At 46.9% G+C, this 230686-nt stretch carries 215 protein-coding genes, 4 tRNA genes and 1 pseudogene (2 of these 220 running past the window's edge); 114 read left to right on the top strand and 106 right to left on the bottom strand.

The window, feature by feature from the left end; translation table 11 throughout:
• The 9 genes from QJS83_RS16635 to QJS83_RS16595 all read right to left on the bottom strand — a co-directional run.
• Nucleotides 1-1290, bottom strand: the 5' portion of a protein-coding gene (locus QJS83_RS16635) for a PEGA domain-containing protein (protein ID WP_284606544.1). It extends 1872 nt beyond the left edge of the window; the window shows 1290 of its 3162 coding nt (coding positions 1-1290); its start codon is at nucleotides 1288-1290; the stop codon falls past the left edge of the window.
• A 14-nt stretch (nucleotides 1291-1304) separates the two neighbouring features.
• On the bottom strand, nucleotides 1305-2354 hold the full coding sequence (locus tag QJS83_RS16630; protein ID WP_284606543.1) for a hypothetical protein: 1050 nt from the start codon (nucleotides 2352-2354) through the stop codon (nucleotides 1305-1307).
• A gap of 10 nt (nucleotides 2355-2364) precedes the next feature.
• Nucleotides 2365-2925, bottom strand: a complete 561-nt coding sequence (locus QJS83_RS16625) for a hypothetical protein (RefSeq protein ID WP_284606542.1) — start codon at nucleotides 2923-2925, stop codon at nucleotides 2365-2367.
• A gap of 27 nt (nucleotides 2926-2952) precedes the next feature.
• Nucleotides 2953-5391 carry an RCC1 domain-containing protein gene (locus QJS83_RS16620; RefSeq protein ID WP_284606541.1) on the bottom strand — a complete coding sequence of 813 codons (2439 nt, stop codon included), beginning with the start codon at nucleotides 5389-5391 and terminating at the stop codon, nucleotides 2953-2955.
• Between the two features lie 227 nt (nucleotides 5392-5618).
• Entirely contained in the window at nucleotides 5619-6194 is a 576-nt protein-coding gene (locus QJS83_RS16615) for a hypothetical protein (protein WP_284606540.1), read from the bottom strand.
• Entirely contained in the window at nucleotides 6175-6945 is a 771-nt protein-coding gene (locus QJS83_RS16610) for a hypothetical protein (protein ID WP_284606538.1), read from the bottom strand. The genes QJS83_RS16615 and QJS83_RS16610 overlap by 20 nt, the downstream gene beginning before the upstream one ends.
• A 51-nt stretch (nucleotides 6946-6996) precedes the next feature.
• Nucleotides 6997-9669, bottom strand: coding sequence for a preprotein translocase subunit SecA (gene secA / locus QJS83_RS16605; protein WP_284606537.1), 2673 nt, complete (start codon nucleotides 9667-9669; stop codon nucleotides 6997-6999).
• A gap of 624 nt (nucleotides 9670-10293) precedes the next feature.
• Nucleotides 10294-10773: a tRNA (cytidine(34)-2'-O)-methyltransferase gene (locus QJS83_RS16600; RefSeq protein ID WP_284606535.1), complete on the bottom strand. Its 480-nt coding sequence runs from the start codon at nucleotides 10771-10773 to the stop codon at nucleotides 10294-10296.
• Nucleotides 10766-11368 (bottom strand): gamma-glutamylcyclotransferase family protein, encoded by a 603-nt coding sequence (locus tag QJS83_RS16595; protein WP_284606534.1) that lies wholly within the window; start codon nucleotides 11366-11368, stop codon nucleotides 10766-10768. The genes QJS83_RS16600 and QJS83_RS16595 overlap by 8 nt, the downstream gene beginning before the upstream one ends.
• A gap of 249 nt (nucleotides 11369-11617) precedes the next feature.
• Between QJS83_RS16595 and QJS83_RS16590 the strand changes: the two genes are divergently transcribed.
• From QJS83_RS16590 to QJS83_RS16580, 3 genes are read left to right on the top strand one after another with little or no spacing between them, the layout of a single operon-like run.
• The gene (locus QJS83_RS16590) at nucleotides 11618-11956 is read left to right on the top strand and encodes a P-II family nitrogen regulator (RefSeq protein ID WP_284606532.1); all 339 of its coding nucleotides are present in this window, start codon (nucleotides 11618-11620) and stop codon (nucleotides 11954-11956) included.
• A gap of 24 nt (nucleotides 11957-11980) precedes the next feature.
• Nucleotides 11981-13396 (top strand): type I glutamate--ammonia ligase, encoded by a 1416-nt coding sequence (glnA, locus tag QJS83_RS16585; RefSeq protein WP_284606530.1) that lies wholly within the window; start codon nucleotides 11981-11983, stop codon nucleotides 13394-13396.
• A gap of 32 nt (nucleotides 13397-13428) precedes the next feature.
• Nucleotides 13429-13833, top strand: coding sequence for a glycine cleavage system H family protein (locus QJS83_RS16580; RefSeq protein ID WP_284606528.1), 405 nt, complete (start codon nucleotides 13429-13431; stop codon nucleotides 13831-13833).
• Between the two features lie 47 nt (nucleotides 13834-13880).
• On the opposite strand, the gene QJS83_RS16575 is transcribed toward QJS83_RS16580, so the two are convergent.
• Entirely contained in the window at nucleotides 13881-14054 is a 174-nt protein-coding gene (locus tag QJS83_RS16575; RefSeq protein ID WP_284606526.1) for a DUF1328 domain-containing protein, read from the bottom strand.
• A gap of 124 nt (nucleotides 14055-14178) precedes the next feature.
• Here QJS83_RS16575 and QJS83_RS16570 point away from each other — a divergent pair, with 124 nt between their 5' ends.
• The gene (locus tag QJS83_RS16570; protein ID WP_284606524.1) at nucleotides 14179-15066 is read left to right on the top strand and encodes a DMT family transporter; all 888 of its coding nucleotides are present in this window, start codon (nucleotides 14179-14181) and stop codon (nucleotides 15064-15066) included.
• Here QJS83_RS16570 and QJS83_RS16565 read toward each other — a convergent pair.
• Nucleotides 15047-16303, bottom strand: coding sequence for a hypothetical protein (locus tag QJS83_RS16565; RefSeq protein ID WP_284606522.1), 1257 nt, complete (start codon nucleotides 16301-16303; stop codon nucleotides 15047-15049). The two genes, QJS83_RS16570 and QJS83_RS16565, sit on opposite strands and share 20 nt — an antisense overlap.
• A 159-nt stretch (nucleotides 16304-16462) precedes the next feature.
• Here QJS83_RS16565 and QJS83_RS16560 point away from each other — a divergent pair, with 159 nt between their 5' ends.
• Complete coding sequence (locus tag QJS83_RS16560) at nucleotides 16463-17101, top strand: chalcone isomerase family protein (protein WP_284606520.1); 639 nt, start codon at nucleotides 16463-16465, stop codon at nucleotides 17099-17101.
• Nucleotides 17102-17114: 13 nt separating this feature from the next.
• Nucleotides 17115-18095 (top strand): hypothetical protein, encoded by a 981-nt coding sequence (locus QJS83_RS16555; protein ID WP_284606518.1) that lies wholly within the window; start codon nucleotides 17115-17117, stop codon nucleotides 18093-18095.
• Here QJS83_RS16555 and QJS83_RS16550 read toward each other — a convergent pair.
• The 3 genes from QJS83_RS16550 to QJS83_RS16540 form a co-directional block, all read right to left on the bottom strand.
• Nucleotides 18086-19507, bottom strand: a complete 1422-nt coding sequence (locus tag QJS83_RS16550; protein ID WP_284606516.1) for a HAMP domain-containing methyl-accepting chemotaxis protein — start codon at nucleotides 19505-19507, stop codon at nucleotides 18086-18088. The two genes, QJS83_RS16555 and QJS83_RS16550, sit on opposite strands and share 10 nt — an antisense overlap.
• A 9-nt stretch (nucleotides 19508-19516) precedes the next feature.
• Complete coding sequence (locus QJS83_RS16545; protein WP_284606514.1) at nucleotides 19517-20326, bottom strand: transporter; 810 nt, start codon at nucleotides 20324-20326, stop codon at nucleotides 19517-19519.
• Between the two features lie 83 nt (nucleotides 20327-20409).
• Complete coding sequence (locus QJS83_RS16540; RefSeq protein ID WP_284606512.1) at nucleotides 20410-20709, bottom strand: peptidylprolyl isomerase; 300 nt, start codon at nucleotides 20707-20709, stop codon at nucleotides 20410-20412.
• Nucleotides 20710-20743: 34 nt separating this feature from the next.
• On the opposite strand from QJS83_RS16540, the gene QJS83_RS16535 reads away from it, so the two are divergent.
• Nucleotides 20744-21499: a substrate-binding periplasmic protein gene (locus QJS83_RS16535; RefSeq protein WP_284606511.1), complete on the top strand. Its 756-nt coding sequence runs from the start codon at nucleotides 20744-20746 to the stop codon at nucleotides 21497-21499.
• Here the strand turns inward: QJS83_RS16535 and QJS83_RS16530 are convergent.
• Nucleotides 21496-22440 carry a hypothetical protein gene (locus QJS83_RS16530; protein WP_284606509.1) on the bottom strand — a complete coding sequence of 315 codons (945 nt, stop codon included), beginning with the start codon at nucleotides 22438-22440 and terminating at the stop codon, nucleotides 21496-21498. The genes QJS83_RS16535 and QJS83_RS16530 overlap by 4 nt on opposite strands.
• A 61-nt stretch (nucleotides 22441-22501) precedes the next feature.
• Nucleotides 22502-23890 (bottom strand): murein L,D-transpeptidase catalytic domain family protein, encoded by a 1389-nt coding sequence (locus tag QJS83_RS16525; protein WP_284606507.1) that lies wholly within the window; start codon nucleotides 23888-23890, stop codon nucleotides 22502-22504.
• 312 nt (nucleotides 23891-24202) lie between these two features.
• Here QJS83_RS16525 and QJS83_RS16520 point away from each other — a divergent pair, with 312 nt between their 5' ends.
• Together QJS83_RS16520 and QJS83_RS16515 are read left to right on the top strand one after the other, a co-directional pair.
• A complete protein-coding gene (locus tag QJS83_RS16520) occupies nucleotides 24203-25048 on the top strand; it encodes a PilZ domain-containing protein (protein ID WP_284606505.1) in 846 nt (281 codons plus the stop codon).
• 47 nt (nucleotides 25049-25095) lie between these two features.
• Entirely contained in the window at nucleotides 25096-25932 is an 837-nt protein-coding gene (locus QJS83_RS16515; protein WP_284606503.1) for a 2-oxo acid dehydrogenase subunit E2, read from the top strand.
• 10 nt (nucleotides 25933-25942) lie between these two features.
• Here QJS83_RS16515 and tsaA read toward each other — a convergent pair whose 3' ends face one another.
• The 4 genes from tsaA to QJS83_RS16495 all read right to left on the bottom strand — a co-directional run bounded on the left by tsaA (nucleotide 25943) and on the right by QJS83_RS16495 (nucleotide 30990).
• On the bottom strand, nucleotides 25943-26689 hold the full coding sequence (gene tsaA / locus QJS83_RS16510) for a tRNA (N6-threonylcarbamoyladenosine(37)-N6)-methyltransferase TrmO (protein ID WP_284606501.1): 747 nt from the start codon (nucleotides 26687-26689) through the stop codon (nucleotides 25943-25945).
• On the bottom strand, nucleotides 26686-29859 hold the full coding sequence (ileS, locus tag QJS83_RS16505; RefSeq protein WP_284606499.1) for an isoleucine--tRNA ligase: 3174 nt from the start codon (nucleotides 29857-29859) through the stop codon (nucleotides 26686-26688). The genes tsaA and ileS overlap by 4 nt, the downstream gene beginning before the upstream one ends.
• Nucleotides 29860-29958: 99 nt before the next feature.
• Entirely contained in the window at nucleotides 29959-30504 is a 546-nt protein-coding gene (locus tag QJS83_RS16500) for a GNAT family N-acetyltransferase (protein WP_284606498.1), read from the bottom strand.
• A 141-nt stretch (nucleotides 30505-30645) separates the two neighbouring features.
• The gene (locus QJS83_RS16495) at nucleotides 30646-30990 is read right to left on the bottom strand and encodes a hypothetical protein (protein WP_284606496.1); all 345 of its coding nucleotides are present in this window, start codon (nucleotides 30988-30990) and stop codon (nucleotides 30646-30648) included.
• 233 nt (nucleotides 30991-31223) lie between these two features.
• Here QJS83_RS16495 and QJS83_RS16490 point away from each other — a divergent pair, with 233 nt between their 5' ends.
• Nucleotides 31224-31727, top strand: coding sequence for a VOC family protein (locus QJS83_RS16490; RefSeq protein ID WP_284606494.1), 504 nt, complete (start codon nucleotides 31224-31226; stop codon nucleotides 31725-31727).
• Between the two features lie 12 nt (nucleotides 31728-31739).
• Here QJS83_RS16490 and QJS83_RS16485 read toward each other — a convergent pair whose 3' ends face one another.
• Nucleotides 31740-32132: a VOC family protein gene (locus QJS83_RS16485; RefSeq protein WP_284606493.1), complete on the bottom strand. Its 393-nt coding sequence runs from the start codon at nucleotides 32130-32132 to the stop codon at nucleotides 31740-31742.
• A 116-nt stretch (nucleotides 32133-32248) separates the two neighbouring features.
• Here QJS83_RS16485 and QJS83_RS16480 point away from each other — a divergent pair, with 116 nt between their 5' ends.
• Nucleotides 32249-32923, top strand: coding sequence for a hypothetical protein (locus QJS83_RS16480; protein ID WP_284606491.1), 675 nt, complete (start codon nucleotides 32249-32251; stop codon nucleotides 32921-32923).
• A gap of 126 nt (nucleotides 32924-33049) precedes the next feature.
• Nucleotides 33050-33505 carry a nuclear transport factor 2 family protein gene (locus tag QJS83_RS16475; protein ID WP_284606490.1) on the top strand — a complete coding sequence of 152 codons (456 nt, stop codon included), beginning with the start codon at nucleotides 33050-33052 and terminating at the stop codon, nucleotides 33503-33505.
• A 63-nt stretch (nucleotides 33506-33568) separates the two neighbouring features.
• Here the strand turns inward: QJS83_RS16475 and QJS83_RS16470 are convergent, their stop codons facing one another.
• Nucleotides 33569-34099: a hypothetical protein gene (locus tag QJS83_RS16470; protein WP_284606488.1), complete on the bottom strand. Its 531-nt coding sequence runs from the start codon at nucleotides 34097-34099 to the stop codon at nucleotides 33569-33571.
• A gap of 100 nt (nucleotides 34100-34199) precedes the next feature.
• On the opposite strand from QJS83_RS16470, the gene QJS83_RS16465 reads away from it, so the two are divergent.
• Nucleotides 34200-34835: a helix-turn-helix transcriptional regulator gene (locus QJS83_RS16465; RefSeq protein ID WP_284606486.1), complete on the top strand. Its 636-nt coding sequence runs from the start codon at nucleotides 34200-34202 to the stop codon at nucleotides 34833-34835.
• A gap of 300 nt (nucleotides 34836-35135) precedes the next feature.
• On the opposite strand, the gene QJS83_RS16460 is transcribed toward QJS83_RS16465, so the two are convergent.
• From QJS83_RS16460 to QJS83_RS16440, 5 genes are all read right to left on the bottom strand, one after another.
• Nucleotides 35136-35211: transfer RNA gene (locus tag QJS83_RS16460), tRNA-Glu, on the bottom strand.
• 26 nt (nucleotides 35212-35237) lie between these two features.
• Nucleotides 35238-35313: transfer RNA gene (locus QJS83_RS16455), tRNA-Lys, on the bottom strand.
• A 154-nt stretch (nucleotides 35314-35467) separates the two neighbouring features.
• A complete protein-coding gene (locus tag QJS83_RS16450) occupies nucleotides 35468-36766 on the bottom strand; it encodes an adenylosuccinate synthase (protein ID WP_284606484.1) in 1299 nt (432 codons plus the stop codon).
• A gap of 51 nt (nucleotides 36767-36817) precedes the next feature.
• Complete coding sequence (locus QJS83_RS16445) at nucleotides 36818-37804, bottom strand: D-2-hydroxyacid dehydrogenase (protein ID WP_284606482.1); 987 nt, start codon at nucleotides 37802-37804, stop codon at nucleotides 36818-36820.
• Entirely contained in the window at nucleotides 37801-38967 is a 1167-nt protein-coding gene (locus tag QJS83_RS16440) for a pyridoxal-phosphate-dependent aminotransferase family protein (RefSeq protein WP_284606480.1), read from the bottom strand. The genes QJS83_RS16445 and QJS83_RS16440 overlap by 4 nt, the downstream gene beginning before the upstream one ends.
• A gap of 44 nt (nucleotides 38968-39011) precedes the next feature.
• Between QJS83_RS16440 and QJS83_RS16435 the strand changes: the two genes are divergently transcribed.
• From QJS83_RS16435 to QJS83_RS16425, 3 genes are read left to right on the top strand one after another with little or no spacing between them, the layout of a single operon-like run.
• Nucleotides 39012-39599: an LptE family protein gene (locus tag QJS83_RS16435; protein WP_284606479.1), complete on the top strand. Its 588-nt coding sequence runs from the start codon at nucleotides 39012-39014 to the stop codon at nucleotides 39597-39599.
• A gap of 18 nt (nucleotides 39600-39617) precedes the next feature.
• Nucleotides 39618-40631 (top strand): DNA polymerase III subunit delta, encoded by a 1014-nt coding sequence (gene holA / locus QJS83_RS16430; RefSeq protein ID WP_284606477.1) that lies wholly within the window; start codon nucleotides 39618-39620, stop codon nucleotides 40629-40631.
• A 36-nt stretch (nucleotides 40632-40667) separates the two neighbouring features.
• A complete protein-coding gene (locus QJS83_RS16425; protein WP_284606475.1) occupies nucleotides 40668-41024 on the top strand; it encodes a PilZ domain-containing protein in 357 nt (118 codons plus the stop codon).
• A gap of 5 nt (nucleotides 41025-41029) precedes the next feature.
• Here QJS83_RS16425 and rpsT read toward each other — a convergent pair whose 3' ends face one another.
• Complete coding sequence (rpsT, locus tag QJS83_RS16420) at nucleotides 41030-41293, bottom strand: 30S ribosomal protein S20 (RefSeq protein WP_284606473.1); 264 nt, start codon at nucleotides 41291-41293, stop codon at nucleotides 41030-41032.
• Between the two features lie 118 nt (nucleotides 41294-41411).
• On the opposite strand from rpsT, the gene murJ reads away from it, so the two are divergent.
• A complete protein-coding gene (murJ, locus tag QJS83_RS16415; RefSeq protein ID WP_284606472.1) occupies nucleotides 41412-42923 on the top strand; it encodes a murein biosynthesis integral membrane protein MurJ in 1512 nt (503 codons plus the stop codon).
• Here murJ and QJS83_RS16410 read toward each other — a convergent pair.
• The 13 genes from QJS83_RS16410 to QJS83_RS16350 form a co-directional block, all read right to left on the bottom strand.
• Nucleotides 42895-44529 carry a methyl-accepting chemotaxis protein gene (locus QJS83_RS16410; protein WP_284606470.1) on the bottom strand — a complete coding sequence of 545 codons (1635 nt, stop codon included), beginning with the start codon at nucleotides 44527-44529 and terminating at the stop codon, nucleotides 42895-42897. The two genes, murJ and QJS83_RS16410, sit on opposite strands and share 29 nt — an antisense overlap.
• 165 nt (nucleotides 44530-44694) lie before the next feature.
• Entirely contained in the window at nucleotides 44695-46338 is a 1644-nt protein-coding gene (locus tag QJS83_RS16405; protein WP_284606469.1) for a HAMP domain-containing methyl-accepting chemotaxis protein, read from the bottom strand.
• 181 nt (nucleotides 46339-46519) lie between these two features.
• Nucleotides 46520-47173 carry a hypothetical protein gene (locus QJS83_RS16400; protein ID WP_284606468.1) on the bottom strand — a complete coding sequence of 218 codons (654 nt, stop codon included), beginning with the start codon at nucleotides 47171-47173 and terminating at the stop codon, nucleotides 46520-46522.
• Between the two features lie 14 nt (nucleotides 47174-47187).
• A complete protein-coding gene (locus QJS83_RS16395) occupies nucleotides 47188-49308 on the bottom strand; it encodes a tetratricopeptide repeat protein (protein WP_284606466.1) in 2121 nt (706 codons plus the stop codon).
• 23 nt (nucleotides 49309-49331) lie between these two features.
• Nucleotides 49332-50075: an outer membrane beta-barrel domain-containing protein gene (locus QJS83_RS16390; protein WP_284606464.1), complete on the bottom strand. Its 744-nt coding sequence runs from the start codon at nucleotides 50073-50075 to the stop codon at nucleotides 49332-49334.
• 15 nt (nucleotides 50076-50090) lie between these two features.
• Nucleotides 50091-51560 carry an AgmX/PglI C-terminal domain-containing protein gene (locus QJS83_RS16385; RefSeq protein ID WP_284606463.1) on the bottom strand — a complete coding sequence of 490 codons (1470 nt, stop codon included), beginning with the start codon at nucleotides 51558-51560 and terminating at the stop codon, nucleotides 50091-50093.
• Between the two features lie 29 nt (nucleotides 51561-51589).
• Nucleotides 51590-51838 carry a hypothetical protein gene (locus QJS83_RS16380; protein ID WP_284606461.1) on the bottom strand — a complete coding sequence of 83 codons (249 nt, stop codon included), beginning with the start codon at nucleotides 51836-51838 and terminating at the stop codon, nucleotides 51590-51592.
• A gap of 14 nt (nucleotides 51839-51852) precedes the next feature.
• Nucleotides 51853-55560: a tetratricopeptide repeat protein gene (locus QJS83_RS16375; protein WP_284606459.1), complete on the bottom strand. Its 3708-nt coding sequence runs from the start codon at nucleotides 55558-55560 to the stop codon at nucleotides 51853-51855.
• 4 nt (nucleotides 55561-55564) lie between these two features.
• Nucleotides 55565-56062 carry an ExbD/TolR family protein gene (locus tag QJS83_RS16370; protein WP_284606458.1) on the bottom strand — a complete coding sequence of 166 codons (498 nt, stop codon included), beginning with the start codon at nucleotides 56060-56062 and terminating at the stop codon, nucleotides 55565-55567.
• A 3-nt stretch (nucleotides 56063-56065) separates the two neighbouring features.
• Nucleotides 56066-56608 carry an ExbD/TolR family protein gene (locus QJS83_RS16365; RefSeq protein ID WP_284606457.1) on the bottom strand — a complete coding sequence of 181 codons (543 nt, stop codon included), beginning with the start codon at nucleotides 56606-56608 and terminating at the stop codon, nucleotides 56066-56068.
• A gap of 48 nt (nucleotides 56609-56656) precedes the next feature.
• Complete coding sequence (locus QJS83_RS16360) at nucleotides 56657-57358, bottom strand: MotA/TolQ/ExbB proton channel family protein (RefSeq protein ID WP_284606456.1); 702 nt, start codon at nucleotides 57356-57358, stop codon at nucleotides 56657-56659.
• Entirely contained in the window at nucleotides 57333-57950 is a 618-nt protein-coding gene (locus QJS83_RS16355; protein ID WP_284606454.1) for a PilZ domain-containing protein, read from the bottom strand. The genes QJS83_RS16360 and QJS83_RS16355 overlap by 26 nt, the downstream gene beginning before the upstream one ends.
• 11 nt (nucleotides 57951-57961) lie before the next feature.
• On the bottom strand, nucleotides 57962-59026 hold the full coding sequence (locus tag QJS83_RS16350; protein WP_284606453.1) for a vWA domain-containing protein: 1065 nt from the start codon (nucleotides 59024-59026) through the stop codon (nucleotides 57962-57964).
• A 985-nt stretch (nucleotides 59027-60011) separates the two neighbouring features.
• Between QJS83_RS16350 and QJS83_RS16345 the strand changes: the two genes are divergently transcribed.
• From QJS83_RS16345 to QJS83_RS16335, 3 genes are all read left to right on the top strand, one after another.
• Nucleotides 60012-61007, top strand: coding sequence for an HNH endonuclease (locus QJS83_RS16345; RefSeq protein ID WP_284606451.1), 996 nt, complete (start codon nucleotides 60012-60014; stop codon nucleotides 61005-61007).
• Between the two features lie 142 nt (nucleotides 61008-61149).
• Nucleotides 61150-61824, top strand: a complete 675-nt coding sequence (locus QJS83_RS16340; RefSeq protein ID WP_284606449.1) for a hypothetical protein — start codon at nucleotides 61150-61152, stop codon at nucleotides 61822-61824.
• A gap of 1 nt (nucleotide 61825) precedes the next feature.
• A complete protein-coding gene (locus QJS83_RS16335; protein WP_284606448.1) occupies nucleotides 61826-62074 on the top strand; it encodes a hypothetical protein in 249 nt (82 codons plus the stop codon).
• A gap of 93 nt (nucleotides 62075-62167) precedes the next feature.
• Here the strand turns inward: QJS83_RS16335 and mazG are convergent, their stop codons facing one another.
• Nucleotides 62168-63004: a nucleoside triphosphate pyrophosphohydrolase gene (gene mazG / locus QJS83_RS16330; RefSeq protein ID WP_284606446.1), complete on the bottom strand. Its 837-nt coding sequence runs from the start codon at nucleotides 63002-63004 to the stop codon at nucleotides 62168-62170.
• 128 nt (nucleotides 63005-63132) lie between these two features.
• Here mazG and QJS83_RS16325 point away from each other — a divergent pair, with 128 nt between their 5' ends.
• From QJS83_RS16325 to QJS83_RS16265, 13 genes are all read left to right on the top strand, one after another.
• On the top strand, nucleotides 63133-65547 hold the full coding sequence (locus QJS83_RS16325; RefSeq protein ID WP_284606444.1) for an HD family phosphohydrolase: 2415 nt from the start codon (nucleotides 63133-63135) through the stop codon (nucleotides 65545-65547).
• Entirely contained in the window at nucleotides 65547-65996 is a 450-nt protein-coding gene (ybeY, locus tag QJS83_RS16320; protein ID WP_284606442.1) for an rRNA maturation RNase YbeY, read from the top strand. Before QJS83_RS16325 ends, ybeY begins: the two co-directional genes overlap by 1 nt.
• Nucleotides 65997-66372: 376 nt before the next feature.
• On the top strand, nucleotides 66373-67425 hold the full coding sequence (gene prfB / locus QJS83_RS16315) for a peptide chain release factor 2 (RefSeq protein WP_374030221.1): 1053 nt from the start codon (nucleotides 66373-66375) through the stop codon (nucleotides 67423-67425).
• Entirely contained in the window at nucleotides 67422-68651 is a 1230-nt protein-coding gene (locus QJS83_RS16310) for an ABC transporter permease (RefSeq protein WP_284606437.1), read from the top strand. Before prfB ends, QJS83_RS16310 begins: the two co-directional genes overlap by 4 nt.
• Nucleotides 68644-69327, top strand: coding sequence for an ABC transporter ATP-binding protein (locus QJS83_RS16305; protein WP_284606435.1), 684 nt, complete (start codon nucleotides 68644-68646; stop codon nucleotides 69325-69327). Before QJS83_RS16310 ends, QJS83_RS16305 begins: the two co-directional genes overlap by 8 nt.
• A 96-nt stretch (nucleotides 69328-69423) precedes the next feature.
• A complete protein-coding gene (gene bamA, locus QJS83_RS16300) occupies nucleotides 69424-71874 on the top strand; it encodes an outer membrane protein assembly factor BamA (protein WP_284606433.1) in 2451 nt (816 codons plus the stop codon).
• Between the two features lie 32 nt (nucleotides 71875-71906).
• On the top strand, nucleotides 71907-72407 hold the full coding sequence (locus tag QJS83_RS16295; RefSeq protein WP_284606431.1) for an OmpH/Skp family outer membrane protein: 501 nt from the start codon (nucleotides 71907-71909) through the stop codon (nucleotides 72405-72407).
• 74 nt (nucleotides 72408-72481) lie between these two features.
• Nucleotides 72482-73306 carry an acyl-ACP--UDP-N-acetylglucosamine O-acyltransferase gene (gene lpxA, locus QJS83_RS16290; RefSeq protein WP_284606429.1) on the top strand — a complete coding sequence of 275 codons (825 nt, stop codon included), beginning with the start codon at nucleotides 72482-72484 and terminating at the stop codon, nucleotides 73304-73306.
• Nucleotides 73299-74222 (top strand): Gfo/Idh/MocA family protein, encoded by a 924-nt coding sequence (locus QJS83_RS16285; protein WP_284606427.1) that lies wholly within the window; start codon nucleotides 73299-73301, stop codon nucleotides 74220-74222. Before lpxA ends, QJS83_RS16285 begins: the two co-directional genes overlap by 8 nt.
• A complete protein-coding gene (gene lpxB, locus QJS83_RS16280; RefSeq protein WP_284606425.1) occupies nucleotides 74222-75370 on the top strand; it encodes a lipid-A-disaccharide synthase in 1149 nt (382 codons plus the stop codon). Before QJS83_RS16285 ends, lpxB begins: the two co-directional genes overlap by 1 nt.
• Nucleotides 75370-76389, top strand: coding sequence for a tetraacyldisaccharide 4'-kinase (lpxK, locus tag QJS83_RS16275; protein WP_284606423.1), 1020 nt, complete (start codon nucleotides 75370-75372; stop codon nucleotides 76387-76389). Before lpxB ends, lpxK begins: the two co-directional genes overlap by 1 nt.
• Nucleotides 76361-77242 carry a lysophospholipid acyltransferase family protein gene (locus QJS83_RS16270; protein WP_284606421.1) on the top strand — a complete coding sequence of 294 codons (882 nt, stop codon included), beginning with the start codon at nucleotides 76361-76363 and terminating at the stop codon, nucleotides 77240-77242. Before lpxK ends, QJS83_RS16270 begins: the two co-directional genes overlap by 29 nt.
• Nucleotides 77227-78393, top strand: a complete 1167-nt coding sequence (locus QJS83_RS16265; protein ID WP_284606419.1) for a DUF3108 domain-containing protein — start codon at nucleotides 77227-77229, stop codon at nucleotides 78391-78393. The genes QJS83_RS16270 and QJS83_RS16265 overlap by 16 nt, the downstream gene beginning before the upstream one ends.
• Before the next feature lie 186 nt (nucleotides 78394-78579).
• Here QJS83_RS16265 and QJS83_RS16260 read toward each other — a convergent pair whose 3' ends face one another.
• The gene (locus QJS83_RS16260; RefSeq protein WP_284606418.1) at nucleotides 78580-79707 is read right to left on the bottom strand and encodes a cyclic nucleotide-binding domain-containing protein; all 1128 of its coding nucleotides are present in this window, start codon (nucleotides 79705-79707) and stop codon (nucleotides 78580-78582) included.
• A gap of 102 nt (nucleotides 79708-79809) precedes the next feature.
• Here QJS83_RS16260 and QJS83_RS16255 point away from each other — a divergent pair, with 102 nt between their 5' ends.
• On the top strand, nucleotides 79810-80991 hold the full coding sequence (locus QJS83_RS16255) for a glycosyltransferase family 9 protein (RefSeq protein WP_284606416.1): 1182 nt from the start codon (nucleotides 79810-79812) through the stop codon (nucleotides 80989-80991).
• Between the two features lie 52 nt (nucleotides 80992-81043).
• The gene (locus QJS83_RS16250) at nucleotides 81044-81988 is read left to right on the top strand and encodes a glycosyltransferase family 9 protein (protein ID WP_284606415.1); all 945 of its coding nucleotides are present in this window, start codon (nucleotides 81044-81046) and stop codon (nucleotides 81986-81988) included.
• Here QJS83_RS16250 and QJS83_RS16245 read toward each other — a convergent pair.
• Nucleotides 81972-83384 carry a sigma-54-dependent transcriptional regulator gene (locus QJS83_RS16245; RefSeq protein WP_284606413.1) on the bottom strand — a complete coding sequence of 471 codons (1413 nt, stop codon included), beginning with the start codon at nucleotides 83382-83384 and terminating at the stop codon, nucleotides 81972-81974. The two genes, QJS83_RS16250 and QJS83_RS16245, sit on opposite strands and share 17 nt — an antisense overlap.
• A complete protein-coding gene (locus QJS83_RS16240; protein WP_284606411.1) occupies nucleotides 83381-85192 on the bottom strand; it encodes an ATP-binding protein in 1812 nt (603 codons plus the stop codon). Before QJS83_RS16240 ends, QJS83_RS16245 begins: the two co-directional genes overlap by 4 nt.
• 126 nt (nucleotides 85193-85318) lie before the next feature.
• Here QJS83_RS16240 and QJS83_RS16235 point away from each other — a divergent pair, with 126 nt between their 5' ends.
• Genes QJS83_RS16235 through QJS83_RS16200 form a run of 8 tightly spaced genes read left to right on the top strand, consistent with a single transcriptional unit; the run spans nucleotide 85319 to nucleotide 94556 of the window.
• Nucleotides 85319-86266: a bifunctional riboflavin kinase/FAD synthetase gene (locus QJS83_RS16235; RefSeq protein WP_284606409.1), complete on the top strand. Its 948-nt coding sequence runs from the start codon at nucleotides 85319-85321 to the stop codon at nucleotides 86264-86266.
• Nucleotides 86244-87077 carry a Rossmann-fold NAD(P)-binding domain-containing protein gene (locus QJS83_RS16230; protein WP_284606407.1) on the top strand — a complete coding sequence of 278 codons (834 nt, stop codon included), beginning with the start codon at nucleotides 86244-86246 and terminating at the stop codon, nucleotides 87075-87077. The genes QJS83_RS16235 and QJS83_RS16230 overlap by 23 nt, the downstream gene beginning before the upstream one ends.
• A gap of 49 nt (nucleotides 87078-87126) precedes the next feature.
• Nucleotides 87127-88830 carry a type IV-A pilus assembly ATPase PilB gene (gene pilB / locus QJS83_RS16225; RefSeq protein ID WP_284606405.1) on the top strand — a complete coding sequence of 568 codons (1704 nt, stop codon included), beginning with the start codon at nucleotides 87127-87129 and terminating at the stop codon, nucleotides 88828-88830.
• The gene (locus QJS83_RS16220; RefSeq protein WP_284606404.1) at nucleotides 88830-89873 is read left to right on the top strand and encodes a P-loop NTPase family protein; all 1044 of its coding nucleotides are present in this window, start codon (nucleotides 88830-88832) and stop codon (nucleotides 89871-89873) included. The genes pilB and QJS83_RS16220 overlap by 1 nt, the downstream gene beginning before the upstream one ends.
• Before the next feature lies 1 nt (nucleotide 89874).
• Nucleotides 89875-91092: a type II secretion system F family protein gene (locus tag QJS83_RS16215; protein ID WP_284606402.1), complete on the top strand. Its 1218-nt coding sequence runs from the start codon at nucleotides 89875-89877 to the stop codon at nucleotides 91090-91092.
• Nucleotides 91093-92673, top strand: coding sequence for a two-component system sensor histidine kinase NtrB (locus QJS83_RS16210; protein ID WP_284606401.1), 1581 nt, complete (start codon nucleotides 91093-91095; stop codon nucleotides 92671-92673). It abuts the gene before it with no gap.
• Nucleotides 92674-92709: 36 nt separating this feature from the next.
• The gene (locus QJS83_RS16205) at nucleotides 92710-94116 is read left to right on the top strand and encodes a sigma-54-dependent transcriptional regulator (protein WP_284606400.1); all 1407 of its coding nucleotides are present in this window, start codon (nucleotides 92710-92712) and stop codon (nucleotides 94114-94116) included.
• A gap of 14 nt (nucleotides 94117-94130) precedes the next feature.
• Nucleotides 94131-94556, top strand: a complete 426-nt coding sequence (locus tag QJS83_RS16200; protein WP_284606399.1) for a ferritin-like domain-containing protein — start codon at nucleotides 94131-94133, stop codon at nucleotides 94554-94556.
• A 63-nt stretch (nucleotides 94557-94619) separates the two neighbouring features.
• Here the strand turns inward: QJS83_RS16200 and QJS83_RS16195 are convergent, their stop codons facing one another.
• The 5 genes from QJS83_RS16195 to QJS83_RS16175 all read right to left on the bottom strand — a co-directional run bounded on the left by QJS83_RS16195 (nucleotide 94620) and on the right by QJS83_RS16175 (nucleotide 97914).
• Nucleotides 94620-95168, bottom strand: a complete 549-nt coding sequence (locus tag QJS83_RS16195; protein ID WP_284606398.1) for a hypothetical protein — start codon at nucleotides 95166-95168, stop codon at nucleotides 94620-94622.
• Nucleotides 95143-95955 carry a metallophosphoesterase family protein gene (locus QJS83_RS16190; RefSeq protein ID WP_284606397.1) on the bottom strand — a complete coding sequence of 271 codons (813 nt, stop codon included), beginning with the start codon at nucleotides 95953-95955 and terminating at the stop codon, nucleotides 95143-95145. Before QJS83_RS16190 ends, QJS83_RS16195 begins: the two co-directional genes overlap by 26 nt.
• 89 nt (nucleotides 95956-96044) lie before the next feature.
• The gene (locus QJS83_RS16185) at nucleotides 96045-96428 is read right to left on the bottom strand and encodes a hypothetical protein (protein WP_284606395.1); all 384 of its coding nucleotides are present in this window, start codon (nucleotides 96426-96428) and stop codon (nucleotides 96045-96047) included.
• A gap of 74 nt (nucleotides 96429-96502) precedes the next feature.
• Entirely contained in the window at nucleotides 96503-97168 is a 666-nt protein-coding gene (locus QJS83_RS16180; RefSeq protein ID WP_284606394.1) for a hypothetical protein, read from the bottom strand.
• Nucleotides 97165-97914, bottom strand: coding sequence for a DUF4423 domain-containing protein (locus tag QJS83_RS16175; RefSeq protein WP_284606393.1), 750 nt, complete (start codon nucleotides 97912-97914; stop codon nucleotides 97165-97167). Before QJS83_RS16175 ends, QJS83_RS16180 begins: the two co-directional genes overlap by 4 nt.
• Before the next feature lie 247 nt (nucleotides 97915-98161).
• Between QJS83_RS16175 and QJS83_RS16170 the strand changes: the two genes are divergently transcribed.
• Together QJS83_RS16170 and QJS83_RS16165 are read left to right on the top strand one after the other, a co-directional pair.
• On the top strand, nucleotides 98162-99595 hold the full coding sequence (locus tag QJS83_RS16170) for a helicase HerA-like domain-containing protein (RefSeq protein ID WP_284606392.1): 1434 nt from the start codon (nucleotides 98162-98164) through the stop codon (nucleotides 99593-99595).
• Nucleotides 99596-99811: 216 nt separating this feature from the next.
• Entirely contained in the window at nucleotides 99812-101233 is a 1422-nt protein-coding gene (locus QJS83_RS16165) for a DUF1254 domain-containing protein (protein ID WP_284606391.1), read from the top strand.
• Between the two features lie 54 nt (nucleotides 101234-101287).
• Here the strand turns inward: QJS83_RS16165 and QJS83_RS16160 are convergent, their stop codons facing one another.
• The 5 genes from QJS83_RS16160 to QJS83_RS16140 form a co-directional block, all read right to left on the bottom strand.
• Nucleotides 101288-102958: a carboxylesterase/lipase family protein gene (locus tag QJS83_RS16160; RefSeq protein WP_284606390.1), complete on the bottom strand. Its 1671-nt coding sequence runs from the start codon at nucleotides 102956-102958 to the stop codon at nucleotides 101288-101290.
• A 154-nt stretch (nucleotides 102959-103112) separates the two neighbouring features.
• A tRNA-Arg gene (locus QJS83_RS16155) sits at nucleotides 103113-103188 on the bottom strand.
• Nucleotides 103189-103196: 8 nt separating this feature from the next.
• Nucleotides 103197-105263, bottom strand: coding sequence for a M1 family metallopeptidase (locus tag QJS83_RS16150; RefSeq protein WP_284606389.1), 2067 nt, complete (start codon nucleotides 105261-105263; stop codon nucleotides 103197-103199).
• A gap of 49 nt (nucleotides 105264-105312) precedes the next feature.
• Complete coding sequence (locus QJS83_RS16145; protein ID WP_284606388.1) at nucleotides 105313-106035, bottom strand: pseudouridine synthase; 723 nt, start codon at nucleotides 106033-106035, stop codon at nucleotides 105313-105315.
• A gap of 8 nt (nucleotides 106036-106043) precedes the next feature.
• Nucleotides 106044-106664 carry a murein L,D-transpeptidase catalytic domain family protein gene (locus QJS83_RS16140; RefSeq protein ID WP_284606387.1) on the bottom strand — a complete coding sequence of 207 codons (621 nt, stop codon included), beginning with the start codon at nucleotides 106662-106664 and terminating at the stop codon, nucleotides 106044-106046.
• A gap of 224 nt (nucleotides 106665-106888) precedes the next feature.
• On the opposite strand from QJS83_RS16140, the gene QJS83_RS16135 reads away from it, so the two are divergent.
• Together QJS83_RS16135 and QJS83_RS16130 are read left to right on the top strand one after the other, a co-directional pair.
• Nucleotides 106889-107623 carry a type 1 glutamine amidotransferase domain-containing protein gene (locus QJS83_RS16135; protein ID WP_284606385.1) on the top strand — a complete coding sequence of 245 codons (735 nt, stop codon included), beginning with the start codon at nucleotides 106889-106891 and terminating at the stop codon, nucleotides 107621-107623.
• Nucleotides 107620-108576 carry a sigma-54 interaction domain-containing protein gene (locus QJS83_RS16130; RefSeq protein ID WP_284606384.1) on the top strand — a complete coding sequence of 319 codons (957 nt, stop codon included), beginning with the start codon at nucleotides 107620-107622 and terminating at the stop codon, nucleotides 108574-108576. Before QJS83_RS16135 ends, QJS83_RS16130 begins: the two co-directional genes overlap by 4 nt.
• Here QJS83_RS16130 and QJS83_RS16125 read toward each other — a convergent pair.
• Complete coding sequence (locus QJS83_RS16125) at nucleotides 108570-109106, bottom strand: hypothetical protein (protein ID WP_284606383.1); 537 nt, start codon at nucleotides 109104-109106, stop codon at nucleotides 108570-108572. The two genes, QJS83_RS16130 and QJS83_RS16125, sit on opposite strands and share 7 nt — an antisense overlap.
• Nucleotides 109107-109167: 61 nt before the next feature.
• Nucleotides 109168-109410 carry an ElaB/YgaM/YqjD family protein gene (locus QJS83_RS16120; protein ID WP_284606382.1) on the bottom strand — a complete coding sequence of 81 codons (243 nt, stop codon included), beginning with the start codon at nucleotides 109408-109410 and terminating at the stop codon, nucleotides 109168-109170.
• Between the two features lie 175 nt (nucleotides 109411-109585).
• Between QJS83_RS16120 and QJS83_RS16115 the strand changes: the two genes are divergently transcribed.
• The 3 genes from QJS83_RS16115 to QJS83_RS16105 are packed head-to-tail and all read left to right on the top strand — an operon-like array spanning nucleotide 109586 to nucleotide 112930.
• Nucleotides 109586-110119, top strand: coding sequence for an NAD(P)H-dependent oxidoreductase (locus QJS83_RS16115; protein ID WP_284606380.1), 534 nt, complete (start codon nucleotides 109586-109588; stop codon nucleotides 110117-110119).
• Nucleotides 110109-111926, top strand: a complete 1818-nt coding sequence (gene kefC, locus QJS83_RS16110; RefSeq protein ID WP_284606379.1) for a glutathione-regulated potassium-efflux system protein KefC — start codon at nucleotides 110109-110111, stop codon at nucleotides 111924-111926. The genes QJS83_RS16115 and kefC overlap by 11 nt, the downstream gene beginning before the upstream one ends.
• Nucleotides 111923-112930, top strand: coding sequence for a Ppx/GppA phosphatase family protein (locus QJS83_RS16105; RefSeq protein ID WP_284606377.1), 1008 nt, complete (start codon nucleotides 111923-111925; stop codon nucleotides 112928-112930). Before kefC ends, QJS83_RS16105 begins: the two co-directional genes overlap by 4 nt.
• Here QJS83_RS16105 and QJS83_RS16100 read toward each other — a convergent pair.
• Nucleotides 112927-114057: a baeRF3 domain-containing protein gene (locus QJS83_RS16100; RefSeq protein WP_284606375.1), complete on the bottom strand. Its 1131-nt coding sequence runs from the start codon at nucleotides 114055-114057 to the stop codon at nucleotides 112927-112929. The two genes, QJS83_RS16105 and QJS83_RS16100, sit on opposite strands and share 4 nt — an antisense overlap.
• Nucleotides 114058-114217: 160 nt before the next feature.
• Here QJS83_RS16100 and QJS83_RS16095 point away from each other — a divergent pair, with 160 nt between their 5' ends.
• Complete coding sequence (locus QJS83_RS16095) at nucleotides 114218-114670, top strand: host attachment protein (RefSeq protein ID WP_284606373.1); 453 nt, start codon at nucleotides 114218-114220, stop codon at nucleotides 114668-114670.
• On the opposite strand, the gene QJS83_RS16090 is transcribed toward QJS83_RS16095, so the two are convergent.
• From QJS83_RS16090 to QJS83_RS16070, 5 genes are all read right to left on the bottom strand, one after another.
• Nucleotides 114667-115725: a PulJ/GspJ family protein gene (locus QJS83_RS16090; RefSeq protein WP_284606371.1), complete on the bottom strand. Its 1059-nt coding sequence runs from the start codon at nucleotides 115723-115725 to the stop codon at nucleotides 114667-114669. The genes QJS83_RS16095 and QJS83_RS16090 overlap by 4 nt on opposite strands.
• Before the next feature lie 2 nt (nucleotides 115726-115727).
• Nucleotides 115728-116234 (bottom strand): PilW family protein, encoded by a 507-nt coding sequence (locus tag QJS83_RS16085; protein WP_284606370.1) that lies wholly within the window; start codon nucleotides 116232-116234, stop codon nucleotides 115728-115730.
• A gap of 10 nt (nucleotides 116235-116244) precedes the next feature.
• Entirely contained in the window at nucleotides 116245-118809 is a 2565-nt protein-coding gene (locus QJS83_RS16080; RefSeq protein WP_284606369.1) for a hypothetical protein, read from the bottom strand.
• 157 nt (nucleotides 118810-118966) lie between these two features.
• Nucleotides 118967-119752 carry an EcsC family protein gene (locus tag QJS83_RS16075; RefSeq protein ID WP_284606367.1) on the bottom strand — a complete coding sequence of 262 codons (786 nt, stop codon included), beginning with the start codon at nucleotides 119750-119752 and terminating at the stop codon, nucleotides 118967-118969.
• A 24-nt stretch (nucleotides 119753-119776) separates the two neighbouring features.
• On the bottom strand, nucleotides 119777-120193 hold the full coding sequence (locus tag QJS83_RS16070) for a hypothetical protein (RefSeq protein WP_284606366.1): 417 nt from the start codon (nucleotides 120191-120193) through the stop codon (nucleotides 119777-119779).
• Nucleotides 120194-120454: 261 nt separating this feature from the next.
• On the opposite strand from QJS83_RS16070, the gene QJS83_RS16065 reads away from it, so the two are divergent.
• Nucleotides 120455-120958: a hypothetical protein gene (locus QJS83_RS16065; RefSeq protein WP_284606365.1), complete on the top strand. Its 504-nt coding sequence runs from the start codon at nucleotides 120455-120457 to the stop codon at nucleotides 120956-120958.
• 166 nt (nucleotides 120959-121124) lie between these two features.
• Nucleotides 121125-121406, top strand: coding sequence for a KH domain-containing protein (locus QJS83_RS16060; RefSeq protein WP_284606363.1), 282 nt, complete (start codon nucleotides 121125-121127; stop codon nucleotides 121404-121406).
• Between the two features lie 109 nt (nucleotides 121407-121515).
• Here QJS83_RS16060 and QJS83_RS16055 read toward each other — a convergent pair whose 3' ends face one another.
• Complete coding sequence (locus QJS83_RS16055; RefSeq protein ID WP_284606362.1) at nucleotides 121516-121710, bottom strand: hypothetical protein; 195 nt, start codon at nucleotides 121708-121710, stop codon at nucleotides 121516-121518.
• 183 nt (nucleotides 121711-121893) lie between these two features.
• Between QJS83_RS16055 and QJS83_RS16050 the strand changes: the two genes are divergently transcribed.
• The 5 genes from QJS83_RS16050 (at nucleotide 121894) to QJS83_RS16030 (ending at nucleotide 131013) form a co-directional block, all read left to right on the top strand.
• Nucleotides 121894-122394, top strand: coding sequence for an FBP domain-containing protein (locus QJS83_RS16050; protein WP_284606360.1), 501 nt, complete (start codon nucleotides 121894-121896; stop codon nucleotides 122392-122394).
• A gap of 179 nt (nucleotides 122395-122573) precedes the next feature.
• Complete coding sequence (locus QJS83_RS16045; protein ID WP_284606359.1) at nucleotides 122574-123134, top strand: hypothetical protein; 561 nt, start codon at nucleotides 122574-122576, stop codon at nucleotides 123132-123134.
• Between the two features lie 107 nt (nucleotides 123135-123241).
• Complete coding sequence (locus tag QJS83_RS16040; RefSeq protein ID WP_284606358.1) at nucleotides 123242-123994, top strand: ATP-binding cassette domain-containing protein; 753 nt, start codon at nucleotides 123242-123244, stop codon at nucleotides 123992-123994.
• Nucleotides 123991-125283, top strand: a complete 1293-nt coding sequence (locus tag QJS83_RS16035; RefSeq protein ID WP_284606357.1) for a hypothetical protein — start codon at nucleotides 123991-123993, stop codon at nucleotides 125281-125283. The genes QJS83_RS16040 and QJS83_RS16035 overlap by 4 nt, the downstream gene beginning before the upstream one ends.
• A 201-nt stretch (nucleotides 125284-125484) precedes the next feature.
• Nucleotides 125485-131013: an RCC1 domain-containing protein gene (locus tag QJS83_RS16030; protein WP_284606356.1), complete on the top strand. Its 5529-nt coding sequence runs from the start codon at nucleotides 125485-125487 to the stop codon at nucleotides 131011-131013.
• Here the strand turns inward: QJS83_RS16030 and QJS83_RS16025 are convergent.
• From QJS83_RS16025 to QJS83_RS16015, 3 genes are all read right to left on the bottom strand, one after another.
• Nucleotides 131010-131567, bottom strand: a complete 558-nt coding sequence (locus tag QJS83_RS16025; RefSeq protein WP_284606355.1) for an AAA family ATPase — start codon at nucleotides 131565-131567, stop codon at nucleotides 131010-131012. The two genes, QJS83_RS16030 and QJS83_RS16025, sit on opposite strands and share 4 nt — an antisense overlap.
• A 101-nt stretch (nucleotides 131568-131668) precedes the next feature.
• Nucleotides 131669-131754 (bottom strand) — tRNA-Leu (locus tag QJS83_RS16020).
• 169 nt (nucleotides 131755-131923) lie between these two features.
• Entirely contained in the window at nucleotides 131924-132811 is an 888-nt protein-coding gene (locus QJS83_RS16015) for a S1 family peptidase (RefSeq protein WP_284606354.1), read from the bottom strand.
• A 284-nt stretch (nucleotides 132812-133095) separates the two neighbouring features.
• Between QJS83_RS16015 and QJS83_RS16010 the strand changes: the two genes are divergently transcribed.
• The 14 genes from QJS83_RS16010 to QJS83_RS15945 all read left to right on the top strand — a co-directional run bounded on the left by QJS83_RS16010 (nucleotide 133096) and on the right by QJS83_RS15945 (nucleotide 148631).
• Entirely contained in the window at nucleotides 133096-134301 is a 1206-nt protein-coding gene (locus QJS83_RS16010; protein WP_284606352.1) for a hypothetical protein, read from the top strand.
• Nucleotides 134302-134397: 96 nt separating this feature from the next.
• Nucleotides 134398-135030, top strand: a complete 633-nt coding sequence (locus tag QJS83_RS16005; protein WP_284606351.1) for a hypothetical protein — start codon at nucleotides 134398-134400, stop codon at nucleotides 135028-135030.
• 3 nt (nucleotides 135031-135033) lie between these two features.
• The gene (locus tag QJS83_RS16000; RefSeq protein WP_284606350.1) at nucleotides 135034-135471 is read left to right on the top strand and encodes a GNAT family N-acetyltransferase; all 438 of its coding nucleotides are present in this window, start codon (nucleotides 135034-135036) and stop codon (nucleotides 135469-135471) included.
• Between the two features lie 243 nt (nucleotides 135472-135714).
• Entirely contained in the window at nucleotides 135715-136233 is a 519-nt protein-coding gene (locus QJS83_RS15995; protein ID WP_284606349.1) for a ribosome maturation factor RimP, read from the top strand.
• Nucleotides 136234-136248: 15 nt separating this feature from the next.
• Complete coding sequence (nusA, locus tag QJS83_RS15990) at nucleotides 136249-137646, top strand: transcription termination factor NusA (protein ID WP_284606347.1); 1398 nt, start codon at nucleotides 136249-136251, stop codon at nucleotides 137644-137646.
• A gap of 30 nt (nucleotides 137647-137676) precedes the next feature.
• The gene (gene infB, locus QJS83_RS15985) at nucleotides 137677-140595 is read left to right on the top strand and encodes a translation initiation factor IF-2 (protein WP_284606346.1); all 2919 of its coding nucleotides are present in this window, start codon (nucleotides 137677-137679) and stop codon (nucleotides 140593-140595) included.
• Nucleotides 140595-140993: a 30S ribosome-binding factor RbfA gene (gene rbfA, locus QJS83_RS15980; protein WP_284606345.1), complete on the top strand. Its 399-nt coding sequence runs from the start codon at nucleotides 140595-140597 to the stop codon at nucleotides 140991-140993. Before infB ends, rbfA begins: the two co-directional genes overlap by 1 nt.
• The gene (truB, locus tag QJS83_RS15975) at nucleotides 140983-141906 is read left to right on the top strand and encodes a tRNA pseudouridine(55) synthase TruB (RefSeq protein WP_284606344.1); all 924 of its coding nucleotides are present in this window, start codon (nucleotides 140983-140985) and stop codon (nucleotides 141904-141906) included. The genes rbfA and truB overlap by 11 nt, the downstream gene beginning before the upstream one ends.
• Before the next feature lie 112 nt (nucleotides 141907-142018).
• Entirely contained in the window at nucleotides 142019-142288 is a 270-nt protein-coding gene (rpsO, locus tag QJS83_RS15970) for a 30S ribosomal protein S15 (RefSeq protein WP_284606342.1), read from the top strand.
• A 104-nt stretch (nucleotides 142289-142392) separates the two neighbouring features.
• Nucleotides 142393-144486: a polyribonucleotide nucleotidyltransferase gene (gene pnp, locus QJS83_RS15965; RefSeq protein ID WP_284606341.1), complete on the top strand. Its 2094-nt coding sequence runs from the start codon at nucleotides 142393-142395 to the stop codon at nucleotides 144484-144486.
• Between the two features lie 2 nt (nucleotides 144487-144488).
• The gene (locus QJS83_RS15960; RefSeq protein WP_284606340.1) at nucleotides 144489-145757 is read left to right on the top strand and encodes a M16 family metallopeptidase; all 1269 of its coding nucleotides are present in this window, start codon (nucleotides 144489-144491) and stop codon (nucleotides 145755-145757) included.
• An 11-nt stretch (nucleotides 145758-145768) separates the two neighbouring features.
• Nucleotides 145769-146218, top strand: a complete 450-nt coding sequence (gene dut / locus QJS83_RS15955; RefSeq protein ID WP_284606338.1) for a dUTP diphosphatase — start codon at nucleotides 145769-145771, stop codon at nucleotides 146216-146218.
• 104 nt (nucleotides 146219-146322) lie between these two features.
• Nucleotides 146323-147882 carry a TrbL/VirB6 family protein gene (locus QJS83_RS15950; RefSeq protein WP_284606336.1) on the top strand — a complete coding sequence of 520 codons (1560 nt, stop codon included), beginning with the start codon at nucleotides 146323-146325 and terminating at the stop codon, nucleotides 147880-147882.
• Nucleotides 147879-148631, top strand: coding sequence for a J domain-containing protein (locus tag QJS83_RS15945; protein ID WP_284606334.1), 753 nt, complete (start codon nucleotides 147879-147881; stop codon nucleotides 148629-148631). Before QJS83_RS15950 ends, QJS83_RS15945 begins: the two co-directional genes overlap by 4 nt.
• Here QJS83_RS15945 and QJS83_RS15940 read toward each other — a convergent pair.
• The 4 genes from QJS83_RS15940 to QJS83_RS15925 form a co-directional block, all read right to left on the bottom strand.
• Complete coding sequence (locus QJS83_RS15940) at nucleotides 148612-150006, bottom strand: YncE family protein (RefSeq protein WP_284606332.1); 1395 nt, start codon at nucleotides 150004-150006, stop codon at nucleotides 148612-148614. The genes QJS83_RS15945 and QJS83_RS15940 overlap by 20 nt on opposite strands.
• Nucleotides 150007-150149: 143 nt before the next feature.
• Complete coding sequence (locus QJS83_RS15935) at nucleotides 150150-150719, bottom strand: YIP1 family protein (protein WP_284606330.1); 570 nt, start codon at nucleotides 150717-150719, stop codon at nucleotides 150150-150152.
• A 41-nt stretch (nucleotides 150720-150760) separates the two neighbouring features.
• The gene (locus tag QJS83_RS15930; protein WP_284606329.1) at nucleotides 150761-151426 is read right to left on the bottom strand and encodes a hypothetical protein; all 666 of its coding nucleotides are present in this window, start codon (nucleotides 151424-151426) and stop codon (nucleotides 150761-150763) included.
• Nucleotides 151427-151432: 6 nt separating this feature from the next.
• Nucleotides 151433-152092: a hypothetical protein gene (locus tag QJS83_RS15925; RefSeq protein WP_284606327.1), complete on the bottom strand. Its 660-nt coding sequence runs from the start codon at nucleotides 152090-152092 to the stop codon at nucleotides 151433-151435.
• Between the two features lie 79 nt (nucleotides 152093-152171).
• On the opposite strand from QJS83_RS15925, the gene QJS83_RS15920 reads away from it, so the two are divergent.
• The 10 genes from QJS83_RS15920 (at nucleotide 152172) to QJS83_RS15875 (ending at nucleotide 164005) form a co-directional block, all read left to right on the top strand.
• On the top strand, nucleotides 152172-152612 hold the full coding sequence (locus tag QJS83_RS15920) for a hypothetical protein (RefSeq protein WP_284606325.1): 441 nt from the start codon (nucleotides 152172-152174) through the stop codon (nucleotides 152610-152612).
• A 45-nt stretch (nucleotides 152613-152657) separates the two neighbouring features.
• Nucleotides 152658-153353 carry a polyprenol monophosphomannose synthase gene (locus QJS83_RS15915; RefSeq protein WP_284606323.1) on the top strand — a complete coding sequence of 232 codons (696 nt, stop codon included), beginning with the start codon at nucleotides 152658-152660 and terminating at the stop codon, nucleotides 153351-153353.
• Nucleotides 153354-153477: 124 nt separating this feature from the next.
• Nucleotides 153478-154272 carry an SH3 domain-containing protein gene (locus QJS83_RS15910; RefSeq protein ID WP_284606322.1) on the top strand — a complete coding sequence of 265 codons (795 nt, stop codon included), beginning with the start codon at nucleotides 153478-153480 and terminating at the stop codon, nucleotides 154270-154272.
• An 83-nt stretch (nucleotides 154273-154355) separates the two neighbouring features.
• On the top strand, nucleotides 154356-156239 hold the full coding sequence (gene mutL, locus QJS83_RS15905) for a DNA mismatch repair endonuclease MutL (protein ID WP_284606321.1): 1884 nt from the start codon (nucleotides 154356-154358) through the stop codon (nucleotides 156237-156239).
• Nucleotides 156239-157171: a tRNA (adenosine(37)-N6)-dimethylallyltransferase MiaA gene (gene miaA, locus QJS83_RS15900; RefSeq protein WP_284606320.1), complete on the top strand. Its 933-nt coding sequence runs from the start codon at nucleotides 156239-156241 to the stop codon at nucleotides 157169-157171. Before mutL ends, miaA begins: the two co-directional genes overlap by 1 nt.
• Nucleotides 157172-157205: 34 nt before the next feature.
• On the top strand, nucleotides 157206-158084 hold the full coding sequence (locus QJS83_RS15895) for a YicC/YloC family endoribonuclease (RefSeq protein ID WP_284606319.1): 879 nt from the start codon (nucleotides 157206-157208) through the stop codon (nucleotides 158082-158084).
• Nucleotides 158081-158638 (top strand): guanylate kinase, encoded by a 558-nt coding sequence (gene gmk / locus QJS83_RS15890; RefSeq protein ID WP_284606318.1) that lies wholly within the window; start codon nucleotides 158081-158083, stop codon nucleotides 158636-158638. Before QJS83_RS15895 ends, gmk begins: the two co-directional genes overlap by 4 nt.
• Nucleotides 158639-158688: 50 nt before the next feature.
• A complete protein-coding gene (gene rpoZ, locus QJS83_RS15885; protein WP_284606317.1) occupies nucleotides 158689-158928 on the top strand; it encodes a DNA-directed RNA polymerase subunit omega in 240 nt (79 codons plus the stop codon).
• 249 nt (nucleotides 158929-159177) lie between these two features.
• Nucleotides 159178-161394 (top strand): RelA/SpoT family protein, encoded by a 2217-nt coding sequence (locus tag QJS83_RS15880; RefSeq protein WP_284606316.1) that lies wholly within the window; start codon nucleotides 159178-159180, stop codon nucleotides 161392-161394.
• Nucleotides 161372-164005: an ATP-binding protein gene (locus QJS83_RS15875; RefSeq protein ID WP_284606315.1), complete on the top strand. Its 2634-nt coding sequence runs from the start codon at nucleotides 161372-161374 to the stop codon at nucleotides 164003-164005. Before QJS83_RS15880 ends, QJS83_RS15875 begins: the two co-directional genes overlap by 23 nt.
• Here QJS83_RS15875 and QJS83_RS15870 read toward each other — a convergent pair.
• From QJS83_RS15870 to gspC, 15 genes are all read right to left on the bottom strand, one after another.
• Nucleotides 163977-164891 carry a hypothetical protein gene (locus tag QJS83_RS15870; RefSeq protein ID WP_284606314.1) on the bottom strand — a complete coding sequence of 305 codons (915 nt, stop codon included), beginning with the start codon at nucleotides 164889-164891 and terminating at the stop codon, nucleotides 163977-163979. The genes QJS83_RS15875 and QJS83_RS15870 overlap by 29 nt on opposite strands.
• Nucleotides 164892-164901: 10 nt before the next feature.
• Complete coding sequence (locus tag QJS83_RS15865) at nucleotides 164902-165291, bottom strand: hypothetical protein (protein WP_284606313.1); 390 nt, start codon at nucleotides 165289-165291, stop codon at nucleotides 164902-164904.
• Nucleotides 165292-165388: 97 nt separating this feature from the next.
• Nucleotides 165389-165829: a single-stranded DNA-binding protein gene (locus QJS83_RS15860; protein ID WP_284606312.1), complete on the bottom strand. Its 441-nt coding sequence runs from the start codon at nucleotides 165827-165829 to the stop codon at nucleotides 165389-165391.
• A gap of 162 nt (nucleotides 165830-165991) precedes the next feature.
• Nucleotides 165992-166957: a type II secretion system protein GspN gene (gene gspN, locus QJS83_RS15855; RefSeq protein ID WP_284606311.1), complete on the bottom strand. Its 966-nt coding sequence runs from the start codon at nucleotides 166955-166957 to the stop codon at nucleotides 165992-165994.
• A 2-nt stretch (nucleotides 166958-166959) separates the two neighbouring features.
• Entirely contained in the window at nucleotides 166960-167637 is a 678-nt protein-coding gene (locus tag QJS83_RS15850; RefSeq protein ID WP_284606310.1) for a hypothetical protein, read from the bottom strand.
• Nucleotides 167634-169304 carry a pilus assembly protein PilM gene (gene pilM / locus QJS83_RS15845; protein ID WP_284606309.1) on the bottom strand — a complete coding sequence of 557 codons (1671 nt, stop codon included), beginning with the start codon at nucleotides 169302-169304 and terminating at the stop codon, nucleotides 167634-167636. The genes QJS83_RS15850 and pilM overlap by 4 nt, the downstream gene beginning before the upstream one ends.
• Nucleotides 169305-169489: 185 nt before the next feature.
• Nucleotides 169490-170776: a type II secretion system minor pseudopilin gene (locus QJS83_RS15840; protein WP_284606308.1), complete on the bottom strand. Its 1287-nt coding sequence runs from the start codon at nucleotides 170774-170776 to the stop codon at nucleotides 169490-169492.
• The gene (locus QJS83_RS15835; protein WP_284606307.1) at nucleotides 170724-171593 is read right to left on the bottom strand and encodes a type II secretion system protein GspJ; all 870 of its coding nucleotides are present in this window, start codon (nucleotides 171591-171593) and stop codon (nucleotides 170724-170726) included. Before QJS83_RS15835 ends, QJS83_RS15840 begins: the two co-directional genes overlap by 53 nt.
• Nucleotides 171593-172102: a type II secretion system protein gene (locus tag QJS83_RS15830; protein WP_284606306.1), complete on the bottom strand. Its 510-nt coding sequence runs from the start codon at nucleotides 172100-172102 to the stop codon at nucleotides 171593-171595. Before QJS83_RS15830 ends, QJS83_RS15835 begins: the two co-directional genes overlap by 1 nt.
• The gene (locus QJS83_RS15825) at nucleotides 172099-172680 is read right to left on the bottom strand and encodes a pilus assembly FimT family protein (RefSeq protein WP_284606305.1); all 582 of its coding nucleotides are present in this window, start codon (nucleotides 172678-172680) and stop codon (nucleotides 172099-172101) included. The genes QJS83_RS15830 and QJS83_RS15825 overlap by 4 nt, the downstream gene beginning before the upstream one ends.
• Before the next feature lie 5 nt (nucleotides 172681-172685).
• Nucleotides 172686-173096, bottom strand: a complete 411-nt coding sequence (gspG, locus tag QJS83_RS15820; protein ID WP_284606304.1) for a type II secretion system major pseudopilin GspG — start codon at nucleotides 173094-173096, stop codon at nucleotides 172686-172688.
• 77 nt (nucleotides 173097-173173) lie between these two features.
• The gene (gene gspF / locus QJS83_RS15815) at nucleotides 173174-174391 is read right to left on the bottom strand and encodes a type II secretion system inner membrane protein GspF (RefSeq protein ID WP_284606303.1); all 1218 of its coding nucleotides are present in this window, start codon (nucleotides 174389-174391) and stop codon (nucleotides 173174-173176) included.
• Between the two features lie 11 nt (nucleotides 174392-174402).
• On the bottom strand, nucleotides 174403-176094 hold the full coding sequence (gene gspE, locus QJS83_RS15810; RefSeq protein WP_284606302.1) for a type II secretion system ATPase GspE: 1692 nt from the start codon (nucleotides 176092-176094) through the stop codon (nucleotides 174403-174405).
• A gap of 5 nt (nucleotides 176095-176099) precedes the next feature.
• Complete coding sequence (gene gspD, locus QJS83_RS15805) at nucleotides 176100-178403, bottom strand: type II secretion system secretin GspD (RefSeq protein ID WP_284606301.1); 2304 nt, start codon at nucleotides 178401-178403, stop codon at nucleotides 176100-176102.
• Nucleotides 178404-178497: 94 nt separating this feature from the next.
• Complete coding sequence (gene gspC, locus QJS83_RS15800; RefSeq protein ID WP_284606300.1) at nucleotides 178498-179409, bottom strand: type II secretion system protein GspC; 912 nt, start codon at nucleotides 179407-179409, stop codon at nucleotides 178498-178500.
• 161 nt (nucleotides 179410-179570) lie between these two features.
• Here gspC and QJS83_RS15795 point away from each other — a divergent pair, with 161 nt between their 5' ends.
• The 3 genes and pseudogenes from QJS83_RS15795 (at nucleotide 179571) to QJS83_RS15785 (ending at nucleotide 182490) form a co-directional block, all read left to right on the top strand.
• A complete protein-coding gene (locus tag QJS83_RS15795) occupies nucleotides 179571-180140 on the top strand; it encodes a hypothetical protein (protein WP_284606299.1) in 570 nt (189 codons plus the stop codon).
• 873 nt (nucleotides 180141-181013) lie between these two features.
• Nucleotides 181014-181697: pseudogene (locus QJS83_RS17490) on the top strand (methyl-accepting chemotaxis protein); the annotation flags it as partial.
• Between the two features lie 244 nt (nucleotides 181698-181941).
• Nucleotides 181942-182490, top strand: a complete 549-nt coding sequence (locus QJS83_RS15785) for a hypothetical protein (RefSeq protein WP_284606297.1) — start codon at nucleotides 181942-181944, stop codon at nucleotides 182488-182490.
• 22 nt (nucleotides 182491-182512) lie between these two features.
• Here QJS83_RS15785 and QJS83_RS15780 read toward each other — a convergent pair whose 3' ends face one another.
• A complete protein-coding gene (locus QJS83_RS15780; RefSeq protein ID WP_284606295.1) occupies nucleotides 182513-183640 on the bottom strand; it encodes a hypothetical protein in 1128 nt (375 codons plus the stop codon).
• Nucleotides 183640-184215 carry a cob(I)yrinic acid a,c-diamide adenosyltransferase gene (locus tag QJS83_RS15775; protein WP_284606293.1) on the bottom strand — a complete coding sequence of 192 codons (576 nt, stop codon included), beginning with the start codon at nucleotides 184213-184215 and terminating at the stop codon, nucleotides 183640-183642. Before QJS83_RS15775 ends, QJS83_RS15780 begins: the two co-directional genes overlap by 1 nt.
• A gap of 61 nt (nucleotides 184216-184276) precedes the next feature.
• Between QJS83_RS15775 and QJS83_RS15770 the strand changes: the two genes are divergently transcribed.
• The 10 genes from QJS83_RS15770 to QJS83_RS15725 all read left to right on the top strand — a co-directional run bounded on the left by QJS83_RS15770 (nucleotide 184277) and on the right by QJS83_RS15725 (nucleotide 196689).
• Nucleotides 184277-185104: an N-formylglutamate amidohydrolase gene (locus QJS83_RS15770; RefSeq protein WP_284606291.1), complete on the top strand. Its 828-nt coding sequence runs from the start codon at nucleotides 184277-184279 to the stop codon at nucleotides 185102-185104.
• Between the two features lie 31 nt (nucleotides 185105-185135).
• Nucleotides 185136-186599 (top strand): cytochrome c biogenesis ResB family protein, encoded by a 1464-nt coding sequence (locus QJS83_RS15765; RefSeq protein WP_284606289.1) that lies wholly within the window; start codon nucleotides 185136-185138, stop codon nucleotides 186597-186599.
• 2 nt (nucleotides 186600-186601) lie between these two features.
• Complete coding sequence (locus tag QJS83_RS15760) at nucleotides 186602-188236, top strand: cytochrome c biogenesis protein (RefSeq protein ID WP_284606287.1); 1635 nt, start codon at nucleotides 186602-186604, stop codon at nucleotides 188234-188236.
• 200 nt (nucleotides 188237-188436) lie between these two features.
• The gene (locus QJS83_RS15755) at nucleotides 188437-188976 is read left to right on the top strand and encodes a cytochrome c3 family protein (protein ID WP_284606286.1); all 540 of its coding nucleotides are present in this window, start codon (nucleotides 188437-188439) and stop codon (nucleotides 188974-188976) included.
• Between the two features lie 17 nt (nucleotides 188977-188993).
• Nucleotides 188994-192128 carry a TAT-variant-translocated molybdopterin oxidoreductase gene (locus tag QJS83_RS15750; protein WP_284606284.1) on the top strand — a complete coding sequence of 1045 codons (3135 nt, stop codon included), beginning with the start codon at nucleotides 188994-188996 and terminating at the stop codon, nucleotides 192126-192128.
• Complete coding sequence (gene nrfD, locus QJS83_RS15745; RefSeq protein WP_284606282.1) at nucleotides 192125-193486, top strand: NrfD/PsrC family molybdoenzyme membrane anchor subunit; 1362 nt, start codon at nucleotides 192125-192127, stop codon at nucleotides 193484-193486. The genes QJS83_RS15750 and nrfD overlap by 4 nt, the downstream gene beginning before the upstream one ends.
• Nucleotides 193486-194007, top strand: coding sequence for a DUF3341 domain-containing protein (locus QJS83_RS15740; protein WP_284606280.1), 522 nt, complete (start codon nucleotides 193486-193488; stop codon nucleotides 194005-194007). The genes nrfD and QJS83_RS15740 overlap by 1 nt, the downstream gene beginning before the upstream one ends.
• Nucleotides 194008-194009: 2 nt before the next feature.
• Nucleotides 194010-194588: a c-type cytochrome gene (locus QJS83_RS15735; RefSeq protein WP_284606278.1), complete on the top strand. Its 579-nt coding sequence runs from the start codon at nucleotides 194010-194012 to the stop codon at nucleotides 194586-194588.
• Between the two features lie 8 nt (nucleotides 194589-194596).
• Nucleotides 194597-195796: a molybdopterin oxidoreductase gene (locus QJS83_RS15730; RefSeq protein WP_284606276.1), complete on the top strand. Its 1200-nt coding sequence runs from the start codon at nucleotides 194597-194599 to the stop codon at nucleotides 195794-195796.
• A 365-nt stretch (nucleotides 195797-196161) separates the two neighbouring features.
• Nucleotides 196162-196689: a hypothetical protein gene (locus QJS83_RS15725; RefSeq protein WP_284606274.1), complete on the top strand. Its 528-nt coding sequence runs from the start codon at nucleotides 196162-196164 to the stop codon at nucleotides 196687-196689.
• A 50-nt stretch (nucleotides 196690-196739) separates the two neighbouring features.
• On the opposite strand, the gene QJS83_RS15720 is transcribed toward QJS83_RS15725, so the two are convergent.
• On the bottom strand, nucleotides 196740-197075 hold the full coding sequence (locus tag QJS83_RS15720; protein ID WP_284606272.1) for a hypothetical protein: 336 nt from the start codon (nucleotides 197073-197075) through the stop codon (nucleotides 196740-196742).
• A gap of 329 nt (nucleotides 197076-197404) precedes the next feature.
• Here QJS83_RS15720 and QJS83_RS15715 point away from each other — a divergent pair, with 329 nt between their 5' ends.
• From QJS83_RS15715 to dtd, 4 genes are all read left to right on the top strand, one after another.
• Nucleotides 197405-197932 (top strand): PilZ domain-containing protein, encoded by a 528-nt coding sequence (locus QJS83_RS15715; RefSeq protein ID WP_284606270.1) that lies wholly within the window; start codon nucleotides 197405-197407, stop codon nucleotides 197930-197932.
• Between the two features lie 106 nt (nucleotides 197933-198038).
• Complete coding sequence (thrS, locus tag QJS83_RS15710) at nucleotides 198039-200006, top strand: threonine--tRNA ligase (RefSeq protein ID WP_284606269.1); 1968 nt, start codon at nucleotides 198039-198041, stop codon at nucleotides 200004-200006.
• 96 nt (nucleotides 200007-200102) lie between these two features.
• Nucleotides 200103-200699, top strand: a complete 597-nt coding sequence (gene infC, locus QJS83_RS15705) for a translation initiation factor IF-3 (protein WP_284606267.1) — start codon at nucleotides 200103-200105, stop codon at nucleotides 200697-200699.
• Nucleotides 200700-200895: 196 nt separating this feature from the next.
• Entirely contained in the window at nucleotides 200896-201330 is a 435-nt protein-coding gene (gene dtd / locus QJS83_RS15700; protein WP_284606265.1) for a D-aminoacyl-tRNA deacylase, read from the top strand.
• Between the two features lie 57 nt (nucleotides 201331-201387).
• Here the strand turns inward: dtd and QJS83_RS15695 are convergent, their stop codons facing one another.
• From QJS83_RS15695 to QJS83_RS15650, 10 genes are read right to left on the bottom strand one after another with little or no spacing between them, the layout of a single operon-like run.
• Nucleotides 201388-202632, bottom strand: coding sequence for a vWA domain-containing protein (locus tag QJS83_RS15695; RefSeq protein ID WP_284606264.1), 1245 nt, complete (start codon nucleotides 202630-202632; stop codon nucleotides 201388-201390).
• Nucleotides 202629-203663 carry a hypothetical protein gene (locus QJS83_RS15690; RefSeq protein ID WP_284606263.1) on the bottom strand — a complete coding sequence of 345 codons (1035 nt, stop codon included), beginning with the start codon at nucleotides 203661-203663 and terminating at the stop codon, nucleotides 202629-202631. Before QJS83_RS15690 ends, QJS83_RS15695 begins: the two co-directional genes overlap by 4 nt.
• Entirely contained in the window at nucleotides 203660-204409 is a 750-nt protein-coding gene (locus tag QJS83_RS15685; RefSeq protein WP_284606262.1) for an outer membrane beta-barrel domain-containing protein, read from the bottom strand. The genes QJS83_RS15690 and QJS83_RS15685 overlap by 4 nt, the downstream gene beginning before the upstream one ends.
• On the bottom strand, nucleotides 204406-205419 hold the full coding sequence (locus tag QJS83_RS15680) for a hypothetical protein (protein WP_284606260.1): 1014 nt from the start codon (nucleotides 205417-205419) through the stop codon (nucleotides 204406-204408). The genes QJS83_RS15685 and QJS83_RS15680 overlap by 4 nt, the downstream gene beginning before the upstream one ends.
• A 14-nt stretch (nucleotides 205420-205433) precedes the next feature.
• On the bottom strand, nucleotides 205434-206663 hold the full coding sequence (locus tag QJS83_RS15675; protein ID WP_284606259.1) for an AgmX/PglI C-terminal domain-containing protein: 1230 nt from the start codon (nucleotides 206661-206663) through the stop codon (nucleotides 205434-205436).
• 11 nt (nucleotides 206664-206674) lie between these two features.
• Complete coding sequence (locus QJS83_RS15670; protein ID WP_284606258.1) at nucleotides 206675-206950, bottom strand: hypothetical protein; 276 nt, start codon at nucleotides 206948-206950, stop codon at nucleotides 206675-206677.
• On the bottom strand, nucleotides 206947-209907 hold the full coding sequence (locus QJS83_RS15665; RefSeq protein WP_284606256.1) for a tetratricopeptide repeat protein: 2961 nt from the start codon (nucleotides 209905-209907) through the stop codon (nucleotides 206947-206949). The genes QJS83_RS15670 and QJS83_RS15665 overlap by 4 nt, the downstream gene beginning before the upstream one ends.
• Nucleotides 209904-210395: an ExbD/TolR family protein gene (locus QJS83_RS15660; RefSeq protein WP_284606255.1), complete on the bottom strand. Its 492-nt coding sequence runs from the start codon at nucleotides 210393-210395 to the stop codon at nucleotides 209904-209906. Before QJS83_RS15660 ends, QJS83_RS15665 begins: the two co-directional genes overlap by 4 nt.
• 6 nt (nucleotides 210396-210401) lie before the next feature.
• Entirely contained in the window at nucleotides 210402-210872 is a 471-nt protein-coding gene (locus QJS83_RS15655; protein WP_284606253.1) for an ExbD/TolR family protein, read from the bottom strand.
• A gap of 2 nt (nucleotides 210873-210874) precedes the next feature.
• The gene (locus tag QJS83_RS15650) at nucleotides 210875-211564 is read right to left on the bottom strand and encodes a MotA/TolQ/ExbB proton channel family protein (RefSeq protein WP_284606251.1); all 690 of its coding nucleotides are present in this window, start codon (nucleotides 211562-211564) and stop codon (nucleotides 210875-210877) included.
• A gap of 343 nt (nucleotides 211565-211907) precedes the next feature.
• Here QJS83_RS15650 and QJS83_RS15645 point away from each other — a divergent pair, with 343 nt between their 5' ends.
• The gene (locus tag QJS83_RS15645; protein ID WP_284606249.1) at nucleotides 211908-212381 is read left to right on the top strand and encodes a hypothetical protein; all 474 of its coding nucleotides are present in this window, start codon (nucleotides 211908-211910) and stop codon (nucleotides 212379-212381) included.
• Between the two features lie 26 nt (nucleotides 212382-212407).
• On the opposite strand, the gene QJS83_RS15640 is transcribed toward QJS83_RS15645, so the two are convergent.
• Together QJS83_RS15640 and QJS83_RS15635 are read right to left on the bottom strand one after the other, a co-directional pair.
• Complete coding sequence (locus QJS83_RS15640) at nucleotides 212408-213406, bottom strand: cytochrome d ubiquinol oxidase subunit II (RefSeq protein ID WP_284606247.1); 999 nt, start codon at nucleotides 213404-213406, stop codon at nucleotides 212408-212410.
• Nucleotide 213407: 1 nt separating this feature from the next.
• A complete protein-coding gene (locus QJS83_RS15635; RefSeq protein ID WP_284606245.1) occupies nucleotides 213408-214706 on the bottom strand; it encodes a cytochrome ubiquinol oxidase subunit I in 1299 nt (432 codons plus the stop codon).
• A gap of 299 nt (nucleotides 214707-215005) precedes the next feature.
• On the opposite strand from QJS83_RS15635, the gene QJS83_RS15630 reads away from it, so the two are divergent.
• The gene (locus QJS83_RS15630; protein WP_284606244.1) at nucleotides 215006-215335 is read left to right on the top strand and encodes a DMT family transporter; all 330 of its coding nucleotides are present in this window, start codon (nucleotides 215006-215008) and stop codon (nucleotides 215333-215335) included.
• 43 nt (nucleotides 215336-215378) lie between these two features.
• On the opposite strand, the gene QJS83_RS15625 is transcribed toward QJS83_RS15630, so the two are convergent.
• Both QJS83_RS15625 and QJS83_RS15620 read right to left on the bottom strand, forming a co-directional pair.
• Nucleotides 215379-216410 (bottom strand): alpha/beta hydrolase, encoded by a 1032-nt coding sequence (locus tag QJS83_RS15625; protein ID WP_284606243.1) that lies wholly within the window; start codon nucleotides 216408-216410, stop codon nucleotides 215379-215381.
• A 36-nt stretch (nucleotides 216411-216446) separates the two neighbouring features.
• Nucleotides 216447-216980 carry a hypothetical protein gene (locus QJS83_RS15620; protein ID WP_284606242.1) on the bottom strand — a complete coding sequence of 178 codons (534 nt, stop codon included), beginning with the start codon at nucleotides 216978-216980 and terminating at the stop codon, nucleotides 216447-216449.
• A 299-nt stretch (nucleotides 216981-217279) separates the two neighbouring features.
• On the opposite strand from QJS83_RS15620, the gene rpmI reads away from it, so the two are divergent.
• The 9 genes from rpmI (at nucleotide 217280) to QJS83_RS15575 (ending at nucleotide 224132) form a co-directional block, all read left to right on the top strand.
• Complete coding sequence (gene rpmI, locus QJS83_RS15615; protein WP_011164102.1) at nucleotides 217280-217471, top strand: 50S ribosomal protein L35; 192 nt, start codon at nucleotides 217280-217282, stop codon at nucleotides 217469-217471.
• Between the two features lie 80 nt (nucleotides 217472-217551).
• Entirely contained in the window at nucleotides 217552-217899 is a 348-nt protein-coding gene (rplT, locus tag QJS83_RS15610) for a 50S ribosomal protein L20 (RefSeq protein ID WP_284606236.1), read from the top strand.
• Between the two features lie 4 nt (nucleotides 217900-217903).
• A complete protein-coding gene (gene fni / locus QJS83_RS15605) occupies nucleotides 217904-218944 on the top strand; it encodes a type 2 isopentenyl-diphosphate Delta-isomerase (protein WP_284606234.1) in 1041 nt (346 codons plus the stop codon).
• The gene (locus tag QJS83_RS15600; protein ID WP_284606232.1) at nucleotides 218941-220230 is read left to right on the top strand and encodes a hydroxymethylglutaryl-CoA reductase, degradative; all 1290 of its coding nucleotides are present in this window, start codon (nucleotides 218941-218943) and stop codon (nucleotides 220228-220230) included. The genes fni and QJS83_RS15600 overlap by 4 nt, the downstream gene beginning before the upstream one ends.
• 8 nt (nucleotides 220231-220238) lie before the next feature.
• The gene (locus QJS83_RS15595; protein ID WP_284606230.1) at nucleotides 220239-221138 is read left to right on the top strand and encodes a hypothetical protein; all 900 of its coding nucleotides are present in this window, start codon (nucleotides 220239-220241) and stop codon (nucleotides 221136-221138) included.
• Nucleotides 221135-222115: a diphosphomevalonate decarboxylase gene (gene mvaD / locus QJS83_RS15590; protein ID WP_284606228.1), complete on the top strand. Its 981-nt coding sequence runs from the start codon at nucleotides 221135-221137 to the stop codon at nucleotides 222113-222115. Before QJS83_RS15595 ends, mvaD begins: the two co-directional genes overlap by 4 nt.
• The gene (locus tag QJS83_RS15585) at nucleotides 222105-222992 is read left to right on the top strand and encodes a mevalonate kinase family protein (RefSeq protein ID WP_284606226.1); all 888 of its coding nucleotides are present in this window, start codon (nucleotides 222105-222107) and stop codon (nucleotides 222990-222992) included. Before mvaD ends, QJS83_RS15585 begins: the two co-directional genes overlap by 11 nt.
• 23 nt (nucleotides 222993-223015) lie before the next feature.
• Nucleotides 223016-223714, top strand: coding sequence for a DNA alkylation repair protein (locus tag QJS83_RS15580; protein WP_284606224.1), 699 nt, complete (start codon nucleotides 223016-223018; stop codon nucleotides 223712-223714).
• Nucleotides 223715-223841: 127 nt separating this feature from the next.
• The gene (locus QJS83_RS15575; protein ID WP_284606223.1) at nucleotides 223842-224132 is read left to right on the top strand and encodes a hypothetical protein; all 291 of its coding nucleotides are present in this window, start codon (nucleotides 223842-223844) and stop codon (nucleotides 224130-224132) included.
• 30 nt (nucleotides 224133-224162) lie between these two features.
• Here QJS83_RS15575 and QJS83_RS15570 read toward each other — a convergent pair whose 3' ends face one another.
• Nucleotides 224163-224918, bottom strand: a complete 756-nt coding sequence (locus tag QJS83_RS15570) for a TrmH family RNA methyltransferase (protein ID WP_284606221.1) — start codon at nucleotides 224916-224918, stop codon at nucleotides 224163-224165.
• Nucleotides 224915-225787 carry a 16S rRNA (guanine(527)-N(7))-methyltransferase RsmG gene (locus QJS83_RS15565; RefSeq protein WP_284606219.1) on the bottom strand — a complete coding sequence of 291 codons (873 nt, stop codon included), beginning with the start codon at nucleotides 225785-225787 and terminating at the stop codon, nucleotides 224915-224917. Before QJS83_RS15565 ends, QJS83_RS15570 begins: the two co-directional genes overlap by 4 nt.
• A gap of 110 nt (nucleotides 225788-225897) precedes the next feature.
• On the opposite strand from QJS83_RS15565, the gene pheS reads away from it, so the two are divergent.
• From pheS to QJS83_RS15545, 4 genes are all read left to right on the top strand, one after another.
• Nucleotides 225898-226923, top strand: a complete 1026-nt coding sequence (gene pheS, locus QJS83_RS15560; RefSeq protein ID WP_284606217.1) for a phenylalanine--tRNA ligase subunit alpha — start codon at nucleotides 225898-225900, stop codon at nucleotides 226921-226923.
• Nucleotides 226920-229361 carry a phenylalanine--tRNA ligase subunit beta gene (gene pheT / locus QJS83_RS15555; protein WP_284606215.1) on the top strand — a complete coding sequence of 814 codons (2442 nt, stop codon included), beginning with the start codon at nucleotides 226920-226922 and terminating at the stop codon, nucleotides 229359-229361. The genes pheS and pheT overlap by 4 nt, the downstream gene beginning before the upstream one ends.
• Before the next feature lie 103 nt (nucleotides 229362-229464).
• Nucleotides 229465-229800: an integration host factor subunit alpha gene (locus tag QJS83_RS15550; RefSeq protein ID WP_350159297.1), complete on the top strand. Its 336-nt coding sequence runs from the start codon at nucleotides 229465-229467 to the stop codon at nucleotides 229798-229800.
• Complete coding sequence (locus QJS83_RS15545) at nucleotides 229769-230308, top strand: MerR family transcriptional regulator (RefSeq protein ID WP_284606212.1); 540 nt, start codon at nucleotides 229769-229771, stop codon at nucleotides 230306-230308. Before QJS83_RS15550 ends, QJS83_RS15545 begins: the two co-directional genes overlap by 32 nt.
• A gap of 30 nt (nucleotides 230309-230338) precedes the next feature.
• Here the strand turns inward: QJS83_RS15545 and QJS83_RS15540 are convergent, their stop codons facing one another.
• A protein-coding gene (locus tag QJS83_RS15540) for a type 2 periplasmic-binding domain-containing protein (RefSeq protein ID WP_284606210.1) crosses the window boundary here: on the bottom strand, nucleotides 230339-230686 show its 3' end. The gene runs 384 nt beyond the window's last position; 348 of the gene's 732 nt are visible here — the last part of the coding sequence; its start codon lies off the right edge, out of view; the stop codon is at nucleotides 230339-230341.

Here is a 230686-nt window from a genome sequence, read left to right as displayed (position 1 = left end):
GACATTACTAATGATACGCAATTCCCCTGACTTCAAAGGCATCGGGATAACTATTTGAAGAGAGTCGTATTCGAAATCTCTCGTTTTAAACGTTACAAATCCCGAAGTAGAACTGTCTACAGGTAGCTCCACCCATGCACCGTTAATTCGGGCCAGCACCTTAGCTTCAGCGTAAGATCTTCCTGCTGGAATTTTTGAAGCATCAATTGGAATGGTCACCGTCACATCTTCATTAAAGTGCATAAAATAAGGATAAAAAATATAATCCTTGCTGATAACAACATTGCCGGCGGGTACCATCATCCCATGAGGAGACTCAGCAATAATGATCTCGTTATTTTCGGGCATTGCATTTGGTGGCAATACAACCTTTGCTCCAACAATTGGACTTGACGGATCAGTCATCTCAACAGTTCCACCAGAAGAACCAACATCTAAATTTTTTCCTCCGTCAGGAATAACTAAATACGGAACTGCGACCCGTTTTAATAGAAAATTTCCCCTTTTTACCTCGATACGCGTCTGCAATTTTCCTATACCCTCTTCGTTGAACGTATGTAAGAATTCCTGACCGGACTTTGCACCGAGAACTTCCTGGGAATCGACATATAACTTTACTCCAGGCACCGTCGTGGTAAATATGCCCTTTACTTCAATGGATCCACTCACAATTTTTGCATCGGCAATAGGAGTAAAAATTGAGAGCTCAGTATCATTAGGAATCGTTACGTAGTTTACAACTTCAGTTTGTACTAGTTTTCTAGTATCATTATACTGATCACGCAGTAAGGGAAGAATAGCTTCTAAATCATCGCGCCTCTTAATTTTGTCAGGCGTAGGATTTACTGCGATAGCTCCATTCAAATCAGCAATTAATTTTTCTGTCTCCGCAATTCTTTTAGAGAGGTCATTTCGCAACTTTTCATTCTCAATGAAAACTTCCACCGTTATAGCTTCAGCACCATCTACCTTAGAGGAAAACTGAGCAAGATAAATACCTTGATCTACACTTGGCTTAAGACTTACTTTATCCGAACCGATAATTTTATAAGCTTCAACAACAAGTTTAAGATTAGAATTAACTGGTTTCTTTTTTGCTTCCACTTTAATAATTGCATTTTCATCAACTAAATATGCGCCGTCGGAACGATCGAGGGAAATAGCAACATATTTATCTAGAAAAGAAAAAAACCCCTTCTTGGCAAAAGCAAATCCACCAGACAATGCAATTATAGCAGCGAAAAGGATCATGGAGCGTGTGCCAATTGAAAACTTATTTTTCAGTAACATTGTTTCTCCCGTTCTTATTGAACATCAAAACGGAGGCCCAAATTTGAAATAAATGTAGTCAAAATTTCATTGAGATGACTAGGCAAGTTCGTTTCATATACTTGAAGCATATTGATTCTATTTTGGTAGTAGATTTTATCCATTGGATCAAACGATTGATTTTGAGCACTCTGATACTGTAATTTCAAATCTCTTACAGATCGAATTGCTTCACGGATTGAGTCCGCTTGTTTTTTAGGTCGCGTTTTCACCGTGACCACAAATCTTCTGGTTCCCAAGTCAGCACTGGTAAAGATAGGACTCTGAAATGAAAATGTCTTTTCGGATATACGCTTCATTTTAACTACAAGCTCAGGCATGCTTCCGCTGCTTTCGATCTTCCCATCCATATAAATTTCGTGATAGCCCTCTGCACTTGTAATATCTGTGAGCAGTTCTGCAAAGAAGTTTGCTCGTTCACCCACATTATAGATTTGCGATTCGCGGTCAGATTCAATTCGTGCATATGGGTTTAACCCTAATGCTTGGCCAACAACAAAACTTACTACAAAAGATAGAGTCTCTTGTCCCAGAAAGATTCTATTTTCTGAAATTCTCGCTTTAGTGTTGTTGATAATTGCAAGATTTCTTATTTTTGTCGTTGTGAGATAATTCCTGATTTCATGATCTGTTTCTTTAGCGAGAGCGTCTTCGATATCGATATTCTCTTTTTGATAATAAAGAATGATTTTTTCATATTCTAAAGCTTTGTTTTTATCTTGCACATATGCCCGAACTGTCCAGTTAGACATACCCACCGTCGATAATTGCGCGGTAAGGCTGTATCCATATCGAGATGAAAAACTTAACACCTCCAAGGGATTTCCATCCAAAGTTGATACTAATATGACCTCTTGATTTGGCTTATTGGGTTTTACATTAATTTTAGCTCTTAAGAGCGCCCTTTGTCCTATTCCATAAGAACTGTTATCAGATTCTAAAGTCAGAATCTGAGGCGCTCCGAACGCTGCATGATTAAAGAAGACCAACAAATAGGATACCAGAATAATGCTAATTTTTTTCACTATTCCTCCATTAATTCGATGCCACGGAAAAGGTGAAAGTTTCCGATCCGACAAAAGTTTTAAGATTTTCTAGAGTTGTGACTGCAGCGATTCTCTCTGCAGTTTTGTCGTCAATTGCCGTCTGTATAACAACTTTCATGTCATCATCTTCTTCCAGAAGAAGATCAGTCTGAAGTTTACTAATTTCCGTATCTAAAACCCCTATGGCCGCTCTTAGAGCATCTGCTTGAGGCTTATCTTCCAAGTAATAACTCACTTCGAGAATATGATTCCCAGCCACCTCAAATGGCAACGAAGCAAAAATCCAAACGTCGTTCAAAGGGCGTACCAATGAGAAATCATTACCGTCAAGTTTTGCCTGTAGTATAATATCGGTCATACCCGGAGTTTGAAACGTAGTATTCGGTCTAATATATATAGTGACATGATCAGATGGCCCGGGCTGTGTGGGCATTAATTCAAAATCTATAAGCGTGCTCATTATCTTTTCAAAAGAATGAGTTCCATCAGCACGCACTTGTAATCCAAAAACCATTAGAGATATAAACAGAAGGCTAAAAAAATTTTTCATGGTAAAAAACTCCGTTTTTCTAAATAATTAAAGTGTCGGTTCTAATATTTGGACTGGGATATTTGAAGATTGACCGGAGCCGTCACCGAGCACAGTCGAGCTTCCCCAACATTTGGTACCAACTTGATCGGTCAAACAGGTCTGATAAGTGCTGGCAGAGATTTCACTAACAGGAGGAACAACGTTAGAGACAAGTTGCGGAGTAGCACTTCCACCGGCAGTACCATTTCCTAGCAGACCCATATTCAAACCGACGCTCCCCCAACAGTAGGCAGATCCGTTGAAGACCCCACAGACATGAGCAAATCCTGAAGATGCCATGCTCGAAGGAGCGCTAGGTATTTCAACTTCTTGGGGTACAGTGTAAATATTTGCAGTGGCGGCTGAATTACCAATCTGTCGCCATCCATTACTACCAACACACTTCATTCTAGTTCCGTTATTAAAACACCGAACATTCATTAAAGGACTTGATGTAATCGAAATCACGCCTGTGATATGAGTTGATAGGGTTGGATTTATCCACGTGGCCGTGTTGCCCATTCCCATACTTCCACTCACGCCCTCTCCCCAGCAATAGGCTGTCCCCGCGGCCGAGACTGCGCAGGTATTATTAGCACCGATCGACAACATAACTGGAGTAATAGGCAAAGAGACGCTCTGAGGCGTATCGTAGGTCGCCGAGCCACCTTTTCCCATTTGATAAGTGGAATTATCACCCCAACAGTAAACTGTGCCCCACTTAATCGCGCACGTATGATATGAACCTCCGGCAATATCAGTCACACCAGAGTCCAAACCAGGAACAAGAGTCGGCGTTGTCACATGCGAAGCATATCCTCCAACACCAATTTGCCCTTTACCGTTTTGTCCCCAACAATAAGCAGCCCCATCATTAATAAAACACCGGTGATGATAACCGCTTCCGATTTTTGTTATTTCATTATAGTTCGTCACGACTGTGGGCACTGACAATGTATTTTGAGAGCCATTTCCTAAGACGTAGTCAAAACCATCGCCCCAACAAACCAGTCTTTTGCCTTTAATTGCACAGGCAGACGTCGAATTCAGCGACAAGCCCACATAAGAATATTGTTTATCTAGAATATTGAAGGAGAACGGACCAGCGGTGAGTCCATCATAGTCCGGCCCACTTGATGAAATAGTGACTTCACCGGAATGAGTTCCCTCAAAATAATCATCAGCAATTGCCTCAATAGGGACCTCCTGATACTCGTTCCAATTCTCTGGAGTAAACATTAATGAGGAAGGCCACGCTATATCTATACGAGGTGTTTGATTTGGAGTAATATCTACGAAGATATTCCCGTCAGGTTCGTAATTGAGCTTAATTTTCAATTTCGCAGTAGAGCTACCCTCTTGTAAATCCGCAGTCGGAACATCAAGAACAAAGCCTATAATCAAATTTGGATCGCGGACACGAAATGCCAACTCTGAGTTGTCGTTAATTTTCACCAAAAGCGCATGTAACTTTTCGTTATTATATACGATCGCCCTATCCAGCTCGGCAATTAACATATCATAGTACGCCTTTTTTCTTTCGTCTTGAGTTTTACTTTTAAGTATAATGTATTCGCCTTTTCTTGTTTCAGATTGAATAACAATATTGCGATAGTATGCGGCCTCACTACGAGATCTATAGCTAACATTCGCGATAAACTTTCGTCGTCCTTCATCGCCTGTATTCAAAGTTGCAGTCGTAAAGTCAATACTTCCGTTTGCTGCTGTCGATTTAGTAAGTATAATTGGAATTCTTCCCTGATGAGTTGGAACTTCTCCTTTAACAATTAGTTCCGTGTCAGTTGTGGCATTGGAAATAGCGACATTGAACTTAGCAACTTCACCTAAATCATAAACCTTTGAAGGATCATCAGGAGTAATTTCGATTGTTGGATCCACAAATGATTTTTTTAAAATTGGCGACAGCGTATCTAGAGTAAGAATCAAAGTTTTTGTCTGAAGAAATGTTCTCCCTGCTTGCAGCTTAGCTTGGCTATTAACAATAATCTGTTCGTTTCGAATTTTTTGCTGTGTGAGAATGTCTCGATTGGATTGCGACGTTTCCTTATTTAATTTTTCATCGATTTCGAGATTCTTTTGTCTGAAGAACGCGATAGTTGCGTTATACTCCTCAGCCCTCTTTTTATTCTGAATATAAAGACTGACTTCCCAAATCTTCGAAGAGAAATCATCAAGAGGATTTGATACTGCGAATGCTTCAGTATCAGATAGCATAACTATTTTTTGCCCTTCATCCTGAAAAGTCGACTGAAAGTAATATTCGTTGTCTGGATTGAGCGGCTGAGAGTTAATTTTCACTTTTAAAAATGCTCTTTCTCCAAGAACATAGCCAGCTTTATCAGAGCTTAACGTTATTAAATCTTCCGCATGCGTTGTAAGACTTGCGACTATGAGAATAATCAGCGTTGCAAAAAATCGAACCATTAGGACCTCGCAAACTAAATTTTTCTTGTTTACAAGACGGTAATTTCCGAACCTACCAAAACGCAAGCGCCGAATATTTTTTTAAAAGGGACCCTTTTGTTTAAAAAGGGAAAGCGTATGTTTTTACTGGAAAAATTGTAAACTTTAACAAGTTTTTATTGATACGCGGCATTAACAACAAACTGTTTATCAAAAATTGGTTATTCAATAACAGTTACTTTTAAAGACTATTTTTGCAAAATGACAGGATCAATCAGAGACGGCTGCTTTTTATCCTGCTTCTTTTTCAGCTCTGTTTGCGCGTCTTTCGCGGCTTCTGCAGACACTTCAGGCGCTTCGTATTGAGTTCGCACCTTGCGCAGGGTTTTATTTAAAGAGGCGCTAAGACTTACCTGGCTTTCCATTTCTTCGATGGATTTCAGTTCAATTCTTTCGTACTCGCGCTTTTCTGCAAGGCCCTTTTCTGGATAACGATATTTCAAAAGAGCTCTTTGTTGGTCGTATTCTTTGATGTTGTGCTCAAGATCTTTGTGAATCGTGATCATCTGCCTGATGACTTCATTCACTTGGGCCGCATCTTTGGCACTTTGTTTTGCGGTGATCAGTTTGGCGATTTCGGTTTCACCAGAACGAATTTTCGCCTCCAAGGCGGCGACGCGAGCTTGCACGACGGCGTAAGATTCTTCACTCGTCTTGATTTCTTTGGGCTCTTCTTTGGCCGGAGCACTTTCCCCACCACTGGCAAAAGCCACTGAGCCGTATGTCAAAAAGATTAACGATAACTTAAGAACTTGAGAGCACATCTTGCCTCCAAGAAATTTTAAAAGGCAGATACTTAATTCGGTTGATTAGGACTGAGGCTTTAGCCGGAGTCAGACCCTTTAATACGAGTCGTCCTCCGCCGACGTGAGAAAGCAATTCAGCGACATCCCAGCCAAAACGTGAGTCTGTCATAGCTTCACGCAACTGCAATAAAAGATGACTTGATTCGATGCCATCAATGATCACGGAATATGTCAGAGGCCCTGCCGATGTATTGGCATTCGCAAAATCAGTGACGTCAGAAAAATCAGGAGTATCCGGAGTGCTTGCCGGTGCGGGAGTCGGCTCTTGCACGCGATCCAAAGTCTGACTGAAATCGTAAGGAGCTTCTTCTGTTGAATAAGCTTCCATACCTGCTTCAGCACTCATTTCACCAGGAGTTTCGATGACAGAACCAGGTGGAATCTCTTCAGCTGGCGCTAAATAAGGATCTTCTTGCGGTGCCATCTCTTCAGGAACTTGCTGCGGAATATCTCCGACATATCCTTCCTGTTCAACAGGTGCGGAATAATCAGGAGCCCCGCCGAAAGTGTTGAAGTCTTGTTGAGGTGGTTCGAAAGCAACTCCTCCCTCAAAAGAGGCACCACCTTCGAAATCAGTTCCAGCTTGAATGTCTTGGGGATTTTCAATCGGTTGCTCTTCTTCAACTTCATGTTGAGCGAGCTCCGGTTGCCCATTCCAGTCGATAAAATAAACCGCATTGCAATGGGGACACGTGAACAGCGTCCCCATGTGTTTATCAAGAATCTCTACCGGCTGTTGGCAACTCGGACAAGGGATCAATTATCTTTTTCCTTTACCTTGCTTTTCAGTACGACGACGCTCTTCGCGATTCATCGGACGGTCTTCACGAGGTCCGCTTTGGAAGGTCATTTTGCGCTTCGGCTCTTCAGACACACCAACGTCAGGCAACGAGTGACCGATGTCAGCTTCTGTCGAAGAAGAATAATCCAATTCATCTAAATCGGCTTCTTCAGGGCGCAGGCTTTCCAAAACTTGTTCTTCAGACTGCTGAGCTACAAGTTGAACGCGCATGACTTTTTCAATCGCATCGTTTTTGATCGTGTTGTTCAAAGTTTCAAAAGCTTTGAAAGCTTCTTTTTTATACTCGATCAAAGGATCTTTTTGGGCGTAACCGCGCAAACCGATACCCTCTTTCAACTTATCGATCACGTACAAGTGGTTCTTCCAGTGATGGTCGATGCTTTGAAGAAGAATCATTTTCTGAACCTGTTCAAAGAAAGGACCCATGGACGTTTTTTGACGTTCGAAAACTTCTTTCACACCGTTTTTAACTGCTTCAGTCACAGTGTCGGAATTGATCGGCATTTTTTCGAAATCAACTTTGAAGCCGAAAGTTTGCGCCAAAGAGTTGTTCAAACCGTCAAGGCTCCACTCTTCTTTTTTGCCGTTCTCTGGAACGTAAGTATCAAGAAGATTGGAAACAACGTCACCCAACCAATCCAAAGTCGTTCTTTCGATCTCTTGACCTTCAAGAACTTTTCTACGCATTCCGTAGATCGCATTTCTTTGTTGGTTCATGACGGAGTCGTACTCCATCAAGTTTTTACGAATATCGAAGTTGTGGCCTTCCACTTTGCGTTGCGCGCCTTCGATTGCATTCGTTACCATTTTCGCTGTGATTGGTTCGTCTTCAGGAATATTAAGCATTTCCATGATCTTTTGGATACGCTCACCGTTGAAGATTCTCATCAATTTATCTTCCAAAGAAAGATAGAAGCGAGACTCACCCGGATCCCCTTGACGGCCGGCACGACCACGAAGCTGATTATCAATACGACGAGATTCGTGTCTTTCGGTACCGACGATATAAAGACCGCCCAAAGATCTGACTTCCGCGCGCTCAGCCTCAACTTGTGGTTTTAGCTTCGCTAGCATCTCTTGGTACTCTGGAGAATCGTCATTACCTACAGCCGCTTTCGCCAACATCTCGGCGTTACCGCCAAGCATGATGTCAGTACCACGACCGGCCATATTCGTTGCGATAGTCACAGCACCTTTACGGCCCGCTTGCGCAACGATTTCCGCTTCGCGCTCATGGTGTTTTGCATTGAGGACTTCGTGCTTCACACCTTCTTTACGAAGATAAGAACTCAAAGACTCGGACTTCTCGATGGACTCTGTACCGACAAGAATCGGTTGGCCTTTCGCGATACGCTCTTTGATATCTGCTGTGATCGCTTTGTATTTTGCTTTCTCAGACTTATAAACAACGTCTTCTTGGTCTTTACGTTGAATCGGTTTATTTGTCGGGATCACGTTCACATCAAGTTTGTAGATTTTTTTAAACTCGACAGCTTCTGTGTCCGCTGTACCCGTCATGCCCGAAAGTTTATCGTACATGCGGAAGTAGTTTTGGAAAGTGATTGTCGCCAAAGTTTGGTTCTCGGACTTCACTTCCACATTTTCTTTTGCTTCGATCGCTTGGTGAAGACCGTCACTCCAGCGACGACCCGGCATCAAACGTCCCGTGAATTCATCCACGATCACGATTTCACCGTCTTTGATCATGTATTCAACGTCGCGACGGTAGAGGTAGTGCGCTTTCAAGCCTTGATATACGTGATGAAGAATTTCGATGTTTTGCGGATCGTAAAGGTTCGAAAGACCCATTAGTTCTTCCACCTTCGCGTTTCCTTCATCTGTCAAAGACGCTGTCTTCGTTTTTTCTTCCATCGTGAAATGCACGTCGCGCTTCAAGTGAGGAATGATAGCGTTCACGGCATAGTATTTATCTGTGGAAGCTTCCGCAGGACCTGAGATAATTAGCGGCGTACGAGCTTCGTCGATCAAGATCGAGTCACACTCATCCACAATCGCAAAATGGTGACCGCGCTGAACGTAGTCAGCAAGATCGAACTTCATGTTGTCGCGAAGATAGTCGAAACCGATTTCATTGTTTGTACAGTAAGTGATATCGCAAGCGTACATTTGCTTACGTTGCTGGTCATTCAAGCCATGCACAATCACGCCTGTCGTAAGACCCAACCAACCGTACAAGCGACCCATCCACTCGGCATCACGTTTTACGAGGTAGTCATTCACAGTGACAACGTGAACACCTTTTCCAGTCAAAGCATTGAGGTAAACCGGCAATGTCGCCACAAGAGTTTTACCTTCACCCGTTCTCATCTCGGCAACGTTGCCGCGATTAAGAATAATACCACCGATCATTTGCACGTCGTAGTGGCGCATTCCCAAAACGCGCTTCGAAGCTTCACGACAAACCGCAAAGGCCTCTGGCAAGATGTCATCAACTGTTTCGCCTTTTTTCAAACGCTCCTGAAACTCAGGTGTCTTGGCTTTAAGTTGTTCATCCGTGAGTGCCGCCATCTTTGGCTCAAGAGCATTGATTCGATCCACGATAGGTTGGATCTTTTTCATTTCACGGTCGTGCTTCGTTCCGAATATTTTTGTGAGAATTTGTGTAACCATAGTCTTAGAGAATAGACCCAAACAATGATAAGCGGCAAGGCAAGGGGGCAATTCCAGACTGCGTCATTGGACGGATTATATTAATAAAATTGTAAGCTTATCGTTGTGCTCGACCTAAGCCGTGACTTCGATCGAGGGATTCTGCATTTCCATTTTATACTTTGCTGTCGCTACGTGAGGCACGCCGTCCAGGCTCAGTCAGCGCCGCCTTCGGCGGTTCGGGCCGTCCGGGCCCCGCTGAAGGCCTCTCTACGGACTGCAAAGTATAAAAGTAGCAAGCCAGAATCTCGATGAAACAACATTCAAGACACTACAAAGATCAGAAAAAATTAATTCGAAAAACTCCTCCAAAGATTTTTGAAACGAAATTTCCCTTCCCTTTTTCCTCCATGCGCCTGCGGAAAAAGCTCAGAGTTTTAAAATATTTTAATAAATCACAGGCCGAGCAATCCGAGAGCGAGAGCTCCTGGATTCACCTCCGAAGGAGGGCCTTTGCCGGCGACACGATGTCGCGAACCGCACGTCAGTGCGGCGGCAACTGAGCCTGGAGGGCGTGCCATCCGCAGCGAGGGGAAGCCAGGAGCTCTCGCTCTCGGATTGCGTTCGCGCCAGGGAGTTATGGAATTACTTTGAATAGTTGAGCTGTCGAACGCCTTCGTAGGCGGCGATGGCAACACTAGTGGCTAGGTTGAGGCTTCTAGCGCCTTCGCCGATCATGGGAATGGTGACCGTTTGATTCGGATGTTGTAAAAGAAGATCTGGATCGAGTCCTTTGGTTTCTTTACCAAAGACGAACCAGTCGCCATGTTTGTATTCAGGGTCAAAGTAGGTGCGTTTGGTTTTCGTCGTGAAAAGCCAGATTCGCGATGGGTCTTCGACGAGTTTCCACCAATCGGCGAAAGTTTCGTGACGATGCCAGGTAAGGTGAGGCCAGTAATCGAGGCCCGCGCGTTTGAGGTTGGTGTCGTTGATTTCGAAACCCATTTTTCCCACGATGTGCAGCTCACAGTTCGTGGCCACACATGTGCGCCCGATATTCCCCGTATTTTGTGGAATTTCGGGCTCGATCAATACAATTCGGAATAATTTCTGTGAATCAGGCAAGATGCTTATAAACCTCTTGGCCGAGTTTAGAGAGAGCCAAACGGCGACCTTTATCGACGATCAACTCTAAGTTCATCAACTCACGATACAAAGTGAGATCAATAGGAACAATCTCTCGGCCAGTAGAACGTCCCAACTTTTGAATGTAAGTGATTTGTCTGTCCGTCAACTTGGAAGTCAATGTCGGTTGCTCCGCCATCGATCTTTGCCAGTCTCCGCCAGGAATCACTGTGGCACTCACCGGCAGTTTTAATGGATTCAAAAAGTAAATCCAAGCTTTCACTGGTTGCGAAGAGCCTTCCGGATAAACTTCGATCTCTTCTCTAGAGTAAAGGCTCTTATCCTGATCGTGGCGGTTGAAGCCAAAAAACTCATCAAGAAGACTCAAAAGAATCTCCGAGCCTTTGAGTTCGACGATCTGCCCCGGAACCAAGTCCGAGCCGCCCTTGACGATCGCTGGGAAACCTACCTTGAGACGATAGGCTGTCGCCTTAACTCTCGCAAATACTGAAGATTCCACGAAATTTTGGATTTTTGCGAAGTGAACCATCCCCTCGCACAAAGAACCGTAGAAGAAAAAACGTGTTGTAGTCATTATCCCCCCCGAGCACGACAACAATAGTGGCTTTTCCAAAAAGAGGTCCCGTGTGTACCAAAAACCACATACCTCCGCAAGCCAGTTTCTGGCGGTCTTTCATTTTTTTCATAGAGGTGACACTTACTGTTTTGCGTTATTCGATAATTAAAAAAATTAAATGACTTTAACAGTTTTTGCTTTCTTCGATTCCTTTGCTAACATCTTCAAAAAGTTGTTTTAGGACTTCCTTCAGCACAAAGAAGTTTAATGAAAAAAATTGAGGCGATTATAAAACCCTTCAAGCTCGATGATGTTGTCGACGCTCTTTCCGAGGTCGGCGTTGAAGGGATCACCGTCTCTGAAGTTCGCGGGTTCGGCAGACAAAAAGGTCGCACTGAAGTTTACAAAGGCGCCGAATACGTCGTCGACTTTCTCCCAAAGATAAAAATCGAAGTAGTTTTGCCTGACGCTCTTATAGAGAGTGCGGTTGAAGCTATTCGTAAAACAGCTCACACAGGAAAAATTGGTGACGGAAAGATTTTCGTAATACCTGTTGAGTCAGCACTTCGCATCCGCACCGGTGAGAAGAACGAAGAAGCACTTTAAATTTTTTACGCCCCGGAGGCCAAAATGACAGGAAAAGACGTTCTTAAGTTCGCCAATGAAAAAGGCGCGAAGATGGTAGACCTCAAGTTCTGTGACATGATCGGAACTTGGCAACACTTAACAGTTCCCTTGCATCAACTAACTGAAGATGCATTTGAGAATGGATTCGGTTTCGACGGAAGCTCCATTCGCGGATGGAGAGGGATCGAAGAGTCTGACATGGTGATCATGCCGGATCCTGCGTCAGCAATGATGGATCCTTTCATGCAGGTTCCAACTTTGTCTATCATCTGTGATGTCTGCCTGCCAGAAACGCTACAACCTTACAATCGCGATCCACGCCAAGTGGTGAAAAAGGCGATTGCTTACATGCAGTCAACAGGGATTGCCGACACAGCTTACTTCGGACCCGAAGCGGAGTTCTTTATCTTTGATGATGTTCGCTACGAACAAACAAGCAATTCGGCTTTCTACATGGTAGACAGCGATGAAGCAGTTTGGAATACAGGTCGCGATGAAGGCGGAAAAAATTTAGGCTATAAAATCCGTGGCAAAGAAGGATATTTCCCGGCGCTTCCGACGGATTCCCAACAAGATCTTCGCTCTGAAATTTGTCTTGAGCTTGAAAGATGCGGCATGCAAGTAGAACGTCATCACCATGAAGTTGCAACTGCAGGTCAAGGCGAGATCAACTTCCGCTTCGATACAGCTTTGAACATGGGCGATAAAATGATGTGGTTCAAATACATCGTAAAGAACGTGGCGAAACGTTATGGCAAAACAGCGACGTTTATGCCGAAGCCTCTTTTTGGCGACAACGGTTCCGGAATGCACATCCATATGTCATTGTGGAAAGACGGAAAAAATCTTTTCGCCGGCAACAAGTATGCGGGTCTTTCTGAAATGGCCCTTTACTATATCGGTGGCGTTTTGAAACATGCACCGGCGCTTTGTGGTATCATCAATCCGACGACAAATTCTTATAAACGTTTGGTTCCTGGTTTCGAAGCTCCGACAAAATTGGCTTACAGCTTTAAGAACCGTTCAGCAGCGATGAGAATTCCAAACTCCGGGCCCAATCCAAAAGCAAAACGTATTGAATTCCGCACGCCAGATCCTGGAGCGAACATTTACTTGGCGGAAGCAGCGATCTTGATGGCGGGACTTGATGGAATCATCAATAAAATTCACCCGGGCGATCCATTGGATAAAGACATCTACGGTCTACCTCCGCAAGAGGCAGCCGCGATTCCTTCTGTTCCAGGCACTTTGGAAGAAAGCTTGAATCACTTGAAAGAGAACTGCGGATTCCTGAAAAAAGGCGACGTATTTACTGAAGACCTCATTGAGACTTGGGTCCAGTACAAAATCGACAAAGAAGTTCGACCTGTACAACAAAGACCTGTTCCATATGAGTTCCATTTATATTACGATTGTTAAAACTGCCTCCGGCATCAACTAGGAATATACAGATGGCATCAGACGACGTTAGAAATTTCATGGGTTATTTATGGATCCGCCAAGAAGATGGCGTGATCACTATTGGCATCAACGAAGATGGTCTTGAAGATTTCGAAGAGATCAGCTCTGTTGAACTTCCTGCTGAACAGGAAAAAGTGGATGCTGACGTCGTTATTGGTACTTTGGAAACAGATGACGGTCCATTGGATATTTACTCGCCTGTTTCTGGAACCGTGATTGAAGTGAACAGTCAAGTTGTCGACGAACCATCCATCATCATGGAAGACCCGTACGAAGAGGGTTGGTTGATCCGCATCGAAGCTGATGAAGACTACGATGAGGACGAAGAAGACGAAGATGATGATGATGACGACGACGAGGATGAAGACGACGATTACGAAGATGATGAAGATTAAGCAAAAAGCCCCGGTTCTCCGGGGCTTTTTTGTTTATGCGAGCGTCGTCAACGATGTCTCGGTCGCCCCATGAGATTAATAAGAAAGCTTATGATCGCTAGAGCTAGGAATACCATGAGCAGGATTCTTCCAATTTCCATGGACATTCCGGCGATACCTGAAGCTCCAAAGATAAAAGCAACAATTGCTATTACGAAGAATATAATCGCGGCTCTTAACATGGGATACCTCCTTCCTGAAATCGCTTTCACATTTATTATGCTCTGATGGCGCGCAAGTATTACTCATATTGTACAGTGACACTATTGCAGTGACGCGAACTGGACATTCTGTTACAAAATCTCCATGCCGTCGAAGTTTGAAAACCTCATTCTGTACTCTATATGCACTTTGATCTGGGGCTCGACCTGGCTCGTAATCACCTTTCAAATCGATGCGGCTTCACCAATTACATCTGTTTTCTGGCGTTTTCTTCTTTCGGCAACGCTTCTGTTTTTGTTCTGCTTTTGGAAAAAACAAGATCTGCGCTATGGAAGACGCGAGCACGTGCTGTTCGCTGCACAGGGCATTTTCATGTTCTCGGTAAATTACATGCTGACCTATATTGCCGAGACGATGATTTCGTCAGGCTTAGTCGCCTTAAGTTTCACAGTGCTGGTTTACTACAATATGTTCGGCATGCGATTGTTCTTCAAAAAGCCCATCACCAAAAATGTGATCGCGGGCTCGCTGTTAGGCGGCTTGGGTATTGTCTTTATTTTCCTCAACGAGATTCTGCACTTTGATCCGAATTCGAAAACAATTCTGGGATTGCTTGTCGGGTTCCTGGCCACTCTGTCCGCTTCTTCTGGCAATATGGTCGCGCAAAAAAGTTATCAGCTAAGAATTCCTGTCGTCGTGACAAATACGTTTGGAATGCTCTATGGAAGTCTCTTTACTTTACTGGTCGCCTTGATTCATGGAGATAGTCTTGCCATTCCACTGAACGCGCGTTTCTTGGGAGCTTTGTTTTACTTGGCTCTCTTTGGTTCGGTTATTGCTTTTGGAGCTTATTTGTCTTTAGCGGGAAAAATTGGCGCCGAGAAAGCCGCTTATACCAGCGTTATCTCTCCGGTCATTGCTCTTGTGCTTTCTAGTTTCTTTGAAAATTTCCAGTGGACACCTTATATCCTGATTGGCGTGGTCCTGTGCTTGCTGGGAAATGTTCTGACCCTTACCAAGCGCTCGGCGTAATTCCCGGCGGTAAAAAGAAAACCCCTGTTTGATACATGATCGAAATGGTTCTTTCCGTCGACTTTCGTAAGTCACGACCTTGCGGAGAACCATTGTCGACAATAAGCATACCGTCATCCCCCGCAGAAATATAAGTATGGCCCGGCGACAATCCCGATGCATTCATCATGAACGCACCAAGTGGCGGCTTGAACAGCGCGGAATTCCACGGCACCCATCCCGCCAAATACAATGCCCGCGAAAAATTCGCAACAGAGGCCGTGTTGTACCAGATCAGCTTATTTCCTTTTGCCTTGTTGAAATCATCCGTCACTCGATAGCCCGCGCGTTGGTAAGCCTGACGTAAAAGTTCCGACTGAAACTCAGCGCAAGGAACACTGGCAAAGCCATGACGAACGGCCGTCGCCCGCGTCGCAATGGTCCACGCTCCACGAGTGGCGATGATTCCTCTTCGCTCAAAATGAATCGACCATTTTTTTGCGTTCTCCCTGTCCATCATTAAATAAGACTTCGGTGTCGGTCGCGTTCTATCAACGGCTTTTTTGAGCTCGTTATAAATTCTCTGCCACTTTTCCCGCTCGGCTTCCGGCAATGATTCGGGATTGATTTCTTTATTAAGATGAGCTCCGAATCGTTTCTTCAAAGATTTTTTGTATGAAAACTTAGGCCGTCCCGTTGAAGAGTAAAACTTAAGAAAGCCGGGCGAAGGTTGCTCCGCAAGAATGTGCGCGAAGTTGCCTTTCGTGCCTTGGATGCTTTCTACGATAGAAGCAAAGATATAAAGACCGCCCTCGGTCTGATTGATTTCTGCGATTTTGCTTTCGGGAAACTCTGATTTATATTGTTCTGTGACGGACACCACTTTGACGTTATAGATAAACCCAGTGCTAGATCTTTCTACTCCGCCGCTGGAGTTTCGAAAATCCGCATTTCTAATTTCGTAGTTCTCGGGAATTTCTATCTGAGTTCCCACCGGAAGCTGCACCTTGAACTCAAGCACGTCTTCTTTTTCGTGCCTTAAGTTCATGGCCTCATTGAGAAGTAATCTGATAGTTTTTGTCTTGAGTTCTTTGTCAGGAATAATCGGAAGGATACTTTCCTCAGAATCAGAGTTTACGACAGAGGCCGACTCTGTACCCGATTCATCAGCGCTCGGCCACTGTGTCGATTGCGCCTTCGTCGGAATAGACAAAGACATCAACCCTAGAAGCATCCATGTAAAAATTGCGGGTTTCACGATCACTCCGTTCTTAAAGACACTTTTCCTGAGCCTAAAACTTTATCGTGACCGCCGTTCGCGAACGAATGACAAGACCGAAATCTAAATTACCTATTCTTAAAGGGACTTGCGGCCACAGATCTCCTATCAAAGCTTCTTTACAAAAAGGAGAACCCTATGAAATTTGCATTTGTCGTCGCACCTCTTTTGGCCCTGACTCTTCATGCCGAAGCTTCATTGTTGAAGTTGGAAAAAGGAGCACGCTCTATCGAAGGCGTGAATATTTCAAAGTCAGCGGAGGTCACTCTTGGCAGCGAAAAATCCGCTCTTGGAACTGTCGGCGGAGGATTACGTTGGAAGAAAGTGTTATTCTCCAAGGTCAATGTTTACGTGGCGCAAGTTCTGGTGAGCAGTCCAGAACGCTTTATTAAAAAAGACAAAGAAGCCTTAAAGTCCCTCGAGGACAGCAGCATCACGGCCATCCAAATGACATTTCTAAGAACCGTCGAAGCTGATAAGGTGCAAACATCTTTCCGTGACGCTCTTAGTGTAAATAAAGTGGACTTAAAAAATACGACAATTAAAACTTTCTTAGACGCTGTAAAAAATGGCGGTGATGCTGCTTCCGGCGGATCATTGACGGTTCTTGTTCAGAAACATTCTGACGGATCAGAAACTCTTATTTACGAAGACACGGCTGGGAAACAAACAAAAATCAAAGGCGATCGTGGCTTAGCTCACGATATTTTCGCTATTTGGTTGGGCACACCGGCTGACGACGGCGTCGCCGCCTTAAAGAACGATTTGCTACGCTAATCCGGAGTTATTAATGAAATCAATGATGAAATTCACTATAGCGGGAGTTCTGATGCTCTCGCTTTCAGGCTGTGACGTTAAAGAAGCCATTGATGGAACGAAACAAGTTCCCGGAAAAATGGATCAAATGAACGCCAATATGAAAAAGATGATGGATGAAATGCAGACCACAAATAAAGGCGTGCATGACCAGTCCCTTCTTATTCCTATGGAAAATCTTTTAAAAGAAGAAAACCATGATACGTTGGCGCCGGTCCCTTTTAAGCTTATGCCCTTTGGAAAAAAGTTTGCTGAAGCCGCAACGTCAGAAGAACTTATTGAGCTCACGTACCTGTGGCTTAAAGAAGTCGATGAAGCGATGCCCGCAAAGGATGTCGACGATGATGGTAATGAGGTCGCTTATACAAAAAAGCAGATCCAAAAGATCAATACATATAAGCTGGCAAAGTTGACGGCTCTGCAAGTGATTGCTGGTTTCACCCCCCAGGACACCGTTCAGGAAATTATCCAGCATTATGTCGTTAGCAACTATAAGGACGGTGGTCGTCGTTTTGAAGACACAGCCTACGCCTTTTTGATGTTGCGAACGATGTTTATCCGCGACGTCCTTTTGAAGGAGTCCATTCTTTCAACATCCATCGATAATGTCGGAAAATTAGAAGAGGCCATGAAATACATCAAAAAAATTGATGCCATTGCTCGTCTTCGTTTTTCTGAAAAGATTCAATTTAAATCACGAGGATTGGTTGATAACTCGGGCCGACAACTTGCGGATGATATGCAACCGCAGGAAAAGTTCGATCGTGCGGTAGCAAGTAATCTTTGGCTGTCTTTGCGTGAAAAAGCCCAAGAGCAAATGCGTGTTGAACAACGCAATGTCGGGGAAAATCCGGAAGAAGATCATTCGCTCCTCCAAAAAGAGCAACAAAGACTTCGCTATAATATGCAACTGCTTGAACAAGCCATTGAGTATTGGAAAGGTCGTCAAGCCTGACGACCGACCAAGACCTGGAGTTCAGTAACAAGGTTTTGCATTCCATTTGAAAGGCGCGACATGGTATCGCTTGTTTGCGCCACTTCTTGTGCAACTTGCGCATTTTTTTGCGACGACTGATCCAGCTTATTCATCGCCTCACTGATCAGCGTGATTCCACGCGCTTGCTCGTGGCTTGCACCCGCAATCTGATTGTTGATGTCGAGTACTTTTTCGGCGGAAACCAAAAACTTATTCATAAGGTCGCCGCTTTGATGGGCCGCTTCGCTGCCTTCATGAATACGCATAACGCTTTCTTGGATCATCTTAGAGATGTCTTTCGCCGAATCCGCACTTCTTTGCGCAAGACTGCGGACAGCATCCGCAACCACCGCAAATCCTTTTCCCATCTCTCCGGCACGGGCCGCTTCCACTGAGGCATTTAAGGCGAGAAGATTTGTTTGAAATGCAATGTCGTCGATCACCTGACTGATTTCTTCAATCTTCGCTGCAGAATTCTTTAACGCATCCATCGACTGAATGAGTTTATCCAAAGATTTTGCGCCCTCTTTCGAAGCGAGAAAGCTTTGTTGCGACAACATCGATGCGGATTTTGCGTTTTCAGAATTCAACTTCACCATACTGGAAAGTTCTTCGAGAGATGCCACGGTCTCTTCAAGTGAAGCCGCTGACTGAGTTGCGCCATTCGCCAAGTCCTGGCTGGCTTTATTTAGATGAGAGCTGGTTTCTTCCAAGGAGTTTCCGGTACCGTCAATTTTTTGGGCGAAACCCGACATCCGAGAAACCAAAGTCGTCGTGAGCCATGCTCCACCGATCAAACAGAAAAGTCCACCGACAAGAGATATCACAAGATTGATTGTACGGAACATCCCCCCGGATTCGTGAGCCGTATTGGCGTCGGCCTCAATCAACTCTCCTAATGTTTCCATTTTCCCTTCAAGGATTTTGAAGCTTTCATTAAAACGAGGAAGCTCCTCTAAGGCCACTCTGTAGCCTTGACTTGCAGAGATATCCACAATCTTTTCCGTAAGGGCAATGTAGGCCGCCATTTGCGGTTTAGTATCCGCGATGGCCTTCTTTGTCTCTTCGTTCATTGGCAGATTTTCGAGATTCGTCAGATACTTTCTGAAATCTTCTGATTTCTGTGCCGTCTCTTTTTTAATTTCAGCCAGCTCCTCCGCATTATTGCTTTCAGAAGCAAGAAGAGAAGCCAGAACCACTGAGCGCAGTCCATCGTGCATCATATCCGCTAAAGTCATATTACGAACGGCAGGAAGCTGAACGTCGGCAACATTGTCAAACTGCCCCATCAACCGGGTCGAGTTGACGTAGGAGAGAACCGAAACTCCCCCCAGCACTAAAAGAAAACCGCCGCACAAAAACCACAACTGTTTTTTAAGCGTCAAACCCATAGGCACCAACTACCAAAGTTTTGATTCAATAGAAAGATACAAGAGAACACCACGTTCATGGCTCTCGGCCGACGGCCCTAAACCCAATAAAGCTGCGATGCCCGGAACGATTTCTGTTTCTTGACCCGCTTGAAACGCAGTGCGGATACCTGGAACAACGTAATAAGTAGACTCTGCCGCTTTTGTATCTTGAGCCACGACGGTTTCATTGCTGTTGAACGCAAATTCACAAAGAAGATTTGTCTTTGGAGTCACGTTATAAACGACACTCGTACCAAAGTTATAACCGAAAAGAGTCGCCGTATCGCCGTCCGCGTTTTTCGCGTCTGGCGTGAATGTAAATCCAGCGTTCCAGTGATTCGTCCATTTATCATTCAACGTCAACGAAACGGCTTGATTGAACTGCAAACCAGCAACACCGTTGCCGAATCCTTTTTTGTAGTCGCCTGTAGGAACAATAACCGAAAGTCTGGGTGCGATCGCGACTAGGTCTGTGTTCATCAGTTGATATCTGTAGTTCAAAAGAATATCGCCGATTTGCGTTTGATCGTCTTCGCCGGCTGCTCCGTTTTGTTTCATTACTGGGATAACGAAAGAGAACTGATTCATTTCGTCTTTGATGGGAATTTCGCTGGTAAAGCTATAGTTCCATTCGTGTGCAGGATCGAGATACTGATAAGCTTGAATAAACTGAACCACGCCGGGTTCTTGATTATAAGCTTCTTCAATAAGAAAAGAATTATCCTTCACAGCTTCTTCTGCGAACGCAGAAATACCCGTCATCGCCACAACGCCAGCAACTAATAGACGTAAACTCATTCACCCTCCGGAAATTTGAAAACAGTTTTTCAAATCTTGACCGGAAAATCTACGGAGAACAAAATTTCTTGTTCAAATCCAGCCTAGACCGTTCTTTTGATAAGGTGATAGCCAAACTTTGTTCGAACGGGTTTGCTTGTAATCTCTCCAACTTTCAAGGCAAACGCAGCCTCTTCGAAAGTTTCATCCATGCGTCCCTCTGAGAAAACTCCCAGATCTCCACCCGCCTTGGAAGAGGGGCATTTTGAAAATTGACGAGCTAGTTCCTCGAAACTTTTCCCATCCTTTAATGCACGCAGAATATCTTCGGCCTCGTACTGATGTTGGACAAGAATATGGCTGGCTCTAATTTTCATAAATGTTCCCACTTCAGTTAATTGCATTGACCCTCTTTAAGAGAGTGCTAACGTGATGAATGTGAAGTTCGCTATTGTTTTTTTCTTTATCAGTCTGTCCGCACTTGCAAAACCCATCCCGGTGCTTGTCGGCGGCTATGAATTTCCTCCCTATATTATGAGAAAAAACGGCCATGTCCAAGGCCTGACTTTAGACTTTATCGAACTCTTAAATCAAAAACAGACGAAGTATGCTTTTACGTTTGTTCTGACTTCTCCAACTCGACGTTATAGCGACATGAAAGACGGAAGATTCCAGATCATTCCTTTCGAAAGTTCCACTTGGGGCTGGAGCCGCGAACTTATCGAGTCGTCCAAGATTTTCCACGAGGGCGGCGAGGTTTTCATCACTCTTAAGGAAAAGGGTAAAGATCAGAGCTACTTCAAGTCTTTAGAGGGAAAAACAATCAAAGGCATTCAGGGATACCATTATGAGTTTGTCGGCCTGTCGACAGCACCTAAAGCTCTTAAAAATTTCAACATTGAACTGACGAGCACGCATGATGGCAACATTTTGTCCGTACTGAATAAACGCGCAGAGCTGGCAATTGTTTCCAAAGAGTATCTGGATCTTTATCTTCAGGAAAATCCCGACGTAAAAGAACGACTCTTAGTTTCAAAAGATTTCGATCAAATTTATCGTCTTGGGGTTCTGGTTAAACAAAAAGGCAGTCCCATCTCAGTGGCGGAGGTCAATAGAATCATCGACTCTGTCGTGAAAGACGGCTCCTGGAATAGCCTGTTAAAGAAAAAAGGAATCTCGCAAAGGCTTCCTTAGATATGGCCAAAAAAGAATTCAACCTTGAAAAAGAAATTATACAAAGGTTTAAAATTCGTTTCACGCTCCCAAGCCAACTCGGGATTTATTTCGATAAAAATCCACTTCATATCTAACTGACGGCGGTAAGTGGCACCCAGAAAAGCCCGCTTTGAATAAATCGCGTCGTTCTCGATCGCCGTAATATAGCGAAGATCATACGAGATCGCGCTGACTTCCGAAATTTGTTGAAGCAAAGAGGGCCCGTGTGTTGTCCCTAAAGTTTCGTTGGTCATTGACCAGTCTTCTTGATTCAAAAAACGGAAAAGCAAGTCGCGGTTGATCGCGTAGTCCGTCGTTATAGCCATTTGCTGTTCCCATTCATTGGACTTTGACCAGCCAACTTGCACGTAAAAAGAGTTGTTGGTTTTTTCGATCAGAAAATCACGTCTTAGACGAAGACGGCCGTAATAGTTCAAAGGATTCGCGACAACAAGTCCACTTTCCGTATTCAAGTCCCAAGGACTTTCCCTATTGTAAGCGCCGGGTTCTATACTTTGCGCATCTCCGGATTCAATCGTTTCCGCGATGGAAGATTTGAAACGATCCATAATCTTTTGCAAATTAGGCAAGTACAGGTTGAGTGTTACTTCAGGGTTTTCGGCTCCGGTCGTGCCATCTTTATAAAAGAATCTTTCCCCGACACGTAAAGTACTTTTGTTTCTTCTATCGTCGTAACGTCTGTCACCAAAAAGGGAGTCGATTTTGTCAGCCAAACGAAAAACACGCGCAGAGACGGTCTTTCTTGTTTCTTCCAAATAAATTTCGCTGGAAGAAACGTAGTCTTCGTCTTCTTCTTCCAAGGATTCGGGAGATTTCTTTGTCGTCTGCGAATAAGCCAGAGGGGACCAAACAAGACTGGCGTAAGATGTTAGAAATAATAATAAAAAGAATCCCCTCATGAACTTAGGCTAGATGGCATTAAACAGAAAGTCATCTAAGTTTCTGAGGGGGCAAACACGATTATTTACAAATCGGCAAAGACTTCACCATCGAAGTGATCGAAGAAATCTTATTGGAGCTGCTTGAAGTTTTAAGAACGGCCCAGTACGCGCCACTTCCCACTTTGATCGCTCCCTTTCTGGCAATTTGTTTTGCCATGATACCGACGCCACAATGCAAGTTGATATATGGATCCAAGATCGTTTTCTTCGGATCCGTAGAGCTTAAATATTTATCTTTGCTCCAATCGAACTTACAAAAGCTGTAGCCGCCGATGTCTTGATAAGAAAGCTGCAAAAGACCTTCGGAATAAACCGGTTTCTTCGTCACATAGTCTGTTCCCATGGTCGTTTCATGCATGCGCGACGTTGGGTTGTAGTTGCTTTCATATCTCGCCATACCTACAAAAAGCTGCGCCCACACGTTGGCTCTCTCGTTGTTATTCAAAGAGTAGTATGTCGGACAGAAACTTGTGATGTCGCTGGTTCCCTTCAGTAGCGAATTCCAATCTTCAAGAACGAGTTTCATCAAATACTGCGACCAATTTTTTCTTTCAGGTTTGCTCGATGTTTCCCAAGCTAATGAATACATCTGATACGCTCCCGAGGTCGGAGGATTTGTCGGTGTCGGGCTTGGCGTCGGCGCTGGCACAGTAATAGGCCCTGTACCGCCTTTATCCACAACGGCGTAGATCAAACTTCCGCCTTTAAGCATGTTGATAACTTTCGTGCGAATATCCGTTGCAACTGCTGGGCATCCCCAGCTTCGGCCTTGAATCACGTTCGACTCTTGAACATAGCTCGCACCGTGAATAACGATCGCGCGAGATCTCGCCCGTGAATTCGTCGAAGACAAGCCGTCCAAGCGCAATGAGTAGCCGTTGCTTCCATTGTAGGTTTCCGCTGTTAAGTAATATCCCAGCGAACTCGCGTTCGAACCAGAAACGTTACTAAACTTTTCCGCATAACCATCATGATTAGAGTCCGAACCTTTTCCGTGCGACGTGTGAATCGCCCAAACGCTTCCTGATTTCATATCAATGATATAGAAACGCTTTTCTTTTGAACTCTGCGCAAAGTTGATAATTGAAAGATAATTGGGATTATCAATTTTTGCTTTGTTGTGATGATAGTAAAGAATCGCATCGGTCAGAGATTTCGTCGGAACGATATGGTTCGGATCGACGTAGTCATATTTACTGAGAATAGCTGCTTTCTCAGCATCCTCTACACTGGGCGTCTCCGTCGCGGGTTTATCAGGAGACGTCGAAGGGCTTTCCGCCACTTGTTCATTTGTTGGATCATCGGGAAGTCGTAGGTCGTCGCCACAAGCCGCAAGTGATAAAAAGGCAGCAGCAACTAGAATTGTCCTGGAACGTGAGAAAAATGAGTTTCCGATTTTTAACTTCATTATTCCTCCTAAAGGATTGTGCTTTGACAAACCTACAAGAGGAATTTCGTAACCAGTGAAGTTCATTAAGCTTGCGAAAAAAATCGGACTTTGGCGTCGGCAAATTTTTCCCCTTTCCCGACAGAAGACGCGTGAACAAACTATAGTGAATTGATCGAATCAGAGTGGATTCATATCTGCGCGCTTCGAAGCTGGGTGTTTTCGTCTCAGAGTGAAACGATCCACGGCATTCCATTAAGAAGCATCCCGAAATTACCGAAAAAGCATGTGGAATCTCCAACCTTTGAAACGTACTTGTTGACGGAGACTTATATGACATCTGGGTATTACTTAACGACAGGAAAACAAAAACTAGGACCTCTGACGGAGAAAAACGTCATCGATGGCGTTCGCTCAGGAAAAATCAGTCTTTTCGATATGATCCTTAATAATCAAACCGGTGAATGGATGATGCTCGCACAACATCCAGACTTTTCTGACTTAGAAAGTGACGGGGACGGCGACTCTTCCGAAAACGATTACGGCGATCACGTCGCGGTCGGTTTGATCAGCGACGTCAACGAAGACACGCAAGTACCTGCGTTTATCACTCCAGAAAATTTTCCCATCCTTACACCCGTTTATTGGTACGAAAAAAATCGCGGCGACCACCCTTTGAAGTATTTGGAAATTTTAGCGTTAGTTCACGAGCATAAGCTGTCCGAGACGAGTTTGATCTCGAAGAGCCCGCAGGGACCTTGGCAGAAACTGATCGACTGGGAAGAGTTCTCTCCGAAATCTTTGGAAAACTATAAGCAGATTTCTGGTGAAAAGCTTCCTGACGTAAAGATGCGCCGCAAGTCTCCACGTTTTAATTGTGGTAAAGTTTTTATCGCTCTTTCCAGTAAAGGCAGTGGTTTTCAAGTTTTCTGCCCGGATGTTTCACGAACCGGAATGGGTCTCATCGTTCGAACGGCAAAATGCGACCTGAATGAAACCCTGATGATCAAATTCAGCGACAGCATCACAGATAATAAATTCGACGCCAAAGGCGTAGTCGTCTCTGTTCGAAAAGTAAAGCTTCCCGGAGCGGAGAACGTTTACATCCGTTATGGCATTCGCTTTACCCATCTTTCCGAAACAGGAAAGAAGTTTATCGCAACACTGCCAAAGGAATAAATCCGCGGCGGTTTGCTTCATGACGAACAAGCTGTTAGTCTTTTTTTATGAAGCCAAAACTGCGACTTTCAAAAGGTGGATCCGCGTTTCGTAAAATCGCGATGGGCTCGTGGCGTACTGCCGGAGATCCCTCAGTTTATGGATTGCTCGAAATCGACATGAGCAAAGCTTTGGCCTATATCAAAGAAAAAGAAGCCTCTACAGGTGTGAAGATCACGGTTTCGCATCTTGTGGGAAAAGCCGCCGCGATTGCGATGAAAGAGCGGCCCGAAATCAACGGCATGATCCGCTTTAATCGCATTTATCTGCGCGAACATGTCGACCTTTTTTATCAAGTGAATGTTCCTGGTAATCCTAACGATCCTGTCGGTAAAGCCAACCTTACTGGTGTGGTGGTCCGCCAGGCAGAAAATCTCAGCGCCGTGCAAATCGCGCAAGCTCTTACCGAAAATTCCCGCTCTATCAAAGATGGAATTGAAAGTGAACTTACGAAGTCCGTAGACGCCCTGAAATGGGTGCCGTGGTTTTTCATTCGCACGGTTCTTAATATCGCTTCTTTTCTAAACTATGACTTGGGAATCAATCTGACGTGGGCTGGAATGCCACGCGACGCCTTCGGCTCTATCATGATCACAAACATTGGCGGCATGGGCGGGGATACCGCGTGGGCTCCCCTTGTGACGTATACGAAAGTTCCTATCTTGTTGACCGTAGGACAAATCAAACAACGTCCTTGGGTCACATCTGAGGGAACTGTGGAAGCCCGTCCCGTTGCCAGGATCGGCGTGACCTTCGACCACCGTTTTATGGATGGCGTTCACGCGGCAGCTTTACAAAAAATCTTTGAGCGCTGTTTCGAAGATCCGCATCTCTATTTTGGATAAAACCATTCGGTTATTTCTGATAACCTAAATCGTAAACGAAGAAATAGCCTTCGCGGATTTCGTATTTTACGTCGTTACCGATGACGTCAAACCCATAGCGACTTCCCCACGTTTTTTCATCTGTCACAGGAGCTTGACGTTTTTGAAAGGCCGGGCGAGGGTCCAATTCAAGGATGTTGATGATCAAAGCCCGCAGATTTTTATCTCCTTGCGGATCGCGCTTTTTGATTTCCGCTTCCGCTGCGTCAGAAAACTTCACTTCAAAGCGAGGAATCGGTTCAGACGCCCATCCCGCTTTTGCCTCGGGAATTGCATCTGCATAAGGAATGTAGGGTTTAATATCCAAGACCGGAGTTCCATCGATAAGATCCACTCCGCCAACAGAGATCTCGGGACCACCGGCCGCTTCGAGATCAATACTTTCTATTGAAACAGCAGAGATACCAATCGGATTAGGACGATGTGGAGAGCGAGAAGCCAGAACACCGACTTTGCGATTGCCACCTAAGCGCGGTGGACGAATGCTCGGCTTCCAGTTTCTTCCGCCATGTTCATGAAACACGAACACAATCCACAAATGACTGAATTCTTCGAGACTTTTAAGAGCCGTGATGAGATCGGGATCGGGGTTGAGTTTAATCACCCCTTTGGCCTGTGCCGCAAGACCCGGCTGCCGCGGAACTCCGAACTTGTCTTTGAACGGAGTCCTGACAACGCCTATGGCAGAGAATGAGAATTCTTCCCCGAGCTTTTTCACGCGCGAGGAAGAGCGGTCACACCGACTTTAATCACTTCGCCATCGATATCTGAAGCTTCTGTATGCGTGCCTTTTGGATCAGCCGCCACATCCATCACATTCAAATTCTTCGTCAAAGTTTCTGTCACGATCATGTCTTTATGAGCTTCCAAAGCCTCACGCAAAGCCGTCGTACAAGCGATTTCTAGAGTGATTTTGTCATCAAGCTTGAAGTCTGCGGATTTACGAGCCACTTGGATTTTACGCATGATCTCGCGAGCCAGACCTTCACGTTCTTGCTCTGGAGTCACCGTCGGATCGACTTCGATAGACACGATTTGGTGAACGGACAAATTCGCGTTGTCACCTTTCGGAGCACGACGGATTTCAACGTCAGACAACTGGATGTCTTCGCCTTCAACCTGAATCGTCTCACCGTTTTCAAGTTTTAAGATAGAAGCTAAATCCAATTTCTGAATCGCTCCGCCAACGGCTTTCATCTTAGAACCAAGACGTTTACCCAAAACTGGGAAGTTCGCTTTCGCGGTCACTTGCACGTATTGATCTTCGTGAGAATCGTACGTCACTTTACGGAAGTTCAATTCGTCGATGAAGAACGGTTCAAACATCTTAAGCGTTTTCAAAAGTTCCGGATTTCTGTGGATGATTTTGATTTCATTAAGTGGGATCTTCGCTTTCACGGCGATCTTCTCGCGGTGATTACGTCCCAAGGTCACAAGAGTATCCATTGCTTTCACGGCCTCTTCCAATTCAGGACGAAGCATAGAAAGATCTTCTTTCGGGAAGCTTTCCAAGTGAACAGAGTCTTTCTTATTCGGAAGGACTTGCGCCAAGTTTTTATAAGTCACTTCAGACATGAACGGTGCAAATGGAGCCATCAAACGCGCCAACGTCACAAGAACTTCGTGCAAAGTTTCATAAGCATAGCGTTTCGTTTCAGGCATGCCGTCTTGCCAGAACAACGAACGATTGAAACGGATGTACGTATTCGTCAAATCTTCGATGAACTGAAGAAGATGCGGAACAACGTTGTACAAGCGATAAGCGTCCATCTCTTTGTGCGTGTTTGCGATCAAACCGTTCAAACGAGAAAGAACCCACTGATCCAAGATGTTCGGAGATTTTTTTGCATCCCCTTTTGGAACGAAGCCGTCGATGTTCGCGTAGTTGGCAAAGAACGAATAAGAGTTCCACCATCTGAGCAAGATTTTACGAACGATATCGTAAACGCCTTTTTCAGAGAACTTCAACTCTTGCGCTTTCACAACCGGAGAGTCGATCAGGTACAAACGCAAAGCATCCGCACCATGCTGATTCAAAACTTCCATCGGATCTGGGTAGTTCTTCAAACTCTTAGACATCTTGCGGCCGTCTTCAGCAAGCACAAGACCGTTCACGACGACGTTTTTGAAAGGCGCTTGATTGAACAAAGCTGTGCCGATGATCGACAACGTATAGAACCAACCGCGCGTTTGATCCAAACCTTCCGCGATAAAATCCGCAGGGAAAGCTTTCTTAAACTCTTCTACATTCGCATTCGGGAAGCCCCACTGCGCGTAAGGCATGGAACCTGATTCAAACCAGCAGTCCAAAACGCCATCAACGCGTTTCAATGGAGATTTACCTGTCGGCGAAGGAATTGTGATTTTATCCACAAACTCGATGTGAAGATCTTCGACTTTTTGGCCAGAGAGTTTTTCAAGCTCTTCACGCGAGCCAACACAGATCACTTCACCTTCAGCGTTTCTCCAGATCGGAAGTGGAGTTCCCCAGAAACGGTTACGAGAGATCGCCCAGTCACGAGCGCCTTCAAGCCAGTTACCGAAACGACCATCACGAAGATGATCCGGAACCCATGTCGTATTTTTATTATTCGCAACCAAGTTCTCTTTGATTTTCTCAACCGCAACAAACCAAGACGAAACCGCCCGATAGATCAGCGGAGTGTCTGAGCGATAACAGAATGGGTAACTATGTTGGATCGTATCTTGTTTGAAAAGATTTCCGCGTTTTTTCAAATCCGAGATGATATCTTTATCCGCGTCTTTCACGCGCTTACCAGCGTAGTCCGGAACTTCACTTGTGAACATACCGTCGTCATCGACAGGATTAACAAGCGGGATACCTGCTTTCGCGCACGCATAGTAGTCCTCTTCACCGAATGCAGGCGCCATGTGAACCACACCCGTACCACTGTCCGTCGTTACGTGATCGGAAGTAATAATACGGAACGCCCCTTTATCCGCGCGATCACCGAAGTAAGGGAAAAGCGGCTCGTAAGTCAGACCGACAAGCTCTTGCCCTTTCATCATTTTCAGAACTTCTACTTCCTCATCCGGTTTTTTAAACACAGACGGAAGCAAGGCTTGCGCCAGAATCAATTTACGGCCCGTCGCTTTTTCTTGAACTTTGACGTAGTCGATATCAACTCCCACTGCCAACGCCAAGTTGGAAGGAAGAGTCCAAGGGGTCGTCGTCCAAGCAAGCACCGAAGTGTCTTGTTGATTGATCAACTTGAACATCACTGTGATTGCGGGATCTTGAACCATTTTGTAGTTCTGATTCGCCTCAAAGTTTGAAAGTGATGTCGAGATACCAACAGAGTAAGGAACAACTTTGTAGCCTTCGTAGATCAAACCTTTTTGGAAAAGCTGTTGGAACACCCACCACACACTTTGCATGAACTCAACGTCCATCGTGAAGTAAGGTTTTTCCATGTCAACCCAGCGACCGACTCTACGAACTGTCGTTTTCCATTCTGTTGAGTATCGTTTAACGATAGAGCGGCAAGCGTCGTTGTAATTCGCGACACCCATTTTGAAAACGTCTTTACGGCTTTCGATTTTGTGAGTCTTGTTGATTTCGTACTCAACAGGAAGACCGTGACAGTCCCAACCAAAACGACGAGGCACCGAGTAGCCTTTCATCGTCCAATAACGAGGAACAACGTCTTTCAAAACACCGGCAAGCAAGTGCCCATAGTGAGGAAGACCCGTCGCAAACGGAGGCCCGTCATAGAAGTTGTATGTCTTTTTGCCCTGAGTTTCCAAAGTCTGAGCAAAAATTTTCTCTTGATCCCAAAAATCCAAAATCGTCTCTTCTTGCTTCGCAAGTTGGACATCAGGTTTTACGGGATTATAAGGTGTACGGGTGTTGTTTGCATTTGTCATAGGTCCCCAATATCTATCAGGTTTTCGACAAATTTTCACCCTTTTCAGACCTACTTGGACCTCGACATTTATAGCGCAATGTGGCAACGCGATTTTTGCCTAAAACTCCAAACCTAGGCTGCGATGAAACCTCTTACGGCGCTCCTGATCGTAAATATATCGAAGCTCGACGAGGGAGCGAAAGCGCTCATGGAAATGCATCCCCGCTATTATGAACCCTGCTTTTAACTTCGGAATCAAAACCGCAGGGTTGTTAGGATGATGAATGCTGGTGACGACCTGAAACTCCTCCATTTTTACTTTTTCGAGCACACAGTGAAGAAGCTCCCCATAAAGTCCTTTGCCTCGGTATTCAGGTAATACCGCAGAATTCTGCATATAGTATGTCTCAGCGTCCGTCGCGTGACCAAAATGCCATCCGACCATTTGATCTTGATGGAAAACACCCATGCGCAAAGTAAATCGCTGATCTGCTTTACGCCGCTCAGCCAACTTCTCCATCTTGGACACATTCTCAGCCGCCACAGACTCCACTTCCAACCTATTAGAAAAAACAGAATCAAAATTTTGCGCCAAACAAGCCCTCAACTCCGCCGCAGAAACCTCACGAACAGAAAACCCATCACCAAGATCCTTAAAAAACATAACCTCTCCTAACCAAAGAATGCCAAATAAACAAAAAACAATCTAGAAACAAAAATATCCAAAAATATTATCACCAAAGAAAATTTAATTAAGAAAAGGGGCGAGGTTGTGCCCGCGGTAAAACGCGCCCGACGGCGCGTTTTAGTGCGGAGCATGTGCGCGTCCTCGGCCGCGAAGGCGGCCACGACTGTACTGCGTAAGTTTTTGCAAAGACGTTTCACTCGTGCCCAACTTAGACATGGCCAGGGTTTTTGCCGCGAATGTCAGACCCGGGACACTCTCGGTAAGATAAACTCTCGTGCGCGGAAGAGCCACGAGATGGCCTTTCTCCCGTGTCACGATGGCAGGGACGTCGACAGTGGATGAATCCGGAGAGGACGCGTCTGGAACGTCTTTAAACTGGCTGGCTTGCTGCAAAAGTTCTGCAGATAAGGTGCACGCGCCCATGCAATATGACAGCAATAGCACTAAAACAAGACGTACCAAAATGAGCTCCTTAATCTCTTGAATATTTATCGGAGTTCAAGAGGTGAAAATGTAGTTAAGGTTACATAGCTACGTCGGTATTTCGCAGAATGTGTACGCATTTTTGCAACACACACTCTATAGGCCTTAATAATTACCGGTCCGAATTTGGAAATTCCCGGGGGGAGGATGGCGAAGTACATATTCTTCTGAAACTCGTTTGTGCTTTATTCTGGACTCAACAGGAGAGCCTTATGCAGAAGATCGTTCCCAATCTATGGTTTGATAATAACGCCGAAGACGCGGTCCGTTTTTACCTTTCTGTATTTCGCAACTCACGCATAAAAAAAGTCGCTCGTTATGGCGTATCAGGAGCGAAAGCTTCCGGAATGCCTGAGGGTTCGGTGATGACCATCGACTTTCAATTGGAGGGGCAGGATTTTGTAGCGATCAATGGCGGCCCTGTTTTTCAATTCTCACATGCGATCTCTCTGATGGTGAATTGCGAAAATCAAAAAGAGATCGACACGCTTTGGGAAAAACTTTCTGCCGACGGCGGCGCCATTGAAGAGTGCGGCTGGCTTCGTGATAAATACGGTTTGTCCTGGCAGATCGTGCCTGCACAAATGGCGACGATGATCAGCGATGCCGAGCCCGAGCGTACGGAAAGAATGCTCTCGGCGCTTTTTAAGATGAAGAAGATTGATATTCGTGAACTGGAGCGCGCTTACAATAACAATCGCGACGCGCAGATTTAAATTGCACTATGCTTAGGCAAGATTCAACTGCCATGAAACTCCAAACCGGTCGTTCACCCATGTGAACTTTTGACTAAAGCCGTAGTTATCAAGAGGCATCAGAACCTGTCCGTTTTCGCCAAGTTTATTCGCGAGTGTGGTGAGTTCTTCTTCCGATTCGCATTGGACGTAAATGGATACAGACGGTGTAAACGTAAACGCATGTTTCACGTAACTATCGATCGCCATAAATTCCTGGCCGTTCAGAGAGAACGTTGCATGCAGAACCGAACCCTCTTTTCCCGGACCTTCTTTGCCGTATTTCTTAAGATCTTTGATCTCAGAGTTTTTGAAGAGAGAAATATAGAAACGAATAGCTTCTTCTGCGCGGCCTTCAAACATGAGGAATGTCGTTAGTTTTTGCATTCTTTCATTTGATGATATTTTCTTCCGGTGTTCAAGCTAAAGGTCGCGGAACCTGAATTGGACTTGAGGGCTAATGTCACTGATCATAACCTGAAATCATCTTCAAGGATGGTTGCATGTTCAAGGGTAGTGTGGGGTTGACGGCTCTGGTGTCTGTGCTTTTTTCTTTTAACGTTTCTCACGCAAAAGAGTTTCCTGTTCAGGCTCGCTTGTTCGCCGGGAATTCCAAAGTCGACCCTAAAAACGTCAATGAAGTGATTGAGGCGCAAGGTCTTAAAAAGATCGACAGCGTTTCCCGTTATGGTGTTGAGATCACGTACCCTGCGATGAAATACCTGGATGTCGGTGTTCGCTATACGAAGATTTTAGGCGACGTCGAAGAAAATCCCGCAAGTTCTGCAACTGACTACAGCGCAAAAGTCGATCAGGATGCCTTGTTGCTTTTGGCGCGCGTTCCTTTGTACAGAAACGATGTTGTGCGTTTCGACGGTTTTGCTGGGGTCGGCGGAACAAACACGAAATTGAAAGTTAGAACGGCAAGCCAAGACGGCGAGTTTACAAAATCCGCCGGTGAAGGCTGGGCCGCTTCTCCCTACACAGCGGTGGGTGGATCCTTATCTATTGGTTACAAAAAATTCTACTTCGTCGTCGAAGGCGGCATCGAAAATAACAAAGTCGACGGCTTTGACCGCTCGGGCTCCGCCAGCGCCTCCATTGACACATTAGATCTTTCCGGCTCGTACTTCTCGGTCGGGATTATGTTCAACGGAATTTCCGGAAGCGTGAAATAAATTAAACCGGAGCCTAGATCCGGGTTTTTACTTTTACCAATACTTTTCGCTGAAGCTCCATTTTGGCATTTGACGTGTTGTTCGCGGCTGCTTTTGTCGTCTATCCTCAAGGAATGGAGGATTTATATGAAAACTCAATTTGCTCTTGTGGCGGTGATCTGTCTGTTGTCTTTTACGACGAAGGCGACTCCGGAAGAGAACAAAGTTCTCGTGCGCGATTTCTACGAGATGGCATTTAATCAGCACAAACCTCGTGAGGCGGCGAAGAAATACATCGGGAAAAAATACATTCAGCACAACCCGTACGTTCCCAATGGAGCGGCGGCTTTTTACGAGTACTTCGAAGACTACTTTAAGAAAAATCCAAAATCGCATGTGGTGATTCACCGTGCATTGGCCGATGGAGATCTCGTGGCTTTGCATCTTCATTCTAAACAGAACGAAAAAGATCGTGGTAAAGCCATTGTGGATATTTTTCGTGTTGAGAACGGAAAGATCGTCGAGCACTTTGACGTGATTCAGGATGTGCCGGAGAAAACGGCGAACGGAAATACGATGTTTGGTGGAAGTAACGAGAAGTAGTCACTGCCACATGGAAGTCAACAGAGGCACGTTCTTGTGCCTCTGTTAAGTCCCTCCTACGAACTACGATTTTTTAAAAAAGCCCGCCACTGTGGGATAGAGCGCGAAAGAAGCGCCAAAAACCAGATGAGCAGCCCAATCCCAAAACATGGGAACTTCGCGATTCCAGATGTCAACGCCATGAAGAGCATTCATCAGTGTGGGAATAAGAATATAAGGTCCCACCATGGAAATCACGCCAACACCTAAGCCAAGATAAAGGGCCGATGCTGTTGTTTGTGGAGAGAACTTTTTAGCAAGAACGCCATACACCACACCCCAAAGCAAAGACGGGCCCAGCTGATGCAGAATAAGTCCCGCAAAAAAAGCGCCGATATGAAAACCCTGTAGAGCCGCTTCACCAAAAAGCATCGAGCCAATGACTTGCACAGGGTAGAGGGGATTCTTTCCTAGAAAGAGCGTGAAAACTAACATGACAACAACAGCCATGATGAGGCCGGCGATTTGTCCTGTGATCACTCCCGTTAGTAAGGGGCGAGATGATGTTTCAATATGATTCTTTGGTAGAGACGTCGATTTTATCGTGGTTTCCATAAGTCCTCCTGGTTGAGAATTTCGTTTCTTTACATATCCTCGCCCGAGGTATTAAAATGGTAAATACTGTTTAAATTGTTTAAATGGGCGGAGGTGTCCCGTGATAGGACTGCATGAGAATCAGAAAAAGATCCTGGAGTATCTTCTCGATCATCGTTCGGGCGCGACTTTGGATGAACTCGCTGAGTTTCTTCACGTCACGAAGACAGCCGCAAAAGAGCACTTGATTAAAGTCGACGCTTTGGGTTTGCTGACTTTTGAGGACCGCAAAGGCGGAGTCGGCCGGCCTCGTCGTTATTATTTACTCTCTGAAAAAGGCAACGAAACTTTTCCGCGGCAGTATTCTTGGCTTTCTAATATTATTCTTGAGCTTTTGTCTGAAGAAATGGGCTCACAAAAAACAGCGAAGATGATGGAGCGACTTGCGGATAAAGTGGCTGCTTCTATGAAAGCGCGTTTTGAGGGATCGGGGGCTTCTGCAGAGTTGATGGGGGAGATTGCCAAAGCGCTTAATGAATTGGGGTATCGGGCTTCTTTGAAGCAAAGTGATTTGCGCAAGGGTGCTGTGATTGAAGCGACGAATTGTGTTTATCATTCGGTCGCGAAAGAGCATCCGGAGCTTTGTCGCTTTGATATTCGCTTTATCGAACAGGCTTCGGGCGGGATGAGTGTGAAGTTGGAGAGTTGCATCGCAAGGGGTGGCGAGGTTTGCCGGTTTTGTTTGCGGAGGAAGTAGGTTGGTGGGGCTGGCTTGTTGCTCGCTTCGCTTGCAACTCGCTTTGGCGTGGATTCGCGGGGATTGGGGCTCGGCACTTCCTGTGCCTCGGGGCTTCGCCCTGCCTTCGGCACCCTCGCGCTAGCATCCTGCTAGGGCGAGGAACCCCTGTGTCGGCGCACGCCGCGTGCCGCGAGCTTTGAGATTTATTTTTTTTGCGCCGACCTTTTAAGTTCAAGTCCCCTTGGGAAACACAGACTGTGAGTAAAAATAAAAAACCCGAATCTTTCGATTCGGGTTTTTTATTTTTAGTTACAAATTTGGCGTTCCCAAGGGGATTTGAACCCCTGTATCCTCCGTGAAAGGGAGGTGTCCTAGGCCCCTAGACGATGGGAACGTGCAGGAACATAAAACAGACTAAAATGGTGGCTCGCGATGGATTCGAACCATCGACCCCTTCATTAAAAGTGAAGTGCTCTACCAGCTGAGCTAGCGAACCACTGTCCGTTTAGGAAGTGCTAATTTGTAGTAAGAGGGGGACAAAGTCAATACGATTTCTTGCAGTTTTTTAAAAAATTTTGAAGATTTTTTTGAGGTTTTCGAGGCTTTGCTTAAGCTGTGTGCAAAGCCTCGAAGAAAGAGCGTAACTGTGCTTAATTATTGAACAAAGGTTTGACCCACAATGTCTGTTCGCGGCCCGGGCCGACAGAAATTACGTCAATCGGTGTACCCAGTTGTGAGCCAAGATAATCGATGTAGTTTGTTGTTGGGCGTGGAAGATCAGAAAGTGTTTTTACTTTCGTCAAATCTTGAGTCCAACCAGGAATCCACTCGATCACAGGTTCTACTTTTTCCAACTCATACGGAGATGTCGGAAGTTCTGTGATGATTTCGCCATTGAGCTTATACGCTGTACAAACACCAATGCGATCGTGACCTGTGAGAACATCCAATTTCATCATTGCCAAGTTCGTGATGCCATTCACGCGAATCGCGTATTTCAAAGCGACCAAGTCCAACCAACCACAGCGACGTGCACGCCCTGTTGTCGAGCCGAATTCGTGACCGTCTGCTTGGATCTTCTTGCCGATTTCGTCGTGCAATTCCGTTGGGAAGGGGCCGCTTCCTACACGTGTCGTGTAGGCTTTGAAAACGCCGATGACTTTTTGAATGTTCATCGGGCCAATACCTGCACTTGCACACGCATTAGCGGACAATGTTGAAGAGCTTGTCACGAATGGATACGTGCCGTGCATGATGTCCAACATCGTGCCTTGCGCGCCTTCAAACAAAACGCGTTTTCCGGATTTCAAAGATTTACTAATGAACAGTGAAGAATCTTTTGTTCTGTACGGAGCCAACTCTTCGGCGACCTTTGCAAGATCCGCCATGATGTCATCAAGCTTGAAACCGTTTGTTTTGTAGTAGTTTTCAAGCATGAAGTTTTTCTCGCGCAAAGCGAGTTCGATTTTTGCTCTCAACGTGTTTTTGTCAAAGATATCTCCGAACAAAACAGCGCGGCGGGAAGCGCGGTCTTCGTAAGCCGGGCCAATGCCTTTGCCTGTTGTGCCGATTTTACCGTCGCTCAAAGAAGCTTCGCGAGCGGCGTCCAAAGCTTTGTGATACGGAAGAATGATTGTCGCCGTATCCGAGATCATCAATTGTTTTGGATTTTGCAAAAGACCAGAGTCTTTCAATTTTTTGATTTCATCGCGAATGCCAAAAACGTCGATCACCACGCCCGGAGCAATCACGCACGTCGTATCAGGACGCAAGATACCGCTCGGAACTAAATGAAGAATTGTTTTTTGACCGTTAACAACCAAGGTGTGACCGGCATTGGCGCCGCCTTGGTATCTGACAACCATGTCCGCTTTTTCAGAGAACACGTCAATGAGTTTACCTTTACCCTCATCGCCCCATTGGGCTCCGACAACAACAATACCAGCCATGAAGAACCTCTCCCCCGAAAATGTCTCTCAAGAGGGGAGGCGAGGCAAGATTTATTCGCCTTTAAATGGAGCCGCTCCATACCAAGGCGCTCTTGGCGGGAGGGTGTCAGAAGTGGAGCCATCGACAAAGAACGCCATAAGCTTATTAGCCGCGATCTGGGACGCTTTAAAGAACGCATCTTCCGTATTTGCTCCAATATGGGGAGTCAAAACAACATTCGGATAAGTAAGAAGCTTGGAGTTTCTTCCCAGAGGTTCTTTTTCAAAAACGTCCAAACCGACCGAGCGCAGCCAACCGTTTTCAATGGCTTCGCACAAATCGTTCTCGTTGATGATCGAACCGCGAGAAGTATTCACAAGAATGATTCCGCGGTGAATGTATTCAAAATGCGAGCGGTTGAGCATATGCTCTGTTTCCAAAGTTTTTGGCACATGGAAGCTTAAAATATCAGCGGTCTTTAGAACCTCTTCGTAACTTAAGCGGGGAATGCGCAAGCGTTCAAAAACTTCGTCTTCCTGATAGGGGTCAAAAGCCACGACATTCATGCCGAAAGCCTGCGCGATTTCGGCGACACGCGAGCCAATACGGCCAAGGCCGATCAAACCATAAGTGCGACCGCTCAATTCAATACCCGTGATCAAATCGCGTTTCCATTCGCCCGATTTCACCATCTTGTGGCCTTGAAAAATATTATTTACGCAGCTTAAAACCAGGCCCCACGTCAATTGCGCCGCAGATTCAATATTCGCTGTCGGCGTGTGCATCACAGTCACGCCCCATTTTTGGGTCGCTTCGAGATCAATATGATCAAAGCCGCTTGTGCACGTGATAATAAGCTGTAACTGACGGGCTTTTTTCAAAAGCTCTTCGTCGATTTTCGTGCGGCTGCGAATGAGCAATGCATTGGCGCTCACCAAATGTTCCAAAGGCAGATGGTGCGGATGATCCGCGCGTACGATTTCAAAATGGCTGTGCTGTTGCAAGTACAGATAGCTGTCTTGAGCAAAACGATCCGTGACTAAAATTTTCTTTTTCATGGATTTTGCTCCAACCAGTTTTTAGCTTCCATAGAGATATTCGAAATATGTTCCAAAGTGATCGAGTCCGGATCGAAGTGGCGCAGAGTATACCCTAAGCAGTCAATCAAACGCAGCATCTCGGCATCGCGGATGTACCCCATGTGGCCCACGCGAATCACTTTGCCTTTGAGTTGATCTTGCCCACCCATGATCGTGATGTTGTGAACTTGCTCTAAATGCAGACGGATTTTTTGGCCATCCAAGTGCGCTGGCACCCGCAGCGCGGTCACAGAATCACTCGGAGATTTTGCAAATAACGTGAAGCCCAGCATTTGCCCAAAGCGGCGCGTGAGCTCGGCGCGACGGTGGATCTCGTGAAACAGTTGTTCTAAACCTTGTGCTGCGATCATATTCAAAACAACATCCAATGCGCGAATCAAGGCCACGTTCGAAGAGTAATAAGTTTCTCCTCCCGAGTTGGCTTTTTTCTCGCGACGGATGTCATAGTAAAAACGCGGGCACGTCGCCTTGTCGATAATCTTCCAGGCTTTTTGTGAAAAAGAAATAAACGCCATGCCTGTTGGAAGCATGAAGGCTTTTTGCGAACCAGCAACCAATCCGTCAATGTTCCAAGCATCCATCGGCAAAGGATAAGCGCCCAAAGCTGTGATCGCATCAACGAGAAATAAAGTCTCTGGATAATTTTTAATCAAAGCACCGAGTTGTTCGATAGGATGAGCCACGGCCGTAGACGTTTCGCACGCCTGACAAAGAACCGCGCGCGTGTCAGGATTTTTCTTAAGAAGTTCTTCGACGTCAGAAACTTTGACGGTCTCGCCCCAAGGAACGTCGATGATCGTCACCTGGGCGCCGTAAACTTTCGCCATCTCGGCCCAGCGCTCACCGAATTTGCCCGAAACGATAGCAATAATTTTATCGCCCGGAGACAAAATATTGACGAGAAGAGCTTCCATTCCTCCTGAACCTGTCGCCGTCAGAAGAAAAACGTCTTCTTGCGTTTGAAAAACACTTTTGATGTTGGTCAAAACACGCTTAAAAATTTTATCGAATTCCGGAGTGCGATGATGAATCATCGGCAGTGCCAATGCTTTGCGCACCTCAGGGTGGAGGTTCACGGGGCCCGGCGCTAACAAACTGTAATCATCATTGTGCGAGGTCATTTTTCTTCCTTGATATCTATACAATTTTATACTCAACTGGGGTTGTGGACGCAATCTTTAAAGGCCTTCTCATTTCGCTGGTTTTCGTCTCTGGACTGACTCTTCAGGGATGTGCCTATACCTTTGGTGTTGCAAATCGCAGCATTCCTGGCGGCTACAAGCAAATCTCAGTTCCTGTTTTCAAAAATAAAACTTTGGAGCCGGGGATTGAAGTCGGATTCACGAACGCGCTGATTCAGGAGTTTCAACGCTCGCGTATTGCGCGTGTCGTGGACAATTCTCTTTCTGAAGTGGCAGTGATCGGGCAGATCGACTCTGTGACGTATTTGCCGGGCGCAAAGCGTGTCGCGGGGGATGGTTCCTCCCCTTATCTTCCTAATGGAACAGTGATTGCGTCGGAATATCGTATTCTTTTGACCGTAACTGTAAACGTGGTTCGTCAAGCTGACGGAACTGTTCTATGGAGTGGCTCATTCAGTGGTGAGCGTACTTATGCAGCACCTCAAGTGACGCAAGCTGGTATTAACTCCGTAAATCCTCTTTACAATCTTTCTGCGCGAAGGCAGAACATTGACGTCATGGCGAACGACATTATGATCGAGGCCCATGATCGTATTACAGAGAATTTCTAACAAGGTTTAAGCAGCAGAATGGCACTCATCGACGCGCAAAAATTCTACCGTGATCTTGAAAAAGGTCAGTTAGCGCCGTTGTACTTCCTTTTCGGGGAAGAGCCTTACTTGCTCAACCAATCCGTTGAAAGATTTAAATACGCTGTTTTGACCGAAGGCGCTGTGGATTTTAACTACAGTCTTTTCTATGCAAGTGACGCCGATATCACGGTCGTTCGCGATGCGGTAGAGACGTTGCCGATGATGGCGGCTCGTCGTCTGATTATTCTTAAAGAGGCGCAAGAACTCACAGACAAAGAATGGGCCGAGTTGGAAACTCTTTTTGAGTCGCCTGTCGACAGTTCTGTTTTTGTGATTCTCGCTTCGCGCGTGGATAAACGTAAGAAACAAATCCGCATGCTCTTGGATAAAGCCGAGTGTGTGGAGTTTAAAAAGCCTTACGAAAATCAGATTCCTTCGTGGATCAACTACATCGCGCAGTCTTTGGGGCTGACGATCAGCAACGATGCCATTCACTTGTTGCATAAGCTTGTGGGACATCATCTGACCGAAATCGAAGCGGAATTAAAAAAGCTCGGCGATTTCGTCGGCGGCAATCGCCGTATCGAGATGGCGGACGTGGCACAAGCCGTGTCGCGCTCGAAAGAAGAAAACGTTTTCGACTTCACGAAAGCCATTGGTGAAAACGACCGTGTCAAAGCGCTGGAGCATCTGGTGCATCTTTTGGATCAAGGGCAGAACGAGATCGGTATTGTTTCCCTCGTAGCTCGTCACGTGCGTATTTTGCTGACTCTCAAGCGTGGTATGGATGAAGGCTTGCATGGCGCGAAGCTCGCTCACTATGCACAGATCCCGCCGTACTTCCTGGAAAGTTATATCGATCAGGCCCGTCTCTGGACCGCAAAGAAGCTGGAACAAACGCTGGTGGTTCTTTGTGAGACAGACAAAGCCTTAAAGTCTTCACCATTGTCCAGTCACATCTGGCTTGAGAACATGGTTCTTAAGACCTGCGGCACACAGCTCGCGCACTAATACAGTTTTCCCTGCAAAATTCCGATAAGTTCTTTGATGAGCAAGGCTTACGAAGATAAAGGTTATTTCCGTCGTCAGTATCCGCGTCGCGCGATGAAACGCAAAATCGGTGTCCTTTGTGATGGCACTTATTTTATGTGTGAATCGGGTGAGATCGGGGAAGGCGGTATGTCCATTTCCACAGAATATGTTCTGACGGAAGGGCATGAGCTTGTCGTGAGCTTTCAAGTTCCCGGTGGAGACTTTGTCTTCTTACGGGGAATCGTGCGTTCAACGCAAAAAAAAGAGGGTGACAGAGTCACCCATGGTCTTAGCTTTAATTCGATCGAATTCGCTATCAAAAGACAAATTCGCGCGTTTGTATCCGCGCGAACTGAATCCGAACTTATTTAAACCGACTACTTAGTAGCTGAAACGCGTGTAGAAAGACGGCTGATTTTGCGAGAAGCCGTTTCTTTTTTGATAACGCCAGATTTAGTAGCTTTCATTACTGCAGAAGTGAACTTCTTCAACAACTCAGGAAGAGCTTTTACATCTTTAGCTTGGATTGCTTTAACCAAGTTTTTTTCAACAGTTTTTACAGTGCTCTTACGAGCGTTGTTAACAGCAGTTTTGCGAACAGCTTGACGAGCTCTTTTTGCTGCAGACTTATGATTTGCCAAGGGATAACCTCCACAGTAATCTTCTTTTTAAACGAACCAAAGGGATTAACATAGGGTGTCTCAGGAAGCAAGCGGATTAAAAGAAGAACGCAAAAAGGTCCTCAAAAGGGCTTTTTTTATGGCCTCTGGGACCTTAACGAGCCGCATCTTGGGGCTTTTGCGGGACATGGCGCTGGGGGCTCTCTTTGAAAGAAGCATTACCGATGCGTGGACCGCGGCTTTCCGTCTTCCTAATCTCTTCCGCCGTCTTTTCGGGGAAGGCTCCCTGTCTGTGAGTTTTATTCCAGTTTTTATGGAAGCCCGAGCCGAAGACCTTCACGGTCCTCGCGCGCAAAACCTCATGAATGCGCTTTATACTTTGCTGCTGATCTTTCTGGGGACGCTGACTCTTCTGGGGATCGTGTTTACGGAGGACATCCTTCGTCTTCTTTTAGCCTCTGATTACAGCTTGGATCTTACGAAGTGGGAACTCACGGTGCGCATGGCGCGTATCATGTTCGGCTTTATTTTCTTTGTCTGTTCATATGCGTACTTCATGGCGATTTTAAATTCTTTGGGGAGTTTCGGGCTTCCGGCTTTAGCTCCGGCACTTCTGAATGTCGCGATGTTGATTTTTACATTTATGCCGCCGTCGTGGTTTCCGCAAATCGGGGATGGACTGGCGTGGGGAGTGCTTGTCGGCGGCGCTTTGCAGGCTCTGCTGCTTTGGATCGCACTGCGCAGCCGCGGTTATTTGCCACACTTTCGTTTGCACAACATCTTCACCGAGGACACGAAAAAAGTTCTGCGCAATATGCTGCCTGGGTTGATCGGCATGGGGCTTTTGCAGTTTTCAACCTTGGTGAATTTGTATTTTGCGAGTTCCTTGGCAGAGGGCTCCATCTCGTACATCTATTGGGCCGATCGTCTTTTAGAGCTGCCGCTTTCTTTAATTTCCGTCAGTTTAGGAGCGGCGTTGCTACCGACACTCAGTGAGTACGTCGCGCAAAAAAATCAGGTGCAGTTTCAGCAAACAGCGCAAGAGAGCTTTCTAATGAATCTGTTCCTGGCTCTGCCGGCGGCGGTCGGATTGTTTGTGCTAGCGGAGCCGATCATTGAAGTCCTGTTCTTGCGCGGTCGCTTCACAGTCACCGACGTCGCGGCGACAAGTGGTGTTCTTAAAATCTATGCCTTAAGCTTGCTGATGATTTCGTGCAGTCGCGTTTTAATGCCGCTTTACTATGCGATCAAGAACACGTGGTTTCCCGCCGTGGTCTCGGGTTTGTGTCTGAGTGTGCATATTCTTTTGGCGCCGCTTTTAATGGCGCACTCCGGATTAAACGGTTTGATTCTGTCGGGAATGATCGGCGCTTTTTTAAATGCGGTTATTTTGTTGGCAGGCCTTCGTGTGTGGAACTTGCAGTTTCAGTGGGGGAGGGTAGGAAAATCCCTTGGAAAAATTCTCGTTGCGTGTGCCGCTTTGGCGGTGAGTCTGCAAAGTTATTCGCTGTTGATGGCTCTAACAGGAAGAGGGCTGCAAGTGCTAGCCCTCTTCGTCACGATTTTTATCGCTGTGCTCGTATATTTTGCTTTCGCTGCGATACTTAGCTGCGAACAAGTTTCTAGAATCCGTCCGTCGTCCCGACCTTAGAGCGAGAATCTTCATCAAACGGGATCATGTCCGAAGCTTTTGACACCTTCATCGTTTCTTTGGACTGTTTGAATTGCACAACATTGGATTTTTTTGGTGCCGCGAACTTTTTAGTCGCAGTCGCTGTGGAAGCAGAAGGCGCTTCCACGTGCGGGTTCCCACCAAGAATCAATGTGTTTAGTTCCACAGTTAGATTCTGATTCGTGGCTGCAAGATTGTTGATCTCGCCACTTGTCGCTGCGATTTCTTCAGCAGAAGCTGCATTGGATTGTGATGCTTGATCCAATTGATTCATTGCTTTGCTGATTTGCTGGATGCCTGTTGTTTGTTCCGCGCTGGCGGCTGCGATCTCGTTGTTTAAGTCAGAAACCTTTTTGATCGACGTCACAATGTTTGTAAGAACAGCACCGCTCTGATCGGCAATGTCACTGCCTCTTTCAATCTGTGATACCGAGTCTTTGATAAGACTTGAAATGTCTTTCGCTGAAGCGGCACTTCTTTGTGCCAAAGAGCGAACGGCTTCTGCAACAACCGCGAAACCTTTACCTTGCTCACCGGCACGAGCCGCTTCCACCGCCGCATTCAAAGCCAGCAAGTTTGTTTGGAAAGCGATATCGTCGATCACGTGGATGATCTCTTCAATCTTTTTAGAAGACTGGGAAATCTCTGTCATAGATTGAATCAGACTTTGAATTTCTTTTTCACCGTGTTCTGCGGAATCTCGCGAAGAAGCAGAAAGAGCGGCCGCTTGTTTTGCGTTGTCAGAGTTCATTTGTACCATGGAACTCATCTCTTCCAGCGCCGCGACCGTTTCTTCAAGTGAAGCTGCCGCTTCCGTTGATGATTGCGACAAAGAATTTCCGGCTTCGTTCAATTGTTCAACCGCAGAAGCAACTTGGCCGCCAGCGACTGTTAAACGACCCGCAATCGAGCTCACTGAATTTGAGATGCGTGCTGCGACCCAAAGAAGAACTCCGAAAATCGCAAACGCTGATGCAAGAGTGATCATAATGAGCATATTGAAAACATAGGAACGAGTTTCTTTCGCCTCGACAGCATCGTGTTTCGCATGATCGGAATAGAGTTTGTCTACCGCGCGGTTGAAGTCACGAACGACGGCATTTTGTTCAAGAAACTTTGTGTTAAGAAGATGCTTAGCTTCAGCAATTTTTTGTGGGTCTTTTGTTTCGATAAGTCTGACAATCTCTTCCATTGTTTTAATAAGAAGGGGAACAGTGTCTTTCGCCTTATCGTGGATTTCGGCTTCCCCTGGAGCGAAACGGGCATTCACATAGCTCGTATAGTTTGTCGAAAACTCTTCGATGCCTTCTCTTGCACTCTTCAGTTTCTTTGTTAGATTTTCGGGATCATTGATGACGTCAAAAGCGTTCCATGTTTGATAACCGAACTTGTTGCGCGACTGGCGCATCTCGCCGAGATACATAAGATTGGGAATAATAAGGCTATGCGCATCTTCCAAGATCAAATTTGTTCGATCCAGACCCCGCAAAGCCACAACGAAAATGATACCGAAACCTATCATCGGCAAGAATGCCGCGAAGAGAAGTTTCCCTTTAATTCCTTTGAACCAACCTGCTAAATTCATATGCGCTCCTAATCTTGTTTGAAAATTTACAGAGAATTTTTCGGAATGTTACGCAGACGATAGAGTCTAGATTTAAGGATATGAATCAAGAGGACTAAAAAAAGAAAAACCCCCGCGAAGGTCGAGGGGGTTGTAAATAAATTTTTATATGTTAACGAATTCTAATCAAAAACCGTCTGTTGTTCCGACCTTAGCGCGCTCATCCTCATCGAAGGGAATCACGTCTTGCGAATCTTTTTTCTTCGCAGTGGCCGGTTTTGTCTTAAACGGGATGACTTTATTTTTCACCGTCGGCTTTGCCGCAGGCTTGTGCGCGACCTTCGTCTTGCTTTCCATCACCTGTCCCGCAGGCAATTCGGAGGCGCCAAGAACGATCGTATTCAACTCCACCGTCAGGTTTTGTGATGTCATCGCCAGGTTGTTGATCTCGCCACTTGTCGCCGCGATTTCCTCGGCAGAGGCGGCGTTTGATTGTGCGGCCTGATCCAACTGATTCATCGCTTTGCTGATTTGCTGGATGCCTGTCGTTTGCTCCGAACTTGCCGCCGCAATTTCGGTATTCAAGTCAGAGACTTTTTTAACGGAGTTTACGATATTGCTCAGAACCGTACCGCTCTTATCAGCGATTTCACTGCCGTTCTCGATTTGTGAAACGGAGTCCTTGATAAGAGTCGTAATATCTTTCGCTGCAGCGGCACTTCTTTGCGCCAAGGCACGAACGGCCTCAGCAACCACCGCAAAACCTTTACCTTGTTCTCCGGCACGAGCGGCTTCAACCGCAGCGTTCAAAGCCAACAAGTTTGTTTGGAAAGCGATATCGTCGATGACTGATATGATCTCTTCAATTTTCTTGGAAGATTTCGAGATTTCGGTCATTGATTGAATCAAAGTTTGAATTTCACGTTCGCCGGTTTCAGCCGCGTCACGAGAAGACGCCGAAAGAGCCGCCGCTTGTTTGGCATTGTCGGAATTCATTTGCACCATCGAAGACATCTCTTCCAAAGCCGCCACAGTTTCTTCCAAAGAAGCCGCCGCTTCCGTTGAAGATTGTGACAATGAATTCCCAGCCTCGTTCAATTGTTCGACCGCCGAAGCCACTTGGTTGCCGGCGCCAGTGAGTCTCTCTGCAATCGAACCCACGGAAGCGGAAACACGTGAGGCAATCCATAAAAGAATTGCAGAAATCAAGAAACACGAAATAAGAGTGACCGTCAAAACCATGGTATTCGCTGTTTTCACGGACTCATTGGCTTCCAAGGTTTCAGCTTTTACGCGCTCATTGTAATAGTTCAATGAAGATGTCGTCGCGCCATTCATGATTACGCCGTAATCCCAAATGTTGGTCGCCAGAATGTTTTGCGCCTCATCGTAGTTGCCTTCTTCAAGAAGTTTTACGACTTTTTCCATAGAGGCGAAAAGAGGCTCTTTAATTCGCGCCATAGGAGCCCAGAGTTTTTCACCTTCGGGCGTAAACGGGAAGGACTCGTAGAACTCGATGCCTTTTTTAATTTCATCGATAGCCTCACGAGCAATTTTTAGGCGCTCTGCTTTTTTCTCGGCGTTGCCGCGGAAGTTTAAAGCTGCGTAAGCCTGATAACCAAACTTATTACGTCCTGTGCGGATCTGGCCGAGACCCTGAAGACTCGGGATGACGTCGTTGTTGGAGCTGCTAATGACCTTAGCAAGTCCGCTCATTCCCGAATGGGAAATCAACCAAACGGTTCCGAAACCAACGAGGGGCAAAGCCGCCGCGAAGAGCAGCTTCCCTTTGATTCCTTTGAACCAAGAACTTAAAGACGATGAATTCATATACATTCCTCATGCATTTTTTGTTTATTTATTTAGGAAACTAAATATTTTTGTGAAATAAATTTTCGGTTTAATTGGTCGGGACTTGAGTCTATTTTTACTAATATGAATGTAAAAAAACTCAAAAAAAAGGGCCGTCCCGGGATAGGACGACCCTGCATGGAGGAATTAGAAGAAACTCTTATTTCACTTCAGCTAAAGAGTTGTAGCTGTCGCTGATTTTCTGTTGTCTTTCGACTTCTTTACTCCAGCGTTTTACTTCACCTTGATAACCGCGTTGTTTCGCTTTCCATTCGTTCTCTTCGCTCGCAAGGGTGCGCAGCTGTTTGTTCACCTGGTCGTTTTGCTCTTTCAAGCTTGCGGCGCGGGAGCCCCAGATTTTTTTCTCTTCGGCCAATTGGTTGATCTGCAATTGATAGTCCGAGATATTCATTTCGCGTTTCTTCTGGTTTTCTTTGATCTTCGCGATCATGGCTTCAAGCTCTTGAATCTTTTGGGTCTCTTGCGCCATTTTATTTCTTTCATCGTTGATCAAGTGTTGGATTTCTTTTTCCTGACCGCCGATGCGTCCCAAGGCCTGGTTGTTTTCTTCCACTTGTTGCAGAACTTGTTTTTGTTGTCCTTCAACTTGAGATTTCGCCTTGTTCACTTCCGCGATATTGCCTTCCACCGTCTTCAGATTCTTTTCATACTCAGTGAGATTGGCTTTGGAGTTGTTCAAATTCGATTTGATGCGCTCAAGTCCTTCTTTCGCTGAATTTTGTGCGAAAGCCGTTGTGTGCAAGCTCATCAAAACACCGATAGTCAAAGTCGTCATTGCTTTAGCGAGTTTCATCTTGAAAATCCTTTCTATTGTTCAGACAAACCTGCGACATTATCTTGTTGTGCGCAGACATTTTTAAGAGAAGAGCGGTAGTGGCCCACTTCGTCTTCCCAGATTTCACCTTTGAATTTCCAGTTCAGACTTTTTTCTTTCTCAACTTTCAGTTCTGGGCGTTCTTTCGTATTTACGTCACCGCCAGCCATTTGGTAGCGGATGTGTTCGCCGGCGCCAGAGTAAAGTTCGTATTGCAGAACCTCATTCTGATCGAGAACTTTGTTCAAGCTAGCAAGCATTTCGCCAAAGCGTGATTGCAACGCTTGGGAAGCCTGGGCGCGAAGAACAGTTTTCTCTTTTTCAATACGAGCCAAGCCTTGCGCGCGCAAATTCTTAATCGAGATGCGGGCTTTCTTGGCGATATGGTATTGAATGCGGTAACTCAAAAGTTTTTTCTCGGCACTTTGCACGTTTTGCACCGCGGATTCAGAAGGGCTGTTGCCTTTAATGCCGCGTTTTGCCTCCGCCAATAGTTTATTGGCTTCATTTTGTTTCGCGATCAACTCACGCTCTTTCTTAATCAAAGTCAAAGCGATCTTGTTGAAGCGAAGAATTTCGTCCTCGTAGTTATTGATTTGTTTTTGCACGCTCATGTAAGCCGGATGACGAGCCAACTCTACGATGAAAGAGCGGGGAAGACCGTCGACCTCTTTAAGGTCTGAGTTCTTCAACCAGTTTTTCACGGTGTCGTAATAATTTACGGACTCTTTACGAGTTCGCATGTAGTCTTCGAGCTTCTTTTTCCAAGGAGCGTATTTCTTGTTCATCTCGTTGAGAACTTGCACACCGTCACCGTATTGGCACAGGTTCAAGTAACCGACGGTACGAACAACGTAAGACTCCGGAGCAAAGGCGTTTTTAAAGAAGTCTGTGTGCAAAGAGAACATGTTCCCTGCCGCACCTTCATAGTCTTCGCCCAGGATCTGTGTCCAAGCGCTTTCCACCATCGCTTGCAACCAAAGAGGATTCGACTTATCAACCTTCAAATAAGATTGGAAGGCTTCTTTATAGTCGCTCTTTTGGAACTGCATGCGCGCCAATGTCAAAGCACCGACAGAACGGATTTGCGATGTTTTATCCGCCTCTGTGACCTTCATCAAACGGTCTAAGTGAACAACGGCATCTTCCACTTTACCTTGGCGGTAGTTGAAGAGCGCATTCAACAAAAGAGCTTCCGGATAACGGGGAGACGTTTCAGAGATATAAACCAAAGCGTCTTCCATAAGTCCCAATTGGCCCTTTTCGGAATAGTGCTTCGCACGTGTCAATTGGTAGTCATCATTCTTTGTAACGTCGATTTCGTACTTAATAACAAGAGGATCGACAAAGGCGATGTCAGACACTTCCAAAACATTGATGTTTTGAACAAGGGCTTCCGTTGCTTTCTGCTGCCATTCTTTGTTTTTTGTTTCTTGCGCCACTTGGATCATGTATTGGCGGAATTCTGAATTTAGACCCAGACCTTTCGCCGTCATCGCATAGTGATAAAGCGCTTCGATTCTGTGCTCTGGATCTTCCATAAGTTCTGCGAACAAGCCCATTGCAAGTTCATAGTTCTTTTGGATCTCCAGGAAAATCAAAGCCTGCAAGAGTTTATAGTCGTTAGGTTGCATGTCATCCAGTTTTGCCAACTGTACCAAAGGATCTTGGGTTACAGGCTCTTGAACCGGATTCAAGATTTTGACGTCTGGAATTTTTTTGAAAGCTTCCGCATTCGTCAGGGACTTTGCAGGTTCCACAGTGACGTTGTAAGGCGCCACGTTGAATTGCAAAGGCAAGGGAGACGGACGTCTTTTTGCCTCTGCCACACTCACGTCACGAGAAGCGGGGAGGCGAAGAGGACTGAGCGTTGGCGCTTCAAGAATTCTCTCTTCCCCGAGATCCAGCAAAGGAATGTTTTTTACTTTAAAGACTTCGACTTTACCTTTGACGACTTTTTTCTGATAGACCTCAAAGGTTGGAACAGAACTGGATTTAACTTTCAATCCTGTCGCCGCTGGTCGCCCTGATTTTTTCACTGTCAGTGCGGGCTCAGCCAAAGCCGTGCCGCACAGAAGTGGAATCGCTAATAGTATTTTTAAAGGCTTATACATAAATCCCCCACCCATGGAGAAAATTAATGCCAGTATGTGATCCCCAATAGAAGTTGCGTGTCGTTCACCATCTTGGATCCAAGATCACGATCTGGTGCAATAGCGCTGTACTTGAAGCGGTCTTCATTCGTAAATTTATTGATGAAGTCCGCGCGGATCGCAAAATGCTCCGAGAAGAAAATTTGCTGATTGATACCGATTTGGTAGCTCATCGCGCTCTTATTCTCGTCGCCTTCCTCTTTTTTAATGATGTAGTCCGTTGTACCAACACCGATTTGGATGCCCATATCGAAATAGATGATGGCTTTGTCAACGAAGCTCATTTTTGCGTAAAGGGGAACGTACGTAACCGACAACATCTTCGAGTTTTTAAAGAAGTTGTAGTTCGGTGCGGTTCCGTTCTCGTCGATAAACTGTTTGGTATTATCGTTATCTTTCATGTCCGCGTTCGTGTAGTTAATATCCACACCCCAGCGTTCATTAAAGAAATAACCGAGTTGTGCTGATGTGATCGTGCCTGTTCCGAACGGGTCATTGATGGGTACACCACCAGCCAGGTTCAGATAGAATCTTTCCGCTTTTGTGTAACGACGATTTTGTACGACGCTAAAGTCATCGTCTTTAGCGGCCCAATATTTTTGCTCTAGTTTTTTGATGTCCAACTTGTCGCTGCCTCTTTGCTCTGTTGCCGGCTTAGTCTCAGTTCCTTGCTGTGCAAAAGCTTGCGATGCAGCCAAGATGAACATTAAAAGTGTTTTCTTCAACATGATATTACCCCCGCCTTAGTTTGTACTTTTGAATAAGAATGGATACGTCACGAGCACGCGAGTTCCCCCTTGTGGAGAAGGAAACTTCCATGCAGCAACCCTATTCAATATACATCCCTCAACGGTTGCGTTCTTAAGTGTTGTGTCCCCAATTAGTTGTTGTTCAACGGAGCCCGAGGGCCCGATGGTGAATCTTACAGCGACTTTACCGAAAAGATCGGGATTGGCGCTGAGTTGACGTTCGTAGCAATAAAGGATTTGTCCCAATTTTGATTTGATATATTGCGCGATCACTTCACGGTCCAAGCCGCCTGTGATTTCGCCTTCTTCCTCAATCAAACCAACACCGGCATTACCAGTTCCACCGGCAGCAAGACCACCCATTCCTGCAGCGCTGTTACCGCCACCTTTACCCGCAGTGGAGATGACAACACCTTTACCAGTTCCTTCGCTGCCCCAGTCACGACCGGAACGTTCCATACCACCTACAGCTGCAAGAGCACGACCCGAAGCTCCGCTACCGGCCTTTACACCGTTAGCAAAAACAACGTTGCCGCTTTTAGCTGCTTGTGCGGAAACTTTTCCGATCAATTGAGAGATACGGCCACCAGCCAAGGACTTCATCATTTTTGAAACCCTGCTTTGGCTGCCGTTGGTAGGCATTTCCACTTTTGGACCTGCCGCAGGAGCCGCTTCTTTCACAACCACTTGTTGTGGTTTTGGTGATTCTGCTTTTTTACGTTTTGGTTTGAGTTCTGTTTTAACAATAATTTTTTGCGCCACTTTCGGTGGAGCCGCCGCGACTTCAAGGTCCTGACTCTTCGGTGCGAAAATACCGACGGTCACCAAGAAGAAAGCCGCGCCAAGAACGATGAAAAGACCTTTTTTAGAATCTTCATCGACCAATTGGCTGGCCGTTAAGCGGGCCAGAGCTGCGGCGTTTTCAATTGAAACCGTACGTTGGCTGATTTCAAGATCGCCGACAGTTTGACGTTGCCACTCTTCTGAAGGCGTGCACGCAATTGTCAGCGGTGTCACGGCCATGGAAGGTTTAAATTTTTTATTCAAAGGCAGAACTTTCGTCTCTACCACTTTACCGGCTTGTTTTACGATATAGAGCTGGAATTTCTTGTGCGAATCCCGTTGCTCTTTACCGGCTTTTTCCAGGCGCAGATAAAGATCCGTTTCCTTTTCGATAGGGGAGAAGTGCAGAACGCAGTCTTCAAGCTCCACGGATTTTTCCGAATCCAGGCAGAGCGCCGGAGAAATGCCGCCGTTCGCGCTGGAATTGAGATCCATGTTGACATACCACCAGCGGTCATCACGGTACTCAAAAAGACCTTGAATACCTTTTGTGCCGGGAGCGATAGAGATCACATCCGCCAAACGGGAAGACCCGAAGGTGTGAGTTGTGTTATTCGAACGAAGCTTCCAGGTTTTTGCAGTCCCATTTTTCAAGGACTGACGTACAATCAACGTGAGCATATGACACCTCAGTCAAACTAATAAATAAATTAGTTATTCAAGTAGAGAGCGGATTCACGGATGCGGCCATCCATATCTTTTTGCACATCGTAAAGAGGCATAAACTTGATACCTCTTTTTTGCACAAGATAGGCGCCGTCAGGGTTGCGAATCGTCCCCTTAAGGTTCATCTCACCGAAATTTACTTCCTGGACTTTACGGACTGTTCTTTGTTTGGCAAAGGCAGTCGCGGCTCCCAAGAGAATGAAAGCGATCATCGCTGTGATGAAAGTTTTCACTTGTACCCTCCATACTACAAGTCTCCCGAGATAACGTGCTGACCGACTTTGTTTTGTGTTTTCAAATACTGTATTTTCTTACCTAACCAATCACGCATATCCAATTGCTGACTGGCTTTAAACGCTTTTTCATAAGAGTCCAACGCGAGCGTTGGGCTTTGCTTGTAGGTCTCAAACAAGTGTGCTTGTTGTAAGAGGAAGTCGGCGTTGTCCTTCTTGATGGTAAGCAGATCTTTGATCGTGCTCAATGCCTTTTCGACTTCACCCTTCTGAGCATATGACTCGCTCACAAGAGTTCCCACATTCAAAGTATACAACTGTTCTTTAGAGAGAGAAGACAATTTTTCAATTGCTTTCGTAAAATCTCCCTCTGAGAAAGCCTTCACTCCCGCGAAAGTTTTCATTTCTGTTGAAGGCATTTGCATGTCTAAAACTTTTTCGAAAAACGGCATTGCGGAATTCAAGCCTTCGTCTCTATAAACGAGACGCGCTTTTTGGTACACGAACGGAGAAGCTTCTGGCTGGTTCTTCAAAGCGGATTCAATCATCCACAACGCTTTCGCCGAATAGCCTTTGGCTTCCGCACCAAGGCTGGCATAGAAAAGACCCAAGGCACGCGCGTCTTTCTGTTTTGCAAGCTCAAGGCCCAATCTTTCCACCGTATCGTACTGTCGAGAATAATAACAATTTCCCGCAATTTCCGGAGCGTTCGATTTTGTGACTTGTCCGCTCATCACCGCAGATCTGTTACAAGCTTTTGGAGTTCGCGTCTCAAAGCGAGACACGCTGCCGATGTCCATATTTGCGGATGAAGGCAAGAACGCTGTCATCTTTTCTACAGAAGGATAAGCCACCATTGGCGGAACCGTTTGATCCACGCGGATGGAAGCAAACGCACGCTCTGTCGTCGCCGCTTGACCTTTGGAAGCCGCCAAGACTTTAAGTTTCGCCTCATTCTCGTTCTTCTTCTCTTGAATCGGAGTTGTCAGTTTGGCGATCTCGGCACGCAAAGCTGTTTGATCTTCCGCGCTCAAAGAAGCGGGGAGGGGCATTGTTTCCAAGCTCTCGATAAAGTTTCCGTAACAACGGTCAATACCGCGCATAGCTTCCAACTGTTGATAAGGGTCTTTGCTCATTTTCAACGTTGTGAAGTAAGCCGTGTGAGCTTTATCCAGTTTTTCCGTTTTCATTGCCAAAACCATCGCGAATTTTTCTTCACGGGCTTTTACGCTTTGTGCGACAAGTTCTTTTTCAAGAATGCGCGCCTGGATCAAACGGGCTTCTGCACGGATTTCCGCGGAAACGTCGCGGCCGTTCGCTTTCATTGCCAAATCAAATGCGGCCGTTGTTTTGCCGGAATCCAAAAGCGCTTTCGCGCGGTCAATCATAATCTCTGTCGTATAAGGCTCAATACCTTTCGCCAAGATTTGATTTTGCAACTTCTCAAGCTCGCTTGAGCGGGATTCGTTTTTGTAGGAATCCATAAGTTTGCCATAGATTCGCGACAATGTTTTATTGTCAGCCGCGCTCAAGATGCCATTGTAAGCGGCACGGGCCTCTTTTGTTTTCTTTTCCAAAAGATAGATGTCCGCTGCCAATTCAAGGTGCGTGTTACGGCCTTTTTTATCCAGATCCGCGATTTTCAAAAGAGTCTCAGCGGATTTAGAAATTTGACCGACGTCCGCATAAGCCTTAGCGGCCTCTTTCAAGGCGTCAAGGTTGCGCTTATCATCTGGATATTTTTGCACGAACTTCATCGATAGTTCCGCGGCGTCATAAACTTTGCCTTCCGCATACAGAAGGCTCAGGGCCTGCCACAAAGCATCTTGAGAAAGTTTTGAGTCTTCATGTTCTTTGGCGAAGGCGATAAGTTTTTGCGATGCTTGATCTTTGTCGCCGCCTTTAGCAAACTCTTGAATCTCTGTGAAATGCGCCTCTTCCATGATTTTGTTCATGTTCTTTCTACGGCTTGCATCGCCTGTAGAAGTCATAACTTGTTTCGAGAAGGCTTTAATTCCCGCATAGTCTTTACGGATGTTCAGCATATCCAAGATCAAGTCTTCCGACTTTTTCTTGATATCAGCGTTATCTGCGCCTTTAAGCTGAGCCAATGGTTGAAGAATTTTTTCTGCTTCCGCATAGTTGCTTTCTTCGTAAGCGATATGACCCAGTTTAAATTTCACTAATGTCGAGAACTTGCCCGTCGGATGCTTCGTCAAATAATTGGCGGCCAATTCTTTGCGCTCAGCTTCTTTCAAAGGATCTTTGCCTTTTTCAATGGATTTCTCTTTGGAATAAAGAGCCGCATAGTTGGCGTCATGGCGCAGAGGTTCTTCTGTCGCTTTATCGCCGACCATTTTATATTGCGTGCTGGCTTCGTCGTATTTTTCCAATTGGAAAAGAAGCTCGCCGTAAGCAAAACGAGTTTTAAGATCCGGTTTTGCAGAGTCGTCATTTTCAAGAATCAATTTGAAAAGTCTTTGCGTTAAGTCAGAGAACGCAACGTTTTGTTTGTTCTTAAGCCAGATTTCCCACCACTTGCGGGCCATATCCAGACTGGCGGTACGGAACTCTTCTTCACAAGCCACTTTGGCATCTTCAGGCTTTTGCAAAGATCTCCACGTGGCGTCTTTCTTACAGTGATCGGAAGCCATTTGTAAGTGCTCAATCACTTTGTCACGTTTCTTCATGTTCTCGTTGGCGTCAACAAGGAACAAGTGGGACTTTACAACGTCAGGACCTGAAGGACGTTTTTCGATGTACTCTTCAAGAAAGACATTCATTTCCTTGTGTCGGCTATGTGATTCGTAAAGTTTTGCAAGGTCAACCATGGACTGACCCAGCTCATCTTCCGTCGTGATGTCTTCAAAGAAAGAATAAAGTTTGTTAGCAGGGTAGGAGTCGCCGATAAAAACCGTCAAATCGCGCAAAGCTTCGCGACGCAGGTTGTGGCGGTTTGTTGGCACTTCACCGTCTTGCAGAGGCGGATTTGTTTTTACAACCTCGACAAGTTTTTTAATTCCGTTTTCACTATCGCGAAGATTGTAGTAAGCCCAAGCGGCTTTATACATACCGTAGGAATAAACACGGCTGTTTGGGAATTTTTCCACTTTAAGGAAATGCTCCAAAGCTTCAGCAAACTTACCTTGATCATAAAGCAGCTCACCCACCGCCAAAGTACCGTCGGCAATCAAAGGTGACTTAGGGAAGCGAGACAGAAGTTTATGATAAAGCTGTTCCGACTGTTTGTACTGGGCAACTTGCTGGTTTGCAAAAGCGTTGTTGAAGAGCACGGCATCCATTTGTTTGAAGTTCGGGAAGTCGAGCTCAATTTTTGTATAAATCTTAATAGCGCGTTTCACCGCTTCAGAACCTTTTTCATTGGGTACTGGGAACGGTGAAAGTTTCATAAGTTTCGTATCTTGGTGTAAGTCAAAGAAGCGGCCTGATTTCGAACGGCGCATGTAAAGTTCGGCAAGACGATACCAAAGGTCGGCCTCTTCTCGAGAGCCTTTTTTCTTTTTGATGATTACCTGCAGTGACTCAATAGCCTTGTTTTCAGAGCGTGTAATCATAATCTCGCTGCTGAAAGCTTTTCTTTCGTTTTCTTCTTCGTTGCCGTTTTTCAAACGAACTTCAGGCAGAAGTCCTTTTTGTTCAGCCGCGAAGCAGTACATTGAAAAGAGATGAAATGCCAGAAGCAGAATCACTGTGCGCATCATAAACTTATTCTCCAACCATGGTAACAAGTTTCAGTTGTGGAAAGCCTGCCATTGATGCCGTATACATAACCTTGCGGAGTGTAGCGTAAGGGAGTTCCTTATCTGCTTGAAGAAGGATACGGCCTTCCTTGATGTGGGCTTTATCGGCAGAATTTTTCGCGAGTTTATCTAATTCTGCGAAAAGCGGTTTGATAAAGTTTGTATCTTTATCTTCTAGATCTTGGGGAAGAAAGTCAGCGTTCTTCACATCCGCGATTTTTGTCTCGTCAATTTTCAAGCCCTCTTGCGAAAGAGAAAGCTTTACTGCTTCTGTAGGATTCACCATGGAAGCAGAAGACGGAAGACGCAAGCCATTCTCAGGAATGATTTGTACGTCGGACGTTGAATACGTTTGCAACAAGAACACAAGCATGATGGTGAACATGTCTGTCATCGATGTGATGTTCAAGGTGAACGTCGAGTTCTTTTTAAGATTAGGCTCAAATCTACGACGGCGTGACATATCTTAGCCCTCCATCATGTTGGCGAAGACAACTTCTGGAAACATGTAGTTGGTCTCCACGTTTTTACCCTGCTTGGTATCGAAAACGGGAAACTTGACGTTAACGTCTTTTGCCTGACGGGCTTCATCCATAATTTTGACGATCTGGTCGTAAGGGATTTTGCCGTCGGGGTTCAATTCAATTTTGAAAACTTCAGGATGCGCTTTTTTAACTGCGATCAACTTTTGGTGTAATGACTCAAGATCGAATGCGCCGTTTTTCATCGGAATCGTTTCGATTTTATCTTGGCCTTTTTCCGTGATGACGATGCGAATTCCTTCAGCATCAACTTCCATTGCTACATTCGTAGGCGTGGGAGTTTGTTCCTGACGTTGAATAGCTTCGTTAACAACCTGAGGGAGTTCGGATTCGATCACCATCATTTGCACAAACGCAGATGATACAAGAAGAACCGGCACCAGCTTCACCATCACGGCGAGCAGGGGAGCTAAGTCCAACTCGAACTCACTATTATGATCTACTTTAATCTTACGAATGCGTCTCATAAATTATCCCATCCTTGATAAAGGTCCACCGCTACCCAAAAGCTTCCGTTAGGAAGCTTTTGTACCTGGAGGAGGAGCCGTTGGCGCTGTCACGTGATCTGGGAACACGTTTTGGCGAGTCAGGTTCGGGATGTGAGCACTTGTAAGAAGCTCTGTTAATTTAGAGCACTTCTCTGACATCTGCTCGATCAATTGGTTTTGACGAGCCGTCAAGAAAGAGAAGAACACCATTGCTGGAATCGCCACTGCAAGACCCAACGCCGTCGTATACATCGAAACCGAGATACCGTGCGCGAGCAAGGCTTGCTTTTGAGCAGGGTCCGCTGTCGCTACCGCTTGGAACGACAAGATAAGACCGTGGATTGTACCAAGAAGACCAAGCAAAGTTGCAACGTTGGCAAGCATCGAAAGATAGTGCAGACGTTTTGTATAAAGAGGCACGTTCTCACTCAAAGCAATGTCATGAGCTTGGAAGATCGTATCATCGTCACGATCCGCTTTCTCAAGAATCGTTTTGAAGGCGCTAGCTAATGGTTTTTTCTCAAGTTGCGCGCACATCAAAAGCGCTTCATCGAGCTTTTTTGCCAAAACGAGGTTTTGGATTTTGCCCATGAACTCTTCGACGTTCATGCCGTAATCTTTATAAAGAGCGCGAGCACGTTCGGCAACTAGGACTAGGGAGCCGATGCCCACGAGTAGAATGCACCAACCGACAAAGCCGGAATCATTCATGAACTTTAAGAATGCCATTTGTTTCCTCCTTGGAAACGCCACCGCGTGTCCATTTTGTTAATTGAGCCATGCCCTGGTCTTGCACCGAGAGGAAACGAACAGCATAATGCAAACCGGATTTTACGTTGAGTCTTTGCTTCGAATAATTCTTACGAATAATCTCGCAAAGAACGTTGAAAGACTGAGGATTCACCTCAGATGTTCTAAAATGTAATAAGATTTTTTGGCCGGGAAGAAGAAGGGGATCGTTCAAAAGAACGAGAGCTCCGTTTTCACTCACACTCAACGTGTGGCCGTCAAAAAAGTTGTGATCGTTGTGCGCATACACCGGAGTCGTAAGATCCACGCGCGGGCACTTTCTGTCTTTGAATGAACCTGCGATATGGTCTTTAGTTTCGATGAGACGGCAAAGGCGGTCTTTCGAAAACTCCTGAAGATCACCGAGCAATGTCCAATTCTCCAAATGCGGAGCCCACACATAGTTGTAGTCAAAGAGCTCACTGTTTTGGATCATCGTGATCAGGGATCTATACTCGTAGGGACCGTATTTCATTTCCCCACGAAGTATATACCACTGACTTGTGCTTGTTGCTGCTTGTACCCCACCCATACAAAATCCTTCTAGAGTTTTATCGACTTAGGATAGTAGTCGATTTGAATGTTGGCGTTTGCACCAGGCACGGACGATCCGTGGAAGGTGATTGTTAGGTCCGAAGCGTTGTAAGTCCAACCATTGACTGGGTCATTTGCTACTGTCGCACCGTCAACGACGACTTTGATTGTATCTTCTTGCGGTTCACGGCTCAGTTTAAACACGGCTGACAACTGGATGATAGAGTCTGAGATGAGTTCCAAAGTCGAACCGAAGTTTGAACACAATGAAGCCTTCACACCGCCCGTCAAGTCTGCCAACTCTGGCAAACGAACGGAGATCTTGCGTGCAAAACCATCCGTAGAAAGCTGCGTTTTACAAGCCTCATCTGGAACAGAGATCACGTTTACAGAGTAGTTTTTGCCGTTTGTTGCGAAATCAGTGTAGCTATTCAAGAAGTCGACGTAATTTTGCACCGGATAGTTTTTGCTCGCATCCTCAAACGCTGTTGAAGATCCCGAATAGTCTTCTTCGTCACTCACGATAATCACCGCGAGGAACGCATCAGCGCGACGGAAGTTGGAGTTGAAAGGATCCAGCAAGCTTTGCTTGAAACTTTCAAAAGCACGTTCGTCACCGTTACCAAGCGTTCCTTGCTTGATGTTTGTTTCGAACACGCTGCTCAAGTTTGGTGTCGCCTTATCCATGACGAACACGCCTGAGTGCGTTTCAACGCGTGGGTTCGTTTGAAGTACCGCACCGTCCCTGATGCGAGCCTTCTCTGAACTTGCGTTGAATTGTCTTTCCCATCCATCTGTTGTGACCACGGCCATGTGGAAGTCATAGTTGTATTGGTTGAAACGGGAAATAAAAGCTTGGAAATTCGAAGCAAGGTTGTCTTGAGATGTTTTCATGGAGCCCGAGTTATCGATCACCCAAAGGATATCGATTTTCTTAGGGATGAAGACCGCTTGCTGTTTGTAATCAGCACCGTCTTTCAACAGAGAGAAAGAGTCTGTGCTCTTGTTACATCCAGCTAACATTGCCACAGCTGAAGCCATCATTACTGCTTTGCGTGCAACTTGATTAAACATACGGTTATGCCCTCCTGAGCCCCACCATGCTTCGTGATGGAACCAGTTTCGTTCAAGAAGGCGAAAAACTGAAATTTGCGATAACTGCCTGATTTTGTTTTTTAATTTTTAAGTCATCTCTTTTTGAGACAAGATAAGTGTTTGAAATTTCAGGAATTTGCAGAATCAATCACTTTCTAAAAATTTTTCTTCCGTCAAAGTTGTCGACAGTTTGCGGGAGATTCCTTGTTTGATAGCGAGCTAAGTGCGCGTACTTTTGGGAAGTTCTTTCTTTGTGCAGAACTTTTGTACGGATTCTTTTGAAGTGGGGAGGAGAGGGGAGAGCAGAGGCGGGCGTGTTGGTAAATACACTGGATGAACACATTGGTTGGAGCGTATTTAGGGCGAAGACGGAGGATCGAGAAGAAGAATGGAGAAGAAGAATGTATAGGAAGAATATAGAGAGAGGATCGAGAATAGAGAATAGAAAGGTAAGATAGACGCGGGAAATAGAGATGCAAAATAAAAACGCGAAATAAAAGAAGAATAGAGCGAAAGTTGAAGCGAAGAGTTGAAGAACAGCAACGAACTAAGGCTTAAGCAGTGGAGACACTACAAGGGCCCGTGAAAATTTTTTGAGTGAATGATTGCTGCGAAGGATTTTCGTTTCGAAATTACTATCGTGTTTCTACTTCCATTTGGCAGTGAAGGCAGATCTTGCTAATCATGGTGATCGTGTTACCGTGATGAGTGTGATAAGTGTCGCGTCGAAAAAATGTAATGAAGTTTTTTGTTGACGTGTTTTTCGGCTTCCCGGGATCGCTTATATCAACTCTTCTTCTCATAGACGAGGCCGGGTGTATCTTTTTGAAAATTGTTAAGCGAAACGCTCTCAGTGCATTTTGAGGGCATCAAATAGAGAGCATTCAAGAAACATCTTCACAGCTCAAAAGTTCAAAAAATTCCGGTTTTAAAATAGATGGTATACCAAAGCTCGGAGGCGCTCATGAAGATTCAATTCCTATCAAACGAAGAGCTCGAACAAAATTTAAAATCTTTAGTTAAACAAGAGCGTGAACTTTTGTCCGTGATTCTTGAACATATTCAAGAAGTGGAGCGCCGAAAGCTTTACCTCAAAATGGCGTATCCAAGTTTGTTTGAGTACCTGACGAAGAATCTTGGTTACTCTGCAGGGAGTGCTCAGCGCCGTATCGATGCCGCTCGTCTATCCAAAGAAATCCCTGAACTGAGTGCCGCGTTGGAAACGGGGGCACTGAATTTATCTCTAGTAAGTCTTGTCCAAAAAGCTCTTCGTCAAAACAAAAAGGAAGCGAAGATTTCAATAAACACCGATGAAAAAAGAGAGTTACTTAATCACCTCGCGGGAAAGTCCTTCGAAGAGTCCCAAGTTTTGGTGGCGCAAGCTTTCAACATGGAAGTTCTGACCGCCAGCAAAGTGCAACATCAGGCTGATGCGTCAGTAAGACTTGAACTGAGCTTCACAAGAACACAATGGGAAAAGCTCGAACAAATGCGAATGCTTTTGTCGCATTCACTGCCAAATGGAAGTTGGTCAGATGTTTTTGAATATCTCGCCGATAAAGTGATTGTTCAGAAAACGAAGATAGCAGATCGCAAGACTAATAATCCACAACGACACTCTAATGAAAGACAATGCGCTAATCAAATTCAAATCCGTAATGAAAACCAAACCGGGGAGGTAAACCAAGTCAATAGTGGCCAGGTAGGAAATGGTCTGGAAGGCGATCTTCGACGTAAACCTATTCCAGCGGCCACGCGTAAAACATTGCTAAGCAAAAATTCATGCTGCCAATTTGTTGATAAAAAGACGGGAAGAAAGTGCACTTCCAAATGGCAGTTGGAAATCGACCATATCCGTCCCATCTGGGCGGGAGGATCTGATCATCCTGGAAATCTTCGGGTGCTTTGCAGTAACCACAATAAGTACCTCTATAAAACACAAACGAATATAAAGCGTTAAATGGTTTTCTTGGTTTTCGGACAATTATCCGGGATCTGGGATTCATTAAACGCCAACTCCAATATATTCCATTAGAGGTGATTTTTTGTTGTCATGAAGTTTGCGATAGGACTCCAGCAATAACCATTTAATAGGAGTTACTATGAAATTCTTTTTACAATTCTTAGCATGTTTCTTTGTTGCGAGCCTGTCCTGCGCAGAGGAAGTAGTGGAAATTTCTACCAACCAACTGTATGCGGCGGTTGAGGACCTGGCACTTTACATACAGGAAAAAGACGGTAACTTTGCAGCCTCTTTTGTCTATCGAGATATTCTTGAACGTTCTTCCGAATTAGGATGGACAGCAGGAGTGGCAGGCCCGGCCAATGAACTTTTGAAGTACGAAAATAATCAGAAACAGAGAACACGTCTACAGAGAATCGCAAACCTCCTTTCTGGAGATTCCGAGTCTCAGAGAAAAGAGCAAACTGGTCCTGGTAAAAAAAGATGGGAGGTTGTTGCAAACTCAGATAATGCCTGTGTAGGCCAATGTATCCGCGATATCATTTCGACAGGTGCTAGTGGTGCAACGATGGGTGGATTGGCGGGAGGACCTGTGGGAGCCATAGGAGGAGGAATTATTGGCGCCTCTCTGGGGGGAGTAGCGTGCTCGACAAGTCGTGAGTGTAACAAAGACGATAAAAAGGAAGATAACAAAACTGAAGATAAATTTAGAGTCCCCAGGGATTTTGACATCCGTTCAAACGAACAGATTCAAGATAAGATTCAGAAGAAAAGAGATATCGTCGTTAACCCTGGATTAAGAAGAGGCATGTAGTATGAAAACGCTTTTAAATAAAAATGTAAGTCTTCCTTTGTGGATAATCCCAGTTGCTTTGGCTTTGAAATTGAGTGGAGTTCCCGAGTTTTCTGCGCAGGCTTTTAATTTGATGACAGTAGGTATAGCTACGTGGTCAACGGGAGAATATAAAGATACAGTGCCAAAAACAGCGTCGATTTTTAAATTTATAATTTGGGCTGGATTTGCGTTAAGTTTTGTCTGGGACTTTTATTCTGTTGTTCTATAACTAGATTTAGTCTGTTGTTTCTATAACTAGGATAGTTAAATGAAAACCAGAAAGAGGCTTTTAAGAAGCCTCTTTCTTTCCTTTTTTTTCAAGCTACTTCTTCTTCAACAACTCTTTCGCCTTCTGCCAGAACTCTTCCTTCTCAGGCAAAGTCAACGAACCCCAATCTTTCCCCGCAAGTTGCGCAAGTTCGATCATCTTCGTGAAGCGACCTTCAAAACGCTGATTCGCTCGACGCAAAACTTGTTCGGGTTCCATTTCCAAATGACGTCCTAGTTGCGCCAATGAAAACAAGACATCACCCAGTTCATGTTCAATCTCAGCTTCAGAGCCTTCTTCCAAAGCTTCACGCAGCTCTTCAAACTCTTCTTCCACTTTCAACATCACGCCTTCGGCGTCATCCCAGTCGAATTGCAATTTCTCGGTGCGTTTGCCTATTTTGTAAGCGCGTTGCAAAGCGGGGAGCGGAGGCACGTTCAAAGCATACGGAGATTCCGAAACGCCGCCATCCAAAGAAACAGCCATGGCTTTCTCCGCTTTCTTGATCGATTCCCAGTTACGAATGACCTCATCGGTGTCTGCGACCTGCGCGCCTGCGAATACATGCGGGTGACGACGCAAGAGTTTCTCAGAAATCGCAGCGATCACGTCCTGCAGAGTAAAAGCTCCACGCTCAGATGCGAGTTGCGAATGAAGAACCACTTGGAATAAAACATCTCCCAGTTCCTCTTTGATTTTTTGATCTTTAGCAGGGCCTTCCGAGGGATGCTCTAAAACTTCCACCAGTTCATGGGCTTCTTCGATTGCGTACTGAGTCAAAGACTGATGAGTTTGCTCCTTATCCCAAGGACAACCATCGGGCCCGCGCAGACGCGATACGATCTCGACTAAGGACTCAATTTGACGTAAGTTAGAGGGAATTTGTGCCATGAAGAGCCTCGACTTTCTTATGGAATCTCTTCATTGCTAGCACAATTAAACAGTGATTTCGACAATTTTCACAAAACGGGTTAGGGTAGGACTAAGTGCCGTTTTTTTGAGGGTCACACGCTAAGAATATGCAACGAGCTAAGAATTCAAAAAAAGGCGAGAGTCCCGCGACTCGAGTCAATTACGAAGATCACAGTCTAAAATTTCTCGACTGGGTGGATTCTATTGGTCTGGAGAAAACCTTCTTCGGCCGCATCGTGCAATTCATGGAAGAGAAGTTCTACATTCGTCGTGCCGCGCTGATCTTCCTGTACTGCGTTTTGCTAAGCTACACCATCTTTTATCAGTTCGATATTCCCTACAATTTTAATGTCGGTGACGTTGCGAAGTTTGACGTTGTTTCTCCGATCGGTTTTGAAATGACCGATGAGGTGACAACGGAAGAAAAACGCTTGAAGGCCGAGTATTCCGTTCCGGTCGTCTACGACTACGACACGAACGTATTTGAAAGAGTCTCCGTTAATCTGATTCACTCTTTCCGCACGATGCGTGCGTACTATCGCGAAACAAAGTGGCCTTCCAATCCGGCCGATTATCGCGCGCGTGTACGGGATTTCTTTCAGCATAAGAAACAATTTGAAAAAGAATTGGGTGTGATGGTCTCAGACTTCATGTTTGAGTGGCTGATTGACCTTAAATTCAACCCGCGTATTGAGGCGATTGCGATCCGTAACCTCGAAATGTGGTACGATAAGAAAATCGCTGAAGCGCCGGACCGTTTTATTCCGGCAAATCAAATGAGCGTTCTAGGGCGTGTCGTACACAAGAACAATCTAGGGAAAGAATTCCAGATCAACCGGGAAGAGATCGTCGATCTGCAAGCGCCTGAGAATTTTGAATTCGATTCTAAAAAAGATTTGAATCGTTTTTCAGAGAGTGACCAGGCAAATCTGCTTTATTTCGCAAGATCCCTGTTGGTGCCTAATCTCACTTTGAATAAGCAAGAGACAGCTTCCCGCCGGGAAGCCGCTCGCGATGCTGTGATCCCAGTGACAATTACGATTAAGAAAAATCAAACGATTATTTCTCAAGGTTCTGTGGTGCAGCCGTTTCAAATGGCCGTCATTAAGCAGATCGAAAATATCCGCGCGGATAAACGCAAAGATATTATGTCGCTGTCCATGGCCTTGATGTTGTCTGTGGCGATTTTGGTGTTCTTCTCGTACCTCAAACGTTTCACAATCAATAAAGTGAAAATCGAATTTAAAGACGTGTCGGTGATGATGTTGATCGCCTTTGGTGTGATCTTCTTCACAAAGATTTATCTCTTTGTGACGGACGCGGCTTTTGCGTCGAAGCTGGGACACATCCTGCCTCCGGCGATTTTCCTTTATGCGGCTCCGGTGGCGGCGGGTCCGATGCTTGTAGGTTTGCTCATCTCTTACGGCGAGATCGTGTGGCTTTTCACCGCGTTCCTCTCGGTCTGTCTTGGTATCATGGTTGATTACAACTATGCTTTCATGTTCGTGAGTCTTGTGGGCGGTATCGCGGCGGCACGCGGAGTTTACAACTGTAAAACTCGGAACGACGTGTATTTTGCGGGCGTGCGCACGGGCGCTGTCAATGCCTTGATGATTGCGTTCATCTTAACGATGACGAGATTTGATCAAGAAGGCGGCATTTCAGAAATCCTTCTCGCAATTCCCGCAGGATTCATTGGCGGTATCTTTAGTGCTCTTGTCGCGATGATGTTCATTCCGCTGCTCGAGTCGATTTTCAATTACACGACAGACGTCAAACTTCTCGAGCTGAGCAACCTCAATCATCCGCTTCTCAAAGAGATGATCGTGAAAGCACCGGGAACGTATCATCACTCGATGATGGTCGGTTCGATGGTGGAAGCGGCGGCGGAAGAAATCGGCGGGAATCCCTTGCTGGGTAAAGTGATGTGTTACTATCACGATATCGGCAAGATGGAGCACGCGAATTATTTTATCGAAAATCAAAAGCCGGGACATAATCCGCACGACCATATTTCTCCGTTCATGAGTAAGACTTTGCTCGTCGCGCACGTGAAAGACGGTGTGGAGATGGGAACGGCGTTTAAACTGGGTAAGCCGATCATCGACGGCATCATTCAGCATCACGGGACGACGTTGATCTCTTACTTCTACAACAAAGCTTTGGACTTAAAAAAAGAAGAAGATCCAGAAATCAGCGATCAGGATTTCCGTTATCCAGGTCCGAAACCGCAATTCCGCGAAGCCGCTCTTTGTATGCTCGCGGATAGTATCGAAGCAGCCGCGCGTTCTTTGGATGAGCCGACGCCGGCGCGTTTGCAAAACATTGTCAGAAACATCATTCAAAGAAAGTTTTCGGACGGGCAGTTGGATGAGTGTAATCTAACTCTCAAAGACATTTCCAAAGTGGAAGCGGCTTTCGTGCGAATTCTATTGGGAATCTATCACCAGCGCATCGATTATCCACGCAGTGCGGGGGGCGGTCTTGGTGATGTGACGCACTCTCAGACTCAAGGCTCTTAATGCAACTTGTGATCATCAACGAATCAAAACATGCGGCGCCTCGCAAATTCATTCAGGAATGGATGGGAGAGCTTGTCGCTGAGTTCAAGAAGCGCAAAGTTCTTAAGGCCACGGATGCCAAGAAAGAACTTACGCTGGTCTTTCTTGATAAAAAACCCGCGCAAAAACTGAACTTCGAATTTCGCGGTAAAGACTACGCTACGGATGTTCTCAGCTTTGATTCTATGGAGCCCACGTCGATGGGGGAACTCGTGCTTTGCCCCGAGGTTCTTAAGCGCCAAGCCAAAGAGCACAAGCTCTCTTATCAACAAGAGCTTGGCTACATGTTGCTCCACGGAGTTTTGCATCTTTTAGGCTACGATCATGAGACCAATGAGAAGGACGCCAAAGAAATGTTCGACCTTCAAGATGCGGTCTTTGAAAAGCTTTTGAAAAAACTCTCTAGCTGAATTTCCCTCAAGCCTTTTTATATTCCAGAAGAGGCACTTCATTCTTGAAAACTTCTCTGAAACGACATTTTGCGCATCTAAAATCGTCCAAAGTTTGAGCAAATTCCCAGGGGCTCCGAAAGCTTCGTCCTCAAGATAGATTTATTTCGCAATCAGTCGAGAAAGCCTTGCTGGCACCGCAATTGTAAGAGGGAAAATTTGTGTTCTCCCTAGTTGGTGCCTCCGAGAGCGATCCCCTCCCTGCCTCTCGGAGGCCTTTTTCTTGACAGCCCCCGCGTGCTCGTTACACTGGGGCCTATGTCTATCGTTACGGAATCATCCGAAATTAAAAGTAGAATCGCGGCTCTCGAAAGTTTCTCAACGGAACTTCGGGGGTATCTTTGACTTAGATAAAAAAAAGAAGCGTCTTGACGAGCTTTCCATCCAAGCCGAGAACCCGGCTATCTGGGAAAAACCTGCTGAAATGCAAAAGATCAACAAAGAGAAAACCCTGCTTGAAAGAGCCGTGGGGGAGTTCGATTCTTTCGCCAATCGTTTGAGCGACTCTAAAGTTCTTCTTGAAATGGCGATGGAAGCGCACGATGAGGACAGCTTTCTTGAAGTGAAAAACGAAGTCACGGCGTTGGAAAAATACGGTCAAGATTTGGAACTCAAGCGCGTTCTTAACGGCGAGTTGGATGCCAACAGTGCGTATCTTTCGATCAACTCCGGCGCGGGCGGAACAGAGTCTTGCGATTGGGCCGAGATGCTTCTGCGCATGTACACGCGTTATGCCGACAAGCACGGTTACAAAGTGCAAGTGGTGGAGATGACCGAGGGCGAAGGCGCCGGTATCAAGTCGTGCACGCTTTTGATCGAAGGCCCTTATGCTTACGGATATTTGAAAGCGGAATCGGGAGTTCATCGTTTGGTGCGTATTTCTCCGTTCGATTCGAATGCCCGTCGTCACACTTCGTTTGCATCTGTCTTTGCGTGGGCTGAAGTCGATGACGACATCAATATCGAAGTGCGCCCCGAAGACATTCGCGTGGAAACATTCCGCTCTAGCGGTGCCGGCGGTCAGCACGTCAATAAAACCGACTCTGCGGTGCGTATGTATCATATCCCGACGGGAATCGTTGTTTCGTGCCAGATTGAGCGTTCGCAAATTCAGAACCGTGAAAAGGCGATGAAGATGTTGAAGGCGCGCCTTTACGAATTGGAAATCGAAAAGCGCAATGCCGAAAGAGACGCCCTCAACGCCACGAAAAAAGCCAATGAGTGGGGCTCGCAAATTCGTTCGTATGTTATGCACCCTTATCAAATGGTGAAAGATCATCGCACTGATTTTGAAACCAATCAGGTTGATGATGTGATGGACGGGGATCTGGACGGCTTCATCATGGCGTATTTGAAGTCGCAAGTGACTTCAGAAAGCAAACCTTCGTGAATAAATCTTTAGCGTGGATTTCATGGCGGCTTTTGATGTCCCGAAAGACTCTTTTCGGGGGCTCGGCTCCTTTATCCATGTTAGGTCTGATTTTAGGAGTCGCCGCTCTGGTGGCTTCCATGGCTGTGATGAGCGGGTTTGAATCGACTTTGAAAAATGCCATGGCCGATGTTTCTGGTCATGCGCAAGTGGTGAAAAGATCGCGCTTTCCTGATGACTGGCAAGAACTGACCGAGAGAATTCGCAAAGCCGAACCGACACTTGTCGACAGCACGCGATTCGTGTTCATCGAAGCGGTTTTAGCTCATCAGGGAAAAATCTCGGGTGTGCTGATTCAAGGAGTCGACACGGAACATGTCGGCAACGTGCTTAATTTTAAAAATCGTGTCGTCAGTGGTTCGGCCGAGTGGGGACCTCCCGGAGAAGTGCCTTTGGCAATGCTTGGAAAAGGCCTCGCGACAAAAATGAATCTCAAAGTCGGAGATCGCTTTCGCGTCGTCGTCCCCGTTGCGGATACAGTTGATCCGTCAAAATTTCAACGTCGTGTCGGCGAATTTCAACTGCAAGGCGTTTTGGATCTCGGCAAGTACGAATGGAATGAGCGATTCATTTTGACGGACTTGATGGCCGCGCAAAAAGTCGCGGATATCGGGGATCGTTACTCGGGACTACTCTTGCGTTTCCAAGACGTTGATCACGCGCGCGATGCCGCGTTCAATCTGAGTGGAGTTTTGGGATCTCCGTACTGGGTGCGCGATTGGCGCGAGTCAAACGAAAATCTTTTCGAAGCGGTCAGTGTCGAGCGTCCCGGCATTTTCTTTGTCGTTTTAATCATTACTTTGGTGGCGGCCTTCAACATATCCTCGACCCTGTTTGTAAATGTCGTTCGTCGTTACAAAGACATCGCGATTCTCAAAACGGTCGGTCTTTCGCAAAAAGATATTATTAAAATTTTCGCATTCCAAGGTCTCTTCATGGGCGGCATTGGCATCTTCTTTGGTTTTATTCTCGGCGCGATCCTCTGCGGTCTTTTTGCTTTTGCACAGAGCCGTTTGGGATTGATTGCGGGCGAAGTTTATCGTTTAGACTCCATTGAGTTGAACATCCGTTTGATCGACTCGGTCGCGATCTGTGTGGCGACGTTGTTAATTTGTTTCATCGCGACGCTGGCTCCGGCTCGTCGAGGTGGTCGATTGAATCCTGTGGAAGGGTTGCGTAATGAGTGATGACAATGTTTTTCTAAGAGCCGTTGATATTCATAAATCTTATTCGCAAGGCACCGGCGAACTCGAAATCCTTCGTGGTATCAGCTTAGAAATTAAGCAGGGCGAGGCTTTGGCGATTCTTGGTTCTTCCGGCGCGGGTAAGAGCACGCTTTTGCAAATCATGGGAACATTGGACCGCCCTAATCGCGGTGAACTTTATTGTGAAGGCCGAAATCTTCTTGAGATGAGTGACGAGGAGCTCTCGCGCTTTCGCAATTCCGAGATGGGATTTGTATTTCAGTTCCATCACTTGCTCAGTGAATTTTCCGCTCTCGAAAATGTCATGATTCCCTGCCGTGTGGCGGGTGAGTCGCTGAAAGCGGCGCGCGAAAAGGCGTTGCACTTGCTCGAGTTCATGGGCTTGGCAGAGCGTTTTGAACACTACCCAAATCAGCTTTCGGGCGGTGAGTTGCAGCGTGTGGCCATTGCGCGTGCCTTGGTGCGACATCCAAAGATTCTTTTCGCGGACGAGCCGACAGGAAACTTGGATTCGCATACGAGCGGCAAGATTCAAGAACTGTTTTTCCGACTGAAAGAGGAGATGAAACTCGCTCTTGTCATCGTCACGCACGACCTGACTTTCGCGACAAGATTTCCAAAAGTTTACCGAATGAAAGACGGTCAATGGCAAAGCTAAGAGAAGTTAAAATCCTCTCCCACAGGGCGTGCGCAGCGCGTCTTCTTTGACAGGACCTTGGTCTTAAGTTACGATTCCCCAATCAAATTGTAAGTATTGAAAACTGTTATAGTTTTTAAAAAACCGGGCCTGGCCCGTTGGGGAATTGAAACTTTGATTAAGCTTCTCAGTGTACTGTTAATTACTTCCTTAGCTTCAACGGTTTGGGCACAGCCTGCGAAAAAGAAAACCGCGAAAGCAAAAGCTCCTGTGCAAGTCGCAGCAGCTGCCAACTCATCCGGTCTTACGATTAAAAATATCGAAGTCGCTGGAAATCGCAAAATTGAAAAAGACGCGATTCTTACGAAGATCACTTCCAAAGTGGGAGAGACCTACAATGCCGCGCACATTCGTGACGATGTCGAAGCGTTGTTTAAGCTCGGTTTCTTCAACGATATCGAAGTCGACCGTCAAGTTTCCGGCAAAGATGTCACGCTCACTTACAAAGTTTTAGAAAAGCCGTCTATCACCGAGATCGCGTATGAAGGTAATAGCGAAGTAAAGTCGGAAGACATTGCGGATGCTGCCGGCATTAAAGCGTATCAACTCCTCAACATGGCGAAGGTGAAAGAGGCCGTTGAGAAAATCCAAAAACTTTATGAAGACAAAGGTTACTTCCTCGCGAAAGTCGAAGCGGAAGTACAGATTCTTAAAAAAGACGAAACGGTTCGTCTAGTTTTCAAAGTTCGTGAAAATGACAAAGTGAAAGTGAAGAAAATCACTTTCTTAGGAAACAAACATCTTCCAGATGGGCAACTGAAGTCAAAAATGCTCACGCAAGAGGGTGGTTTCTTTTCCGGCTTGAGCGGTTCTGGTCAGTACAAGCAAGAGATGTTTGAGCGTGACGTGCAGATCTTGCGTTTCCTTTACTGGAACCAAGGTTACGTGCAAGCGAAGGTGGATCGTCCGCAAGTCACTGTGACTCCGGATAAGAAAAACATCTACATCACGATTCGCATCGAAGAGGGCGAACAATACGATGTGGGCGAAGTGGATTTCGCCGGCGATATTCTTTTCCCGCGCCAAGAACTTTTTGAAACAATCAAGATCGATGACAACGGCGTTTTTGCTTACGATGTTTTGCAAAAAGACATCAGTGAATTGACGGCGAAGTACGGCGATCTTGGTTACGCTTACGCCAACGTCATTCCTCGTACGGCGTTCAATGCCAAAGAACGCAAAGTGAATTTGATCTTCGAGTTCGACAAGGGCACGAAAGTTTACTTTGGTAAGATCAACATGGTCGGCAACTCCAAGACGCGTGATAAAGTTATCCGTCGTGAGTTGAAGATCAATGAAGGGGAGCTTTACAACGAAACGCGCCGTCGTCAGTCGTTGGAAAACATCCAGCGTTTGGGTTACTTCGAAGAAGTGAATTTCAAAACGTCGATTGATCCTGAGCGCACGGAGATCATGAACGTTGATATCGCGGTCAAAGAAAGAAACACAGGACAAATCCAGTTGGGTGCCGGTTACGGAACTTCGCAAGGTTTCACTTTGCAGGGCTCAGTGAATCAGGCGAACTTCTTGGGTAAAGGTCAGAACCTGGGTGCCTCTTTGAACTTGAGTAATACGGGAAGCTATTACAGCTTGTCGTTCACAGAGCCGTACTTCCGTGACACTCTTTGGTCTGTCGGTGCGGATATTTATCAAAGTGCGAACTCAGGCCGTGCGGACTACGATGAAAACCACAAAGGTGGAGCAATTCGTTTCGGTCATCCGATCGCGGAATACACACGCGGTTACTTGCGCTACAAATACGATGATACAGAGTTGTCGAACAAGTATGACTCCAAAGGGGAGCTCATCACGGACCCAGACTTGTTCCCATTGGCGTCAGCTTCAGGGGTAACAAGTTCTTTGACCGCGACACTTGAGTACGACACGCGTAATGACCGTCAGATGCCGACGAAAGGTATCTATACGAGCGGTTCGTTTGAGTACGCAGGTCTAGGTGGTGACTTAAAGTACACACGCGGCAGCGCGACTTTCCGCTATTACAAAAATATTTTCTGGGATGTAGTGTGGAGAAATAACCTCACTTACGCTCGCATTGACGCTCTTGAGGGGCAAGAGGTGCCGTTCAGTGAATTGTACCTTCTGGGTGGACCTTATTCTCTGCGCGGTTATCGCTCTTATCGCGTTGGTAAAATGAAGTTCTCTCAAAAGGTCTATGACAAATTAACAACAGAAAACCCGGGAATGAGCGATCAAGAAAAACGCGATCGTTCGATGAGATTCTACGGGGGTACTCAACAAGCGATGTACCAGACAGAATTACAGTTCCCTTTGGTGAAAGAAGCTGGCATCATGGGTGCTGGATTCTTCGACGCCGGTGCAGCTGACGACGTTCTTTCAGAAGAGAATTTCTACGCTGACGTGGGCTTTGGTATTCGCTGGTATTCGCCGATCGGGGTCTTGCGCTTTGAATGGGGCTTCCCGCTGAACCGCGATCCGCTTTATCAAGATGCGACCGTATTCGAATTCTCAATCGGTCCATCATTTTAATTTAGATTTAGAACCTTTAAGGAGGATTTTTAATGAAGAAAATGTTGATCGCGATGAGCCTGCTCTTGGCAGCTTCTTTCGCAAATGCTGAAGCTAAGGTTGGCTACGTAGACATGCAAAAAGCTATTCAATCCACTTCTGCTGGTAAAAAAGCAAAAGCGGAATTGGAAGGCGAGTTCAACAAAAAGAAAAAAGAACTTGAGAAGAAAGAAGCTGATTTGAAGAAAATGGGCGAAGACTTGGAAAAGAAAAAGTCTGTTCTTTCCGAAGATGCTTTGAATAAAAAACAAGCTGAGTTCCAAGAAGAAATGTTGAAGTACCGTGACGTTGTTGGCAAAAGCCAAGTTGAAATCCAAAAGAAAGAGCGCGAATTGACAGCTCCGATCTTGGATAAAATGAAAAAAGTTATTGCTAAACTTGCGAAAGACAAAGGCTACACAATGGTCATCGAAAATTCGCAAATGGTGCTTTATGCAACTCCGGACGCTGATTTGACTCAAGAAGTGATCGCGGCCTTTGAAAAAGAAAAGTAGTTAGAATGAAAAGGGCCTCTAAGTAGGCCCTTTTTTCGTTTTGTGCGCATGCGCACTGATAGGTAAAGAAGTTCATGGCAAATTATAAAATTCATCCAAGCAGTGTTATCTCTCCAGAAGTAGAAATCGCCGATGATGTGGAAATCGGTCCTTACTGCTTGATCCAAGGTAAAGTTAAAATCGGCAAAGGCACGTACGTAGAAGGGCATGTCACTTTGGGATCTCGTCATGGGATTCTCGAGATCGGCGCAAACAATCACTTTTGCCCGGGTGCTGCTATTGGTGGTGCACCTCAGGACGTTTCCTATAAAGGGGAACCTACAAGTTTGATTATCGGAAACAACAATACTTTCCGTGAGTTTACGACAGTGAACCTTGCGACAAGCAAGGGTGATAAAAAAACAGAAATCGGCGATAACTGCTATTTCATGGCCTACACTCACGTGGGGCATGACTGCAAACTGGGCAATAACGTGATCATGGCGAATAACACGCACTTGGGTGGTCACTGTGAAATTGCTGACGGTGTTTTCATCGGTGGGATGTCCGCTTTGAACCAATTCACTAAAGTTGGCAAAATGGCGTTCATCGCCGGCAGCAGTATCGTGAATAAAGACGTCCTTCCGTTCTGCCGCGCTCAAGGAACTTACGCGACGATCCGTGCAACCAATAAAATCGGTTTGGCTCGTAAAGGTTTCGATCGCGCAGAAATTTCGAATGTGCACAAAGCAATCCGTATCATCATCATGGGTTCGCACACGGTAGAAGAAGGTATCGAGCGCATTAAACAAGAATGCACATTGAGTCCTAACATTGAATACTTCATCGACTTTATCCGCTCTTCAAAACGTGGTATCGCTGTTGATAGAAGTCCAAAAGGATGGCAAGACGATGAGTAAGTTACGTGGCGCCGTCATCGGAGTCGGCTACCTTGGTAATTTTCATGCGCAGAAGTACAAAAACAACCCTCACGTAGAACTCGTGGGGGTTTGTGATCATTTCCCTGCGCAAGCGGATAAAATCGCGGCGGAGTTGGGAGTTAAAAGCTTCCATCGTCCGACAGATTTGATCGGTCAAGTGGACCTTGTCACGATTGCGGCAAGCACCTTGAGCCATTATGAATTGGCAAAAACGTTCGTGCAAAACGGTATTCACGTGAACGTGGAAAAACCTATTACGGCGACGGTCCCTCAGGCTGAAGAGCTTGTGGCCTTGGCGGAAAAGCACGGCGTGAAGCTGGCAGTAGGACATATCGAAAGATTTAATCCTTCTGTGAATGAACTTAAAAAGCATCTTAAAAATCCTCGTACTATCGAACTTACGCGTATGGCGCCTTACAAAGCGCGCGGCGCGGATGTCAGCGTTCTGCACGATTTGATGATTCACGATATGGATCTTCTTTTCTGGCTCAGCGGCAGTGAGATTGAATCCATGATCGCTTCCGGCTCCAAACTGGTTTCTAAAGAATTGGATACGGCTTCAGTTTCTTTCAAAATGAAAAACGGCGTTCACGGCATTATCAATGTCAGCCGTGTATCTCCGACAACGCAAAGATCTATCCGTGTGATTCAAGATGACGCGACTTTCTTTGCGCAAACGGGAACTCACGAACTTGAAAAAGTGGAAGTAGGACCTGGCGGAGACGAACTGGTGAAAGTCACGAAGTGGACTGTGAACAAGGAAGATGCTCTCCAAAAAGAAACCGACGCGTTCATTGATGCTGTTCTTAATAATAAAAAACCTGTCGTCACTGGCGTTGACGGTTTGATCGCTTTGCAAGCCATCGAAGACGTGCGCAGAATGATCGAGGGCTAATGGATCAAGTATTGATCGTGGCTGCGGAAGCCTCCAGTGTTACTTACGCGCAAAGAATTCTTGAAACCTGGAAAAAGCAGAATCGTAAGATTCACGCTTTTGGCGTCGGCAGTCAGGACATGGAAAACCTTGGCTTTGAACGTCTTGGAAAATCGGAAGAAATGGCTGTCGTTGGCGCAGCGGAAATCATCGCTCAGTACAGTCATTTGAAAGGTGTGTTTGACAGTCTCGTTTCTGAAGCTGAAAAACGCCGTCCGAAAGTAGCGATCGTCATGGATTACCCTGAGTTCAATTTGATGCTTTCCAAAAAGCTTCATGCAATGGATATTCCGGTTGTTTATTATATTTCGCCGCAGGTGTGGGCGTGGCGTAAAGGTCGCGTAAAAACGATCAAAAAATACTGCAAAAAAGTCTTCGTGCTATTCCCATTCGAGGTCGCTTTTTACGAAGAGCACGGAGTTCCCTGCGAATTTGTCGGGCATCCTCTTTTAGATGAACTCGATGAGCGTTTGATTGACGATAAAGACTATCTCAAGATTCATCGCAATCAATGTGGCATTCGTGACGATGAAATCGTTTTGGGTCTGATGCCGGGAAGTCGCCGTTTAGAGTTAAAACAGCATTTCCAAATCCAATTGGATACGGCTCGTTTGTTATCCAAAAAGTTTCCTAATCTTAAAGTTTTGATTTTGACGGCTCCGACATTCTCGAAAGAACAAATGCAGGATTATCTCGAAGACTTCCGTCTTCCTTACATCCTGATGAAAGACGAGCCTTTCCGTATGATCCATCTTGTGGACATGATGTTGGTGGCTTCAGGGACGGCGACGTTGCAAGTCGGTCTTTTGAAAAAACCGATGGTCATCATGTATCGCATGAAGTGGCTCACGGGTATTTTCGCAAAACTTGTCGTGCGCGGAACAAAGTATTTCGGTTTGGTGAATTTGATCTTGAACAAAGAAGCTGTGCCTGAAAGATTCCAAGCTGATGTGAATCCGGAACATCTGGCGTCTTTGCTGGAAAAATACATCACGGATCCGGCTTACAAAGCACAAGTCGTTTCCGATCTTGGACAGCTTCGTCAATATCTTGGCGACAAAGGAGCTACTCAACGAGTGGTGAAAGCCCTCGATGAGTTTTTCGTTTAATGAAGCTGTACCTTCGCCCTTTCTCTTTTCTCTATGATCAGATCGTGGGAGTGAAAAACACTCTCTATGATCGTGGTATGTTCGCGGTTTATAAACCGACGACGCCCGTGGTGAGCATTGGAAATTTGACAGTGGGTGGAACTGGAAAAACGCCGATCACGGATTTCTGTCTTAAGTTTTTAGTCCAAGAAGGTAAAAAGGTCGCAGTGATCAGCCGTTCTTACAGAGCGGATGCCGAGTCACCGGTACGTGTCGATGTCGATCATCCGCACGCAGCCCGTTACTACGGCGATGAGCCTGTTTTGTTGGCGCAAGCCAATCCTGATGTAGCCGTGTATGTCGGTCCCAGCAAATGGCAAACGGCTGAATATGCGGTGTCTAAGGAAAAATACGATCTTCTGCTTGTCGATGATGGTTTTCAACATCGTAAACTTTTTCGCGATCTGAATATCGTCATTCTTGATGCGACAGAGAATCTGGATAACTACGCCGTCGTTCCTGAGGGGCGTGCGCGTGAGTCGTGGGCCGGTGTTGAGCGGGCCGATGTGCTTATTCTGACGAAATGCAATCTTGCGCCTGAAAGCGATTTAAAGGCTCTGGAAGAGCGCTTACCGAAGAACAAAGAAATTCTTTATTTCGGGTACGAGATTAAGAATCTTCGCAATGCAAAAACGGACGAGTTAAAGAGTGTCACAGAGTTGCGCGATCAGGAGTTATTCCTGGTGTCCGCGATTGCTCGTCCCGATGTGTTTGAAAAAATGATGAGAGAGATTGGAACGGTCTCTAAAAAAAGTATGCACTTCCGCGATCATCATCAGTATTCGCAACAAGATGTGAAAAATATCGAGGAAGAGTTCCGCAAATCTCAAGCGAAGTATCTTGTGACGACGGAAAAAGACGCCGTCAAACTTCGCCATCTCATGTCTGACCCCTCTCAGTTATGGAACGCTTCTTTGCAGGTGGCCGAGCTAGGGAAGAAGGGACGTTTGAGTGAAATTATTCATCAAGTTCTTCGTTAAATTCATGGTTTTTTTCAGCTCCCTGTTTCCAAGGACGTGGCTGCGCAAGTCCGGCGCTTGGGTGGGATTTCTGTGGTACGATGTTTTTGGCTTTCGCAAAAAGATTGTGCAGGACAATCTCAATATCGCTTTTCCCGAATGGGACGAGAAAAAAAAGCATCAAGTGGGTCGCGAGTCAGTCTATCAGCTGGGTTATAATTTCGCAGAGTTCTTTTTTATTCCCTCCGTAACGCCTGAGTGGATCGACAAGAATGTTGTTTTCGAGGGCTGGGATAATATCGAAAAAGCGCGTGCCGGCGGCAAAGGCATGTTCTTTCTAAGCCTGCATCTGGGTAACGGCGATTTAGCTTCCAATGCCATTTCGATGAAGGGGCAAGAGATCTTCATCATCACAAAACGTTTTAAAACAAAATGGTTCGATGACCTTTGGTTCTCCGTGCGGGGAGCAAAAGGCGTGAAGTACATCGACGCTCACGGTCCCAATAACGCCTTTGAAATTTTAAAAGCTCTTAAGAAAAATGCGGCGCTGGTTTTTGTGCTGGATCAATACATGGGAAAACCTTTCGGCATTGCCACCACGTTTTTTGGCAAACGAACGGGGACGGCCTATGGTCTAGCGCTTTTCGCGCAAAAGACAAAGTCGCCGGTTCTGCCGATTTATACCTATGAAGGAAATGACAAAAAACTGCATGTTGTTATTGAACCAGCTATAGACACTTCCTCCATGGTGACTGATGATAAGGATCAGACCACTTTAAACATGACCCAGGCATTTAACGACAAGTTGGAAGAAATTGTTCGTAAACACCCGGAGCAGTGGATGTGGGTGCATCGTAGATGGAAGGATTTTTAGTGACGTTCGCAGCGCGTTTAATTTCTCTTTTTTCAGTTCTTTTTTTGATGTCTTGTTCGTCTTCACTTTTGAAGTACGAAAAGGCGGATCAGCTAAAAAAGAATGAAGAGTTTGAATCTGCCGTACAGATCGTAAAACCGACAGAAGCGCCTGAAGAAACTGCTGCCGACGGACAAACAACTCCTGCTCCAGAAACAACTCCGGTGCCGGCTCCCACGCCAGCACCTGCCATCCCAGCGAAAACATCTACGTCGACGAAGTCAGTAAAAAAAGAATCCGCAAAAAAAACGGAAACGGTTGCAAAGACGACTCCCGTAAAAGCTCCGGCAAAAGAAGCAAAAAAATCGCCGAGCAAAGATAAAAAAGCGGTCGAAGCTAAAGCTTCCGAAGCGACTCGTCGCCAGCCGGAGCTTGAAGACGACGCAGGATTTGACGGGCGTCGTCCTTTAAAAGATCCATTCCGCGTCGGGGAAGAAGTGGTGCATGATGTGCATTATTTCAAAGTCTCCGCTGGTGAATTGAAAATGAAGGTCGAACCATTCTCGATGGTCAACAATCGCAAGTCCTACACTTTCGCAATCGAGATCAAAACGAGTTCGTTATTCTCGTCATTCTATAGTGTTGAAGACCGCGTGGAAACTTTCGTCGATTTTGAAACCTTGGTGCCGAGCGTATTCCAATTGCACGTGAAGGAATCCGGTCAGCTGCGTGAAGCGAAAATGCTTTTCGACAATGAAAAGAACACCGCGACCTTCTGGGAAAAGAAAGTCACAAAAGAGAACGGCGAGGAAGAGAAAAAACAGCAGTGGGATATCCTTCCGTTCACGCAAAACGTGTACAGCGCGATTTACTACATGCGAAACTTCCAATGGGAAACGGGGAAAGAATATTCATTCCGTGTCGGCAATGATAACGAAAATCTCGTTTTCTCCGGCAAAGCCATCCGTCGCGAAGTCCTCGACACGAACCTCGGCCCTATGAAAGCCATCGTCATCAAACCGAACATCGTCCTTAAAGGAAAGCTCAAGCCCATCGGCGACAACTACATCTGGCTCTCTGACGATGACCGCAAATACGTCCTGCGCATCGAAGCCAAAATCAAAATCGGCACCCTCGTCTCCGAAGTAGTCTCAATCAAACCCGGAAAATAGGTGCCTGCTTCTTTTTTCTGGCAATAGCGCATCAAAATCTAAATTTCCAAAGGCTGAATCGTGCGATTCGGCCTTGTTCTTTTTTAGAGCTCACTGTGAATTCGATATTCGGATCTGCGAACCGGACAAGGTAAACCGGTGATGGGCTTTGGCCCGGTGTAGCCAGAAAAAAGAAGCAGGCACCTTTTAGCGGCGGGTGGTGTCGTTTTGGAGGCGTTGGGCTGCTAGGGATTCGATTTCTTTTGCTAGGATAAGGTTTTGGGAGAGGACTCGGTAGAAATCGGTTTGTTGGATTTCGAGAAGGACTGAGTTTTGTTGTGTGGTGACGGTGGCGGTTCTTTGGCCGCCGCTCATGAGGAGTGAGATTTCTCCGAAAGCGGAGCCCTGGCCCAGGACGTTGATATTTTTTCCTCGTTGGCTGATTACAACGTTGCCCTGGATGAGGATGTAACAGGTGTTGCCGTGTTGTCCCTCTTGAAACAAGACTTGGTGCGCTGGCGCCTGCACCATGCGGCCTGAGAAAATCAAACTGTCCAGACTGTCACTGGGAAGATTTTTAAAAAACGCGGAGGATTGCAAAGCCTGCAAAACCCAGAAACGATGTTGCAAGCTTTGTGCTTTTTCAGATTTGATCAGTTGATCAAATTCCGGCAAGTAACGAACACGCAAAATTTCCGACGGCAGGGTTGTGATCACGTCGGCTGAACGAGGTTGATTCAAAAGAAATCCACGCTCACCAAAAATCGCGCCGCTATTTAAAAGCGAAATCATCTGACGGTGCTTTTCATCCATCACGCGGTAAATCGCAGCTTGCCCTTTCATCATTATGAAAAGATCGCGCTCCATTTTTCCTGTTTGCGTGATCCGCATTTGCGCGGGCACGGAAAACTTTTCAGCCCCTTTTAAAAGAAACTTCGCAAGCTCCGGTTCCAAAGAGCGAAAGAACGGCAAATCTTGCGGGTTGAGAGAGCCCGTTTGCATCTTTGTTTCGAAAGTGGAATTAGAAAATTGCAGATTCTGCGGAGCAAACTTCAGAAAGTACTCGCGAAAAGAAGGATTTAGCAGAATTCCTTCGCTCACGAGGAAATCCAAAAGCTGATAGAGCTCGCGAAAGCTGACAAGCCATCCTTGCCCCAGAAAAAACTGAATAAGACCTTCGATGCTGCCCGAATTGCGAAGCACATCTAGATAAGAAGTCTGCAGACTGTTTAAGCGAAAGTTTTTACGGGAAGACAATAGAGTCAGGACGCCTCCGTCGCCGGAGGAAGTGAGTTGAAACGCCTGAAGCTGGACCTGCTCTTTTTCAATCTTCATTCGCTGACTTATCGGAATAAATAGCGGTCGCTTTTTCCGACAAAGGTCGGGAAAAGCACAACGGATCTCCGTCTTCCTAAGACAATGGCTTAGAATAAGACTATGGCCATAAAAGATTGTCGGCATTTTAACGGATACAAGCCTTGCGCGAAAAATGAACACTGCGATTCCTCATGTTCGCAAATGGATATCCCTCAGATTTCAATTTTGATTGTTCACTTAGGTGCGCTCGGAGCGGTGGTTCGCAGCACAAGTCTTTTAAAGGCCATTAAAAGAAAATATCCAAGTTCCATGATCACATGGGTGACGGATGCTCCGGCACATCATCTTCTCAAAAATCATCCGGCAATTGATCGCGTTCTAACAAGCAAGGAAGAAGATCTTTTACAGCTAGGTGCTTTAGAGTTTGAAGTCGGCTTTGTTATTGATAAATCCCTAAAGGCCATTGGTATCGCAAAAAGAACGGTGATTGATCAGTTGTATGGTTTTACGGCAAATCCTCGCACGGGGGCGATCGTGCCGGCGACTCCGGCGGCGCAAGAGCTGTGGGAGCTGGGTTTAGATAATCATAAAAAGTTTTTTGTGAATCAAAAAGCTGAAACGCAGTTGATGGTCGAAGCGTTGGAGCTCGGGGAGTTTCAACGTGACGACTATTGGTTGCCTCTTTCTGCGACGGAAGAAGGCGAGATGGCATTACGCCGTCAGCAGTGGTTGAATGCGCGCGGTAAAAGTATTCTGATTGGTCTGAATACAGGCTGCAGCAATGTGATTGCTTATAAGAAGCTCACGGTAAAGTATCATCGTGAACTTATTGAACGCATTCTTCAGGATTTTCCGACGGCAGAGATTGTCCTGCTCGGCGGCCCCGAAGACACGGAAAGAAACCAACAAATCGGCCACGGATTACCGGTCATTTCATCAGCGACCGAATCAGGATTGCGCGACGGACTTGTGAGTGTCGCTGCGTGTGATGTTGTTATTACCGGAGACAGTCTCGGAATGCACATGGCCATCGCTCAGAAAAAACAAGTGATTGCATGGTTCGGTCCGACCTGCGCGCAAGAGATTGATCTCTATGATCGAGGCACAAAAATACTCACAAAAAGCCCTTGCAGCCCGTGCTGGAAGAGGACTTGTGAAAAAACCATTATGTGCTACGATCAGGTCTCGTTAGAGGAAATTATTCATGGCCTTGAATCTAGTTGTGCAAACAGCCTTTTTGGGAGACCTCCTTCTCTCAATCCCGCTTCTCAAGAAGACTCGGGATCTATGGCCACAACATAAATTAGCTCTTGTCTGTCGCAAAGGCTTCGGTGACTTTTTCCTTAAGACCAAATTGGTTGATCAAGTTTTTGAAATTGAAAAAGGCAATAAAGACTCTTATGCGAAGATTGTTGAACATCTTCGTTTTGTTGAAGTCGATAATCTGATTTCTCCGCATGAATCGTTGCGAACCGCTTTTTTTTGCACGCAAATCAAAGCAAATCATAAAATCGGTTTTGACAAGGGTTGGAACTTTTTTGTTTTCTCTAAAAGAAACAAAAGACAGTTGCAACTTCCGGATGCTTTACGCCAATTGAGCTTACTGAAATCGGAAGATCCGCAATTAGAAAAAGATCTTGTCGAATACCTCAGCTTCGAAAAACCTTACGCTCCCAAAGAGCACGGTCTGCTTTCAGCGCCTCCGAAATGGGCATCGATGAGTTTGCGCCACCAAGTCTTGGAGCTTGGCGATATTTATACATCGTTAAAAAGTAAATACTCTTTGCGAGGCTTCGAAGAGGGTAAAGCTGTTTTGATATTCCCAGGCAGTGTGTGGGCGACGAAACGCTGGACGGAAGAAGGCTTTATTGAAACGGGCAGAGCCCTGCAGAAAAAAGGTTTTCAAGTCTATGTGATGGGCGGCCCCGGAGAAGAAGCGCTAGCAGAGAAAGTCGCCGCCGCCATTCCAGGTTCAGAATCTTTGGCAGGGAAAACCAAAATCATCGAGTCTGCGCAACTGATCGCGCGAGCGGCTTTGGTCATTGGGAATGACAGTGCTTCGACACATCTTGCCGCTGTTTGTGAAACGCCGTTGATTGCTGTCTTCGGTCCAACTGTTTTAGAATTTGGTTATCGTCCGTGGTCCGCAGACAGTTTTGTCGTGCAGAAGGAAGGCTTGAAGTGCCGACCTTGCGGAAAGCATGGCCACAAGGTCTGTCCGATTAAAACGCACGAATGCATGAAAGGCATTTCGGCGGAGGAAGTCCTCCGCACAGCTGGATTTATTCTTCGTTCGTAAAATCTTTTACGTTAATTCCATATTTACGAATCTTGCGCAAAAGAGTGTTCTTTGGAATATTCGCTTGCGCCACAGTCTGATTGATACGGCCATTGTTGGCTTTCAAGGCGCTGACGATAAATTCTTTTTCCATCTCTTCTTTGAAAGCGTCAAAATCCAAAGGCCCCGAGTAACCGACGCTTGCCGTTTTGTCGCCATCACCTTTCGGAGCAAGCTTAATCGACTCTGGCAATGAATCAGCCGTGATTTGATGGTCGTTTTCAACAATGAACGCGCGTTCGATCACGTTTTCAAGTTCACGGATGTTTCCAGGCCAGCGATAGGACTTCAATAAATCCAAAGCTTCCGGTGTAACACCGTTGATAACGCGACCGTGTTGCTTGGAGAATTTTTTAATGAAGTTTTGCACCAAAGCTTCAATATCATCCGTGCGTTCACGCAACGGCGGCAAGAAGATCGGCATGACATTCAAACGATAGAAAAGGTCTTCACGGAAAGTTCCTTCTTCCATCATTTTTTCTAAATTGCGATTTGTGGCTGCGATAATACGTGTCGTGGTTTTGACTTCGCGGGTGCTGCCTACAGGAGTGAATTTACGCTCTTGCAGGACGCGCAGAAGTTTTACCTGCATGTCAGGCTTCAACTCGCCGATTTCATCCAAAAACAACGTTCCGTTGTTCGCCATTTGGAACTTACCGATTTTTCTTTCGACAGCGCCGGTGAAAGCACCTTTCTCGTGACCGAAAAGCTCACTTTCCATCAAGCTTTCTGGAATGGCGCCGCAGTTGATGGCAACAAAGCTGCCGGACTTGCGAGGGGAGTTGAAATGGATTGCGCGCGCCACAAGTTCTTTGCCGGTTCCGTTTTCACCGCGTACAAGCACTGTGGTGTCCACTTTGCACAGACGGTAAATCAGATTAAAGACTTCTTTCATTTTCGAAGAGCCGCCTACGAACTCGCTTTCGATATCGTCGTCAAAAACTGGATTAGAAAGGGCCAGACTGGAAACAAGGTCGCGAGCTTCCAAACTTTTACGCACGATCTCTGCCAAGAGTTGCGGCTGAACAGGTTTTTCGACATAGTCGTAAGCGCCTTCTTTGATTGCAAGAACCGCATCATGCAAGTTTGAATGCGCTGTCATCAAAACGACGAACGTGCGCGGATCGTGTTCTTTAATCGCTGTCAAAGCTTCAAGACCGTTCATCTCGGGCATTTTGACGTCCATCAAGACAAGATCCCATTGTTGCTGTTTTACTTTGTCCAACGCTTCTTTTCCTGTGGAAGCTTCGTCGATCGTAAATTCAATTTCAGGCATCGTCGATTTTAGAATCGAAATCACCGAGCGGCGCAATTCAGCTTCGTCGTCTACAATAAGAGTATGGAGTTTGTTCATCATGCCAACACCTCAGTCGTTTCTGTATCCAACGGCAAAGTGAAAGAAACCGTCGTGCCTTGGCCTACGGTGCTTTCCATCTTCACTTTGCCGCCATGAAGTTCGATAAAATATTTAACGAGATAAAGTCCCAATCCCGTTCCTTTAGTTTTTAAATCCTGGTCGCTTCCACGCGTGAATTTACCCCAGACTTTTTCCATGTCTTCGGGCTTAATGCCTTCGCCGGTGTCTTTCACCATCACGTGAACGAATTCGTCCGACTCGTGAGAGATCACTTCGATTTGCCCGCCGGCAGGCGTGTACTTGATCGCATTTTCAATTAAGTTGATCACGACCTCTTTGATCAGGGTCGTATCAAATTCGACAGAGAACATCGGCTCCAGCGAAGTATGAATCTGAATGCCTTTTTCGCGCGCCAGAGGCTGCAGCAACTGCAGGGCTTGTTCGACGACTTCATTGATGTCCGCAACTTCCGTATTGATCTTAAAGTCGCGCGATTCAACACGCAAAACTTTGAGGATGGACTGGATATATCTGTGCAATTCGTCGCTATAAAGGCGCAACGAGCGTAAATCTTGTCCCAATTCTTCTTCGTGATGTTGAGTCATCAAACGATCGACGATCGCTTGAATCTTTGCAATCGGCGTTTTGAGATCGTGTGAAATCAAACTGACGAAGTTGTTCTTGAGTTGTTCAAGTTCCTGCAAATACTGCTGCTCTTGTTGCAAACGGAAGTTTTTCTTTTCGATCTTAGTCGCCTGATAGCCGATAAAGATAATCCAGGAGGCGCCTAAAAGAACAAAGGGAGAAAATGCCGGCGACCAGAAATAGAACGTATCAAACACCCAGGCGGAAAGAGCCGCCAGTAAAGTTCCGATCCACAAAATACAAAACAACGCGACGGACTGCGGGTAGGTTGTGATCAAGAAGACCGCCAACAACATCAAGACAAAGAATCCCGAAGCGTACCACCAGAACGAAAGACGCTGGATCCATTTGTCGCCAAGAACCGTGTCTGTGACGTGCGCTAAGATCTCCGTGCGCGAAAGAGTTCCCATGGGTGTCATGTACATCGGCGCTGAAGAAGTTTCCGCACCGATCAAAACGATTTTGTCAGCGAAAGCATCGGCAGGAATTTCGTCATACATGATCTCGCTCAAAGAGTATTGAGCAAAGACACGACTCGAACCGCGGTAATTAATCGGCAGTCCCGCCAGTGTCGTCGGGAATTTTTTAGAGGTGATCTTTTCCACCAAATGCGGCATTTCAGCTCTTTGCGGGAAAACACGGCGAACAACTCCGTCTTCGTCACGGCGAACTTCGTTGTTACCCAAGTTGTTATGCTCGCGATTGGTGAAGACGGGAGTAAGGATTCTTTCTAAGCTGTTTGTCGTTGAAGCCCACACGACACGGGGATCTAAAAAGATTTTTTGTTCGTCAGGGGAGAGGCGCACAGTTCCGACGTTGTCGCCAAAGTACAAAGTCACACCCACGGATTTTGGGTTTTGACGTAAAATTCGCAGCAAAAGTTCCGACCAGATCGGCTTATTCCAGAAGAAGCTGTCCGTGATATCCGTCACCTCACTCAGGTTTTCCATGAAGTTGGTGCGTGTATCATAAAGATTTTCGAAGTCGGATTGGCGAATCGTGATTAGAACGATTTGTGAAGAAGTCTTTTGATCTCCACGCAGTTGAAAGCGCTGGTCGTAAGACGTGATTTCATCGTTGGAAAGAGCCAGACATCCAATAGCCCAGCATAGCAGGCCACGCAGCCAGAATCCTCGGCGTCGAGAAAAGAATCGAAGTAGCACTTCGAGGCGAAATTTGAGATGCTGAAATGAGGCCTTTTGCACGCGTCGCAACATAGCAAATTTATTAAAAATTTCAACTATTAAAAGGCCTTACCGAGAAGCGTAGAAAAGGGTATATTGAAAAATATGCATATCTTAAAAGGCGTCCAAGAAATAAACTCTCCTCTCGCGGCCTCGGTGGTCACTATAGGCAACTTTGACGGCGTTCATTTAGGGCATCAACAGCTAGTCGAAAACGTGGTTCGCGAGGCCCAGTACTTTGGCGTTCCATCGGTCGTGTATACCTTTCATCCACACCCTGTGAAAGTTCTTCATCCAGAGAGAGCGACCTATCGCCTTTTTGACCTCCAAGACCAGCAAGAGCAGTTCGAACAACGGGGCATTGAGTACGTCATTATCGAGAACTTCTCGAAGGAGTTTTCGCAAGTTTCGCCGCAGAAATTCCTCGACGAATACATCGTTAAAAATCTGCATCCGAAAACTTTGGTGGTAGGCCACGATTTTTCTTTCGGAGCGGATCGTGCCGGCAATATTCCCTTCCTGGAAAAATACTGCGCCGAAAAAGGCATTCGTTTGATTATCATTCCGCCGTTTCAGTATCAGGGTTCGGTCGTTTCTTCGACGCGCATTCGTGAAGAATTAAAAAAAGGCGAAGTCGAAAAAGCCAACGAGCTTTTGGGCCGTACTTACTACGTGCGCGGTCACGTGGAAAAAGGTTTTCAAAGAGGCCGCACAATCGGCGTTCCGACGGCAAACATTCATCCTGATGTTGAGTTTATGCCGCGTTTGGGAGTGTATTGTACGCTCACGAAAGTGGGTGGTCACATGCATCCGTCGATCACGAATATCGGGGTCAATCCGACGTTTCAGGAAAACGGCAAGGGGCCTGTCAAAATCGAGTCGCACCTGTTTGATTTCGATGCGCACCTGTACGGCGTGGAGGTCGAAGTTTATCTTTTGCACTTCTTGCGGGATGAAGCGAAATTTTCGGGAATCGAAGAGCTGAAGAACCAAATTCAAAAAGACATGGCGCAAGCCCGAAAGTATTTTGATGAGCACCCACAAAATCGTTGAGTTTCGCGCGCAAGGGGAAGGTCCTTTAATTCAGTACTTCCGCTGGCTCGCCAAGCAGAAGGGCTGGGACTGGACACTCGAGACTCATCCTGAATTTGCATTCGATCTTATGGACGGGGCTTCGGCGGTGAAAGTCGCGTCGGCTCTTTCTGAACGGATTCTTCCGCAACTCAAAGTTTTGCCGACGCAAGTGCGTTTGATTCAATGCCTGGACTCGTTTTTTAAAGAGGACGGAACCTGGTATCCCCGAATTTTATTGTACGAAGCGATGCGCACCGTTCTTGTCAGCGAAGCTCGTGATTTGGATATTCGGGCGCCGGCTTTTATCGTGGGCGATAATGAAGAGGCTCGCGCTGCTGCTTTTGTTGTTGCGCAAATGGGATGCTCCGAGATTTTTTTAGTCGGTGAAACGGCGCGATTGCAGCGACAACAGGAAATCCTTTCGCACTCGCAGATCGGGATTCGGTTTACGATTCTTCCCCCTGAAGAACTGACGATGCAGGCGGTGAGCGCGGGGCTTATTGTAAACTCCGTGGATCTTTCCAAACAAAAGTCTTTGTTGACGGATCTTTCGTATTTCAATTTTATGAAAAGAAGCGGTTACGCTTTGGATTTGAATCTCTTGCCGGCGCAGAATCTTTTGCTCGAAGAGGCGGAGAAAGCGGAACTTAAAGTTTTGCATCCTGTTTCGATCGCGACGGCGATCACGCAGCTCTGGATGAAGCGTCTGCAGGTGAACGACTTTCAGTCTCTGGAGGAGATCCGCGAAAGCTGGATTCACTTTTTGAAAGAAAACTCTCCCTCGGTCTAGTTACAAAAAACGGCACCCTAATATACATTTAGAGTCTAGGGGAGCCACAATGTCTTCGCTCAAAATTGGTGAAATCTTAGTTAAGCAAGGTTTGCTCAAACCTGATCAGCTGGCTGTTGCTGTTGAAGAACAAAAAAAATCCGGCCAGAAACTGACAGGTGCGATCATTCAATTGGGTTTTCTTAAGGAAAACCAAATCCTTCGCGCACTTGAGAAGCACTTTGCGGTTCCCGGTGTTGAGGTCAATACTTTCGAAATCGATCAAAGCGTTATCGCTCTTATTCCTAAAGATGTCTGTGAGAAAAATACTTTGATCCCATTGCAAAAAGCGGGGACCACGTTGGTCGTCGCGTTTGCCGATCCTAGTAATATCATTGTTAAAGAAGACTTGCGCTTTATCACTCGCTGCCGCATTCAAGCTGTTGTTGGAACAGAGAGTGCGATTGTTTCCGGTATTGAAAAATACTATGGCGGCAGTATCAGCACGAAGTCACTAAACTCCATGAACGCGGCGGATTTGGACGAGGAGTTTTCCATCGGAAGTCCGACGGCAGAGATCATTGACCAGGATGGTCCGCTGGATGATGCGCCGATTGTTAAATTCGTAAACTCGATTTTGACAGACGCCATTCGTAAAAAAGTATCTGATATTCACTTCGAACCTTACGAAAAAAGATACCGCGTGCGTTTCCGTATTGACGGTAATCTTGTGGAAGCGACGGCGCCTCCTGCGGGAACGGGTGCTGCGATCGCTTCGCGTATCAAGATCATGTCTAAGCTCGACATTGCGGAAAAACGCCGTCCTCAAGACGGCCGTTTGAAAGTAAGAACCTCTAAAGGGAAAGAAATGGATTTCCGTGTGAGCGTTCTGCCGACATTGTGGGGTGAAAAAGTTGTTTTGCGTCTTTTGGATAAATCGAACCTTCAGCTGGATATGACGAAGCTGGGTTTTGAGGAAGACGATCTGAAACTTTTCAAATCCAATATCAATCTGCCTCAAGGCATGGTGCTTATCACGGGCCCAACGGGTTCCGGTAAGACGAATACGATTTACTCTGCCTTAGCCGATCTCAATCAGCCGGATGTGAATATTTCCACAGCGGAAGATCCGGTGGAGTTTAACTTAGAAGGTATCAATCAGGTGCAAATGAATCCTGACATTGATCTGACTTTTGCGAATGCCCTGAAGTCTTTTCTTCGTCAAGACCCTGACATCGTCCTGGTGGGGGAGATTCGTGACTTGGAAACGGCCGAGATCGCGTTCAAAGCGGCCTCAACAGGTCACTTGGTCGTAAGTACTCTGCATACCAACGATGCTCCGTCGACGGTGATTCGTCTGACAGAGATGGGTGTGGCTCCGTATATTATTACTTCAACGGTCAACTTGATCGTCGCACAACGTCTTGTCGGTAAAGTGTGTGAATCCTGCAAAGCGCCTGTCGAAGTTCCCGCGCAAACATTGTTGAACCTCGGTGTGCCGCAAGCGGAAGTCGGTGATTACAAACTTTTCCGCGGCAAAGGCTGCGCGAACTGCAATAACACGGGTATTAAAGGTCGTACCGCGATCTTCGAACTTATGCACATGAACGAAAAAATGAAGGAAGCGATTCTTAAAGGTGCTTCCACGGGTCAGCTTCGTTATCTTGCGCGCGAGCAAGGGATGCGAACTCTGCGCCGTAGTGCTTTGTTAAAACTAAAAAGAGGCGTGACAACAATCGAAGAAGTACTCAATGCATCAGTGAAGGACACATAATGAGTTTGACGGAACTTCTCTTGCAAGCAAAAGCCAAGAAGGCGGAAGAGTTTTTATTTGTCGTCGGCAGTGAACCGCGCATTCGCGGCTCTGCAGGGTGGGCGAGTTTACGCAGTTCTCCCGCTTTGGTGACGGAGTGGAATCTTCTTCAACAAAGTCTTCTTAGCACTCAACAAAAAGCAGTGCTTGATACAACAGGTGTTGTGCAAGGCGAGACGTCTTTTGAAAGTGTCCGTATCGGTTTTTCATTCTTTCAGCAAGACACGACAATGAAAGCGGTCTTGGATATGGATTTGGACGGTGGCAGACAAGAAATTCCGATTCCGCCGTCACTTCTTGAAACGTGTACGCGCATGAAGGGGCTCGTGCTGCTTTCCGGTCCAGGTGAAGCCGGACAAGTGTGGGCTTTGCATCGTATTCTGCAAAAACTTTCGGAAGAAAAATCTTTCGTTGGAGTGGTGTTCTCTCGCCATGCGTTTCCGCAAGTGAAAGAAGCGAAAGCCTGTTACATGTATCATAACGGACAATTCTCCAAGCCTGAAGAAAAAGAAAGTCTTTTGGCGGGCGTGGATATGGTTGTCTATGAAGGTTTTGGCGACGATGAAAGTTTTCTTGAAGCGCTCGCGTTGGCGGAGCAGGGAACGTTTGTCGTTTATTCTATGAAGGCTCCCTCGGTAACGAATGCTCTTCGCCGTTGTTTGTCCGTTTTAGGTGACAAATATGGAGAGCACGGCGCGCCTCGTTTGGCGGAAATTCTTAGTCTGGCTTCGGGACAATATCCTGTGGCGGGACTTTCCGGGGAAAAAGTTTTCGCTCATGAAGTTCTTTTGATGAAGCCGCAAGTGCGCGCCTTGATCGAAGAAGAGGACATGAAAGGTCTTGAGCATCTTTTGACTCACTCGCCGGAAAACTCGGGCATCTTGACCCTCAATCAATCTTTATTGCAGCACCTTATTCGTCGTCGTGTAGATCTGAAAAATGCCTTCGAAGCATCCAGAGATCCCGACAATCTTGATCAACTTCTGAAGAAGGTAGGTATCTAAGATGGCAAAGTTCCAATATCAAGCAAAGAACGCCACGGGCCAGATGGTTCAAGGCGAAATCGAAGCAGCGACTCAGCAAGAAGCGATCATTCGTCTTAGAGCCCAGCAGTTGCTGCCAGTTCGAGTTGTGCAATTCGGAACGTCTCGTCCTGCGGCGGGTAAAAGTGCCAGTTTGTTTGCTCCGCGTGTGAAGGGGAAAGACTTGCAGGTTTTCACGCGTCAGTTTGCAACTTTGATCAATGCCGGTATTCCGGTGGTGGATTCTTTGAAGATTCTTTCGGAAGGTCTTCGTCCCGGACTATTGAAAGAAGCTTCGGCGCAAGTCAGAACTTCGATTGAACAAGGTCGTCGTTTGGCGGACTCGATGGCGCAAGTGCCGAATGTGTTTGATAAACTTTACGTCAATATGATTCAGGCCGGAGAAGAAGCCGGTATCTTGGACGGCATTCTTCAGCGTTTGGCCGCTTATATGGAGAAATCTGAAAAACTTAAATCGCAAGTAAAAGGGGCGCTTGTCTATCCGATGGTGATCATCTGTGTGGCGATGATCGTTATCGCGGGTATTCTTGTATTCATTATTCCCAAGTTCATGGAATTTTTCTCGTCGTCAGGAAAAGAACCGCCAGCTTTGACACTGATGGTGGTGACCCTCAGTAACTCGATGATTAACAACTGGTACATTTACCTGGCGGCATTGATTGTCGGCCCTTTTGCTTTCATGCAATGGCTTAATACGGATAGCGGTAAAGATTCCTTCGATAGATTTATTATGCGCGCTCCGGTGTTTGGCGAAGTGGTGCAGAAGTCAGCGATTGCGCGTTTGACTCGAACTTTGTCGACGCTTCTGTCTTCGGGTGTGGGTCTTATCGAGGCGATTGATATCTCTTCAAAAACGGCGGGTAATATCGTGATCGAACAAAGTCTTTTGCGTTCGAAAGAATCGGTCATTGCCGGTCGTACTTTCGCAGCTCCTCTTGGAAAAGAAAAGGCGTTCCCCGAGATGGTGGTGCAAATGATTTCCATCGGTGAACAATCCGGTACGCTCGACATCATGTTGGGTAAAATCGCGGACTTCTATGAAGATGAAGTTGAGACGGCGGTTAAAGCCATGACGTCACTTCTTGAGCCTCTTTTGATGGTTGTATTGGGCGGTATTATCGCCGTTCTGGTGATCGCGATGTATCTTCCGATCTTCAATATGGCCGAGGTTGTGCAATAGATGCGACTGAGTTTTGCTTTGCAGAACAATAAAAATCAAGGGTTGTTGGTGGAGTTCGTTCGCCTCAACCTTTTTGTTTTGATTCTCGCGATCAGTGTTATTTCCAGCATCGTCCAAGAAGGTTTCATCAATTGGTCGATACTGGGACCGTTCTACGGAGTCCTCACCGTAGCTCTGGGTTGTCATCTTGTTTGGGTGACATTCTGGGAAAAACTTTTGGAAAAGCCGTTCTGGCTTTTCTTTGGTTTTGTCTTAGATTCTCTTTTTATTTCTCTTTTGATTTATTTTTCAGGTATCAGTCAGTCATTGTTTTTGTTTCTGCACCTTGTGAATATTCTGCTGGCAGGTATCGCTTGTCGTGGCGTAGGCGCTGTGACGCTGGCTCTTTTTACCAGTATTTTCTTTTCCGTCGCGGCGGTCTTTTCGCCAGAGATGAAAGCGCTGAATTTCTTTTTCCTTCTCGCGTTGAATAATATCGCCTTTTTCTCTGTCGCGGGTCTTTCAGGTTACTTGAGTGAACAACTTCAGACCGTCGGCAGCGAACTGACAAAGACAGGTTTAAGCCTGCGTTCCGCACAAGAGCTGAACGAAGTTCTTGTCGAAAATATTCCAAGCGGAATGGTTTCATTTACGGAAAGCGGTGAAGTTGTTAAGGCGAACTCAGCGGCGCACACGATCCTGGATATTAACGACTTAACGCAAACAAATTGGTTTCAGCTTTTTCCGGGAATGCTGAAGCCCGACAACGGCATTGTGAAAGCGGACGTGAAGTACACGGCGGCAGGTGCAAGTGACAGCAAAATTCTGGGTATGACAGTCTCGAAGATTTACAGCCCCGAATTGCAGTCCCATCTTTTGATTTCGCTTTTTGATGATTTAACGAAGATTCGCCAGCTTGAGTACAGTGCGCGCCAAAACGAAAAGTTGGCGGCGGTCGGCGGTCTTGCGGCGGGCATCGCACACGAGATTCGCAATCCTTTGGCGGGTATCAGCGGCAGCATTGAAATGCTGACGCAAACCGTGACAAATGAAGACGATCGCAAGCTAATGAAAATCGTTTTGCGGGAAATTGATCGCTTGAACAATCTCATCACGGAGTTCTTGGATTACGCACGTCCTGAAACTCCGCCTACCGATCCCGTGGATCTTTCGGCGCTTTTGACGGAAGTGATGGATTCGATGACGATGAACAATCAGGTGCGTGCTGACGTCGAGCAAGTGCGTGAATACGATGCGGGATTAAAAATCTTGGGTCGTCGTGATAAATTGAAACAGGCTTTTTTGAATATCATTATCAACTCTTACCAGGCGATGAACGAATCCAAGCAACCTAAACTTTCCGTGAAAGCGATGGCCTCTGAGAAAGAAATCCATGTGCGTATTCGCGATGCAGGTTGCGGGATGAGTGAAGTGACGAAAAAGAAAATGTTTGAACCATTTCATACGACGAAGCCTAAAGGCACGGGCCTTGGTCTAGCTGTGACTCACAAGATTCTTGAGGGGCACGGGGCGCAGGTCTTCGTCGAGAGTGAAGTGGGCGTAGGTACTGAGTTTATTTTGACTTTTCCGAGAGCAAACTGAGAGAATGGATTTTAACACAGGATGTGGGAGCGCATAATGAAGTCGAGAATTCTTGTTGTCGATGACGAAGAATCAATCCGCGAGTTTTTAGAGATCATGCTTAAAAAAGAAGGCTATGAAGTGACTTTGGCTGAGGATGGCCAAAAGGCAAAAGACCTTCTTACGAAAAAAACCTTCGACATGATCATCTCGGACTTGCAGATGCCGCATGTGACGGGAATTGAGCTTCTGAAACACGTCAAAGAAACTTACCCAGACACAGTGTTCATGTTGATCACAGCTTTCGGTACAACGGAAACTGCGGTTGAAGCCATGAAGATGGGTGCCTACGACTATTTGACGAAGCCGTTTAAGATCGACGAAGTTCGTCTCAACATCCAAAACGCTCTTCGCTCTCGCAATCTCGAAGTAGAAAATAGAACTCTTAAAAAAGAACTCGTTAAAGAATACTCGTTCCAAAACATGGTGGGGAATTCTCCTGCTATGCACTCCATTTATGATATGGTGAAACGTGTGTCACAAACGCCAACAAACGTTTTGATCACGGGAGAGTCGGGAACAGGTAAAGAGGTTGTGGCGAAAGCGATTCACTATAACGGTCCGTTGAAAGACCGTCCGTTCGTAACGGTGAACTGCGGTGCCATTCCTGAAAATTTGATGGAATCAGAGATGTTCGGTCACAAAAAAGGCTCGTTCACGGGCGCTGTGGCTGACAAGTCAGGTCTTTTCGAAGTCGCGGATGGCGGTACCTTGTTCCTTGATGAGGTCGGTGAGTTGCCGTTGACGATTCAAGTAAAACTTCTTCGTGCGATCCAAGAACGTGTGATCCGCCGTGTAGGTGCGACGGAAGACATGAAAGTCGACGTGCGTATTATCGCCGCGACAAACAGAAACTTGGAAGAGATGGTGCAAAAAGGCGGATTCCGTCAAGATTTGTTCTATCGTTTGAATGTTATCAATATTAAGACTCCGGGGCTTCGTGACCGCCGTGAAGATATTCCTTTGCTCGCAAATCATTTTTTGAAAAAGTACAACGAGCGTTTGAATAAGAACATCGGTGCAATCAGCGCTGAAGCGATGGAGATTCTTAAGAAGTACGACTATCCAGGAAACGTGCGTGAGCTTGAAAACTTGATCGAGCGCACAGTGGCATTGGAAGGCGGCGCGACGATTCTGCCGGAATCATTGCCACCGATGGTGAATACGTCTTCCGGTCGTAAAATGGCTTCGTCCAACGAGATCGAAATCGGCGATGACGGTGTTGATCTGGATAAAGTGATGGGACAAATTGAAAAAGAATTATTAATCAAAGCGATTCATGCTGCCGGCGGAGTAAAGAAGAGAGCTGCAAAGCTCCTTCATATTTCATTCCGATCTATGCGTTATCGCATCGAAAAATACAATCTAGGCGTTGTCGGCGACGACGAGCTTGACGACGAATAAGAGCGGGAGGCCCCATGTCTAAAGAAAACAAAAAAGTTGTAGCGTTGCTCAATGAAATCATCGAAATGGAAATTTCCGGCGTTGTTCGCTATCTTCACTATGCCTTGATGATCAAAGGCCCGAATCGTATTCCGATCGTGAAGTGGTTCCATGAACAAGCTAATGAAGGCTACCAACACGCCTCCACAATCGGAGAAAAGATCACGGCGTTGGGCGGACATCCTTCTTTGAAAGTCAGCCCTGTACCTGAAACTAAAACGCATAAAGTTTTGGATATTTTGAAAGAGAGCTTGGATTTCGAAGAAAGCGCTCTTGAAAAATACAAAGAAGTCCTTAATCACGTTGAAGACAATGTGGCTCTGGAAGAAATGATCCGCGAAATGATCCGCCTCGAGACAGAACACATCGAGGAAGTCAGAAAAATGTTGGATACTAACTAAAATCCGCAATAACAGCATACGTACTAAAACCCACAGTTTTAACGAATTGTGGGTTTTGTTTTTTTATTCAAACCACTCTCCGAAATAGCGGATGCCGATGCCGGCGGACCAGTATTCAAAAGGGTCTGATTGCATGTCGGGATTATTGTACGTGGCGATGCCAATCTGATCTAACAACACCCATTCCCAATAAAACTCCACTTCTTTCAGTTGAACGTTGGTGGAGAGGACGAGGCCGAAACGGTAAGCCGTTTCATCGTAATAATTTTCTTCCGGATAGATATTCAGACTCTTGGTGAAGGTTTCTTCGCAAAGACATCGCGCCGCTAGGACTCCAAAACCGACGATATTCGTGGCAAGCTTCGGAAGCATCCACTGAAATGGCGAGTAAATGTACTTGGCGTTGAGCTGATAAACTTCCTGATCGTGAATGCCCGTGGAAACGCCGAGACTGAGATCCACCGCATGTCTTTGCAAGTAAGAACGATAGGAGGCTCCGGCGGAATAATCACCCTGATAGCCGCTGATGCCAAGAAGGGGACCCCATTCAGCGGCGGCATGGAAGGAAAAAAAGAATATCGCAAGATTAAGGAAAAGCTTGAGTTGTCTCACGGACACACTCCAACTTTTGGCAGTAATCAATGGAGATTTCATTCGCGCGCAGAGTGATGCGGCTCCATTTCGCTTCTTCCGTACGATGAACCATGTGTTTTAAAATTCCGTTAGCAAAGGATGTCGCGAAGACATGGTGATGTCCGTGCAGCATCAGGCGCACACGTGATCCGATAACGATGGAGTCAAATGTCTGGCGATCTGAATCGGTAAAGTAATCCGTGTTATCTGGATTGATGTGATACATCAGGACGATCGGTAAAAGGCTGGCCTCAACATTGCGGCGAAGCCAATCCCAGTCTACTCCGCCATGAGCTTTAAAATCCAGATTGTTATTGTTAAGGATGATAAAACGATAACCCCGAAACTCGAACATCCGGTTGAAGTCGCCGAACAATCGCAAGTACAAGGACTTGCCTTTCGTCACCGTATCGTGATTTCCCAAGGCAACGACGAAAGGCAGGTTGAGTTTTTTCATGCGGTTGATAAAAAGATCGTATTCGAAATTATACCCTTGATTGGTGAAGTCCCCGAGGTGCACGACAAAATCCGCCTGCTGCTGATTCGCGGAGCTGACGACCGTGGTAAGATCATCATAGTTTTGGTGGGAATCTGCAATAGCCACAAGAACGATATCCTGAGGGGTTTGATCCAAGCGTTGCAAGCCATTGATCGCGCGATCATTGAGATGATCCGATTTGCTATTTGTGTGTTCTGAAAAAGGCGAACTTCTTTGCAGAGGACCGCAACTCGCAATAAGAAGAAATAACAACCAAAACCTTTTCATTCCGCTATTCGAGAATGAGGAGTTTTGGTTGTCAAAAGATCCTGTTCAAGTATGTCAGGCACGGCCCTGACGGACCGCCAAAAGAATGATTATTGGCACTTCAACGAAGAATAAAGTTCACCGGCGTAGGAATACCACATGTCTTGTTCGCCGTCGTACTCCGCGCGTCCTGCGATCATGCCGACTGCGAGTTCGCGATTTAACCGGTGTTTTGCAAGAAACTCATCCACCGTTGTGTTTTCAACTAATACAGTGGTGCGTGTTCGGCCGGAAATTTTCAGTGAACCTTCCGTCGGATTTTTGATGTCTCTGTATTTCACAAGCTTTTCGTCGTCGAGAGTCACTTCGACGTCACCAAAACGTTGTTCGACTGTGAAGACGTGTTTGAAAGAAACTCCTCGACAAGACGTTGCCGCGGAACTGACGGCCGGGAGTGCCATCATTAAAAGCAAAGACGAAACGATCGTTTTCATAAAAAAGCTCCTTGTAAAAGATGAGGTTTTACAGGAGCTTTTTTCCCCGATCCAGCGGACTTTCGTGGATGTCTTTATCTTAATGAAGACGTGAGTTCTTTATACGCAAACTCCGAAATATCCTGAATGCCATTCGAGATAATAAGGGCATTCATGTAGCGTACGGATGCGGAAGTATTCAGCTCCGGATTCGCTTCCAAAGCGGCGCGATAGATCACTTCGTGTAAAATGGCGACGGCTTGTTGATCAAGCGGAAGGCGGCTCCAAAGTCGGCGGTTGATGACGTATCTCTTGCCGTTTTGTAAAGTTCGGCGTTGCACGATAAGCTGTTTAATCTGGCAGTTCAAAGGCAAAGCGCGGTAACCCGTGTATCCGGTGTCATCAATGGGGGCCAGTGTGACATGCTCCAAGAATTCCGCTTCTTGTGCGAAGCGGCCGAGGTGATCTTGATAAGTCTGCCAGCGGTTGAAATCGCGGGGCTGAAGACGCAGTAAAAGAAGCTCCGCCAAAGAGAGAGCATCGAGGTCGTTTGTCGCGAAAATCGACTGCGCGGGAATAGAAGGCTTGAGACGATAATGATATTGGGCTTCGAAGGCGTCGAACATCCAGATATTGGTGCGACTGCATTGCAAAACATTCCCGCCGTTACCGACTTCTTTCCATTCACGAATCATGCTGGCATCCGCGAAAGAAATCATCATAATCAACAAGGTGCTGAACACCAAAAACGGACGCATCATGTGTGTGCTCCTTTGCGGGACCCGGCCACATTCGTGACAGGAACAAGCTGAATATTAAGACGGTACACTTCGGTTGTTTCGCCTTCTTCAAGTAGTTTTGCGATTTTTCTGCGGAAGTCGCGGATGTGTTCTTTGGCGATTTTAAGTTTATTTAAATCCGTCGGCATTTCGATGCTCGTGATATCGCGCAAATCAGGATCGACATTCAGCAAAGACTCTGTCGCATGTTTAAGGCCTTGGGTGTGATATTCGCGGATCGCTGCCGAAGGAATATTGTGGGACGTTGTGATGTCTTTGTGCGTGCTTTGGTAGCCGTGAGGTCCTTGTTTAATGAGTCCCAAGCGCGACAGGCGTTCAAGCACATCGCGAACGGTCGCTTCGCTGACGTTCAGTCTTTCCGCCATCCACGAAATGTCAGAGACAAAATTTTCTGTTTCAAGAAGGCAAAGCAAAGAAAAATTCTCGCGATCCGCGATCAGTGAAAACTGATCCATGTCGAGTTGATGAGCGCCCTTGAGTTCCGTCTGAATTTTCTTTTGGCGATCCACCACACGCATGATGTGAGAAGTGTCATCCGCATCAAGTTTGAGCGAAGTGATGATTCGGCGGGTGAGTCGTTTGCCGGGAATATTGCCTCCACCCAGAATTTCAGAAAGGCGCCCGGGGGAAATACCCAAGTCGCGAGCAAAGGCGCGCATTGAGTATTTTGCGTTTCGAGATCTTCGATTCTCAAACACCGTTTTCATAAAAGAAGAAATTGTTGTTCTATCTGACATAAAGCGACCCTGTGTTATCTTGCAGGCAGAACTGTAGCAACGCTCAAAATCGGTTTTGGAACACTTTATAGGGTTCTAAGCCTTCTAAATCACGTCGTTATCATACGAAAACCTGCAAATAGAAAATAGGCGTTTTGGAACAAGTTTGTTATTCGCCCGGGCGCTTTGACAGATTTCTCAATGACATCTGTAAATAAAGAAAGATGGAGGGGCGAAGGTGGATAATCGAATTTTGATCGGCCAAGGAAAGAACCCCTGTTATCTCGAGGGGCGTTTCGCCAATCGTCACGGCCTTATTGCCGGCGCCACGGGGACGGGAAAGACGGTGACGTTGCAAATCCTCGCGGAAGGATTTTCTAAAATGGGTGTGCCGGTGTTTTTGGCGGACATCAAAGGTGATCTCGCAGGCCTGTCGCAAAAGGGGAGTTCTCATCCTAAAGTGGAAGAGAGGGCCAAGGCTTTGGGGTTGAATGATTTCACCTATCAAGCGTTTCCCGTCGTCTTTTGGGATCTTTTTGGTGAACAAGGTCATCCCGTGCGGGCGACTTTGTCAGAGATGGGACCTCTTTTATTATCTCGCTTGTTAGAGCTTAATGACGTGCAAAGCGGTGTTCTTGAAATGCTCTTTAAATATGCCGATGATCACGGACTGCTTTTGTTGGATTTGAAAGACCTTCGCTCTTTGATCAGTTTCGCCTCCGAGAATACAGCAGTCTTTACGCAAGACTACGGTAGTTTAAGCAAACAAAGTTTGGGAGTTCTGCAACGCGAACTTCTGAGTTTGGAACAACAAAAGGCGGAAAGTTTTTTTGGTGAGCCCGCTCTGCAACTGAGCGACTTTATGCAGACCACTCTTGACGGCAAAGGTGTTATTAATATTCTCGCAGCTGATAAGCTGATTCCACATCCCAAACTTTACGCGACCTTTTTGTTGTGGCTGCTTTCAGAGCTTTTTGAAAGTCTTCCAGAAACAGGGGACGCCGCCGTACCGAAACTGGTCTTTTTTTTCGATGAAGCTCATTTGCTCTTTGGCGATGCGCCTAAGGCATTGCTTGATAAAGTCGAGCAGGTCGTGAGGCTCATTCGCTCAAAAGGCGTCGGTGTTTACTTCATCACACAAAATCCCCTGGACGTGCCTGAAAAAGTTTTAGGGCAACTGGGCAATCGTGTGCAGCATGCCTTGCGCGCGTTTACTCCGAAAGACCAAAAATCCGTCAAAGCCGCAGCCGAGACCTTTCGCACTAACGAAAGCGTCAACGTAGCGAAGGTCATCACCGAGCTGGGAGTCGGTGAGGCCCTTGTTTCCACTTTGTTTCAAGGAGGTGTTCCCAGTCCCGTGGAGGTCGCGAAGATCTGTCCTCCGCAATCGCGCATCGGCACCATCACGAAAGAGGAGAGGGACCTTGTGATGAGCCGTTCGCCGTTCAAGGGGCGCTATGAACAAACCGTCGATCGTGAATCCGCGTATGAAAAACTGCAAACGCGAGCACAAGCCCCCGAAAAACCACCCGAGAAAAAATCAAAACGAGAACCTGAAACTTTGTGGGAGACAGCGACGAAAAGTGCCGTGCGCGCTGCAAGTTCTCAAATGGGGCGGAGTCTAGGACGAAGTCTTTTACGGGGAATCTTAGGCTCGCTCAGTAAAAAGTAATTTCCCGGAACAGACGAAGGCGAATGGACGATCGCAAGGTGAATTTCTGGGTTGAAGAGTTCACTGCCGAAGACCGTGACTGTTCCCGCGAAGTCCATGTTGACCGTCATCGTTCAGTAAACGATCTGCGTTCCGGCACGACTGTATTTGCTCAAAACGGAAAGCAGTTTGTTGCCCTTCCTTTTCTGACCTCTACCATTTTAGGTGGAGGTTCCGATGAGAAAATTATTTGTATACAGTTTTCTAGGGGCACTACTGTTGTGCGGGAGTAGCCATGCGCAAGACACGGTCATCGGTGGCGCTTCCACAAATAAAGCTTTTCATGAAACAGCGGTTGAAGCCGCGATCTGGGGCATGCCGATCGTCGCGATGGATGCCATGAGGCAAGCTTATCTTCGCGATGCAAAGGCCAACTACAACGATGTCGTTCAGCTGCCTATGACGTGGAAGAATCAAATCACGACGCCGAACTCTTCTTCGATCTATCTTTACATCAACTACAACACGAAGGACGGTCCGGTTGTTATCGAGATCCCGGCAGCCGAGGGCGGCGGAGTTTTCGGCGCTATTGATAGTGCGTGGCAGGTGCCGTTAGCTGATTTTGGTCCCAAGGGGCTGGATAAAGGAAAAGGCGGCAAGTATTTGATTCTGCCGCCGGACTATAAAGGCAAAGTGCCTGCCGGCTATTTCCAAGTTAAGTCAGACACCTTCAATGGATACTCATTGATCCGCGCGATTCCTATTTCGACTTCAAAAGAGGACAAAGAAAAAGTGATGACCTTAGTCAAAAAGATTCGCGTCTATGCTTTGGCGCAGGCAAGCAGTCCTCCGAACACGCGTTTCATCGACATGAGTGAAAAACTTTTCGATGGTATCGCGAGATATAACGAAACTTTTTATGAAACTTTAGCACGCATGATTAATGAAGAGCCTGTTCTAGAACACGACAAAGCGATGATGCGCAAACTTAAAAGTATCGGCATTGAAAAAGGCAAACCTTTTGAAAGCGGTTCGCGCAGGGAGGAATGGGCGGCAGCTATTGATGAAGCTCATGAGTTTTTCAAAAAACAGCTACTAACAAAGTCAGTGCCCTGGACAAGAAACCGCCAGTGGGGCATGTCTGAAGCGGGTATCAACGCAGTAAAATCGGGTTTTACATATAAATCCGGAAACAAAATAAATATCAACGACCGAGCCGTCACGTTTTTCTTGGCTTGTGCTCCCGCGAAATCCATGGGCGATGCGACGGTTTATCTAAGCGCTTTTAAAGACGGACAAAACCAGGTGCTGGACGGCTCCAGTGTTTACCGCTTACGAGTTCCCGCGAACGTGCCTGTCGAGCAGTTCTGGTCCGTGAATGTTTACGATTTGGATACGGCAGGTTTCATTCGTGAAGCGCCCGTGGTCGGGATTGACTCTTACAACCAGAAGATGAGTAAAAATGCGGACGGAACGACCGATATTTATTTCGGTCCAAAACCACCGACTGGAAAAGAGAATAATTGGATTTACACGGCTCCTGGCAAGCAGTGGTTTACATTCTTCCGCTTCTATGGCCCGAAAAAAGCGGTGCAAGACAAAACCTGGATTTTGCCTGATATCGAAAAAATTTCGCCGATGAAGCAAGCGGCGATGTAAAACTCTGACAACAAAAATCCCGCTCTGTTTGTGAGAGCGGGATTTTTTTATCTGTTATTGCGCGGGATTTGCAGGAGGTGTTTCAGGGGGAGTCGGAGGAGGCGTTGGTGTTGGAGTCGGATTTGTCTCTGCTTGTTTTTCGACGAGGTCTAAACGGTCTTTCCAAGGATCCGCGCCGAAAACAGTCCCCTCATCCAGCGTGAAGCGCAAAAGATTGGAAATATCCGTAGAGAACTCACTCCATGCGGGCATTTCAGTGCTGTTCGGACTGTCACCTTTGGCGAAATTCGCAAAGTAGCCATGAACGGCGTTCGCCGTCGCCTGATCTTTATCTGTCACGTTATTAAGATATCGCGCTTTTAAATTATTAAAGGCGTAGGGAAGGTCTGTGGCGTGGTTCGCGCCTTCCCAGTCGGATCGTTTTGTTTCAGCGACATAGTAAAAACGATAGATCCAGGCTTTGTTTCCTTGCGCTGTCATTTGCTCCGCCACAAAGCGCGCGGGCTCATTCATCGCTCTGTCAGCTCCCACGTCCTGATTCAGATCGCGCAGAGTTTTCGTTCCGTCGGGATCGTAAAGAGTTCTTGCTTCATCGGCATCTTCACCGAAAGTGGCGAAAAGCGCTTCTTTGGTCGGTTTAAACTCCAGACTGAGATCGCGACCGGTTGTACCTATGACGATGGGAATCTTAGTGACCGTCCCGGCTTTTAGTAAATCTCCCGGAGCCCCTTTAACGATTTCATTATCCACAATCGGCCCACCAGCATAGATCAACCGTTGATCGGGATCGAGCAGATAACTTGTCATATTGAGATCTCCCGTCACTTGTTCCGCCGTAAGAGCACGCAGCGCCGTCAGTGCTTCGGGACCGGTGCCTTCAATACCGACCGTGGAGGCAAAATTCACTCCAGTTTGTTCTGCGGAAAGATCGCCGGTGCTCATTTGTTTGCCGCCGACAAGCCAGCCGCGTCCTCCGCCAGACATAATAATTGCTTTGTGAAAAAGCTGTTTGTCATTTTGTGATGTCATCAAAGTAAGGACGGAAATACCGCCGGAGGATTCACCCATCACGGTCACTTGCGCGGGATTTCCTTGAAAGGCGGCAATATTTTTTTGCACCCATTGCAGGGCTGCGATTTGGTCCATGATGCCATAGTTACCCAAGGGTCCTTCTTTCGCCGTTGTCAAAGCGGGGTGAGCAAAAAATCCGAAGCGTCCCAGCCGATAGTTGAAGCTGACGAACACCAATCCTTTTTTTGCAAAAGAAGATCCGTCATAGATCGCTGCCGAAGAACCGCCGTTCACAAAACCACCGCCATGAATCCAAACTAAGACGGGACGTGTTTCGCCTACAGGAACCTCCGCAGGGCGCCACACGTTGATGAAAAGACAATCCTCTGCCGGAGAGTTTCCTGGAGGAGCCGCTTCGTTAACGTCAGGTTTTTGCATACAGTCCGCGCCATAAGTCAGAGTTTTTTTAACATCAGTCCAAGGTGCTGCGGGTTGGGGAGCTCGCCATCGTAAATCGCCAACCGGTGGAGCGGCATAGGGCACACCTTTAAATGACAAGACGCCATCAATAATAATCCCTTCAATGGTCCCTGAGTCGATCTGCGCCGTAGGTCCCTGCTGAGGATGTTGCGGCGGGGCTGCGACTGCGGGATTCAACATAAATGAAAGGACTAACACCAGCCATTTTTTGGGGAAAAGCAAATGTTGTATCATAAATCACTCCTATGAAATGTCAGTCTTCACACTTCATTTTAGTGCTTTATCTATTCAGTAACGCCTTGTTTATCTACAGCGGATTTTAGGACTAAGACTAAGGGCAACGTTCCCATTCAAAAGTCGTTTAAGGAACGGTGAAAGCGGGGATATTTGGTGACCCCACCCCGACTCGAACGGGGATCAAACGTTTAGGAAACGTACGCTCTATCCTGTTGAGCTATGGGGTCACGACCTCTTACAAATTTCTTTGTAGCGGAGACTGCAGAACCGGCCATGTGCTTTTTAAAGTCACCGGGCGGCCTTTGAAAACAAGAATACCGAATGTGCCATAGTGAGTAAGGCGAGTCGCCCATTCCGTTGGATTGTTGTCCTTGCTCCAACGGACCCACACGACAGTTTGTTGCGCATTGTTTTTCAAACGAGTAACTAAAACTGTGCTGTGTTCCTCTAAAAGAAACTGCTGCCCTTGCACCGTCATTGTTTTGTCAGAAAGTTGAAAATCTTGTTCGTGAAGCTGATCTTTCATGAAAGAGGCAAATCCGGCTTTATCGCCGACAAAAACCAAGGCGCCTTCGCTGGCGGGAGTCAACGCCTCCGCGACTTTATGGAAAGTGGATTTTCCGTCGATCGCTTTAGCCCAGACGTTGGCGAAAGCTTCGGCCTGCGTGTTCGCGGCATCAAAATAAAAATGCACGGAAGGACTTCCTAAGACGGCAGACAATGTCGCCGGTCTTTCTTCCAAATACAAATGGCGGAAAAGGTGGAACTCGGGGTCGATAGACACTTTCACGGGACGGGAGTGACTCACCAAAGAATAAATCTGGGATTTGTCGGTGAGTTTCGCGATCTGACGAACTTCTTCGCCGGATTCCAATTTCCAAATCACAGGAATTGAAACGTCATAAAGAGATCCGCTTTGGGTTTGCGCTAAAACGTACGTCGTGCTGTATGAACCGTCCAACCAACGCATGACTTTGACATCGGGAATTTCGATTTGCGGAGCGCCCTCGCGGTCCAACCACTGGGTGAAGAACCCGTCGAGATTTTGATTGGTGATTTTTTCAAAGCTCTTTTGAATTTCAGTGAACGAGACTTTCTTAAAAAGATTTTCGTTATAAAAATCCTGAAGGGTCTTTTTGAAAGACTCTTTGCCGAAGCGGAATTCCAGCATGTGAAAGATCATCATGCTTTTGCCATAACCGATTGCTTGAGAACTCTCGTTGTGACGGCCCTTAAATTGTCGAACGGGAAAATCTTTTCCCGGATTGCTTGCGACAAAGTCAGCATAACCCAGCAAAGTTTTAAGACGGTAAGCGCGGTCTTGACCCGCTTTTTCCTGTTGCCAGTAATCGGCCATGTAAGTCGTTAAACCTTCGCTCCAATTGCCTTTATCGTAATCAACATAAACGCTATTGCCCCACCAGTTGTGCAAAACTTCATGGGGCAAAGAAGAATTTAAAATAAACGGCAGACGAATGACAGTAGGCCCAAGCAGAGTAAAACTGGGCATTCCGTATCCGGTCTCCCAAAGATTTTCGACGACCGAAAAAGCCGAGTAAGGATAGGGCGCAATTTGTTCGGAGTAATGCTGCAAGAAACCTGGGAGTAACGATAGAAAACTCTGCGCCAGGGCCGGTTCCTCTTTACGCAAAAGAACTTGCAGTTTTTTTCCATTTGGAAGATCCATTTCATAACTTTTAAACGGACCAGCAACCAAATAAATTTCCTCTTGCGGATAGATTTCTACGAAACGTGTCGTACGAAGAACACCTTCCACGGCGGTGTTCGCGATCTGCCCTTGAACCAGAGAGCGCCACTCTGCAGGAGTTTGCACGGTGATATCGAAGCTTGTTTGTAAGCTTAAGAAAAAGGGATACCAGTAAGTGCTGCCAAAGAGTGTTGCGCCTTCAGGAGAAATCAAACCACGGCTGTCGTTGTTCAAAATAGGATCGTAGATCACGCCGAAATAACTTAAACTGACCTTGTTGTCTTGAGTGCCAAGGTTTAATCCATATTCGGCATAAGGTTCGTCACTTGTTGCCGGGTGAAGCAGCGTCAAAGAGTCGTCAGCGCTTGTCACGGAAACGCGCAGGTCTTTGTGTAAAAGAAAACTCAGCTTGCGGGGAGTTTCTTTGGCGAAACTAAGCGTGTCTTCCGCTTTGATCATTTTGAGGCCGGGATAAAGCTCGACCTTCATTTTGTGATGAAGGGGTGTCTGAGCGTGAGACTGCATTGTGATCAAAAGAATGAATAAAAGACCGATCACAACCAAGAGTTTGTGAAGAGCTTGCGCTTTCGTCATGAATTACCTCTGAAACGGGGACCATTTCTACGCCCGTCCCCAAAAGAGGTCAAAGGGATTTCAGTTTGTTTTCCAGAGGCTGCTGAGGATCAAAGAGAAGTTGAATTTTCTTCCACTTTTCGCAGCCGGGCGCTGCGATGGCGACTTTTTCGCCGCTCCAGGGGTGGGTAAACTCAAGGCGCGTGGCCTTTAAGCACAACCCCTCGATTCCAATGTGATTTCTGAAAAAACGGTTGTGATGAGAGTCGCCATGAACAGCGTCACCCAAGAGCGGATGTGAAATACGATTGAAATGGCGGCGGATCTGGTGATAGCGGCCCGTATGCGGTGTGACCTCCACCCAGGAGTAGCGCGCCGTTGGAAATTTTTTCCCGACAGCGACCGGGAGCTCTAAAGTCGCCAGACGGCGGTAACTTGTTTTGGCTTCAACGAGGTCTCCGGTGGAGTCCAATTCCAAAGGCAATTCAATCGTTGCGGCCTCGGGAACGTATCCTCGAACGACGGCTTGATAAGTTTTGTGGGTAGCTCTTTCCGTAAAGAGTTTGCAAAGCTGACTTGCGGAAGAAGAAGAGAGAGCAAAAAGCAAAACACCGCTTGTTGCGGCGTCGAGGCGATGCACGGGGTATACATGCTGCTTCATCATACGTCGCGCGTGATAAAGACAGATCTTATCACGCGAAACCCGATGTTGGACATTCTCGTGCGGATGAACGTGAAAGCCCGAAGGCTTATTCACGGCGATAAAGTATTCATCCTTATAGAGAAGTTCCAAAGCTCATCCTAGTTCTGTCCCGCCCAGATGTAGTAAACGCTGCCACCTTTAAGCTGAGACACCACAGTGTTAATATATTTTTGCTCCACCGCTGGGCACCCCTGGCTGCGTCCCAAAGGTTTGTATTGGGGATCGACGTACCAGGCACCATGAACAACGATGGCGCGATTCATGGCTTGATCATTTGTTTTTTCAAGACCCACTAAACGCATCGAGCGGCCATGCTTACCATTGTATTCCGAACCAGTCACGTACATACCGATCGAGGACATGTTGGAACCTTCAATATTGGAAAACTTTTGCGCCATTCCGGTGTGCTTAGGATCGGAACCTTTACCATGAGAAACCAAATAGCGTGTGACTTTACCACTTTTCATATCCACCAGGTACATGCGCTTGGAATTGGAAGCTTGAGTGAAATCGATCACCGTCAGATAGTTTTTATTGGCGATTTTATTGTAGTAAACATCATAATAGGTCAGCGCTTTTTCCAGAGCTTTTGTGGGAACTTCTCTTTTCGGATCGACGTAGTCGTATTTTGAGAGATCGACGTCAGGAGAGTTTGTTTGCGCAAAAGAGGGAAGAGCGAGAAATAAAGATAAGACGAAAGCGGAAACGGACATAGTCATAAGAACTCCGAGCTGAAATGCATGTTGCAAATCAAATCGGAGTCCCAGAGGCAGACTTGATGAAAAATTCCCCATTCTAGACTTTGGTTCGAGGAATTTTCGGACACTCAGAGATCGGCAAGGCCTTCGGGCTTGTTACGTGTTGATCCGCAAACGCTCTCTGAGAAGTTTGAGTTCTTTTTCCAAGTGCGAGATGCTGATCCTAAATTCAAGGAGGACTTTTTATGAAGAATAAGAAAGTGCTTTTTGTTTTAACCAGCACGGATCGCTTGGGTAATACGGGTCACAAGACAGGGGCCTACCTTTCGGAAATCACGCATCCTTATGATGAATTTGTTCGTGCCGGTTATAACATCGATATGATCAGTCCTCTGGGCGGCAAAGTTCCGCTGGATGGCGTGAAAATGGATGATCCTCTGAATGCCACGTGGATGAACGACGAAGAATTCCTAAGCAAAGTGGAAGAGACCTTAAAACCTTGGCAAGTCGACGGCCACGACTACTGCGCGATTTTTTTTGCCGGGGGACATGGCACGATGTTCGATTTTCCGGAAAACCTGCAGCTACAAAAATTAGCGACGGATGTCTTTGAAAATAATGGCGTCGTTGGTGCCGTCTGCCACGGTTCGGCCGGTCTTGTGAACGTGCGTTTATCCGACGGAAGTTATCTTGTGCGAGGTCACGAAATTTCATGTTTCACGAATGAAGAGGAAGAAGCCGTCGGCATGGAAAAATCTGTTCCGTTTCTTTTGCAGACGCGTTTAAGCGAGCGGGGAGCCCTACCAACAATGGCGCCGAAGTTTACAAGTCATGTCGTGCGCAGTGGACGTTTGGTGACAGGGCAGAATCCCGCCTCCGCCGCAGAGGTAGGACGCTCCATGATTGAAGTTCTCGATTTTATCGATGAAGGGCGAATCCTTCCAGAAAGAAACTGGTGTGAATGGAGGGCCTTGCAATGACAGAAGGTGAAATCATTGCTCGCAGCCCGCGTTTTTTGCAAGTATTGGATATGGCTCGACGTGTGGCCGCGAGTTCCGCCAACGTTCTGATCACAGGGGAAAGTGGGACGGGAAAAGAAGTGATTGCGCGCATGATTCATGATCTCAGTGCGCGCCAAAAGAAAACGTTTGTTCCGATTAATTGCTCGGCCATTCCTGAGCCTCTGTTAGAATCCGAGCTTTTCGGATACGCCCGCGGTGCTTTCACCGGAGCGACAAGTCCGAAGGCGGGTTTGTTTGAAGAGGCCGACGGCGGAACGTTGTTTTTAGATGAAATCGGCGATTTGGATCTGCATCTGCAGGCAAAACTTTTGCGCGTCTTACAGGAAAAGAAGGTCAAGCGCGTCGGAGAAAATCACTATCGCGCGCTGAACATCCGCATTCTTGCCGCGACTCACAATGACCTTTCCGAAGACGTTTCACAAAAAAAATTCCGTGAGGATTTGTATTTCCGTTTGAATGTCGTGCCGATTGAAATTCCGCCCCTCAGAGAGCGACCGGAAGATATCGTTCCCTTGGCGGAATACTTTTTAAGAAAGTTTTCTTACCGACACTATGGCGTTCAGAAAAAAACTTTTTCCGCTGACGTGCCGTCGTTTTTATTGTCGCAATCCTGGGCGGGAAATGTGCGGGAACTGGAAAACAGCATTGAACGCGCCGTCGTTTTGACGGAGTCCGATGAAATCACCGTCAAGGACATTGATGCAGGACATGGGAAAAAACTTTTATGCCTGGAATCTGTTTTCGAAAAGATCTTTCAAAAAGAAGGCCGGTTACTTTCGTTGGAAGAAATGAGTCACTACTACATTGAATACGCTCTGCAATTAAACAAGGGCGCTCGTGAAAAGACCGCCCGTGATTTAGGAATTGATCGTAAAACACTGTATCGCAAACTCAATCAACGCTATCAGTGAGGACCCGTTGTGGGTCTTTCGCGTTCCCAGGCTTCTTCGCGGCGAGACTCCATACGCTCTTCGCGGCGAGGGCCGTGTTTTGCGGCTTTGTCACGACGTTTTTCTTCACGTTCTCTGACAATGTCCAGGATGAAGGCGGAAAGGGCGTGTTCAAGCTCGCCGGGTTTGCCTTCCTCGCGTTCTTCATGGCGGTGTTTCGCTTTTTTCTTGTGAGCACCGGGCCATGCTCTAAAGAAGGCGAAGAAGAAAGAAGCCAAAGCGATAAGGACCAAAGCCAAACCGCCGCCAAACGTGGCCGTGAAGGTGAAGCCTCCCGCTCGGTCATACTGGCTGGTGGCATTGTACAAAGCAATGAAGAAGCCTCCGCAGAATAAAACCACGGCACAAATGCCGACCATAGCAAGAGTAACGATATTACGACTTTTGTGAATGATTTCTTCGAATATTTCCATAGCGCTTTCTTTAAGGGTGAGAGATTTGTTATTCACCTTGTTAAAGAGAAATGACATGATGAGAGCGATAATCTGCATACGAACTCCTCAAAGGTTCAGGAGGTCCTCCGTCCCTGGAAAACCTCCTTTTAAAATGTTGTTAATGTCTGCGACGAATCATGAGGCCTGCGACAAAACCAATGGCGGCAGCTCCAAGAACGGAGTAGAACGGGTGGGACTTGAGCATGTCTTCGGAAGCACCCACAGCGTCGTTGGCTTTGGATTTCAGATCTTGGAATCTTTCATTCCACTGAGATCTGCTAAGTTCCTGGCTGATATTCTCCTTAATATTTTCTTTGATATTGCCAAGATTGCTTCTGTAATCGTTAGGTGTAGTTTCCATGGAACGACTCCTTTTGTGATTGTTGGTAAGCACTAAAATAGATCAAGCAGGAAAGGTGCCAACGCGTTGGCGGTGGTAAATGCGAGATAAGCATTTCTTGCGGGAATAATTCCCCTAGTCACAATGGAGAATCGCCTCGTTTGACCCTGGCTTGTCAGGCGTATACGATAACTGCATGAAAAAAGTCCTTGTTCTTTATGCTCATCCTCTTTCGCGCCGTTCACGTGTCAATCGTATGATTCTGGACCAGTTGCAAAATGTCGAAGGCGTTACGATTCACGATCTTTATGAAGAATATCCCTACTTCCATATTAACGTAAAAAAAGAGCAGGAACTTTTGCGCCAGCATGATCTTGTCGTGTGGCAACATCCTTTTTACTGGTTTGGAATGCCGCCTCTTATGAAGCTTTGGTGCGATGAGGTTTTGCGGAAAGGTTTCGCGTACGGGCCGGAAGGACATGCGCTGCAAGGCAAAGATTTTTTACTGTCTTTAACCATGGGTGGATTGGAAGATCCGGCAACGCCGACATCCATCGAGGCGTTCTTTCCTCCTTACCAGCAAACAGTGCAACTTTGTGGAATGCGCTGGCTGAATCCCGTTGTTATGTATGGCACTGGAAGATCTTCTGATGAGGACATCGTTCGTCACGCCGAAAAAATCCGCGGGGCTATGACTTCGTACTGTGCGGGAGGCCCTTGTGCACTTTAATCCGCTTTTCTATGTTTTGATTTTTTTAACAGCGGCTTTGATTTGCGTGCCGATTTCAAAACGCCTGGGGTTTGGCGCCGTCCTTGGTTATTTGATTGCAGGCATGATCGTCGGCCCTTTTGGTTTCGGGGTCATTAAAAGCGTTGAAGATCTTATGCACATCAGCGAGTTCGGCGTCGTGCTTCTGATGTTTATTATTGGTCTGGAACTTGAGCCGAAAAAGTTATGGGAAATGCGCATGGCGATTTTTGGAATGGGCACATTCCAAGTTCTGGGCTCGGGACTCTTGATCGCGACGGGACTTTATATTTTCCATCCGTCGTCATTCGCGACCGCGCTTCTTGTGGGGATGGCCTTTTCCCTGTCTTCAACGGCAATGGGTTTGCAGCTTCTTGGGGAGCGCCGTTTGTTGGCGACCACAGGCGGGCAGTCGGCTTTTTCTATTTTGTTATTTCAAGATATTGCTGTGATCCCGATGATCGCTGTTCTGCCTCTGCTGGCAACCAAAGTTGCGGCTGCAGACAGCGCCGTTCCCGCGTGGTTAAGTGTTTTAAAAGTCATCGGCGTTTTGGCGGCGGTGATTGTGATCGGGCGTTTGGCTTTACGCACGCTTCTGCGTTGGATCGCAAGTCAGCATTTGCGCGAAATTTTTACGGCCTTTGCATTGTTTCTTGTCGTGGGCATGTCCTTTCTGATGCAGAGCTTAGGCATGTCGATGGCTTTAGGGGCTTTTATGGCCGGCGTGCTTTTGGCGGACAGTGAATATCGTCACGCTTTAGAAACTGACATCGAGCCTTTTAAAGGCCTTCTGATGGGCCTTTTCTTTATGTCCGTCGGGATGGCTGTGAATTTTAATATCGTCAGACAAAACCCGTGGCTTTTGGTGGCGATGGCGGTGGGTCTGACGGCGGCGAAGATTTTTATAAACGTGATGTTGGGTTTGTTGTTTAAGATTCCCAAAAAACAAATTCCTTTCTTCTCGGTCTTGTTATCTCAGGTCGGAGAGTTTGCTTTTGTCCTTTTAGGAGCGGCCCTCGGCTTTGGTATTCTTCGTCAGGAAGAGAGTGATTTTTTAACGGCGGTCGTCGCGTTGACGATGTTGCTGACGCCCTTCGTGGTTCTTTTCTATGATCATGTGTATTTACGTATTTTCGGCAAAGTCTCTGTGATTCCTGACGACCAGTTCGAAGAAGAGCACAATCCCGTGATCATCGCGGGGTTTGGTCGCTTCGGTCAGATCGTGGGACGTCTTCTTTACGCCAATCGCATTAAGGCCACCGTTTTGGATCATGAACCGGGACAGATCGAGATGCTGCGCCGTTTTGGTTTCAAAGTTCACTATGGTGACGCAACAAGAATGGATCTCTTGGAGTCGGCGGGTGCAAGAAACGCCAAAATTCTGATCGTGGCTATTGATAATATCGAAGACAATCTGAAACTCGTTGATTTGGCGCAAAAGACCTTTCCGCATCTGAAAATCTTCGCGCGGGCCCGCAACGTCGGGCACATGTATTCGTTGATGGACCGCAAAGTGCAGGGGATTGAAAGGGAAACTTTTGAGTCGTCGCTGCGCCTGGGCTCCACGATTCTGCATGAGCTGGGCTGGCCGGCTTATCAAAGTGTTGTGGCTGCGAATATTTTTCGCGATCACAATTATGACATGATTAAAGAACTGCACCAAAGAAGAGACAATCCCGACGAAATGATCTCAAAAGCGAAACAAGCGCGAGATGACCTTGAAAAAATGTTTCAAAAAGAAAATCATTACCTGGAGCTGACGGACGAAACATGGGGCGCGGAGCAATGAGAAAAAGCGTTTTTCTTTTAGTATATTTTTTCTGCGAAGTCGTTTTCGCAAATCCTTGTCAGGAAAAGCAGGGAGCTTTGGATTTCGGATCAGGAACCACGAAAGCTTTTGCGGCTGTCGTTGATGTCTGCGAGAAAAAAATCGTGCAGGTGCTTTATGAGGACCGCTTGGCGTTGGCTTTTAACGAAGCTTTGGAAAAATCCGAGAAAAAAGAAATTCCATTGGCAATGATTGAAGAGTCAGCCCCGCGTATCCAAAACATGCTGGAAAAAATGAAAGAACATGACGTCAAGAAAGTGACGGGGATTGCGACGTCAGTTTTCCGTGTCGCGAAAAATGGTAAGACGGCGATTGCTCTGTTGGCAAAAAAGATTTCGGTGCCGATTGAAATCATCTCTCAAGATAAAGAAGCGGAACTGGGTTATTGGTCGGCTCTCAGCAAAAAGAATTTTTCCGCGAAAGACCCCGTGATTGTTTGGGATATCGGCGGCGGTTCGATGCAAATGTATGCCCGTCGCAAAGGCCGGGTTTACATCTATGAAGGAAACTTGGCCTCTGTCACTTTCAAAAATAAAATTTTGGAAGTTCTGCAATTCAAAGATCCTAAAAAGTTTTCTTCGCCGAACCCTATCGGTGCGCAAAGACAAGCGGCTTTGCAACTTGCGAAGAATCATGCGTATTTGAATGTGCCGCTTTTTTTTAAAAATGAAGCTGCGAAGGCACATTGGATCGGAGTGGGCGGGGTGCTTTCCATGTCCGTGCAAAGACAGGTGGCGAAGGGACAAGACAGTTTTTCCCAGGAAGAGTTAGACCGCGTTCTTAAAGAGCGCGCGCAACTGTCGGATGCGCAAATCGACAGCGACTATCGGATCTCTGACATTTCAAATTTAGCGTTGGTTTTAGGTTATATGCAGGCACTTAAGATTGCCAAAGTCGAAACAGCACAGGCCTCTTTGGGACAAGGCCTGCTTCTTTACAATCTTCATCACATTAAACTGCATTAAGAACTCAGAATCGCTGCGGCGGGGGACGGCGTGGGCATATCTTTTTTGCCCAGAACAATCACTTCTCCGCCTTGGCGAATCACTTCGCAGGCAATGTCGTCCAGAATATCGTCGTCCTTTGAATTCGTCTGTTTTTCGTGGAACGTGATTTGCCCGCTTTGCCGGTGCAGCTGTCCCCAAATTTCCGCATTGTCGCGCAAAAACAAAGTGCGCACTTTGCCGCTTAAAGCCGCGCGGGAGATTTTCACTAAATCGTCAATAACTCGTTTTTGCCGAGCCAGCTCTTCGATCTCCGTCGTAGAAAGGCTCTTGTGTTTAGCGATATTCTTTTTAATTTCAAGGTTCGCATAGTGGATGATCGCTTCCATACGCGGAGTTCCTTTGGCCGGGTCGATCTTTACTAAATGCGGATCGGGATGACTGCTGATTTCTTTGTAAGCGTGGTAAAGAATTTCGTTAGTGAAAACAAACAGCGGCAAGGTTTTGTAACCGACTTCCTTGCTGATCTTTGCTTCGATCCATTTCAAAAAAAGTTTCACGCCGGTTTTCTTTTTAAAATGACTGTCTTGATTTCCGCGCCCGCGCAAAGTCGATTTAAGATGCGGGATAGATATGGTGTCGGAGTCGTCTAAGTGTTTCCAATGAATGGAGTTGCTATGCTGTCCTTGGTGAAACAAGAAAGTGTGCAACTCGGTGCCAGTTCCGCCGTCACAGTGTAAAAGAATCGATTCCTCTGCAGAAAGGAAAAGGGCATGGTAAATGTGTTCGTTTTGTAAATCCTCCAGAAGCGGTTTTAAGTGGAAGGTTTCCGATACGACAACTTTCGAAGGAAGATCGTGTCCCGCCAGGTAATAGCCACTCCAATGTTTATTAACAAAAACCGCAATGCCCTGTTCCCGCGAGGCAAAATGCTCGACAGGATTGAAGTTATAAATCGCCTCCAAGAGGCCCTTGTGTTGGTCTTCCTTTTCGTCAAAAGAAAGCAGGTGAGCGGCCCGGCGTACCAGAGCTTCGTATTCTAACTGCAGGGTTTTATCCGGGAGCGCAGGAACGTAGATGGAAATGCAAGGTCCATCCTGGACCGAAGTGAGCCTTAAAAGATCTTCGTGAGTCATCTTTTCAAGCATGAGTCCTCCGACTTTAGAGCGCAGACTGATATTTTCGCCGGGGAGTGTGGAAAACTCAAAAAGTCATTTGACAGTCCAGTGTGAGGGGTCATGTTGAGAAAAGGAAGAGGCTCCCAGTATACTGAATATGATCTCTCAACTCAGAAAAGAGAGGATACCCATGAAAACCTGGATTGTTGTTGTGAATCGTGTGGAAGCCAAAGTTTTTGAGTATAACAATAGAAATGGCAGTGAGGTGACATACGTCACGAAACTAGCCAACCCTCGAGGGCGTCTCAGATCCAAAGAGATTAATGCGGATAAACCAGGGTTCTTTTCGAACATGGTTTCGCACGGATCTCGTTATCAAAAAGCGCAATCGCCGACGGAAAGAGTGGCGCAGGAATTTGCGATCAAAGTTTGTGATTTCTTGGATGATTCTTCTCAGCAACGTGCTTTTGATGATTTGATTCTGATTGCCGAGCCGCAGTTCTTAGGACGCTTGCGCAACACTTTATGCAAGGAAGTCAGCCGTAAGGTTTCGCGCGAGATCGCCAAAGATCTTGGCATCGTCACCCGTGAGGAATTAAAAGAGCGTCTTTGGCCTGCTCCTGTTCAGACGTTCAGTCTTTAATCATTGCAGCTCAGAGGTCTTTTAATATTCAGATTCGGAGAAAAAATCGTACGACGGCGAATGGCTTCAAGTTTCACATCTTTGACCATTCGCTGATCGTTGACCGCCAGAGCTGCGGCTGTCGGCACTAATCTTAAAGCGATATGAATCGTATTCACACAGTTTCCGTTAACGTCCATATTGGCGGCAAAATTCGCCGTTTCTACTCGAACCCCGGGCCTTGTCCCGAAATACATAATTCTTAAACTATCAAATTGAAAATCGCCTGTCGGGTTCTGCAGTAAAACCACGGTTTCTTGGGTGCTTTGATTGATCTTCACAATGCTGCGATCGGATTTGCGCGCACAAAGAAAGAACGTGTTCGAAGGATAAACCTCGCTGCCGGTAATAAAGACGGCTTCTTTCTTGGTCGTCACGGCTCCGTCGCTACCCAACGGATTGCGCAGAAAAACACTGACGTAGTCAAAAGTTTTAGGCTGACCGAAATTATCCGTTTTTTGTAAGTCATCATAAGGGTCTGTCGGGGACTGAAGATGCATCACATGGCGAGCGACCTGATAGCGACGAATATAACGGCGGTCCGCATCGACAAGAACAACCTCACGCGGGCCCTGAGAATTGGTGAAAAGAGAATCCGCGGTGCTATCCGCTGTTAAACGCAGTTCGTTGGCCGGTGCGGATTTTTCCGAGTCGTAAAGCTCGGCCCATGCGCGCAACACGCGCTCTGAGCGACGGCGACGATCAAGACTTGTGTAGCGGATCACCGGAGCATCGGGAGTGTTAAGACAGTCGCCGGGCTCGGCGCCGACAGGGATGGATTTGACGCCGAAATACTCGACGGAAGAATTTTCCACCGGATCCAATCGTACCAGATTGCGGATGTCGCCTTCGATGTCGCTCAACGTAGAGGTCATTTCAAATTGCCCTGAACTCCACACCTCAATACTGCGATGTTCATTGAAAAATTGATGCAATAAAAACGTGGTCACGCCGATAACCAATGTCGACAAACCAATCGCCAGAAGCAGCTCGACTATAGTGAATCCTTTTTTCATACTCATCTCTTAAAAATGGTAATGTGGTTGTGAAGAGGCGTCGGCGTGCTGGATTTTGTTAGTGTCCGTGCGTGCAGAGTTACTTTTTTTAAAAAGTTCGCATGCGTGGGGAGTTTCATGCCACTGATGGAAAATGAGACATCCGAATTGGCGGCATTTTTAATTTTCCACAACACTTGAATTTCACCATTCCCGGGCGAAGCGACGTCACAGTAGTCATCGCTGCTGACAGATTGAGTTTCGGTTTGAAAGTTTCCCAAGTAATCGTAAGTTCGAATGATGCAAGTTTCCGCAGGCGGTAAAGCGGTGTACGGCATGCCCTTGAGCTCAATCACATTGTTGAGCAGAAGTTCTTTTAGTAGATTGGAATGGTCTTGTTGGGACTTGTGTGTTCTGTTGCCGAGGGCCAGATAAAGAAAGACTCCGACCGTGACCATGGAGATGGACAGGGCGACTAAAACTTCGACCAGAGTCATACCTTTTCTATTTTTACCGAAGCTTTCCATCATGCTGTGAATCCTATTTTGTGCGGGCTTCTAAAAGAGGTTGTTCGACACCGACGATAGACCCCAGATTGCGATAGTTTCCTGCCGGCATGTCTTGCACGAAAAGATATCTGCCATCGTTCGTTCGCGGGATGATTGCATATTTATCGTAAGTCTCAAGGCCTGCCGTCATAAAAGCCATGTTTTCTAAAATGCATGGCGTGCCCTGCGGTTTGTCTTGATAGTAATTACCGCGATCATAACCGAAGACCTTATGAGAAATATCAAAGGGAACATTCGGATTAGCGAAACTTTCCGCTCCTTGGTGCAGGGGCGTACTTAAATCGCGACGACCGGAAGGGGTTGAATTGTCGAAAGTCGTGTAAAGACGCAAACCCGTAAAGTACACTTCAGATTCTTGACGATTTGCCGAAGTGGCCGCTTGTTGTTTTCTAAAAACGGCCGGGTAGTACACCTTCGCGAAGAAATTTTCGCCGCCATAAAAACGCGAACTGCTGGGCGGAATCGGCGATAAAGACTGTGAATGGTAAGAGGGAATCATGGCGTAGTCGCCGATGCGGGCGTTGGGGTCTGTCGGGTTTTTCGTTAAGGTATGTCCCGCCAAGCTGATCATACATTGATTCGAAGGAAATTGCGAAGCGGAGGAATCCGGTCCGCTCCATAAACCACGAAGATAAAAAGGCTTCGAGGCATCATTGTTTGAATTTGAAATCACACTGACATTTTCAATCAAGTAGCGGCGGTAACCATAGCGGAAACCGTCATTTTCCTGACGGGCGGCATCGGTAAGGTTGTGATTAATGGGGCGGATTTTTCCACCACTCGCAGGCCAATACTGGGAAAAATGACTGTACGTCATAGGCACGTAGAAGGGACTTAAAAGGTGGACTTTCTCGGGCGAAAGAATCACAAGTGACAACGGCGACTTTTGAGCAGCCGGTGGCGATCCGGAATCATCTTTGTTAAACACTACTTCGCGCAGTTTGTCGGGTTGAGAATCCAGCGGCGAGGTCGTGTCTTTTTGATATCCGCGAAGAGCCAGCGTGTCTTCGCTGACCACCCACAGGGAAAGGTTTTTTCTGGCGACATTCGAAGGCAGAAGCCCTGTCATAAGACCATTGGCACTGTTCTGCCGAATCTCTGAAGGCACTTTTAAATAAATCACACGACGAAGCAGGCGTTCTTCTTTAGAAGGATCTTGAAGATCCGCGGCATTGAAGTTGTTGAGCGCGATGGTATCCAAATTGATAACGGAAGTTCTGTTACAGATGTTCGAGCTTGTCTGGGCATACTTCACCATGAAGTTCGAATCCCACACGGCGCAATCTTCGTATGAATTTATCGGGGAAGAAATCACCATTCCACATTTGTTGGCGTCTTCTTCAAGCGCCTCCAAGTTGTCCCAATTCATTGTCGGTGACGGAATTTCTTCAGAGTCACTGGTGAAAAGAAATCCCTCAAGCCCGGCGTCTTTTCTCCACTGCGCAAATCCTCGTGGAAAGTCTTCCGAGTTCGAACAGCGCTTCGCATTCGGAGCGTTTTGAGAATAGCAAGAGGCGTTGATACGAATGCCGAAGACGTTCGCCTGCCCATAGGCGTATGTGAAAATCGAGAAGCGGTCTGAGTTGTTAAAGTAAGCGCCCGTATCTGCGGCGGTCCACGCTCGCAGCGGAGGAGCGCCACCGAACAATGCTATAGGATAAACTTCATTTGCGACCGAAGCTTGCGATAAAGGCCCTGGAGTGCCTGCAACAATTTGATTACTGAGGTCGAGAGCCTTTTGATAATTTCTGGTAAAAATAGCATTCCCGGCACCGCGCTGAGCATAGTAAGTAGGCTGCGTGCCCCACGGATGATCAAAATTCTGAACAAGGCTTTCGATGTTAGAGGAAGGATCGGGGTTAGGCTGCGGCACATCGGTGACCTCATGCTGAATCCCTCCGCCGAATTGCATACGGTCGGCTTGAAAGATAGTGCCGAACTCTCCAGGCCACACACTTGGAAAACCATTATAGTTCATTCTTGGATCTTTGCGATCCAAATAGCCCACCAGGCGAAGAGGTCCGCGTGTATAAACACGGCGATCGCCGGCGATCACGGCTGTTGGGGATTTCTCGTCATAAACACGGTTCACGTAGATGGGTTGGCTGCATCCGGAAAAAAGAAGATAGTCAGACACATCCAAAACTTTGATGCGTTTTTTATAAAGCGCCGTCAGGTTTTTAAGTTCCCCTGTGGCTTCAAGTTCGAAGTTGCGTGTTTTAGAATTGTAGACTGCCGTGACCTTCCAGTTCACGCCATTCACGAAACTCCCTGAGACTTCAAAATTTTCCGCCTTCAAGCAGTTGTTGTCAGATGGGGGCTCCCAAAGGCGGCGCGCTAAAGCTGACTCCATCACCGCAAAGGCCGAGATCGTTGTTTCGTTAAGAAGAACTTGGTCGAACTCGCGAGTTTTGACGGTGTAGTCGCGACGGAAAATATCAGCCGAGGCCATTAAGAAAATGGATCCCACTGCACTGATAACTAACACAAGAAGCAAAGTCGTTTGGCCAATACAAGATGATACAGATTGCCGCATAGTCAAAGATTACCAACAAACTAAGGAATGTTGATAGAATATTGGTGGCAAAAGGCATAAATATTCTAAAATAATGTGGGAACGCTGCGGAGTTTCATTCTAAGACCGCAAGATTTACCAAAATATGACGGTATGCCACTTTTATGCGAACTTTGTTTTAGATTTTAATCTCGAGATACTTTTGGCGAACATAATCGACGCCGTATTTTCTCTCGAGCCGGCGGACGACGAAATGACCGCGAGCCATGTCTTGAAAGTGATCCATAAAAATAAGATTGATACCTGCGCCGCCAACAGCTCCGACAATGGGAAGTATTTGTGCAGCGACTTTTTCAGACAAAACAAGATTAAACCGTGAGGCGATACTTGCAAGGAAGCGCACCATGACCGGCGCACTTTCGCTGGCGACGCTTTTTCCCGCGATGACTTTCGCCGCATCCGTAAAGGCTTTGGCTAATGCGGCTCGAGTCATAAGATAACCCGAACCCGTCGCATCGTCGGAGGCCGAATAGCCGCCGAAGGCAAAAACCTCCATGCAGGCCAATTTCGTTTCCGGATTGCTAAGATCTTCGCCCTCACTTTGCGCGATATCAATAATCGAGCGCATAATAAGCGTTGTTGAAACGGGGAGCTCCACTAGCAAGGCTGCGGGCCCGAGCAAGCCTCCCAAACCTCCGGTGCCGGCCACCATCAATTTGTGCGCAAGATTGTTGGCGCTATGATACTCGTCTACTTTTTCAGGGACCGTCGAAGAAGCTATAGTAAATGCGGCATGAATGGATTTTTCCGCCGCCTTGTGCAGAGTCGTCTGCCATTTCTCCGGCAGAACCTTCATGCTTTTTTCAATAGGAGTCCCGATCTTTGTTGCGATACGCGCTGTAAGGCCGGGCTTTTCTAAAAGCTCTTTTGCTTTGGTAAGATAGTACAAGTCCAAATCTTCCATACTCAAAGCATACCCGATATTTTTCTAGCCAGCCTTCTTTTGTTCGGGGAATTGTACATTTTCAGGCGGATTTGACTCTAAATACTTAAAAGCGCGAAGAGCCGAAATGAATGCACATGTAATTACAACGGACAAGAAAGCTCCTCCGCCAGTTTGATACTGAAGCGTAAGAACGCGATCGATAAGATAAACTCCTAAGCCCAGCCATGTGGCGATTTTAGATTTGTCATAAATAAAATAGGCGAGGGGAGCGTAAACAACCGTGTTGTACCAAGCATCTTTTCCGATCGGAAGAGTGAACACTTCATATTTGTAAGCAAAACTCAGTGCAAGATTCAAAACCGCAATGAATGCACAAAACCCTGCGGCAGTATTAATCAAACCGTTTGCCTGCTCGCGCGATTCTATTTTTGGCCAAAAAATGTTTGCTGATTTCATCATGAATTCTCCCTCATGAAAAACTCTTCGGCATATCTATAAATAAGAATTAGATTACAGTTTCTCTTTCTTAATTTGAGACAGAAAATAAGCGGTCGAGAGAGGTTTTGTCGGCGTGCGTTCTGTTGTTTCACAATTACATTTTTGTACTTAGACCTTTCGCCGAGCGATCTTGTAGTGTTACCCGAAATTTTGTGGAACGTTCACGACACGTTCCGCAACAAAAAACAGTTATACCAACCAACAAAGGTAAAAGGAGCAATCATGAAAGCAATCGTTTTAACACTGGCAACTTTGGTTATGTCCTCAAGTGCGTTCGCGGTACACGCTGGAAGTTCATGGCGTCAGATCTTTGCGGATCGTGATGCTGTGGTCACTCACGGCTACAATATCAACAACATTCCTTTGGACAACGCCTGTATGAGCGACGATGAAATTCGCGCCATCGAACCAACCAGAGAATGTATGGAACTTGTGCCGGTCAAGGTGGATCAGTCTAACGGCGAAGGCGGCGGCCCTTATTATGACTGGGTTTGCGCGCGCTATGAAACAATTCAAAAAACAGCGCCTCGTACTTATGAAGCTCCTGAGTGCTTGAAACTTGTAGGTAACGGCGAACAAAGTCACGAGTGTGTTGAGTTCGGAACAAGAGAAGTGACGGTGCCAAGAACAATCGAAACACAAGTGTGGATCAACCGCGGTGAAGCCGGCACTTCATTCTGGAAAGATTTCACTTTCCCAGAGTGCCACGACGTACAACCTCACTAAGATTTTTTTCCGGAGCGGAGGAGGTGCAAGCACGCTCTTCCGCTCAAACACTCTTAGCGTAACGCTCTCTGTTTCCGAAATATCACGAAACACAATATAGGCTAGTTCAATTAAAAAACGTATCGCCATTTCGTGAGAGTCGCTCAAGATGAAGCCAAGGAGCGATATGGATCAAGCAGCAAAAAAAATCGGAGTTATTAGAAGTCGCGGTCTACGCAAGTCAGAGAATCCTCACGAAAAACATGAAGCCTTACGCGACATCATCGCCGCTGTGCTTGAAAATATCGTTTCAAAACCCGAAAGCACCCAAGTCACCTATCGTCTCGGCGATAAAACCACGGTCTACGAAGTTGAAACCATTCCCGAGGATTTCGGACGTCTTATCGGTGCGAGCGGAAGAACTATCTCAGCCTTGCGAACGCTCACTCTGGCGATGTCTTTTAACTAGGGCTTTCGCGCCATCATAGAGATCAAAAACGAGCATCGTTTCTTTAATAAGTAACTATTCCGGCAAGAGTCATTCAATGCCTCGTGCCTTCGAGTTTCTTCGTTAGGAGTTAGGACCCAAACTTTTTCGAATTGTGTTCGCGAATCGTGCGATTGCGTGTCGTGGCCTCGTCGTGCTTCACATTGGTATCCAGAATGTCGGTCCCAGAGCGTTCGGAGCGAAACTCCTCGCCCTTTCTTTGTGAATTTATAATTTTTCGACGCAGTTCAGGGCCTCGCACAGTTTCTACTTTCTTATCAGCCATAAAAACCTCCGGGCTAAGATTTTTGATACATCTTCATTTTGCTCCCGCGGGACCTTGAAGATGAAAATAAAATGGCCCGCGCTGACTTAAAACAAGAAAGACTTCCGGCCAGGTCGAGGATTATTTCGTCATACCGGCCTGTTCTAAGGTATAATGTGAAAATACGACTCAAGGAGTGAAGGCGTGCAAATTCAGTTGAACAACTTTCGGAAAGAGAACTTTTTCGCGATTGGCTCTGAAGAGGAGCTTATTCAGTCTTTTCGTCCGCGCGATCAGAAAAAGCTCGTTCTGCCAGACAATCTCAAATTCCCTATGAACGTGCGTTCTTACTTTGCGTGGAAGGAGCCGTCTGGAGTTTATACTTATCTTGTTTTTAAAATGCCGAATTGGGATTTACCACGAGGAGTGGCGTTTAAAAGGACGGCGGCCACCGGAGGAGAAGGTGTCGGCGGGTTGTGCAGTTGGTGCCATGCTTATGGAACTTCGGAAGACATAGGATTTCTTTCTGTGATCATGGATCCGAATGTCAGCAACTCTTATATTCTTTGCCAAGACCTCCGCTGCATTGAAAAAATCGAAGAAGCGAATATGCGTGCTGGGAAAGATCCGGAAAAACATATCGCCGATCTTTATCACCGCATCGAAAAACTTTTTGAAAGAATCAGCGGCTACAAGCCCGAATAAAAATGTGTTCACCAGTTGTGAACACTCGTTGAACTTCACTGCAAACTTCTCGTTGTTGAGAGGTTTTTTCATACATTTTCACTCTCAAAATTGTGGTTTTTTGAGTTTTTTTGCGAAAACGAGGGGCGGGTGATAAGTTGCCTTTCGTAGCGCAAATTCAAACAAAAAAGGAAAAATGTATGAAACTATTTTTGAAATCTATGATCATGTTGTTCGCTTGTTCTTCCGCTTTGGCATCCGGCGAAGTTCAATTTAACGCTCGACTTAACAACACGACAGGTGAAGAAGCGATTCTGGCTTTTTATGCAGAATATGAAGCGACACGCGCTCTTCCTGGTTGCAAAAGTTACGGTCTTCCTGAGGGTGAATTCAAATCCGATTTTAAAACAAAGCAGCGCCTTCATTTCTTCAGCGGCTCTGACGTAAAAGCGGCGATTCCTGTTCAATTCGGCATCTGCGCCTACAAAATGACTCATACTGCTGTGATCGTCATCAGCCCAATTATGTACGAAGGTATGCAAGTGGAAGGACGTGCAAAAGAAGTTGAACCCGGTGTTTTAGAATTCAAAGGCGGGCTTCCCGGAAACGTCCCTGTGAAATCTGGCAAAGTTTCTCAAACAAACGTTATTAATTGCGGCTTTCCCGAGGCAGATTCTTACGCTGCCCGCTGTGATGTAAAAGAAATCATCTCTAACGGCTCTTCCGTCAACGTGAACGTAAACCTCATCTACAGAAACTAAAAAATCCGTAAAGCCTCCTTGCTCGTTCATCAAGGAGGCTTTTTTTTCATTTATAGTCTCAAAGTGACACAGCTTAAAAAATAATATTAAACTCCGATAAGTTTAATATGAATTGCTATGAAATCACGGACCTTGTTGTTAAATATCCCTTTCAGGACCGACCGGCATTAGACTCTTTAAGTCTTCAAATACGTTCTGGAAGTTTCACCGTCGTGTTGGGTGCAAATGGTAGCGGAAAGTCGACCTTACTAAAGTGTCTTGCTGGAACTCAAATGTGGCACTCAGGCACACTGTTTCTTAATGGAATCACCCGCTCACTAGACCTTCCCAAATTCAATGCCGATCAAATTCATATTTCAGAGGATATTGTATTACCTAACTTTTCTATTTCGAATCTCGTCTCGTTGTATCAAAAATTCTGGCCTAAATTTAACATCCAAATGTGCGAGCATATTCTTTCGCTGGGGTCGATTTCTTTGATAAAACGCCCAAGTCAGCTGTCTCGTGGTCAGAAGATTTTACTTCAGTTTGCGCTGGGATTAGCAACAAGATCTACCATTGTACTTGTCGATGAAGTAACGGCAGCGCTGGATCCATATGTGAGGAAAAAAGTTATTGAAGAGTTATCCAGGTATCAGCAAGAGCAGGGCGCAACAATTGTTTTAGCCACTAACATCGCATCCGAAGTCGAAGAAGTTGATTTAGATATTATTCTTCTTAAGTCTGGAAGAGTTTTAATGGCGGGGCGTGCCTCAGATATAAAAAAGCAGTTTCGCGAAAATGTAAAAAAATTAGGAGAGAGCGAACTAGTGACTGTCGAAGAAATATTCGCTCACTTTTCAGGGCAAGGACGAGAATGATTTACTATATTCTCAAACGAAATACTTCCGCATTTTGTGTTATTGTATTCGGAGCTCTTCTAACTAGCATCCTGGGACGATATAACGATGAGCTCGGTGTTGCAGGCGTTCTGATTATGATGGCTGCTGCGATGCTAGGAGTAAAGTCCAATTGGTGTTTGCTTTTGCCAATGTCGCGGAAGCGAATAATGGCGTGGAGTGTGGTGGAAGCAGCCATCGTTGCTTCGTTTTCCGTTTTGTCCTTAGCTGTGGTATCGCTTGTCATGAGTGAAACTTCAGGGATCAAGATTTCGGCGAGGAATTTTGATGTAGGTGTTGTAATTTCAATTATGATATTTTTGCTGAGATCACTTGTCGGCCTGAATATAAAGAATGTCAGTGTTCAGCAAAATCAACATCCGAAAACACAAAGAAAAACGATTCTTTTTATTTTTGCATTTTCGATCCCGGCTTTGTTAATGGATAGATTTCCTCTCCTGCCAGCGATCGCAATTTTTTGTGTTTTAGTATGTACTCCATTAATGGCCTATCAGATGTATAGCCCTCCCATTGATAGCTGGCGAAAGATAAGGAATTGGAGTTATGCCGGATGCCTTAGCGCAAGTGTGTTTCTGATTACTTTGGTTTACGGTAGTACTGTTTATTGGGCTCCGAATAAGTACACTGACTTAGCCCTCGGTATCTGGGGACAGATACCCGTTCCCATCCCGGAAGAGCGTGCACTTACGTTATTAAAATCACCATATATAGGTCGATCCATTTTTTCTGTTAACTTGATTAAGATCTATGCTGAAAGATTAACACCCCAAGATATTACGAAAAGAACTGAGAAGTGTGCCGATAGGAATTGCATTGAAATGAGTACGTTGTTGTACTCGATGAACTCAACATACAAAGAGCCTGATTTTGAAACTTTTAAGGAAATCGTCGAAAAATGTTCGTTGAAGGAATCTCAGAGACATTTAAAATGCTCTAATATTAAGCCTCACAAAAAAGTTTTGGGGTATTGGCTAAATAGCCTCGCATCTTCGGAGAAGCTCACGTTGTGGTTACAGTCCGAAGACAGAGACCAGCAGTTTCTTGCGTTAAGAGCTTTATCAACTAAAGAAGCTGACAAACTCCAATTGCAAAGAGTAGAGCAGTTAATGAAAAGTGATGACAAATTCATTAAGTCATCAGCGACCGAATATATGAAAGTATTCCGTGCTAAGGCGGAGCTTAATAAAGACTTATGCGCGAAAACTCCCGACGATACACAATGTCGAGCGCAAGTCGACGATCTAATTTGAGTGACAGTTGTTCCTAGGCCGGAAGAAAAAGCGTATTCAAAAGTTTCTACAGTCGAACGAGTCGCTTCGGTTCATTTTCACAGTTTGTAAACACGACGTGAGAGTCGTGTCTCAAAATCGAAAACTGCCAGAGACTCGCAGAACATAATAACCTCCTAGAACTTAAACAGTTTCCGCGGAAGTCCCGATAAATACAGAGTCATGCTCTGGTCTTATGCGCGGAAAGCTGTGCTTTCGTCTATACCTGTACGTCACCGGTTATTCGGTGATGTTCTTGTTGCAGTTATCGCTGCGACGAGTTTGGTGTCATGCACATTGGACACTCAATTACTCTCGACCCAAACCCTGACACTCTTTTCAGTGACCAGCGAAAGCGACGGCCGTATCAATGGCAGCAATATGGCGTCAGCATCTTTTAAAGGGAGTTGTATTCCCGGTTCTAAGGTCACAGTAAGCGAAGCAACAGCGACACTTCATCAAGAATTCACTTGTGACACCTCAGGGCTTTGGGCCAAAGCTCTGGATCTATCCACTCTGCCCGTAAGTTATGTGGGAGAGCTGGTTTTTACAATGATCGTACCGACAGGCCAGACGGCGGAACAAAAATATTCTATCGAAAAAGATGCGATTCCTCCGACCCTTACTCTGGATACGCCCGTGGCTGTGACGTCATTTAACGAAGCGGCTTATCCGCTTGCGGGGAACTGTTCTGAAAATGGCAAGACAGTGACTCTTATCATGGGCACCGTTTCAACGACGGCGGTCTGTACGGCAGGAGCCTTTTCCGCAAATGTGGATGTCTCATCGGTACTTGCGTCGCCGATTTCAATCTCGGCGACTCTCACTGATGCCGCTGGAAATACGGGCAGTGCTTCAGATTCTGCCACTCGCACCGGGGCTCCTCCTGTTGTCAGCTCCTTTGTCTTGAACAGTGGTGCCGCGATCACTGCGACGAATGTTGTGACCGTGGATATGGCGGTGACAGATGCTACTGAAATGTATTTAACAGACGTGCCGGGCTGCGCCTCCGGTGGAAGTTGGGTTTCTTATTCTGCAGTGGCTTCTTGGACCGTGCCCTCGTTGAACGCAAATAACACTTTGTATGCAAAATTCAAGAATGCAGGCGGGGAAACTTTGTGTGTGTCTGATAGCATCGTTCATGACTCGGTTTCTCCCACAATCACAATTGATTCTCCGGCGGAGAATAGTTACGTGAATATAGCGAACGTTTCATCGTTTACGATCAGCGGCAGTTGCTCTGAATTAAACCGCTCTATCACGATTACAGGACCGAGTGGCTATACGGCGACAACAACGTGCTTAGGTACGACGTACTCCGCAATTCTTGATCTGACGGCGCTGCCGCAAGGGAATTTTTCACTGTCGGCGACTTTGTTGGATGAAGCGGGGAACTCGGGTTCTGCAAACTCTGCAAACTACATCAAAGACACAGTGGCTGCGGCGGCGGGCTCGCTCGTCATCAACAACAATTATGCGGGTACGACAAGCTTAAACGTGACTTTGAACATTTCCGGTTCAGGGCAAATGTACATCACGAATGCGGCCGATTGTAACTCGGGCGGAGTTTGGGAAAATGCCGCGGTAACAAAAGCGTGGACTTTGGCGACAGCAAATGCGACGAACACAGTTCGCATCAAACGCCGTGATGCTGCGGGAAATGAATCGGCGTGTATTTCAGACAGCATTGAACATACAAGCTCCGTTCCAAGTTTATCTTTGGCATCGCCCACCGCGGGTTCTTACATCTACCTGATGAACACGTCCGCGTTCACGGTCTCGGGGGCGTGTTCAGAAGAAGGACAGCCAGTCACTTTGACGGCCAATGGCAGCGCGCAACCTTCGGCAACGTGCACAAGTGGAGCGTGGTCGCGAACTTTGAATCTCGCAACCGCGGCGCAAGGCACAGTCACTATCGTAGCCAACCACAGCAGAATGACCGGGGTTTCGGCTCCGACAGTGACAGTCGCTTTTGTGAAGGACACGGTGGCACCGACAGTGTCGATGGCTATCAATAACGGAGATGCTTACACAAACAATTTAGCCGCTACTTTGGCACTTTCAATGACCGGCGGTGCTACCGAAGTGTATATCACTAACAATGCTCTTTGCCTTAGCGGCGGGACCTGGGAGCCGTTTGCGACTTCGAAGTCGTGGACTCTTCCGACAGCGAATGGTACGAACTGGGTTTCTTATAAAGCCCGGGATGCCGCCGGCAACGAGACAAACTGTTACGCTGATACCATTATCCACGACACCATCGTTCCTTCCGCGACCGTCACCATGGCGGTGGGCACGTACATCAATAGCGTGAATCAATCCGCATTTGAAATTACGGGAACATGTTCTGAATACGGTCGCTCTGTAACACTCTCGTTAGCGGGTGAACCAAGTATCACGGGCACAGCGACGTGCGGCGGTGGTTTTTGGTCGATGACCGTCGATGTGAGCGCGCTTGCAGATAACACATCATCGACGTATGCCTTTAGCTTCGTGCACACTCGCCCCAGCGGAAACATGATCACGGCGTACGGCCACTTCTATAAAGACACGGTCCCACCAGCTAACGCCGTATTGACGAACGCGCCTTCGGGGACAAATGCTAACAGTGCACTCAATGTCACGGTGAGCGGGACAGGCGTCACTAAATTTAAATACTTCCTCATCCGTCCGGGAGAGTTCAACTCTTGCGCTTCAACTTCAAGTTACTTGGGAAGTGAGAACTTCACGTCTTCGCAAATTTCCGACAGAATTCTTGTGAATGGCGACTACAAACTTTGTGTGTGGGGAATGGACGGAGCAGGGAACTGGTCTCCGGCACACACCGAAGCGTCTTGGACTCGTGATGCTCTTACGGCTGTTCTTGCGGGAGCACCCACAGGAGTTTCAGCGGCAACGTCCGTCAACATCACGGTGTCAGGGACAAGTGTCACTCAATATAAAAAAGCTTTCATTAGTTCCGGCACTTGTGCCACAGCGACTTACAGTGGCCAAATTCCCGTGGGAACTGCGATCACAGACAATATCAGTGCCGTGCCCAACGGTCCCGTCACATTGTGCGTGATCGGTTCTGACACTTTTGGTACGTGGCAATCGGAAACGGCGGCGACGCAAGTTTCTTGGATTAAAGACGCTGTTTCAACTGTGCAAATCAGTTCTGCGGCCCAAAGCAGAGTCAATGAAGGGGATAGCGGCCAAACAGTCACGTTCAGTATCAATCCCGTCAAAAATTACGACGTGATCGTGTACTACAAAGTGACGGGCGATGCGCAGAACCCGACCCATCACGATCTGAGCTCCGGTTCCGTCACAATTCCCGCAAACACGGCTTCAGCTACGCTCACTGTGAATTTTCCGAATAATGCACTGACAGAAGGTGAAAAGCTTCTGAACATTCATATCACGCACACGTCTACGATCGCGGCGCTGCTTGGAGTGAACTATCAAGCGCAATACTTTATTGCTGATGACGAAAAAGATCTGAAAGTCACATCCATTTCCGTGAATCTGAGACATAGTTGCGCCATCTTGTCTGATGGTTTTATTCGTTGTTGGGGATTTAACACAACGGGGGCTTTGGGAACCGGAGATGGAAATTTCCGTGATGTCGCCGCGCTTGTCACCGTGAGCGGTAACCCGACATTCGCAAGCGTGGAAACAGGCGTTGATCATACTTGCGCGATTACAACCTTAGGAGCCCTCTATTGCTGGGGAACGAACGCGACAAAACAACTCGGCGACGGAACAAATACACAGCGCGCGTCTCCAGTTCTTGCCGATGCATCCAATCAGTATGTGATGGTCAGCCTCGGTTACCAACACACATGTGGTATTACGACGGCGAACAAACTGCGTTGTTGGGGATCGAATATGTTCGGTCAGATCGGGACGGGGACGACTGGAGGTACAATTAATCCCACGGAGATTGATAGTGCGAACAACTACAAATATGTGGCAGCAAGAAACGAATCAACCTGTGCCATTACAACCACGCACAAGCTGCGTTGCTGGGGGCATAACGGAAGCAATCAGCTAGGTATTTCGGGAGCGACTTTTAATGCTCCTCAAGATGTGGATGCGGCGACAGACTATTCTAGCATCGCACTTGGATCGAATCATGCCTGCGCGATAACGATGGCGGGCCAATTAAAATGTTGGGGAACTAATTCCTGGGGCCAGGTCGGTGATGGGACGAATATCACGAAAACGACTCCTACCGTCGTCAGCTCATCTGAAACTTTTGTATCCGTCTCGGTAAATACGGATAGTAACGCAACTCCTCGAGGAACAACGTGCGCAATCACAACGGCGAAGGCTCTGTATTGCTTCGGTCATAGCACCCACGGACAAGTGGCAGACGGGACTGCGTCGACGCGAAGAACACCCACGCTGAGTGATGCAGGGACTTCTTACGATCTGATTTCATTAGGGGCGGGGCGAGTCTGTGGCGTTACGACTTCGGGTTATCTGCGCTGCTGGGGAAATTTTGCTTTTGATGGTTCCGGAAATCCTCAATACAACGCTTTGGGCGCGGGGCACGGCTCAGGATTCTTCTCACGTTGGGGTGAGTTGTTTAAAGATTATTCTTTCGACAGCGTTTCATTTGCAGGGATCATGCATGACGACACTATGGCCTGCGGTATTAGCAACAAAAAACTTTATTGCTGGGGAACCGCAGAGGTGATGGGGGACGGTTCGACGGCGATTGTGCGAAGACCCGCTCCGGTCCTGTTAGACCCCGACACGAATTATTCCCAAGTGGCTTCTCGTCACGGTGCCGATCACTGTGCCATCACTGAAAGTGGTGATTTGAAATGCTGGGGAAAAAATCACTTCGGAGAATTAGGATCGGCGTCCGTGGCGACAACCTCCTCAACTCCGCGGGTGAACATTCCCACTCTAGCGGACCCAGGATACAAGTACATTCATGTGAGCATGGAAAACAGCGCCACGTGCGGAGTCACAACGACGGGAGATTTGCGCTGCGCAGGCGTGAATAGCAGCGGCCAATTAGGCGATGGAACGACAACGGCGTCTTCCACGTTCAAAACGATTGATAGTGGCACCAAATACAAAACGGTGGAGCGGGCGTACGCTCACACTTGCGGAATTACAACGGCAGGCGTGCTCAAGTGTTGGGGAAGCAACAGTAACGGTCATTTAGGGATTGGTTCAACGACAAGTGCATCGTCTCCGGCAGAGGTCGATCCGGGTGTCGCCTATAAATCCATTTCCTTGGGCGCGACTTACACATGTGGTGTGACGACCGCAGGAAAGGCAAAATGTTGGGGAAATTCCAACGACGTCGGTAACGGCAGTTCTGGGAACGTCACAAGTCCTTATCTTATAGACGGCGGTAACGACTATCTTTCTGTCTTTGCGGGAACCGACTTTGCCTGCGGAATTCTAACAAGCCATGCGGTGAAGTGCTGGTCTGTGCACATGCCGACGGTAGGACTGGTGCAACCTGTTTTCGGAAACACCGTCTTAAACCAATTCAACGCCACATTGATTGATCCGGGAATGGGCTATTCAAAAATTCTTTTAGCAGGAGATATGTTCTGCGGTTTGACCCTCGGAAAAACTTATCGCTGCCACGGCTTTGGCGGCGATGGCGCCGTCCTAGGCGATGTCGATACATCTCCGTCAGTAACGCAGGTCAGCTCATTTCCGATTTATCAGCCCACGTACCTGCATAAAATGTTCTACTAAGAAGTGCGGAGAAGATTCACGCGATCCATCACGAATTGCGCTCTTTCCTGAACTGTTCCCATCGGAACTTCGATTAAAGAATAACCAAGTTTCCTATAAGCGTTCAGGATCTGTTCATGAAACTGAAGTGTTGCTTCGAATGTCATTTTGCGCTCTTCATCGGTTGCATAAATGTCCTTCCACGGCGGCAAAACAAAGACGTCAGAGTTGTAGAGGTGATTTTGCGAAGCTTCTTCGAAAGGTTCTAAATTGAGTTCAAATAATGAGGCATAGCCAATGGCATCAACGACACTGCGATCAAAAACAACAATGCCAGAGTGATTGAGGAGTTTTTCAAAACTGCGAATCGAATGAGCCATGAGGAGCTCCGTGAAGCGAAAAGGATTCTTTTCAGGAAGACCGTCACCACCAGACGCTCTTTGTTCAGCAAGTATTTCACGCGCAGGTTCATCGACGCAGAGGACCCCGCGATTGCGCAATTCTTGAATCAGGGTCGTTTTGCCAACACCAGGCGCACCAGTAAGGATAAAAAAATTATTTTGTCGTTGTCTCATGATTTAAAACCTCAAGAATTCAGTGAGCGCCAAAAAATGACGTGCAAAAACATCGAATGAAATCGAGCGAGAATTGTCTGAGTATTTGTAGGGGGAAAATTTGGTGCGGGTGGAGGGACTTGAACCCCCACGGACGTGAATCCAAGAGATTTTGAGTCTCTCGTGGCTACCATTACACCACACCCGCGTAGAGGAATCTTTTTTAAAGAAAAGCGTCCAAAACCTCAAGCGTTTTTTTAGGAATCCGCTCCAAATGAAAATAAAACGCACCGCAACGACAAGAGGTCCGGGGTTAAATCAGAATAGATTTCGATTCTTGCTTAAAATTTGAGCTGATGTGGAAATCCAGATCCGGTCTATAAACTCTCGATCTGTTTCTTAATCCATGGCAAGTGCGGTTTCAGATCGGTAAAGAGCGAAACGCCATGACAGATGCGCATGTCTTTTTCTTTTGTCGCTGTCACATCAAGTCCCATGGAAGTAATGCCCACAAGAGTGAGGTCGCGACCGTCATGCACGTAAAGAGGACCGCCGGAATCGCCGGAGCAAACGCCGTTAGAAGGTTGTTGAACCGCGATGGTGCCGGGAACGGTGACCGTCGTTTTGACGATCGCCATATAGAAATTCGAAACAACTCGCGAAGCCGGCGCTGTTGTAAAACGCAGCACGCCTGAATCCTCTGCTGTTTCGGAAGTTACGCCATAGCCTGACATCACAAGCTGATCATCTTTGGAAGCCTGATAAGTCTCGCTGGGCAAGGCGCGAACTTTATAACCCTCAGGAATCCCTCCCGAGAATTTCATAATCGCCAGATCGCGACCCGCGTTTAAAAGAGTCTTATTAAAATAAGTATAGTCGGGATGAACGGCTTCATCGACAACCGCACGGCGAGTTCTTTTCGGTGCGGCGATCGTGCAACTGGCGTTATTAGTAAACGCGATTTGCGAACGCCCACCTGGAGTCGTGCAGTGAGCCGCCGTCAAAACTTTATCGTCATCAATCAGAGTGCCCGTGCAGATTCCGGTTTTACCTTCGATGTCTTTATGAATAACAAAGACCGTGCTTTCGCTGAGAGGATTGTTCGAACCTAAGATTTCGCCGCCAACAATGCCGAACGAAGAGCCCGTCACTTCACAGGAGGCTGGTTCGGCTTTCAACTCTTTTCCTCCGTCGCTGCCGGAGCAGGCGGATAAAACAGAAAGAGCTAATAAGAGGACACTCTTTTTAAGGAAGTGGCGGTACATCAGCAAAAACTCCTTATATATAAGGAGCAGTTTTACCAAAACCAGCCACGTTCAGGGGCGAAATGATCCCGCTTTGTAAGTTCTTCAGAAAGCGTCTTGTAAGTTGTCACAATTCTGATCAGACAAGGAGGTAAGGGGTGCGAAGGTGCTGGAGGACTTCCAATAGATATCAACGACTTAGACGCCGGGGACGAAATTCGGCCTTGTTGGCATCAGGCTTGCTCTACGCCTCCAGTGACTTAAAAGGTTTTTTGATTTTGAAACCAGAACCACGAGGAGACTTTATGAAAAAGTATTTCTATATCCTTGCGGCTTTGAGCATCGCTCCCACTTTTGCGTTGGCTCAAAGTCTCGAGAGCGATGTTGATGCGGAGCTTGATCAGATGTATTCAAGCGCGCAAGCAGCTCCTGTTGAAGCGGCGCCAGCTGCTCCAGCACAAGCGGCTATCGCAACAACAGCCCCAGTAAGCGGACAGCCTATCTATATTTTGAATCAGGCGACTCCGACTTCGAACGCTCAGTTGCAGCAATCACAAATTCAAAAACAGCCTACGACTGTGATTGAAGCTTCTCCATTGGCGGAGTCTCGCGCGGAACAAATCCGTCGCGCTCGTCAAGATGCTGAGGTTCAAACAGAACAAAGAATCGTTGAAAAGCTTGAGCAATCTCGTATGGAAGACGAGAAGCGCAGAGCCGGCGTTCTTTTTGGTGATAAATTCAATCAAATGGGTGAGCAACAGCAAGTTCAGCAACAAGCTGTGCAACAACCTGTTTACGTTCAACCGGCTCCTGTTCAACAAGTTGAAGAGCCTAAAGAAAACACACGCGATATCGTTCGTGAAGAAATCGCTGCTGCCATGAAAGTGGAAGAAGAAGCGGCTATCGCTCCGATCGAAACGAAGTACGTGGCAGGTATCTTGGGTATCGGTGATTATCCAGATACACGTTTGGTTAAAGGAAACTACGCTTTGGGTGTGGCTTTCGGTAACAAGTACGACAATATCGTGATCGAGGGTTCTTTCTTGTACTCTAACTACACAGTTGAAGGACAGGGTTACTACACAGGCGGATACAACTACGGTTACGGCTATGGCTATGCTAACAACGGCATGTACATCCCGGACTCTATCGATATCCAACAATACTCTGGTCAATTGGCTGCGAAAGTTCAATTGTTCAGCGGTATCATCAAGCCTGTATTCGGTGCTTTGGTGTCTTACTCTTACAGAGCGTTCTCATGGGATAACAAAAATCCTTATGGATACGTGAATGATACAAAAGCAAGTTCTCATGCGATCGACGTGGGTACTGTGGTGGGTGCTGATTTGGAATTCTCTCCTAAATACTCTTTGGGTTTGGATTTCAGATATATGTGGAACCTTTCCAATCGTTTGGATGCGGATAACACATTCATGACTGGACCTCAGTATAATCAGATCGAAAAATTGCAATATTACGTGATGTCGCTTGTCGGCCGCGTGAATTTCTAATCTAATAAAAGAAGTTAATTAATTCCTCAGTGGTTACAGGCCCCGTCAGAAATGTCGGGGCTTGTTTTTTCTTTCCCGCCAGAGCATAGTTTTCCTATGCGCATTTTCTTAGCTTTCTTATTTTCTCTTTCTCTTCCGGTTTTTGCGGCGGTCGTTGTTACCGAAACAGTGGGGCAGGCGGCGGATCAAGTCGTGACTTCGCGTGAAGTGCAAATCGCGATGGTCATTGAGCACGTGCTTTATCCTGTTAAGAACGGCAAAAAAGATCTTTACGAGGTACGGCCTGGCCAAGGGGAGTTTCGCAGTGCTGCCACGTCGGTGCTTTTAGAAGCGGTCGTGGCGCTGGAGGCAGAGAACTTCAATGTCGCAAGTCTTTCGGACGAAGAATTGGCCGAAGCTGTCAGCAAAATAGAAAAAGCCGTTGCCGGCAAAGCCTATTGGGCGCAGTTGGAGGTTTCTCCGGCAGAGCTTAAAAAATTCACCTCACGAAAACTTGTCGCGAAAAGTTTTTTGAAATTTAAAACGAATTCCATGAGCAGCATCATCACGGATCAGGAAGCGCAAGCTTATTACGATAAGAACCGTGTGAAGTTCGGCAGCACGCCGTTTGCTTCTTTTAAAGACAACATCAAAAATTATCTCGCCCAACAACAGCTCGAAGAACGTATTCGCGCCTGGTTTGAAGTGATCAAGCGTAAGTACAAAGTTCGCACTTTCTCTGCGGATTGATCTATGAAAATTGAAACGCTGACGACGGCCCATAAACCCCAAATGCGCGCTTTGGTAGAAGCCGTTCATGAAGAACAAGGGCTCTTGCCGCAGTTTTATTGGCCCAAAGAACTTTTGGGTGCGGAAATGGCGACGGCCGAAGCGGTAGGGATTTTTGCCGGGGAAGCCTTAGCGGGTTTCGTTCTTTATCGCATTGTTCCCGAAGCTTGGGAGATCTCTTTGGTCGTGAGTCACCCTCGCTATCGCCGTCAGGGGTATATGGAGAGCCTTATAACTCATCTTATCGCCGCGAAGGGTCAAGAGCGCGAACTGTGGCTTGAGGTCCACATCGAGAACGTGGCGGCGCAAAAGCTCTATGAAAAGCTCGGTTTTAAAGAAGTAGGGCGGCGCACAAAGTATTATAAGGATGGGGCCACGGCGATTTTGTATTCTTGTCCTTAAGGGCTCCTCTGGGTGAGTCCAGCCAAGATAAACCCTTGCACTGTCTCTCATTTTTTGCTAGTTTCAAGTCGTTCGAATGGGCCCTCAGGCCCATTTTTTTTTGCGGCCCGGACGGGCAAGGGGTTGAGTTTTTCAGCTCCACATGCAGCTTAGGAACTTTCCTTTCACCTGCAATCTAGACTCGCACTGCGAGAACTGGACCCCGTCCAGTGGCAGTGTATGTTATATAAGGATTGCCGAAAAATGTCTGAAAACCCATCGTGGATGGAAAAAGTAGAAAACATGGCTAACGAGGTTGCGACTCGCGAGGGTTGCTTCATTTACGACATCGAGTTCGTTGGCGCGGGCAAAGGCCGTACCCTTCGTGTTTTCATTGATAAAGAAGACGGCAGCATCAGTATCGACGATTGCTCCAATGTCTCCAAAGGTTTGAACCTTCTTTTAGACGTCGAAGATATTATTCCCGGTGGCGCTTACAATCTTGAAGTTTCAACTCCAGGTTTGGATCGCACTTTGAAGAAACCTTGGCACTTCCAAAAAGTCGTGGGCAAGAAAGTTTACATCAAGACCACCAAAGCTCTGGAAAGCGCTGGTGTGACGGATAAGAAGTGGAAGGCCGCAAAGACAGTCGAGCAAGTTTTGGAGTCGGCTGATGACAGCGGTATTCGCTTTGTCGTGAACGACGTGGAAATCAAAATCCCGTACGCAATGATCGACAAAGCTAAAGTAGTTTTTGAAATGACCAAAGGTCAAAAAAAGTAACGAGAGAGGAAAATCATGGCTGAAAATATGTTTTCAGATCTTTCCAAAGTGATTGATCAAGTCGGAAAAGACAAAGGTATCGATAAGCAAGTAGTTATCGACGCAATCACTCAAGGTATGCTTGTAGCTGCTCGTAAAAAATACGGTACTTACCGTGAAATTGAAGCCGCTTATAACGAAGAGACAGGCGAAGTTGAACTTTTTGAGTTCAAAGAAGTAGTTCCTCGCGAAAAATTCATCGACGAAGAAGTTGAAATTCCTTATGACGAAGCCCAAAAATTAGACCCGAACGTGCAAATCGACGATTCGATCGGTATCAAATTGGAAGCTTCGGACTTGGGTCGTATTGCTGCGCAAACAGCAAAACAAATCATCATGCAGAAAGTGCGTGATGCAGAACGCTCTATCATCTTCAATGAATTCGAAGAGCGTAAAGGCGAAATCGCTTCCGGTATCGCTCGTCGCGTGGAAAAAGGCGCGATCGTTGTCGACTTGGGCCGTACTGAAGCGTACATCCCACCGCGTGAGCAAATCCCTGGCGAACAATACAAACCAGGCGATCGTATTCAAGGTTATTTGTCTGAAGTTCGTCAAACAACTCGTGGACCGCAAATCATCATGTCTCGCGCGGACGAGCGTTATTTGATGAAACTTTTCGAAATGGAAGTTCCTGAAATTTATGACGGTGTTGTTGAGATCATGGCAGCGGCTCGTGAGCCGGGTCAACGCGCGAAAATCGCGGTTCGTTCTAAAGACAACTCAGTTGATCCAGTGGGCGCTTGCGTGGGTATGAAGGGTTCTCGTGTACAAAACATCGTACAAGAACTTCGTGGCGAGAAGATCGATATCGTTCCTTGGGACGAAGACATCACTCGTTTTGCGTGCAACGCTTTGGCTCCGGCGGAAATCTCTCGCGTGTTCTTGGATGACGCGAACAAAGAGATGGAAATCGTCGTTCCAGATTCTCAATTGTCATTGGCGATCGGTAAACGTGGTCAAAACGTGCGTTTGGCAGCGAAATTGACGGGCTGGAAATTGGATATCATTTCTGAATCTGCAGCGGCATCTCGTACAGCGGAATCCATCTTCAATTTGATGTTGATCCCGAACATGAGCGAGACAATGGCGCAAAACATTTTCCAATCTGGTTTCGGTTCCTTCCAAGCAGTCGCTGCGGCGTCTGTTGAAGAGTTGATGACTATTCCTGGTTATGACGACCCGGATAAAGCAGAGAAATTGTCAAAAGAAGCGAAAGCTCTTGTGGCGAAATATGAAGCAGAAGGCGTGCCTGTTCCAACGGCTCCTTCAGCGGCAAAAGATAATAAATCAAACGTCTCCGCGAAAGAACAAGCGGATATGCTTCTTAAGCAAGAGTTGAAAAAACTCGATGCTCAAGAGGCGGACGAAGAATAATTTTGGATAAAGAATACACAGGGAGACTGAGTGAGTAATCCAAAGGTTTTTGAATTTGCAAAAGAGATCGGGATGACCCCGCTAGCCCTCATGGATAAAATCCGTGAATGGCATTTGCCAGTGAAGAGTCACATGGCGGAGCTTGAGCCCGAGGTTCTTGAGCAAATTAAAATTAAACTCAGCGGCGGTGACAAACCTGCCGAAGAGGCTAAACCAAAAAAGGCAGCGACTCGTAAAGCAGCGCCGAAGAAAGCCGCAGCGGCAGCAGAGCCTGAAGCAGCGGCCGCGGCCGCTCCTGCGAAGTCTCCTGTGATTCGTCGTAAAAAAGACGAAGTGGTGGCGGAGGCTCCGAAAGCGAAAGTGATCGCGAAGCCTGAAGTTTCTGAAGAAGAAACTCCCGCTCCAAAAACAACTCGCGTCGTTGTGAAGAAAACAACGGCAGCGAAAGAAGAAGAATCTGAAGTTGAGGCAGCTCCGGCTCCGGTAGTGGAAGAAAAAGTGACAAAGGTGGAAGCTCCCACGCCAGTGGCGAAGCCTGAACCTGTTGTTGCGAAAGAAACTCCGGCGGCAGCTCCAGCTCCTGCGCAAGAACCGGCGGCTCCGGCTGCACCGGCTCCACAAGCGCGTAAGAAAGAAGTGGTTGTGGGTACAAGTGGCGTGGCGAGTTCTTCAACTCCGGCTACAACAGTGAAAAGAAATATTATCGGTCGTATGGACCTTTCCCGTGTGCAGTCACAAGCTCCACAGCGTTCTCAAGGCGACCGCCCGCAAGGCGGTTTCTCGGGACCGCGTACGGGTGGACCGGGTGGCGATCGCCAAGGTGGCGGAGGTTTTGCTCCACGCCCAGGCGGATTCAACAGACCGGCAGGGGGCGCTCCGACACGCAATATCCGTACGGGATTTGTGGCGGCGAACCAACCGCCGGAGCCAATGCCAGCAACGGATGATTTTAAAGGTAAAGACTTCGACAAACGCAAACGTTTCGGCGGCGGTCCTAGCACTAACGTAGGCGGCGGCGCAGGCACACGTGAGCGTGAAAAAGAGAAAGAAGAAGAAGTAGCGGTATTCAACGCGGTTGAATTCCGTAAACGTGAGATGGTCTTCCAGCCGAAAAAGAAAAAAGGCATGTTGGACCGTGAAGCGATGAAAACACAAATCACAACTCCGTCTGCGCACAAACGTGTCGTGAAAGTAAACAACACGATGAAGTTGAGCGACTTGGCGATGGAGATGGGTTTGAAAGCGCCACAGCTCATCAAAGTTTTGATGCAAAATGGTGTGATGGCCAACATGAACACGGATTTAGATTTCGATACGATCGCTTTGATCGTTCCGGAGTTTGGTTGGGAAGCACAAAACGTATTCAAAACAGCGGATGCGGTTGCCGAAGAAACAGCTTTCGGTGATTTGGAAGCAGAAGCAATTATTCGTCCTCCAGTTGTGACTGTTATGGGTCACGTCGACCACGGTAAAACATCTTTGCTCGATGCAATTCGCAATGCCGACGTTGCAGCCGGCGAGGCGGGTGGTATCACTCAGCATATCGGTGCTTACAGTGTTAAGTTGGACGACGGTTCATTGATCACATTCTTGGATACTCCAGGCCACGAAGCCTTCACGGCTATGCGTGCGCGCGGAGCGAATGCGACAGACATCGCGATTATCGTGGTGGCAGCGGATGACGGTATGATGCCTCAAACTCAAGAGGCGATTAACCACGCGAAAGCAGCGGGCGTACCTATCATCGTGGCAGTGAACAAAATGGATAAGCCAGGCGCGAATCCAGATCGTATTAAGCAACAATTGACTGAGCTTGAAATCGTTCCGGAAGAATGGGGTGGTAACACGATCTTCTGTGAAGTTTCAGCTTTGAAGAAAACAGGTATCAAAGAGCTTCTTGAGCAAGTGAAACTTCTTGCTGAGGTTGCGGAGTTGAAAGCCAATCCAAAACGTTCGGGCACAGGTCTTGTGATCGAAGCGAAAATGGAAAAAGGCAAAGGACCTGTTGCAACACTTCTTGTGAAAGACGGAACTGTTGAAGTCGGTCAGTACATCGTTGCCGGAACTATGAAAGGCCGCGTGCGTTCTTTGACGAACGATAAAGGCGAAAGAATCCAATCTGTCGGTCCTGGTTTGCCAGCCGAGGTTTTGGGTCTTGAAGCAGTTCCAGCAGCCGGTGACAAGTTCGACATCGTCAAAGATGAAGACACGGCAAACAAAGTTTCTACATTAAGAAAAGAGCAAGCTGAAAAAGCGGCGGCGGCTCCGGCTTCGAAAATGTCTTTGGAAGACATCTTCGCCAAAGTGAAATCCGGCGACGTGAAAGAATTGGCGATCATCTTGAAAGCGGACGTGCATGGTTCTCTCGAGGCCATCAACGGAATGCTTGCGAAATTGTCGACTTCCGAAGTGAAAGCGAAAGTGATCCACTCGGCTGTAGGCGGTATCAATGAAGGTGACGTGGTTCTTGCGCATACAGCGAAAGGGATCGTTCTTGGCTTTAACGTACGTCCTGACTTGGGCGCACAAGCGAAGGCGAAACAGCTCGGTGTTGATATTAGAACATACTCTATCGTGTATGAATTGATCGATCAGATGAAAGCCGCAATGGCGGGTCTTCTTTCTCCAGATGTGGTGGAAGAAGTTATGGGTCGCGCAGAAGTGCGTAACACATTCTCCGTTCCTAAAGTGGGCACGATTGCAGGTTGCTTCGTGATCGACGGAAAAGTACAGCGTAACAACATGATCCGTCTTCTTCGTGAAAACAAAATCGTTTACGAAGGAAAGATCTCGTCTCTTAAACGTTTCAAAGACGACGCCAAAGAAGTGGCTTCCGGCTACGAGTGCGGTATCGGCATTGAAAACTACAATGACGTTAAAGTGGGCGACGTGATGGAAGCTTACGTGAAAAAAGAAGTTGCACGTGAGTTGGGTGCAGGAGCTGAGTAATGAAAAATATGGGTGATGGGCGCCGAGTCGCTCGCGTTGAAAGAGAAATTCAGTCGACCATCGCTCAGTTTTTGATCCGTGGTTTTAAGACACCGTTGCCAGGTCTTGTAACTGTGGCCTCGGTGCGTATGCCGGCGGATCTACGCTCTGCTAAAGTTTATGTCAGTGTTTTAGGGGACGAAAAGCAGCAAGAAGAAGCTTTGGATCTCCTTCAAGAAAGAGCTTTTGAGATTCAGAACTACATTGGGAAAGAACTCAAAATGCGTTATTGCCCGAAACTCACTTTCTTTGCCGATCACACGACGGAGCAAGTATTGAAAGTGGAAAAGATTCTTCAAGAACTTGAAGAAGAGCGTAAATCGACGGGCAAGGCTGAAACAGATTCTGATGACGAATAATACAAATACATTTCATGGTCTGCTGTTGGTCGATAAGCCTTCAGGGATTTCAAGTCATGATGTCGTGGCGAGGCTTCGCCGTATCCTGGGCACGAAGGCCGTCGGGCATTCGGGCACGTTGGATCCGATGGCGTCGGGGTTGATGGTGTGTCTTATCAATGAGGGCACGAAACTCAGCCAGTATATTTTAGAAGGCGACAAGGGGTACCGCGTGCGCGCTCAGTTTGGCGTTCGCACCGACACTTTGGATACAACGGGGACCGTCTTGGAACAAAAAACGGTTCAACTGGCGAAAGATCAGATTCTCGCGGAAGCCGCCAAGCTTCAGGGCGAGATCGAAGCCGAAGTGCCTATCTATTCAGCAATTAAAATCCAAGGCAAAAAGCTCTATGAGTACGCCCGTGAAGAAAAGGACGTGGAGATTCCAAAAAAACTTATGAAGTTTTGGGATGTCACGCCGGTTGAAATCGGGCTCGATTGGGCGGAGTTCGATATTAAGTGCTCCAAAGGGAGCTATATTCGTACTTGGGTTGACCTTTTGGGGAAGGCTCTAGGGTGCGGGGCCGCAATGAGTTCTCTGCGCAGAACCTGGTCGGCGCCTTACCATATTCCTCAGGCGCAAACCCTGGAAGAGATCGAAAAAACGGTTAAAGAGGGGCAGCGGGGTTCGGCCTTTGTCGCGATGGAAAATGCCCTTCCGCAGGCTAAAAGAGTGCGGGTTCGTGGGCAAAATCAGGTGTTGCTGGGGAACGGGCAGATCAGCCACGACCTACGCAGTCAGCTTATTACGGTTTTTAATCCTTCTGAGGACCAATACGTCCAAATTCTTGCTCAGGACGGGGGGCAAATGCTGGCTCTTGTGGGGCTTGAAGAAGGCCGAGGTTTCGTTATCCGCAGGGTCTTTAAATATTGACCTGATTAGGGTAAAGAGTTAGAACCTTAAAACTTAGAAAAAACTCCGCAATGCGACAGCCATGACGCTTGAGGGGGTTCATAAATAAAATGGTAAAAAATAGGAGACTCTAATGGCAGTCACGAAAGATACAAAAGCGCAAATCGTTAAAAAATTCAAAACTGGTGATCTTGATACTGGTTCTCCAGAAGTTCAAGTGGCTCTTTTGACAGCTAAAATCAATGATTTGACTGTTCACTTCTCTACACACAAAAAAGATTTCCACGGCCGTCGCGGTCTTGTGAAATTGGTTAACCAAAGAAGAAAACTTTTGGATTACCTACATCGTAAAGATGTGAAGCGCTACCAAGACCTTATCAAGGCTCTTGATATCCGTAAGTAATATAGAAATCCTGAAGGGGCGAAGAGCCCCTTCAAACTTTTTCCTCCCGAGGAAAACTTCCAGCACCAGAGCATAAGGCTCTGTGATAACTTCAAGGAGATTTAATGAAAACGACTGTAACTACATCGGTGGGCGGAAAACAAATCACCATCGAAACAGGCCGTTTGGCAAAACAAGCAGATGGATCTGTTCTTGTCTCTTGCGGTAACAACATGGTTCTTGTTACGGCAGTATCGAGTAAGAAAGCTTCTGAACTCGATTTCTTCCCTCTTACTGTTGAATACATCGAAAAATTCTACGCAACAGGTAAAATTCCTGGTGGCTACTTCAAACGTGAAGGCAAGCCGACCACAGATGCTGTATTGACAGCACGTTTGATCGACCGTCCTATTCGTCCTGTGTTCCCAGAAGGCTACAGAAACGAAACACAAGTTGTGGCGACGGTTCTTTCTGCAGACGGCGCATTCCCTCTTGAGATTCTTTCAAGCTTGGGTGCTTCTGCAGCTCTTCACCTTTCGGACATTCCATTCAACGGTCCCACAGCGGCGATTCAAGTAGGTCGCGTTGATGGTCAATTCGTTGCGAATCCAACTCCACAGCAAATGGAAAAATCAGACATCGACTTGATCGTAGCGGGAACTCGCAACGGTCTTTTGATGGTGGAAGGTGAAACGAAGTTCATCTCTGAAGCAGACTGTTTGGCGGCTTTGAAATTCGGTCACCAATCCATGATGCCTCTTTTGAACGCGCAAGATGAATTGCGTGAAAAAACAGGTTCGACGGCGAAGCGTGCTTTCACGCCTCCAGCGATTGATGCTGACTTTAAAGGTCAAGCGGAAGCGTTGTTGAAATCTAAAATCGCAGCGGCTCTTTCTATTAAGATTAAACAAGATCGTTATGCAGCGGTGGCAGCAGCTCACGCTGAGGCAGAGACAGTTTTGTTGGCTTCTATCACTGACAAAGACTTGGCGAAGCAGCGTAAGAAAGAATTGGGCGCGATCGTGGAAGACCTTAAATACCACGAAGCTCGTTCTATGATCTTGGATAAAAAAGTTCGTATCGACGGTCGTGACGTAAAAACTGTACGTCCTATCGCGAACGAAGTGGGCTTGTTGCCTCGTGCGCACGGTTCAGGTTTGTTCACTCGTGGCGAGACTCAATGTTTAGGCACAGTGACTTTGGGAACTGGTGATGACGAGCAAATGGTGGATGCTCTATTGGGCACACAAAAACGCAAGTTCATGCTTCACTACAACTTCCCTCCATATTCTGTAGGTGAAGTAGGTCGTTTCGGTGGTCAAGGTCGTCGTGAAATCGGTCACGGTAACTTGGCAGAGCGCGCTTTGAAAGCCGTTCTTCCTGACCATGAGAAATTCCCATACACAATCCGCGTTGTTTCTGAAGTTCTTGAGTCGAACGGTTCTTCTTCAATGGGTACTGTTTGTGCGGGAACGATGGCGATGTTGGATGCGGGTGTGCCTATTAAAGGAAACGTTGCGGGTATCGCAATGGGTCTTATTAAAGAAGGCGACCGTGTTGCAGTTTTGACGGACATCTTGGGTGATGAAGATCACTTGGGTGACATGGACTTCAAAGTCGCTGGGACTCCACAAGGTATCACAGCTCTCCAAATGGATATCAAAATCGACTCTGTTTCTTTCGAAGTGATGGAACAAGCTTTGGCGCAAGCTAAAGAAGGTCGCGCGCACATCTTGAATGAGATGGAAAAAGTGATCAAAGTTCCTCGTGGTCAAATCTCTGAATTTGCTCCTCGTATTGAGACAATCAAAATCAAACCAGATAAGATCCGTGAAGTGATCGGTTCTGGCGGTAAAGTGATCCGTGGAATCACGGAAGCAACAGGCGTTAAGATCGAGATCGAAGATGATGGAACAATCCACATCGCGTCTGCGGATCCAGAGGCTACTAAAAAAGCAATCGCAATGATCAACGACATCATCGCGGAAGCTGAAGTAGGTAAGACTTATAAAGGCCGTGTTGTTAAGATCGCTGAATTCGGCGCGTTTGTTGAAATCTTGCCGAACACTCAAGGTCTTTTGCACATCTCTGAGATCGCTAACGAAAGAGTGCGCGCAGTCACTGACGTACTTAAAGAAGGCGAAATCATCGACGTCAAAGTTCTTGAAGTAGACCGCGCAGGTCGTATCAAGCTTTCTCGCAAGGCTCTTCTACAGTAAGAATGAATACTAAGTTCAAAAAATCTGAACTTTCTAACGGGATCCGAGTGGTGAGCGAACTTCATCCAGGGTCCCGTGCCGTTTCTATCAGCATCTGGGTTTTGACGGGCACGCGTGATGAAACGCCTGAAGTGGCCGGCATCTCTCATCTTCTTGAGCACCTCGTTTTCAAAGGCACAAAAACTCGTTCGGCGTATCAGATCGCCAAATCTTTGGAAGCTTTGGGTGGAGACCTCAACGCCTATACAACTCGTGAGTACACTTGTTATCACGCGATGGTTTTAAAAGACCATTGGGAAAAAGCGTTGGATGTTCTTTCCGATCTTGTTTCAAACATGCATCTGACCAAGAAAGAATTCGGACTTGAAAAAGGCGTGATTCTGCAAGAGATCGCCATGTCCGAAGAAAGCCATGAAGAAATCATTTACGATGTCTTCTATGAGCAGGTGTATGGCAAACATCCTTTGGCGCGCCCTATTTTGGGAACGCCAGCATCCATCGCTTTGATGAAACAAAATCAGGTGATGGACTACTATAAAAAAACGTACTCGGGCCGCAATATCATCGTCAGCGCCGCAGGCTGCTTGGATCATGATGAGTTGATGGCCGGAATTGAAAGACGTTTGGGCGCAAAAAAGAAAACGGTTTTGAGTAACAAGCGCACGTCGCCGCGTTGGTTGCGTCGTCGTCACGTCGTGGAAAAGCAAGCCGAGCAGGTTCATATGTTGTTGGGTTTGCCGACAGCAAGTTTCAAAGACAAATATCGCTTTGAGGCCGTGATCACGAACACGTTGCTGGGTGGAGGCATGACTTCCAAACTTTATCAAAGTGTGCGCGAAAAAAGAGGCTTGGTTTACACGATTCATTCGATGCTTAATACGCATATCGACTCGGGCATGCTGACGATTTACGCGGGCACGGAAACGAAGAACGCGCGCAAAGTGGGAGACCTCATCTCGAAGGAATTCCAAAAAATCGTGAAGCAAGGCGTTTCTAAGCACGATGTCGAGATGTTTAAAACACAGGTGATCGGCAGCATTTTGCTGAGCTCCGATGACATTGAAAATCGCATGACATCCTTGGCGGTCAATGAGATCGTCTTTGGCGCTTACCGCTCGGTCGAATCGGTGATCGAAGAGATCAAAGCAGTAAGTGTAGACTCAGTGAACCACTATATCCGTAATGAGTTGGATCTCAACAAAGCTTCAGGCGTTCTTATGGGGCCGGGAGTGACGGAGCTGCAAACATGGTGGGATGAACTTGTTCTGTAGGGGAGGAACGCATGCAAAAGCTGACTGTTAAAATCAAAACTCTTGAAAACTTTCACGGTGAACTTCCGCAATATCAGTCTCATGGCGCGAGCGGTTTTGACGTTCGTGCGCAGTTGGCAGCGCCGGTTGTGTTGAACCCTGGCGAACGTGCGATGATTCCAACAGGCTTGAGCTTTGAAATTCCTCTTGGTTACGAAATTCAAGCGCGTCCGCGCAGTGGTTGGGCGGCAAAAAGCGGTCTGACTGTTTTGAACACTCCGGGCACTATCGATGCCGACTATCGCGGTGAAGTTAAAATCATCGTAATCAATCTTGGCAACGAACCCGTGACGATCAGCAATCAAGAGCGTTGCGCGCAACTCGTGGTCGCTCCGGTGATTCAGGCGCATTTCGAATTGGCGACAGAGTTGTCCTCTACGGATCGTGGTGCGGGCGGCTTTGGTTCTACAGGCCGTGCGTAGTTTCATTTAAAGCGAGCCGGACTGGACCTTTTCCTTTGCGCTCGCTTCAATCTCCACAAAAGTCTTGTGGGAGTTAAGGGACTTTTTGCCGATAAATACAAATCATGAAAATGGTTTGGGCGTGCTTATTTATTTCTCTGTTCTGTTTCACTTCTGTGGGAGAAGCGGCGGCGTCGTCATCCCAACTGGAACTTCTTTATACAAAACAAATTGCCTGGACGGCGGCGAATTTGGAAGACCCCAAAGTGGTGGCTTCTTTTCGTGCGTCTTTCAAAGAACTTCTCGGCGATAAAAACAAGCTGGCGCAGTTAAAAAGCAGTGAGGGGCAAAGGCTCTTGCAGCAAGGCCAAAACCTTTTGGCGGTGACTTTGCTTAAAGAGCGTTTAGATAAATGTCTTTTGACTCATGAAAATGCAAAAAGTATTTCTGCCGCTTTGTCGAAGGCGATGAACTCGCAAGTGCTCAATGCCGATGTGTGTGCCACTTTGGTGGAAGAAGAAAAAAAACTTCAGTCTTTCAGCAAGGAAATGGAAAAGAGCATGAAAGAGGAGGCCCGCAAAGCGATCCTGGCCTCGGCGAAAAAACAACTCAACAGCACGCAAGCGTATTGGAAAGAAGCCGCGAAGAAAGACAGTTTGGATCTTGCGGTTGAGTTGACGGATCGGGAGCGTGAGATCACGGTGAAGCCGCCTCAAGCGGGCACGGAGCTTTTGTTATATACAAAGGCGATTCGTGAAAGAAAAAACAAAGAAGTTATCGTGCAAAACGATGTGAAGAAAGCCTTCACGGAAGTGCAAGCGGAACTGCAAACGCACGAAAAATATCTTAAAGACGTTGAACATAAGAACCTCGATGAATCCTTGCAAAGTCTGCTCGTCACAAATCCGGCGGCTGCTGCGCAGTTTTTGATAAACAATCCCGGGGCTTTGGATTTGGTCTGTCGGCTTCTGCAAGATTACGATAAAACCGCTCGTAACAAAGAGACCTTGGATAAAGCGATCTTTTGGGGAGGCCTCGTGATCGGTGGGGTGCTTGTCGCGACAGGAATTGGCGCCGGTGTGGGCGCGGTTGTCTTGTCCGGAACGGCAGCGGCGGGAACACTGACGACGGTCGCGGCGGGGGCCGCACTGGCAGGCACTATTGCAGGCGGCGGTGAGGCTATATACGCTTCTTCCAAAGCGCATGCCTCCTTTATCGAGGCTAGCAATCTGCGCGCTTCGGCCTTTGCGGAGAACTCGTCGCAAGATGCATTTGCGAAAGCCGACAAAGTAAAAGACAAAGCTTATTCGGAATTGGCGGAGGCGGGATTTTCCGCCGCGTCGATCGTGCCGTTTGGTGCAGGTTTGAAAGTAATGAAAAACGCCGCACAGGCTTCGAAGCTCGGTTCTTACGCGCGTGTCGCAAAAGAGGGCGGCAAAGTCGAGGCGGAAGCGGTTCGTTCCCTAGCGACGTCTTTAAAAGAAATCTCTTCAGACAAAAAAGTTCTTTCAGTGCTTGAAGAAAGTCAAAAAAATGTCGACTCGGAAGAGATGGGCATGTTCCTGGGATACTTGTCGCACTTACCGCAAAACGAACGCAAAGAAGTTTTAAAATTGATTAAAGAAAAGCCCGAGAAAGTGCCTGAAGCGATTCGTAAGTCCTCAAAAAATGGAGTGTGCAAGTGAAGCATCTCATCTTATTGATCACACTTTTTTCTTTGCCGGTGAAAGCCCAGACCGCCGATGAGGTTCGCCGTATCATGAACTCTCAAAGCAACTACTACCAAGTTTTGGGCGTTGATAAAAATGCCTCCTCGGATGAAATTCGCGCGGCTTACCGCCGTTTGATGAAAGTGTATCATCCGGATCGTTACCTCAATGAGCCGCAAAAACTTCACGCGGCGACGGAAGTGATGAAGAAGTTAAACATCACGCGTGACACTTTGATGGATCCGATAGCTCGGCAAAAATACGACAAGACGGTGAAGGTAAATACACAGACAAACACCGGCTCTAAAACTGCGCCGAACGCGAGCGCTAAACCCAACAATCCTTCTACGAAAAAATGGACACCTCCGGATTTTACCGCGGAAGCAGAGGCAAAAGCTCAGGCCGAAGCGGATGCGCGGGCAAAAGCCGAAGCCCAAGCCCAAGCAAAAGCTGAGACCGCGAAAGAACCTCCGCGTCCTGCGCCAGATACTTACGAAAAGCCAAAGCCGAATTTTACGAACAACGACTCTTTCAAAACAGAAGCTCCAAAAGCAGAATCTTCGAAGGCAGCGGTGGAATCACCCAGGACAGAGGCGGCTCCGCGAACGACGGAGAAACCAAAGGGTCCGGTGGATTTCCGTGCGCAGCAAGCGGCGAAGTTTTATGAAGACACTGCTCGCTGCGGGGATGGGTTCTTTAAGTCCTTTATTGATGTGATGCTTTAGACGAAATTTGATACTCGTAGATCGACAGAATTTTCTTGAGATCGAAAAAATAAACCTGATCATCTTTAAGACCTGCTGACATCAAGGTTTTTCCGTCGGGAGAAACTTCCAAAGCCGTGGGTTGAGATCCGCCGACCAGACTGAAAACCAGCTGTCCGTTTCTGACGTCGATAATGTCGATCTTGCCTTTGATTTTGGGATCAACGCGGCTGTCTTCAAGAGACGTCGTCGTTCGTGAAGACACGTAAAGATAACGGTTGTGCACGGGATCTAAGGCGATGGTGTTTGGGTGGGCGAGCTCCCATTTCTGATTCGGAAAATTGGGGTGATCCTTGGGATAGTCTTCCAGCACCAGCAGATTTTTTCTCCCGTCACGAGTGTGAAAAGGAATAAGAAGATTTTTCCAAGTGGTGGATGCCAAGACAGGCGTCGACGTCGTGGTCACCGTAAGAACTTCCTCCATCAGTTTTTTCATGTTGATGCGAGAGATGGCATTGCCGCGCATGTGACTGAAATAAGCGGTGCGACCATCTTTGGAAACGACGACGTGGCGAAGATTGACGGCACGGCCGGCGGTTGCCAGATCCATCGGTGCAAGTTCCGCGATTTGTTTGTGATGAACGGCATCCACAATAATAAGGCTGCCGGTTTCAGTGGCCAGAATCAGTGCGTATTTCCCATCCGGCGTAAAAGCGATGCCGCGCGGGGCGATAAGGTATTTTTTGATATTTGGATTGGTGAAGTTCGTCTTTAAGCGAATCTTCCCGATATAGTGAGCGCTGCCGTCCAGATTGCCATCGTCGCGCAATTTTGAAACGTCAATGATGCTGACGTCATCGGAAAAATAGTTAGCGACATAGATGATTTGTTCTCCGGGTGATTCTTTAACGAAGGGGCGGGCTGCGATAATTTTGGAGCCAGCGCCCTTTGTGGGAATGTATTTCGCGATTTTTTGAGTGACGGTGTTCACGACCGTCAGAAGTCCGCCGTCTAAGAAGATCTCGGACGTTTTATCGCCTTCTGCGCGCGAGATAAAAGCCCACTTGCCATCGACAGAAAAATCAACCTCGGTGTTTGCGAAAATTCCACCCTTGATGCCAACAGGTGTAACAACTGTTTTTTCCAAGGCGCGTTTTTGCAGATTGAAGATGGATGTTGTCGGAACCCGCTGTTTAATGCTGGGGTCTATTTTTCCGCACATCTCCGCGACATACAGAAAACGTCCCGTCGGTTCTACTTTCATTCCCTTGGGCATACACCCCGTAGGCGCGGTCCCTAATAAAAAGTCTTTGGTAAAAGAGTCTTCCAGCAAAGGTGCGCGGGCATAAGTGTTCGTACAGAGTAAAACGAGCGAAATAAAAAGTGAGAAACGCATTTGTCACTTCCTTGTTAGAGCTTTTAAGGCTAACAAGATTCAGAACATATTCTAAATTCTTCCGGTTTAGTTTGATGTATTACAAGAGAACAGCTGACACATGTTTAGCGGCAAAAAAAAAGACCGGGAGGACCCGGTCTTTTTTATCCCAATCTTTCAAGACGAGAAATATCAATCCGGTTCCAGAGCCAGATAATGAAAACAATGGCAAATAGGATCGTAACCAAGCGAAGCGCGCGGCGTTTTTGCATTTGAAAGTTTTCCGTTAAGCCGACCGCCATCAGAAGAGCTGTGAACGCAAACCCCACCAGCGTGATGGGTGGAATCATCTCGGAACCCACTTGAAAAGCAAAGAATGGAATGTTCGCGAACAAAATCAAAGTGAAGATCTTGCGCATCGAGCAAGTGCGCTTTTCAAAAACCTGAAAGTAATAGTAGATGAACAAAGCGCCAATGAAAGTCGTGACCACACCCACAATCGGAGAAATCACAATCCCGCCAACAATTCGGAAAAAGTTGGGAGGCACAAGCCCTGTCAGCACACCCGAAGTCATCGAGATCACAATCAAAGTGATGATTAGAGTCGACCAGCTCCAGTCAGGGAGAGTTTTTATTTTCTCAATAGGATGACGGAGATAGTTAATGATGTAGCGAAAGACTTCTTTCGCGGGTTCAAAGGATGAATTCGGTGTCACGTCTCTGTAGTCGCTCATGACTCTATTGCATCATTCTGAGGCCAGCTAAGCAAGGGGATTTACAAGTCGTCCCGTAAATCCATTTCCGCCAGAACTTGCGCTCTTTCAAGTAACAGCAGGCCGTTGGCGACAGCCGTGTCTTTGTCGGCGCCCAAAGTACTCAAAGAGGGTAAAGCCGGTTTGCTTAAAGCCTTGTGCAAACGATACGTGAGTTTCAGAAAGAAAGATCCATTCCCAGAGGGCAGGCATTCAATCTCCGCCAAGGGGAGGGGGAAGCCTTTTAAGGAGCCGGGCTCTGCCGGTACATGGGCGTCGCGGATTTCGCTAAGGCTTATCACCGCCGGCGATTTTCTTTGCGCCAAAAGATCTTTGAGTTCCGTCAAAGTCGGAGTGTCGACGAAAAGATGAAAACGGCGCTGGTGTTTTTCTTGTTGGTCCAAGAAATGCGCGACACGTTCGCGGCGCTCTTCGCTGTCCTTCCAGGGAAGGTGCAAGGTGAAAACCTCATAACCGTGTTCAGCTAAAAAGGACGTGTAGAGATTCCAGTAAGAACTGAAATAAAAAATAGAGCGGGGGCCGGTCACAAAAAGCAAAGGCCAACGAGTCAGCAGACAATTGGGTTTTAAATCAAAGGGGATTTCTTGCCGGGCTCGCACTCGATTGGAAAAAAGGGCGAGACCTAAAAGGAAGACGGCAACTGAAAGAATGAATACGATGATGTCCACGCCCCATTATAGGGACGTGGTCAGGCGAAATGCAAAGTCAAAGGAGTTTTTATCCGCTGTTCTGTTGATCAAAGAAGAGCGACCACTGACTTCGGCACCTAAAGAAAGATTTCTGTGCACTTGAGCGTTAAAGCCCGTGGAGATCACCAATGAAGGAGTCGTGTCGTCAACGTCGATGCCTTTGGCGGAGTCTTTGAATTTCAAGAAACGATTGGAAAGCCCTGTGCTCAAAGTGTATTTCCAGATGCTTTCAAGGCGGTTGGTGTAACCGACTTTAAGATCGAACTCGCGCAAAGTCATTTCTTCAGTTCCGGATTCATTCACGCCGTAATTTCTGAAAACACCCTCGGAGTACCAATTCGGAGAGAAAAGATCCATGCCTAAAGATAGCTGAATCCCATTTGCATGGCGGTTGAAGTTTTGCTTTTGGGCAGAGATGTTCGAAAAGGAATTTACGTAACCGATCCCGGCGTGCAAGCGAACGTCATCCAAAGAACTGTTTTGCTTTTGTGTGAAGCCGTTCTTCTTCTCGCTCAGTTCGTTCAAAAGCTGATCGTAGCTGACCTCTTCATACTCAGAGGAGCCGGATGCGGCCTGGACTAAAGTGGGAGCTGTTAAAAGGGAAGCTGCGACTAAAACGAATTGGATTGTTTTATACATTTGCATTTCTTAATTCTAGCAAGGCTTTGTCATTTTTCAAAAATTCATCTTTCGTTCTAGACCTCATTGTTGGCACACTTAAAGTATGTTTGCTCTTTTCTCCCAACGTCACAATTGTTTCTGCGCGTTTTGTAAAAGTCCGCGCCGTATTTATCGCAAGAAGAACATCTCTGTTATGAACCTCCTGGCAAGTGCTTTGGCTTCGGTGGTTTTGATGTTCGCGATCTGGCAACAATTTGATCCGCGTGTGATGATTGTTTTTGTCGTGTGCTTGGCGATTTCAGAAGTCTTCGTGAAAATTCGTTGGCGTCTTTCCGTGGTCTGCCGCCAGTGCGGATTTGATCCGGTGATGTATTTGAAAAATCCTGAGGCCGCGGCGGCAAAAGTAAAAGAGCAATTGGATATGCGTAAGCAAGATCCTAAATATTTACTCGCAAAGCCGCTTAATTTGCCCGCAATTCCCGCAGAGAAAGCGAAAGCCTTGCAAACTAAGGAAAAAGGCCGCTTAGTCTCCCGTTCAATTTGATCTAAAGATAGACAACCAGGCCTCTTTATGACAGGTTAAGGGGGCATGAAAACACTGGTCGTTATTCCTACGTACAATGAAAAAGAAAACATTCAGAACATCGTGCCTGCAGTTTTGGCACAGAATCTTGGCGTCGAAATTCTTGTGGTTGACGACAACTCCCCGGATGGTACGGGCGCTATTGTAAAGGAAATGCAAAAAACTCTTCCACAGCTGCATTTGCTTTCTCGTCCCGGCAAACAAGGTTTGGGAAAAGCGTATATCGCCGGTTTCCGTTGGGGTATGGATCACGGTTTTGAAGCGATCACAGAAATGGATGCTGATTTCTCACATCGTCCAGAGGATTTGGGACCTTTGCTTAAGAAGCTGGAAACTCATGATTTCGCTGTGGGCTCCCGCTATATACAGGGCGGTCGCACGGTGAACTGGGGAATTTTACGTAAGATTATTTCCCGTGGGGGCGGTATTTATGCGCGCCTTATTTTAGGTTTTCCGTTGAACGATTGGACGGGCGGTTTCAATGCGTGGAAGAAAGAAGTTTTGCACGCGATTGATCTCGCGACTGTCGAGTCGAATGGTTACAGCTTCCAAATTGAATTGAAATACAAAGCTCTTAAAAAGGGTTTCAAGGGAGCGGAATCGCCGATCGTTTTTGAAGACCGTCGCGTGGGGCAAAGTAAGATGTCCCTCAAAATTGTCTTAGAGGCATTCTATCGTGTCTGGCTCATGCGCTTTAAATAAAAGCCACCTGCCGGGCCTCTCTGTTTTGTTGCCGCGTCGGCGCCGTACGATGTACGGCTTTCTCCTTGCGCCTCGTATAGGGGCCCGTCATGCAGCTTTTATATCTTTCTTTTTTGTTTTCCTTTTGTTTCCGGTATTTGTGTGGGCGCAAGCGCAACAGGCGACTGTGATGCTTGAAGGTGCTTTGGTTTATCAAGATGCGGATTTTGATGCGCCGGTGATTTCCACTCTGAAAAGGGGTGGTGTTTACAGCGTTTCCACAAAGAAAAAAGGACCGTTTTACAAAATCAGATTGAAGCCGGGAACGACGGGTTGGATTGCTGATACAGATGTAAAGCCGGGAGTGATCAAACTAGCAGAACCGGAAAAAAACCAGCCCTCGGAAGAGAAAAAAGACAAACGCCGTAAACCCTTCTTTGCATCTCGCTATCGCGGTCTTGATATTGAAATGATCAACTTCACCGAAGACACAATGGGTGAAGAGCGCTCCGCGAGTATGATATTTTATGGTGTAAAGTTTAACGGCTTCAACACGATGTTTACGGGCGACATTTACACGGACGCGAATATTATTTTCGCGCCGTCAGCTCCTAGCTACTATGCGGATGAAACAGGAAAAAGTGCGGATGGATTTATTTTCATCGCCGATTTTTTGCTGCAAACCGTTTTGCCCAAAGGAAAGTCGATGCTGTTTTATTATGGCTTCGGTCCTATGTTTAAATACTCACATTTCAACCTTGAACTTCCGAATGGAACGAAAACGATTTCTTACTCTGCGGACGATATGAGTTTGGGGGCCGTGTTTGATCTTGGCGTGGCATTCCGCCTGGGGCCCGTGTCGCTGCGAACGGACGCCAAATATTATTGGGAACGTTCACGTTATTACGGTTTGGGATTAAACCTCGGCTGGGAGTTTTAACGCACAGCATATTTGGCCTGAAATTTAGACTGCGCACCGTACTCAGGGATGACTTGCGCAGTCTCCTCATGCAAATTCCCTCTATGTCAATCCAAGTCCTATCTCCTGAAGTCGTCGACCAAATTGCCGCTGGCGAGGTGGTGGAGCGTCCTGCTCATCTCGTTAAAGAACTTGTAGAAAACAGTATCGATGCGGGCGCCACGCGCGTGCATGTCGAGTTTTTTGATGGCGGGCGAATTGTTAAAGTGATCGACAACGGAAAAGGGATGTCGCCCGAGGATCTGCCGAAGGCTTTGGAAAGATTCGCAACAAGTAAAATTTCAAAAACAGATGATCTGTGGAAGCTGCGCACTTTCGGATTCCGTGGTGAAGCGCTGGCGAGTATTGCGGCTGTCAGTAAATTGACTTTAACTTCGCGTCGCGAAGGCGACGAGCAGGCGCACCAGTTGGTCAGTGAGTACGGCAAAAAAAGAGATCTCGATAAAGTCGGTGGCTCGCAAGGCACGACCATCCTGATTGAAAATCTTTTTGAAAACACTCCGGCACGTTTAAAGTTTCTTAAATCCGATGCTGCCGAAAATACCGCGATCAAAACGACTTTGAAAGCGATGGCTCTTTCGCACTTTGATGTCGAGTTTCGCATCCAGGAAAACGGCAAGCTGGTCAGTTTTTGGCCGGCCTGCAAATCGCGCAAAGACCGTGTCGAGCAGATTCTAGAAATCAAACCTCTCTTTGAAGGCGAAGCTTCGCGCGAGAATGTCAAAGCGTATGCGGTGTTCGCGGATCCTCACAATGTGGCGAAGACGGCGAAAAACATTTGGTTGTTCGCGCAAAACCGCTGGATTCAAGATCGCAGTATTCAGGCGGCGGTGAACGAAGCTTATCGCAATCTGCTGATGCACGGGGAATATCCGATCGCTGTTGTTTGGGTTGAAACAGATCCTGATTGTGTCGACGTGAATATTCACCCGACAAAATCGCAGGTGAAGTTCCAAGATTCTTCTTTGGCTTTCCGTGCTGTCGCCGGGGCTTTGCGTGGCACTTTGGAAAAAGCGCCTTGGCTGCCGCAAGAGCAAAGACCGCAACCTCTTGCTCCGCTGGCGGATGTGTCTGCGGCGGATTATACTAGCACGCAGGGTTTGCCTAATTTTGCGAATGTCGTACCAGCGATGCCCAAAGAAAATCTGGCTTTCGAAGACACTTCTTTGACAGTGACGCAGTTTCAGAAAAAAGATTTCAATTTTCCTTCGACGGTTCAGCAGCCCAAGATGGATTACAAAACTTTGGCGGATGCCGCCGCTTCTCGCGAGACGTTCCAGCAGGGGCCGGCAATGTCAGGGCCGCCGGCGACGGTGAGCGCAAATCCCGAAGAGCCGCGCGGGTATTGGTCTTCACTGGAAGTTCTGGGGCAAGCAAATCTTACTTACATTGTCACGCAAGCGCGCGATAAAATCGTTTTCGTCGATCAACATGCGGCTCACGAGCGGGTGGTCTTTGAAAAACTGATGAGCGCCTGGAAGGGCGGGAAAGTCGACGTGCAAGATTTCCTTTTCCCGTTGGCGATTGATATGTCTCCGGAAAAAGTGGAGGCCCTTGTTGCGCTCGCTTCTGAAATTGAACGTTTAGGCGTTTTTATTGAAGCCCTCGGTCCCGGAACGATCGGTGTGAAAGCGGCGCCGTTGATGATTAAAGAATCCATCCTCAGTTCCGTCTTGGATAAAATGGCTTCTGAAATCGTCGAGCAGGGGGGAAGTTACTCTCTTGAGCGGGTTGTGGGTGATATCTGTGCGACAATGGCTTGTCATTCGGTCGTGCGCGCGGGACAAGCGTTGGGACTTGAACAAATGAAAAGTCTTTTGCGCGATATGGATATGTTTCCGCTTTCAAGCTTTTGCCCGCATGGGCGACCTGTGAGTGTCGAGTATCCGTTCTTTAAACTGGAAAAAGATTTCGGGCGCATCGTTTGATGAAGAACTCCAAAAAGCCCGTTATCTTTGTTGTGGGAGCTACCGCCACCGGAAAATCCGATTGGGCGCTCAAGCTCGCGCAAGAATTTCGCGGTGTCATTATCAACTGCGACTCTGTTCAGGTTTATAAAAAATTGGACATCGGTTCGGCGAAACCTTCGCGCGCAGAGCGCTCTTTGGTTCCGCACTATCTTTTGGACTATGTTTCTCCTCCGCAGGAAATGACCGCCGGGCAGTACAGCCGTGATTTTCATGAGCTCATGGAAAAGCTCCCTGAAAATACGCCCGCTTTTGTTGTGGGCGGCACCGGTTTTTATTTTATGGCGATTGAAAAAGGCATGTATCCCGTTGTGCCTGTTCCTGCCGAAATTCAAAAAGCGGTGGCGGATGAATTGGCGCAAGAAGGCGGCTCGGAAAAACTTCATCGCGAACTTTTGCTGAAAGATCCCGAATATGGGGCGAAGATTCACGTTTCCGATCACTATCGGATCGGACGGGCGATCGAATTGATTCGCAGTCAGGGAAAAAGTGTTACGGCGATTCAGGAGGAGTTTGCCTCTTCACGTTCGCAATTTCCTTATCCGCTTTTAAAAATCGGCCCACAATGGGACCGCGACGTTCTTAAAAAACGTATTGATCTGCGCACAAAGAAAATGCTGGAGCAGGGTCTTGTCGCTGAAGTCCAAGCGCTTCTCGATGAAGGTCTAGAGAGATGGGCTCCGATGAGCAGTGTGGGTTATAAAGAAACCATCGCGCATGTGAAGGGCGAGTTGAGTTCGGAGCAGTTATTCGAAGAGATTGCGAAGAACACTCGCCAGCTCGCCAAAAGACAAAGAACTTGGTTTCAAAGAGATAAAGAGATTCATTGGTTTGCGGGGGACTCTGGCTTTCCCGAAGCTCGTGCTCTGGTCGAGAAATTTCTCACTTCTTGACCGCGACAAAGCCTGATTTCAGAATGGAGATATTATGAAAAGCATGACAGGGTACGGCACCGCGAGAGTTCAAACAAAAGACGTCAGCGTTGAAGTGAGCATTCGTTCGGTCAACGGCCGTTTCTTAGAGCCTCGTTTTCATTTGCCGCGCGAATTCGTGGCGATGGAAGCCGAACTTAAAAAAATTCTGAGCAGCACTCTTTTGCGTGGCACTGTTGACGTGTTTGTTTCCCGTCGCGTGCGTAATGCCGCGAACAAAGCGCAAATGACCGTGAACGATGCCTTGGCGAAGAAGTACATGACGGCGTACAAACATCTTTCCAAAGAGTTGGGCGTGCCTTTTCAAGTGCATCTTGAAGTGTTGGCGCGCTTGCCGGAGATTATCAAAGTCGAAGAGACCTACGAGCTTTTCACCGGCGAAGATAAAGTTCTTAAAAAAGCTTTCATCGAAGCTTGTCGCAATTGTGATCGTGAACGCACGCGTGAAGGAAAAGCTTTGCGCAAAGATCTGGAAAAGCTTCTTTTGGCTCTGGAAAAACAAGTGAGAGTTATCAGTGAGTTACGCGGCGAAGCCAATGCGCAACTTCAAGATAAATTCGAACAGAAAATCCGCGCGCGTCTTAAAGGAAATGACATTGATCCGACTCGTCTCTCACAAGAGATCGTGATTCAGCTTGAAAAAGCCGACATTAATGAGGAACTCACGCGTTTGAGTGAGCACATTAAAAACTACCGTCAATTGGTAGGTTCGCAGCAGGCGGAAGGTAAGAAGCTGGACTTTTACACGCAAGAGCTGCTCCGCGAAGTGAACACAATCGGTTCAAAGTCTCAGGTAGCCAAGATCACTCATGCCGTGGTAGAAGCAAAAACCCTCATCGAAAGATTAAGAGAACAGGTACAAAACGTTCAATGAAGACACGTCTTATTATCGTCGCCGCTCCGAGTGGCGCAGGAAAAAGTAGTTTTGTCGAAAGGCTCAGCAAGGAAGATCCTCGCTTGGTGGACATTATTACTTACACCACTCGTTCTATGCGTAAAGGCGAGAGTGACGGCCATCCCTACCACTTTATTTCTTCTGAGGATTTTCAGGCGAAGATCAAAGAGGGTTTTTTTGTTGAGTGGGCCAAGGTTCATACGAACTTTTATGGAACCTCTTACAGCTCGATAGAAAGCGCCTGGAATCAGGGAAAATGCGCGATTATGGACGTGGACATTCAGGGTGTCGAGACCTTCAAAGCCAAGTTTCCAGATGCTAAAACCGTGTTTATTTTGCCGCCATCTATCGACGAATTGCGTCGTCGCATTGAAAAAAGAGACGGGGGCATGCCTGCGGATATCGAGGTCCGTATGGCCAACGCGGAAAAAGAAATCCGAGAGGCGTCTAAGTTCGACTATCAGATCGTGAACGACGTCTTTGAACATTCCTACGCTGAATTTAAAAATATCGTTGAAAAATTGCTAGCTTAGCTGTAACTTGGCCGAATTGATTCGTTTGATCATTGGACTCTGGAGGCATAATGGCTCGTGTAACTGTTGAAGATTGCTTGGAAAAAGTACCTAACAGATTTGCTCTTGTATTGATGGTAGCGAAAAGAGCGAAGCAACTTCTAAAAGGGGCTGAAGCCACCGTTTCTACTCGTTCTAACAAGTATATTGTGAGCGCTCTTCGCGAAGTAGCTATCGGTAACGTCGGTTACCTCGATGCTATGGACAATGCTGAGGCGACTCGCCAAATCGAAAAAGACCTCAATAAGTAGTTTTTGAGGCTCATCCTAAAGGGATTCTAAAAAGGAGGTTAAAAACCTCCTTTTTTCGTTTCAGCCCTCCCCGGCAGTCAGGCTTCTTTACCCTGTCAGACCCCGCGAAAACTTCGCATTAAGCAGCGTTAAAACGATCCTATTTGTTTATGGCTGATCCCGCGTTGGCCTTCCGAAAATGCTAATAAAACTAGGACCTTAAGGAAAACTTAGTTGGAGCCGATAGTCTCTCGAGGTAAGCTTTTATATATGGTTGAGTTCCTGAAAGAGAGCGGAGTTAGTCAAAAGCCAGTGAAGACCTTAGAGGATCTCTTAGGTCGCATTCGCAATTTCTATCCGAATGCAGATTTGAAGGTGATTGAAAAAGCTTACGCGTTTTCAGAGAAAGCTCACGAAGGGCAAATTCGTCGCAGTGGTGAGCCCTATATTTCGCATCCTCTTTCTGTCGCCGCGATTCTTGCGGATCTTCATCTTGATCTCGACACAATTGCGACAGGTCTTTTGCACGACACGGTGGAAGACACGCATGCAACTCTGGAAGATATTCGTCGCGAGTTCGGCGATGTGATCGCTCATCTTGTCGACGGTGTTACAAAAATCGGGCAGATGAAATTCAAAAACAGTCACGAAAAGCAAGGCGAGAACATTCGCAAAATGATCGTGGCGATGGGTAAAGACGTGCGCGTGGTTTTGGTAAAACTCGCCGATCGCCTGCACAACATGCGGACTTTGAATTTCATGCCGTTTGAAAAACAAGAGCGCATTGCTCTTGAGACTTTGGAAATTTATTGTCCTCTTGCGGGCCGTATGGGTATCAGTTCTCTCAAGATTGAACTTGAAGATCTGTGTTTCCGTTACTATCGCCCGGATATGTACTATGAACTTGTTCAGCATATCAAAAAGACAGAGTCGGAACAGAATCGTTATATCGATGACGTGAAGTCGATGATCTCTAAAGAGTTGAACAAAGCCGGTTTCAAATACGAAGTGTTTGGCCGTTCAAAACACTTGTGGTCGATCTATCGTAAAATGCAATCGCGCAGTATCGATTACGATCAGGTGTACGACGTCCTTGCCTTCCGTGTGATTGTTGGAACCGTGGCGGAATGTTACGCCGTCTTGGGTTTGGTGCACTCTTTGTGGAAACCGATTCCGGGCCGTTTTAAAGACTTCATCGCCATGCCGAAAGCCAATAACTATCAATCTCTGCATACGACAGTGATCGGGCCGGGCGGAGAGCGCATCGAAATTCAAATCCGTACGCAAGAGATGCATCTTGTGGCAGAGCGCGGGATCGCCGCGCACTGGAAGTACAAAGAGCGCGGCAAAATGCTCGACGACTCTGACTTCCAAAAGGCCGATTGGCTGCGTGATCTCGTGACTTGGCACCAACAAGTGCGCAGTCCCGATGAGTTCTTGGATACCGTGAAGACAGACTTGTTCGAAACGGAAATTTACGTTTTCACTCCGACCGGAGACGTGCGTGAATTCCCGGAAGGCGCAACCCCGGTCGATTTTGCTTATGCCGTGCATACGGAGCTTGGCAACCGCTGTGTCGGCGCGCGGGTGAACGGCAAGATGGTACCGCTGAAGTACCAACTGCAAAACGGTGACAGTGTTGAAATCATTACGTCCAAAACGCAACAGCCTTCCAAAGACTGGTTGAAGTTCGTCGTTACGAATAAAGCCAAATCAAAAATTCGCGCCTTCGTGAAGGAAGAACAACGCCGTCGCGCAATTCTTTTGGGAAAAGAATTGGTGGAAAAAGAATTCCGCAAATTCGGTATGGCGGCTGCGAAATATCTTAAAGGACCGGCTTTTGAAAGTTATTTGAAAGATCACGGTTTGGCGGATCTTGATGAGTTGTACGTGACTGTCGGCTACGGAAAGTTAGAGACGCGCGTTCTTGTCGAGCGATTGTCGCCTGAAAATATCGCCAAAGAGGCGGCAAAAACGGAAGACTCTTCCTTCATGGAAAGAGTCATGCGTGCAGCGACGCAAAAAACACGTAAAACAAATTCTTTGATCAGTGTTGACGGCATGGACGACGTTTTAGTGCACTATGCAAAATGCTGTCATCCGATTCCGGGCGATCCAATTGTGGGTTTTATCAGCCGCGGAAGAGGCATCACTATTCATCGCAGCGACTGCCGCAAAGCTTTCGAGTTCGATCAGCTTCGTAAAGTCGACGTGAATTGGAATGTGAAACAAGCGGGTGAAGGCCAAGAGCGTGTCGTCCGTCTAAAAATTATTTCTCAAGACGTTCCGGGTCTTTTGAAACTGATGTCTGAAGCTTTTGCGCAGCAAGGAATCAATATCCAGTCCGCGCAAATCAGAACCACGAAAGATAAGAAAGCTGTTTGTCATTTTGAAGTCAGTGTTCGCGACGCCAGCCAATTGAATCAAGCAATCTACGAGATTCAAAAGATCAAAGGGATCATTGGTGTCACTCGTGTTATCCACTAAGATTTCTCGTAAGCTGCATTTTATTTTTGCCAGTGTTGTCTTCCTGGTGTCGATCATTGTCATGATTGGGTGGATTCTGCGCGATATCACGCTGATCCAAATTCGTCCTGATTATCCTCCGATGGTTTTTAATACGGCGTTGTGCCTGGGCATTTATGCTTTGGGAATTCTGTTTTCAGAGCGAGATCCCCGTTACGCCAAAGCGGCTTCAGCCTTCGTTTTCATTGTTTCCGCGATCACTCTTGGCCAGTACATCACCGGAAAAAACTGGGGTATCGACACTTTGGTTTTCAAGCCTTTGCTGGGCACGGCCACAGAAACGCCCGGTCGGATGAGTTTGAGTTCGACGGTGTGTTTTCTGATTTTAAGTTTTGCGGGTTTTTATAAACGCCGCGTGAATTCCCACCAGTTTATTTGTGCGACGGCGGCGACTCTTGTTGTCGGATTTTCAACGATCAGTTTGCTTAGCTACTTTGCAAACTTCGACGCGAAATACGCGTGGGGAAGTTTTCTGGCGATGGCCGCGCATACGGCGGGATGTTTGTTGCTTTTGGCTCTGGCGCTTTTGTGGCAAAAACGGTTGCAAATCCGCAGTGTCACGCAAAGACAAAATGCGCTTGTGCCTTTTTATGTTTTGATCGTCGGGATTTTAACGTCGGTTCTCATCTGGCATCTTCTCGTGATGCGCGATTTCGATAGAAATAAAAGTATCACGCATATTCGCGGGGAATCGCTGAAGAGTTCTTTGGATAATGTTTTTTATCCTCTGGAAAAATCCCTGCAACAAATGTCTTATCGATTTGCTTCCGGGGCCTATCTTTCAGAAAAGTACTGGCGTATTGACGCTGAAAACTACTTCAACGAGTTCCAGGGACTTCGTCGCCTTTTGTGGTCCGATGAAAATCGCGTGGCGCGCTGGGTATATCCTCTAACAGACGGAGGAAAGCTTGTCTTAAATACCAGTGTCGGTTTTGAGGCGGGTGTGCTGGAGTCTTACCGCCGTGTGTATTCAGAGCGGCGCCCTTTTCTTTCCCGCGTGTTTGAGTTGCGTTCCGGCGGTAAAGGTTTTGTTTTACTCGTACCGATTTTCCGAGACGAAAAATACCTTGGCGTCGTGTCCGCGGCCGTCATGGCAGAGCCTTTCTTTACGCGCGTTTTGAACAATCAGGGATACGATCTTGCCATTCTGGAAAAGGGCAAAAGAATTTACTCCATCGGCGATATCGACAAGAACTTGCCCGGCAGTTGGACTTATCGCACGCACTATTCCAATATGGGCGTTGATTGGGAAATTCTCCTTGTTCCGAAAGCCTCTACAATTCGGGAAAACTCTTCCGCGATGCCAAGTGTGGTTTTGTTGTTCGGGGTGAGTGTCTCGGCCTTGTTGGGACTTGCATTGAGCTTTTACAATCGGGCACGCGAATCTGAAAAAGAAGCGAAGGAAGCATTTGAATGGAAAAAAGCGAGCATGAACAGCTCGGCTTTTCTGATGATCTCTTTGGATGAAAAAGGTTTTATTCGCGAGATGAATGCCACAGCCGAACGCATGTTGGGTTATACGACCGAGGAACTCGCAGGCAAAGAAACACCGTGGATTTATCATGACGTCAAACAAGTCATGGAGTTTCGCGATAAGATGGTGGCGGAATTAGGACGTCCTATCGGGCTGGACATCGAATTCTTCAAAGCGCTTTTCCAAGTCCGCGACTACAAAGCCAGTGAGTGGACTTTGATTTCCCGTTCCGGGAAAAAATATTCAATGGTGCTGTCGGCCAGCGAAATCCGCAACGAAGCGGGGCAGACGACAGGCTACCTTGGAATTTTCGAAGACGTAACAGAGCTTCGTCAGCGCGAGCTTCTTTTGCAGGAGCAGGAGCAAAAAATCCTGGCATCGTCGCGGTTGGCGTCACTCGGGGAAATGGCGGCCGGCATCGCGCACGAGATCAACAATCCTTTGGCGATCATCAACGGCCACGTTGGAATTTTACGTCGCCATTTGCAGAATCGCGGTCTGGATAAAGAAGAAGACATGGTGAAGAAAATTGATTCTATTGAGGCCGTGGTGCAAAGAATCGCCAAAATCATTCGTGGCCTTCGCAGTTACGCGCGGGAAGCGGATCAAGGTGCAAAAGAGTGGGTGCGCGTAGAATCTTTGATCGACGACACTTTGTCATTTTGTCACGAGAAGTTCCGTATCGAAGGCGTTGAGCTGAAGGCCCAGATCGAACCGCACTTGGAAATTCACGTAAGACCCTATCAAATCTCTCAAGTGGTTCTGAATCTTTTGAACAATGCTTTGGACGCCGTTTTGGCGAGCAAAGAAAAACGTGTTGTGATTGAAGCGTGCCAGAAACAGGGCGGCGTGGAAATCAGTGTGATGGATAGTGGCGCCGGCGTGCCTTATCATTTGCGCGAAAGAATCATGGAGCCATTTTTTACAACTAAAGAAGTGGGTAAGGGCGTCGGTTTAGGCTTGAGTATTTCTCAAGGAATCATTCAATCGCACGGCGGGAAATTTTATTTGGACGATGCGGGAGGCAAGACGCGTTTTGTGATTTGGCTGCCCGAGGATGAAAACGAAACTACAGATTCCAAGCCCAGCCCGCTTTGATCATCATCTGACTGGCTTTCACAGTATCCGAAGACGGAAACATATTGTATTCAAGACTTACGGGAATATAGTTGCGACGATTCAGTTGAATGTCGACACCGACGTTGGCGTTAAAAACTTGATTCGTCGAAATTTGCGACTCGTTCAAAGCGGAACTGGATTTTGAAACGGCCAGAAGATAACCCAATCCCCCACCAAGCCAGCCGCGGTATTTTCCTTGGATTAAATACCACTTAATCACACCATAAAAAGAGAGATAATTGATTTTGGCGTCACAGCTTGTCGTGCCTCCGCAGGCTGCTGAAGAGGCACTTCCGGAAACGTTAAACTGTTCAATACCAGCGACGGCATGACCGACAAAGTCGCGGCTAAAAGCGTAGTCATAAAAACCATCCACGCCAAAACCGTTGCCGTTCATCGTTGCACTGGCTGTTTGTAAGATGCCTGTTCCTGAATCCAGATAGCGAATATCGGCTGTCATGCTGTTCATTGTGATAACGCCCATAACGCCGTAAGAGTCTTTCAAAACACGAAGGTGAGTGCTTGCATCCCGCTTTGTAGAGGTGTCTTCTTCACTGCCCGGTGGTGGCACATCCGCACTGATCGGGGAGGCTGCCTTCGCTTGCAGAGAATAACCGCTAGCTGCGCGGCCTTTGACGATTTCAGCAAGGGCTTTGCCGCTTTTGACTTGTTTCACGCGAATAATCGCAGTTCTTTTATCTGAACTTGGATTGATCAAGTAAAACTCGTCACCTGGAGCAACCACGTCGCCTTCAAGATTGATCAGAACCTTTTGCCCTTTAACGGCAGAAACAGTCGCGGCTTCGGCAGAGACAGCAAAGTAAAGCAGGGAAGCTAAAGCAAAGATGCAAAATCGAGATGTCACGGGCCTTCCTTTATTCAAGGGTCATCACGTTGTTTTCAAGTTCACGGATGAAATCTTGTTTGTACAAGTTCCACGTGACGTCGTCGGCAAATTCATAGATGCAAGAGTGTGTGGCATTGTCAGCTCGCTGAATGGCTTTAACTTCGACAGTACGGCCGCGATGGGTGCGCCAGATTTCTAAATCGTTTTCCGCAACGACCAATTCATAATTGTGTGCGGGAAACTCTTCGTTAAACCATGATTCAAGACGGTTTTCTTTTTTGCAGCTTTTAAGTTGAAAAGAAGACGCGGAAATTTTACTCGGCGCCTCGGACTCGAATTGTTTACGTCCTTCAGAGCGGTAGATAGTACAACCGCTTAAAAATATGAAGCTAAGGCTAGAAAGTAAAAACGACTTCATAACCCTTATATTATAGGTAACTCAGGACAAAATAAAAAGCCCCGAATGTTTATCGGGGCTTTAGTCGGCTGTTGAGAACGGGCCGAAATCGAACGAATTAGAACGGAATTTCGTCGTTGGAATCGAAGCTTGGTTCTGGACCGAAATCGTTGAAGCCGAAATCGTCTCCGCCGCCGCTTGTAGAAGCGCCACCTGCAGATCTTTCGCCACCAGCAGCACCCAAGAATTGAACCGTGCTAGCTACGATCTCTGTCGTATAACGTTTTTGACCTTGTTGATCTTCCCATTGACGAGTTTGAAGTTTACCTTCGACATAAACTTGACGGCCCTTAGCAAGATGCTTACCGCAGATTTCTGCAAGTTTGCCCCATACAGTTACACGGTGCCATTCAGTGCGTTCTTGTCTTTGACCGTCTTTCACCCAAGTTTCGCTTGTAGCGATGTTCAAGCGTGCTACGGTGCTGCCGCTGCCAATCGCTTTGACTTCAGGATCAGCGCCCAAGCGGCCTACTAGGATGACTTTATTTACTCCAGACATTTTCCCTCCAATTAAAACAATTCGTTTTTTGTCAGAATGAGAGTGAAGTCAATAAGACTTCAGGCTCTTTTTTTATTGCAGGAAAAGCTGAGCAATATTTAGGCAGAGCCCCTCGTCAGTTTAAATATACGAGGGGTCTGTTTGAACGTCCAAAATCGGACACTAACGCACGGCACCTATGCTGGGCGGCATCATTGGATTGGTCGCAGAGACCTTAAATTTGTACTGAGCGCCTTCCGACGTCGGCGTTTTATAGCCGTCGATGAACGTCAAAAACAAAGCGGCGCGATCTTGGAAACTCTTTTTCGTCTTCAAATCGATCTCAAAATTATAAGCACCGATTTGTTGGCCAAAAGAGCCACCGCGATTCACGATATTCAAACCGATATTGCCTTTGATCGTGCCGTAAAGCTCGTCACCCGGTTTGCCGATCGTGCCGGTCTCAATAATAAAGCGTCCTGCGGAAAGGCGGCCTTTAAGTTCGACGGTGCTCAGTTTTAAATCGGGCAGAGTCAACGGACCCATCGGCGTATTGACGTTCGAAGGCGGTAATTCAAACTTCGAAATCGTCATGTTCACATCGACATCCGGTTGTTCCTGAAACGTCAAATCCGCTAAAGCTGTTGTCTCCAAATTCATTTGTCCTTTAAGAAGGACAGGGAGATTGGCAAGCTCACGCAAGTCATGCAAGGACACTTGTTTCGCGCTGACTTCAATGCGATGGCGTTCAACGCCATTTTCCGTGCGCGTGCCTTTACCCACTTGAACGTCAACATCTCCCTTCAGTAATCCCTTTGCAGAGACATGGCCATAAGGTTTTTGTTGAATCAAGCCGGTCACAGACGGAGTGATGACAAGTTCTTGCGCTGACAAGGCCGGCGTACGAATAGATTCAATATAAACTTGATCCATTTTTACACCGGGCTGCGGGAAAAGACTCATTTTCAAACGCTCAAACTGCACGTACACCGTGTTGTTGGAAAGTTTGGAAACTTGTGAAGAAATCAAGTCACTCATGTCATCAAACGGGAAGAGCAGGAATAAAAAGACCAAAGCGGAAACCACCATGATGAAGATTTTCCCTTTGCTTTCACGAATCAATTTGATGAGCTGACGAAGTTGTTCCATGTCTACTCCTCGCTATTGTTACGATTTCTTTTGCCGCGAGAAGGAGGCTCTGCCGCCGGAATTTCTGGTGGAGCAGGAACAGCCAAAGCAACTAATTTGTAAGTGACGTCATAATAGCGGGCATCTTCACTATTCGCCGTCATGATGATGTCTTTCAGTTTCAAACTCGGATTAATGCTTTGAAATTGATAACCCATGTCCAGAGCCTGGCGAATATTGAGCTTCGCAAGACTGACTTGCACGGCGCCTTCGGTTAAATTCTGCGGCACCAATTTCGAATCGTTTTGTATAACTTCCGTGCCTTTCACCTGTTCTGGCAAAAGATTCGCCGCCTTGATTTGGCTTTCAATATTGGCGCGAACGGAGTCAATAGGCGGAGCTTGCGGAATTTGCGGCACGTCCGAAGACTCGCGAGTGACTTTAAGCAACTCACGGATCGTCATACGTTTGCTTTCAAATTCATCCACGTACTCTTTGGATTGATTGTAGCGCCCGTAAGGAATACTCAAAATCATAAAACCGATAAGAGCTACGACACCCACCACCGTGACCTTTTGCATCGGTGGGGACATGTTTTCGTAGCGATCGCGCAATTGATTGTAAGCGCCGCTTTCTTGCACTCTCTCCCATGTAACACGGGCATCACTAATAAATTTATCCTTTAAATCGTCTAAATTCATCTTGTCACCTTCTGGATACCGCGATCGACATTAAAACTAAAAGAGAAAGCTGTTCGGCCGGGCAGTGGATTCAAAGTGGATCTTTGGGCTCGCACTTGTCCGTCAGCAGCCACGTTTGTCAAAGACTGTTGCAGAATGCTGAGCTCTCGCGCTGTATTCACGTAGCCTTGCATCACCACTTGTGCGTCTTGCACTTGCAACTGGTGTACATCCAATGTGATCGTTGCTTTGCCAGGAGCCGCTTCCGAAATCTTTTTGACGATATCAAGCGCAGAGTTCATGTTTGCCACACTTGCCAAAGTTTTTAAATCCGCAGCTCGTTTTTTATTGTCACGAATGTATTTACGAATGCCGCTTTCAGAAGCGTTCTTTCCTTTAAGGCCCGCGACGGATTTCGCCTGGTCTTTAAGGACTTCTTGTGTGCGATCCGCCAAGGATAAAGAAAAGCTTTGGCGAAGGGTTGTATAAACGAAAAGGATCAGAAGCGCTGCCGCGCCCACCTTGATCGTATGACCCCATTTTTCCCAGAACATTTTCGCTTGGTGATTTTCTTTCGCAAATTCACCCCGCAAGAAATTGATCGGAGGGTTGCGCGGTTTTTTGAAACCTTCAATGGCAAGGCCCAAAGCCACTCCGGCTTTGGCGCCATTCTGCGCGGATCTTTCAAACATCACGTTCGGAATTAAGTCTAAAGTAGAAACGCGGTTTACGGGAACTTCCAGAATTTGCGTCAGGAAAGGTCCCAGATTTTGAATCTGCGAAACCCCGCCGGTTATAGAGATCGTGTTGATCTGCGCATTAAACTCACTCTTAAGTTCCAAGATCGAAAGTTGCAGATCGCGCGCCATTTCGCGCACAGCTTTCGCAATCGTATCTGAGAACGTCACTTGATCGAAAGTAGCGCCTTGTTTATTCGTCAGAATGAAAGCTTTCGTTTGCAGCTCTTTCATCGCTTCAAGGAACGGAATTTCATATTTTTTGGCAATCGCATCGGCGATATTTTTTCCGCCCCACAAAACGGAGCGAACCGCGATCAGGGAGTTGCCTTCAAACGCCGTGACTAGCGTGCGCGTGTGTCCCATGTTCAAGATCAATTGCACGTGACGGACCGGTTTATTTTCTTCGTCGTTCAGCGCAATCGCCGGTGGCAACATCGCCGGAGGAGCCTCATTCCATTTTTCAAAGACGTTCGCGAAGGCCGTGCCTTCTGTCGAAATCAAGAAAGGATCCATGCCGGCATCGTTGGCTCTTTGAATGGCGTTTTGTAAATGCACTTTCGGAGCCGCACATGCAAGAACTTCAGCGCCGCTTCCCACGGTGCGAATGATTTTCGCATCGAAGATCGCGTTGTCAGAGGAAAAAGGAATGTCTTCTTCAAGTTCAAACGCGAGAGACTTTGCAATTTTAATACGATCGTTGAACGGGAAGAACTTATTGCGAATCGCCACGCGGTCTTGACGAAGACCCATGATGAAACGTGTTTGGTTGGGATCATAGTGACTTGTGAAGTCGCGTAAGAACTCGATGATCTCAAGCTCTTGATCGTGTCCAGGGGCGACGTTCAGGGGATGCTCAACGAATTGAGTGACCTGAAAGCCTTTGGAAGTGGACTGCACTTCAACAAGTTTAATGCTGCTAGAACCAATGTCTATGCCGAGTGATTTCATGAGAGCCCGTTCCTCCGTGAACAAGTTCAGACTTAAGTTTATGCGAGGAGGAGGGTGTGTGTATAGCTTTAAATGTTGGAAATGTTTTGGGGAATTGGAAAAAAACGGGCGGAAGTTTTATTGTCTTATCCAGGCTTTAGTCTTGCCGCCGTTGAAGTTCGGTCTCGCAAATCGCAATAAAAGAATTATCGCTCGTTCCAATAAACGACGCGGGGTGGGCCCTTCGGAATGGGATCTTTCGCTGTGGTGCCGGAGCCGCCTGTTCCTGAACCGGCGTTGCCACCAGTTCCAGTTCCGGTGCCGGTGCTTTCACCGCCGCCGCCTTCAGCTTTCTTTTCTTTGTCGACGTAGTCTTTGACCTTCGTTGCCATTTTGTTGAGGTCGACAACGATCGCCGTGATCTCGCGAACGGCACCTGCAAATTCGCCGGTGCTGCGAATTTTAAAACTCATCACGGTATCACAAACCATCGGAATCAAGTTCGGGTCGCCTTGCAGACGCACACCACGACTGGTAACAAAATTCCAGAAATCCTGGCTGCCGCCATTCGCATCACACTTAAACGGACCGCCTTCGTTCTGATCTTCACGGCGTTTGATAATTTCACTGACAGCTTCATCCGTCATCGCGGGATCTAAAGACTTCAAGACGTCTTTGGAAGCCAAGTTAGGATTGATACCCTTCATCCCGTAAATCGTGATGCGGGGGGCGAGCAGTTCATAAAAATCATCATTCATACCCGGAACCATGTGCAATTCCGCCAAAGTGCGGAAGCTGCGGTTCGGTGGGTAATAATCTACTTGCGCCAACTGATTCATCTCGTTGTAGCGCGCTCTTTTATCGCCGCCATTTAAAGACGTTCTTTTGTCACTCATCCAGTCGGCGATCGAGTTCACAAGTTCTTCGAAACGCTCGTTTGCATATTTCTTTGCGAAATCTTCATTGTCTTTGATTTGCTGAATGAAAATATTTAAGAGCTGATTTTTTGTGGCGTCTCGCAAAACTTTTGAAGGGGAGTTCAAGTCGTTCAAGTCGATCTTAGAGCCTTCATCTTCGATCGTGATGATGTAGCTTGCATCCATCGTCGAATCTTTGACGGCCTTTTGAAAGTTGTCTTTGTCGATCGCACTGAGTTCGTCAGGAATAGGCAACGGCCAAGCAAACGGGAACTTCCAGATTTCATCGAGCAGGGGACTGTTCCCCAAAGTCGATCCCAACTTGCTTTGTGCTTGTTGATAAATTTTAATACGCAGCAAGCTCAACTGCATGCCGGATTTCGCGGCATAATAAGCCTTCACACGATTCAAACCTTGAGAGTTCACCAAATATTCGACGTTCGAGTCGTAAGAGACTTCCATCGCGAAATACATAATCAGCATGATCGCGGCTGTCGCCACCATGAGGGCGATACCGCGATTGTTATTGATTGGGCGGCGGAGTTCGCGGCCAAGTGCTTTGATTGCCTTGCGCATTTGCACCCTCCTCTGGATTGTTCGGGAAGTGCACAGGAACGACAACCTGCATAGAGTATTTTTTGCTCTTCCCTTGCTCTTTCTTTTCTACTGTCACGGAAACTTCAACCGCTTGAGGGAATTTTCCTTTCGTCGCGCCATCGCCTTGAGCATCGGTGCGCCAGTCGGTCACCCAGTCTTGTTTGCCTTTTCCGATGTATTTCAGTTTAAACTCAGAGACGTTTTCCAAAAGAACGACTTCATCACCGCCTTTTGTAACATCCAAATCCACGTAAGGTGTTGAGCGGCGCCACAAACATTTCGATGTCGCAGAATCGTTGCGCAGATTTTTACAGTCCCGCAAAGAGTATCCGATCTCGACAAAATCTGCTTGTGCCACGTTGCGTACGGTGCGCGCATTGTTCATCGTCACGAAATTCATGCTTTCAGCATTGCCGACAAAATGAGTTTCAGGATCGCGGCGGGGAACTTCGCGTTGTTGTTCCGCAGGGTCGGGAACAGCGCCGGGCATAGATCCGGGAGGAACGAAACCGCCGGGTTGAGATCCATTGGTATTCGTGTTGGGCTGATTTTTCTTTTTAATAATCTGCTGAAGCTCTTTCTCCACATCACGGTAGTGATATGCGAGCTGAATATCACTTTGAATCAGACGAACGGCATCCCGCATGCGCGAAACGTCGTCGATTTGATCCTGCAATTTCACTTTCGCTTTGATCGCCTGACTGATCGACTGCGCAGTAAGAACCGTCAAAGTTCCCAAGATCGCAATCGTGATCAGAAGTTCAATCATCGTGAAACCACGCACGGAGGAACGCATTACATGCCTCCCATGCCCGGCATTGAAGGCATTTGAATTTCTTTGTCGTAGTCGACAAAGTATTGAGTCGCGGAAAACTCTAATGGTTTCTTAGCGCCTTTCCAGATCACGGTGACTTTGACTTCCTTCACGGATTTCGCCAAGTGCTCCGTTAAAGTTTTCATAACCGTCAAACTCAACTCATCCGCGCCACCAGCTTGCGCCGTTAACGTGGCGGAGATGTCGGGAACTTCAAATTCTTTGGACGTCATTTTCCAAGAGTATTGCGGATATTCAGATCCGAAGTCGTCTTCCTTTTCTTCGGGGATGGAGTCCAAAGGTTTGCCTTGATACTCCATTTCGACTTCGATCATTTTGCGTTCAAGGAGGGCGGCGACTTCAGTAGAAAGCTGCGTCTTACGAACACGCATAAAGCTTCCGCTCCAGGAATTTGACAACAGCAAAAGTCCTGTAGAGAGGATGACCATCGCGATGATGGTTTCTACTAATGTGAATCCGTTTTTTCTCACCTTTGGATGTCCTTTAACGATTGAGCTTTCTCTATGATATCAGCTTGACCCGTTAAAGGATTAAAAACAAGGGTCCAGATAGAATTATTTGCCATCTGAATCTGCACAGCAGCGGCCTCAACAAAACCTTCTGGAAAGAAATGAATGTAAGCAATTCCATCGGTCATCGGCGCCTTCATATTCACGGTTTCCACCGAGATAAAACGCAGTTTGCCGGGAAGAACTTTTTCTTTTTTTGTGAGCGATTTATCCAACTGAAAAAGGGGAGGCGGTGCATCTTCGCCTTTTTCTTCCTCTTTTTCTTTTTCATAAAGTTCCGGATCGATTTTTTGCGGACCACTGGCTTTTTCAACCCAGTATTTGGGTTCCTGCGGGTCCATGTCGATGACGAGGCGATAAGTTGAATTCGTCAGGCGGGCTTTATTGCGAATTTCTTTGCTGAGAACGAGGAGGTGTCGTGCGACGGTTTTGACGTTCTCTTCTTTGTTCATCAAGCGGGGCACACCTATTGCGATCAGAGCTCCCATAATGGCAAGCACAATCATGATCTCAATGAGAGTGAACCCCTTTTGTGACATGAGAACTATTGAATGTCCTCTAAAGTGATGTCTTTGCCAGCGCCAGATCCGCCTTCACGGCCATCTTTACCCAAAGATTTCAAAGTGTACTCGGAACCTTCCACTTCATAAACGAGGTCGTTATTGAATGGATCTTTAAGGCTCTTAGAGTAGTAAGGAGTAGGACCCCAGTTTGAACAGCTTGGATCCGCTTTAGCAAGACCTTCCAAAGACTCAGGATATTTACCGCAGTCTGTGTAGTACATACCAAGAGCGTTGACGATTTGAGACATTTGGATACGAGCTTCTTTAACTTTCGCTCTGTCCATGTTCTCCGTGATGTTAGGGAGAAGAAGCGCCATAATACCACCGATGATCGCAAGTACGATCATGATTTCCACCAACGTCATACCCTTGCGGTTCTTAAGAAGAGACATAATTACTCCTTGTTAACAGACCATGAGCCTAACAGAACAGACCTAGACGGTAAAGTCTAAGTCTAGTGCGCAATAAACTAACCTGCGATGTTGGTCATTTCAAACATTGGAACCATCACGGCCATCACGATCATACCAATGGCTAGACCCATGAGGACAATGACAACGGGTCCCATCAAACTCGTAAGACCGTCTAATTTAGTTTTCACTTGGAAGTCATATGCATCGGAGACCTGAGTGAGCATGTTCTCGAGCTCGCCGGTTTTTTCACCAATGTTGACCATGTGAATCACGATAGGAGGGAACTGACCGGATTTTTTCAGAGGACCCGCGATGGATTCCCCCTCAGAGATATTGCTGCGCGCTTCATCGATCGCAATAGCAAGCACGTGGTTGTTCACGACGTTACGAACGATATCCAATGCCGCGAGCATCGGCACACCACCATTTAAAAGCGTTGCTAAAGTGCGCGTGAAACGGGAGACGGCAACCATTTGCACTGTCGGTCCCACGATAGGAAGCTTCAAAGAGATAGCATCCCATTGATTACGACCGGAAGGAGAATTTTTCCAGTTGCGGAAAAGCAAATACACAATCAATGCGCTTCCGATCATCAGGTACCAATAGTTCACCGTGAACTGACTGGCATCAATAAGGGCTTTCGTGTACCAAGGAAGCGTCAAGTTCGGCGCTGACTCAAAGACAACAACCATTTTTGGAATCAAGTAAGTAAAGAGGAATCCCAAAAGAGCCAATGTCACAACCAACATCACGATCGGGTAGGTCATGGCACTGCTTACTTTCGCACGCAAGTCCGCCTGCGCTTCGGTAAACTCAGCAAGACGCATCAATATCACGTCCAAGCTGCCTGACATTTCACCGGCTTCCACCATTGAAACATAAATATTCGTAAAGATATTAGGGTACTTTGCCAAAGCTTTGTGCAAAGGCGATCCCTCGTTGACCATGTTCTTACAATCGGCGATCGCCTCAGAGAGCGTCGGATTTTCAACTTGTTCCGAAACGGCAGTAAGGGCATCCACGAGTGGGATATTGGCTTTTACAAGAGTCGCCAATTGTCGGGTCATCAAAGAAAGTTCTTTAACGGCGATTTTCTTTGTCGCGCGCGGCCCCTGTTTTTTCTTAGGGTCCACCTTTTTTTTATCGCGAATATCGACGACGAAGACATTGTCTTTTTTGAGTTTGGCACGAGCGGCGCGAAGATTCTCGGCATCCACGACGCCTTTGACATTTTTTCCGTCTCTCGTAAGACCTTTATACTCAAAAATCGGCATTTTGTTTTACCCTAGATGTCTAATTGCGTATTCGAAGTCAGTTCTTCAATAGTCGTGATACCAGCAAGAACTTTTTGTACGCCATGATCACGGAAAGTTTTCATTCCGTTGGCGACAGCTTGTTTCTTGATCGTGTTACCATCTTTTCTTTGCATGATCAAAGAGCGGATATCGTCAGTGACGACCATCAATTCACTGATCGTCGTACGACCGGAATATCCTTTTTGCCCACAGTGATTGCAACCCATGGCGCGACAGATGTGTGAGTTCTTCGCTTCTTCTCTTGTGACACCCAGAAGTTGCAATTCAAAGTCGGAAGCTTCGTAGGGCGCTTTACAGTGCGGGCAGAGGACACGCACAAGACGTTGCGCCACGACACCCATGATCGATGTTGCGATCAAGAAGGGCTCAACCCCGAAATCAATCAAACGCGGGAAAGCGCCGGCCGAGTCATTCGTATGCAGAGTCGAAAGAACCAAGTGACCTGTCAGTGACGCTTGAATCGCAAGTTCGGCTGTTTCCAAGTCACGAATCTCCCCCACCATGATGATGTCAGGGTCTTGACGAAGGAAAGATCTTAATCCCGCCGCGAAGGTCAAACCGATCTTCGAGTTCACTTGCACTTGACCAATCCCGTGGATACGTTGCTCCACCGGATCTTCAACCGTCAGAATGTTCACGTCAGGTTTATTCAATTTTGAAAGAGCACCGTAAAGAGTCGTGGACTTACCGGAACCCGTGGGGCCGGTGACCAGGAAGATCCCGTAAGATCGTCCCATCAAGTCATCCAGTTTTTCCAGATTTTCAGTCGAGAAACCCAGTTGTTGCAATTCACGCACAACACTGGATCTGTCTTGAATACGCATCACCAGGCGTTCACCGAAAGCCGTAGGAACGCAGGAAAGACGAATATCAATGTCCTTACCGCCGACCTTCAAAGGAATACGACCGTCTTGCGGCAGACGTTTTTCGGCGATGTTTAAGTTCGCCATAACTTTGATACGGGACGTGATCGCGTTTTGCAGTTTTTTAGGTGGTTTAAACACGTCGAAAAGAATACCGTCCGTACGGAAACGAACGACCATGTCTTTTTCATACGGTTCCACGTGAATATCAGAGGCTTTTTCTTTCACCGCGCGGAACAGAAGACTATTCACCATCTTAATGACGGGAGCATCGTCTTCGCCGGCCTCCAAAAGATCCACGATAGGATCGTCAAGATCGTAATCTTCCTCGTCGATTTCATCGAGGCCGGAAAGATTGGCGGTGCTTTTTTCGTAAACTTTATTGATCGCATCCTGCACACGGCTTGTCGTCGTCACAAGAGGGCGAACGCGTTTACCGAAAAGAACTTTCAAATCATCTAATGCTTTCAAGTTCACCGGGTTGCTTGTCAAAGCAATCAAAGTGTCTTGTTCATCTTTATAAGGAAGAACGTTATGAAGTTTGGCATAGTTGATTGGCAGATCGCGGATCAAGTCGACGGCGATATCGCTGACGGGGATGTCCCGGATAAAATCCAGTCCCAGTTCTTTGCAGAGATCGGCAACCACTTCATCCGCCGTGGAAAATTCTTTCGCTGACAAAGCTTCCCCCACGGTGACGGGTCTCACCACCGAAGGGTTGTTGAGCACAGAACGGATCTGGTCCTGTGTCAGGGAAGTTGCTTTGCTCAGTATCGTTTGAATATCCACGGAGGCCATATTTCTTATTCCTCTTCAATTGCAGGTACGTCATTCGCGTCAGGTCCAGCCGGAGCCTGGGCTTTTCGCTGAATGGTATCCATTTTTTTGCCAAATGGATCAACGCCACCTTGAGATTTGATGAATTCCAAACGATCGTCCAGTGTTTTTGATACAATCGCATTCGAATCTGAAACAGTTCTCACAATTTTCGGCGTCAAGAACACAACCATGTTTGTTTTATCTTTTGTGATCGTGCGCGATTTAAACAGCCAGCCCAAGATAGGGATGTCGCCGAGAAGAGGCACCTTCGCGACAGACTCGATATCTTGTTCTTTCATCAAGCCCCCCAGGATCGCCGTGTCGCCGTTATTAACGTTGATCACGGTTTTGATCGAACGCTTTGCCAAAGGCTGAGTAGAGTCTTGGAAAGCTTTTGGAGTACTCGCTGTGGAAAGTTGAGAGACTTGTTGTTTGATCTCCATGCGAATGGCGTTTGTCGCAGGGGAGATGAACGGTTTCAAAGTCAATTTGATCGTCGCATCTTCAAACACAGGCGTTGTCACCGTCGCGCCGTTTGTCGGCGTCGTTGAGTTTGAACCCACGACAACTTTATCACCCACTTCGATTTCACCCTCTTGGTTGTCCAATGTCATCAATGTCGGCGTTGAAAGGATGTTGGCTTTCTTCGTCGTTTTCAAGAAGTTGATGAAACCAATCAAGCTCGGGATCTCAAGAGTTGTTTTGCTTACCGGGTCTGTGACTTTAATTGTTTTACCAGAACCGAAACCGATCACCGCACCAGTACCGCCTGTTGGCGAAAGCATTTCATTCAAATTCAGGCCGCCGTTAAAACCGACTTTGCCGTAACCGCTGTCAGAGTATTGGTAGTAACCGACACCCCAAGTGTTACCGTCGTTCGCGCTCATCTCCATGATAATCGCTTCAACAAATACCTGGTCGCGGGCCACATCCAACTTCGCCAGAAGATTCAGAACCACTTCATAGTCTTGTTTGCTGGCAGTAATAACAAGGCTGTTTGTTGTTTTATCAGCCGTGATCTTAACATCGCCGCCAAAGATCTCTTGCGGAGCTTGCATTTGACCGCCAGCGCCGATCGGGGACAGAAGGCTTCCGCCGGTTTGCGGTTTTGGCGTTGCATCTTTTGTGACACCTTGAAGAGTTTGCGCCAATTTCTCGGCATCGCTGTTTTTAACGTTATAAACGTAAACGCCGCCGGATTCTTCAGGGCGGATTTTGAAATCAAGTTGTGAGATCAATTTTTTGATACGCACAATGCCGGATTTATTGCCGACCACGATGATCGAGTTCGTGCGATCATCCGGAATGGCCATAAAGAAGCTCGCACCTTGTTGTGATGTTGCGCCCGCAGAACGAGAGAAGCGTGGCACGCCCGCCGTGAAAGTGCCCGGAGCTCCTGCTTGGGATTTGCTGCCTTTGTTCACGATTTTATCAACGAGGTCGGCTAAATCTTTCGCTTTCGCATACTTAATTGGAATAACTTCAAGTTGTTCTTCAAATCCCGGAACGTCCAACTGGCTGATGATTTTCATCACGCGGTCAATGTTCGAACCGTAGTCAGAGATGATGATCGAGTTCGTTGGCTCGTAAATATTCATCTCACCGTCTTTAGAGGGCAGGATACGAAGGTCTCTGTTCACTTGCGCTGCAGAGATGTGTTTTAAGTGGATGATACGTGTGATCATCTGATCGCTGTTCGGGTAGTAAGCACCCGAGAATGTCTCGATGTTGTCACGTTGTGCGTTTCTTGCGGACTTCACTTTCAAGAAACTGCCGGAAGGAACCACCGTGAAACCATTGATCGCCAAAGCAGACAAGAAAGCCTTGTAGGCTTCCGCCACTGTGATTTTACTTGGCGCGATGATTGTGATCTTACCGCGTACGCCCGGATCAATGATAAAGTTCTTACCTGTCAACTCGCCGATCGCTTTAATAAGATCTGTGATCTCCACATTCGGGAAGTCGAAAGATTCAATCGTTTCCGGGAAATTTGCACTGTTGATGTCTTCAATCGGAGCTTTCGCAAATTTATCTTTTGCCGACTTCGTCAAAACATCCGAGCCCGTATTGTTACCACGAGTGCCGCCGCCTTGAGCGGAAGGAGCGGCGTTGCCACCAAAGTTTGCTGGCGGAGGTGGCGGGAAGTCCATGTTTTCAGATTGGCTGGCGTCTCCAAAATCAGGAGGGGGAGGTGGAGGAGGGAAGTCCTCGAACTGAGCTTTCGCTGTGGTTCCCACAAGCTGAGCTGTCATCAATGAAGCAAGTCCTATGCTGACGGTTTTTTTCATCTTTTCCTCTCCTTGAGGAGTTGTAAATCTATGCTGCTACTTCAGTTCCGCGCCTGTCGGCGCTCCACTCTGTGGCCTCACGGCCCCTCGCGGCCTACTGAATGTTGTAAGTCATCGTCTCGTTTTTACCGTTGCGCTCAATCTGCAAAGTCACCTTTGGTGAGTTTTTGAGAGTGTTGTAGAGCTCCATGGCTTTGGCGGGACTGTCGACCGGAGTTCCGTCGACGGACTTAATAACATCCATGCGTTGTAAACCAAGTTGTTCGTAAATACTGCCAGGCTGCATGTCTAAAAGACGGAAGCCATTGATAGCTCCCGTACCGGGCTCGCGATTGGGAACCGCGCGAGCTTGCATCAAGATGCTGGAAAGATCGTTTGTATATTTCAAAAGATCCGCTCTTTTAATAGTGAAATTATTGTCGCCGGTTTTTTGGACTTCTCCGCCGCCGGAGGCTGGTCTCGCAGCGCCGCCAAAGGCCACACGCGCGCCATCTTTTTTCATCTCAATATACTCAAGACGGTTCGAGTTGAGATTGCGGAAAACAACTTTTTGGCGTTCGACACGAATAATGTTGGCCATGCCTTCGATTTCTTTGCCGGGGCTGTAAGAAATCACCTGATTTTTTCCACGCACTTCGATAGCTGCGATGGATTTTTCAGGATTCGAGTGCACCAAAGTTCCAATCAATGTCAAAGGCAATTGTGAAGGAACGGGATCGGCTTCTTTTTGTGGAGTGCCAGTGGTTTTATCAACCAAAGCATCGGGAATGACGCCGGAAGAAGCGAAGATATTGCGGCTTGTGATGCCGTTGTAAGCGCCACGACTGACACTAGAATCAAATTGCGGAGCTTTGGGATGAGCTGCGGGTGCACCTTGCGGCAACATGCGATCGCGATAAGCAAGAATACCAAGGTCCGCGATGCAATAACCTACAAAGACAAAGAGGACGTAGGAATACCATCTCTCAAAAGGGGGACGTTGATTTTTGGGGTTACGTGAAATCACAGCTGCACAATCCTTTGTCTTTTATTGGGCACCTAGTCCTTGGGCCTCAGTTAAGCCTATCAAAAAGACGAGGAGGCTGCACCAAAAAATACAAGCTGGACCATGGTCTTGATTGCGTAATTTTCTATCCATATTTCAGGCGGATAGGTCATGATATAAAAATGAGAATTCTCTACTTCACGGATGGAGCAGGAATTGATCTTCTGAGTATTCGCGAATCAGTTTTGCGGATTCCAGAAGTACTCACCTCACTTCGTCGCGGCCAGGAGCAGGCGCGCTACGTAGATTTGATGCAGGTGATGTCGTTACCGGACGAAGAATTTCGTCAGGTGCCTGTTGTATTGCGCACACTTCTTATTAATCTTGTCCAACGCGGACTTCATCAGCGTTGGATCAATCGTGATCACAGAGCGGATCTCATTCTTCGTCGTATCAATTATCGTTGTTTCGGCGATATCCAGCGTGAAGTCCTTAATTTCGTTCGCGGCAAAGTGGAAAGGAAGTCAGTGGCGACAGAAAACCTTCATCTTTTGCATTTCCTCAGTCACGTCGAAATCACCATCATTGGTCCAGGTTACGACGAGATCGAAATCTGGTTGCGTCGCGAAGTGAGTCGCATGGCTGATGTCAAAGTGCTTATCAAAGACGTTATTGCCTCGGACCCCCAGCTTGATTGGTTCTGGCCGCAGGTTCGGCAGAACTTCGTTCCCGACGAAAATCCACTTATTTAATAAATAAACTCGTGTTCATTACTTTAGTGAAAACTTCGTATTCCGAAGAGTTGGATACTTCATATCTAGGAGCATCCAATGAATGTGTTTTCCAAAGTCCGGCTTTTTAACTTCTTTTCTGCGGGTCTCATCCTCGCTCTTTATGTATGTATCGGTACGGCTTTTTATTATCAACAAGTGCTGAATGTCGCTCACGAGTCTAAATCGTATTCTCTAAAATTAGCGCAAGATCTGCGCAATGACTCTGCGAATTTGACTCGCACGGCGCGCACATTCGTTGTGACGGGAGAAAAAAAGTACGAGGAAGAATACTTCCACATCATCGCGGTTCGTAATGGCGAAGCCGCCCGTGAAGATGGAAAAAAAATCTCTATGACGCAATTGATGAAAGATGCGGGCTTTACGGCAAAAGAATTTGCGTTGCTCGATGAGGCGCAAAAAAGATCAAACGAGCTTGTAACGACCGAAACGATTGCGATGAACGCGGCAAAAGGTTTGTTTCAAGATGAAAACGGCAAATTCACCGTTCATAAAGAGCCGGATTTTGTGCTGGCAAGAAAACTCATGCACGATGAGGCTTATCACAATTTCTTAGTAAAAATCGGCGAGCCTATCAACGAATTCCAAAAAACACTCGAAGCGCGCACGAAAGCTTCCGTGGACGTGGCTTTGACTTACGCTCGTTGGGCCTTGGGCAGCGTTGCCGTGATGATTATCTGTCTTTCTTTGACGATGTTCATGGCTTCAAAAACTCTTAAAGAAGGCATTCGCATGCAAACGGAAGCATTGGCTTCCGCTTACAAAAAAATCCGCGAGCTTGTTGAAAACCTTTCCGGCTCAAGCTCGGCATTGTCTTCTGCTTCTACGGAATCCGCGGCAAGCTTGGAAGAGACGGTGGCTTCTCTGGAAGAGCTCTCAAGCATGATCAAGCTTAATGCTGATAATGCCAAAATGGCTTCCGAGCTTTCGCAGCTTTCAAAAGTCACGGCGGAAGAAGGTTCTCGGGAAATTGAAAGCCTGATGCACTCGATGGAAGGCATTGTGAAATCTTCGAAAAAAATCGAAGAGATCATCACGGTGATTGACGATATCGCATTTCAAACAAATCTCCTTGCGCTGAATGCTGCTGTTGAAGCTGCGCGTGCAGGCGAACAAGGCAAAGGCTTTGCTGTTGTTGCGGATGCGGTTCGTGCTTTGGCGCAAAGAAGTGCGACCTCGGCAAAAGAGATCTCCGGTTTGATTTCAGAAAGCGTGACGCAAATCGAGCAGGGGCGCGAAACTGCGGACTCCAGCCATGTTGTGCTTAAAAAGATTGTCGACTCTGTAAATAAAGTCGCGAACTTGAACAATGAAATCGCCACGGCAAGCGTAGAGCAAAGCACAGGTGTTTCGCAAATCACGCAAGCGATGAATCAACTCGATCAGGCAACACAAACCAATGCGGCTTCTTCAGAGACGATTTCCGAAGCGGCGGCGAGTCTCAATGATTCTACGAGCGGTCTGACAACAACGATCGTCAGTCTGGAAACGCTCACAGGTCTTAAACAATCCGCTTAGTTTAATAAAAAACAGGGGCACGCCTCGGCGTCTCCTGTTTGTCTCATTCTAGGATAAAGAAAAACTCGCGTTCCCACTGTTTCTTCGTATTGCGGGCAAGAGAAAGCGCCTGCAGTCCAAATGCCCGCGCTGAGGCGTGCAAATACGAATGTGTTTTCAAACATTGCAATAAGTAAACGCTGGCGGGATTCGTTTTCCACTATCATGGATAGACATTTCTTTTTTTTTGGGTTTAGGGGCTTAGGTGACTATGTTCGATAGATTGTTAGCGGCATTTTCCTCTTCGGGAGACGTCTATCCCGATCAAGATATTATAGGCTATTATCTCAGTTTAAGTATTTGGCTGGTGAGTGTTGCTTTTTCCGCCTATTACTTGGCGATGGGTATTGACGTCTATCGCGTTGGTTTGCTTTTGGCGTTGGCTCTTGTCGGAATTGTCGCTGCACGCCTTTTTAAGAAGAATAAAAATATGGAGGCCGTCGTCATTCAAGGTCTCTTGATGATGTTGTCGTTGATCGACGTTATCACCTTTCCGGTTCTTGGCGTTTATGTGAATATTTGCGTGATCATCATTGCCATCAATCCGATCGTTCTTCTGCGTGAAATGCACTATGGAATTATATTCACGAACTTCGTGATCTGTGTTGCCGTACTCAGTGCGAGTGAGCTTATGCGCCGAACGCAAGGCGGGGTTCTTGAAGAAATTTTTGATTTCTTCATCAAGTTTATGGTTTTGATTTTTGTTTTTTTCCAGGCTTACGCTTTACGATTGATGTTGGAAAAACGCCGATAAACCGGGGTCACTTCGAACCGTTTTACAGCGCAAAGAACGGTTCCATCTCAATCGGCTTTTCGTTGCTGGGATGCAGGAACTTTGGCGGTTCCGCATCCGGCGGAAGCAAAAGATAAACTCCGAAAGGCATTTTCGCCGAAATCCATTCTGAAGGGCGACGATAAATATACTCCGAACGCACTTGATTATAGACAAGAAATTCATTTTCATTCGCGTCGTCGTAGGCTTTCCACAAAAGACTTTCGAAAATATCGCCGTTATCCGCGAAAAGAAAATTCAAATATCTAAAGTTGAAAGTGCCTTCTATCTTAAGACGGGAATAAGGTTTCGTCAGAGTCCGCGTCCAACCGAACATGTTTCCAAACTTCAAAAACTGACGGAAGTTGTGCGCGCGCAAGCTGTACTCTAGAGGAATGACATCCTGGATTCCGCCCGAGGACCATGGAGCCACGCAACCCACAATGTTTTCGTTTCTATCAAAAGCGACAATGAAATCTTCCAGCTTAAGACCTTTCCAGCGCTCAAGCTTTTCGTGAAAACTTTGCGCGTCCCAGACTGTGGCAAGATCTTTTTGTCGCGATTTTTGGATGATGTAGTAAATCAAAGCGTCGATATTTTGCGCACTTCCGCGACGCAGGCGCAAGTGTGGCAGCGGATTTTTCGCCCAAGGAAGGCGACCGTGCACAGACACCATGTTAAAGCGTCGATAAAGATAATAATGCGGCAACGGTCTTTTCATCGTACGTGGTCGAACGAAAGCGTTCAAAGCTTGCACTTCGCTCATGCTTAAAACGGAAAACAGATGTTTGCAGCCAAAGGTGTGAAAGACTTCTTCCATGACCGGTAAAAAGTGCTGTGACCATTCAAGAATCGCACGACGGTTCGAAGAAATACGCAAGTCACGGCCGAAAGCGACGGGTTTGACTTTATTGTCCAATAAAACGTCGCGCATGACGAAACTGGCAACGCCTTCAAGTTTATCGTCTTCCTTTAATTGATAGGTCAGATGACGGTCAGACTGAATCGCGTAGGGTGCAAAAAAATCCCCATGACGATCCAGTTTCATTTCAACAAGTCCGCGCAGAGGAAAACTTTTGTAAAATTCCGCCAGAGCTTTGCTGTCCTCGGGCTTTGCGATCTCCAGCTTCATTAAGTCTTCTTCCAAAGCACGTCGTGATGGCCCGTTTTCATATTGGCCCAGCGAGCGGCGACAAAAAGATAATCGCTCAGGCGATTCAGATACTGCAAAGTCGCCGCATATCTTTCGTCTTTCACCGCGATCTCGGCAGAGCGGCGTTCAGCACGACGGCAAGAAGTGCGGGAAACATGCAAATAGGCCGACACGGGATGGCCCGCCGGTAAAATAAAATTGCGCAATTCAGGCAAAGTCACCGTGAGTTCGTCAATTTGATGCTCGATGTATTTGATTTGTTCTTCGGTGATCGGCGGAAGAAGTTTAAAGACTTCGTCTTTTTCCGTGGCCAAAAGACTGCCGATATTAAAAAGCTCATTCTGAATTTTCTCCAAAGGAGCATCGAGGTCGGCTAATTCTTTGTGGCTCGTCAAACTCGCGCGCACAACGCCCAAAGAGCTGTTGAGTTCATCAACGGTCCCGTAAGCTTCGACGCGGGGGTTGAATTTTTCCACGCAAGAACCGTCCACTAAGCGTGTGTTGCCCTTGTCACCAGTCCGCGTATAGATTTTCGCTTTGGGAGCATCCGTCATACATTTGACCCTTCTCTAAAATAGTGTCACTTTTAAGCATCCCGAGGTCAAGGAGCGAACGATGTCTCAAGTTGAAGTCCCATTGATTGTGACAATTCCCCATTCTGGCGAAAAAGTCCCGCCGCAAACTCCCTGGCTGAACAGTTTGCCTGAAGAAATTTTGATGTGCGATGTCGATCGTTATGTGGACTTTTTGTACGAGCCCGCGTTGCACAAACTGAAAATTCCGTTGGTAAAAACAGAATGGCATCGTTACGCGGCCGATCTCAATCGCATTCCTGAAGATGTGGACTCGACATCCGTGATCGGCAATCCCAATCCCGCGGGCATGCACAACCGCGGTTTTCACTGGGTGATCACGACTTACAAGCATCAGCTCATGCCGCAACCTATGAGCGTGGAAGCGCACAACGAGTTAGTGAAGCTGATTTACGAACCTTTCCACGCAGGCGTTCGTAAAATGTATTCGGATTTGCATGCGCAAGGTTTCAAAAGAACTTATCATATTGATGCGCATAGTATGCCGTCTGTCGGGACGAGCGAACACCGCGATCCAGGTGAATTGCGCGCCGATATCGTCGTCAGCGACAGCAAAGGCAAAAGCTGTGATCCGCGTTTCAAAGACCTGGTGATTGCGGCTTACGCGACGGCCGGTTTTAAAGTCGGTTACAACTGGCCGTACTTTGGCGGTCGCGTCACGGAGCAGTACGGAGACCCAAGTCGAGATCAACATACTCTTCAGGTGGAAATGAATCGTTCTCTCTATATGGATGAGAAAACCAAAAAGCTCAAACCGGAAGAGGCGAAGAAAGTTCAGGAAAAAGTTCTCTTTGCCTTGAGCTACATCCGCAACAATTTGTTGCACATAACGCGACTAGACGAAAAGTAAAAAGCATAGTCAGAAATTCTATCTTAAATTATTGATAGCTTTGAATATTTACTTTTTAGCTATCAACCAAGGATTTCGCTCATTGGATAAGCCAGGCGCGCCTAAAAAATCATTGTTCAGAAGACTTAATAAGCCGTTGGCTTCGGTAAAACTGGCGGTGTTCATTATCGTGGCGATGGCTGTGATTACAGCCGTTGGGACTTTTGTGGAAGCCCAATACGACGCCTATGCCGCACGCAAACTGGTTTACGATACGTGGTACATGTACATCATCATGGGGCTTCTTGTGATCAATCTGGTAGCCGTGATGCTCGATCGATGGCCTTGGAAAAAGCGCCACGTCGCTTTTGTGTCCGCTCATATCGGAATCATCGTTCTGCTGCTGGGCGCTTACATCACGATGAAACACGGTTTGGACGGCTCAATGCGCGTTGGAATCGGCGAGAGCAATAATTTCGTCCAAACTGCCGAGACAGATCTTGTCGTGTATACGTCTTTTGACGGAGACCGCTATTCAAAAACTTTCGAGCAAGAAGTGGATTTCTTTAAGAAGCCACCAACGGCGGAAAAACCTTACACAATTCCCGCTTATGACGGCGAGATTAAAATCGTCGAATACAAAAAGTACGTGACCCCTTCGAAAAAAGTGATTGCCGGTGAAGAGGGGAAAGCGGGCGCGGGTTTGCGTTTTCAATTGCAAAATCCGAACGTCAACGTGATTGAATGGCTCGTGCAAAGAAAGCCGAACACGACAGCTACGCATAATTTTGGTCCGGCGCAAATTCACTTGGGTGCCGCTCCGGAAAAGAGCCGTGGGCAGAATGAAATTTTCTTAACGCCAGAAAAAGGTTTTTTGCGCTACGTGGTTTTCCAAAAGGATCAGGAAAAGCCGTTGAAAAAAGGTGTCGTCAAAGAAGGCGATGTCTTTGATCCGGGCTTTAAAATGGCATTGCAGTTCCGCGTGCTTCGTTATCTTCCGGCAGCTGTGGAAGACTGGGATTTGCAAGATGCGGAACGTCCAACCCCTCTGACGACTTCAGCGGTTAAGATTATTTTTGATGGTAAAGAGAACTGGGTTTTGCTGAATGACATGGTCAAACTCTTTACTAATAATTCCGTTTATCTTTTGACCTACGGCAATCGTCGCATTGATATCGGCTTTCCTCTGAAGTTAAAAAATTTCCAAGTGAGCCGTTATCAAGGCACGATGCGCGCCATGGCGTACGAGAGTTTGGTCGAAGTGCCCGATCTAGGGGAACATTTGATTTCCATGAACGAGCCTTTGAAGTACAAAGGCCTGACAATTTATCAAGCGAGCTTCCAGGAAGAAAACGGGCAGCCGGTGGCGTCCATCTTCTCGGTCAATCATGATCCCGGTCGTTTTTTAAAATATTTGGGATCTTTGATCATCTCTTTGGGGATTATTTTGTTGATGTGGTTTAAGCACCTGGATTTCAAACTCGCGCGCCGCTCTGAAAAAGGAAACGGGGAGTAGTTATGAGAATATTATTTGTTATTTTATCGCTGCTAACAGGTTTGGCGGCATCTGCAAAACCTGGAGACGCTCTTAAATATCTTCCCGTTCAAGATGGCGGACGTATTAAACCTTACGACAGCTTTTCACGCGAAGTGCTGGAAATCGTCTATGGTAAAACAAAATACGAGGGCCGTGCTGCGACAGAAATTATCATGACGTGGATGTTGTCTCCACAAGCATGGACCGACAAAAAAATCTTTGAAGTGCGCAACCATCAAGTTTTGGAATCACTCAATCTGCCGAAAGACCAACGCTATTTTTCCGGCGAAGAACTTTTTGCGGGCGAACGTTTCAATCTTTTGCGCCAAGAGCTACAGGGGAAAAGAGAAACAAAAGAAAAACTCAATCCCTACTTCCAAGCGTTGCAGCGTCTTGAAAATCAGTTTTTCGTTTTCCAAGAAGTCGCTGCAGGCCGCATGCTGAAAGTGGTTCCGCCGAAAGAAGGCGACAACTGGATCGCCGTGGCGGATCTTGAGGGTGAAACGCAAGCGAAGTTCATGGACCTGACGAAAGCTTTCGTTACATACATTGGTGCGATGGCTGAGGGTAAGCCGACGACGGACGTCGGTGCCGAGTTGGATAAAGCTGTGGCTTCTTTTGAACAAAGCGCAGGGGCGAACAATCCGGCTCTCTATGAAGCCACGAAAAAAGTGGGCGCAGAGGTTCACTATAACAGCTTCCATCCCTTCCGTTGGGCGTATGTTTTTTATTTCCTCGCATTCCTTTCTCTTTTGCTCGTGTGGACGTTGAATAAAGAATCCATCATGAAAGTCGCGTGGGTTTTCTTGGCGATTGGTTTTGCCTTGAACACTTACGGCTTTGCTCTGCGTATGTATATTATGGAGCGTGCTCCGGTTTCGAATATGTACGAGACCGTGGTATGGGTTGCGTGGGGAACAGTGTTGTTTGCGGCGATATTGGAAATCATTTACAAGTTCCGTCTGATTTTGGTGGCGGGAACTTTGGTCGGTGCTTTCGGTCTTGTGATTGCCGACTTTGCTCCAGCAGTTCTTGATCCGACTCTGCAACCTTTAGAGCCGGTTCTGCGCAGCAACTACTGGCTGACGATTCACGTTATGACAATCACTATCAGTTACGCCGCCTTTTTCTTGGCGTTTGGTTTGGGTGATATCGGTTTGATTTATTATTTGCGCGGCGAAGAAAAACATCAGGACAAAATCAAAGCGATCGTCACAGGAATTTACCGTGCAATGCAAATCGGTGTCGCGTTCTTAGCTCCGGGAATTATTCTTGGCGGAATCTGGGCGGACTACTCTTGGGGCCGCTTCTGGGGCTGGGATCCAAAAGAGACGTGGGCTTTGATCGCGCTCCTTGGATATTTAGCGGTGTTGCATGCTCGCTACGCGGGCATGATCAAGCACTTTGGTATGGTGGTCACAGCCGTGGTCACATTCTCTTTGGTTATCATGGCTTGGTATGGTGTGAACTTCGTCCTTGGCGCGGGGCTTCATTCGTACGGCTTTGGAGCTGGTGGAGTTGAGTACGTGTCGGCTTTCGTAGCTGCGCACATTCTCTTCATCATCTACGTTGGTATTGTTAGACAAGGGAAAGCAAAGAAACAGGCGAAGACTTAGTTGCAGTTTTTCGTCGGAGCGAGAGCTGTGACGAATGCTTAGTATTTAAGCGTGACGATGCCGAGTGTCCCTCTTTTTCAATATGCTTGCAAAAAGAATATGGACAACTGGACTTTTCCACCATTAAATAAGAGCAAACTAAAATTAGGACAGCATTCGTTTGTCTTTGGCCCACAGTAGTGAGTTAGCGAAGGATGATTATGCATCGGGTATTCAAAAGAACAGCGGCGAGCGCATTGGCGTTTATGGGCGCGCTCATGGTTTCAACACTTCTCACGGGTTGTAAATTTCAACCTGGGTTTGGATATAATAAAGGATATGCTCCAGAGCAGCCAATTCCTTTTGACCACTCCCTGCACGTGGGAACTCACAAAATTCAGTGTCAGTACTGCCACAATCAAGTGGAAAGAACGAAACACTCGAATATTCCTGCACTTTCAACGTGCATGAACTGCCATCTTCAAGTGGCAACGGATAAGCCTTCTATTCAAAAATTGCGTGAAGCGTATGACGCCGGTGGATCTATTGAGTGGGTTCGCGTGCACATGCTTCCTGACTTTGTTCACTTCAATCACAGTGCCCACATCGCGAAAGGCGTGAACTGCCAAACTTGTCATGGTCAGGTTGAGACTATGAAAAAGGTTGAGCAATTCTCTGACTTGTCGATGGGTTGGTGTGTGAACTGTCACCGTCAGCCAGAAAACAAGGCTCCACTCAACTGTTCAACGTGTCACTACTAAGGATTTCGGAAGGTACCATGTCTGAAATGCATCATGATAATGAATTAGAAATGAAAAAAGCGCTTCGCCCTCAAATCGAGCGCGACAATAAATACTGGAAAAGCCTTGAGCAATGGAGCAATGATCCTGAGTTCGCAAAAATGGCTGAAACAGAATTCCAATCTTCTCCACTTCGCGAAGGCGACGATGAAGGCGGTTGGGCTCGTCGTGAATTCTTGAAATTGATGGGTGCTTCTTTGGCGATGGCGACTGCGGGTTGTATCCGCCGTCCTGTGCAAAAGATTGTTCCTTACAACAAGCAACCTGAAGAAGTGACTTTGGGTATGGCGAACTACTATTCCTCTGCGTACTTTGACGGTGCGGATGGAATCGGCGTTCTTATTAAAACTCGCGAGGGTCGTCCGGTAAAAATCGAAGCGAACCCTGGTCATCCATTCAGCATCAGCGGTTTGAGCATTCGTTCTCAAGCTTCTTTGTTGAACATGTATGATCCTGAAAGAATTCAAGGTCCTAAACGCAACCTTTTCAACGAGAAGAAATCCAACAGTCAGGTGATTGACGTTAAGTGGGAAGATCTCGATAAAAAAGTTGTCGAGCAATTGAAAGGCGGCAACGTTGTCGTTTTGACGGGTGCTTTGGCATCTCCGGCAACTCGCGCTGTTGTTTCTGATTTCGCGCAAGCTTTCAAAGCAAAACACGTCGTGTGGGAAGCTCTTGCGAACGACGACGTTCGTGAAGGTCAAAAAGCTTCTTACGGTGATGACGTCGTTCCTGCTTATCGTTTCGATAAAGCAAAAATGATCGTGTCTGTGGACGCGGACTTCTTGGGAACTTGGATCTCGCCAACGGCATTCACGAACCAATTCGTGAACGGCCGTAAAGATATCAAAAATATGAACCGCATGGTGTCTTTCGACTCCACGTACTCTTTGACGGGTGCGAATGCGGATATCCGTTTCAAAATCAAACCGTCTCAGCAATTGGATGTTGTGATGGGTCTTCTTCACGAAATCATCGTGAAAAAAGGCGCGTCTTCTTACGCCGGCAATGCTTCTGTGAAGGCGGCATTGGCGCCATTTGCAGACACAGCGAAAAAGTTGGGCTTCGATGCAGACTTGTTTGCGAAAGTCGCTGCGGATCTTTTGGCTAACAAAGGTGAATCCCTTGTTGTAGCTGGTGGTATCCAAACTCAAACTGAGAAATCAAAAGAGCTTCAAGTTGCAGTGAACTTCTTGAACTCTGTTCTAGAGAACGATGGCAAAACGATCGACTCTAAAGGCGGCAATGCAGCGTTGAAAGGCTCTTACGCTGACATGGCAGCTCTTATTAAAGACATGAAAGACGGCAAAGTTCAGACTTTGATCGTTCACCGTGTAAATCCGGCGTTTGTATTGCCTGCTGAAATGGGCTTTGCAGAGGCAGCGAAAAACGTGAAGATGATGATCTACACGGGCGACCGTATCGATGAGACGGGCGTCTTCGCGGATTACATCACTCCAGACAACCACGCGTTGGAATCTTGGAATGATGCTGAGTTGGCTAACGGCGTTTACAGCATCTGCCAGCCGGCGATCCGTCCTATGTATGACACACGTTCTTTCCAACTTTCTTTGATGACATGGGCTTACTTGGCTAACCAAGGACCTGCACGTCTTAGAGATTACGAAACATTCTATGACTACTTGAGAGTGTTCTGGAAATCAGACATTTATCCAAAAGTAGGTAAGGGCAAAGACTTCGAAGATTTCTGGCAGGAAACTTTGCAAAAAGGTTTTGCTGGCTCTTTGAATACAGGCTCTTCAGCGCGTGGCTTTAAAGTCGATGCTTTCACATCTATCAAGCCAGCGGCGGCAGCTACAGGTATGGAACTTGTTCTTTACCCAACGTCACAAATGGGCGATGGCTCGTTGGCGAACGTAGCTTGGTTGCATGAGCTTCCAGATCCTGTAACAAAAATCGTTTGGGATAACTACGTCAGTGTTTCTTTGGCGACAGCTGAAAAGCACAACCTGAAAGAAGCGTCTGTGGTTGAAATCACAGTCGGCGACAAGAAAATCGAATTGCCAGTTCATATCCAACCAGGTCTTCACGATGAAGTGATGACGGTGGCTGTAGGTTACGGACGTACTCGTGCGGGTAAAGTCGGTAACGGCATCGGTAAAAATGCGTTTGCATTGGCTGCGATGAAAAACGGCGGCATGGTTTTCTCTGGCCAAAAAGTAGAATTCAAAAAATTAGCTAAGAAGTATCAACTTGCTTGTACTCAAGGTCACCACTCTATGGAAGGCCGTAACATCGTTGCGGAAGCGACTTTGAAAGACTACAACAAGAAAAAAGATGCGGGCATCCACAGACATCATACTTGGAGCATTTGGTCTGGCCACGAATACAGCGGTCACAAATGGGGTATGGCTGTTGACCTTCACACTTGTACAGGCTGTTCTTCTTGCGTGGTTGCATGTCAATCCGAGAACAACATTCCTGTCGTTGGTAAACAGTACGTGATCGAAGGCCGTGAAATGCACTGGCTTCGTATCGATCGTTACTACACAGGCAATCCTGCAGACGCAGAAGCGGTTTTCCAACCGGTTATGTGTCAACACTGTGACAACGCTCCTTGTGAAACGGTTTGTCCGGTTCTTGCGACTGTTCACTCTGATGAAGGTCTCAATGACATGGTTTACAACCGTTGTGTGGGAACTCGTTACTGCGCGAATAACTGTCCGTACAAAGTACGTCGTTTCAACTGGTTCAATTACGCAAAACTTATCGAGAAACCATTGCACATGGCTCTCAACCCATCTGTGGGCGTTCGCACACGCGGGGTGATGGAGAAATGTACATTCTGCGTGCAAAGAATCCAGGATGCAAAAACAGTGGCTCGCAATGAAAAGCGCCAGTTGAAAGACGGAGACGTGAAGACAGCCTGCCAAACTGCATGTCCTGCAGGTGGTATCGTGTTCGGTGACTTGAATGATCCGAATTCAGAAGTGGCGAAGATCTTCAAGACAGAAGAACGTTCTTACGCTCTTCTAGAAGAATGGCATGCGAAACCTTCCGTTCGCTACCTTTCTAAGATCCGTAACAATGATAAAGAATCAACAGGTGATCACAAAGGTCACGGTACTGCAAAACAAGGTGAGCACTCATGATGAAGCGTAGCCCATTAGTCCTTGGTAATAAGACATTAAAAGATGTGACTGATGACATCTGTGCACCGGTGGAAAGATTCCCATCTAAAGGTTGGGTGGGATTGTTCCTTGGCGCGAAAACGTTGTTGTTGTTCTACATCGTAATCCTTGCCAGCGTCGTAGGTATCGGTATCGGTCTCCTCGGAGTGAATGCTCCGGTGTTCTGGGGTACGATGATCGTTACTTTCGTATTCTGGATCGGTATCGGTCACGCCGGTACATTGATCTCTGCGGTTCTATTTCTGTTCCGTCAGAAGTGGAGAACCTCGGTCGCACGTACTGCCGAAGCGATGACGGTCTTCGCCGTTATGACAGCCGGTTTGTTCCCGTTGCTCCACACAGGTCGTCCTTGGTTGGATTACTGGTTGTTCCCGTATCCGAATCAACGTGGACCATTGTGGGTGAACTTCCGTTCGCCTCTTCTTTGGGACGTTTTCGCCGTATCAACATACGCGACGGTTTCCATGGTGTTCTGGTACATCGGTTTGGTTCCTGACTTTGCAACTATCAAAGACCGTGCGAAGAACAAACTTCGTCGTACAGTTTACGGTGCATTGTCTTTGGGCTGGCGCGGGACTGCGAAGAACTGGTCACACTACGAAATGGTGTACTTGATCCTTGCGGGTCTTTCGACTCCACTCGTTCTTTCAGTACATACGATCGTATCGTTCGACTTCGCGGTTTCTAACTTGCCAGGTTGGCATACAACGATCTTCCCTCCATACTTCGTTGCCGGTGCGATCTTCTCCGGTTTCGCGATGGTTGTGACGCTGATGACTTTGGTGCGTATCGGTTTCCCTGAGTTCAAAAACTACGTCACTCTCGATCATATGGAAGTGATGAATAAAATCATCATGACAACAGGTATGCTCGTTGGTTACGCGTACGCTTCTGAGTTCTTCATTGCTTGGTACTCTGGCAACCAATACGAGCGTTTCGTATTCGTAAACCGTGCTTTCGGTCCTTACGGCTGGTCTTACTGGGCGATGGTAACATGTAACGTCATCATTCCGCAGTTGTTCTGGTTCAAGAAAATGCGTCGTTCGATCCCAGTGATGTTTGTTGTTTCTATTTTCGTAAACATCGGTATGTGGTTCGAGCGTTTCGTGATCACTGTGACTTCATTGCACAGAGATTTCTTGCCTTCAAGCTGGGGCATGTACGCTTGGTCATGGTTCGATACAGGGGTTCTTGTTGGATCCTTCGGTATGTTCCTGACATTGTTCTTGTTGTATCTACGTTTGTTCCCTGCGGTTTCGATCGCGGAAGTGAAGCCTGTACTCCATGTTGGCTACGATGATAAAGGAGGGCACCACTAATGGCTAAATATACAAAAGGTATCGCTGGTATCTGGGAAGAAGAACATTTGATCTTGAAAGCCGCTCGCAAAACTCGCGAAGCCGGCTTTACAAAGTTCGAAGCCATCTCTGCTTATCCTATCCATGGTATGGAAGAAGCTTGTGGTATTAAGAGATCTTGGATCCCTTACGTGACATTCGTTGCGGGGGTTGTTGGTTTGGCTGCCGGTCTTCTTTTGACTTGGTGGACTTCAGCAGTGAACTGGGCCGTGAACGTGGGTGGTAAGCCTTTCTTCTCTTTGCCTGCATTCATTCCAATCATGTTCGAATTGACGATCTTGTTGGCGGCTCTTTCTTCCGTAGGAGCTTTGTTCTATGCATGCGGTATTCCGCGCATTGACCCTCCAAGCATTGATCCTGATTTGAGCTCGCATAAATTTGCGATCTTCATCCCTCATAACGACAACGGTTATGATGAGTCTCGCATCGAAAAGATGTTTAAAGACATGGGCGCAACTGAAGTTAAGAAGACGGAGTACTAGAGATGAGAAGCGTCATTAATTTATCCGTAGGTATTGCGGCAGCGGGTTTGGCAGTCCTTGCATTGTCAAGCTGTGGCCCTCGCGGCAACAAACCGAATGTTGAAATCATCCAAGATATGATGGAGTCTCCGGCGATTAAAGCTCAGGAGTACGACGAGACGTCTCCTCACCACAGCGGTATGCGCGTTCCACCGGAAGGCACAGCCCCTGTAGGTTTTGAGCCGTACAGATATCCCACGGACATCGAGGGAGCTTCTAAGAATTTGAAGAACCCTTTGTCTGGTAAAATGGATCAAGAGACTTTGCTCGTGGGTCAAAAATACTACGAAACAAACTGCGCTGTTTGCCACGGTTTTAAAGGTGAAGGCGGCGTTGAAGGCAAGTCCACAGTTGCAGAAAAGATGGCTTTAAAGCCACCTGCAGTTGTGAGTGACAAAGTTAAAGGTTGGCCAGATGGACACCTTTACCATGTCATCACGATGGGACAAGGTGTGATGGGTCCTTACGCTTCTCACATCCCACAACAATATCGTTGGCAAGTTGTTAACTACATTCGCTTCCTCGAGAAGCAAGCTAAGTAGGTTTGAAGATGGGCGAACATAATCACGTAAATCTACATGTTTCTAAATTTGAAGCCCCTGCAAAGCTAAAGACATTGAGCTTTGCTTTGATCGCGATCGGTCTTTTGACTTTCGTTGTGGGTTTGATGAAAAACCAAGAAAGACTTTGGACTTCGTACCTTGTGGCTTTCTTCTTTTTTGCAGCGATGGCGGTCAGCGGTCTTTTCTGGATCGCTATCAATAACGTGGCAAAAGCAGGTTGGTCTGTGACGATCCGTCGTTATGCTGAAGCGACAACATCTTTCATTCCAGCGATTTTGGTGGGTGGTTTGTTGTTGTTGGTTGGCTTCAAGTATCTCTACCCGTGGGCGAACCCTGAAGTTGTCGCAAACAACCCGGTGATCGCAGCGAAAACAGCTTATTTGAACTCCGGCTTCTTCGTCGTACGTCTTTTCGTATTCGCAGTGGGCTGCATGATCTTCAGATGGGTGATGGTTGGAAACTCGTTGAAACAAGATCAAACGGGTGACGCAAACTTGACGAACAAGAACGTGTCTCCGGCAGTCGGCTTTATCGTCTTCTTCGCGTTGGCGTTCTCGTTCTTCAGCGTGGACTTGTTGATGTCTTTGTTGCCAACTTGGTACTCAACAATCTTCGGTGTTTATACATTCTCTGGTATGTTCCAAGCGGGCATGGCTTTCTTGGCGATCGTGATCGTGTTGATGAGACGCGGTGGCTTTGTAAAAGGCTACGTGACTGAAGAGCACCAACATGACGTTGTGAAATACCTTAAAGGTTTCTCTATTTTCTGGGCTTACATTGCGTTCTCTCAATTCATGTTGATCTGGTACGCTAACTTACCGGAAGAAACAGAGTACTACATCATGAGATCTCAAGGCGGATGGATGGGCATCTCTATGGCTCTTCTTATCTTCCGCTTCGTGGTTCCTTTCTTGGCACTTCTTCCACGTGGTGCGAAGAGAAACGACAACCACGTTCTTTTGGTGTCAGCATTAGTTTTGGTTATGCAGTATGTGGATATTTACTGGATGGTTTATCCAAACTTCTTTGACGGCCACGTTACATTCGGCTTCTGGGAGATCGGTATCTTTGCTGGTTTCGCTGGAATCTTCTTGCTTACAGTTATGAACTTCTGGAGCAAGTACAGCTTGGTGCCTTTGAAAGACCCTCGTATTCACGAGGCTATCAATCACCACGTTGCTTACTAATACGAGGGACGGGGTTTGCTGGCTGACTTAGCTGCTGCTGGCAAACGCTCAAACAGTCCTCGCGCCAAGGGAGCTCTTTGTAGCTCCCTTTTCTTTTTTCTTAGTCTTCTGATTGCTGTTATGTTCTTTCGGGCGCTGCGGAACTCGGTTTGCCAGCAGCAGCTAAGCCAGCCAGCAAACCCCTTCGTAATAGCAAGCGATGTTTTGTTGATAGTCTTTTCATTGGCTATTTGGCTTTTAAGCAGATGCGCTTGCGCGCGGATGTTTGTGTCGGATTTTTTATGGTTTTGTATTTTTAGCGTGCAATCAGCTAAACGTTGAGGCTTTTATCAGGCCTCGCGAGCATAGAGATCGGAGGGTTCTCTATGCGTTTTGTGATCTCGGTATTTCTTCTTTTAGCCGTCCTTATTTCTATTGAAAGTATCGCTGCGGTTCCACAGAAAAAAGTGCAAGAGCTTGCGGCTTCTTATTTAGCGCAACAGGATTTGTGGACTGTCATTCGAGCCTCCGCGCCGCCTCGACCGCGACCCTTGCCGGATCCTCCGCCCTCGGGACCCCATGATCCTCCGCATTGTCCGCCGGATGGAGGCGGGGTGAATACCGGGTGTATTGAGGCTGTGTGCGAACGCATGAGTCGGTTTGAATGCGATGATAAGCAGGACATGATGGAAGTGGCGCGGGAGTGTCGCAATGTCAGCGGCCATTGCGTGCGTAGTATCTGTGACCGAGTGTCGCGCTTTGCCTGCGATGAAAAGTACGAGACCTTTCAGGTGACTGAAATGTGTCGCGGTCTATTTGATCCTTCTTGTATCGAATATGTGTGCTCGCGGATCTCGCGCTTTGATTGTGATGAACTGAGCGAAATTAAAGAGATTGCCCGTCAGTGCCGCTAATCAACGCGGCAAAAGGTCGAGGGGCTTTGTGGCCAAAGCCCCCAATGGAATTATTCAGTCACTTTATCTTTGGTGTCTTTGGCTTTGTTTTTAACGGCCTCGCCACCTTCTTCGGCTCGGTTGGCGGCTTTTTTCGCCGCACATTCTAGATCGCCTTCCATACACACAGCTTCTTCCACTCTATGGGCGCCTTTTTTGGCTGTGGCCTTGGTTTTTCTGCCAGCTTTTTTGGCGGCGTCAGACACATTGTCGCCAGCCTCCTTAGCTTTCGATTTCGTGTTTTCCCAAGTCTGGTTGGCCTTGTCTCCCGTGCTGGTTGTGTCGTCTGCAGAGGAGTGGGGGCCGAATGCAAAAACGAGAGCGAAAGTAACTATAAGCGCTTTCATATTTTCTCCTTTGTTGCTTTATGCCCTTATGCTGAATTGTATTTAGAACCTCGTAAATCAGTAATTTAGCAATGTTGTTTAAAGCTTTTTATACGCATGTCCACAGGCTAGACGGCGAAACCTGTTTATAAGCAAGGTTACGCTTGGGCTTCAGCTTTGCAATACAACACCTTATGCAGAGAAAGCCCTTTAAGGACCTTATATATCTCAATTCGAGTCAGTCCCCATGGCCGTTCGATCTTCAACGTATGAACGGAGTCCGTTGGCTCGAGGCTGAGAACACAGAACACTTAAAGTCTTTCTTAACATCTCAACAAGGAGAGGCCTTCGTGGTAGTGCGCGCAGATTTTATCAGTCGTCGAACGGTTCAAGCATTTCTTGGATGGGCTAAGGTGCACGCCAACACATGCTTTATATTTATCGCGCAAACCATTGAAAGTGCTGCGTATCAACTCTCTTTAAGTTCTGCAAAGGTGCTGTTTTTCCATGAGTCGGAAGGCGAGCGTATAGGTTCTCTTTTGGCTCGCCGCATTCAAGGAGAGACGGTGCGCAGCCGTCGCCAAGAGCGCATGGCGGTGCAATCCCAGGTTATGCTGAAAAAGTCCGTTATGACCAAAGATTCTCCCACCGGTGCCGGAGTCCAGTTCCTGCGCGAAGGACATATGAAAGACTTCTCGCAAGGGGGCGCTCAGATCTCTTTAGGGCAAGGGGGCGTGCGCGTGCGTGATTTTATCAGTCTCATGTACCAAAACCGCCACGGCCAATGGGTGTCGGTAGAGTCCCAAGTCCGCTGGGTCGTCTCGACCTCTTTGGGAGAGCAGATTATAGGTGTGCAATTTCTTGCTGTGAGTGCTTGACCCCTCAAGCTGTGCGGATTACTACTAATGTGATGCAAATGCACAGTTTCTCATCATTTTTTCTAACCACAGCTTTGGGTCGCTCCGTAGCGGCCACACTATCATAATGTCACAAGTTACAATTATTTTGCCGGATAACTCTACGAAGGTTTTCGACCATGAACCGACGGCTCTTGAGGTGGCTCAAGCCATCGGACCGCGTTTGGCGAAAGAAACCCTCGGCGTAAAAATCAACAACTCCAACGAGATCTCTGATTTCCGTACACCTCTCCAAGATCAGACTCGTATCGCCCTTGTTACGACCAAAAGCCCTGAATCCGTGGAAGTGATCCGTCACTCTTGCGCACACATCATGGCTCAAGCCGTTCAAGAGCTTTGGCCTGAGGTGAAAGTCACCATCGGTCCCGTGATCGACAATGGCTTCTATTACGACTTCGATTCTCCGTTTACTTTTACGGAAGAGCATTTTGAGAAGATCGAAAAGAAAATGTCTGAGATCGTCGCGAAAGATCTTCCGATCACGCGCGAGAACTGGCCGATTGCCAAAGCCATCGAAACTTTCAAAAAAATGGGCGAGCGCTTTAAAGTCGAGTTGATCGAAGACTTGGCAGCGAAGGGTGAAACTGTTGTGGGTATCTACCATAATGGTGACGCTTGGTTTGACCTTTGCCGTGGACCGCATATTCAAAGCACGGGACAAATCAAAGCTTTCAAACTTCTTTCCGTAGCGGGGGCTTACTGGCGCGGCGACGAAAAGAATGCGCAATTGCAACGCGTGTACGCGACAGCTTTCGGCGATAAAAAAGAGCTCGAGCAATATCTTCACAATATCGAGGAAGCGAAGAAACGCGACCACCGTAAACTGGGTAAAGAGCTAGGCCTTTTCCATTTCCACGAGTGGGCTCCAGGTTCTCCGTTCTTCACAGGGAAGGGTGCGGTCGTTTACACAGAACTGCAAACTTACTTGCGCGAGCTTTATTTCGAAACGGGTTATCAGGAAGTCATCACTCCGCAAATTTTTGATGTGAACTTGTTCCATACGTCAGGACATTATCAAAATTATAAAGAGAACATGTTCTTCACGAAAGTGGACGAGCGTGACTTTGCTTCCAAACCGATGAACTGTCCTTCGCACTGTTTGCTTTTCAACTCTGAAAAGTACTCTTACCGTGATCTGCCAATCAAAATGGCGGACTTTGGACGTTTGCACCGCTTTGAGAAATCCGGCGCCATGCATGGTTTGACTCGTGTTCGTACATTCTGCCAGGACGACGCGCACATCTTCTGCCGCATGGATCAATTGCAGGATGAAATCGCGAAGTTCATGCACTTGCTCAATCGTGTTTACGACAAGCTCGGTATGAACAACTACAAAATCTACCTTTCCACTCGTCCAGACAATCGTATGGGCAGTGAAGAGTATTGGGATATGGCAGAGGGAGCTTTGGCGGAAGCTTTAAGAACTCTGGATTTGCCATTCACAATCAATCCAGGCGACGGGGCTTTCTATGGTCCGAAGCTGGATATTATGTTCGTGGATGCTTTGAATCGTCCTTGGCAGTTGGGAACACTTCAAGTGGACCCGAATCTTCCAGAGGCGTTTAATTTGAAATATACGGGCGAAGATAACAAAGAACACCGTCCGATCATGCTTCACCGTGCGATCTTGGGTTCTTTGGAACGTTTTATCGGCGTTTATATCGAGCATACGGCGGGACATTTGCCGCCATGGTTGTGCCCAACTCAAGTGGCTATCTTGAACGTCACGGACCGTGTAAACACATTCTGTGAAGATGTCATGAAACTTCTTAAAGAGCGTAAAGTTCGTGTTGAATTTGACCGCCGTAATGAGAAGCTTAATTACAAGATCCGCGAAGCACAGCTTCAGAAGGTTCCTTACATGATTATCGTGGGGGACAAGGAAGCAGAGACGAAGACAGTGTCTTTGCGTCTGCGTGACGGCTCTGAGCACAAGGGGCTCACCGTGGATCAAGTGATGAATACGATTGTAGAAGATATTAAAACAAGAAAGTTGCAGTCTTCACTTGCGAAGTCCGCAACGAATAATGAATAACTGAAACTTTGGAGGTTTCCCATTAGCAAGTTCGAAGGTAATTTTAGAGGCGGCGGCCGTTTTGACCGTGACCGTAAGAAAGACTCTAAAGACTCATTGAGAGTAAACCGCGAGATCCGCGCTCAACAGATCCGTGTTATCGATGACGAAGGTAACATGTTGGGTGTGATGACAGTTCCAGAGGCGTTACGTATTGCTGAAGATAGAGGCCTCGATCTTCTTGAGATTGCTCCGACAGCGACTCCTCCTACTTGTAAAATCATGGATTACGGCAAGTGGAAGTATGAGAATAAAAAGAAAGCTACGGCGGCTCGTAAAAAACAAACTGTTGTAACGATCAAAGAAATTCAAATGCGTCCGCGCACGGATCAACATGATTTCGAGACAAAGATGAATCACGCGCGTCGTTTCCTTTTGGAAGGCGACAAAGTGAAAGTCAGCTTGAGATTCATGGGTCGTGAAATGGCCCACCAAGAGTTGGGTATGGAAGTGATGCAAAAAGCGATCGCTTTCGTGAACGACTTGGCGCTTGTCGAAGCTCAGCCGAAAATGGAAGGGAAGCAGATGTTCTTGATGATCGCTCCAGATCCTCTCAAGATCAAAGAATACCAAAAGCTTCATCCAAACAAGTCTAAGCAAGACACAAAACAACTCGACGAACTCAAAGACCTCGAGGAAGAAGAAGAAGAATAAAAAAAAAGGGAGCCCCAAAAAGCTCCCTTTCAAAGGTGCCTGCTTCTTTTTTCTGGCAATATCGCGTCAATCTTCCGAAATACGAAGCCATTTTCCAAAAATCGAATCCCTCTGGTCCCAAACCAACCGCGCTCTCAAAAAGTACCCGGTGATTTTTTACGTCTACATCGCGCCGACTTTATGACATGATTTTCTTATGAAAGCCGTTGTTCAAAGAGTTCAAAATGCATTTGTTGTTGTTGAGGGGAAAGAAATTTCCTCGATTCAAAAAGGGTTCCTGACGCTTTTAGGAGTGGCTAAAGGTGATACCGAAGAACAACTGCAAAAAATGATTTCCAAAATTTTGGCGCTGCGGATTTTTCCTGATGAAAATGGCAAAATGAATCTCTCGCTTAAAGACGTAGGCGGGGAGCATCTGTTGGTTTCTCAGTTCACTCTTTTGGGAGATGCCTCGAAGGGAAATCGGCCTAGCTTTATCGGCGCGGAAGAGCCGGCCAAGGCGGAGCTTATGTATAATAAAGCGTTGGAGTTGAGCGCCGCCCAGGTTCCCACATTTGGCGGTGTCTTTGGCGCTGATATGAAAGTCAGTCTGCTCAACGATGGGCCCGTCACTTTAATCATAGAAGTTTAATATATAAAAAAGGGAAGCCGAGGCTTCCCTTAATCAAAAACGTCCTGTGAGTTTAAATTACTGTTTCAAAGTCAAAGGAACCAGGTCCACAGAAAAACGCGCGCCTTCAACGTATTCATAGTTGATGTCGCCGGAAAGATGGATGGAGTTGTCTTCAGGATTGTACAACCATCCGCCTTTCGCTCTTTGCGGGATCACTTGTTTTCCGTAACGAACACGAACCATCAACTGACCGTTTTGCACGCGAGGACGTTGGCTTAAGAAAATATCTTTTTCCAAAGTCTTTACAGTGATGTCAGAACCGATCTTCGCCAAATCTTCCCCGAACTTAGGGCTCACGATACTCATGATGTGTTTCGCGCGAATTTGATCGGGCGTGCCTTCATTTTGGTTGGCCGCGACGATGAACTTTTCTAAACGCTCGGGACCGAACCCTGTACAAGTGCCGTTGTTCTTCGGAGTCTTTTGCGACATATCGAAGCACTCGGGATGATACTTAGGGTGAACTTTCAAATCCCAGTCTTTGTAAGTGTCAGGATCTTGTGGACGTACAAGCACACCGTAAGCAGACACCTTCTCGGCGCGACCGCCTTTAAAAGCGATCAGCTTTTGCGCCATTTCTTCAGGAGTAATGCTTTTTGAAGAGTCATCGGCATCCGTCAAAAGAACGACAACAAGCTGGGCGTCAGGACGGAAGAAGTCTTCATTTGTAGCGCCACGGCCGGTCTTTTCCAGAGCCGCCGCAAGAGGAGAAAACATTTCTTCGAACTCGGGACCGCCTTGAGCATAAGGCGTTACACCGATATGCAAGGACGCCGCGATCAACGCAGGATTTTGATCTCTTTTAGCAACAAAACGACGCGTTGTCGAAGTTTGGCCTTTGGTATTTTTGATCAAACGAAGATCACCCATTTGGTATTGATCTTTTTTGGTTTGCGTATAGCGATCAGAGCTGTCCCAAACAGAAATCACACCGATATGATAGTCAATCATACGGTTTTTCAAAATACCCGCAGTGAACTTGTCGATGTTACGGATCAAATTCTCTTGCGCGGATTTCATACTGTCAGAGTTATCCGTTACAAACAAAATATCCACTTGGGGATTGAACTCAAGCTGGCTTTGACCGCCGTCTTCAGTGATCCACTCGAAAGTTTGCGGAGCTGTTTTTTCATACTGGGGAATGACAACTTCCGGCTGTATCAAAGGTTTTTCCGCACGCAGAGTCGCGGACTCAGGACTGCACGCTGAAACAAGCATATAAGCCGTTACGTAAATTGCGACGATGATGACGTTTCTCACATCTTCCTCCTGATCCCTTTAGCGCATGCTTTCGATGCCACTTCGAACTTATCAAGTTCGTCGATCCAAGGTCTGCCATCATCCATAAAGACCAATTTGTCGTCCTGAACGTCTTTAAATTTATTTTCGTTGTACAAAGCCTCTGCCATGTTCATGTCAGTGTGAACACGTTGGATGGCTTCAACTTCGACAAGATTCAACTTTTGAATGATCACGAAGTTTTCGTTCGTTTCTTCCTGAGCCAATTCCTGCACACGTTTTTTGAGAGCGAGGAAAGCATCTGTATTAGCTTTCTCCAAAACATTTTTCAAACGTGGAGACTCCACTTGGTAAATCGCTTTTTCAGAAGCTTTAAAACGCAAAGCTTGCTTTTGAAACTCCACATCTTTGTAAATCAAAAGAGGCAGGCGTTGAACCGCGTCGCCCATATCATCCAAAGTCAAAGGGAACTGATCCGCTTTTTTAAGAACTTGTGTCAAAGCGTCGTTCCAGCCGGACTTCGCAAGTTTCTGAACTTCCATGATACGGTTCTTTTGTTTTTCTTTGAAAATCTGGTGAGTTTCAAAAACACCTTTGTAATCGCAAATCTTTAATTGAGTTAAAGACTGCAATAAGAAGGCTTCAGAATTAGAAATCTCTGCAAACTGTGGAGCCAACAAAGTCTTCGTTTGCGCCAAAGCTTTTTCGTAGTTTTCCTGACGGAAATACGCCCAGCCTTTTTCTTCTACAGCCGACAACCAGTAAGTGTTGCCCCGAGGAATTTCATTGTAAGAGGAAATCGCAGCATCGAACTGGCCTTTAGCAAAAAGCTGACGGGCTTTTCTTAAAGAAGATTTATTCTCGCAGTCGCTGCAAGATCCAAGTGCTTTCTTCTCGATATCCGAAGTAGAAAAGGCTTTGTTCGCAGTTGCAGAACGAGCCCAGTTTTTCGCCCAGTCCGCTGTCGAAACGCGGTCAGCGGCGATTGCTCGAGAGTTCAAGCCGCAGACAAGAAGCGCGATTGTGCTAAGAGCGAAAACTGACTTCATCATAAAATCCATCCAAGACCAAGAGAGCCAACAACAGTATCCAAAGAGCGGGAACCTGTTACGATTTGATCTTCATATTTTTGGTAGCGAACTTCCGCACGCGCAGAAAGATGTTTTGTCATCCACGCGCCGATACCCACGCCACCAGTCAAGATAGACGTGTTGCCGCTGGAAAGAGTGATGGAGCCGCCACCAGCAAGAAGGTAAATATCAAACTGCGTAACGCCCATGTCATAAAAGCTGGTTTTACCGTAAATAGGATACCAGTTCACAACAGCCATCGTCGCATTAAGTGGATAGTCGACATCTACGATATTCGCGCGGCCACCAGCATTGTAAGCGGCACGAGCTTCATCAAAAACACGCTGACCTTCACTTGTCAGGCTGCTACCGAAATCGTAATAACGAACGCCCAAAGACCAGCGGGGAGTGATGTGGTAATCCACAGCCACGCCCAAACTTTGTGTTTTCAAATAAGCATCGCCACCGAACGTGCTTCCGTAAGAAAGACCGAATTCCAGAGTATTGCGGCGGTCAACGATACGCTCTTGCACGATGCGCGAACGGCTTGTTGATTTCACTTTCTCTGCCATTTCCATCAATTCTTTATTGCCACCCAAAGAGTCGATGTCTTCAGAGGCATTGATTGTTTTTGCAGAAGTTCTGCTTTTCGCAGAAGCGGCTTGAGCTGAAACTGCGAAAAGAGAGCAAGCGAGAACAGCGACCGTCAAAAGATTCATTGTTTTCATTTTGCAACCTCCGGAGTGGTTACAGGTTGAGCGTAGCGGATTTTAACCTGAGTCAATGATTCAGGCGTCGAAAGACCGTAGGGGCTGTAAACTTTAAAGCTCAAACGAACGCGAGTCCCGTCAGCGCCAGCTAAAACAGTTCCGTCTTTTGCAAGCTGAGGTTGAACAGAAATGTTTTTCGTGTCGAAAACGCGTGTGAATTTCCATTTAGAGTCGCCAAGGTATTCAGCGTCTTTCTTAGTCGCATCAAGCATCACGTAACGAGCGCCATCCAATTCAAGAAAGCTATTACCCGCTGTGTAGCTGACAGCATCGTAGGAGACAACCAAAGTCGGTTTCACTGGCGTTTTGTCGTCGATGCCCGGTACTTTTACCGTGATCGTGAAAGGCACCAAAGTTCCTTCGTTCACTTCCTGAGTTAAACCTGCAACAGCCAATTCAGAAGGCACTTCCTGGTTGCGGAACAAGAACAAATTCACTTCTTTTTCACGCACAAGGCCTTTAAGTTTATCAGCTTCCGCTTGATTGTTCGCAGAAGTAACCTCCGCCGTGATTTTCACAGGGTAAGACTTCATCGCATAGTTTGCAGGGATAGAGTAAAGAGCCGGAGTCCAAGTCAAAAGATAAAGATCTTTTTCTTTTTGCGATCTTTCAAGGCGAGCGCCTTCAGGAAGACCTGCTGCCGTCAACTTTACTTCGATGCCAGGAACAAGAACGCGTGCGCGGATTTTAAACTGACTTGTTTGGCCTTCATTGAAAGTCATTTGTGGATCAGGAGTGATCACGATGAACTTTTCGTCGATCGTGGATTCTTCCTTTACAACAACAACTTCTTTTTCGACGATTTCGGTCTTAACAATCTCGCGAGCTTTGTCAGGACCTTGTTGAATCTGAACTTTCGCGTTTTCACGCATTTTTTGAAGCTCAGGAACCGGGTCCTTGCTGTATTCGCCACATCCTGCGAGGAGCGACAAAGCTAAAACGGGGATAAGAGTTTGGGTGTTTTTCATATTCACATCTCCTCTTAACGAGCGCTCACGCGAGAAAGTTCGAACGGATAAAGAACGTCAACATTCACTTTGCCAACCGGGCGAGGGAACTGCCATGTTCTCATTTTTTGCAACATGCAGTTTTCAACCATACGAGAACCTAAAGAAGTCTCTGCCACTTTTGCCGTCGTGATTTTGCCGGCAGCGCCGATCACGAAGCTCACGGCCACGCGACCGCCCAAAGTAGGTTGGCCTTGCAAGCCTTTTTCATAACAATAAGTAATTTGACCTCTGTTGCGGTTGATAACAGCTTGGATTTGATCTTGGTCAAGACCACCTTCAACAACGACTTCTTCATCAAGGGGAAGACTGACGGCCGAAGTGCCACCAACTAAAGAGATCTTTCCATAACCAGCACGGCCGCCACCGGAACCCTTCGTTCCGTAACCACCAGCTCCTTGAGCACGAGCGCCTTCACCGGCAGAACCCGCGATCAAACCGTTGCCCGGCATGTATCCGCGCGCGCCACCGCGACCCGCGTTTCCGATACCGCCACCACCAGCGCCCTTACCAGCCGCGCGGATGTTTTTAAGAGATTGCATATCCAAACCTTCAGCGTCCATAGCGCCGTTTTTCAAACCGCCAAGAGCCGCCAAAGCTCCAACACGGCGAACGTCTTTCGCTTTTGCCGTGTTCACTTTGTAAGGCTTGCTTTTAATTTTTTTAGCAACAGGACGATAGACTTTGTTGGATTGCTTGATTTTAGTTTTAGAAACTTTCACATGAGGACGCGCCTCAGGCTGAGTTTTCACAGGCGGTTCTTCTTGTGGAAGCATAATCGTTACAAGAGGTGGCTCTGAAGTTTTCATGAAATAGTTTGTGTAAACCCATGAACCCAAAAGCAATACAAAGATCGCGATCATGTGTCCTGCAGTTGTCTTTTGCAGGATTGTTTTCAGTTGCTCTTCGTCTTGTTCTTCCGCCAAAGTGTGCGTCGGGCTGTTTTGTACGCCGTTTGCGGGGAAGGCGCGAACGCGACCCAAACCTTGCAGAACAAGACCTTCTTCGGAAAGTTGCGAAAGTTGAATCTCTTGAAGAAGAGTGTAAGGAATGCCGTTTTCGTTAAGTTCGTTTAAGTCAGTAAAGGCTTCAACGCGGCGACTGTCTTTGAGGTACACCAGATTCATAGAATCAGCGTGAACCGCAAAAGTGCGAACCTTTTGGCCGAGAGTGTTTTCAAGAATCAGAAGTTTCGCTGCGCTCATATCGTTTACCCTTAGTTACGTTCTGTTTCTTTTTCCTGGCGATCCTCAAACTGAGTACGGCCTTTCAAAAGATCTTCTAAAAGTTTGTCGTTTTCCACCGTCGCCGCTGTTCCCATCGAAGTCTGATACTTTCCGCGAAGGGAGGAACCGCTAAATCTGAAAGAGGTTCCAAGCTGAGATTTTTTCGCGACTGGTTTATCGGCTTTTCCGTTTTTAGCGGATTTTCCCGAGGCCAACGACACCTGGGAAAGTAGCAAAACGAGGGCCAAAGTTAGTGCTGATTTCATAGGCTTTTTCCTCTCTGGAGATGGCTTATACGCGCTTCCAAGTAAGCAGGCATAAGAGGGTGGCCAATTTTGGTCTCTATGAGTTTCAAATTTTCAATACTGCGGATATTTGCAGGGTCAGCTGCAACTGATTGGCGCGCAGACACTAAATCACGTGACGAAAGTTGTCTCTCGTCCAAGGCGTCTTCCAAAGCTGTTTTCATAGGGCCTTTACCTGGAATCTGATTGAGCAAAGTCAGCTCACGAGCCAACAAATTGCGAATTTCAGGACGAGCCACTTTGAAATCACGCAAAGTCTGCGCAAGACCCGGAGATCTATTCCAGATTTCTTGTTGTTTCTGCTGAGCTACGCGAGCCTTGTACAAGAACGGTTTCGACTGAGCTTTAAGCAATGAGATGTATTGTCTTTGTTCTTGTGGAGACAGTTTTTCCGGAAGAGGCAACGAAGCCAGGTCACGCACCATACGTTCGTTCTCATAAGAAACGATCGCCAAAGCCATCATCTGCGCCGTGACGTCTTTTAAAGGCAAACTTTCCGCCAAAAGAGCATCCGCTTTTTTAAGAAGGGCGACACGCGCAGCAATGGATTTTTGCAAAGCGCGATCATTGTTTGAACTTAAATAGCTGTCAGCAATTTTAGCCCGAGTCTCTTGCGCTTTTGTATAGAACGCTTGTTTTTTGATAAACAGGGGAGCCGACTGTTTACGCATTTCTTTCATCTCAAGAACGGACTTGATGGAAGAAGCGTCGCCCGTTTGCGCATACACCAATAAAGCTGTTTCATTTAGAAGAGCCGGGCGTTGTTTCAACTCACGTGCTTGCGTTTTTAATTCGCGAGCCGGGTTCGAAGAAGTCAAAACCAGGCGGGAACGAACGATCAAAGATCTTTCTCCGCGAAGTCCCGCATCCAAAGCGCGACGATAGTGTTTGGAAGCATCAAGACCCGCGAGGTCCGCTAAAGTTCCAAGACGGAATTCTTTTTCCTTTTCAGAGATTTTCGCATTCTGCAAACGCAAAGCCGTAACATAAGCGTTTTTGAAATCTAATTTTTTCTCGTAGTAACCTGTCATTTGCTCCAACGCATTTTCACGTTGCTCGGAAGTCAAACCAGGAACGGCCATCAGCGAAGTCAAAGCCGCGATATAAGTCTTTTCATCATCAAGCTTTTTTGCAAGAACGCTTTGGTTGTTATAGAAAAGAATCTTTTCCGCGCTGCTGGCATTTTTCACTTTATCGGCATCCAAAGAAGCCAAAGCTTTTTTAAGATCCGAAGAGCTAGAGCGAGAGTCATTCGCAACACGAGCCACGCGGTTCATCAAGGATTTACGCGCGATACCTTCGAATTCCGCACGAGCCTGCGGAAAAATCTCAGAGTAATCCCAAGCAAGATCTTCCAAAACTTTTTCGTTTTTCAATTGCGCCAAAGCGTCTAGTGAAAGATCCGCGGCTTTTTTACGAAGATCTGCAGTTCCGTTTTTATCTTTCGCAAGGTCTTCGAAAGATTCGGCTGCATCCGCGTATTGTTTTTGTTGGTAGCTCAAGTATGCGAGCTGGTATTTTACTTCAAACGACTTGGCATTGCGTGGAGCATACTTCAAATAGTGAATGTAGGCGTCTCTTTGCAAAGAAGGATTTTTTGATTTTTCCGCCGCGGAAACTTCGTTCAACAAAGCTTCTTCGCGTTCTTTTTGCGAGAAAGAACGGCTTTCGCTGACAGTGCGGTACAAAGCCACTGCTACAGGGAAGTTGCTCATTTCCATCGCAACAGAGGCCCCACGTTGAGTCATCTCCATATCGGCAGGGAAGGTTTTATTGTAAGTCAAATAAGCGCTCATCAAATCTTGATCAGGTTTCAATTTTTTAGAGCGGTGAAGTTCCGTTACATAACGTTTCATCGTCTTTTGCAGTTCTTCGCACTTGTCACCAGAACAACCGGACTTTTGCAAAGCGGCGGCGGCTTTTCCGAATTCAGTAACGGATTCTTTTGTGTTGCCGCGATCGTAATTGATTTGCGCTAACTGAATGGAAGCTTCGATACGCTCTTCTTTGGAAAGAGCATTGTCAGCCAAGTAACGGCTCATGATTTCTTGGGCCGGTTTTTTTTGACCGATACGGTCCGTTTCTTTAGCAAAGTACAACATCAAGTCTTTACGCTTTTCAATCGGAGCAAGAGCTTCAAACGTGTTGATCTCACGAGTCGTTACGTCTTGCTTCGTATAGAAAGTTGCAAGGTCGCGAAGCATGTCCGTGTGAAAAGGCGCATCGTATTTAGAACCGTCTTCAGTTTCACGACGGATCATCTCGGGATTTCTTAAAAGGTCTTCAAGGGTCGCAATCGCGCCCTTTAAATTGTCCGTGTTATATTCGCACCAAGCGACGTTATAGATCGTCAAATAACGGTTTTGAAGATTTTTATCCTTCAAAGCCACCTTGTAGTGTTCACGTGCATCAGCGAAACGGCCTTTTTGGAAAAGGAGGTCGCCCAAACCAACGCGAGAACGTGTTACGATTTCAGCATTAATATTTTTCTTTTTAGCATCTTTGATAATGCTTTCGTAAAGAGCAATGGCTTTATCGTTTTGGCCGGCCATCTCGTAAAGATGCGCCAGTTGAAAAAGAATCGGGCCGTGCTCATTCACTTTTACTTCTTGCAGAATTGTTTCGTAAATTTTGACGGCCTTTTGGCGGTCGTCTTTAGAGCCTTTGCAGCCTTCACAGCCGGCTTCGATTTCACTCATAAAACGAGTGCGGGCTCTTTCAGAAAGAAGATCCGCCAAACGCTGTTGGCTTGAAAGCCAGGCGTTGTCGGTCTTTTCCATTGCGGAAAGAACTCTTTCCATCTTTTTGATAACGAGATCCTGAGTCTCTGCGTTCATTTTGTCAGCAAAGGCCTGAGGGGAGCTCAAGATCCCTGTTAAAAAAGCGCTTACAACTAGGATATCGTTCAGTGTTTTCATCGTGCAGGTACCACCGCAAATTTCATTTTTTCGAAACCAGACAAGGAGCTTGCCTTAAGCAAAGGATCCAAGTCTTCGTATTTCATTTCCTGATCGGCTTGCACCAAAAGCTCCAAAGATTTCTCTTGGGATTTAGCTTTTAACTCGGCCAATTTTTCACCCAAAGCGCGCACGGGAACGATAACGTCGTTCAAACGGTAAACGCCTTTTTGAATCGTCAAAATCGGAGTTTCTTTCTCGACACCAACACTGTGTTCAGCGATGGGAAGATTCATTTTTGTGGGAACAGGGGACTCCATGCCGCTGTTTTGTGTGCCGATAAGAAGATAGATCACGATGATCGAAAAAGCGTCGATCAAAGAGGTCAATGGCAGAGCCAGCGCCAGGTTGTGACCGGCGCTTTTCTTCTTTTTCATCCCCGGCTTCAAGTTTTGCAAGTCGCTCAGGGGAGATCTTTTTTTAGAATCAGCAAAGGAAGACGTTTTCATAAAGTCCTACCCAAGAGGGGATAAACCCACTCCTTCAAATTGAAACTGTTTAAGTTTGTCCATGATGCGAATCACGTCGCCATAAGAAGCTTGCGCTTCAGGGCGAACGATTCCGGTTTTAAGGTCCGGAAACTTATTGCGCAGAGCCTGCAGCTTTTGTTCAAGCATCGACCAGTTCACACCGCGGCCTTGCGCTTGAATGCTGTCTTCATGGGTTTTGGCACCAGGAAGATCGCGCAAAGAAAGTTGAACCGCTCCTTGTGTGTTTACCGTGATATACAAGGAAGGAGGATTTTTAGCTCCAGCAACGGAGTTATCCCCGATCGCCTGGCGCGTGTCGATAGTGCCGATTTGAATCCAGACTGCCGTTAGCAAAAGGAAACAGATCAAGACCGACAAGATATCCAGGATCGGTAGAATATTAAGTTCAAAGTTCAATTCTTTGTCGCCATCACCGGCGCCGCCCATCATGCCCATGATTATCTCCCAGCGTTAGCAGGAACTTCTTTTTTCGCAGTTACGGGTTCGTAGTGGAAACCCAATTGAATGAAAAGATTCAAAGCACCTTTATTAAGGTCATCCGTTAAACGTGAAGCTCTGTTTTGCAAAACCGCATACATGATCAAAGCAGGAACTGCCACGATCAAACCGTAAGCTGTCGTGTTCATCGCCAAAGAGATACCTTGAGACAAGATCGTCGCTTTTTCTGCCGGGTTTGCATTCGAGATACCCGCGAAAGAGTGGATCAAACCTGTGATCGTACCCAAAAGACCTAACAAAGTAGCGACGTTGGCAAACATCGCCAAGAAACCGATGCGTTTTTCCACGCGAGAGTTTTCTTCAAGAAGAACTTCATCCATTTTAAGTTGGATTTCTTCTTTGCCACCCATATCGAGAGCAGCTTGAATACCTGCAGAGGCAACAACACCCAATGGTTCTTTTGCGCCCATTTGCAGGGATCTGCGCAAAGCTTTATCCAAGTTTCCAGCACGGATGTCTTCCGCAAGAACCTTAGAAAGCTCCTTTTGATTTGTTTTGCGCGCCACAAAGAGAGCCAAAGCTCTTTCTGCGATAATAGCGATTGAAACGATTTGTGCTGCTAAAATAGCCCACATCCAAATCGCGTCTGCTGATGTAAATCCACGGCCTAAAGATAATAGGAATTCCATATATATAATCCTCCACGGTAAATCCTGATCCATTATGAGCAACGAAGGTGCCAGAGGTGTTTCAGAAAGATCCAGAAGGGGTGGTGCATTTTGGAAAGAGACAATCTTCGTCACTTGGCGCGCGACTAGGGCATGGCTTTGATTAGAGTTGTGAGTATTTCGGGAATGTGGAAAAAGTCCTGTCAAATAGTTGCACAGTGATACCAAGGCTGTCTGTGGTGCAAGTTGAAACCGAACGTGAAAGAATGATTCACCAGTGCCACAAAATGGCGCTTCCTTAATGGAAAATCACTTTTCTTCGAAGAACTCTTCTTCTATAATTTTTAAAGAGGTGGGGTTAAGCATGCGTTATTTGCTTATCGTGTCTTCTTTATTGGTTTCCCTCAGTGTCTTTGCAAAGACGGACCCTTCACACCTTAACGCCACTTCGACTCTTGGCGAACTTCCCGCACCTGTTATAGATGAAAGAGACCTCGATGCTTTGGTCGAATATTTCAATGAATTCCTCGCAGCCGACCGAAAATACCGCGCGGATATGGAGCCCATTTTTAAGAACATCCGTCGTGAGCTGGCGAAGCTTAAAGAGAAGGGTCTTTTAAAAATGGAATTCGATCCGCGTCGCTTAACCAATGAAGAGCTGGCGGAGAAAATTCACAAGATGGCCACTTACGAAAAAGTCGCGGGGCCGTCGATCCTTGTAAAGACTATTCATGTCGGCTTCGTGTGTACGGGGCTTCTTACGGGCAAGTGCGGACGTCTTCCTGAAATCCAACGACCGGCGCCGGCACCTATCATCATGTCGACAGGAACAAAGTAAGAAAAGGGACCAGGTACCTTTTTTCGCTACTTTGTTTTAAAAACTTTAAGCAAATAAAAGAGACTTGGAAAAATAAAAAGACTTCCCACTAAAAGTGCAATCACAAGTTGTAAAAGAGTCGCCGTCGGTGCGGCAGCGGCATAGAAACTTAAAGGTCCTTGCCGAGTAAGAAGGGCGTTGGGCGCATGCAAGAAGTACCAGCCTAAAAGAATCAAACTTATTTGTCCTCCGGCGATAAGGCGAACCCAAAGCGTGTTTCTTTTGCTCACGAAAAACCATAATGCAAAGAACAGCAAAGTCGCCAAAACCATACATCCCACGGAATATTCATTCCTGAAGAACTCACGATGCAGCGGCGTTCTTTCGTCGGCAGAGGCTGAAAAAACTAACGCTCCGGCAAAGACGACGAGATAGTTTAATACCATGCCTCTGCGCGCGAAAAACTTTTGCAAGCCGGGCTCTTTCGCTTCGCCGATGAGATAAACGCTGGCAAGAAAAGAAAATATACACACCACGAAAACACCCATTAAGAAGGGATAACGCCCCCACCACGGAGCAATGTAGGCTTCAAAGAAAGTTCGCGCTTCGGGATTGATCAAACCGCGATCAAGACTTGCGGCAATGATTCCTAACCACATCGCTGTCCATAAACTCGAAACACCAAAAAGCATGGTGTAAATCTTTTGTGAGGTTTCGCCCTTAATCGCATCGTAATGCCGAAACGTAAACGCGCAGCCGCGAACAACGATGCCTAAGAGCAAGGCGACCATCGGGAGGTGCAAAGACGTCATCAGCGTCGTAAAGACTGACGGGAAGCCCATAAAAAGAATAACGACAATCAGAATGAGCCACATGTGATTGGCTTCCCAAACGGGTCCCATGGCTTCATTGATCAATTCACGCTGGGCTTCGCGATGTCTGCGAGTCGGAAGAAGCTCCAAAACTCCCGCGCCATAATCAGCACCGCCTAAAAGAACGTACAGCAAAAGAGAAGCTCCGATGAAAAATAATAAAATCTCGATCATCCTAAGTCTCAAACTTTCTTTGCGCTGCCAAGATCTGACGTCGCAACAGCCACACGGTGATAAATCCTAAGAACAGATAGAGGAATAAGAATAAATAGAAATGATATTTCATTCCAGGAACGGGCGTAACCGCTTCGCTTGTTTTCATAATGCCGTAAATGATCCACGGCTGTCTGCCGACCTCGGTGACAATCCAGCCCGCTTCTATGGCGATAAAACCCAATGGAATGCACGCCACTAAAAATTTGAGAAACCATGACGGAAAATTATTTTTTCTGATAAAGACAAAGAAAAGAACTCCGACAAAAGCCAGCAAAGTACCAATGGCGACCATGATCTGAAAGCTGATGTGCGTGATCACCAGAGGCGGCCACAACTCTTTGGGAAACTGATCAAGACCTTTTACTTCCGCGGCAAAATCATTAAACGCCAAGAAACTTAACAGACCCGGTAGTTCAATACCGTATTTCATCTCTTGCGCATTCACATCCGGAATGCCGCCAAGATAGAGCGGAGCCTGCGTGCTGGTTTTAAAATGTCCTTCCATCGCGGCCAGTTTGGCTGGTTGTAATTCCGCGACTCTTTGTGCGGCAAAGTGCCCCGCAAAAGGTTGCAGGATCGCGGCGACGGCGCCAAAACTCATCGCAATTTTTATTGCCGACAGATGAAGAGCGCGCGCTTTGCCCTTGAGATACAAAAATGCATGAATGCCTCCGACCGCGAAACCGACAGCTTGCAACGCTGCAAGCTGCATGTGCAGAGATTGGTGCAGCCATGCTTTGTTAAACATCGCTTGAACTGGATTGATGTTCAGAGCCTCGCCATTCACCCAATCAAAACCCGCAGGCGCATTCATCCACGAATTTGCAGCAACGACAAAAATGCCCGAGGCGAAACCGGAAAGACCGACGACCAGACCCGTGCTCCAGTGCACCCACGGTTTCATGCGTTTCCATCCGTAAAGAAAAAGACCGATGGCGATCGCTTCAAGGAAGAAAGCAGTGCCCTCCCACGAAAACGGCATTCCAATAATCGGGCCCGCATATTTCATGAATCCCGGCCATAACAAACCAAGTTCAAACGACAGCACAGTGCCTGACACGGCTCCCACGGCAAAAAGAATGGCGACACCTTTCATCCACATCTGCGTGAGTTCAAGATGCTCCGGATTTTTCTTTTTTAAATAGAGGAAGTGCGCGGCCGACATAAAAAAGGGCATCGTCATCCCAATCGAGGCAAAGATGATATGAAACCCTAATGAAAAGCCCATGGTGGAGCGGGCGGCGAGTAAGTCATCCATGTGTTTACTTTAGAAAATGTCTTTTGAAAGAGCAACCAAAGGTCCTTAAGGCAACAAAGTGATGCGGCTTAACAGGGCTTGCTGCGAACTCCTTTGCCGCCGCATTTAGTCTAAATTCGAGATAGAATTTTTTGCCTCTCTCGCAAAGTGTGCTACATTAGAGCTATCTTCTTTCGATGTTCTGTCGAAAGCGCTAAGAAAATATTTGGGATATAAAAGTCTCCCTCTGTTTCACAGCAACGACTTTCAGAAAAAATTGAATAGAGTGTCGGGCAATAAGGCTCGATGAGGAGTTTGCTATGAGCAACACGACAGCGTGGCTTGTTCTCTTGGTTGCGGGTATTTTGGAATTCGTCTGGGCGACGGGTCTTAAATATTCCGATGGATTTACAAAACTAGGACCTTCGATTTTCACGTTGGTGACAATGGGTATTAGTTTTTACCTCTTGTCACTTGCGATGCGAGTTCTGCCGGTCGGCGTTTCGTACACGGTATGGACGGGCATTGGCGCTGTGGGAGCGATCGTCATTGGCTTTGTGGTCTTTAAAGAACCTGTGTCGCTGATGAAGCTGGTTTTTTTAGGCATGATCGTCGGGGGAATTCTCGGTCTTAAATTCGTAGAATCCTAGTCGATAACATCGGTGTGGGAAAAAGGTACCTGGTACCTTTTTCCTACTGACGCCACAAGGTGGAGAGCCACTTCCACACTTCCGGTCGGCGCTCGCCGATATCAAAATGATTTCCGTCAAACTCGACATAGTCATGCTCGATCTTGGCATTTTTAAGAAGACGAGAAATCTGTCGCGCTCCGTACTGCAAATGGAAATTATCCTTCGAGCCCACATCTAAATAAATAGCGGATATCTTTTTAAGGGCTTCGATTCTTTGTGGAAGGAAGTGCAAAGGATCATGACGAAGAAATTCCTGCCAAAGCGAATCAATCTTTTCTCCCGTAGTCACGTCGAGAGGTAAGTGGAAGTCCCCATGATGGCCTTTCGGAGAATAACAAGCTGCCATACCAAAAGCATTCAACAGTGAATGCCAGTTGCGATTTTTCACGAGCTTTCCGTTGCGCAGTTCTTCCAAGGCTTTCAGTCCTGACTCCTTATATTTTTCCCAAAGCGGCAAAGCCTGGTAGAGATCAGAAATCAAACTGGCTTCGAAAAAAGAATCCGGAGCAATCGCGGCGATCACACCGAACGTGTCGGGATACTTAGAAGCTAAATGAAGAGCGCCATAGCCTCCGCTGGAACCGCCGGTGACACACCACTCGCGAGGGTCGGAAGAAACCGGGTGGTGCTTCCGTAAAGCAGGGATCACTTCCTGCATAATGTAATCTTCATAGTTTCCTGTGGCAGCGGAATTTAAAAACTGCGAGCCGCCCCAAGACGTCAAGGCATCGACAAAAACATAAAGTGCTTCCGGAGCTTCACCGCGCGCGAAAGCCTGATCGATTGCTTGCACCGCATTCTGTTCATTGAATTTAGCATTAAAATAAAACGGAGCGTTGCCGGTAAACCCGCCAAGAACCATGACGACAGGCCAAGGACCTTTCGACTTCGGCACCATCAGAGGATTGAAGCGAATAAACGGATCGCGAAGAGGATTGTTTTTCAGATGAGCACTTTCAACTTTCAATGTGGCGATTTGAAAGTGCTCTAATTCGTAAGCGCGAAGATTGTTTTGAATTTCCGATGTGTTCATGATTTGAAGTGTGGCAGTCCGCCGCGCTTCGAGCAATTATTTTGGCAGAGGTACAATCTTTTCGAGGTTCAAAGTTTTCAGCACCACACCTAAATAATCCATATTGTCGTCGACTTGGGCTTCGGCGCGCTCACTAAAAGAAACCATGTGCGTGCTTTCGAAGTAATGACCGGTGCCCTCAAAGCGAAAACCAACAAAGAAAGTATAAGTGGCCGCGGCTTCCATCCAGCCGCCGCGCCCGAACGCTGTTTGTACGATGGGAGTAAACTCCACCTCTCCGCAGCCGGGGATGTGTCCTTCAGGGGTTGGAACCTCATCAGGGCAATTTTCTGTTTCGATTTGTTTTCGCAAGATGCTTAAGCTGGAGGTGGGATCGGCGAGCATCATCGTAATGAACTCCTGGTTTTCAATACCATCAATGTACATCGCGGCCTGGGTGCCTTCCTTGTCTTCGGTGTCGATTTTAACTAAGGCCGTATTAGGTCCCAGTTTTGAGAATGTTCTGACGTCGTCAGCATGTGCGGAAAAGACAAAGAAAAGGGGAACGAGAAAGCCTAGGACCTTGTGCATGGGGTACTCCTCGGTGGGGGTGAATCGCCTTAGATTTAAGCAGAGTTTATCTATCAAAATCCGCCAAAGTTGGCTCGAGAAATCTTTAAAAACATTCTTAAATGTTTGAAATTATAAAGAAAATCCCGTTGTGGTGAGTTCGGGGCATAAAACCGATGATTCGCCCTAACCCCTTAAAAAAGCTTGCTTTTACCCGCCGTTCGCCCTAAAACGGTGAGTCCGTAATTATGACTGGCTAAGGCAATGGTTAAGAGCTGTCCCTGTCGGGAGAGACGCCTTATCGGTGGAAGGTATGCACTATGAAAATGCGCACACACTCTGGCGCTAAAAAACGTTTGAAAGTTCTTTCAAGCGGCAAAGTTAAGAAGAAAAGCACTCGCATGCGTCACTTGAACTCTCACATGAGCTCTAAGACGAAAAGACAACTAGGTAAAACATCATACGTTGAAGATGCAAACATGCTTCAAGTTCGTCGTTGTTTGGTATTCTAGGATTTCATTTAAATTTTAATGTCTTTTCCGTACGTAACTTCGACACGTTCGAAGATGTACAACTAATTTAGAGGTAGAAAATGGCTCGTGTAAAAAGTGGTAAAACAAATCGTGCTCGTCACAAAAAAGTTCTTAAGAGAGCAAAAGGTTACTATTCAGCTGGTTCTCGCGCGTACATCCACGCGGTAGAGAAAAACGACCGTGGTATGGCGTATGCTTACCGCGACCGTAAAGTTAAAAAACGTAACTTCCGTACTTTGTGGAATCAACGTATCAATGCAGCAGCTCGTTTGAACGGAACTACATATTCTCGTTTGATCGGTGGCTTGATTAAAGCTGGTATCCAAGTAGATCGTAAGATCTTGGCGGACCTTGCTATCAACGACGCAGCAGCATTCACTGCACTTTGCAAACACGCTTTGGCGTAAGGCAATGGACGAGTCCAACTCTCAGTTTGAACAAAGAAAGCGCGATCATATTCGTATCGCGCTGGATCCAAGGTCTCAGACCGATGGTCAAAATGGATTGGACTCGATCGAATTAATTCATGAGGCTTTGCCTAATTTGGATTTTAAAGAGGTCGATATTTCGACCTCTTTTGTTTTTAAAGAAGCTCTTTCTCTTTCTTCTCCCATTTTTATTTCTTCAATGACAGCAGGCCATGAAAAAGGCCGTGAAATCAATGAAGCTCTAGCAAGACTCAGTGATCGCAGACAGATCCTGATGGGTGTCGGTTCGCAACGTCGCGAGTTGGAAGATTCCAGTGCGGCTGAGGAGTGGTATCACGTGCGCAAGAAAGCTCCGCGCGCGCGTCTCCTTGGAAATATTGGAATCGCTCAACTGATTAAAAGTCCGATCGATAAAGTGCGCCGTTTGATTGACTCCACGGAAGCCTTGGCTTTGTTCGTTCATCTCAATCCATTGCAAGAAGCTCTGCAGCCGGAAGGCACGACAGAATTCAGACACGGTCTGGAGGCGATCGAAAATCTTGTGAAGTTGGCGGGCATTCCTGTGATCGTCAAAGAAACGGGCTGCGGTTTTTCCGTGGATACTCTGAAACGCCTTCAGAACACCGGTATTTTCGCGGTGGATGTGAGTGGTAAGGGTGGAACGCATTGGGGCCGTGTTGAGGGTTTTCGCTCTCAAGAAGATCAATTACTCTATAAAGTGGCGCAAACTTTTAAGGATTGGGGCATTAGCACAGTGCAGTCTGTGCTGAATGCTAAGGAAGCTCGCGTAAATTATGAAATTTGGGCTTCTGGTGGCGTTCGAAATGGTTTAGAAATTGGGAAACTGTGTGCTTTAGGAGCGGCCAAGGTCGGGGTGGCAAAACCATTCCTGGAAGCCGCTCTCGCTGGGGATGAAGCTTTGGAAGAGCTTCTTAACAAGTTGGAACTTGAACTGAAGATCACGATGTTCTGTACGGGTTCAAGAAATCTTAAAGACCTTCAAACAAAGAGGGTGGTACGATGACAAAACAGCTTCAAGACATCTTCAAAGGCTTCTCGAAACTTTCTCGCGAGGAAAGACTTAAATCTTTGATGGAAGTGGGCGTCCTTCATGACTCCGACGTTGAGTATCTTGCTAAGGGCGGACTCAAGGACACTTCCTTGGGCGAAAAATTCATCGAAAACGTGATCGGTTATTTCCAGCTTCCTTTGGGAGTCGCGACAAATTTCCGTATCGACGGTAAAGACTATGTTATCCCGATGGCGGTGGAAGAAACGTCCATCGTGGCGGCTGTGTGTAAGTCGGCAAAATGGATTCGTGAATCGGGCTCTATTACAACAGAAGTTGTCGGGAACGAGATCATCGGACAAATCCAATGTGCGAAAATCAAAAACTTCGCACAATTTGAAAAACAAATTCTGGCGCAAAAAAACTTTATGATTGAAATCGCCAACCGCGAAGTAGCATTCGGCCTTGTTCGCCGAGGCGGCGGGGTGCGCGACATTCAAGTGCGCCGTGTGCCTCGCGGCGACGGCTCTGATATGGCGGTGGTTCACGTTTTGATGGACCCTTGCGATGCGATGGGCGCGAATATCATGAATCAAGTCTGTGAATTCTTGAAAGAGCCGATCGAACAGTTCACCGGCGAAAAGGTCACGATGTGCATCCTTTCGAACCTGGTTGATTCTAAAGTGACTCGCGCGATTGTGCACATCACTGATATCGATCCTGAGTTGGCGGAAAAAATTGAAGAGGCTTCTTTGTTCGCGCAACAAGATCCTTACCGTGCGGCGACGAACAACAAAGGCGTTTTAAACGGTATCGATCCTGTGTTGATCGCGACAGGCAATGACTGGCGCGCGGTCGAAGCGGGGATTCATGCCTACGCTTCTCGCGACGGCCAATATCGCTCCATCACGCGTTGGTTCCGCGATGGCGAAGGTGGTCTTAAGGGGATCTTTGAAGCACCACTGATCGTCGGTACTGTCGGCGGTGTGACGACTCTTCATCCGACAGCGATGATGTGTATGAAGATGCTTGGCACGACAACGGCTAACGAGCTTTCACGCGTGATTGCGGCCGTCGGGTTGGTGCAAAACCTAGGAGCTTTAAAAGCTTTGACGACTGTGGGAATCATCGAAGGCCATATGAAACTGCATACGAAGAACTTGGCTTTAGGTGCCGGCGCGGAAGAAAAAGAAATTCCTTTGGTACAAAAGAAACTCGAAGAAATTTTGGCGATTCGCAAACGCATCTCTTTGAGCAACGCTATCGACGTCCTTAAAGAACTTCGCGCTTCACAAAACTAGGAAAGACCATGTCTTTGGTTTTTTCTGTTCCCGGAAAAACATTCTTAGCAGGTGAGTACTTGGCTCTTCACGGAGGGCCAACTCTTGTCTTTTTGTCCCAGCCTTGTTTTGAACTGGAAGTGACAAAAGGACATGGTGGTCAAGGCAGTATTCATCCTGATTCTCCGGCGGGTCTTTTTATTCGCAAGTATCCGGAGTACTTTTCTCAATTCGATTTGACCTTCCGTGATCCTTATTCCGGCAAAGGCGGCTTTGGCGCTTCCACGGCGCAATTTCTGGCGGTGTATGCACTTTGGCTTTACAAAGAAGCTCATCATCAAGATATGGAAAAGCTTCTCGACTTTAAACATCTCTTGGATGCTTATTACGAAGTGGCATGGACTGGTGTTGGTGTGCGCCCTAGTGGTGCAGATCTCGTTGGGCAGCTCAAGGGCTCTTTGACGTTCTTTGAAAAACGCCAGGGTTTGATTTCTATTAAGGGTTGGCCCTTTGAAAACCTCGAATTTTATCTTATCCACACGGGCAATAAAGTTCCGACTCACGAGCATCTTAAAACTCTTGCGCGCTTTGATTCTGCCGAGTTGGAAAAAGCCTTTGCTTTGATCAAGAGCTCTTTTGATTACCAAAACGAAGAGCGTTTTGTCGAAGGTGTTGAGGCCTACGCCGCGGTATTAAAGCAGCTCCATTTCACGTGTGCGGAAACCTTGCAGCTTATTGAAGAGATCAAGCAGGTTCACGGGGTCAAAGCGGTCAAAGGGTGCGGCGCTCTCGGCGCGGATGTGGTGATGGTTGTTTTGGACAAACATCAGATCTCTGGCATGGACCAGTTCTGTGCGGACCGTCGTCTTTCTATTATTTCTTCTTCCGAAAAAATCTCTCAGGGACTTCAGATTCGAGGAACGTTATGAATCAGGTTTTAGTTTCAGCTCCATCTAATATTGCGCTTATTAAATATATGGGAAAGATCGAAGGTTCAGGCAACAAACCGACGAATGGATCTTTGTCTTATACACTTGAAAATCTGCGCACGTTCGTTCGTTTGACTGAAATCGAAGGAACTCAAGATCAGTGGAAGCCGTTGCTACAAGAGGGGCTTGAAAAAATTGACCTCTCTGAAAAAGGCCAGCAAAGATTTTTGAAACACTTGGCGACTTTGAAAATGAAATGGGGCGTGCAAAAGTCCTTTCTTGTTGAGTCCGCGAATAATTTTCCGTCGGACTGTGGACTTGCAAGTTCGGCTTCGAGTTTCGCAGCTTTGACTTTGGCGGCGGCGGAGATGTTTCAAAGAATCAATCCGCAACCTTGGGGCGAAGATAAAAAAACTTTGTCAGAACTTTCTCGTCAGGGATCGGGTTCTTCTTGCCGCTCATTGTTTACGCCGTGGGCTTTGTGGCAACACGAATACGCAGAACCTATGGCGTTACCCTGGGAGCATTTGCATCACATTGTGGTTGTTGTTGAAGATTCAAAAAAAGAGGTTTCCAGCTCGGATGCGCATAAACTTGTCACGACAAGTCCGCGTTTCCACGGGCGCCCTGATCGTGCCGAACTTCGCTTAAAAGATCTTGTGCATGCTTTGCGTTTCAATGACTGGCATATGGCGCGCCAAATTGTCTGGGATGAGTTTATCGACATGCACCGTTTATTCGAAACAAGCCATCCGGCATTCAGCTATATGACTGAAAACTCCAAAAAAGTTTTAGCGGATTGCCAAAGTTTCTGGCAGAAATGGCAAGACGGTCCTTTAGTGACAATGGATGCCGGTGCGAACGTGCATATGCTTTTCCGTCACGATCAGAAAAAATCTTTTGAAACGTATCGAGAGCACTTCAAAAAAGATTTCAAGGTGTTGGCTTTTGAAGGTGTAAAAGAAAATGTCCATTGATTTCACTTGTAAGTCTTTTGGGAAATGGATTTTAGCGGGGGAGCACGCGGTTCTTCGTGGTGTTCCTGCACTTGTGTTTCCCATTCAATCTCGCAATCTTGAACTCAGCTATGCGAAAGGCGAGCAGCCTTTAGAGCTTCGTTTAGTCGGTGATCACGGCAAAGACTTGCAGCTCCTCGTTTGGGGTGTTCTAGAGAAAGCCTGCGAGATAAAAAAAATCTCTCGTTCAGAATTAAAGGGCACTTTGTTGTTAGAGTCCTCTATTCCCGTCGGTGCAGGCATGGGCGCTTCGGCCGCTCTTTGCGTGGCTTTAACTCGCTGGTTGGGACATCTGGGTTACGTGAACGAGGCGGACTTTTACGAATTCGCCCGCGACCTGGAAAATCTCTTCCATGGTGAAAGCAGCGGTGTGGATATCGCTGTCGCTCTTTCCGGAGAAGGTCTTTACTTCATTCGCAACGGTGCCAGAAAACCTCTTAAAACCGCGTGGAAACCGCAGTGGTATATCTCTTACTCTGGCAAGCGCGGTGTGACGGTGGACGCTGTGAACAAGGTCAAAGATTTGATTCTTAAAAATCCAAGCTTGGGTGAAAAGATCGATACAAAAATGGCGAAAGCTGTCGAAATCGCCGAGCGCGCATTACAAATGGATGCCAAAGAAGGTTTGTCTGTTTTAGCCGAAGCCATCGATTTAGCGGGACAGTGTTTCGAGCAATGGGGCCTTAACGAAGGAGCCCCCGCAAAACACATCGAATGGCTGCGCGAACAAGGCGCATTGGCAGTAAAGCCAACAGGCTCTGGCGGCGGCGGCTATGTCCTGTCTTTGTGGGATCACGAACCCCCGCAAGAAACCCTCAACAAACTCATCCCTTGCTAAAAGGAACCTTTTAGTATTTTTCTATGATTAAAGAATTGCAGAGAGACGTTCGAAAAGCGACGAACCCGGAGCGTGCCGAAGTCATGCTGCGGTTTTTTAAGACTGGCAAAGGCGAGTACGGCGAGGGAGATATTTTCTTGGGACTCAGTGTGCCTCAGTCCCGCGCCCTCGCGAAAAAATATCTGCCGCTTTCGTTTAATGAGTTGCAGACTTTAATAAAATCGAAAATCCACGAAGAGCGATTGATCGCTGTCATCATCCTGGCAAACCGCTTTGCGAAGGCGACGGAAGAAGAGCAGACAAAAATCTATAAGTTCTATTTAAAAAATTCCAAGTATGTGAACAACTGGGATTTGGTGGATTCCTCGGCGGAATATATCGTCGGCGCGTTTACATTCACGCGCGACAGGAAGATTCTGAATAAACTCGTGCTCTCGAAAAGCATCTGGGATCGCCGGATTGCGATCATGGCGACTTTTCACTATATCAAAAAAGGCGAATCTCGAGAGACCTTGCGTCTTGCAAAAGTTCTTCTAAACGATAAGCACGATCTTATTCATAAAGCGACAGGATGGATGCTGCGTGAAGTGGGAAGTCGAGTAAGCGAAAAAGATCTTTTGCGTTTTCTGGATAAAAACGCGACGAGCATGCCGCGCACGATGTTGCGCTACTCTTTGGAAAAACTTTCTCCCAAAGTACGTCGTCACTATATGGAACTTTGATGTTCCCTCAATGAAAATTCGGGAATTGAAATCTCGCGGTGTAATGTAGCACCCGCGCGGATCTTTCATAGAGTTCGTCACGAACTGATCTTATCGTCCTTCTTAAAGACCATCTTCAGGAGGGATTATGAAGACAATCATTTCTATTGTTATGCTGACTATCATGATGTTTGCGTCGGCAGGTTTCGCGGAGCCTTTTGCAACGAGCGAAGAGAGTTATATTATTCAGCCTCTGCATCGCCATTGTGGCGAGGCCCCACAGCCGAATAGCGTGGCTCCATACGGAAAGTATTGTGATTCAAAAGGCGTGCAATGCCCGCCAGCTTATAAGCCAGTCCCGCGTTGGTGCCACGGGCGCAGCGGCTGGTACAGATGCGGAACGGCTTGTGAGTTTGACAATCACTACGGCGGCGCTTAGCAGATCGCTTTTGCGGTATTGATATCGCGTTTATTTAACGGAGCAAGAGTAACTAAATAAGGCAATGCTCGCAGCGACAGTGGCATTGAGGGACTCAACACTTTGCGTGTGCACGGAAAGTTTTTTGAGACCCTTAAGGCCGCTAAAGCCCGGGCCCTCTTCGCCGATAGCAAGACGAATGTTTTTCGGCCATTTGAAGGTTGCGACATTTTCGCCTTTCATGTCGAGGGCGTAAATGTCTTCGTTGCCTGCCACAAAATCAGAAAACTTGCCCACACGATAAAGCGGCAGCTTCAACAACGCGCCCGCCGAGGCTTTGATCGCCTTCGGGTGGTAAGGATTGCAGCTTTCCTCCGTTAAAATCATTTTGCTCGCGCCAAAGGCCAACGCAGAACGGGCCAATGCGCCGAGATTTCCAGGATCTCCAAGCGGTGACAGAACTTCCAAACCCAAAGCGGGTTTTTCGGGTAAAGCCGCGATGTCTCGAGGCTCAAGAACCAAAAGATTGTAGTGTGTGCCGACAACGTCGATCTCGTTAAACAAAGCCTTCGGAAGCTTGAACACGGGAATACGTTGACCCTTTAAAGAGGCGGCAGAAGAAGTCACAGGACGCAGATCTTCATGCACGATTTCCGCTTTGATTTTGAATTGTGGATTTTCCAAGAACTCTTCGATGAGTTTTTCTCCCATCAAAATAAATTCTCCGTGCTTTTTAATTCCACGGGCTGAAGACAAATCAGACCAGCGTTTGAAATGATCGTTCGTTTTAGAGGAGATTTCGATCACGGCTTAACGTCCTTCCATCTTCTTTTTTCGTCGCTCGAAAGTTCGTCCATCAAAAGCTCTTCGCCTTCGTCCTCTTCAGGCAACGGCATGTGTTTGATCTTTTCATAGACGACCAGGCGGCGCTCGTGAGGAGTGTGCGGCAAAGTGTAAGACACGTCTTCGACAAGTTTATAATACTCCGACCAGTCTTCTTTTGCGGCTGCGATTTCGGGATCGACACCGGGGCCTTTCATAAAATAAACGCGACCGCCGATTTGCAGACAACTGATGACGTTCCCCAGAGTGTTGCCGATGTCTTCAACCGCGCGAGTGATCGCGCCGTTGACGGGATACACACAGTGTTTGTTGATATTGCGACCGAGGATGTCGAGATTTTCAAGGCCCATTTCTGTGCGCACGTGTTTTAAAAACTCCACGCGACGTTGCACGCCTTCGCCCAAAAGAATTTTTTCTTTCGGGAACATGACTTTCAATGGAATTCCTGGAAAGCCGGGGCCTGTGCCCACGTCCAAAAGAGGAAACTGCAGCTTTGTGTACTTTGTGATGATGATGCTGTCGATAAAGTGTTTGATCGCGATATCACGCAGTTTGAGGAGGCGAGTGAAATTCTCTTTTTCCTGATTCAGCATCAAAAGGCGGTAAAAGTGCGCCAATTGCTTGCGTTGCTCGTGATTGACCAAATCAAAGTCGTGATTTCTAAAAACGTCGGCAAGGCGATCGTTGGCCTCATTGAGATCATAAATGACCTCAGGCTTCTTATGGCGACCCATTTGCGGTGCTGTCGGAGCTTTAACTCCGCCCTGAGCTTTGTGACGAGCTTCTTGGCGGGCTTTATAGGGGCTGTAGTTGGACTTATTCTTATGAGCCATAGGGTCGAAGGAAGATAGAGCCAAAGCCCCACAATCTCAAGCCTTTTCTGCGCCGTGTGTAAAAGCTAAATGCTTGAAAATACGGGGCTCTGGGGGGATTATGGGGACCTATGTCGACGACCAAACTTGATTCCATTAAAGATGCAGCGCTGGCAGCGTTTAAAGCGGCTCCCAGCTCCAAAGACCTCTACGATCTCAAGGTTCAATACCTCGGGAAGAGCGGTTCTTTGACTGAAATTATGAAAGAAATGGCTTCTTTACCGAAAGAGGAAAAACCTCTTTTTGGTAAAAAGGTCAACGAAGTGAAGCAGCTTCTTGAGGCGGCTTACACGGAAGCAGAAGAAAATCTGAAGAAAAAAGAGATCTCCGCGAAGATGGCTGCTGAAGAGATCGATATGACTCTTCCGGCGTTTTCTCAACCGAAAGGCTCTCCGCACCCGGTGAATATCGTGGTGGAGGAGATTTTCAAAGTGATGTCGCGTCTGGGATACAGCGTTCGCACGGGACCGCTCATCGAAAAAGATTACTACAACTTCGAAGCCTTGAATATTCCGGCAGATCATCCTGCGCGTGATATGCAAGACACATTCTTTATCGACAAGTCGCACGTTTTAAGAACGCACACGTCGCCGATTCAAATTCACTCTTTGGAAACGGAATCGCTTCCGTTGCGCGTGGTGGGCACGGGCCCTGTGTTCCGTTGTGACAGCGATATTTCGCATCTTCCGAACTTCCATCAGATTGAGGCGCTTTGCGTGGATGAGAAAGTTTCCATGGCAGATCTCAAAGGCACAATCAGTTTCTTCGTGCGTGAGTTCTTCGGCCCAGGTTTGAAAACACGTTTCCGTCCCAGCTTCTTCCCATTCACAGAGCCTTCTGCGGAAGTGGATTGCTCGTGCCCGATCTGTAAAGGCAAGGGCTGCAGTCTATGCAAGCAAACAGGTTGGATTGAAATCGGCGGTTGCGGTCTTGTGAATCCGAAAGTATTCCAAGCGGCGAAAATCGAATATCCAAAATGGCAAGGTTTCGCCTTCGGTTTCGGCGTCGAGCGTATGGCGATCATCAAGTACGGTATCGAAGACATTCGTTTGTTCCCTGAAAATGACGTGAGATTCTTAAGGCAGTTTGTAAAATGAAGATCAGTTTAAAATGGCTCCAAGATTATGTGGACGTGGCAGAGTTTTTCCAAAAGCCGGAAGAGCTTGCTGAGGCATTAACTCGCGCAGGCCTGGAGGTGGAGGAAATCACCAATCGCGCGAAAGATTTCAATCACGTGGTGATTGGTCACATCCTTGAAAAAGACAAACATCCGAATGCGGATAAGCTGTCTTTGTGCCGTGTTTCCACGGGCGAAGGCGTTGTTCATCAAATCGTGTGTGGCGCACAAAATCACAAAGCGGGGGACCGCGTGATCGTGGCTCTTCCTGGTGCTGTTCTTCCAGGAAATTTTGCGATTAAAAAATCGGCGGTTCGCGGTGTGGATTCTGCCGGCATGCTGTGCTCTTACAAAGAACTCGGCTTGGCGAAAGAATCCGAAGGTATCGCAATTTTGCCGGGCGATGCTCCTGTCGGAAAACCTTTTGCAGAGTACGGCGGTTACGATGATATCACTTTCGAATTGAAGGTGACGCCGAATCGCGCGGACTGCTTGAGTCACTACGGTTTGGCTCGTGAAGTCGCTTGTCTTTTCGGTAAAGAATTAAAAGCGCCGAAAGCAGAACCAAAAACTTCCGCGCAATCCACGAAGAGCGAAATCGCTCTTGAAGTGAAGTCTTTTGATTTGTGTCCTCGTTATACGGGTCGCTTTATCAAAGGCGTGAAGGTCGGGCCTTCTCCAGAGTGGTTGAAACACCGTCTTGAAAGCGTCGGCTTGAACTCTATCAACAACATCGTCGATGCGACAAACTACGTGATGATGGAATTGGGTCAGCCTCTGCATGCTTTCGATGCGGCTTTCATTGCGGGTAAAAAAATCATCGTAGACCGTGCAACAGCGGGCGAAAAGTTCGTCACCTTGGATGGCTCCGAAATCACATTGAACGGTGAAGAACTCACGATTCGTGATGCAAATCACCCGGTGTGTTTGGCGGGCGTTGTCGGTGGAAAAAACTCGGGCGTGACAGACACGACAGTCGACGTTTTCCTTGAAGCAGCTTACTTCTTGCCGATGAGTGCGCGTAAAACATCGCGTTCTCACGGTATTGATACGGATTCTGCTTACAGATTCTCTCGCGGTGTGGATCCAGATGGGGCACTTCGCGGTTTGAACCGCGCAACGCAAGTGATCTTGGACGTTGCCGGCGGGGAAGCTTATGGCGATCACCATGACTTCTATCCGAATCCTGTGAAAAAAAGCACGATCACGTTGTCCGTGCAAACCATCACAGACCGTTTGGGTTACCCGGCGGAAGAACACAAGTTTGTCGACTTCATGAAACGTCTGGGTTGTCAGATCGAAAAAAGCGGAGAGACTTACAAAGTTCTTCCTCCGACGTTCCGTTTTGACCTGGAACAAGACATGGATTTAGTGGAGGAGTACGCGCGCCTGAATGGTTACGAGCATATTCCCGAGTCTTTGCCTGTTTTCAAAAACATGCCGTCACATCACGACAAGAGCTTCATGCTCAATCTTTCAACGAGCGAATTGATGCGTGCGGAAGGTTTCCAGCAAGCCTTCAACTTTGCCTTCGTGGGGTCGAAAGCGGAAAAGGCTTTCTTGGGTCCTTACGAGACATTGAAAGCCGCAGGCTTGACGTCTTCAGAAAAAGAGATTCGCATCATGAATCCTTTGAATGAAGAGATGGATGTGATGCGTTCGTCTTTGAGCTTCGGTCTTTTCAAAAACCTGAACACGAACTTCCACTACGGAAACATGCAAGGCCGCTTGTATGAAATCGGTAACACGTTCTTCGTTAAAGAAGACGGCGGTTACGGCGAAAATAGCCGTTTGGCGATGGCTCTTTGGGGGCGTTCTTCCAATCTTTGGAATAAGTCTTTGGAATATCCCATCGTGTATGAACTTAAAGCGGCAGTTGAAGTTTTATTGAAGAACCTCAATATCTCTGCATATACATGGGTGACTCCAGCAAATAAGGCTGAGGTTCCGGCGTTCTTGCACCAAGGCCAATATGCTCAGCTTTTGGTTGAAGGTAAAAAAGTGGGTTTCATCGGTTCTCTGCATCCGATTCTTTTGGATGATAACAAGATCCGTGTACCTGCGGCATTAGCAGAGCTTGATTTGGATCAGCTTTACAAAGGTCAACCTCGTCCGTACCGCATTCAGAGCGTTTCGAAGTTCCCAGTGGTGGAGCGTGATTTCGCTTTCGTGATGCCGAAGACTTTGAAAGTCGGCGATGTCTTGAAGGATATTCGTAAGGCAGCAGGAGCTTTGTTGATGAATGTGGATGTTTTCGACCTTTACGAAGGGGAGAAAATGGAAGCAGGGAAGAAATCTGTGGCGATTCGTTTGTGGCTTCAGGATAAGAATGCCACACTGCAAGAAGCGCAGATTTCAGAGGTGACGAACAAGGTGCTTGAGAGCTTGAAGAAGAATTTTGATCTCCATGTGAGATAAATTCTTGATTGTTATCAGTAACTTGTTAACCTTTTTAAGAGAAGTTTAATAACTACGGAGTGGATATTTAATTATGGCAGGCCAAAACTTAGGTAAATCAACAGTGACTAAGGCCGACATCGTCGAGAACGTTTATCAGAAAATCGGTTTCTCGAAGAAAGAAGCTTCCGAACTTGTGGAGCTTTGCTTCGACACCTTGAAGGATGTTCTGCAAAACGGTGAAAAAGTTAAGATTTCTGGTTTTGGTAACTTCGTTGTGCGTGGAAAGAACGAGAGAATCGGTCGCAATCCACAAACAGGGGAGCAAATCAAAATCTCCGCTCGTCGTGTTTTGACGTTCAGACCTTCGCAAGTTTTGAAAGCGATGTTGAACGGTGAAGAGTACGCTCACTTAACCGATGATGAGGATGATGATGATGACTACGATGATAACGAATGAGTCTCCTGAAGTCCTAGAGGTTGAAAGCTCGGAGCTGTCTCTGGGTGATCAGCACATCGACTTTGTCGAAGAGGAAGCGATGTCAGTGATGGCATCAGCGCCGATCTCAATTCCTGCGATGCTTTGTGATGACAAACTTTTGGAAGAGATCAAACAAATCCCGGATAAAATGGGATTTAAAATCGGTGATGTGGCTGAAATTCTCGGCATCAAACAATACGTTCTCCGTTACTGGGAAACTGAGTTTGAAATCCTTCGTCCAAAAAAAGCTTCCAATAATCAGCGTATGTACACACGCAAGGATGTTGAGAACGCTCTCTTGATTCGTAAACTTTTGCACCGTGATCGTTTTTCGATCGAAGGCGCAAGAAATGCGATGAAAGAATTGAAAGCTCATGTGCGCAAAGAAAAAGACATGAGCCATGTGATTCATAAACTTGAGAATATCAATGAATCTGTAGAAGACTTGATCATGGATATTCGCCGTGTCCGCGCTCTGTTTAAATAGCAGCGCGGACTTCTTTTTCTCGTCTTACATTTACGGATTTTTATTAAGGTTGTCGGAGATCAGCGGATACTTGCTGAGATCTCCGCGCAAGCGTTTCTTTAGAGCCTCTTCGATGCGTGGCATGTCTTTGTGAAATTTTTTGTGAAGGGTCAGATACAGAGGAAGCTCTGTAAAAACCACGTCGCTGAAAGCGAATTTATCTTTTGCAAGCGGGTGAGCGGCGACGGCGCTCTTGCCGACTTCCTCCACCGCAATAAAATAGTCGGCCTGACCTTCAAGGACCGCCGTGACATTTTGATAGGGATTGTTGGCGTTGATAAACGAAAGCTTTCTGCGCAGAGCTTCGGCTTCGATGGTTTTGTTCGCTGTTGAGATGCA

The organism is Bdellovibrio sp. 22V (assembly GCF_030169785.1).
Classification (GTDB): Bacteria; Bdellovibrionota; Bdellovibrionia; order Bdellovibrionales; family Bdellovibrionaceae; genus Bdellovibrio.
The sequence above is the reverse complement of the archived record's forward strand: the minus strand, read 5'-3'. Positions and strand labels throughout refer to the sequence as shown.

Bases quoted from the DNA above. Each gene is read 5' to 3' on its own strand.
- QJS83_RS16350 (WP_284606453.1), bottom strand. From the start codon at position 59,026: ATGTTTAATCAAGTTGCACGCAAAGCAGTAATGATGGCTTCAGCTGTG.
- QJS83_RS16540 (WP_284606512.1), bottom strand. From the start codon at position 20,709: ATGCAATTAACTGAAGTGGGAACATTTATGAAAATTAGAGCCAGCCAT.
- QJS83_RS16580 (WP_284606528.1), top strand. From the start codon at position 13,429: ATGGCATCAGACGACGTTAGAAATTTCATGGGTTATTTATGGATCCGC.
- QJS83_RS16235 (WP_284606409.1), top strand. From the start codon at position 85,319: ATGCATATCTTAAAAGGCGTCCAAGAAATAAACTCTCCTCTCGCGGCC.
- QJS83_RS16090 (WP_284606371.1), bottom strand. From the start codon at position 115,725: ATGAAAAAAGGATTCACTATAGTCGAGCTGCTTCTGGCGATTGGTTTG.
- QJS83_RS16575 (WP_284606526.1), bottom strand. From the start codon at position 14,054: ATGTTAAGAGCCGCGATTATATTCTTCGTAATAGCAATTGTTGCTTTT.
- QJS83_RS15940 (WP_284606332.1), bottom strand. From the start codon at position 150,006: ATGCGTTTCTCACTTTTTATTTCGCTCGTTTTACTCTGTACGAACACT.
- QJS83_RS16530 (WP_284606509.1), bottom strand. From the start codon at position 22,440: ATGAGGGGATTCTTTTTATTATTATTTCTAACATCTTACGCCAGTCTT.
- QJS83_RS15640 (WP_284606247.1), bottom strand. From the start codon at position 213,406: ATGATCGAGATTTTATTATTTTTCATCGGAGCTTCTCTTTTGCTGTAC.
- QJS83_RS16370 (WP_284606458.1), bottom strand. From the start codon at position 56,062: ATGTCACGCCGTCGTAGATTTGAGCCTAATCTTAAAAAGAACTCGACG.
- QJS83_RS16015 (WP_284606354.1), bottom strand. From the start codon at position 132,811: ATGTACCGCCACTTCCTTAAAAAGAGTGTCCTCTTATTAGCTCTTTCT.
- QJS83_RS16485 (WP_284606493.1), bottom strand. From the start codon at position 32,132: ATGCAAAAACTAACGACATTCCTCATGTTTGAAGGCCGCGCAGAAGAA.
- QJS83_RS15670 (WP_284606258.1), bottom strand. From the start codon at position 206,950: ATGAAATCAGCACTAACTTTGGCCCTCGTTTTGCTACTTTCCCAGGTG.
- QJS83_RS16395 (WP_284606466.1), bottom strand. From the start codon at position 49,308: ATGTATAAGCCTTTAAAAATACTATTAGCGATTCCACTTCTGTGCGGC.
- QJS83_RS16590 (WP_284606532.1), top strand. From the start codon at position 11,618: ATGAAAAAAATTGAGGCGATTATAAAACCCTTCAAGCTCGATGATGTT.
- QJS83_RS15685 (WP_284606262.1), bottom strand. From the start codon at position 204,409: ATGAAAACAATGAATCTTTTGACGGTCGCTGTTCTCGCTTGCTCTCTT.
- QJS83_RS16390 (WP_284606464.1), bottom strand. From the start codon at position 50,075: ATGTTGAAGAAAACACTTTTAATGTTCATCTTGGCTGCATCGCAAGCT.
- QJS83_RS16625 (WP_284606542.1), bottom strand. From the start codon at position 2,925: ATGAAAAATTTTTTTAGCCTTCTGTTTATATCTCTAATGGTTTTTGGA.
- rpsO (WP_284606342.1), top strand. From the start codon at position 142,019: ATGGCAGTCACGAAAGATACAAAAGCGCAAATCGTTAAAAAATTCAAA.
- QJS83_RS15585 (WP_284606226.1), top strand. From the start codon at position 222,105: ATGTCCATTGATTTCACTTGTAAGTCTTTTGGGAAATGGATTTTAGCG.
- QJS83_RS15825 (WP_284606305.1), bottom strand. From the start codon at position 172,680: ATGTCACAAAAGGGGTTCACTCTCATTGAGATCATGATTGTGCTTGCC.
- QJS83_RS15895 (WP_284606319.1), top strand. From the start codon at position 157,206: ATGAAAAGCATGACAGGGTACGGCACCGCGAGAGTTCAAACAAAAGAC.
- QJS83_RS16120 (WP_284606382.1), bottom strand. From the start codon at position 109,410: ATGGAAACTACACCTAACGATTACAGAAGCAATCTTGGCAATATCAAA.
- rpmI (WP_011164102.1), top strand. From the start codon at position 217,280: ATGAAAATGCGCACACACTCTGGCGCTAAAAAACGTTTGAAAGTTCTT.
- QJS83_RS16475 (WP_284606490.1), top strand. From the start codon at position 33,050: ATGAAAACTCAATTTGCTCTTGTGGCGGTGATCTGTCTGTTGTCTTTT.
- QJS83_RS15880 (WP_284606316.1), top strand. From the start codon at position 159,178: ATGGTTGAGTTCCTGAAAGAGAGCGGAGTTAGTCAAAAGCCAGTGAAG.
- QJS83_RS16140 (WP_284606387.1), bottom strand. From the start codon at position 106,664: ATGACTATGTCCGTTTCCGCTTTCGTCTTATCTTTATTTCTCGCTCTT.
- QJS83_RS15995 (WP_284606349.1), top strand. From the start codon at position 135,715: ATGTCTGAAAACCCATCGTGGATGGAAAAAGTAGAAAACATGGCTAAC.
- QJS83_RS16555 (WP_284606518.1), top strand. From the start codon at position 17,115: ATGAAATCAATGATGAAATTCACTATAGCGGGAGTTCTGATGCTCTCG.
- QJS83_RS16440 (WP_284606480.1), bottom strand. From the start codon at position 38,967: ATGACCTCGCACAATGATGATTACAGTTTGTTAGCGCCGGGCCCCGTG.
- gspN (WP_284606311.1), bottom strand. From the start codon at position 166,957: ATGGAACAACTTCGTCAGCTCATCAAATTGATTCGTGAAAGCAAAGGG.
- QJS83_RS16490 (WP_284606494.1), top strand. From the start codon at position 31,224: ATGCAGAAGATCGTTCCCAATCTATGGTTTGATAATAACGCCGAAGAC.
- QJS83_RS16400 (WP_284606468.1), bottom strand. From the start codon at position 47,173: ATGAAACTCGCTAAAGCAATGACGACTTTGACTATCGGTGTTTTGATG.
- lpxB (WP_284606425.1), top strand. From the start codon at position 74,222: ATGGATCAAGTATTGATCGTGGCTGCGGAAGCCTCCAGTGTTACTTAC.
- QJS83_RS16030 (WP_284606356.1), top strand. From the start codon at position 125,485: ATGCTCTGGTCTTATGCGCGGAAAGCTGTGCTTTCGTCTATACCTGTA.
- QJS83_RS16095 (WP_284606373.1), top strand. From the start codon at position 114,218: ATGAAAACCTGGATTGTTGTTGTGAATCGTGTGGAAGCCAAAGTTTTT.
- QJS83_RS16335 (WP_284606448.1), top strand. From the start codon at position 61,826: ATGAAAACGCTTTTAAATAAAAATGTAAGTCTTCCTTTGTGGATAATC.
- QJS83_RS16115 (WP_284606380.1), top strand. From the start codon at position 109,586: ATGAAAAAAGTCCTTGTTCTTTATGCTCATCCTCTTTCGCGCCGTTCA.
- QJS83_RS15645 (WP_284606249.1), top strand. From the start codon at position 211,908: ATGCGTTATTTGCTTATCGTGTCTTCTTTATTGGTTTCCCTCAGTGTC.
- QJS83_RS16305 (WP_284606435.1), top strand. From the start codon at position 68,644: ATGAGTGATGACAATGTTTTTCTAAGAGCCGTTGATATTCATAAATCT.
- QJS83_RS16200 (WP_284606399.1), top strand. From the start codon at position 94,131: ATGTCTAAAGAAAACAAAAAAGTTGTAGCGTTGCTCAATGAAATCATC.
- glnA (WP_284606530.1), top strand. From the start codon at position 11,981: ATGACAGGAAAAGACGTTCTTAAGTTCGCCAATGAAAAAGGCGCGAAG.
- secA (WP_284606537.1), bottom strand. From the start codon at position 9,669: ATGGTTACACAAATTCTCACAAAAATATTCGGAACGAAGCACGACCGT.
- pheS (WP_284606217.1), top strand. From the start codon at position 225,898: ATGTCGACGACCAAACTTGATTCCATTAAAGATGCAGCGCTGGCAGCG.
- QJS83_RS16295 (WP_284606431.1), top strand. From the start codon at position 71,907: ATGAAGAAAATGTTGATCGCGATGAGCCTGCTCTTGGCAGCTTCTTTC.
- QJS83_RS16180 (WP_284606394.1), bottom strand. From the start codon at position 97,168: ATGATGCGTCCGTTTTTGGTGTTCAGCACCTTGTTGATTATGATGATT.
- mazG (WP_284606446.1), bottom strand. From the start codon at position 63,004: ATGGCACAAATTCCCTCTAACTTACGTCAAATTGAGTCCTTAGTCGAG.
- QJS83_RS15630 (WP_284606244.1), top strand. From the start codon at position 215,006: ATGAGCAACACGACAGCGTGGCTTGTTCTCTTGGTTGCGGGTATTTTG.
- QJS83_RS15730 (WP_284606276.1), top strand. From the start codon at position 194,597: ATGGGCGAACATAATCACGTAAATCTACATGTTTCTAAATTTGAAGCC.
- lpxA (WP_284606429.1), top strand. From the start codon at position 72,482: ATGGCAAATTATAAAATTCATCCAAGCAGTGTTATCTCTCCAGAAGTA.
- dtd (WP_284606265.1), top strand. From the start codon at position 200,896: ATGAAAGCCGTTGTTCAAAGAGTTCAAAATGCATTTGTTGTTGTTGAG.
- QJS83_RS16445 (WP_284606482.1), bottom strand. From the start codon at position 37,804: ATGAAAAAGAAAATTTTAGTCACGGATCGTTTTGCTCAAGACAGCTAT.
- truB (WP_284606344.1), top strand. From the start codon at position 140,983: ATGACGAATAATACAAATACATTTCATGGTCTGCTGTTGGTCGATAAG.
- QJS83_RS16525 (WP_284606507.1), bottom strand. From the start codon at position 23,890: ATGAAGTTAAAAATCGGAAACTCATTTTTCTCACGTTCCAGGACAATT.
- QJS83_RS15720 (WP_284606272.1), bottom strand. From the start codon at position 197,075: ATGAAAGCGCTTATAGTTACTTTCGCTCTCGTTTTTGCATTCGGCCCC.
- QJS83_RS16125 (WP_284606383.1), bottom strand. From the start codon at position 109,106: ATGCAGATTATCGCTCTCATCATGTCATTTCTCTTTAACAAGGTGAAT.
- gmk (WP_284606318.1), top strand. From the start codon at position 158,081: ATGAAGACACGTCTTATTATCGTCGCCGCTCCGAGTGGCGCAGGAAAA.
- QJS83_RS16470 (WP_284606488.1), bottom strand. From the start codon at position 34,099: ATGGAAACCACGATAAAATCGACGTCTCTACCAAAGAATCATATTGAA.
- QJS83_RS15580 (WP_284606224.1), top strand. From the start codon at position 223,016: ATGATTAAAGAATTGCAGAGAGACGTTCGAAAAGCGACGAACCCGGAG.
- murJ (WP_284606472.1), top strand. From the start codon at position 41,412: ATGGCCTCTGGGACCTTAACGAGCCGCATCTTGGGGCTTTTGCGGGAC.
- QJS83_RS15850 (WP_284606310.1), bottom strand. From the start codon at position 167,637: ATGAATTTAGACGATTTAAAGGATAAATTTATTAGTGATGCCCGTGTT.
- QJS83_RS15660 (WP_284606255.1), bottom strand. From the start codon at position 210,395: ATGAAAACGTCTTCCTTTGCTGATTCTAAAAAAAGATCTCCCCTGAGC.
- QJS83_RS16340 (WP_284606449.1), top strand. From the start codon at position 61,150: ATGAAATTCTTTTTACAATTCTTAGCATGTTTCTTTGTTGCGAGCCTG.
- QJS83_RS15760 (WP_284606287.1), top strand. From the start codon at position 186,602: ATGAGAATATTATTTGTTATTTTATCGCTGCTAACAGGTTTGGCGGCA.
- dut (WP_284606338.1), top strand. From the start codon at position 145,769: ATGCAAAAGCTGACTGTTAAAATCAAAACTCTTGAAAACTTTCACGGT.
- QJS83_RS16215 (WP_284606402.1), top strand. From the start codon at position 89,875: ATGGCAAAGTTCCAATATCAAGCAAAGAACGCCACGGGCCAGATGGTT.
- QJS83_RS16255 (WP_284606416.1), top strand. From the start codon at position 79,810: ATGGCCATAAAAGATTGTCGGCATTTTAACGGATACAAGCCTTGCGCG.
- QJS83_RS16355 (WP_284606454.1), bottom strand. From the start codon at position 57,950: ATGGGTGGGGTACAAGCAGCAACAAGCACAAGTCAGTGGTATATACTT.
- QJS83_RS16410 (WP_284606470.1), bottom strand. From the start codon at position 44,529: ATGAATTTAGCAGGTTGGTTCAAAGGAATTAAAGGGAAACTTCTCTTC.
- gspD (WP_284606301.1), bottom strand. From the start codon at position 178,403: ATGAAAAAAACCGTCAGCATAGGACTTGCTTCATTGATGACAGCTCAG.
- QJS83_RS16040 (WP_284606358.1), top strand. From the start codon at position 123,242: ATGAATTGCTATGAAATCACGGACCTTGTTGTTAAATATCCCTTTCAG.
- QJS83_RS15925 (WP_284606327.1), bottom strand. From the start codon at position 152,092: ATGCAAATGTATAAAACAATCCAATTCGTTTTAGTCGCAGCTTCCCTT.
- rbfA (WP_284606345.1), top strand. From the start codon at position 140,595: ATGAAAAATATGGGTGATGGGCGCCGAGTCGCTCGCGTTGAAAGAGAA.
- QJS83_RS16260 (WP_284606418.1), bottom strand. From the start codon at position 79,707: ATGAAGATTGAAAAAGAGCAGGTCCAGCTTCAGGCGTTTCAACTCACT.
- QJS83_RS16550 (WP_284606516.1), bottom strand. From the start codon at position 19,507: ATGGGTTTGACGCTTAAAAAACAGTTGTGGTTTTTGTGCGGCGGTTTT.
- QJS83_RS16405 (WP_284606469.1), bottom strand. From the start codon at position 46,338: ATGAATTCATCGTCTTTAAGTTCTTGGTTCAAAGGAATCAAAGGGAAG.
- QJS83_RS16005 (WP_284606351.1), top strand. From the start codon at position 134,398: ATGCGCATTTTCTTAGCTTTCTTATTTTCTCTTTCTCTTCCGGTTTTT.
- nusA (WP_284606347.1), top strand. From the start codon at position 136,249: ATGGCTGAAAATATGTTTTCAGATCTTTCCAAAGTGATTGATCAAGTC.
- QJS83_RS16135 (WP_284606385.1), top strand. From the start codon at position 106,889: ATGAAGAATAAGAAAGTGCTTTTTGTTTTAACCAGCACGGATCGCTTG.
- QJS83_RS16545 (WP_284606514.1), bottom strand. From the start codon at position 20,326: ATGAGTTTACGTCTATTAGTTGCTGGCGTTGTGGCGATGACGGGTATT.
- QJS83_RS16160 (WP_284606390.1), bottom strand. From the start codon at position 102,958: ATGATACAACATTTGCTTTTCCCCAAAAAATGGCTGGTGTTAGTCCTT.
- QJS83_RS15595 (WP_284606230.1), top strand. From the start codon at position 220,239: ATGTCTTTGGTTTTTTCTGTTCCCGGAAAAACATTCTTAGCAGGTGAG.
- QJS83_RS15835 (WP_284606307.1), bottom strand. From the start codon at position 171,593: ATGCGTTCCTCCGTGCGTGGTTTCACGATGATTGAACTTCTGATCACG.
- pilM (WP_284606309.1), bottom strand. From the start codon at position 169,304: ATGAAATCACTCGGCATAGACATTGGTTCTAGCAGCATTAAACTTGTT.
- QJS83_RS16620 (WP_284606541.1), bottom strand. From the start codon at position 5,391: ATGGTTCGATTTTTTGCAACGCTGATTATTCTCATAGTCGCAAGTCTT.
- QJS83_RS16190 (WP_284606397.1), bottom strand. From the start codon at position 95,955: ATGAAAAGGTTTTGGTTGTTATTTCTTCTTATTGCGAGTTGCGGTCCT.
- QJS83_RS15950 (WP_284606336.1), top strand. From the start codon at position 146,323: ATGAAAATGGTTTGGGCGTGCTTATTTATTTCTCTGTTCTGTTTCACT.
- QJS83_RS15665 (WP_284606256.1), bottom strand. From the start codon at position 209,907: ATGAAAACACTGAACGATATCCTAGTTGTAAGCGCTTTTTTAACAGGG.
- QJS83_RS16175 (WP_284606393.1), bottom strand. From the start codon at position 97,914: ATGAAAACGGTGTTTGAGAATCGAAGATCTCGAAACGCAAAATACTCA.
- QJS83_RS16360 (WP_284606456.1), bottom strand. From the start codon at position 57,358: ATGGCATTCTTAAAGTTCATGAATGATTCCGGCTTTGTCGGTTGGTGC.
- QJS83_RS15920 (WP_284606325.1), top strand. From the start codon at position 152,172: ATGTTTGCTCTTTTCTCCCAACGTCACAATTGTTTCTGCGCGTTTTGT.
- QJS83_RS16570 (WP_284606524.1), top strand. From the start codon at position 14,179: ATGCCGTCGAAGTTTGAAAACCTCATTCTGTACTCTATATGCACTTTG.
- QJS83_RS16035 (WP_284606357.1), top strand. From the start codon at position 123,991: ATGATTTACTATATTCTCAAACGAAATACTTCCGCATTTTGTGTTATT.
- QJS83_RS16515 (WP_284606503.1), top strand. From the start codon at position 25,096: ATGAAGCCAAAACTGCGACTTTCAAAAGGTGGATCCGCGTTTCGTAAA.
- QJS83_RS16165 (WP_284606391.1), top strand. From the start codon at position 99,812: ATGAGAAAATTATTTGTATACAGTTTTCTAGGGGCACTACTGTTGTGC.
- fni (WP_284606234.1), top strand. From the start codon at position 217,904: ATGGACGAGTCCAACTCTCAGTTTGAACAAAGAAAGCGCGATCATATT.
- QJS83_RS15620 (WP_284606242.1), bottom strand. From the start codon at position 216,980: ATGCACAAGGTCCTAGGCTTTCTCGTTCCCCTTTTCTTTGTCTTTTCC.
- QJS83_RS15655 (WP_284606253.1), bottom strand. From the start codon at position 210,872: ATGGGCATGATGGGCGGCGCCGGTGATGGCGACAAAGAATTGAACTTT.
- ybeY (WP_284606442.1), top strand. From the start codon at position 65,547: ATGCAACTTGTGATCATCAACGAATCAAAACATGCGGCGCCTCGCAAA.
- QJS83_RS15840 (WP_284606308.1), bottom strand. From the start codon at position 170,776: ATGCGCAAGGCAATCAAAGCACTTGGCCGCGAACTCCGCCGCCCAATC.
- pilB (WP_284606405.1), top strand. From the start codon at position 87,127: ATGTCTTCGCTCAAAATTGGTGAAATCTTAGTTAAGCAAGGTTTGCTC.
- mvaD (WP_284606228.1), top strand. From the start codon at position 221,135: ATGAATCAGGTTTTAGTTTCAGCTCCATCTAATATTGCGCTTATTAAA.
- QJS83_RS15735 (WP_284606278.1), top strand. From the start codon at position 194,010: ATGAGAAGCGTCATTAATTTATCCGTAGGTATTGCGGCAGCGGGTTTG.
- QJS83_RS15650 (WP_284606251.1), bottom strand. From the start codon at position 211,564: ATGGAATTCCTATTATCTTTAGGCCGTGGATTTACATCAGCAGACGCG.
- QJS83_RS15565 (WP_284606219.1), bottom strand. From the start codon at position 225,787: ATGGCTCATAAGAATAAGTCCAACTACAGCCCCTATAAAGCCCGCCAA.
- QJS83_RS16185 (WP_284606395.1), bottom strand. From the start codon at position 96,428: ATGAAAACGATCGTTTCGTCTTTGCTTTTAATGATGGCACTCCCGGCC.
- QJS83_RS15915 (WP_284606323.1), top strand. From the start codon at position 152,658: ATGAAAACACTGGTCGTTATTCCTACGTACAATGAAAAAGAAAACATT.
- nrfD (WP_284606282.1), top strand. From the start codon at position 192,125: ATGATGAAGCGTAGCCCATTAGTCCTTGGTAATAAGACATTAAAAGAT.
- holA (WP_284606477.1), top strand. From the start codon at position 39,618: ATGGCACTCATCGACGCGCAAAAATTCTACCGTGATCTTGAAAAAGGT.
- QJS83_RS16520 (WP_284606505.1), top strand. From the start codon at position 24,203: ATGACATCTGGGTATTACTTAACGACAGGAAAACAAAAACTAGGACCT.
- QJS83_RS16085 (WP_284606370.1), bottom strand. From the start codon at position 116,234: ATGATGGAAAGCTTCGGTAAAAATAGAAAAGGTATGACTCTGGTCGAA.
- rpoZ (WP_284606317.1), top strand. From the start codon at position 158,689: ATGGCTCGTGTAACTGTTGAAGATTGCTTGGAAAAAGTACCTAACAGA.
- QJS83_RS16045 (WP_284606359.1), top strand. From the start codon at position 122,574: ATGAAACTATTTTTGAAATCTATGATCATGTTGTTCGCTTGTTCTTCC.
- thrS (WP_284606269.1), top strand. From the start codon at position 198,039: ATGTCACAAGTTACAATTATTTTGCCGGATAACTCTACGAAGGTTTTC.
- QJS83_RS16065 (WP_284606365.1), top strand. From the start codon at position 120,455: ATGAAAGCAATCGTTTTAACACTGGCAACTTTGGTTATGTCCTCAAGT.
- QJS83_RS15725 (WP_284606274.1), top strand. From the start codon at position 196,162: ATGCGTTTTGTGATCTCGGTATTTCTTCTTTTAGCCGTCCTTATTTCT.
- QJS83_RS15795 (WP_284606299.1), top strand. From the start codon at position 179,571: ATGAGAATTCTCTACTTCACGGATGGAGCAGGAATTGATCTTCTGAGT.
- QJS83_RS16265 (WP_284606419.1), top strand. From the start codon at position 77,227: ATGGAAGGATTTTTAGTGACGTTCGCAGCGCGTTTAATTTCTCTTTTT.
- QJS83_RS16000 (WP_284606350.1), top strand. From the start codon at position 135,034: ATGAAAATTGAAACGCTGACGACGGCCCATAAACCCCAAATGCGCGCT.
- ileS (WP_284606499.1), bottom strand. From the start codon at position 29,859: ATGACAAATGCAAACAACACCCGTACACCTTATAATCCCGTAAAACCT.
- QJS83_RS16130 (WP_284606384.1), top strand. From the start codon at position 107,620: ATGACAGAAGGTGAAATCATTGCTCGCAGCCCGCGTTTTTTGCAAGTA.
- QJS83_RS16205 (WP_284606400.1), top strand. From the start codon at position 92,710: ATGAAGTCGAGAATTCTTGTTGTCGATGACGAAGAATCAATCCGCGAG.
- QJS83_RS15775 (WP_284606293.1), bottom strand. From the start codon at position 184,215: ATGACGGATGCTCCCAAAGCGAAAATCTATACGCGGACTGGTGACAAG.
- QJS83_RS16345 (WP_284606451.1), top strand. From the start codon at position 60,012: ATGAAGATTCAATTCCTATCAAACGAAGAGCTCGAACAAAATTTAAAA.
- QJS83_RS15680 (WP_284606260.1), bottom strand. From the start codon at position 205,419: ATGAAAAACACCCAAACTCTTATCCCCGTTTTAGCTTTGTCGCTCCTC.
- QJS83_RS15860 (WP_284606312.1), bottom strand. From the start codon at position 165,829: ATGTCTGGAGTAAATAAAGTCATCCTAGTAGGCCGCTTGGGCGCTGAT.
- QJS83_RS16615 (WP_284606540.1), bottom strand. From the start codon at position 6,194: ATGTGCTCTCAAGTTCTTAAGTTATCGTTAATCTTTTTGACATACGGC.
- gspE (WP_284606302.1), bottom strand. From the start codon at position 176,094: ATGGCCTCCGTGGATATTCAAACGATACTGAGCAAAGCAACTTCCCTG.
- QJS83_RS16595 (WP_284606534.1), bottom strand. From the start codon at position 11,368: ATGACTACAACACGTTTTTTCTTCTACGGTTCTTTGTGCGAGGGGATG.
- pnp (WP_284606341.1), top strand. From the start codon at position 142,393: ATGAAAACGACTGTAACTACATCGGTGGGCGGAAAACAAATCACCATC.
- QJS83_RS15935 (WP_284606330.1), bottom strand. From the start codon at position 150,719: ATGAGCGACTACAGAGACGTGACACCGAATTCATCCTTTGAACCCGCG.
- QJS83_RS16285 (WP_284606427.1), top strand. From the start codon at position 73,299: ATGAGTAAGTTACGTGGCGCCGTCATCGGAGTCGGCTACCTTGGTAAT.
- QJS83_RS16425 (WP_284606475.1), top strand. From the start codon at position 40,668: ATGAGCAAGGCTTACGAAGATAAAGGTTATTTCCGTCGTCAGTATCCG.
- QJS83_RS15635 (WP_284606245.1), bottom strand. From the start codon at position 214,706: ATGGATGACTTACTCGCCGCCCGCTCCACCATGGGCTTTTCATTAGGG.
- QJS83_RS16150 (WP_284606389.1), bottom strand. From the start codon at position 105,263: ATGACGAAAGCGCAAGCTCTTCACAAACTCTTGGTTGTGATCGGTCTT.
- rplT (WP_284606236.1), top strand. From the start codon at position 217,552: ATGGCTCGTGTAAAAAGTGGTAAAACAAATCGTGCTCGTCACAAAAAA.
- QJS83_RS16105 (WP_284606377.1), top strand. From the start codon at position 111,923: ATGAGAAAAAGCGTTTTTCTTTTAGTATATTTTTTCTGCGAAGTCGTT.
- QJS83_RS15750 (WP_284606284.1), top strand. From the start codon at position 188,994: ATGTCTGAAATGCATCATGATAATGAATTAGAAATGAAAAAAGCGCTT.
- QJS83_RS16375 (WP_284606459.1), bottom strand. From the start codon at position 55,560: ATGATGCGCACAGTGATTCTGCTTCTGGCATTTCATCTCTTTTCAATG.
- QJS83_RS16385 (WP_284606463.1), bottom strand. From the start codon at position 51,560: ATGCTCACGTTGATTGTACGTCAGTCCTTGAAAAATGGGACTGCAAAA.
- QJS83_RS15770 (WP_284606291.1), top strand. From the start codon at position 184,277: ATGTCTCAAGTTGAAGTCCCATTGATTGTGACAATTCCCCATTCTGGC.
- mutL (WP_284606321.1), top strand. From the start codon at position 154,356: ATGTCAATCCAAGTCCTATCTCCTGAAGTCGTCGACCAAATTGCCGCT.
- QJS83_RS16080 (WP_284606369.1), bottom strand. From the start codon at position 118,809: ATGCGGCAATCTGTATCATCTTGTATTGGCCAAACGACTTTGCTTCTT.
- QJS83_RS16325 (WP_284606444.1), top strand. From the start codon at position 63,133: ATGCAACGAGCTAAGAATTCAAAAAAAGGCGAGAGTCCCGCGACTCGA.
- gspF (WP_284606303.1), bottom strand. From the start codon at position 174,391: ATGCCGATTTTTGAGTATAAAGGTCTTACGAGAGACGGAAAAAATGTC.
- QJS83_RS16245 (WP_284606413.1), bottom strand. From the start codon at position 83,384: ATGATGAACAAACTCCATACTCTTATTGTAGACGACGAAGCTGAATTG.
- QJS83_RS16220 (WP_284606404.1), top strand. From the start codon at position 88,830: ATGAGTTTGACGGAACTTCTCTTGCAAGCAAAAGCCAAGAAGGCGGAA.
- QJS83_RS16055 (WP_284606362.1), bottom strand. From the start codon at position 121,710: ATGGCTGATAAGAAAGTAGAAACTGTGCGAGGCCCTGAACTGCGTCGA.
- QJS83_RS16610 (WP_284606538.1), bottom strand. From the start codon at position 6,945: ATGGGGACGCTGTTCACGTGTCCCCATTGCAATGCGGTTTATTTTATC.
- QJS83_RS16450 (WP_284606484.1), bottom strand. From the start codon at position 36,766: ATGGCTGGTATTGTTGTTGTCGGAGCCCAATGGGGCGATGAGGGTAAA.
- QJS83_RS16025 (WP_284606355.1), bottom strand. From the start codon at position 131,567: ATGAGACAACGACAAAATAATTTTTTTATCCTTACTGGTGCGCCTGGT.
- QJS83_RS16500 (WP_284606498.1), bottom strand. From the start codon at position 30,504: ATGTTTTTTAAGGATCTTGGTGATGGGTTTTCTGTTCGTGAGGTTTCT.
- QJS83_RS15545 (WP_284606212.1), top strand. From the start codon at position 229,769: ATGATGATGATGACTACGATGATAACGAATGAGTCTCCTGAAGTCCTA.
- QJS83_RS15600 (WP_284606232.1), top strand. From the start codon at position 218,941: ATGACAAAACAGCTTCAAGACATCTTCAAAGGCTTCTCGAAACTTTCT.
- QJS83_RS16010 (WP_284606352.1), top strand. From the start codon at position 133,096: ATGAAAAAGTATTTCTATATCCTTGCGGCTTTGAGCATCGCTCCCACT.
- QJS83_RS15755 (WP_284606286.1), top strand. From the start codon at position 188,437: ATGCATCGGGTATTCAAAAGAACAGCGGCGAGCGCATTGGCGTTTATG.
- QJS83_RS16560 (WP_284606520.1), top strand. From the start codon at position 16,463: ATGAAATTTGCATTTGTCGTCGCACCTCTTTTGGCCCTGACTCTTCAT.
- QJS83_RS15575 (WP_284606223.1), top strand. From the start codon at position 223,842: ATGAAGACAATCATTTCTATTGTTATGCTGACTATCATGATGTTTGCG.
- lpxK (WP_284606423.1), top strand. From the start codon at position 75,370: ATGAAGCTGTACCTTCGCCCTTTCTCTTTTCTCTATGATCAGATCGTG.
- QJS83_RS15865 (WP_284606313.1), bottom strand. From the start codon at position 165,291: ATGAAGTCGTTTTTACTTTCTAGCCTTAGCTTCATATTTTTAAGCGGT.
- QJS83_RS16075 (WP_284606367.1), bottom strand. From the start codon at position 119,752: ATGGAAGATTTGGACTTGTACTATCTTACCAAAGCAAAAGAGCTTTTA.
- pheT (WP_284606215.1), top strand. From the start codon at position 226,920: ATGAAGATCAGTTTAAAATGGCTCCAAGATTATGTGGACGTGGCAGAG.
- QJS83_RS15625 (WP_284606243.1), bottom strand. From the start codon at position 216,410: ATGAACACATCGGAAATTCAAAACAATCTTCGCGCTTACGAATTAGAG.
- QJS83_RS15960 (WP_284606340.1), top strand. From the start codon at position 144,489: ATGAATACTAAGTTCAAAAAATCTGAACTTTCTAACGGGATCCGAGTG.
- miaA (WP_284606320.1), top strand. From the start codon at position 156,239: ATGAAGAACTCCAAAAAGCCCGTTATCTTTGTTGTGGGAGCTACCGCC.
- QJS83_RS16060 (WP_284606363.1), top strand. From the start codon at position 121,125: ATGGATCAAGCAGCAAAAAAAATCGGAGTTATTAGAAGTCGCGGTCTA.
- QJS83_RS16100 (WP_284606375.1), bottom strand. From the start codon at position 114,057: ATGCTTGAAAAGATGACTCACGAAGATCTTTTAAGGCTCACTTCGGTC.
- QJS83_RS16070 (WP_284606366.1), bottom strand. From the start codon at position 120,193: ATGATGAAATCAGCAAACATTTTTTGGCCAAAAATAGAATCGCGCGAG.
- QJS83_RS15675 (WP_284606259.1), bottom strand. From the start codon at position 206,663: ATGAGCGCAGCGAAACTTCTGATTCTTGAAAACACTCTCGGCCAAAAG.
- QJS83_RS15740 (WP_284606280.1), top strand. From the start codon at position 193,486: ATGGCTAAATATACAAAAGGTATCGCTGGTATCTGGGAAGAAGAACAT.
- QJS83_RS16480 (WP_284606491.1), top strand. From the start codon at position 32,249: ATGTTCAAGGGTAGTGTGGGGTTGACGGCTCTGGTGTCTGTGCTTTTT.
- QJS83_RS15690 (WP_284606263.1), bottom strand. From the start codon at position 203,663: ATGATGAAGTCAGTTTTCGCTCTTAGCACAATCGCGCTTCTTGTCTGC.
- QJS83_RS16365 (WP_284606457.1), bottom strand. From the start codon at position 56,608: ATGAGACGCATTCGTAAGATTAAAGTAGATCATAATAGTGAGTTCGAG.
- QJS83_RS16210 (WP_284606401.1), top strand. From the start codon at position 91,093: ATGCGACTGAGTTTTGCTTTGCAGAACAATAAAAATCAAGGGTTGTTG.
- QJS83_RS15780 (WP_284606295.1), bottom strand. From the start codon at position 183,640: ATGAAGCTGGAGATCGCAAAGCCCGAGGACAGCAAAGCTCTGGCGGAA.
- gspG (WP_284606304.1), bottom strand. From the start codon at position 173,096: ATGTCTCTTCTTAAGAACCGCAAGGGTATGACGTTGGTGGAAATCATG.
- QJS83_RS16230 (WP_284606407.1), top strand. From the start codon at position 86,244: ATGAGCACCCACAAAATCGTTGAGTTTCGCGCGCAAGGGGAAGGTCCT.